At 31.3% G+C, this 230,686-nt stretch carries 217 protein-coding genes, 1 tRNA gene, 1 pseudogene and 2 riboswitches (1 of these 221 only partly in view); of the genes and pseudogenes, 100 read left to right on the top strand and 119 right to left on the bottom strand.

All coding sequences use genetic code 11. From position 1 onward, the window contains the following. From NZD85_RS02925 to rpoN, 3 genes are all read left to right on the top strand, one after another. Positions 1 to 851, top strand: the end of a protein-coding gene (locus NZD85_RS02925) for a DUF5686 family protein (RefSeq protein WP_260543327.1). The gene continues 1,561 nt to the left of window position 1, outside the view; the window shows 851 of its 2,412 coding nt (coding positions 1,562–2,412); its start codon lies beyond the left edge, outside the window; its stop codon occupies positions 849 to 851. Between the two features lie 213 nt (positions 852 to 1,064). Next, a complete protein-coding gene (gene asnS, locus NZD85_RS02920) occupies positions 1,065 to 2,513 on the top strand; it encodes an asparagine--tRNA ligase (RefSeq protein WP_260543325.1) in 1,449 nt (482 codons plus the stop codon). 83 nt (positions 2,514 to 2,596) lie between these two features. Continuing rightward, entirely contained in the window at positions 2,597 to 4,069 is a 1,473-nt protein-coding gene (gene rpoN / locus NZD85_RS02915; protein WP_260543324.1) for an RNA polymerase factor sigma-54, read from the top strand. Positions 4,070 to 4,101: 32 nt separating this feature from the next. Here the strand turns inward: rpoN and NZD85_RS02910 are convergent, their stop codons facing one another. The 3 genes from NZD85_RS02910 to porW all read right to left on the bottom strand — a co-directional run bounded on the left by NZD85_RS02910 (position 4,102) and on the right by porW (position 8,362). Further along, positions 4,102 to 4,656: a DUF4303 domain-containing protein gene (locus tag NZD85_RS02910; protein ID WP_260543322.1), complete on the bottom strand. Its 555-nt coding sequence runs from the start codon at positions 4,654 to 4,656 to the stop codon at positions 4,102 to 4,104. Between the two features lie 100 nt (positions 4,657 to 4,756). Beyond that, positions 4,757 to 6,040, bottom strand: coding sequence for an MFS transporter (locus NZD85_RS02905; protein ID WP_171621765.1), 1,284 nt, complete (start codon positions 6,038 to 6,040; stop codon positions 4,757 to 4,759). Positions 6,041 to 6,136: 96 nt separating this feature from the next. Next, entirely contained in the window at positions 6,137 to 8,362 is a 2,226-nt protein-coding gene (porW, locus tag NZD85_RS02900; protein ID WP_260543317.1) for a type IX secretion system periplasmic lipoprotein PorW/SprE, read from the bottom strand. Positions 8,363 to 8,710: 348 nt separating this feature from the next. Between porW and NZD85_RS02895 the strand changes: the two genes are divergently transcribed. The 3 genes from NZD85_RS02895 to NZD85_RS02885 all read left to right on the top strand — a co-directional run bounded on the left by NZD85_RS02895 (position 8,711) and on the right by NZD85_RS02885 (position 11,557). Further along, entirely contained in the window at positions 8,711 to 10,213 is a 1,503-nt protein-coding gene (locus tag NZD85_RS02895; protein ID WP_260543315.1) for a GH3 auxin-responsive promoter family protein, read from the top strand. A gap of 23 nt (positions 10,214 to 10,236) precedes the next feature. Further along, entirely contained in the window at positions 10,237 to 10,818 is a 582-nt protein-coding gene (locus tag NZD85_RS02890; protein ID WP_171621787.1) for an acyl-CoA thioesterase, read from the top strand. 283 nt (positions 10,819 to 11,101) lie between these two features. Then, the gene (locus tag NZD85_RS02885; RefSeq protein WP_260543313.1) at positions 11,102 to 11,557 is read left to right on the top strand and encodes a DUF4442 domain-containing protein; all 456 of its coding nucleotides are present in this window, start codon (positions 11,102 to 11,104) and stop codon (positions 11,555 to 11,557) included. A gap of 16 nt (positions 11,558 to 11,573) precedes the next feature. Here NZD85_RS02885 and NZD85_RS02880 read toward each other — a convergent pair whose 3' ends face one another. Further along, a complete protein-coding gene (locus NZD85_RS02880) occupies positions 11,574 to 13,055 on the bottom strand; it encodes an aminotransferase-like domain-containing protein (protein ID WP_260543311.1) in 1,482 nt (493 codons plus the stop codon). An 83-nt stretch (positions 13,056 to 13,138) separates the two neighbouring features. Here NZD85_RS02880 and NZD85_RS02875 point away from each other — a divergent pair, with 83 nt between their 5' ends. The 4 genes from NZD85_RS02875 to NZD85_RS02860 all read left to right on the top strand — a co-directional run bounded on the left by NZD85_RS02875 (position 13,139) and on the right by NZD85_RS02860 (position 17,461). Continuing rightward, the gene (locus tag NZD85_RS02875) at positions 13,139 to 14,998 is read left to right on the top strand and encodes a TonB-dependent receptor plug domain-containing protein (RefSeq protein ID WP_260543309.1); all 1,860 of its coding nucleotides are present in this window, start codon (positions 13,139 to 13,141) and stop codon (positions 14,996 to 14,998) included. Positions 14,999 to 15,124: 126 nt separating this feature from the next. Beyond that, positions 15,125 to 16,111 (top strand): lipoate--protein ligase, encoded by a 987-nt coding sequence (locus NZD85_RS02870; protein WP_260543307.1) that lies wholly within the window; start codon positions 15,125 to 15,127, stop codon positions 16,109 to 16,111. 135 nt (positions 16,112 to 16,246) lie between these two features. Further along, complete coding sequence (locus NZD85_RS02865; protein WP_260543305.1) at positions 16,247 to 16,819, top strand: uracil-DNA glycosylase family protein; 573 nt, start codon at positions 16,247 to 16,249, stop codon at positions 16,817 to 16,819. 39 nt (positions 16,820 to 16,858) lie between these two features. Then, positions 16,859 to 17,461 (top strand): Crp/Fnr family transcriptional regulator, encoded by a 603-nt coding sequence (locus NZD85_RS02860; RefSeq protein ID WP_171622807.1) that lies wholly within the window; start codon positions 16,859 to 16,861, stop codon positions 17,459 to 17,461. Here NZD85_RS02860 and NZD85_RS02855 read toward each other — a convergent pair. The 8 genes from NZD85_RS02855 to NZD85_RS02820 form a co-directional block, all read right to left on the bottom strand. Continuing rightward, on the bottom strand, positions 17,451 to 17,855 hold the full coding sequence (locus NZD85_RS02855) for a cytochrome C (RefSeq protein ID WP_260543303.1): 405 nt from the start codon (positions 17,853 to 17,855) through the stop codon (positions 17,451 to 17,453). The two genes, NZD85_RS02860 and NZD85_RS02855, sit on opposite strands and share 11 nt — an antisense overlap. Positions 17,856 to 17,868: 13 nt before the next feature. Next, positions 17,869 to 18,132 (bottom strand): hypothetical protein, encoded by a 264-nt coding sequence (locus NZD85_RS02850; RefSeq protein WP_260543301.1) that lies wholly within the window; start codon positions 18,130 to 18,132, stop codon positions 17,869 to 17,871. 1 nt (position 18,133) lies between these two features. Further along, positions 18,134 to 19,123, bottom strand: a complete 990-nt coding sequence (locus tag NZD85_RS02845; protein WP_260543299.1) for a cytochrome c — start codon at positions 19,121 to 19,123, stop codon at positions 18,134 to 18,136. After that, a complete protein-coding gene (locus NZD85_RS02840; protein ID WP_171622811.1) occupies positions 19,123 to 20,856 on the bottom strand; it encodes a cbb3-type cytochrome c oxidase subunit I in 1,734 nt (577 codons plus the stop codon). Before NZD85_RS02840 ends, NZD85_RS02845 begins: the two co-directional genes overlap by 1 nt. A gap of 235 nt (positions 20,857 to 21,091) precedes the next feature. Continuing rightward, entirely contained in the window at positions 21,092 to 21,709 is a 618-nt protein-coding gene (locus NZD85_RS02835) for a hypothetical protein (RefSeq protein WP_260543295.1), read from the bottom strand. 745 nt (positions 21,710 to 22,454) lie between these two features. Next, entirely contained in the window at positions 22,455 to 23,558 is a 1,104-nt protein-coding gene (locus NZD85_RS02830; RefSeq protein ID WP_188320096.1) for an endonuclease, read from the bottom strand. A 93-nt stretch (positions 23,559 to 23,651) separates the two neighbouring features. Continuing rightward, positions 23,652 to 24,167 (bottom strand): hypothetical protein, encoded by a 516-nt coding sequence (locus tag NZD85_RS02825; RefSeq protein WP_260543293.1) that lies wholly within the window; start codon positions 24,165 to 24,167, stop codon positions 23,652 to 23,654. 19 nt (positions 24,168 to 24,186) lie between these two features. After that, positions 24,187 to 25,467, bottom strand: a complete 1,281-nt coding sequence (locus NZD85_RS02820; RefSeq protein ID WP_260543291.1) for a UDP-N-acetylmuramoyl-tripeptide--D-alanyl-D-alanine ligase — start codon at positions 25,465 to 25,467, stop codon at positions 24,187 to 24,189. Between the two features lie 221 nt (positions 25,468 to 25,688). Here NZD85_RS02820 and NZD85_RS02815 point away from each other — a divergent pair, with 221 nt between their 5' ends. Continuing rightward, the gene (locus tag NZD85_RS02815) at positions 25,689 to 26,213 is read left to right on the top strand and encodes a GNAT family N-acetyltransferase (RefSeq protein ID WP_260543289.1); all 525 of its coding nucleotides are present in this window, start codon (positions 25,689 to 25,691) and stop codon (positions 26,211 to 26,213) included. A gap of 66 nt (positions 26,214 to 26,279) precedes the next feature. On the opposite strand, the gene gldJ is transcribed toward NZD85_RS02815, so the two are convergent. After that, positions 26,280 to 27,914: a gliding motility lipoprotein GldJ gene (gene gldJ / locus NZD85_RS02810; RefSeq protein WP_449757794.1), complete on the bottom strand. Its 1,635-nt coding sequence runs from the start codon at positions 27,912 to 27,914 to the stop codon at positions 26,280 to 26,282. 158 nt (positions 27,915 to 28,072) lie between these two features. Between gldJ and porU the strand changes: the two genes are divergently transcribed. From porU to NZD85_RS02790, 4 genes are all read left to right on the top strand, one after another. After that, positions 28,073 to 31,933 (top strand): type IX secretion system sortase PorU, encoded by a 3,861-nt coding sequence (porU, locus tag NZD85_RS02805; protein WP_260543287.1) that lies wholly within the window; start codon positions 28,073 to 28,075, stop codon positions 31,931 to 31,933. Positions 31,934 to 31,966: 33 nt separating this feature from the next. Next, complete coding sequence (gene porV / locus NZD85_RS02800) at positions 31,967 to 33,166, top strand: type IX secretion system outer membrane channel protein PorV (RefSeq protein ID WP_260543286.1); 1,200 nt, start codon at positions 31,967 to 31,969, stop codon at positions 33,164 to 33,166. 124 nt (positions 33,167 to 33,290) lie between these two features. Further along, positions 33,291 to 34,196: a pirin family protein gene (locus tag NZD85_RS02795; protein WP_260543285.1), complete on the top strand. Its 906-nt coding sequence runs from the start codon at positions 33,291 to 33,293 to the stop codon at positions 34,194 to 34,196. 5 nt (positions 34,197 to 34,201) lie between these two features. Then, positions 34,202 to 34,603 carry an OsmC family protein gene (locus NZD85_RS02790; RefSeq protein WP_171623626.1) on the top strand — a complete coding sequence of 134 codons (402 nt, stop codon included), beginning with the start codon at positions 34,202 to 34,204 and terminating at the stop codon, positions 34,601 to 34,603. Positions 34,604 to 34,685: 82 nt separating this feature from the next. Here NZD85_RS02790 and rocD read toward each other — a convergent pair whose 3' ends face one another. The 3 genes from rocD to hemW all read right to left on the bottom strand — a co-directional run bounded on the left by rocD (position 34,686) and on the right by hemW (position 37,938). Beyond that, complete coding sequence (rocD, locus tag NZD85_RS02785) at positions 34,686 to 35,918, bottom strand: ornithine--oxo-acid transaminase (RefSeq protein WP_260543284.1); 1,233 nt, start codon at positions 35,916 to 35,918, stop codon at positions 34,686 to 34,688. A 68-nt stretch (positions 35,919 to 35,986) separates the two neighbouring features. Then, positions 35,987 to 36,793 (bottom strand): glutamate racemase, encoded by an 807-nt coding sequence (gene murI, locus NZD85_RS02780; protein WP_225539754.1) that lies wholly within the window; start codon positions 36,791 to 36,793, stop codon positions 35,987 to 35,989. A 17-nt stretch (positions 36,794 to 36,810) separates the two neighbouring features. Continuing rightward, entirely contained in the window at positions 36,811 to 37,938 is a 1,128-nt protein-coding gene (hemW, locus tag NZD85_RS02775) for a radical SAM family heme chaperone HemW (protein ID WP_260543283.1), read from the bottom strand. 135 nt (positions 37,939 to 38,073) lie between these two features. Here hemW and NZD85_RS02770 point away from each other — a divergent pair, with 135 nt between their 5' ends. Next, entirely contained in the window at positions 38,074 to 38,265 is a 192-nt protein-coding gene (locus NZD85_RS02770) for a cold-shock protein (RefSeq protein ID WP_171623630.1), read from the top strand. A gap of 55 nt (positions 38,266 to 38,320) precedes the next feature. Here NZD85_RS02770 and NZD85_RS02765 read toward each other — a convergent pair whose 3' ends face one another. Then, positions 38,321 to 38,863 (bottom strand): hypothetical protein, encoded by a 543-nt coding sequence (locus tag NZD85_RS02765; protein ID WP_225539755.1) that lies wholly within the window; start codon positions 38,861 to 38,863, stop codon positions 38,321 to 38,323. A 41-nt stretch (positions 38,864 to 38,904) separates the two neighbouring features. Here NZD85_RS02765 and NZD85_RS02760 point away from each other — a divergent pair, with 41 nt between their 5' ends. From NZD85_RS02760 to NZD85_RS02740, 5 genes and pseudogenes are all read left to right on the top strand, one after another. Continuing rightward, positions 38,905 to 39,237 (top strand): MGMT family protein, encoded by a 333-nt coding sequence (locus NZD85_RS02760; protein WP_188320085.1) that lies wholly within the window; start codon positions 38,905 to 38,907, stop codon positions 39,235 to 39,237. A 58-nt stretch (positions 39,238 to 39,295) separates the two neighbouring features. Next, on the top strand, positions 39,296 to 40,228 hold the full coding sequence (locus NZD85_RS02755; RefSeq protein ID WP_171623633.1) for an ABC transporter ATP-binding protein: 933 nt from the start codon (positions 39,296 to 39,298) through the stop codon (positions 40,226 to 40,228). Between the two features lie 12 nt (positions 40,229 to 40,240). Next, positions 40,241 to 41,560, top strand: a complete 1,320-nt coding sequence (locus NZD85_RS02750; protein ID WP_260543279.1) for an ABC transporter permease — start codon at positions 40,241 to 40,243, stop codon at positions 41,558 to 41,560. Positions 41,561 to 41,634: 74 nt separating this feature from the next. Beyond that, entirely contained in the window at positions 41,635 to 42,354 is a 720-nt protein-coding gene (gene pepE, locus NZD85_RS02745) for a dipeptidase PepE (RefSeq protein ID WP_260543278.1), read from the top strand. 27 nt (positions 42,355 to 42,381) lie between these two features. Then, positions 42,382 to 42,731: pseudogene (locus NZD85_RS02740) on the top strand (DUF2200 domain-containing protein). A 116-nt stretch (positions 42,732 to 42,847) separates the two neighbouring features. Here the strand turns inward: NZD85_RS02740 and NZD85_RS02735 are convergent. Beyond that, entirely contained in the window at positions 42,848 to 43,897 is a 1,050-nt protein-coding gene (locus NZD85_RS02735) for a nucleoid-associated protein (RefSeq protein WP_171622796.1), read from the bottom strand. 232 nt (positions 43,898 to 44,129) lie between these two features. Between NZD85_RS02735 and NZD85_RS02730 the strand changes: the two genes are divergently transcribed. Next, positions 44,130 to 44,999 (top strand): DUF6515 family protein, encoded by an 870-nt coding sequence (locus tag NZD85_RS02730; RefSeq protein WP_260543276.1) that lies wholly within the window; start codon positions 44,130 to 44,132, stop codon positions 44,997 to 44,999. A 61-nt stretch (positions 45,000 to 45,060) separates the two neighbouring features. Here NZD85_RS02730 and NZD85_RS02725 read toward each other — a convergent pair. After that, positions 45,061 to 45,134 (bottom strand) — tRNA-Met (locus tag NZD85_RS02725). 114 nt (positions 45,135 to 45,248) lie between these two features. Here NZD85_RS02725 and NZD85_RS02720 point away from each other — a divergent pair. Both NZD85_RS02720 and NZD85_RS02715 read left to right on the top strand, forming a co-directional pair. Then, positions 45,249 to 45,632, top strand: a complete 384-nt coding sequence (locus tag NZD85_RS02720; protein WP_019975947.1) for an START-like domain-containing protein — start codon at positions 45,249 to 45,251, stop codon at positions 45,630 to 45,632. Positions 45,633 to 45,643: 11 nt separating this feature from the next. Further along, positions 45,644 to 46,453, top strand: a complete 810-nt coding sequence (locus NZD85_RS02715; protein WP_171622798.1) for an aminotransferase class IV — start codon at positions 45,644 to 45,646, stop codon at positions 46,451 to 46,453. Positions 46,454 to 46,465: 12 nt separating this feature from the next. Here NZD85_RS02715 and NZD85_RS02710 read toward each other — a convergent pair whose 3' ends face one another. Further along, positions 46,466 to 47,017, bottom strand: coding sequence for a YqgE/AlgH family protein (locus NZD85_RS02710; RefSeq protein ID WP_260543274.1), 552 nt, complete (start codon positions 47,015 to 47,017; stop codon positions 46,466 to 46,468). Positions 47,018 to 47,089: 72 nt separating this feature from the next. Here NZD85_RS02710 and pdxH point away from each other — a divergent pair, with 72 nt between their 5' ends. Further along, positions 47,090 to 47,737: a pyridoxamine 5'-phosphate oxidase gene (pdxH, locus tag NZD85_RS02705; protein ID WP_171622800.1), complete on the top strand. Its 648-nt coding sequence runs from the start codon at positions 47,090 to 47,092 to the stop codon at positions 47,735 to 47,737. Positions 47,738 to 47,789: 52 nt separating this feature from the next. Here pdxH and NZD85_RS02700 read toward each other — a convergent pair whose 3' ends face one another. Beyond that, the gene (locus tag NZD85_RS02700) at positions 47,790 to 48,236 is read right to left on the bottom strand and encodes a KTSC domain-containing protein (protein WP_171622801.1); all 447 of its coding nucleotides are present in this window, start codon (positions 48,234 to 48,236) and stop codon (positions 47,790 to 47,792) included. A 92-nt stretch (positions 48,237 to 48,328) separates the two neighbouring features. On the opposite strand from NZD85_RS02700, the gene NZD85_RS02695 reads away from it, so the two are divergent. Beyond that, complete coding sequence (locus NZD85_RS02695) at positions 48,329 to 48,952, top strand: hypothetical protein (RefSeq protein ID WP_225541876.1); 624 nt, start codon at positions 48,329 to 48,331, stop codon at positions 48,950 to 48,952. Positions 48,953 to 48,994: 42 nt separating this feature from the next. Here the strand turns inward: NZD85_RS02695 and metF are convergent, their stop codons facing one another. From metF to NZD85_RS02680, 3 genes are all read right to left on the bottom strand, one after another. Beyond that, positions 48,995 to 49,951 (bottom strand): methylenetetrahydrofolate reductase [NAD(P)H], encoded by a 957-nt coding sequence (gene metF, locus NZD85_RS02690; protein ID WP_260543272.1) that lies wholly within the window; start codon positions 49,949 to 49,951, stop codon positions 48,995 to 48,997. Between the two features lie 214 nt (positions 49,952 to 50,165). After that, positions 50,166 to 52,832 carry a methionine synthase gene (metH, locus tag NZD85_RS02685; protein WP_260543270.1) on the bottom strand — a complete coding sequence of 889 codons (2,667 nt, stop codon included), beginning with the start codon at positions 52,830 to 52,832 and terminating at the stop codon, positions 50,166 to 50,168. Beyond that, on the bottom strand, positions 52,820 to 53,818 hold the full coding sequence (locus tag NZD85_RS02680) for a homocysteine S-methyltransferase family protein (RefSeq protein WP_260543268.1): 999 nt from the start codon (positions 53,816 to 53,818) through the stop codon (positions 52,820 to 52,822). Before NZD85_RS02680 ends, metH begins: the two co-directional genes overlap by 13 nt. Before the next feature lie 44 nt (positions 53,819 to 53,862). Continuing rightward, positions 53,863 to 53,963, bottom strand: a riboswitch (SAM riboswitch). Positions 53,964 to 54,411: 448 nt separating this feature from the next. Then, positions 54,412 to 54,509: riboswitch (SAM riboswitch) on the top strand. Positions 54,510 to 54,626: 117 nt separating this feature from the next. Here NZD85_RS02680 and NZD85_RS02675 point away from each other — a divergent pair. The 3 genes from NZD85_RS02675 (at position 54,627) to NZD85_RS02665 (ending at position 57,192) form a co-directional block, all read left to right on the top strand. Further along, positions 54,627 to 55,808, top strand: a complete 1,182-nt coding sequence (locus NZD85_RS02675; RefSeq protein ID WP_260543266.1) for a homoserine dehydrogenase — start codon at positions 54,627 to 54,629, stop codon at positions 55,806 to 55,808. A gap of 95 nt (positions 55,809 to 55,903) precedes the next feature. Continuing rightward, positions 55,904 to 56,332: a helix-turn-helix domain-containing protein gene (locus tag NZD85_RS02670; protein ID WP_260541613.1), complete on the top strand. Its 429-nt coding sequence runs from the start codon at positions 55,904 to 55,906 to the stop codon at positions 56,330 to 56,332. Beyond that, on the top strand, positions 56,311 to 57,192 hold the full coding sequence (locus tag NZD85_RS02665) for an IS3 family transposase (protein ID WP_260541612.1): 882 nt from the start codon (positions 56,311 to 56,313) through the stop codon (positions 57,190 to 57,192). Before NZD85_RS02670 ends, NZD85_RS02665 begins: the two co-directional genes overlap by 22 nt. A 492-nt stretch (positions 57,193 to 57,684) precedes the next feature. Here the strand turns inward: NZD85_RS02665 and NZD85_RS02660 are convergent, their stop codons facing one another. Beyond that, positions 57,685 to 59,742 carry a TonB-dependent receptor plug domain-containing protein gene (locus NZD85_RS02660; protein WP_260543264.1) on the bottom strand — a complete coding sequence of 686 codons (2,058 nt, stop codon included), beginning with the start codon at positions 59,740 to 59,742 and terminating at the stop codon, positions 57,685 to 57,687. A gap of 101 nt (positions 59,743 to 59,843) precedes the next feature. On the opposite strand from NZD85_RS02660, the gene NZD85_RS02655 reads away from it, so the two are divergent. Further along, positions 59,844 to 60,500: a metal-dependent transcriptional regulator gene (locus NZD85_RS02655; RefSeq protein ID WP_260543263.1), complete on the top strand. Its 657-nt coding sequence runs from the start codon at positions 59,844 to 59,846 to the stop codon at positions 60,498 to 60,500. Next, the gene (locus NZD85_RS02650; protein WP_396127080.1) at positions 60,500 to 62,161 is read left to right on the top strand and encodes an LIC_10190 family membrane protein; all 1,662 of its coding nucleotides are present in this window, start codon (positions 60,500 to 60,502) and stop codon (positions 62,159 to 62,161) included. Before NZD85_RS02655 ends, NZD85_RS02650 begins: the two co-directional genes overlap by 1 nt. A 13-nt stretch (positions 62,162 to 62,174) precedes the next feature. Here the strand turns inward: NZD85_RS02650 and NZD85_RS02645 are convergent, their stop codons facing one another. Next, positions 62,175 to 62,540, bottom strand: a complete 366-nt coding sequence (locus NZD85_RS02645) for a DUF1573 domain-containing protein (RefSeq protein ID WP_188319976.1) — start codon at positions 62,538 to 62,540, stop codon at positions 62,175 to 62,177. Positions 62,541 to 62,629: 89 nt separating this feature from the next. Between NZD85_RS02645 and NZD85_RS02640 the strand changes: the two genes are divergently transcribed. The 7 genes from NZD85_RS02640 to NZD85_RS02610 all read left to right on the top strand — a co-directional run bounded on the left by NZD85_RS02640 (position 62,630) and on the right by NZD85_RS02610 (position 72,295). Then, positions 62,630 to 63,289 carry a hypothetical protein gene (locus NZD85_RS02640; protein WP_260543261.1) on the top strand — a complete coding sequence of 220 codons (660 nt, stop codon included), beginning with the start codon at positions 62,630 to 62,632 and terminating at the stop codon, positions 63,287 to 63,289. 79 nt (positions 63,290 to 63,368) lie between these two features. Continuing rightward, a complete protein-coding gene (locus NZD85_RS02635) occupies positions 63,369 to 65,990 on the top strand; it encodes a valine--tRNA ligase (protein ID WP_260543259.1) in 2,622 nt (873 codons plus the stop codon). A 120-nt stretch (positions 65,991 to 66,110) separates the two neighbouring features. Then, complete coding sequence (locus NZD85_RS02630; protein ID WP_260543257.1) at positions 66,111 to 66,749, top strand: LysE family transporter; 639 nt, start codon at positions 66,111 to 66,113, stop codon at positions 66,747 to 66,749. Positions 66,750 to 66,916: 167 nt separating this feature from the next. Then, positions 66,917 to 68,326, top strand: a complete 1,410-nt coding sequence (locus NZD85_RS02625) for an aldehyde dehydrogenase family protein (RefSeq protein WP_260543255.1) — start codon at positions 66,917 to 66,919, stop codon at positions 68,324 to 68,326. A 77-nt stretch (positions 68,327 to 68,403) separates the two neighbouring features. Beyond that, on the top strand, positions 68,404 to 68,811 hold the full coding sequence (locus NZD85_RS02620; RefSeq protein WP_225541888.1) for an RrF2 family transcriptional regulator: 408 nt from the start codon (positions 68,404 to 68,406) through the stop codon (positions 68,809 to 68,811). A 110-nt stretch (positions 68,812 to 68,921) separates the two neighbouring features. Next, complete coding sequence (tilS, locus tag NZD85_RS02615; protein WP_260543251.1) at positions 68,922 to 70,229, top strand: tRNA lysidine(34) synthetase TilS; 1,308 nt, start codon at positions 68,922 to 68,924, stop codon at positions 70,227 to 70,229. Next, complete coding sequence (locus tag NZD85_RS02610; protein ID WP_260543248.1) at positions 70,223 to 72,295, top strand: protein-disulfide reductase DsbD family protein; 2,073 nt, start codon at positions 70,223 to 70,225, stop codon at positions 72,293 to 72,295. The genes tilS and NZD85_RS02610 overlap by 7 nt, the downstream gene beginning before the upstream one ends. Positions 72,296 to 72,809: 514 nt before the next feature. On the opposite strand, the gene NZD85_RS02605 is transcribed toward NZD85_RS02610, so the two are convergent. The 3 genes from NZD85_RS02605 to NZD85_RS02595 all read right to left on the bottom strand — a co-directional run bounded on the left by NZD85_RS02605 (position 72,810) and on the right by NZD85_RS02595 (position 74,802). Continuing rightward, complete coding sequence (locus NZD85_RS02605; RefSeq protein ID WP_260543246.1) at positions 72,810 to 73,565, bottom strand: DUF4241 domain-containing protein; 756 nt, start codon at positions 73,563 to 73,565, stop codon at positions 72,810 to 72,812. A gap of 69 nt (positions 73,566 to 73,634) precedes the next feature. Next, positions 73,635 to 74,234 (bottom strand): hypothetical protein, encoded by a 600-nt coding sequence (locus tag NZD85_RS02600; protein ID WP_260543244.1) that lies wholly within the window; start codon positions 74,232 to 74,234, stop codon positions 73,635 to 73,637. Then, a complete protein-coding gene (locus NZD85_RS02595; protein WP_260543243.1) occupies positions 74,227 to 74,802 on the bottom strand; it encodes a Crp/Fnr family transcriptional regulator in 576 nt (191 codons plus the stop codon). Before NZD85_RS02595 ends, NZD85_RS02600 begins: the two co-directional genes overlap by 8 nt. A gap of 108 nt (positions 74,803 to 74,910) precedes the next feature. Between NZD85_RS02595 and NZD85_RS02590 the strand changes: the two genes are divergently transcribed. From NZD85_RS02590 to NZD85_RS02580, 3 genes are all read left to right on the top strand, one after another. After that, complete coding sequence (locus NZD85_RS02590; protein ID WP_171622038.1) at positions 74,911 to 75,318, top strand: RrF2 family transcriptional regulator; 408 nt, start codon at positions 74,911 to 74,913, stop codon at positions 75,316 to 75,318. Between the two features lie 67 nt (positions 75,319 to 75,385). Further along, positions 75,386 to 76,042: an NAD(P)-dependent oxidoreductase gene (locus tag NZD85_RS02585; protein WP_260543242.1), complete on the top strand. Its 657-nt coding sequence runs from the start codon at positions 75,386 to 75,388 to the stop codon at positions 76,040 to 76,042. A 222-nt stretch (positions 76,043 to 76,264) separates the two neighbouring features. Further along, on the top strand, positions 76,265 to 76,567 hold the full coding sequence (locus NZD85_RS02580) for a DUF3592 domain-containing protein (protein ID WP_171622040.1): 303 nt from the start codon (positions 76,265 to 76,267) through the stop codon (positions 76,565 to 76,567). 59 nt (positions 76,568 to 76,626) lie between these two features. Here NZD85_RS02580 and NZD85_RS02575 read toward each other — a convergent pair whose 3' ends face one another. Next, on the bottom strand, positions 76,627 to 76,992 hold the full coding sequence (locus NZD85_RS02575; protein WP_171622041.1) for a methylglyoxal synthase: 366 nt from the start codon (positions 76,990 to 76,992) through the stop codon (positions 76,627 to 76,629). 100 nt (positions 76,993 to 77,092) lie between these two features. Between NZD85_RS02575 and NZD85_RS02570 the strand changes: the two genes are divergently transcribed. Beyond that, positions 77,093 to 78,142, top strand: a complete 1,050-nt coding sequence (locus NZD85_RS02570; protein ID WP_188319992.1) for a 2Fe-2S iron-sulfur cluster-binding protein — start codon at positions 77,093 to 77,095, stop codon at positions 78,140 to 78,142. A gap of 60 nt (positions 78,143 to 78,202) precedes the next feature. Here NZD85_RS02570 and NZD85_RS02565 read toward each other — a convergent pair whose 3' ends face one another. Next, positions 78,203 to 79,525: a solute carrier family 23 protein gene (locus NZD85_RS02565; RefSeq protein WP_260543240.1), complete on the bottom strand. Its 1,323-nt coding sequence runs from the start codon at positions 79,523 to 79,525 to the stop codon at positions 78,203 to 78,205. Between the two features lie 148 nt (positions 79,526 to 79,673). On the opposite strand from NZD85_RS02565, the gene NZD85_RS02560 reads away from it, so the two are divergent. The 3 genes from NZD85_RS02560 (at position 79,674) to NZD85_RS02550 (ending at position 81,084) form a co-directional block, all read left to right on the top strand. Continuing rightward, positions 79,674 to 79,895: a cation transporter gene (locus tag NZD85_RS02560; protein ID WP_260543238.1), complete on the top strand. Its 222-nt coding sequence runs from the start codon at positions 79,674 to 79,676 to the stop codon at positions 79,893 to 79,895. Positions 79,896 to 80,053: 158 nt separating this feature from the next. Further along, the gene (locus NZD85_RS02555) at positions 80,054 to 80,614 is read left to right on the top strand and encodes a hypothetical protein (RefSeq protein WP_171622045.1); all 561 of its coding nucleotides are present in this window, start codon (positions 80,054 to 80,056) and stop codon (positions 80,612 to 80,614) included. Next, the gene (locus NZD85_RS02550; protein ID WP_260543235.1) at positions 80,614 to 81,084 is read left to right on the top strand and encodes a hypothetical protein; all 471 of its coding nucleotides are present in this window, start codon (positions 80,614 to 80,616) and stop codon (positions 81,082 to 81,084) included. The genes NZD85_RS02555 and NZD85_RS02550 overlap by 1 nt, the downstream gene beginning before the upstream one ends. Before the next feature lie 45 nt (positions 81,085 to 81,129). On the opposite strand, the gene NZD85_RS02545 is transcribed toward NZD85_RS02550, so the two are convergent. Further along, positions 81,130 to 81,702: a TMEM175 family protein gene (locus tag NZD85_RS02545; RefSeq protein WP_260543233.1), complete on the bottom strand. Its 573-nt coding sequence runs from the start codon at positions 81,700 to 81,702 to the stop codon at positions 81,130 to 81,132. A 137-nt stretch (positions 81,703 to 81,839) separates the two neighbouring features. Between NZD85_RS02545 and NZD85_RS02540 the strand changes: the two genes are divergently transcribed. Beyond that, on the top strand, positions 81,840 to 82,391 hold the full coding sequence (locus tag NZD85_RS02540; protein WP_260543231.1) for a DUF1697 domain-containing protein: 552 nt from the start codon (positions 81,840 to 81,842) through the stop codon (positions 82,389 to 82,391). A 71-nt stretch (positions 82,392 to 82,462) separates the two neighbouring features. Here NZD85_RS02540 and NZD85_RS02535 read toward each other — a convergent pair whose 3' ends face one another. Both NZD85_RS02535 and NZD85_RS02530 read right to left on the bottom strand, forming a co-directional pair. Then, positions 82,463 to 83,023 carry a TlpA family protein disulfide reductase gene (locus tag NZD85_RS02535; protein ID WP_260543229.1) on the bottom strand — a complete coding sequence of 187 codons (561 nt, stop codon included), beginning with the start codon at positions 83,021 to 83,023 and terminating at the stop codon, positions 82,463 to 82,465. Between the two features lie 68 nt (positions 83,024 to 83,091). After that, entirely contained in the window at positions 83,092 to 83,685 is a 594-nt protein-coding gene (locus NZD85_RS02530) for a thioredoxin family protein (protein WP_260543227.1), read from the bottom strand. 111 nt (positions 83,686 to 83,796) lie between these two features. Between NZD85_RS02530 and recG the strand changes: the two genes are divergently transcribed. The 4 genes from recG to NZD85_RS02510 all read left to right on the top strand — a co-directional run bounded on the left by recG (position 83,797) and on the right by NZD85_RS02510 (position 88,603). Then, positions 83,797 to 85,902 (top strand): ATP-dependent DNA helicase RecG, encoded by a 2,106-nt coding sequence (gene recG, locus NZD85_RS02525; protein ID WP_260543225.1) that lies wholly within the window; start codon positions 83,797 to 83,799, stop codon positions 85,900 to 85,902. A 182-nt stretch (positions 85,903 to 86,084) separates the two neighbouring features. Next, positions 86,085 to 86,249, top strand: coding sequence for a hypothetical protein (locus NZD85_RS02520; protein ID WP_171622052.1), 165 nt, complete (start codon positions 86,085 to 86,087; stop codon positions 86,247 to 86,249). A gap of 251 nt (positions 86,250 to 86,500) precedes the next feature. Further along, positions 86,501 to 88,024, top strand: a complete 1,524-nt coding sequence (locus NZD85_RS02515) for a catalase (RefSeq protein ID WP_260543223.1) — start codon at positions 86,501 to 86,503, stop codon at positions 88,022 to 88,024. Positions 88,025 to 88,084: 60 nt separating this feature from the next. Then, a complete protein-coding gene (locus tag NZD85_RS02510) occupies positions 88,085 to 88,603 on the top strand; it encodes an ankyrin repeat domain-containing protein (protein WP_260543221.1) in 519 nt (172 codons plus the stop codon). Between the two features lie 73 nt (positions 88,604 to 88,676). Here the strand turns inward: NZD85_RS02510 and NZD85_RS02505 are convergent, their stop codons facing one another. Next, on the bottom strand, positions 88,677 to 90,584 hold the full coding sequence (locus NZD85_RS02505) for an AMP-binding protein (protein ID WP_260543219.1): 1,908 nt from the start codon (positions 90,582 to 90,584) through the stop codon (positions 88,677 to 88,679). A 373-nt stretch (positions 90,585 to 90,957) separates the two neighbouring features. Between NZD85_RS02505 and NZD85_RS02500 the strand changes: the two genes are divergently transcribed. From NZD85_RS02500 to ctlX, 4 genes are all read left to right on the top strand, one after another. Continuing rightward, positions 90,958 to 93,189 carry a RelA/SpoT family protein gene (locus NZD85_RS02500; RefSeq protein ID WP_225539454.1) on the top strand — a complete coding sequence of 744 codons (2,232 nt, stop codon included), beginning with the start codon at positions 90,958 to 90,960 and terminating at the stop codon, positions 93,187 to 93,189. Between the two features lie 190 nt (positions 93,190 to 93,379). Next, positions 93,380 to 94,357 (top strand): amidohydrolase family protein, encoded by a 978-nt coding sequence (locus NZD85_RS02495; protein WP_188320001.1) that lies wholly within the window; start codon positions 93,380 to 93,382, stop codon positions 94,355 to 94,357. Positions 94,358 to 94,434: 77 nt separating this feature from the next. Beyond that, positions 94,435 to 95,349, top strand: coding sequence for a dimethylarginine dimethylaminohydrolase family protein (locus tag NZD85_RS02490; protein ID WP_260543217.1), 915 nt, complete (start codon positions 94,435 to 94,437; stop codon positions 95,347 to 95,349). Between the two features lies 1 nt (position 95,350). After that, on the top strand, positions 95,351 to 96,289 hold the full coding sequence (gene ctlX / locus NZD85_RS02485; RefSeq protein ID WP_260543216.1) for a citrulline utilization hydrolase CtlX: 939 nt from the start codon (positions 95,351 to 95,353) through the stop codon (positions 96,287 to 96,289). A gap of 31 nt (positions 96,290 to 96,320) precedes the next feature. Here ctlX and NZD85_RS02480 read toward each other — a convergent pair whose 3' ends face one another. The 4 genes from NZD85_RS02480 to NZD85_RS02465 all read right to left on the bottom strand — a co-directional run bounded on the left by NZD85_RS02480 (position 96,321) and on the right by NZD85_RS02465 (position 99,736). Next, positions 96,321 to 97,082 carry a TIGR03915 family putative DNA repair protein gene (locus NZD85_RS02480; RefSeq protein WP_260543214.1) on the bottom strand — a complete coding sequence of 254 codons (762 nt, stop codon included), beginning with the start codon at positions 97,080 to 97,082 and terminating at the stop codon, positions 96,321 to 96,323. Further along, positions 97,082 to 98,347: a putative DNA modification/repair radical SAM protein gene (locus tag NZD85_RS02475; protein ID WP_171622061.1), complete on the bottom strand. Its 1,266-nt coding sequence runs from the start codon at positions 98,345 to 98,347 to the stop codon at positions 97,082 to 97,084. Before NZD85_RS02475 ends, NZD85_RS02480 begins: the two co-directional genes overlap by 1 nt. Before the next feature lie 69 nt (positions 98,348 to 98,416). Then, complete coding sequence (locus tag NZD85_RS02470) at positions 98,417 to 98,845, bottom strand: hypothetical protein (protein ID WP_171622062.1); 429 nt, start codon at positions 98,843 to 98,845, stop codon at positions 98,417 to 98,419. A gap of 93 nt (positions 98,846 to 98,938) precedes the next feature. After that, positions 98,939 to 99,736, bottom strand: coding sequence for a hypothetical protein (locus NZD85_RS02465; protein ID WP_260543211.1), 798 nt, complete (start codon positions 99,734 to 99,736; stop codon positions 98,939 to 98,941). A 145-nt stretch (positions 99,737 to 99,881) separates the two neighbouring features. Here NZD85_RS02465 and NZD85_RS02460 point away from each other — a divergent pair, with 145 nt between their 5' ends. From NZD85_RS02460 to NZD85_RS02420, 8 genes are all read left to right on the top strand, one after another. Further along, positions 99,882 to 100,295, top strand: coding sequence for a DoxX family protein (locus NZD85_RS02460; RefSeq protein ID WP_171622064.1), 414 nt, complete (start codon positions 99,882 to 99,884; stop codon positions 100,293 to 100,295). Further along, entirely contained in the window at positions 100,292 to 100,993 is a 702-nt protein-coding gene (gene def, locus NZD85_RS02455) for a peptide deformylase (RefSeq protein ID WP_188320006.1), read from the top strand. The genes NZD85_RS02460 and def overlap by 4 nt, the downstream gene beginning before the upstream one ends. 78 nt (positions 100,994 to 101,071) lie before the next feature. Then, on the top strand, positions 101,072 to 101,857 hold the full coding sequence (locus NZD85_RS02450; protein WP_171622066.1) for an alpha/beta fold hydrolase: 786 nt from the start codon (positions 101,072 to 101,074) through the stop codon (positions 101,855 to 101,857). Positions 101,858 to 101,919: 62 nt separating this feature from the next. Further along, a protein-coding gene (locus NZD85_RS14740) for an IS3 family transposase (RefSeq protein ID WP_396127079.1) occupies positions 101,920 to 103,286 on the top strand; the annotation gives its coding sequence in 2 pieces (ribosomal slippage) (positions 101,920 to 102,382 and positions 102,382 to 103,286; 1,368 coding nt in all). Between the two features lie 312 nt (positions 103,287 to 103,598). Beyond that, the gene (locus NZD85_RS02435; protein ID WP_260543204.1) at positions 103,599 to 104,093 is read left to right on the top strand and encodes a hypothetical protein; all 495 of its coding nucleotides are present in this window, start codon (positions 103,599 to 103,601) and stop codon (positions 104,091 to 104,093) included. Between the two features lie 7 nt (positions 104,094 to 104,100). Beyond that, on the top strand, positions 104,101 to 105,339 hold the full coding sequence (locus tag NZD85_RS02430; RefSeq protein WP_260543202.1) for an efflux RND transporter periplasmic adaptor subunit: 1,239 nt from the start codon (positions 104,101 to 104,103) through the stop codon (positions 105,337 to 105,339). An 11-nt stretch (positions 105,340 to 105,350) separates the two neighbouring features. Further along, positions 105,351 to 108,506 carry an efflux RND transporter permease subunit gene (locus tag NZD85_RS02425; protein ID WP_260543200.1) on the top strand — a complete coding sequence of 1,052 codons (3,156 nt, stop codon included), beginning with the start codon at positions 105,351 to 105,353 and terminating at the stop codon, positions 108,504 to 108,506. A gap of 2 nt (positions 108,507 to 108,508) precedes the next feature. Further along, positions 108,509 to 109,915 (top strand): efflux transporter outer membrane subunit, encoded by a 1,407-nt coding sequence (locus NZD85_RS02420; RefSeq protein ID WP_171622070.1) that lies wholly within the window; start codon positions 108,509 to 108,511, stop codon positions 109,913 to 109,915. Positions 109,916 to 109,978: 63 nt separating this feature from the next. On the opposite strand, the gene NZD85_RS02415 is transcribed toward NZD85_RS02420, so the two are convergent. From NZD85_RS02415 to NZD85_RS02390, 6 genes are all read right to left on the bottom strand, one after another. Next, positions 109,979 to 110,332 (bottom strand): hypothetical protein, encoded by a 354-nt coding sequence (locus tag NZD85_RS02415; RefSeq protein ID WP_171622071.1) that lies wholly within the window; start codon positions 110,330 to 110,332, stop codon positions 109,979 to 109,981. A 21-nt stretch (positions 110,333 to 110,353) separates the two neighbouring features. Then, positions 110,354 to 112,042 carry an RluA family pseudouridine synthase gene (locus NZD85_RS02410; protein WP_260543195.1) on the bottom strand — a complete coding sequence of 563 codons (1,689 nt, stop codon included), beginning with the start codon at positions 112,040 to 112,042 and terminating at the stop codon, positions 110,354 to 110,356. A gap of 98 nt (positions 112,043 to 112,140) precedes the next feature. Further along, positions 112,141 to 113,001 (bottom strand): hypothetical protein, encoded by an 861-nt coding sequence (locus tag NZD85_RS02405; RefSeq protein WP_260543193.1) that lies wholly within the window; start codon positions 112,999 to 113,001, stop codon positions 112,141 to 112,143. 76 nt (positions 113,002 to 113,077) lie between these two features. After that, positions 113,078 to 113,839: a hypothetical protein gene (locus NZD85_RS02400; RefSeq protein WP_260543191.1), complete on the bottom strand. Its 762-nt coding sequence runs from the start codon at positions 113,837 to 113,839 to the stop codon at positions 113,078 to 113,080. A 7-nt stretch (positions 113,840 to 113,846) separates the two neighbouring features. Then, positions 113,847 to 114,734, bottom strand: a complete 888-nt coding sequence (locus NZD85_RS02395; RefSeq protein WP_260543189.1) for a glycosyltransferase — start codon at positions 114,732 to 114,734, stop codon at positions 113,847 to 113,849. Continuing rightward, entirely contained in the window at positions 114,694 to 115,227 is a 534-nt protein-coding gene (locus NZD85_RS02390; protein ID WP_260543187.1) for a class I SAM-dependent methyltransferase, read from the bottom strand. The genes NZD85_RS02395 and NZD85_RS02390 overlap by 41 nt, the downstream gene beginning before the upstream one ends. An 89-nt stretch (positions 115,228 to 115,316) precedes the next feature. Between NZD85_RS02390 and NZD85_RS02385 the strand changes: the two genes are divergently transcribed. The 7 genes from NZD85_RS02385 (at position 115,317) to NZD85_RS02355 (ending at position 125,852) form a co-directional block, all read left to right on the top strand. After that, on the top strand, positions 115,317 to 115,715 hold the full coding sequence (locus NZD85_RS02385) for a hypothetical protein (protein ID WP_260543185.1): 399 nt from the start codon (positions 115,317 to 115,319) through the stop codon (positions 115,713 to 115,715). Positions 115,716 to 115,775: 60 nt separating this feature from the next. Next, positions 115,776 to 115,934: a lmo0937 family membrane protein gene (locus NZD85_RS02380; RefSeq protein ID WP_171622077.1), complete on the top strand. Its 159-nt coding sequence runs from the start codon at positions 115,776 to 115,778 to the stop codon at positions 115,932 to 115,934. Between the two features lie 131 nt (positions 115,935 to 116,065). Then, the gene (locus NZD85_RS02375; protein ID WP_260543183.1) at positions 116,066 to 117,670 is read left to right on the top strand and encodes a histidine kinase; all 1,605 of its coding nucleotides are present in this window, start codon (positions 116,066 to 116,068) and stop codon (positions 117,668 to 117,670) included. Positions 117,671 to 117,827: 157 nt separating this feature from the next. Next, entirely contained in the window at positions 117,828 to 120,350 is a 2,523-nt protein-coding gene (locus NZD85_RS02370) for a zinc-dependent metalloprotease (protein WP_260544539.1), read from the top strand. A gap of 9 nt (positions 120,351 to 120,359) precedes the next feature. Continuing rightward, positions 120,360 to 123,701, top strand: a complete 3,342-nt coding sequence (locus NZD85_RS02365) for a SusC/RagA family TonB-linked outer membrane protein (protein WP_260543181.1) — start codon at positions 120,360 to 120,362, stop codon at positions 123,699 to 123,701. Between the two features lie 13 nt (positions 123,702 to 123,714). Then, positions 123,715 to 125,034, top strand: coding sequence for a RagB/SusD family nutrient uptake outer membrane protein (locus tag NZD85_RS02360; protein WP_260543179.1), 1,320 nt, complete (start codon positions 123,715 to 123,717; stop codon positions 125,032 to 125,034). Positions 125,035 to 125,090: 56 nt separating this feature from the next. Further along, positions 125,091 to 125,852, top strand: a complete 762-nt coding sequence (locus tag NZD85_RS02355) for a LytR/AlgR family response regulator transcription factor (protein ID WP_260543178.1) — start codon at positions 125,091 to 125,093, stop codon at positions 125,850 to 125,852. A 128-nt stretch (positions 125,853 to 125,980) separates the two neighbouring features. Here the strand turns inward: NZD85_RS02355 and NZD85_RS02350 are convergent, their stop codons facing one another. The 3 genes from NZD85_RS02350 to NZD85_RS02340 form a co-directional block, all read right to left on the bottom strand. After that, on the bottom strand, positions 125,981 to 126,244 hold the full coding sequence (locus NZD85_RS02350; RefSeq protein WP_260543177.1) for a hypothetical protein: 264 nt from the start codon (positions 126,242 to 126,244) through the stop codon (positions 125,981 to 125,983). Then, on the bottom strand, positions 126,232 to 127,326 hold the full coding sequence (locus NZD85_RS02345; RefSeq protein ID WP_260543176.1) for a hypothetical protein: 1,095 nt from the start codon (positions 127,324 to 127,326) through the stop codon (positions 126,232 to 126,234). Before NZD85_RS02345 ends, NZD85_RS02350 begins: the two co-directional genes overlap by 13 nt. 177 nt (positions 127,327 to 127,503) lie before the next feature. After that, the gene (locus tag NZD85_RS02340; protein WP_260543174.1) at positions 127,504 to 127,659 is read right to left on the bottom strand and encodes a hypothetical protein; all 156 of its coding nucleotides are present in this window, start codon (positions 127,657 to 127,659) and stop codon (positions 127,504 to 127,506) included. A gap of 246 nt (positions 127,660 to 127,905) precedes the next feature. Here NZD85_RS02340 and ffh point away from each other — a divergent pair, with 246 nt between their 5' ends. The 6 genes from ffh to NZD85_RS02310 all read left to right on the top strand — a co-directional run bounded on the left by ffh (position 127,906) and on the right by NZD85_RS02310 (position 132,788). Continuing rightward, positions 127,906 to 129,267 (top strand): signal recognition particle protein, encoded by a 1,362-nt coding sequence (gene ffh / locus NZD85_RS02335; RefSeq protein ID WP_171622081.1) that lies wholly within the window; start codon positions 127,906 to 127,908, stop codon positions 129,265 to 129,267. A 269-nt stretch (positions 129,268 to 129,536) separates the two neighbouring features. Beyond that, the gene (gene map, locus NZD85_RS02330; protein ID WP_171622082.1) at positions 129,537 to 130,298 is read left to right on the top strand and encodes a type I methionyl aminopeptidase; all 762 of its coding nucleotides are present in this window, start codon (positions 129,537 to 129,539) and stop codon (positions 130,296 to 130,298) included. A 6-nt stretch (positions 130,299 to 130,304) separates the two neighbouring features. Continuing rightward, positions 130,305 to 130,604 carry a hypothetical protein gene (locus NZD85_RS02325; protein WP_171622083.1) on the top strand — a complete coding sequence of 100 codons (300 nt, stop codon included), beginning with the start codon at positions 130,305 to 130,307 and terminating at the stop codon, positions 130,602 to 130,604. 209 nt (positions 130,605 to 130,813) lie between these two features. Further along, entirely contained in the window at positions 130,814 to 131,386 is a 573-nt protein-coding gene (locus NZD85_RS02320) for a YceI family protein (protein ID WP_171622084.1), read from the top strand. 27 nt (positions 131,387 to 131,413) lie between these two features. Then, positions 131,414 to 132,232 carry a 4,5-DOPA-extradiol-dioxygenase gene (ygiD, locus tag NZD85_RS02315; RefSeq protein ID WP_449757793.1) on the top strand — a complete coding sequence of 273 codons (819 nt, stop codon included), beginning with the start codon at positions 131,414 to 131,416 and terminating at the stop codon, positions 132,230 to 132,232. Positions 132,233 to 132,269: 37 nt separating this feature from the next. After that, positions 132,270 to 132,788: a YceI family protein gene (locus tag NZD85_RS02310; RefSeq protein WP_188320206.1), complete on the top strand. Its 519-nt coding sequence runs from the start codon at positions 132,270 to 132,272 to the stop codon at positions 132,786 to 132,788. A 49-nt stretch (positions 132,789 to 132,837) separates the two neighbouring features. Here NZD85_RS02310 and NZD85_RS02305 read toward each other — a convergent pair whose 3' ends face one another. Next, a complete protein-coding gene (locus NZD85_RS02305) occupies positions 132,838 to 134,307 on the bottom strand; it encodes an alanine/glycine:cation symporter family protein (RefSeq protein ID WP_260543168.1) in 1,470 nt (489 codons plus the stop codon). Between the two features lie 231 nt (positions 134,308 to 134,538). Next, positions 134,539 to 136,878 carry an ATP-dependent helicase gene (locus NZD85_RS02300; protein ID WP_260543167.1) on the bottom strand — a complete coding sequence of 780 codons (2,340 nt, stop codon included), beginning with the start codon at positions 136,876 to 136,878 and terminating at the stop codon, positions 134,539 to 134,541. 196 nt (positions 136,879 to 137,074) lie between these two features. On the opposite strand from NZD85_RS02300, the gene NZD85_RS02295 reads away from it, so the two are divergent. The 4 genes from NZD85_RS02295 (at position 137,075) to NZD85_RS02280 (ending at position 141,166) form a co-directional block, all read left to right on the top strand. Further along, positions 137,075 to 137,527, top strand: coding sequence for a Fur family transcriptional regulator (locus NZD85_RS02295; RefSeq protein ID WP_171622088.1), 453 nt, complete (start codon positions 137,075 to 137,077; stop codon positions 137,525 to 137,527). Positions 137,528 to 137,712: 185 nt separating this feature from the next. After that, positions 137,713 to 139,386 carry an OstA-like protein gene (locus NZD85_RS02290; protein WP_260543166.1) on the top strand — a complete coding sequence of 558 codons (1,674 nt, stop codon included), beginning with the start codon at positions 137,713 to 137,715 and terminating at the stop codon, positions 139,384 to 139,386. A 39-nt stretch (positions 139,387 to 139,425) separates the two neighbouring features. After that, positions 139,426 to 139,977: a hypothetical protein gene (locus tag NZD85_RS02285; RefSeq protein WP_171622090.1), complete on the top strand. Its 552-nt coding sequence runs from the start codon at positions 139,426 to 139,428 to the stop codon at positions 139,975 to 139,977. Position 139,978: 1 nt separating this feature from the next. Continuing rightward, positions 139,979 to 141,166 (top strand): aspartate aminotransferase family protein, encoded by a 1,188-nt coding sequence (locus NZD85_RS02280; RefSeq protein WP_188320023.1) that lies wholly within the window; start codon positions 139,979 to 139,981, stop codon positions 141,164 to 141,166. 45 nt (positions 141,167 to 141,211) lie between these two features. On the opposite strand, the gene trmD is transcribed toward NZD85_RS02280, so the two are convergent. After that, a complete protein-coding gene (gene trmD / locus NZD85_RS02275; protein WP_260543164.1) occupies positions 141,212 to 141,898 on the bottom strand; it encodes a tRNA (guanosine(37)-N1)-methyltransferase TrmD in 687 nt (228 codons plus the stop codon). Between the two features lie 159 nt (positions 141,899 to 142,057). Here trmD and hemB point away from each other — a divergent pair, with 159 nt between their 5' ends. Beyond that, the gene (hemB, locus tag NZD85_RS02270; RefSeq protein ID WP_171622093.1) at positions 142,058 to 143,050 is read left to right on the top strand and encodes a porphobilinogen synthase; all 993 of its coding nucleotides are present in this window, start codon (positions 142,058 to 142,060) and stop codon (positions 143,048 to 143,050) included. A gap of 120 nt (positions 143,051 to 143,170) precedes the next feature. On the opposite strand, the gene NZD85_RS02265 is transcribed toward hemB, so the two are convergent. Continuing rightward, positions 143,171 to 144,010 carry an aldo/keto reductase gene (locus NZD85_RS02265; RefSeq protein ID WP_260543161.1) on the bottom strand — a complete coding sequence of 280 codons (840 nt, stop codon included), beginning with the start codon at positions 144,008 to 144,010 and terminating at the stop codon, positions 143,171 to 143,173. Between the two features lie 170 nt (positions 144,011 to 144,180). On the opposite strand from NZD85_RS02265, the gene NZD85_RS02260 reads away from it, so the two are divergent. Then, entirely contained in the window at positions 144,181 to 144,483 is a 303-nt protein-coding gene (locus NZD85_RS02260; RefSeq protein ID WP_225539478.1) for a hypothetical protein, read from the top strand. Between the two features lie 57 nt (positions 144,484 to 144,540). Here NZD85_RS02260 and NZD85_RS02255 read toward each other — a convergent pair whose 3' ends face one another. Then, positions 144,541 to 145,692 carry an FAD-dependent monooxygenase gene (locus NZD85_RS02255; protein ID WP_260543158.1) on the bottom strand — a complete coding sequence of 384 codons (1,152 nt, stop codon included), beginning with the start codon at positions 145,690 to 145,692 and terminating at the stop codon, positions 144,541 to 144,543. Positions 145,693 to 145,787: 95 nt separating this feature from the next. Beyond that, positions 145,788 to 147,170, bottom strand: coding sequence for a dipeptidase (locus tag NZD85_RS02250; RefSeq protein ID WP_260543157.1), 1,383 nt, complete (start codon positions 147,168 to 147,170; stop codon positions 145,788 to 145,790). Positions 147,171 to 147,280: 110 nt separating this feature from the next. On the opposite strand from NZD85_RS02250, the gene NZD85_RS02245 reads away from it, so the two are divergent. Further along, positions 147,281 to 147,595, top strand: a complete 315-nt coding sequence (locus tag NZD85_RS02245) for a DUF4286 family protein (RefSeq protein WP_260543156.1) — start codon at positions 147,281 to 147,283, stop codon at positions 147,593 to 147,595. 40 nt (positions 147,596 to 147,635) lie between these two features. Here the strand turns inward: NZD85_RS02245 and hemL are convergent, their stop codons facing one another. Together hemL and NZD85_RS02235 are read right to left on the bottom strand one after the other, a co-directional pair. After that, complete coding sequence (hemL, locus tag NZD85_RS02240) at positions 147,636 to 148,919, bottom strand: glutamate-1-semialdehyde 2,1-aminomutase (RefSeq protein ID WP_260543155.1); 1,284 nt, start codon at positions 148,917 to 148,919, stop codon at positions 147,636 to 147,638. A 62-nt stretch (positions 148,920 to 148,981) separates the two neighbouring features. After that, positions 148,982 to 152,428, bottom strand: a complete 3,447-nt coding sequence (locus NZD85_RS02235) for an AAA domain-containing protein (protein ID WP_260543154.1) — start codon at positions 152,426 to 152,428, stop codon at positions 148,982 to 148,984. 243 nt (positions 152,429 to 152,671) lie between these two features. On the opposite strand from NZD85_RS02235, the gene NZD85_RS02230 reads away from it, so the two are divergent. Beyond that, positions 152,672 to 153,709, top strand: a complete 1,038-nt coding sequence (locus NZD85_RS02230; RefSeq protein WP_171622101.1) for a fatty acid desaturase — start codon at positions 152,672 to 152,674, stop codon at positions 153,707 to 153,709. Between the two features lie 58 nt (positions 153,710 to 153,767). Here NZD85_RS02230 and NZD85_RS02225 read toward each other — a convergent pair whose 3' ends face one another. Together NZD85_RS02225 and ligA are read right to left on the bottom strand one after the other, a co-directional pair. Further along, entirely contained in the window at positions 153,768 to 154,325 is a 558-nt protein-coding gene (locus NZD85_RS02225; RefSeq protein ID WP_260543151.1) for a hypothetical protein, read from the bottom strand. Beyond that, entirely contained in the window at positions 154,325 to 156,319 is a 1,995-nt protein-coding gene (gene ligA, locus NZD85_RS02220) for an NAD-dependent DNA ligase LigA (protein ID WP_260543149.1), read from the bottom strand. Before ligA ends, NZD85_RS02225 begins: the two co-directional genes overlap by 1 nt. A 119-nt stretch (positions 156,320 to 156,438) precedes the next feature. Between ligA and NZD85_RS02215 the strand changes: the two genes are divergently transcribed. From NZD85_RS02215 to NZD85_RS02195, 5 genes are all read left to right on the top strand, one after another. Continuing rightward, positions 156,439 to 156,693 carry a hypothetical protein gene (locus NZD85_RS02215; protein WP_171622104.1) on the top strand — a complete coding sequence of 85 codons (255 nt, stop codon included), beginning with the start codon at positions 156,439 to 156,441 and terminating at the stop codon, positions 156,691 to 156,693. Continuing rightward, positions 156,683 to 157,084, top strand: a complete 402-nt coding sequence (locus NZD85_RS02210; RefSeq protein ID WP_260543146.1) for a hypothetical protein — start codon at positions 156,683 to 156,685, stop codon at positions 157,082 to 157,084. The genes NZD85_RS02215 and NZD85_RS02210 overlap by 11 nt, the downstream gene beginning before the upstream one ends. 494 nt (positions 157,085 to 157,578) lie before the next feature. Then, positions 157,579 to 158,139, top strand: coding sequence for a Crp/Fnr family transcriptional regulator (locus tag NZD85_RS02205; RefSeq protein WP_171622106.1), 561 nt, complete (start codon positions 157,579 to 157,581; stop codon positions 158,137 to 158,139). 73 nt (positions 158,140 to 158,212) lie between these two features. Beyond that, positions 158,213 to 158,539 (top strand): DMT family transporter, encoded by a 327-nt coding sequence (locus NZD85_RS02200; protein ID WP_171622107.1) that lies wholly within the window; start codon positions 158,213 to 158,215, stop codon positions 158,537 to 158,539. A gap of 106 nt (positions 158,540 to 158,645) precedes the next feature. After that, a complete protein-coding gene (locus tag NZD85_RS02195; RefSeq protein WP_171622108.1) occupies positions 158,646 to 158,972 on the top strand; it encodes a DUF493 family protein in 327 nt (108 codons plus the stop codon). Between the two features lie 50 nt (positions 158,973 to 159,022). On the opposite strand, the gene NZD85_RS02190 is transcribed toward NZD85_RS02195, so the two are convergent. The 6 genes from NZD85_RS02190 to NZD85_RS02165 all read right to left on the bottom strand — a co-directional run bounded on the left by NZD85_RS02190 (position 159,023) and on the right by NZD85_RS02165 (position 162,713). Next, a complete protein-coding gene (locus NZD85_RS02190) occupies positions 159,023 to 159,790 on the bottom strand; it encodes an isocitrate lyase/PEP mutase family protein (RefSeq protein ID WP_171622109.1) in 768 nt (255 codons plus the stop codon). 161 nt (positions 159,791 to 159,951) lie between these two features. Next, positions 159,952 to 160,443: a 3'-5' exonuclease gene (locus tag NZD85_RS02185; protein WP_171622110.1), complete on the bottom strand. Its 492-nt coding sequence runs from the start codon at positions 160,441 to 160,443 to the stop codon at positions 159,952 to 159,954. A 3-nt stretch (positions 160,444 to 160,446) separates the two neighbouring features. Continuing rightward, the gene (gene miaA, locus NZD85_RS02180; RefSeq protein ID WP_260543144.1) at positions 160,447 to 161,361 is read right to left on the bottom strand and encodes a tRNA (adenosine(37)-N6)-dimethylallyltransferase MiaA; all 915 of its coding nucleotides are present in this window, start codon (positions 161,359 to 161,361) and stop codon (positions 160,447 to 160,449) included. Positions 161,362 to 161,454: 93 nt separating this feature from the next. Then, positions 161,455 to 161,916: a MaoC family dehydratase gene (locus NZD85_RS02175; protein WP_171622112.1), complete on the bottom strand. Its 462-nt coding sequence runs from the start codon at positions 161,914 to 161,916 to the stop codon at positions 161,455 to 161,457. 162 nt (positions 161,917 to 162,078) lie between these two features. Further along, entirely contained in the window at positions 162,079 to 162,432 is a 354-nt protein-coding gene (locus NZD85_RS02170; RefSeq protein WP_260543143.1) for a YkvA family protein, read from the bottom strand. A gap of 65 nt (positions 162,433 to 162,497) precedes the next feature. Further along, positions 162,498 to 162,713, bottom strand: a complete 216-nt coding sequence (locus NZD85_RS02165) for a hypothetical protein (protein ID WP_171622114.1) — start codon at positions 162,711 to 162,713, stop codon at positions 162,498 to 162,500. Positions 162,714 to 162,809: 96 nt separating this feature from the next. On the opposite strand from NZD85_RS02165, the gene NZD85_RS02160 reads away from it, so the two are divergent. Continuing rightward, entirely contained in the window at positions 162,810 to 163,139 is a 330-nt protein-coding gene (locus tag NZD85_RS02160) for a translation initiation factor (protein WP_171622115.1), read from the top strand. Positions 163,140 to 163,204: 65 nt separating this feature from the next. Next, a complete protein-coding gene (locus NZD85_RS02155; protein WP_260543140.1) occupies positions 163,205 to 164,077 on the top strand; it encodes a nucleoside phosphorylase in 873 nt (290 codons plus the stop codon). Positions 164,078 to 164,147: 70 nt separating this feature from the next. Here the strand turns inward: NZD85_RS02155 and recN are convergent, their stop codons facing one another. From recN to NZD85_RS02115, 8 genes are all read right to left on the bottom strand, one after another. Continuing rightward, a complete protein-coding gene (recN, locus tag NZD85_RS02150; RefSeq protein ID WP_260543138.1) occupies positions 164,148 to 165,806 on the bottom strand; it encodes a DNA repair protein RecN in 1,659 nt (552 codons plus the stop codon). Continuing rightward, positions 165,807 to 166,715 carry a type IX secretion system protein PorD gene (porD, locus tag NZD85_RS02145; RefSeq protein ID WP_260543136.1) on the bottom strand — a complete coding sequence of 303 codons (909 nt, stop codon included), beginning with the start codon at positions 166,713 to 166,715 and terminating at the stop codon, positions 165,807 to 165,809. Between the two features lie 7 nt (positions 166,716 to 166,722). Next, on the bottom strand, positions 166,723 to 167,922 hold the full coding sequence (gene coaBC / locus NZD85_RS02140) for a bifunctional phosphopantothenoylcysteine decarboxylase/phosphopantothenate--cysteine ligase CoaBC (protein ID WP_260543134.1): 1,200 nt from the start codon (positions 167,920 to 167,922) through the stop codon (positions 166,723 to 166,725). Next, on the bottom strand, positions 167,922 to 168,245 hold the full coding sequence (locus NZD85_RS02135; protein WP_019973784.1) for a DNA-directed RNA polymerase subunit omega: 324 nt from the start codon (positions 168,243 to 168,245) through the stop codon (positions 167,922 to 167,924). Before NZD85_RS02135 ends, coaBC begins: the two co-directional genes overlap by 1 nt. 25 nt (positions 168,246 to 168,270) lie before the next feature. Next, entirely contained in the window at positions 168,271 to 169,155 is an 885-nt protein-coding gene (locus NZD85_RS02130; RefSeq protein ID WP_171622534.1) for an outer membrane protein assembly factor BamD, read from the bottom strand. Positions 169,156 to 169,239: 84 nt separating this feature from the next. Continuing rightward, complete coding sequence (locus NZD85_RS02125) at positions 169,240 to 169,743, bottom strand: ferritin (protein ID WP_188320031.1); 504 nt, start codon at positions 169,741 to 169,743, stop codon at positions 169,240 to 169,242. A gap of 11 nt (positions 169,744 to 169,754) precedes the next feature. Further along, positions 169,755 to 170,633, bottom strand: coding sequence for a 4-hydroxy-tetrahydrodipicolinate synthase (dapA, locus tag NZD85_RS02120; protein ID WP_260543132.1), 879 nt, complete (start codon positions 170,631 to 170,633; stop codon positions 169,755 to 169,757). 225 nt (positions 170,634 to 170,858) lie between these two features. Further along, a complete protein-coding gene (locus NZD85_RS02115) occupies positions 170,859 to 171,326 on the bottom strand; it encodes a hypothetical protein (protein ID WP_260543130.1) in 468 nt (155 codons plus the stop codon). 217 nt (positions 171,327 to 171,543) lie between these two features. On the opposite strand from NZD85_RS02115, the gene NZD85_RS02110 reads away from it, so the two are divergent. Beyond that, entirely contained in the window at positions 171,544 to 172,200 is a 657-nt protein-coding gene (locus NZD85_RS02110; RefSeq protein ID WP_260543128.1) for an HAD family hydrolase, read from the top strand. Between the two features lie 7 nt (positions 172,201 to 172,207). On the opposite strand, the gene NZD85_RS02105 is transcribed toward NZD85_RS02110, so the two are convergent. The 5 genes from NZD85_RS02105 to NZD85_RS02085 form a co-directional block, all read right to left on the bottom strand. Further along, positions 172,208 to 173,977 (bottom strand): MutS-related protein, encoded by a 1,770-nt coding sequence (locus NZD85_RS02105; RefSeq protein WP_260543126.1) that lies wholly within the window; start codon positions 173,975 to 173,977, stop codon positions 172,208 to 172,210. Positions 173,978 to 174,040: 63 nt separating this feature from the next. Continuing rightward, the gene (locus NZD85_RS02100; protein WP_260543124.1) at positions 174,041 to 174,499 is read right to left on the bottom strand and encodes a hypothetical protein; all 459 of its coding nucleotides are present in this window, start codon (positions 174,497 to 174,499) and stop codon (positions 174,041 to 174,043) included. Positions 174,500 to 174,507: 8 nt separating this feature from the next. Next, entirely contained in the window at positions 174,508 to 175,116 is a 609-nt protein-coding gene (locus NZD85_RS02095) for a fumarylacetoacetate hydrolase family protein (RefSeq protein WP_260543122.1), read from the bottom strand. Between the two features lie 3 nt (positions 175,117 to 175,119). After that, complete coding sequence (locus NZD85_RS02090; protein WP_188320039.1) at positions 175,120 to 175,878, bottom strand: 3'-5' exonuclease; 759 nt, start codon at positions 175,876 to 175,878, stop codon at positions 175,120 to 175,122. Then, complete coding sequence (locus NZD85_RS02085; RefSeq protein WP_260543118.1) at positions 175,875 to 176,615, bottom strand: CDP-alcohol phosphatidyltransferase family protein; 741 nt, start codon at positions 176,613 to 176,615, stop codon at positions 175,875 to 175,877. The genes NZD85_RS02090 and NZD85_RS02085 overlap by 4 nt, the downstream gene beginning before the upstream one ends. A 105-nt stretch (positions 176,616 to 176,720) precedes the next feature. Between NZD85_RS02085 and NZD85_RS02080 the strand changes: the two genes are divergently transcribed. Next, positions 176,721 to 177,821, top strand: a complete 1,101-nt coding sequence (locus NZD85_RS02080) for a putative type IX sorting system protein PorV2 (RefSeq protein ID WP_260543116.1) — start codon at positions 176,721 to 176,723, stop codon at positions 177,819 to 177,821. A 1-nt stretch (position 177,822) separates the two neighbouring features. On the opposite strand, the gene NZD85_RS02075 is transcribed toward NZD85_RS02080, so the two are convergent. The 4 genes from NZD85_RS02075 to pafA all read right to left on the bottom strand — a co-directional run bounded on the left by NZD85_RS02075 (position 177,823) and on the right by pafA (position 182,405). Further along, positions 177,823 to 178,434, bottom strand: coding sequence for a hypothetical protein (locus NZD85_RS02075; RefSeq protein WP_225541989.1), 612 nt, complete (start codon positions 178,432 to 178,434; stop codon positions 177,823 to 177,825). 217 nt (positions 178,435 to 178,651) lie between these two features. Then, positions 178,652 to 179,485: a sulfurtransferase gene (locus NZD85_RS02070; RefSeq protein WP_260543113.1), complete on the bottom strand. Its 834-nt coding sequence runs from the start codon at positions 179,483 to 179,485 to the stop codon at positions 178,652 to 178,654. Positions 179,486 to 179,559: 74 nt separating this feature from the next. Beyond that, positions 179,560 to 180,621 carry a linear amide C-N hydrolase gene (locus NZD85_RS02065; RefSeq protein WP_171622522.1) on the bottom strand — a complete coding sequence of 354 codons (1,062 nt, stop codon included), beginning with the start codon at positions 180,619 to 180,621 and terminating at the stop codon, positions 179,560 to 179,562. 137 nt (positions 180,622 to 180,758) lie between these two features. Beyond that, a complete protein-coding gene (gene pafA, locus NZD85_RS02060; RefSeq protein WP_225541987.1) occupies positions 180,759 to 182,405 on the bottom strand; it encodes an alkaline phosphatase PafA in 1,647 nt (548 codons plus the stop codon). Between the two features lie 103 nt (positions 182,406 to 182,508). Between pafA and NZD85_RS02055 the strand changes: the two genes are divergently transcribed. Next, positions 182,509 to 182,961, top strand: coding sequence for an SRPBCC family protein (locus NZD85_RS02055; RefSeq protein ID WP_260543110.1), 453 nt, complete (start codon positions 182,509 to 182,511; stop codon positions 182,959 to 182,961). A gap of 51 nt (positions 182,962 to 183,012) precedes the next feature. On the opposite strand, the gene NZD85_RS02050 is transcribed toward NZD85_RS02055, so the two are convergent. Next, positions 183,013 to 183,219: a hypothetical protein gene (locus tag NZD85_RS02050; RefSeq protein WP_225541985.1), complete on the bottom strand. Its 207-nt coding sequence runs from the start codon at positions 183,217 to 183,219 to the stop codon at positions 183,013 to 183,015. Positions 183,220 to 183,344: 125 nt separating this feature from the next. Here NZD85_RS02050 and fumC point away from each other — a divergent pair, with 125 nt between their 5' ends. From fumC to NZD85_RS02035, 3 genes are all read left to right on the top strand, one after another. Next, complete coding sequence (gene fumC / locus NZD85_RS02045) at positions 183,345 to 184,742, top strand: class II fumarate hydratase (RefSeq protein WP_260543108.1); 1,398 nt, start codon at positions 183,345 to 183,347, stop codon at positions 184,740 to 184,742. Between the two features lie 127 nt (positions 184,743 to 184,869). Continuing rightward, on the top strand, positions 184,870 to 185,304 hold the full coding sequence (locus NZD85_RS02040; protein WP_171622518.1) for an antitoxin Xre/MbcA/ParS toxin-binding domain-containing protein: 435 nt from the start codon (positions 184,870 to 184,872) through the stop codon (positions 185,302 to 185,304). A gap of 2 nt (positions 185,305 to 185,306) precedes the next feature. Beyond that, complete coding sequence (locus NZD85_RS02035; RefSeq protein ID WP_188320045.1) at positions 185,307 to 185,759, top strand: RES family NAD+ phosphorylase; 453 nt, start codon at positions 185,307 to 185,309, stop codon at positions 185,757 to 185,759. Between the two features lie 52 nt (positions 185,760 to 185,811). Here the strand turns inward: NZD85_RS02035 and NZD85_RS02030 are convergent, their stop codons facing one another. The 15 genes from NZD85_RS02030 to NZD85_RS01955 form a co-directional block, all read right to left on the bottom strand. Then, positions 185,812 to 188,214 (bottom strand): heavy metal translocating P-type ATPase, encoded by a 2,403-nt coding sequence (locus NZD85_RS02030; RefSeq protein ID WP_260543104.1) that lies wholly within the window; start codon positions 188,212 to 188,214, stop codon positions 185,812 to 185,814. A gap of 69 nt (positions 188,215 to 188,283) precedes the next feature. Beyond that, a complete protein-coding gene (locus NZD85_RS02025) occupies positions 188,284 to 188,682 on the bottom strand; it encodes a hypothetical protein (RefSeq protein WP_260543102.1) in 399 nt (132 codons plus the stop codon). A gap of 82 nt (positions 188,683 to 188,764) precedes the next feature. Beyond that, positions 188,765 to 189,910 carry a cytochrome-c peroxidase gene (locus NZD85_RS02020; protein ID WP_171622509.1) on the bottom strand — a complete coding sequence of 382 codons (1,146 nt, stop codon included), beginning with the start codon at positions 189,908 to 189,910 and terminating at the stop codon, positions 188,765 to 188,767. 7 nt (positions 189,911 to 189,917) lie between these two features. Continuing rightward, positions 189,918 to 191,516, bottom strand: a complete 1,599-nt coding sequence (locus NZD85_RS02015; RefSeq protein ID WP_260543099.1) for a DUF6850 family outer membrane beta-barrel protein — start codon at positions 191,514 to 191,516, stop codon at positions 189,918 to 189,920. An 11-nt stretch (positions 191,517 to 191,527) separates the two neighbouring features. Beyond that, on the bottom strand, positions 191,528 to 192,853 hold the full coding sequence (locus NZD85_RS02010; RefSeq protein WP_260543097.1) for a DUF4876 domain-containing protein: 1,326 nt from the start codon (positions 192,851 to 192,853) through the stop codon (positions 191,528 to 191,530). A gap of 25 nt (positions 192,854 to 192,878) precedes the next feature. Continuing rightward, positions 192,879 to 194,756 carry a TonB-dependent receptor domain-containing protein gene (locus NZD85_RS02005; protein WP_260543095.1) on the bottom strand — a complete coding sequence of 626 codons (1,878 nt, stop codon included), beginning with the start codon at positions 194,754 to 194,756 and terminating at the stop codon, positions 192,879 to 192,881. Between the two features lie 128 nt (positions 194,757 to 194,884). Then, positions 194,885 to 195,577 (bottom strand): carboxypeptidase-like regulatory domain-containing protein, encoded by a 693-nt coding sequence (locus NZD85_RS02000; RefSeq protein ID WP_260543093.1) that lies wholly within the window; start codon positions 195,575 to 195,577, stop codon positions 194,885 to 194,887. A 496-nt stretch (positions 195,578 to 196,073) separates the two neighbouring features. After that, positions 196,074 to 196,370 (bottom strand): Dabb family protein, encoded by a 297-nt coding sequence (locus NZD85_RS01995; protein WP_171622505.1) that lies wholly within the window; start codon positions 196,368 to 196,370, stop codon positions 196,074 to 196,076. 12 nt (positions 196,371 to 196,382) lie between these two features. After that, complete coding sequence (locus NZD85_RS01990; RefSeq protein WP_171622504.1) at positions 196,383 to 197,690, bottom strand: DEAD/DEAH box helicase; 1,308 nt, start codon at positions 197,688 to 197,690, stop codon at positions 196,383 to 196,385. 27 nt (positions 197,691 to 197,717) lie between these two features. Next, positions 197,718 to 198,251 (bottom strand): STM3941 family protein, encoded by a 534-nt coding sequence (locus NZD85_RS01985; RefSeq protein WP_260543089.1) that lies wholly within the window; start codon positions 198,249 to 198,251, stop codon positions 197,718 to 197,720. A 46-nt stretch (positions 198,252 to 198,297) separates the two neighbouring features. Beyond that, positions 198,298 to 198,768, bottom strand: coding sequence for a hypothetical protein (locus tag NZD85_RS01980; RefSeq protein WP_171622502.1), 471 nt, complete (start codon positions 198,766 to 198,768; stop codon positions 198,298 to 198,300). Positions 198,769 to 198,866: 98 nt separating this feature from the next. Next, positions 198,867 to 200,232, bottom strand: a protein-coding gene (locus NZD85_RS14735) for an IS3 family transposase (protein WP_396127078.1) whose coding sequence is annotated in 2 segments (ribosomal slippage) — positions 198,867 to 199,761 and positions 199,760 to 200,232 — 1,368 coding nt in all. Because the reading frame shifts where the segments join, the coding sequence is not laid out codon by codon here. A 62-nt stretch (positions 200,233 to 200,294) separates the two neighbouring features. Further along, positions 200,295 to 202,058 (bottom strand): AMP-dependent synthetase/ligase, encoded by a 1,764-nt coding sequence (locus NZD85_RS01965; RefSeq protein WP_260543085.1) that lies wholly within the window; start codon positions 202,056 to 202,058, stop codon positions 200,295 to 200,297. A 134-nt stretch (positions 202,059 to 202,192) separates the two neighbouring features. Continuing rightward, the gene (locus NZD85_RS01960; RefSeq protein WP_260543083.1) at positions 202,193 to 203,968 is read right to left on the bottom strand and encodes an AMP-dependent synthetase/ligase; all 1,776 of its coding nucleotides are present in this window, start codon (positions 203,966 to 203,968) and stop codon (positions 202,193 to 202,195) included. A 125-nt stretch (positions 203,969 to 204,093) separates the two neighbouring features. Then, entirely contained in the window at positions 204,094 to 205,860 is a 1,767-nt protein-coding gene (locus NZD85_RS01955; protein ID WP_260543081.1) for an AMP-dependent synthetase/ligase, read from the bottom strand. 138 nt (positions 205,861 to 205,998) lie between these two features. Between NZD85_RS01955 and NZD85_RS01950 the strand changes: the two genes are divergently transcribed. Beyond that, positions 205,999 to 206,577: a DUF6642 family protein gene (locus NZD85_RS01950; protein WP_260543079.1), complete on the top strand. Its 579-nt coding sequence runs from the start codon at positions 205,999 to 206,001 to the stop codon at positions 206,575 to 206,577. Positions 206,578 to 206,615: 38 nt separating this feature from the next. Here the strand turns inward: NZD85_RS01950 and NZD85_RS01945 are convergent, their stop codons facing one another. The 5 genes from NZD85_RS01945 to NZD85_RS01925 form a co-directional block, all read right to left on the bottom strand. Beyond that, positions 206,616 to 207,062: a VOC family protein gene (locus tag NZD85_RS01945; protein WP_225539908.1), complete on the bottom strand. Its 447-nt coding sequence runs from the start codon at positions 207,060 to 207,062 to the stop codon at positions 206,616 to 206,618. A 30-nt stretch (positions 207,063 to 207,092) separates the two neighbouring features. Then, positions 207,093 to 207,749, bottom strand: coding sequence for a DUF2461 domain-containing protein (locus NZD85_RS01940; RefSeq protein WP_260543076.1), 657 nt, complete (start codon positions 207,747 to 207,749; stop codon positions 207,093 to 207,095). A gap of 7 nt (positions 207,750 to 207,756) precedes the next feature. Then, positions 207,757 to 208,218, bottom strand: coding sequence for a DUF1801 domain-containing protein (locus tag NZD85_RS01935; RefSeq protein WP_260543074.1), 462 nt, complete (start codon positions 208,216 to 208,218; stop codon positions 207,757 to 207,759). Positions 208,219 to 208,277: 59 nt separating this feature from the next. Next, positions 208,278 to 208,733 (bottom strand): hypothetical protein, encoded by a 456-nt coding sequence (locus NZD85_RS01930; protein WP_260543072.1) that lies wholly within the window; start codon positions 208,731 to 208,733, stop codon positions 208,278 to 208,280. A 369-nt stretch (positions 208,734 to 209,102) separates the two neighbouring features. Then, positions 209,103 to 210,119, bottom strand: a complete 1,017-nt coding sequence (locus NZD85_RS01925; RefSeq protein WP_260543070.1) for a YCF48-related protein — start codon at positions 210,117 to 210,119, stop codon at positions 209,103 to 209,105. A 94-nt stretch (positions 210,120 to 210,213) separates the two neighbouring features. On the opposite strand from NZD85_RS01925, the gene glsA reads away from it, so the two are divergent. Genes glsA through NZD85_RS01910 form a run of 3 tightly spaced genes read left to right on the top strand, consistent with a single transcriptional unit; the run spans position 210,214 to position 213,658 of the window. Continuing rightward, positions 210,214 to 211,242: a glutaminase A gene (gene glsA, locus NZD85_RS01920; RefSeq protein WP_260543068.1), complete on the top strand. Its 1,029-nt coding sequence runs from the start codon at positions 210,214 to 210,216 to the stop codon at positions 211,240 to 211,242. A gap of 12 nt (positions 211,243 to 211,254) precedes the next feature. Continuing rightward, positions 211,255 to 211,962: a peptidylprolyl isomerase gene (locus tag NZD85_RS01915; protein WP_260543066.1), complete on the top strand. Its 708-nt coding sequence runs from the start codon at positions 211,255 to 211,257 to the stop codon at positions 211,960 to 211,962. A 49-nt stretch (positions 211,963 to 212,011) separates the two neighbouring features. Further along, positions 212,012 to 213,658: a B12-binding domain-containing radical SAM protein gene (locus tag NZD85_RS01910; RefSeq protein ID WP_260543062.1), complete on the top strand. Its 1,647-nt coding sequence runs from the start codon at positions 212,012 to 212,014 to the stop codon at positions 213,656 to 213,658. 37 nt (positions 213,659 to 213,695) lie between these two features. On the opposite strand, the gene NZD85_RS01905 is transcribed toward NZD85_RS01910, so the two are convergent. From NZD85_RS01905 to NZD85_RS01825, 17 genes are all read right to left on the bottom strand, one after another. Then, complete coding sequence (locus NZD85_RS01905; RefSeq protein WP_171622490.1) at positions 213,696 to 214,130, bottom strand: FKBP-type peptidyl-prolyl cis-trans isomerase; 435 nt, start codon at positions 214,128 to 214,130, stop codon at positions 213,696 to 213,698. A 115-nt stretch (positions 214,131 to 214,245) separates the two neighbouring features. Beyond that, a complete protein-coding gene (locus tag NZD85_RS01900) occupies positions 214,246 to 215,001 on the bottom strand; it encodes an enoyl-CoA hydratase/isomerase family protein (protein WP_260543060.1) in 756 nt (251 codons plus the stop codon). 70 nt (positions 215,002 to 215,071) lie between these two features. Next, on the bottom strand, positions 215,072 to 217,123 hold the full coding sequence (paaZ, locus tag NZD85_RS01895) for a phenylacetic acid degradation bifunctional protein PaaZ (protein ID WP_260543058.1): 2,052 nt from the start codon (positions 217,121 to 217,123) through the stop codon (positions 215,072 to 215,074). A 113-nt stretch (positions 217,124 to 217,236) separates the two neighbouring features. Next, positions 217,237 to 217,830 (bottom strand): acyltransferase, encoded by a 594-nt coding sequence (locus tag NZD85_RS01890; RefSeq protein WP_171622487.1) that lies wholly within the window; start codon positions 217,828 to 217,830, stop codon positions 217,237 to 217,239. A 156-nt stretch (positions 217,831 to 217,986) separates the two neighbouring features. Next, the gene (pcaF, locus tag NZD85_RS01885; RefSeq protein WP_260543055.1) at positions 217,987 to 219,192 is read right to left on the bottom strand and encodes a 3-oxoadipyl-CoA thiolase; all 1,206 of its coding nucleotides are present in this window, start codon (positions 219,190 to 219,192) and stop codon (positions 217,987 to 217,989) included. 66 nt (positions 219,193 to 219,258) lie between these two features. Beyond that, on the bottom strand, positions 219,259 to 219,675 hold the full coding sequence (gene paaI / locus NZD85_RS01880; protein WP_171622485.1) for a hydroxyphenylacetyl-CoA thioesterase PaaI: 417 nt from the start codon (positions 219,673 to 219,675) through the stop codon (positions 219,259 to 219,261). Positions 219,676 to 219,704: 29 nt separating this feature from the next. Continuing rightward, positions 219,705 to 220,862 (bottom strand): 3-hydroxyacyl-CoA dehydrogenase NAD-binding domain-containing protein, encoded by a 1,158-nt coding sequence (locus NZD85_RS01875; protein WP_171622484.1) that lies wholly within the window; start codon positions 220,860 to 220,862, stop codon positions 219,705 to 219,707. Between the two features lie 3 nt (positions 220,863 to 220,865). After that, positions 220,866 to 221,651, bottom strand: a complete 786-nt coding sequence (locus tag NZD85_RS01870) for an enoyl-CoA hydratase-related protein (protein ID WP_225541959.1) — start codon at positions 221,649 to 221,651, stop codon at positions 220,866 to 220,868. Between the two features lie 6 nt (positions 221,652 to 221,657). After that, positions 221,658 to 222,146, bottom strand: coding sequence for a 1,2-phenylacetyl-CoA epoxidase subunit PaaD (gene paaD / locus NZD85_RS01865; protein WP_171622482.1), 489 nt, complete (start codon positions 222,144 to 222,146; stop codon positions 221,658 to 221,660). Then, the gene (gene paaC / locus NZD85_RS01860; RefSeq protein ID WP_260543052.1) at positions 222,140 to 222,916 is read right to left on the bottom strand and encodes a 1,2-phenylacetyl-CoA epoxidase subunit PaaC; all 777 of its coding nucleotides are present in this window, start codon (positions 222,914 to 222,916) and stop codon (positions 222,140 to 222,142) included. Before paaC ends, paaD begins: the two co-directional genes overlap by 7 nt. 3 nt (positions 222,917 to 222,919) lie before the next feature. Then, on the bottom strand, positions 222,920 to 223,207 hold the full coding sequence (gene paaB, locus NZD85_RS01855) for a 1,2-phenylacetyl-CoA epoxidase subunit PaaB (RefSeq protein WP_188320061.1): 288 nt from the start codon (positions 223,205 to 223,207) through the stop codon (positions 222,920 to 222,922). A gap of 4 nt (positions 223,208 to 223,211) precedes the next feature. Further along, positions 223,212 to 224,177 carry a 1,2-phenylacetyl-CoA epoxidase subunit PaaA gene (paaA, locus tag NZD85_RS01850; protein WP_260543050.1) on the bottom strand — a complete coding sequence of 322 codons (966 nt, stop codon included), beginning with the start codon at positions 224,175 to 224,177 and terminating at the stop codon, positions 223,212 to 223,214. Positions 224,178 to 224,199: 22 nt separating this feature from the next. Then, positions 224,200 to 225,282, bottom strand: a complete 1,083-nt coding sequence (paaE, locus tag NZD85_RS01845) for a 1,2-phenylacetyl-CoA epoxidase subunit PaaE (protein WP_171622478.1) — start codon at positions 225,280 to 225,282, stop codon at positions 224,200 to 224,202. Between the two features lies 1 nt (position 225,283). Beyond that, on the bottom strand, positions 225,284 to 225,856 hold the full coding sequence (locus NZD85_RS01840) for a TetR/AcrR family transcriptional regulator (RefSeq protein ID WP_171622477.1): 573 nt from the start codon (positions 225,854 to 225,856) through the stop codon (positions 225,284 to 225,286). Positions 225,857 to 225,862: 6 nt separating this feature from the next. Continuing rightward, positions 225,863 to 227,200, bottom strand: a complete 1,338-nt coding sequence (locus NZD85_RS01835) for a phenylacetate--CoA ligase family protein (RefSeq protein ID WP_260543048.1) — start codon at positions 227,198 to 227,200, stop codon at positions 225,863 to 225,865. Positions 227,201 to 227,315: 115 nt separating this feature from the next. Next, positions 227,316 to 229,370 (bottom strand): alpha-ketoacid dehydrogenase subunit alpha/beta, encoded by a 2,055-nt coding sequence (locus NZD85_RS01830; RefSeq protein ID WP_260543046.1) that lies wholly within the window; start codon positions 229,368 to 229,370, stop codon positions 227,316 to 227,318. Between the two features lie 6 nt (positions 229,371 to 229,376). After that, positions 229,377 to 230,636 carry a dihydrolipoamide acetyltransferase family protein gene (locus NZD85_RS01825; RefSeq protein ID WP_260543044.1) on the bottom strand — a complete coding sequence of 420 codons (1,260 nt, stop codon included), beginning with the start codon at positions 230,634 to 230,636 and terminating at the stop codon, positions 229,377 to 229,379. Positions 230,637 to 230,686: the final 50 nt, after the last annotated feature.

Raw genomic sequence — 230,686 nt, 5'->3', positions numbered from 1 at the left:
AATCAAATTATACACGTTTAATCAGTGGTGCATTTAGCAATATTTATAACCGCGAATATTTTTCTTTTAAACGATATTCTTTTGGTTATGAACAAGATATATTTAAGAATGTAACCTTCAATATTTCGACAAATTACGAAAAACAACAAGCAGAATTTAATTATTCATTCTTAAATACGAATGGTTGGTACGATTTGTATAACACGCAATTAGCAATTCGTTTTGCACCAAAAGACAAATTTATCAGAACGCCCTACGGAAAAGTGACTGTTAATAGTGGTAAATCTGTTTTCTATGCAACACTAACCAAATATTGGGATGTGTTCAATTCGGACTATAATCCATTGCGTTTTAATGTTTCTTACTTTGATGTTTTTGATACGCGTGTAGGTAAAACCAATTTAAACATCAACGCAGGTTGGGTTGAAGGTAAAATGCCGTTGATGAACTTGTTCGAAGGACAAGGTAATGCAAAACGAAATGATGTTGCTAACTTTGGTGTTGGAGGTTTAACAAATTTCGAAACAATGCGACCAGGAGAATTTTATTCGGATAAATTTGTATCTTTTCAGTTGAAACATATTTTTGCTGGTGTGAAGGTTGGAAACAGAATTATTTTCCCTCAATTTGTTTACCGTGGTGTTTTAGGGGATATGGAAGATAGAGCAGATCATCAAAATTTAGAGTTTAAAACATTGAATCATTATTACCACGAAACAGGAGTTGAAGTAAATAATTTAATTTTCAAAACATTTGGTTTAGGCGCTTTCTATCGTTTAGGTGCATATTCAGAAGAAAAATTCCAAGATAATTTCTATTTAAAATTAACGGTTAATTTGAATTTCTTGTAGGATAAGGATGATGTCATTCTGAACTCGCTTCATAATCGATCATTTTAAAAGCTAAAATCACTTCAAAAAATAAACTAAAATCAAAAATCCTTTACATTTTTATTGAAATTGTAAAGGATTTTTAGGTTGGTTAAAAAATATTCGCAAAAATTATGCCTATAATTTTTATAACTTTAAATAATAACTAAATTTGTAAGGATAAATTAAAAAAATATGCAATCGTACGGAATTAAAGCCTTATTAGAAAAAGGCAAGGATTTGTTGCTACAGGAAGTAGTTGTAAATGGATGGGTAAGATCGTTCAGAAGTAATCGTTTCATCGCGTTGAATGACGGTTCTACAATTAATAATATTCAAGTAGTAATAGATTTCGAAAATTTTGACGAGTCGATTATAAAACAAATTTCTACAGCTGCGTCTTTACAAGTAAAAGGAGAAGTCGTAGAAAGTGAAGGAGCAGGTCAAGAGATTGAAATCATTGCGAAAGAAATCAAAGTTTTAGGAACTGCGCCGTCAGAAGATTTAAAAGGAACTATTTTACAACCAAAACAGCACAGTTTAGAGATTTTGCGAGAGCAAGCGCATTTACGTTTCAGAACAAATGTTTTTGCTGCAACAATGCGTGTTCGTAATGCCTTAATGTTTGGTATTCACAAGTATTTCAACGAAAATGGATTTTGTTACATCAATACGCCTATTATCACAGGTTCTGATGCTGAAGGAGCAGGAGAAATGTTTCATATCACTAACTTAGATATGGATAACCTACCTAAAAACGAAGAAGGGAAAGTAGATTATACACAAGATTTCTTTGGTAAAGCGACGAACTTAACGGTTTCTGGACAATTAGAAGGAGAAACTGCAGCAATGGGATTAGGTAAAATTTATACATTTGGACCTACTTTCCGTGCAGAAAACTCGAACACATCTCGTCACTTAGCTGAATTCTGGATGATAGAGCCTGAAGTTGCGTTTTTCCGTTTAGATCAAAATATGGATTTGGCAGAAGATTTCATGAAATCTGTCATCACTTACGCAATGGAAACATGTCAAGATGATTTGAAATTCTTAGCTGAACGATTTGATAAAGAACAAAAACAAAAACCAGAAGCTGAGCGTTCTGAATTAGGATTAATCGAGCGTTTAGAATATGTATTAAACAACAAATTTATTCGTTTAAGCTATACAGAAGCAATTGATATCTTAAAAGATTCTAAACCAAATAAAAAAGGTAAGTTTAAATATCCAATCGAAGGTTGGGGAGCAGATTTACAGTCAGAACACGAACGTTATTTAGTTGAAAAACATTTTAAAACACCTGTGATTTTATTTGATTATCCAGCGGAAATCAAAGCATTCTATATGCGTATGAATGATGATGGAAAAACAGTTCGTGCAATGGACGTTTTATTCCCTGGTATTGGAGAAATTATCGGAGGTTCTGAGCGTGAAGAGCGTTTAGAAGTTTTAGATGAAAAAATGGAAAAATTCGGAATTGATAAAGAAGAATTATGGTGGTACCGCGACACAAGACGTTTCGGTTCTGTACCACATTCTGGTTTCGGATTAGGTTTAGAGCGTTTGGTATTATTTGTAACTGGAATGGGTAACATTCGTGATGTTATTCCTTTCCCGAGAACGCCGAACAATGCGGAATTTTAATAAGAAATAATTTACACGGATTTATGCTTAAATATTGTAACTTTAAGCTAAATCCGTTTTTTATATAAGCCAAAACCCAAAATATGTTAAAGCAGGAATTAAATTTAAAATTACAACAAAAACTATCGCCTCAACAAATTCAATTAATGAAGTTGGTTCAACTTCCTACGGTTGCTTTTGAACAACGCGTAAAGGAAGAGTTGGAAGAAAACCCTGCTTTGGATGATCAATCTTCTGAATACGATGATGATTATGGAGGAGAGCAGGAAGAATGGGATAATCAGAATGATGAATATGGCGATGAACAGGTTATCGATACAAGTGATATCAATATTGATGATTATTTGAGCGATGATGATGTCCCAAATTATAAAACATATACAAACAATTATAGTGACGACGATGAAGATAAATCTGTTCCTTATGCTCAAGGAGAGAGTTTTATCGAGTTTTTAACCTCACAACTGTACACTTATCGATTGACTTCAGAACAATTTCAAATCGGTGAATTTATCTTAGGAAATATTGACGACGACGGTTATATGCGTCGTGATATTAAATCTTTGGTAGATGATTTGGCATTTTCACTTAATATTTATACTTCGCCAGAAGAGGTCGAAAATTTGTTGATTAATTATATTCAAAGAATGGATCCAGTTGGAGTAGGTGCGCGTGATTTGCAAGAATGTTTATTGATTCAATTAGAAAATAAAAATCAAACAGAAGCAGTAGAATTAGCCGAAAAATTAATTTCAGAATCGTTTGATGCATTTACAAAAAAACATTATTCGAAATTGATGGCAAAATATGATGTAGATGATGATGAATTGCGTGATGCAATTTCGGAGATTGAACGTTTGAATCCGAAACCAGGAAAATCATTTTCGAGTAGTAGTAAAATTGTAGAGCAAATAACGCCAGATTTTACAATTCATATTAACGATGGTGATTTAGAATTGTCTTTAAATGGACGTAATGTACCTGAATTGAAAATTTCGAGTGCGTTTGCAGAAATGTTAGATACATACAAAAAAACCGAAAATAAATCGACACAACAGAAAGAGGCTGTGATGTTTGTTAAACAAAAGTTAGACTCTGCAAAATGGTTTATTGATGCGGTTCAGCAACGTCGTAATACGCTTTTGTATACGATGGAAGCGATAATGAAATTTCAAAAAGAATATTTCCTAACGGGTGACGAAACGAAAATCAAGCCAATGATTTTAAAAGATATTTCGGATCGAATTGGAATGGATATCTCGACAGTTTCTCGTGTGGCAAATTCTAAATATGTAACAACACCTTACGGAACATTTTTGATAAAAGATTTGTTCTCAGAATCGTTAACTAATGATGACGGAGAAGAAGTATCTACTCGCGAAATAAAACGTATTTTACAAGATGTAATTGCGGATGAAGACAAGCGTAAGCCTTTAACAGATGAAAAGTTAACAGAAATTCTAAAAGAAAAAGGTTATCCAATTGCTCGTCGTACAATTGCAAAATACCGCGAACAATTAAACATACCAGTTGCGAGATTAAGAAAAGAAATTTAAGAAATTCAATTTATATCAAAAAAAAGAGCTTTTTATAAAGCTCTTTTTTTGTTTTTATCCCAAGTTGTCATCCATTCAAAATAATCATCTTTGTATTGATTATCATTTAATTGAGTGATAATTTTTCGTTGAATATCTTTATTCAAATCATCGTCTATCACAGAAAAATTTAAGAAAATATCTTTTCCAGTTAATTTAGAAAAGAACTGTTCTTCTTTTAATTCGTGTAAAACTTCAATACATTTTTCATTTAATTGATTTTGGAACTGGTAAAACCAATCTTCATCATCGTCATGTTCATCAGCAATTTCTTTACAGATTTGATTGATTTCATTAAAAGATTCTTTTGCTCCCAGATAATCAAATTTCCATTCAGAAGGCTCGAATTTGTAGAAATGAAAATCGTCCTCATCCGCAACCTGTTCCAAATATTCAGTAGAATTTGCAGAAGGGTGAATGGCTATTTTCGACTCATTATTGCACAAAGCAAAGGCATATAGGTCTTGTGAAGGATTTTCGTTATAAATTTCTAAAAAGGCTTGTTTGGTAGATTGAGCTAATTTATTTTTGAATTCATTGAAATCCATTCATTTATATTTTTTATTTGGCTGTTATTATTCTTCTTGAAATGTAGTGAAATTCTCTATATATTAAAAATTTGTTGATTTATTTTTTTAAGACAAATTTTTATTTCTTTTCCATCTTATAGAACAATAAAATAACAAAACTGATCGCAAATGAAACACCCATTGCAAGCGCAGAAGCTTTCATTCCGCCCGAATATTCTATCAATAAACCATAAATAACTAAACCTAAAAATAAAGCAAATTTTTCGAATACATCATAAAAACTAAAATAGGTTGTTGTATCTTCTGTTTCAGGTAATAATTTTGCATATGTTGAACGTGATAAAGCTTGTAAACCGCCCATTACCAAACCAACCATTGCAGCCATAATATAGAATTGTGTTTTGACATTTGGATCGTTTTTATTGATTAAATAACCTATAATACAGGTTATGATCCAGATGAATATACCGATAAGTAATGTCTTTTTATTGCCGATTTTTCCTGATAAATAAGAGAAAAACCATGCGCCTAATACAGCTTCGATTTGAATTAATAATATAGTCATAATTAATTCCGTAGATTGCATTCCAATTTCTGAGCTTCCAAACATGGCGGCCATTAAGAAGATGGTTTGCATCGCTAAGCTATAAAAGAAAAAGCCAGCTAAAAATACACGAATGTTTTTGTATTGATTGAGGTCGTGAAAAGTAAGTTTCAAATTTCTAAAACTTGACTTGATGATGTCTTTTGGAATTTCTCGTTCAAATTTGTGATTGGGTAATTTACTTAATGCAATTTGTCCGAAACCTAACCACCAAACACCTGTTAATAAGAAACTTATTCGTGTAAACATACCTTGATTTTCTTCTGGCGCAAATTGTATCATTGCCAAACAAATTGTCAATAAAATAACTGATCCAATGTAACCAAACATATAACCTTGTGCCGAAACTTTATCCATTTTCTCTTCCGAAACAATTTCTGGTAAATAGGCATTGTAAAACACCAAACTTCCCCAAAAACCAATACTTGCGGTGATGTTGAGCAATAAAGCCAACCAAACCAAATCGCTCGATGTAAAGAAAAACATTCCAATACATGAAAAAGAACCTAAGTAGCAAAAAAAACGAAGAAATTTGATTTTATTCCCAATTAAATCAGCAATTGATGACAAAACTGGTGATAAAACGATGACAAAAAAGAAAGCAATCGCCAACGAAAAATTGAACGCTGATTCTGGTAATAGACCTAAGAACTTGATCGGATTGTTGTCCGTATCATAGGTCATTGCAGTATAATAAACGGGGAAAATAGCAGAAGCAATAACCAAAGAATGAACAGAATTTGCCCAATCGTAAGAAATCCAAGCTTTTATCAGTTTGGGATTATCTTTTGTATTCATAAATTTTTGATAGAATTGTTGTTAACTTAAAAATAATTAATTAATATTTTTTAAATAAAATTTTAAGTCTGAAAATTTTATCTATGATGAATTGGATTATTTTTTTCTTCTTACAGGTTCTTTATCGAGTACTTTTTGTGTATTCTCGTTTTCATTTATTAAAGGTGTATTCTCATCTTTTTGCTTTGGGCTTCGTAATTTTTCCAATAATCTTTTCGCTTGTTTTGCTTCATCTGTTCCATCATAAGCAGTAACAACAACTTCCAAAGCTTGCTCAAACTCTTCTTGAGATGCGGTTTGTTTCAATGCATAAGCGTTTAAAAGTACAAATTTGGCAATAATAATTTCAGTCGGAAATTTTACAATTGCATCTTGAACTTTTTGCTTTACTTCTTCATACTTTTCTTCTTTGTACAAATCATACGCTACTTTATATGCTTCTACAGCTTCTTTTGTTTCTGGAGTGATGTATTCAACTTCTGGATTCAAAATATAGCCAGCGTAAATTGTATTTGGATAATTTGTTAAGATTTCTTCTTTGTATTGATTCTCTAATTTTTGATCGCGATTCTTGTAAATACGATACAATTGATACGTAGCTTTTAACTTAACATCATCTGATTTTGGAGGAGTTGCAATCAATTTTTTTAACTCTTTTCCTGCTAATTCGCTGTTATTGAATGTATCAAAATAACCAATTCCTAAAGCTAATTGTGTTGTATCACGTTCAACTTTTAAATCATTTAATTGTTTAGTAGTAGAAGGAATTTGCTCCAAATAATACTCAATTTCAAAACGTCTTGGATTTCCAGCAGAAACCTGTCCCGTTAATTCGGCCTGTTTATCTTCTATTACGGTACTAATAGCATTAGAATTACGCCAATTATCTTTCAACGAAATTCCACCCCAAATACGTTGAAACTCCTGTTGACCAGATGATTTTAAACCTTGATTATAAAAATAAAATTTTCCTTTATCGGCATTATTAAAACTTGAAGTAAAACTTGATGTTTTGGTTTCTAATTGAAAAGTTTCCATTTCTTTTCGTTCTTCTTCCGCTTGTTTTTCTTCTTTTTTCTTTAATTTATCAATATAATCTGTAAAAAATTTGGTTTGTTCTTCTTTCGGAAGTTTTGCAATTTTTAGAATAGAATCGTTTTTCTGAACCAAATAATGTTTTTCCATTAATTTTTTCAACACATCATTTCGTTGCTGAATTCTTGCTTGATCTTCCTTTAAATTATAAGTTGTTTGAGCCGAATCGTAGTAAGCCGAAGCATACACATAGTCGTTTTGCTTGAATTTTATGTCACCATAATTTTCGTAAGCGCGCCCACGAATATAAGGATCAGACATGGGATCTTTCAAACTCAGTTTGGCGTATTCTACCGCATCATCCATTTTATCTGCACGAAAAGCCATTTCCGAAATACCATAATACAATTCGTTTTTCTTTGATGTATATATTCCTTTTTTGGCAATATCAAGCAAATTCTGTTTGTAATTTCCGTAGTTATTAATTGCAGGATCAAAATTAGCAGCAATCGCTAATTGCGATTTAATTTCTAAGTCAAAACCAGGAGCCATTTTATACACTTTTGTAAACGCTTCTCCTGCTTCTTGTTGTTTTCCAAGTTTAGAAAAAACTTGTCCCATTGTATAAAATAAACGCACTCGTTCTTCTTTATTCGATGAGTAGTATTCTGCTTTTTGTAATGGATCTAATGCTTCTTCGTACTTTTTTTGATCAATTAAAAACTGAGCATACGTTCGCGCAATCATAGTTTTTAGCTCTTTACTTTTATACGGATCATTTTCGTATAAATTTTGTAAAGTTTCAGCTCCATCAAAATAATTTCCACCTTTTATTTCGGCAACTGTTTTATACACATTTGCCTCTTGTGCATATTTAGAACTTTTAAAATTCTTTACAACATAGTTTAAGGCATCTAAAGCTTCAAAATATTTTTGTTGATAGAACAGAGATTTTCCAATTAATAGATACGCACGAGCCATCAAAGGATTTTTTTCTTGTCCTTTAATTAACATCGAGTGTTTTTCAATTGCTTTAGCAGCTTTAGCTTCAACAGCAGCAAATCCTATAGGTTTCTCTACTTTATCCTGATTATTACGATTTCCACCTCCAATTCCAAAATTAGGTGTATTAAATTCAGTTAAATTTGTCGAATCCGAAACAGAGAAATATTCTATTCCAACAGGTAAAATCTTAGCGTAATTCTCAATATAATTTGTCTGTAGTTCAGTATTTTTTTTATCTAATTCGTCTTCAGCATTAAATACCCCATTAAACCACGACGTCATCTTATGATATTGTCGGTTTTTGAAACTATTTTTTTGTGTTGAACAGCCGATTAAAAAACTAGCGGCGAAAATACTCAGTATAATCTTTTTCATGATAGCGAATAAAAACAAATCTACAATAAAACGTTCGATTAGAAAAAATCTTGTATCCTTCGGAAATTTAAGATAATTTTATATGGAATAACGATAATTTAGACACTTGTTAAATTAGAAAGATTATAAAATGATTGCTAACAATTTAGCTTTAATGTAATTACTTATTTCGTTAGAAAAATCATTACAAAAGTTGTTAAATTATTAAGAATATTCACTTAAATTCGACCAATAATAATGTTTTAAAGGAACAACATGAAAGCTTTTTTAGCGAAAATTTTTGCAAAATACATTGTCAATAAAGAACAAAAATGGATTAAACATCCTTTTGAAACTCAAGACAGAATTCTAAAAGAGTTAATTGTGGCTGCAAAAAATACAACGTTTGGAAAAGATCATCATTTTGATCAAATCAATACGTACGAAGATTTTAAAAACCATGTTCCAGTCAACGATTACGAAGGTTTAAAACATTATTTTGATGAGGTGATTGCGGGAAAAGTTGATGTGCTATGGCCTGGTAAACCACTTTATCTTGCAAAAACTTCTGGTACAACTTCTGGTGCAAAGTATATCCCACTTACAAAAGAATCTGTTCCAACACATATAAATTCTGCCAGAAATGCATTGTTGCATTATATTCACGAAACAAATAACTCGAGTTTTGTCAATGGAAAAATGATTTTCTTACAAGGAAGTCCTATTTTAGAAGATAAAAATGGGTTGAAAGTTGGACGACTTTCTGGAATTAGTGCGCACTTTGTTCCAAATTATTTACAAAAAAATCGTTTACCATCTTATGAAACCAATGTCATTGAAGATTGGGAAACAAAAGTAGATAAAGTAGTTGACGAAACAGTGAAAGCGAATATGACACTAATCTCAGGAATTCCACCTTGGTTGATTATGTATTTTGAAAGATTAATTAAAGTTTCTGGGAAAGAAAATGTTCAATCAATTTTCAAGGATTTACAACTAATGGTAACAGGAGGAGTGAATTATGAACCTTATCGTGAAAAAGTGAATCAGTTAATTGGACGAAAAATTGACTGTATTCAAACATATCCAGCATCAGAAGGGTTTATAGCTTATCAAGATACACAAAAAAGTGACGATTTATTACTGTTATTAAATAATGGGATATTTTATGAATTTATTCCAGTCGAAGAATTTTTTGATGAAAAACCAACTCGTATTTCAATAAAAGATGTAGAAATCGGAAAAGATTATGTGCTTATTCTCAATACTAATGCAGGTTTGTGGGGGTATAATATAGGTGATACGGTTCGTTTTACGTCTACTAAACCATACAAAATTGTTGTTTCTGGACGTATTAAACATTATACTTCGGCTTTTGGTGAGCATGTGATTGGTCATGAAGTTGAGCAAGCTTTACAAAAAACAATAGAAAAGTGTCCAGCGAGTGTAAATGAATTTACAGTTGCTCCACAGGTGAATCCTATAGACGGTTTACCTTATCACGAATGGTTAATAGAATTTGACCATAAACCTCAAAATATGTCCGAATTTAATCGTGAATTAGATATTCAAATGCGTTTGCAAAATCCGTATTATGACGATTTGATTACTGGAAATATACTTCGTTCTTTAATTATTTCGGTAGTTGAAAAAGATGGTTTTCAACATTACATGAAATCAATAGGGAAACTGGGAGGACAAAATAAAGTGCCTCGTTTATCGAATAATAGAGATATTGCAGATGAATTTCATCAACTTAATTTAATACAAAAAAATTGAACACACACACAACAACAGATAAAATGATTTACAAAACTGTAAAAAGTTCATTGGTAACTTTTTCGCAATTAATGCTTCCATCGCATTCCAATTTTAGTGGAAAAATTCATGGTGGATTCATTCTTTCTCTTCTCGATCAAATTGCATTTGCATGTGCTTCCAAATATTCAGGTAAGTATTGTGTAACGGCATCCGTGGATAGAGTAGATTTTTTAACACCCGTAGAAGTGGGTGAATTATTGACGCTAAAAGCTTCAGTAAATTATGTTGGACGTACTTCTATTGTCGTTGGTATTCGCGTAGAAAGTCAAAACATTCAATCAGGTGAAATTAAACATTGTAACTCTTCTTATTTTACAATGATTTGTAAAGAAGAAAATGGAGAAAAAGCAGAAGCACCGAAATTAATTTTGAAAAACTTGAACGAAGTTCGTCGTTTCTACAAAGCTTTACATCGAAAAGAAGAACACACGAATGCAAAAGAGCAAGTGAAAGACACAATCGATTATAAATCGCAAGAATTAATTGATAATCTTTTGCATAATCATTGGGTAAAAATAGAACTTGAAGACACTGTTTCTAAAAGTGTCAAAGTACATAAATAAAACCTGGGTTAGATTCATTATGATTCTAACCCATTTTTTATAAAAGATTATGATCCTTTTGCTCTTTTTTCTTAATACGATAGGTGAATTGAGATACTTTTATTCCCCAAAGATTTATGGTTTGAAAAGTAACCAACGTATATTATGCTTAATAAGTTGCGCTCTTTCAATTTTCGTATTGCTCAATAATTTTTAACAACAAGTACACTAATAAATTAACATTGCTTTTGAAGAATTCAAATAAAACATTTACTTTTAGTCCATTAACCTTTTTGATAAAATTATGAATAAAGAACTTTTTAAAACTGTTTTGACAACGCAAATTCCAATTGCGTGGATTGCTGGAGTTCGTTTAGAATCGTGGGAAGAAAATAAAGTTTCAACTAAAGTGAAATATGGTTTTCTCAATCAAAATCCTTTCAAAAGTATGTTTTGGGCAGTGCAAGGTATGGCAGCAGAATTTTCTTCTGGTTTGATGGCGAATGCTAAAATTGCAAAATCAGGTGAAGACATTTCGATGTTGGTTTTGGGAATGCAATCAAAGTATTTGAAAAAAGCGATTGGTAAAATTGTGTTTACATGTGAAGATGGAGAAAAAATAGATTCGGCTATAAAAGAAGCGATCGAAACAAAGAAAGGGATTTCTCTAAACGTAACAAGTAAAGGCGTAGACGAGGAAGGAGATGTAGTTTCTGAATTTCAATTTACGTGGACGTTTAAGTTGAGAGAGAAAAAATAATAGAAAAGCTGAAATTTTATTCAGCTTTTTTTGTGATTTCTTCTTTCAAAATAGTAACAACTTCATCTATTTCTTCAAAATTTAGATGAGCAAATCCTATTCTTATTGCTGTTTGTTTTTTTGTTTGATATAAAATTGTTTGCGGAATAAATAACCCTTTTTTAGCACAATTTCGTTTTAATTCCATCAAATTAATTGATTGATTAAAATTAATCCAAATCGCTAATCCACCAGTAGGAACTTTAAAATGAAGATATTGTCCTAATTCAACTTTCAATTTTTTGCAAAAATAATCGCGACGCTCTTGATATGTTTTTCGTAGTTTTTTTAGTATTCGATTGATTTCACCTTCATTAATCATTTCACCTAAAGTTTGTTCTATAAAAGGGTCAACTTGTTGGTCTAAAATAGATAAATGCTTTCGCGCCTCTTCTATAAAATCTTTTGGAGCAACAATAAATCCAATTCGATAGCCTGGCGCAAGATAATTTCCAAATTTACCCGTGTAAATTACCATTCCATTCTGATCCGAACTTGCTAACGGAAGAATAGGGTGACTGTTGTAATGAAAATCAAAATCATAATTGTCTTCTACAATTGCAAAACCAAATTCTTGTGAAAGTTGAATCAATTCAATTCGTCTTTTCGAACTTAATGTTACTGTTGTAGGGTAATGATGATGAGGTGTTACATACACAAAACGAATAGTTTGTTGTTCGCACAATGTTCGTAAATCTCTTGTGTCTAAACCAAATTCATCTGTTTTAACTTGAACTATTTTTGAATGTTGTGTCTGAAAAATCATATTACTTTTGTAGTAACTAAGATTTGAAACAGCAACATAATCATTTTGTTTTAAGAGAATTTGAGCAATCAATAAAAGTGAAATCTCTGCACTTCTTGTGACGACTATATTTTCTTTCGAAATATGTAAACCTCTTGTTAAATTGAGATAATTAGCTAAATTTTTTAGAAAATAGTCGTTTTTTGATTGATTTATCTTCGAAATAGAAGTTTTTCGTTTTAAAATTGCCGAATATAATTTTGCTGGAATTTTTAATTCTGCCAATCGATGATCGATGGTTCCGTCAGTTAAAAACAATCGTTCGTTAAAGCTTTCGTAAGGATTATCCAATAAAATAGATTGTTCAAAATTAAAACCAGTTTTCTTTGGGTAGGAATTGATTGAAAATTGTGTAGGAATCGTAGTTTTCTGAAATTTTTGAGCAAATTGACTCAAGACATAACTTCCTTTATTAGGAACAATCTCTATCCAACCTTGCGCTTCAAGTTCCTGAAAACTATTGACTATTGTGTTGCGATGTAAATTAAGAATCAAACTCAATTGTCTTGTTCCAAGGAGTTTTGTTCCACTTGGTAAATAACCTAATTGTATTGCTTTTGCCAATTGATTTGCCAATTGTAAATAAATCGGAGTTTCTGAAAATCGATTGATTTCAATAAAACTATTGTAGGGTATTTCAGCCGGACTATTCATTAACTAAAAACTGGTATATCTTGATAGTTCGGAAAGATACTACATTCGCAGCAGTTAAACTAAAAGAACAAAGATTAAGAAGAATGAAAAAGTTTACGCTCGTATTAGCTGTATTAGGCAATAGTGTTTTTGCCCAAATTACAAATGATACAATCGCAATTGGAGAAGTATCTATTTTAGATAATCGTCTAAACACACCACTTTCTAAAGAAAATAGAAATATATATGTTTTAAATAAAACAGAGATTAATAAGTTACCAGCAAAAACAATTCAAGAAGTTTTGCAATATGCATCTGGAATTGATTTACGACAACGTGGTCCGTTTGGTACGCAAGCTGATATTTCGATGGATGGGGGAAGTTTTGAACAAACACTTATTTTGTTGAATGGTGTAAAAATCATGGATCATCAAACTGCGCATAATGCGTTAAATCTTCCTATTCCTATTGAAGCGATTGATCGAATAGAGGTAGTAAGAGGTCCAGCAGCAAGAGTTTATGGAAACAATAGTTTGACTGGTGTTATCAATATTGTAACGAGACAACCAAAGAAAACAGGTCTTTATGCGAATACTTATTTCGGAACGAATTTTAAAAAAGATAGCGAAGATACTGGCGATACATTTACAAGTCGCGGTGTTCAACTTGGAGCTAATTTAGCTAAAGAAACGCATCAACATCAATTGTATGTAAGCCATGATTGGGGGAATGGTTACCGTTACAATACAGCGTATGAGAATAATAAATTGTATTACCAAGGTAACTTCCAATTTGATGAAGAAAATAGTTTGGTTGCATCGTATGGTTATGTGAAAAATGGCTTTGGAGCGAATGGTTTTTACGCATCACCAGGTGATAAAAATTCGAAAGAATTAGTTGAAACCACTTTGGTTAATCTTCAGTCAAAACATAAACTTTCTGATCGAATAACTTTAGCCCCAAAAGTGAGTTATCGTTACAACTTTGATGATTATCGTTATTTTAAGAATGACTTGAATACAGCTCGTTCTAAACACTATTCAAATTCAATTTCTGGAGAAGTAAATTCAACCTATCAATTGAATAAAGGACAAATTGGCGTAGGAGTAGAGTACAGAAATGAACAAATTTCTTCGACAAGTATCAAAAATCATACTCGTGATAATGTTGGTTTTTATGCTGAATACAAAACAGATCTTACACCAAAACTAAATGTAAATGTTGGTACTTATGTTAATTACAATTCACAATATGGATGGCAAGCTTTCCCTGGTATTGATGCAAGCTATGCCATGAATTCTAACTTAAAATTTGTAGTAAATGCAGGTTCAAGTCAGCGAATTCCTTCGTTTACAGATTTATATTTGGATCAACGTCCTGGAAATATTGGAAATCCAAATGTAGAATCAGAAAAGGCATTTCAAACAGAAATTGGTTTCAAATACAATAAGAGAAATTGGAGTTTTAATTCCTATTATTTCTATCGTTCGATTACAGATTTTATCGATTGGGTACGTTTAACAACGAATGAGCCATGGCAAGCACAAAACTTTGGCGATTTGAAAACACATGGTTTTAATACGAAGGTGTCATATTTAGCGAACCTATCAACAAATCAAAGTCTGAAATTCTCATTAAGTTATTCTTATCTTGATCCTACGTTCGAAAATGTAGATGAACAATACAATTCTAAATATAAAATAGAAAGTTTAAAACATCAGTTAATCAATACGATAGATTACTCTATTGGAGGTACTACTATAAGTATCGCGAATCGTTATAATACACGTCAATCCTATAAATCATATTGGATTACTGATGCAAGAATAAGTCATTCGTTCAAGAATAATTTAGGAATTTATTTTGATGCTCAAAATATTTTCAATACCACGTATAACGAAGCAGGAGCTATTCCGTTGCCATCGACTTGGATGAGTTTAGGAGTTAAGTTTACAGGAATTTAAATGATGACAACCATTTAATTCTCTTTTAATAGTTTATATTTTAAAATGCGGTGAGACAACTTTTTCAGAAAAGTTGTCTCTTTTCTTTCACGGATTTTCTGCCTAACTTTACCAAAATTTTTTCAAATGATTATTATAGATTCTCCTTCTCATGATGCATATTTCAATATAGCTTTAGAAGAATACTTGTTGTACAATTATCCTACAGAAGATATTTTTTTATTATATATCAATGCACCATCTATTATTGTGGGGAAATTTCAGAATACGTTAGCCGAAATCAACTTGGATTATGTGACAGAAAATAGCATAAAAGTGGTGCGTCGTATGTCGGGTGGTGGGGCTGTTTATCATGATTTAGGAAATCTTAACTTTTCGTTCCATACCTTGTTGGGTCAAAATGATTTTATGGATTTTTCGACGTTTACAGCACCTGTTGTTAAGTTACTAAATGAATTAAATGTTCCAGCAAAATTAGAAGGTCGAAACGATTTATTGGTTGATGGTAAAAAGTTTAGCGGAAATGCAAAGTTGGCTCGAAATGGAAAAATGATACAACACGGAACAATTCTTTTTAATTCGGATATGTCTGTTTTAGGCGATGCGTTAAAAATCAACCCTTTAAAATATGTTGACAAAGCAATTAAATCTAATCGAGCACGAGTGATTAATTTGATTGAATATTTTCCGAATGAAATGACCACTGACGAATTGAAAGCCTTGTTGATTGATGAAATGTTAACAACAAACGAAGGTTCATCAATTTCCAATTTAACACCAAAAGATTTGAATGGTGTTGCAAAATTAATCGAAGAAAAATACCAAACCTGGGATTGGAATTTTGGATTTTCACCAAAATATAATTTCAAAAATGCAAAGAAAATTCCTGCTGGATTTATCGAAGTTCATTTGGATGTAGAACGAGGCGGAACAATAGAACAAGCCAAAATTTTCGGAGATTTCTTTGCTTCGGAACCGATAGAAGATTTGGAGAATAAATTAATTGGTGTAAAACATAATGAAACTGAAATTACGAAAATTTTAAATTCTGTTGATATCACGGCTTATTTTGGAAAAGTAACATTGGAGGAGATTTTAGAATTGTTTAGATAAATAAGGTTCAATTATCCTTTATAATTTCTTTTGTTTTAGCCGTTTAATTTATATATTTTGATACATTTTTAAGCTTTCATAATTTTTAGTTGTAATGGTTTATGATTATCTTTAAATGATATCAATTATAAAAATATGTTTGATGAATTATTAAAAGAGATTAGAGCTTGTAAAGTGTGCGAACCTTTTTTAGCTCTTGGTGCAAATCCAGTAGTTCAGGCAGCTCCTAACTCTAAAATTGTAATTATTGGGCAAGCTCCAGGATTGAAAGTGCATCAAACAGGTGTGCCTTGGAATGACCCAAGTGGAGATCAGTTGCGTAAATGGTTAAATGTAACAAAAGATCAATTCTATAACCCTGAATTGTTTGCATTAGTTCCGATAGGATTTTGTTATCCAGGAAAAGGGAAATCAGGAGATCTTCCACCAAGAAAAGAATGTGCGCCCTTGTGGCATGCGCGTTTATTGGATGAAATGAAAGAAGTTCAGTTGATTTTATTGATCGGTCAATATGCTCAAAAGTATTATTTGAAAGGGAATATGCACAAAAATATTACAGAAAATGTATTGAATTTTAAGGAATATTTACCACGTTATTTTCCATTGCCTCATCCATCACCACGCAATTTTATTTGGATGAACAAAAACCTATGGTTTGTAGAAAATGTATTACCTGAATTAAAAAATAAAGTAAAAAATAGTTTGTAAATAAGTACTTTTAGGTATGTTGATAATTTATTTAAAGCTATGATTAATCAAGATTTATTAATCCAATTTGGTGGAGAAATTAGAGATTTAAGAAAAAGTGAAATTATTTTTGAGATAGGTCATTTTCCTTCCTATTATTATCAAGTGTTGGAGGGAAAGGTGAAAATGAATAATTTTTCTGACGAAGGGAAAGAGTTTATTCAGAATATTTTCACTAAAAATCAAAGTTTTGGTGAGCCACCTTTATTTGTAGATGAGCCTTATCCTGCAAATGCAATTGCGGTCACAAAAGGGAAAATAATTCAGATTGCTAAAGATTCTTTTTACGAATTATTGCAATCTCATCCAGAAGTTTCTTTGGCTGTGAACAAGAGTCTTGCTCGTCGTTTGTATTATAAATCGGTGATGGCACCAGAGATTTCTTCTCAAAGTCCCGAAAGACGATTAATCAAACTATTGGATTATTTACGAAGTCACAACCAAAATACAGATACAGAATATTTGATTGATTTATCTCGTCAACAATTAGGGGATTTAACCGGATTACGTGTTGAAACTGTTATAAGAACAATCAAACATTTAGAGAAAAAAGGACAGCTCAAAATAAGAGATGGTAAAGTGATTTTGATTGCTAAAGACTAAAATTTTGTATGATATAAAAAGCTGCCCAAGCAACAAATACAATAATAAACACCCAAACCCAAATAGGAATAGTCCTTGGATTTTCGCTCCCTTTAATTATAAAACTTTGATTTTTTCCTGTATCATAGGCGTTGATCATTAGAGGAAGTATTCCATTCACTCTCTCTTGATCAGAAAGTCCTTCTACATGAAGAATTGGTCCATTCGAAACAGTAAACCTGATAAGTTTTAGCCCTTCTTTTTTCTCGAATTTACTAACTATTCTAAGCAGATGTTCACCATCTGTTAATTTTGTTGTATCAAGTTTAAAAGTTACAGGAGGAACCAATTCAGCAATTGGTTTTTCTTCTTCGTCGATGTATAGGTAAACGATTATTTTTTTTTCTTCTGTCATGATTTCTTTTTTCTTAAAATTTTAAAACAATATTTTTGATGTGTTTTTTATCTTTTTCTCCTGGTTTTATAAGAAATTTGAATGAATAGAACAATGTATATAATGTTATAATCGTTATTAGGATAACGATGAACCAATCCCAATTAGATTCGGGACCAGTTCCGTGTGTGAAATCTTGTGTGATTTTTGGTTGTTGAAGTTTACAAGCATCACAAGCCTTTGCGTATCCATATCCAAGTAATAATAATAGTCCTATTTTATATTTAATTTGTCTCATTTTATTTGATTTTATCCATTATTTCTTTCACTTCTTCTACTGTTACTTTTTTACCACTGTTACCCCAACTTGCTTTTTCGTAATTTATAATCGCTGTAACATCTTCTGGAGTAAAGCTTGCATTGTCACCTACAGCAGGCATAGAAGCATATTCTGGTCTTGGGTCATATCCTTTCATAATAATGGTGATATACAATTCTAAATTATCCCCCATAACAATAGGACTTCCTTTAAGAGGAGGAAACGCGCCAGGTAATCCCTCGCCATTTGCTTGATGACAACTTGCACAATTGGTACCGAATAACGCTTCCCCATCTGGTAGATTAGCATCGGTAGAATTACCATTCGATTTTTTCTCTTTTTTATATAAAAATTTTACAGGTTCTACATCTTCTGCAAGTTTTACTTGTTGAAGACTTAAGAGATAAGCGACCAAATCTTTCGCATCTTTTGTAGGAACAATTTTTCCTTTGACACCAATTCTAAATTCATCAGGAACATTGACTTCAATTTCTCCTTCGTCAAGAAAATCTTTCGTTGTAAAAAGCCATTTATAAGAAGGCATTACAGATTCGGGAACAACAGCACGAGGATTGTATAAATGCGAATATTGCCATTCCAAACTCGGTTGTTTTTTTCCAATATTAGTTAAATCAGGACCAGTTCGTTCAGTTCCCATTAAAGTAGCCGTATTCTGAAAAAAGTTGATACGTTTATTTCGAGCGTAATCCGCAGCAATACTTGGTCGATCTCCAAAAACTTGATCCATGTCGACATTTCTAATTTGCTGTGTATGGCAAGCAACACAACCTTCTCTGATATAAACTTGTTTTCCATGTGTTTCTTCTGCTGTAGGAGGTTGACTCTGTGGCAATGGTCGATTTATTTTTTCGTTTTTGAAGGCAGGAAGAATACAAATAATTAAGGTAAGAAAAACAAAAAATGCCAATGCCGATGGAAATAGTTTTTTATGATTATTAAAGAAGTCCATTATATTGTAGTTTTATTTGCGTGAATAATATCTAAAAGTTCAGTTGGTGATTCTGGAATTTTTATTTCTTTTTTAGGTTTAATCATTCTATAAAAATTATATGCAAACACAAAATGAGAAATCCACATCATAGTACCACCAATCGCTCGCCATAACCAATAAGGCATCATTGAAATCACTCCATCAAGAAATGGTTTTTTATCCATCCATAATAATCCTTTTTCTGTTGAACCAATCATTAATGAAATAGTATAGACAAGCAAACCTATTAAAGCAAGCCAAAAATGAATACCCACCGTAATACTTGGAGGTTCGTGAGAAGTAATCCTTGGAACAAGTGTGTAGGTAAACGACCATAACATAAATGTGATAATTCCATACATGGTTAAGTGAGAATGCGCAACCGTAAAATCAGTGAAATGCCAAACAAGATTAGTTATTCGAAAGGCTTCAACCGTACCTTGCATTGATCCTGTAAAATAGAAAATGATGGATACCACATAAAAAGGTAATACATAGCTCAGTTTTAAACGATGCCAAGATCCTCTAATAGTCATCATAAAATTAATACTTCCTGCTGCTACGGGAATTATCATACCTACACTTGCAACAATAGCAATAGTTTGCATCCACCATGGAATGGCACTAAATATAAAATGATGAGTCCCAATCAACGTATAAAATAAAATTTGGGTCCAAAAAGCAAGTATACTTAAGCTGTATGAATAGACAGGACTGTTTAATTCTTGTGGAAGGAAATAATACATCAATCCAAGGTTAAAAAACATAAACCACATTCCTACACCTTGATGCATATAATACCCTTGCGTAATTGTCTCACCCAGACCGTCTTGCCAGAATGGGAGGTAGGCTACAAGTAGTATGACAACAACAAACATCATTGCAGAAACAATATACCAATTGGATACGTAAATTTCTTCTGTTTTTCTAGACGAAATGGTTTGAAAATGATTGAAAATACTCAAAAGAATTCCGATAGCAAATAGAAGCATTACTGGCCAAACATATTCTCTATATTCTCCACCGCTATTATTAATACCTGCCATTAAACAAATACTTCCTATTAAGACAGAAGAATTAAGTAATATTAATGAGAGATAAGCAAGGTTTATGCTATATATTTTCGTATTTCCAACACGAGGAATTACATAATATGAAAAACCAACCATCGCAATAGAAGCCCAACCCCAAAACACGATATTGGTGTGTACAGGTCTTAATCTCCCAAAGCTTAGCCAACTTACATGATCAGCATCGGGCGCAACAAATTTTATACCTAAATATTCGCCAATTGTTGTGCCTAAAATAAGCCAAACTATACTACAACCTAAGAACCAAAGGATAATCTTTTTTTCGTTTGTAGGAATTAAGATGCTTTTGCCTTCTTGTCGTTTGCTTTGTAAAAATCGAATATCATGTATTTCATTCATTTGATCCACCAGTCCTCTTGGATCTTCAACGGATGTATTTAACGAAAGTTCATTTCCTAAGAGTTGAAATTCTAATTCTTTTTTCCGTTTTTCAAGTGCAGAAACATCTTCAGGATTCAAGTTTTTTAACTCTCCATAGATTCGTTTAAGCTCTTTTTTTCGCAATACATTCTTAATTAAAGCATTTATTTTTACTAACACAAGAATTAATGCAAAAAATAATGGAATAAAGAGAAGTAATATTGTTAGCTGAAGTCCAGGCTCATTGAGTAAATTATTCATTGTAGATTTTTTTATTGTGATGTAATAAGTTGTACCAATTTAAACCTTATGTGAAAGCAATACCTATGCGTAGAATCATAAGTTTAATTATAATCGTTCTTAGAATAGGTTCTAATTTTTATTGTGTAAAATAAAAAACCAGCTTTTCTATTTCTAGAAAAGCTAGCCAGTTTAAATAGGTTAGGTGGTTCTATAACTAAAAACCCTTTTATTGAAAAAAACTATGAAGAAAAATTTAATCCTTAAATAATGAAACCCTTGTTATAGACTCAATTGTAGCAGTAACAGCTTTATTGGCATCTAGATAAAATTCATACCCTCTTCCAGGATCTAAACTTTGATCATCAGCAATTGTATAAAAATAAAAAGTTAGTATACTTCCTGAAGCAGAACCGGCTGGGATTAATTGAATAGAATTAATAATAAATCCTGAGCTAGGGTTTTTCATAATGGCGTTTACTGCTCCAGCAGAATTAGCTCCAGCAGTTAAATTAATTATTAATCGCCATAAATGTACTTGCCCTTTTATTGGGTTTTCTCTAAATTTATTTGACGCTGCTAGATATATATCAGCATCTGTAGGATTTGTGATTGTTTCAGGCCAACTAGTTGTAGGAGAGGGAGCAAATGTTAAAGGAGTTGTATACACAATTTTTTTTGTACCTGTATTAGAAAAACCATTATTTTCGCCAAAAGCAAGACTAGGTTTAGTTCCATTTAGCCCACCATCTATTCTTACTACACCATCATTTCCTGCTGCTGAGCTTGTTGTTACAAACAATTGTCTCCAAAGTGTCCCATCCCAAAATTCAAAACGATTTTGAGTGGTATTAAAAATTAAAGTCCCTGCCATTAAATTAGTATTTACAACTCCAGCTGGTGGGACAGTATTGAATCGTTATCAGATAACGATGTATTTCTTTCGGTTTCTGTAAGTCTGGGAATAAGAATTCCTTTGTCTGTAGAAGAAATGTCGAGTATTGTTGCTGAGTTTGGTGTGCTTGTACCAATTCCAACTTGCGCTTTTGATTGAGACCATCCCAATATAATCAAAAAAAGTATAAATTTTATCATTTATATAAATTTAAGTTGTGTTTATAGTTTTGATTATTTTATTAGCATTTTTAAAATAAATAACTGCTATTAATAAAGTATAATTTGTTTATTTCGTTTTCTGTTACGAATTTATCAATTATTGAATTACGTTGAATAAAATGGAGGGGGACAAAAGGTGGACAAAATAGATTATAATTAATTTTTTATCATTTAAAAATTAATTAATAGATATTTAATGTGTTGATTATAATAGTGTTGAGTTTAAATAATAGAGAATGTATAAATTACGTTTTATGGATATTGAATTCTTTCATTTATAATGTTATTATGAACGATTTAGTTGATGATTGAACTAAATAATAATTAGTTTATCAAAAATATAATTCTAATCTATTTTATTTGTTATAAAACAATATACAAGTATTGTAGAACTTCTGATTTTGGTATAATAAAAATAAAAGATTATTTCATATTTTTCAATTATTAAAAAATCCTTCACTTTTTCTGCGAAGGATTTGTATGTTGAACGTTTGACTGTTTTGTTATTTGATTACAACTCGTTTGTTAATTTCCATTTGTGACCCAACTACTTTAATTATATAAACTCCTGGATTTTTAAAATTTACTTCAATTTCTTTTTGATTAGAAGTGTTTTGAATTTCATTAATTAATTGCCCATTAAAATTAAAAACCGAAATTTTTTGAATTGATTTTGCATTATTTTCAAGTTTAATAATTACAGAACGAGTTGTTTTATTATAAACCGAGATATCATCACGTTTTTGGTATTCAAAATCTCCTGTTCCTAAGTTATATCCCCAAACTTTTTCTACAAATTCTGGATGGTCTACATAAGGATTTCTATTTTTTTGGTACCTGTACACAATATTATTAATGTCTTTTTCACGATCAGAAACTGGATCATTTAAATGCCAAGTTATTAATATTTTTAAGAAAGTATCTGTGAAAACTTTATCTTTTGATCCATTGAACATCGCATATTTCCAATTCTGAATGCCATTTCCTTCGTATCGTGTTGCGAAATAAAAATAAGCACGAGCGATATCTCCCTTAAATTCATCTATCGGTTCGAAAACTGTACCAGAATATCCGTATGAATAACCAGAATTTAGATTATTCCCTAATTTCGAGCCATTTTGAGAAGTTTTATCTATAGTTCCTACAACTCCGTGAGGATAATTACTTCTCATTCCATTTACTACACCATCTGTTGGCCATATATGTAAAGGGTCAGATACCATAGGTGATGCCTTACTAAAAACACTCTGTGGAATTAAATGTTCTCTATTATAACAATCTCCTTCATATTTGTAATTTCCACATTCTTTCTGACCAGGTGTATAATTATAAGGATCAGTACCTGTTGGGTTTTCTGAATAAATGTCTAAAATTGAATTATCTTTTTCATAATATTTATCTTGAAAACCATTATCAGAATCATTTTGTCTATATAACCCTTTTAGAGCATCATAGCTTTTTGTACTATGATTTTTAATAATATTATATAGTTGTGTTTTTAAGGTATAACCACTACCTGTTGCATTGTCATAGTAATTAGCAGGAGCTTGAGCAAAAAGATTTGTTCCAACTAAAAACAGACCAAGATGTAAAACTATTTTTTTCATATTGAATGATTTAAAAAGAGAGTTAAGTTACAAAAAAAATAGCTTTACTCTCTTAATTATATTTTATTAAAAGGTTAACATCAAGCTATTAAGCTAATTCGAATAAGACTTATAGATGAATAAAGAATCCTGAATTTGCTTGTTTAATAAATTATATAAATCTGGTTGATTAATAGAAACACCAGCCATAGATTTTAATCTTTTTTTTAAATTGTTAGAGTTTAATAAAAATTTTGAACGATAAGAATTTTTATCCATTACTTTTTTAGCTTGAAGTTCTTCAAAGTCTTTTCTTATTTTTCGGGCGTATAGCTCAGAAAGATCAAATTGTAATTGCATTTCATTTAAAATTCCTGCATGTTTTATCGAAATCCAAGAATTAATTTCATCAAAACGATTTAAAACTTTTACTTTCGGAATTTCTCCATCCGTTTCAGCAATTTGCCATCCTAATTTCGAATCAAGAAAACCTTGTGGTATTTTTGTTTGAAAAGGCTTCTTTTTAAAGTTTTCGTATTTCAATCTTTCATTTTTATTCCAATCAATAATGCTTTGTGAATGAACATAAGACAACGATAAAATGAAGGAAATGATGATTGATTTATACATAGGTAGTAGCATTTTACAATTAGATATTCTCAAGTAAGTCAAGTCTCATGCCATGAGAACCTTTTATTAAAATATTTTTAGTTTTAATAGGATTATCAATCAAGTATTTTTCGAAAGCTTTGCGATCTTCAAATTTTTTAACGTTCGGATTTGTTGTAATTGTTTCAGAAAAATGATGTCCTAAAATAAAGATTTGATCAAAGTTTAAACGTTCAGCCAAGTCTAAAACACGTTGATGTTCTGTCTTAGCTTCATCACCAAGCTCGAACATATCACCAATTATAATTGTTTTAGAACCTTCAAATTTGACAAAATTATTGAGTGAAGCTTCCATACTACTTGGATTTGCATTATAAGCATCCATCACAATTTTATAATTTTCTTTATTGATAATTTGCGAACGATTATTTGAAGGAAAGTAATTTTCGATTCCATTTTTGATTGATTCAGCATCTATTCCAAAATATTGACCAATAGCAATCGCACATGAAATGTTACTAAAATTATAATTTCCAGTCAAATGAGAATGAATATCTAAATTTTTGTATTTAACAGCAAGGTATTCCGTTTTGTTTTCGATTAATTCGATTTGTACATCTGTATTATTCTGATCAGAAAAAGTGATTCGGTTAATATCGCCAGTTTTTTCTACTTGAATAGGATCGTTATAATTGACAAATGCAGTTTTTTTATTTGCTCTAAGAAAATCATACAATTCAGATTTTCCTTTAATCACGCCTTCAATTCCACCGAAACCTTCTAAATGAGCTTTTCCAAAGTTGGTGATATAACCGAAATCAGGTTGAGAAATAGAGGCTAACAATTCTATTTCCTTTTGATGATTTGCACCCATTTCAATTACAGCGATTTCTGTATCTTCTGGAATAGATAATATCGTTAAAGGAACACCAATGTGGTTATTCAAATTTCCGAATGTATAATGCGTTTTAAACTTTTCCTTCAAAACAGCCGAAATTAATTCTTTTGTTGTTGTTTTTCCATTAGAACCTGTTAAACCAATAAATGGAATTTGAAGGTGTTTTCGGTACATTCTTGCTAAGTCTTGTAGAGTTTCTAAAGCATTGTGAACTAAAAAAATATTTTGACTGTTATTTTCATATTCTTTTTCATCTACAATTGCCAACATTGCACCTTGATTTATAGCTTCTTGTGCAAATGTATTTCCGTTGAAATTTGCCCCTTTTAAAGCAAAAAAGATACAATCTTTTGAGATGTTACGTGTATCTGTCGTAACGTTTTTCGATTTTAGAAATTGTTCGAATATTTCTGCTGTATTCATGTAATCTAAATAAAATAGAAGATAAATTTCTTTTGCAAAATTGACAAAGAAATAATTGTTATTGTTCTGTACAAATATAAAATTTATTGAATCGTTTTTGTGATTTAAAGGAAGTATTTTACGATAATTGCAAAATATTTGATGAGATAAATCTTGGTGTAGTTTATTTATCTGGTTTAATTGTTATATTGAAAAATTACTGCTTGCATTTTAATTAAAGAATGAAAATAAAAGAGATTACTATAGATAAATTAGAAACAGAACGTTTGCTTCTCGTGCCATTTACAATTGATATTTGCGAAGATATGTTGTACAATGATTATCGTATTTTAGAAGAGAAGGGGTTTCTAAAAGGAAAAGATTGGCCCGATCAAGATATGATGGATACAATACCTAAGATTATTCAAAAATTGTTAATCCATAATTATGTTACGGGGTTTGAATCGTGGATGATTATTAAAAAGGATACAAAAGAAATAATTGGTGATGTAGGTTTTAAAGGTTTTAATGCAGCGGATGAAAATGTGGATATTGGTTATGGAATAATAAGAGAGGAGAGAAGGAAAGGTTATGCAGAGGAAGCGTGCACAGAATTGATTAGATGGGCATTTTCTCAAGAAATAGTGAAAGAGGTAACAGCAAAATCTTTCTCAGATAATTTTAAATCAATTAATCTTTTGAAGAAACTTGGTTTCGAAAAAGTAGTAGAACATAATGGTTTTACATATTGGTCTTTAACTCAATAAAAGCTAATTATATAAATAAGAAAACTCGGTTATTAACCGAGTTTTCTTATTTATATAAAAGGATATTTATCCTCTACGTTTACGCTTAGATTCGAAGCTACCTGTATATTCTTGAGCTACACGGAAACCAATCCAGTTTGTTGCACTTGCTTGGTGTAAATAACGTCTTTGTCCAGCATCTATCCAATAGATAGGGTCTTTCCAAGAACCTCCTTTTACAACACGTGTTTCATCAGAAATATCAGAAGTACGATTTGTTGTATCTTTTTCTAATATAACGCGACCTTTTTCGTCTACTGTAAATTTACGTTGAGGAGCATTATACATATCTTCTGTCGCCTGATCAGCAGATCTACCGTCTTCAACTCTTGGGTTAAGAGAAGAGTTAGGATCACCATCACGATAATTTGTCAAATCGTATTGTGTTTGTTTTTTATATGCGCCAGGTAAACCTTTGTAAACTAATTTACCATTGTCTAATGTATCGTATTCTACGTTTGTTTCGTCATATTTTTCAAATCCGCCAACTCCGTTATCGATATTCGTTTTGAAAACATTACCACGGTAATAGTTGAAGTCATTTGCTTCTTCGTCAATAATTGGACGATAAACATCAGAAACCCATTCTGCAACGTTACCTAACATACCATATAGACCAAAATCATTTGATGGATATTTACGAACATCACTTGTAATAGCAGAACCATCGTTTCCAAATCCTCCAATACCTGAATAATCTCCACGACCTTGTTTGAAGTTATCTAAATATTGACCTCTTTGCGCTCCTTTTGTTACTCTTAAATTATTTTGAGCAACTTCTTTTCCTTTGTATTCGTTGTATTCACGGTTTCCAGGTAAAGCTAAAGCTGCATATTCCCATTCAGCCTCAGTAGGTAAACGGAAAGGTTGAACTTCTAAAGAACCTGTTGCACGATTTGCTTTTAGGATACGAGAGTTTTGAGTTTTAATTTGATTCGCTCTCATAATTTTAGTCGAATCAATAGCTTCATTTACATTCGTGTCGCCTAACTTATATTGTTCTGCATTGAATGTTTTGTTTCCGTAATTGTATTCTTCGTTATTATAGTAATCTTTTGATAAGATTCCTTTGTTCATCAAGGCTTTTTCGTTAGCACGATCTGTTAACCAATCACAATAGTTTACTGCTTGCAACCAAGAAATACCAACTACAGGGTAGTAGCTAAACTCTGGTGAAAACAAGTAATTTTCTGTCGAGAAATCATCTCTTGATAATTGATTATTGAATACCGTTTCGTCTGGTAAGGCTCCATTATAGATATCCTTGTACTGCGTGTCTTCTGGTGGGAAAACAACTTTTAGCCAAGTTAAGTATTCTTTGTATTCGTAGTTTGTAACCTCAGTTTCACCAATGAAGAAAGATTTTACTTGCATACGAACAGGAGAATTATTCCAGTCGTGTAACACATCATCTTTCGTGATTCCCATTGTAAAAGACCCACCTTCGATGAAAACCATTCCAGGCCATGCTTTAATGTTTTCTTTCTTTTTACCCGAAAAAAACCAACCTTTACTATCGTTTGGTTTCCAACCTGTACGACTTGTGAAATTTTTTGTTCCACCTCCTTTTTTCTTACCTGAACTACTTGCACAGCCTACAAATACACTCATTGTAATGGCTGCAAGCGCAAGAGAAAAAATACGTCCTTTATTCATTTTCATAGAATATTTCTGGTTTTCAAATATTAAATTTAATGCAAATAAAAGCATTTGACATTAATCTTACAACGAAAAAATGCTTTATTTCTTGTATCTAACGTAAGAATTATTTTTTTATTTTACGATTGAAAATATATTTGCTAAAATAGCGTTTAACAGACATGAAGAAATATTTTATTTTAGTCGCAACTTTGCTTCAATTTCCTCAATTGTTTAGTCAAAATTACAAAATAAATTGGGAGAATAATCAAACAATTTCTTTGACGAATGGAAATAAGGTAAATGTGCCTTATTTTTCGAATAAAGATAATTATTTTGTTGGGGGATACTTTCTTCCAGAATTTGTGGTTGAATTAAATTCACTTAATCAAGAAGTTGAATTGACGAATGTACAATATAGAGAAGTACAAAACGAATTGATTGATTTGGATACATCTTCTATTTCAGATAAAATTAATTTTTCTTCATATAATGTAAATGATAAAAATGGACAACAAAAACTAATTGTAAAAGTTGTTCCTTTTGTAAAACAGAATAATAAATTTCTGAAAATTGAATCGTTTTCTATCGTACAAAAACCAATTTCTTCTCAACGAAAATCAGGTACAAGATTTATTGATAATTCAACTTCAAGTGTTTTGAAAACTGGAGATTGGTATAAAATAAAAGTTTCGAAAGATGGTGTTTTTAAACTAGATAGAAATTTCTTTACGAAGAATGGAATTCCGACCAATTTCAATCCGAAATCTTTAAAGATTTATGGAAATGGTGAAGGTCGATTGATGGAAAATTTGACTTTAGATAGAAAAGGAGCTTTAAATGAAATTCCGATCAAATTTGTTGGTGGAGATGACGGAAGTTTTGATAACAATGATTACGTTTTATTTTATGCAAAAGGTCCGCATCAATGGTATAGAGATAATACCACAACTTTAAGTAATGTAAAACTTCGTTATAATTTATATGATGAATCAGCCTATTATTTTATAAGTTTTAATGGAAGTGATGGGAAACGTGTGCAAAATAGTTCACTAACTGGTTCACCTGTTAAAACATTTTCGACATTTGATCATTTACAATTTCACGAAAAAGATTCAATTAATCTAAATGGTCTTGGACAAATTTGGGTTGGAGAAAATATTGGATTAAAAGATGGTTTTAAAAAAACATTCAAAGCAAATTCTATTGTAAATGGAGGTGAAGCATATTTACGTTACGCTGTTGTAGGGAAAAATTCTAATAATAATTATTCTATAAATGCTAATGGTCAAATATTTACTGGGAGTTTAGGAAATTCGGAGTTTAACAGAACTGAAGATGATAAATCTATTACTTTAAACTCAAATACAATTGATATTTCAGTTTCGTCTGTAGGAAGTAATCCCTCTGGTTTAGGTTTTTTAGATTATTTACAACTTCGTTTCAAGGATAATTTAGTATATAATAATGAACAGTTTACGTTTAGATTTTTATCTGACTATTCTAATCCAATGAATGCATTTACATTACAAAACTCTTCAAATGTTAATGTTTGGAATGTTTCTAATATTCATCAAATTTCAAATCTTCAGCCAGAAAGCGGTTCTTATAAATTTGAGAATTCGCCACAAAATGAGTTTGTAGCTTTTCGAGATGAAAATGCTTATAATGATGCAAAATTTGTAGGTCGTGTTGCGAATCAAGATATACGTAGTTTAGTTGATATAAATTATGTTGTGATTACGCACCCAAAATATTTGGATCAAGCACAACGTTTGGCAAATTTCAGAAAAGAACATGATAAAATAAATACTGCTGTTGTAACAACAGACCAAGTTTACAATGATTTTTCATCTGGAAGTCAAGATCCAATTGCGATTCGAGATTTTTTAAAGTTTTTGAAAGATAATCAAAGTCCAAACTTAGAATACGCAGTATTATTTGGTGCAACAACGTATGATCCTAAGAATAGAATAAAAGATTTTACGAATTACATTCCAACGTTTACAGACGAACCTTCAACAAATATAAACGAAGCTATTGCAACAGATGATTATTTTGCGATGTTAGATAACAATGTAAAGATGTTATCAAATAATGTAGAGGGAGTTTATAATTACGATGCAAATTGGTTTAATATAGCTGTTGGTCGAATTCCTGCATCAAATTCTCCAGAAGCGAAAGTTTTAGTGGATAAAATCATTTCTTATTATGATAAAGTTCAAGGAAAAGGAACTTCATATGGAGATTGGCGTACAAAAGTTGTTGCAGTTACAGATAACGATGATAATGTTAATACTCCAAATTTTGACGTTTCTATTGATGGTGAGTTTACTAAAAAAGAAAATCAAATTTATACGGTAAACAAAATATACACAGGTGCTCATCAACCCGAAGGTACATCGGCAGGTGTTCGCTACCCAACGGTTAATCAGGCGATATTAAATGGAATTGAATTAGGCTCTAATTTCTTGATGTATTATGGACATGGAGGTCCACGAAGTTGGGCACAAGAACGTATTATTACCGCAGAAGAATTAACAGGTTTGTCTAATTTTAGTGCTGCTTATTCGCGATTACCTATTGTATGTACTGTTACTTGTGATTTTACGATTTGGGATTTACCACAATATAATTCAGCAGGTGAAATGATGTTGAAAAATATAAATGGAGGGGCATTGTCAATGATTACAACAAACCGTCCTATTGGAACAGGATATGGAGATACAATGAATCAGTATTTGATTCAAGAATTTTTCAAAAAGGATGGTTTAGAAAATCAAACGATAGGAAAAGCGCTAAATCAAGCTAAAATTAGTTATTCTCCTTCTCATCGTAATCACAAAAGTGTTAGTATTTTGGGAGATCCTATGTTAGCTATTCATCGTCCGCAACAAGAGATTGAAATTTTAAGTATCGAAAATAAAAAAGGTGTAGATATTTTAGGAGGAGGAAAATTACAAGCCTTAGATTTTGTAACGATTAAAGGAAAGGTCAATCAACTTACTTCAACTTCTATTGACAATACTTTTTCAGGAAAAATAGCGGTAAGCCTTTTTGAGAAAGAGGAAATAAAAACCTTGTTAAGTGAATCTACTCATAATGGAAAAACGTTCAAAACAGAAAATAAAACAATTTATAAAGGAACGGGAAAAGTAGTAAATGGAGAATTTACGATTCAGTTTTATGTGCCGAAAGATATCAATTACGAGCTAGGAGATCGAAAATTAAAATTTTATGCGTGGGACGAAAAAGATGGAAAAGACGCCTCTACTTTAGAAATTGTTTCGATGGAAGGAATTAACGAAGAAGGTTTAAATGATGATGAACGTCCGCAAGGAAAATTATACATGAACAATTTAAATTTTGCCAATGGTGGAATTACAGATCGTTCGCCTTATTTGGTTGGTTGTTTAACTGATAATACAGGAATTAATGCAACAGGATCGAGTATTGGGCATGATATTGTAGCAACAATAGATGGTAAAGTTCAAGATGCATATGTGTTAAACGAATATTATGATGGAGGTGATGCAAATCCTTGTATCAATAAAGATTTCGAAGATTATCAGAAAGGTCAAGTTATGTATCAATTAAAAAATTTAGAACTTGGTCAACATACCGTAAATCTTAAATTTTGGGACATCAACAATAATTCGAATACTGCAACGTTAGACTTTGTAGTAATGGAAAATGGAACGGGACAATTGCATATTGATAAATTACTAAATTGGCCTAATCCATTTACAAAGAATACCTTTTTCCATTTCGAACACAACTGTGATTCTGAGTTAGATGTAATGGTTCAGATTTTTACCATTTCGGGTAAATTAGTCAAAACACTACGTCAAACCGTTTCTGCAGAACCTTTCCGAGAAGGATATCGTACAGGAAAATATGCGATAGAATGGGATGGTTTGGATGATTTTGGAGACAAAATAGGAAAAGGTGTTTATATTTACAAAGTCAATGTAAAAGGTGTTGACGATACCGTATGTAAAGGTTCAGCAGCAGCAGTTGAAAAATTAGTTATTTTAAAATAATAGAAAAATAAAAATATAATCAATATAACACGAATGAAAAAAATTACCGCAAGCTTATTGATTTTAGCATCAGCTTTTACCTATGCTCAAGATACAGGAAGTAATAATACAGATAAAGATTATACAAAATCAAATCCAATTTTAACGGGAGCTCCATTCTTAAAAATTTCGCCTGATGCACGTGCAGGTGGTTTAGGAGATCAAGGTGTTGCGACATCGGCGGATAACTATTCTCAGTATTGGAATGCTGCTAAATTTGCTTTTGCACCAGATTACTCTGGAGTAGCGTTCACCTATACGCCATATATGAATTCATTAACAAACGATGTTTTCTTGTTAAACGCCTCTTACTATACTTTTTTAGGACAAGATGAACGTAGTACATTAGGTGCAAGTATCTACTATTTCAATATGGGTGAAATCGAACTAAATGAACTTGTCGGAACAGATGTTGTATCTACGGGTATGGCTAAACCAAATGAATTCTCAATCGACTTATCGTATGGTTTACGTTTAACAGATAACTATTCGATGGCAGTTACAGGTCGTTTTATTCGTTCAGACTTATTTAACGGAGTAAATGAAGCAGGTGTTCAAGCTGCTAATACTTTCGCGGTTGATTTAGCTGGTTATTACCAATCAGAAACAATGGATACAAATAATTTTGAAGGTAAATTACGTGGAGGTTTCCAAATTTCTAATATTGGTCCTAAATTAGATTATTCAAATTCAGAAGAGAACGCATCTTATTTGCCAACAACATTACGTTTAGGAGTTGGGTATGATTTCAAATTTGATGATTACAATAAAGTAGGTATCACAACAGAGTTTTCTAAATTATTAGTACCAACACCTCAATATGAATATGATGAAGAAGGGAATATAACAAATAGTTACATCCCAAATAAAGGTGTGATGGACGGTATCTTTAGTTCTTTTGGTGATGCACCAGGAGGAGGAAGCGAAGAATTAAAAGAAATTACGTATTCAGTTGGTGCAGAGTATTCTTACAACGATGCTTTATTTATTCGTGCAGGTTATTTCCACGAAAGCCCAATGAAAGGGGATCGTCAGCATTTAACATTAGGTTTAGGGCTTAAATACAATGCTTTTGCATTTAATGCTTCTTACTTAATTCCAATGTCAGAAACGAACAATGCCTTAGAAAATACATTACGTTTTGGTATTGCGTGGAACTTTGGAGGAGAAACTCAAAACAGTTACGATTACTAAAATCGTTAATATAAAGTTATAAAAGAGGTTAGCTATTGGCTAACCTTTTTTTATTTATTAACTTAAATCAAGTTTTAAAAGCAGGATTAAAACTAATTTTACATGAAATAAAAACGTATACTATATGTCTAATGTTGGATTAATTTTAGAAGAGAAAGCGGCTGATATTGGCAACTTTTTAGTGGGTAGATTATTGCCTTTTCGTCAGAAAAGACATGTCGGGCCATTTGTATTTATCGACCATATGGGACCAACAAAGCTGAAAGATTATCAAAATCTTGATGTAGGTCCACATCCTCATATTGGTTTGTCTACTTTGACGTATTTGTTCGAAGGGGCCATTATGCATCGCGATAGTTTAGGAACCGAATTGGAGATAAAACCTGGAGCAGTAAATTGGATGACAGCAGGAAAAGGTGTGGTGCACTCGGAGCGTACACCCGAATATTTACGTACAACAGATAAAACGCTTCACGGTTTACAAATTTGGGTAGCACTCCCAAAAGAATTAGAAAATATGGAACCGAGTTTCACACATGTTGATGCAGAAAAACTACCAACTTGGTCAGATGAAAATGCAGATTACAGATTGATTGCGGGGCAATTTGGTGAGCACAAATCTGCGGTACCTGTTTATTCGCCAATGTATTTAATCGAAATTAAAGCGAAAAACACCTTCAATGTCTCGTTAGGAAAAGATCTTTTTGGAGAATCTGCGCTGTATGTTTTAGAAGGTTCTATAAAAGATGCAGGTGAAACCTATGGGACGAAACAATTATTGGTTGCCAAAGATGCTAAATTATGTGAATTTGAAATTGAAGCAGGTTCAACGGTTTATATTTTTGGAGGTGAAGAATTACCAGAAGAACATTTTATTTTTTGGAATTTTGTGAGTTCTTCAAGAGAAACGATCGAAAAAGCAAAAGAAGATTGGGTGAATCACCGATTTCCAAAAGTACCAGGAGATGACGATTATGTACCAATGCCACAAGCACAAAAGAATTCAAGAATTAAAGGAAACGAAAAATAAATAAAATGAGTGAAGTGAATGTGACGTCGACTTCGACGGATAAAAATTATATTTCAAAAATAAAATCAGGTAAGCACGAATTTACAGTTGATGAACCAATTGATAAAGGAGGCTTGGATACTGCTGCAAAACCAAGCGAATTGTTAGGCGCAGCTTTGGCTTCTTGTACATCGATTACATTGCAAATGTATATGAATCACAAAGAATTTCCATACAAAAAAGTGGAGGTTGATGTGAACTATGATTTGATTACAACCGAACCAATAACATTTCATCGTCACGTAATTATCGAAGGTGATTTTGATGAAAAACAGCAAACAAGATTATTAAAAGTTGCAAATTCTTGTCCAATACACAAAATCTTAGATAAAGGTCACGAAATTGAAACGACAATAGAATTCATTTAGAAATAAAAACTCCTTCTATTAAAAGACTCAAAAGTGTCTAACTTTTTTAGTAATGTAAAAGAAGGAGTCTTTTTATGCTATATTATTTGTTAAACTCTTCTGCGGTTTTACGAATAATCGCTAAACATTCGTGCAATTGTTCTTCGTTCATCACAAGAGGAGGAGCGAAACGAATGATGTTTCCGTGTGTAGGTTTAGCCAATAAACCGTTGTCTTTCATTGCAACACAGAAATTCCATGCTGTTTCAGATTCTGGCGTATCATTGATTAAAATAGCATTTAATAAACCTTTACCACGAACCGATTTGAATAAAGGAAATTCTTCAGCCATTTTAGTGATTTCTGTTCTAAAAATTTGACCTAATTTCTCTGCGTTATCAGCTAATTTTTCGTCTAAAACAACTTGTAAAGCTTCCATTGCAACCGCTGCAGCCAAAGGATTTCCACCGTAAGTAGAACCATGTTGTCCTGGTTTAATCACATTCATCACTTCATCATTTGCTAAAACAGCAGAAACAGGATAAACTCCACCCGATACAGCTTTACCTAAAATTAAGACATCAGCATTAATATTTTCATGATCAATCGCTAACATTTTTCCTGTACGAGCAATTCCTGTTTGGATTTCATCTGCAATAAATAAAACATTATGTTGTTTACATAATTCTTCGCAAGCTTTTAAATATCCTTCAGAAGGAACATTAACACCAGCTTCACCTTGAATAGGCTCTACTAAGAACCCACAAATTTTGTCAGCTTTTTCTTTAAATAATTGTTTCAAAGCATTTACATCATTGTATTCAACGGCATCAAAACCACTTGTATAAGGATTGAAGTTTTTACGCGCATCTTCATCATTCGAAAAAGAAATAATAGTTGTTGTACGTCCATGGAAATTGTCTTTACATACAACAATAATTGCTTCACCAGCTGCAATTCCTTTCTTCTCGTACCCCCATTTACGAGCAATTTTTAGAGCAGTTTCAACAGCTTCAGCTCCCGTGTTCATAGGAAGTACTTTCTCGAAACCGAACAATTCTGTTAGAAATTTTTCATATTTTCCAAGTTCAGCATTGTAAAAAGCACGAGAAGTTAACGTTAATTTTTCTGCTTGTTCTTTTAATCTATTAATAATTCGAGGATGACAATGTCCTTGATTGACAGCTGAATAAGCAGATAGGAAATCGAAATATTTTTTTCCATCTACGTCCCAAACGTAAACTCCTTCTCCTTTTTCCAAAACTACTGGAAGCGGATGATAGTTATGAGCTCCGTATTTTTCTTCTAATGCAATTAATTCTGATGTTCTTTTCATGTAATAATTTGTTTTTTGTTTGTATGTTATTATCTATAAAAAAACCGACAAATAATAGTCGGTTCTATTTAGTTCATTAATTTTTTTTCAATTAATTGAATATCTTTTCCAAAGAATTTTTTAGCAACTTTTATAATGTTATCTGTGTTTACAGAAATATAAAAAGTATAGGTTGCAGCAGCATTTTTTTCTGCTAATTTTCCTTCTTTCGCTAATTGATAAATGACTTGATTAATTACTATTAAAGGCGAATTTACAATATCAACTTTCCCTTCGAATACTTGATTGATTTCTTTTTCAAGATGAGTATAATGAGTACACCCTAAAATAATGGAATCAATTCCTTCTAATTTTTTGTTTAACAAATAAGTTTCTAAAACAGCTTTAGAAATAATAGAATTTGCGAAACCTTCTTCGATAACAGGTACCAAGAGTGGAGTTGCCATTTCAACTACGTTGATGTGTTTATTGCGACGCCGAATTGCTTTTTTGTATGCACCTGAATTAACTGTTGTTTTTGTTGCAATAACGCCAATTTTTTCTCTTAGTTCGAACGATACTTTTTCAGCAACGGGAGAAATAACATCAATAACAGGAATATCTTTTCCTGCAGCATTTCTAATCTCTTTCAAAGCATTCGCAGTTGCAGAATTACATGCAACTAAAATTGCTTTACAATCATTGTCCTTTAAAAAATTAGTAATGTCTACCGAAAATTGTGTAATCGCTTCTTTAGATTTTTCTCCGTAAGGTAAATTTTGAGTATCACCAAAATAAATTAAACTTTCGTTTGGTAGCAAACGTTTTATTTCTTTTGCAAACATCAAACCACCAACACCAGAGTCGAAAACACCTATTGGTCTGTTATCATTCATAACGCAAATTTAACAATTTAATCGATGTAAAATAATCTTGATGCAATTCCATCAGCAAAAAATTTTGATTCAGGTTTCAAAATGATTTTATTTTCTTGTTTGATGATAAGATTTTCTTTAATTAACTGATTGATTTCTTGATAAAATAAGTCAAGTATAGGTTGAGAAAATTCAGAATTTATTCGATCAACATCTATTCCGTATATAGTTCTTAATCCGATCATTATCATTTCATTAAATCGTTCAGCTTCATTTAACACTTCAATTTCTTGAGGTAAATTATTTTGATTAATTGCTTGTATATATTTTGTATTGTTGGCTATATTCCAAGCACGTGATTTTCCATTGTAAGAATGAGCAGATGGACCAATTCCCATGTAATGAATTCCTTTCCAGTAATTGGAATTATGCAAAGAAAAATAATTTTCTTTTCCAAAATTAGAAATCTCGTATTGTATAAAATTATTCGATGTTAAGGTATCAACTAAGAGCTGAAATTGTTCATTTTGACGATCTTCATCAACAGGTTTTGTGATTCCTTTTTTGATTTGATGATCCAAAATTGTTTTCTCTTCAACAGTTAAAGCATAAGAAGAAATATGCGGAACATTTAAATTTATTGCTTTCTGAAGATTCTTCATCCACATATCATTAGTAGTTGTCGAAGAACCATATATCAAATCAATTGTGATGTTATCAAAACCAAAATCCTGAACAAGTTTTATCGATCGTTCTGCCTCTTGTGCATTGTGTGCACGGTTCATTAATTGTAGATCTTCTTCAAAAAACGATTGTACACCAATCGAAAGACGATTGATAGGAGTTGATTTTAAGAATTTAAGTTTTTCTTGGTTCAAATCATCTGGATTTGCTTCGAGTGTAACTTCTTTTAAATTTTGGGTTGAATAATTTTTAAAAATCGTTTCGAAAATGCTTTCTAATTCTATTTCAGAAAGGATAGAAGGAGTTCCTCCACCAAAATAAATAGTTTCAAGTGGTTGTGATATTTCATTTTTTCTAAGTAAAAGCTCTTTGTTAATCGCTTTTACCAGATTAGATTTGTTGTGAAGATTTGTAGAAAAATGAAAGTCACAATAACTACATTTCTGTTTACAAAAGGGGATATGAATATAGATTCCTGCCAAAATAATTAAATATTAGGCAAAATTAGGTTGAATTGGTAGTCTAAAAAAATGGAACTAAAAAAAACTAAAAAAAAATGAATATAGTATTGGTTTTGAAAATAATTCTTATATCTTTATCGGCGTAAATAAAATACTATGAATAAAGGAACTGTAAAATTCTTTAATGAAGAAAAAGGATACGGATTTATTAAAGATGATGAATCAGGAAAAGAGTACTTCGTACACGTTTCTGGTTTGGCAGACAAAGTAGCTCAAAATGATAAAGTATCATTTGACTTAGAACAAGGAAAAAAAGGTATCAACGCCGTTAATGTGAAAGTAATCTAATTAATATATTATCTCAACATATTTCTTGTAAAGCGACCGGATTGGTCGCTTTTTTTTATTTTATATTTTCATTGTTTTCATAAAATTCTGCATCATTTAATAACGTATTTACAAAATGATACAATCTTCCTAATTGAAATTTAGCCAATTGATGTCCATATAAACTTGCTAAATAAGTTCCTAAAGCCAATATAACAGAAAACGGAACAGACCAAATCCATATACTTTCACCTTTTACTATGTATTCTGAAATTGCATACGAGCCTAATGTTATAAAAACAGCACCACTTAATCCATAAAGGAAAGCAAAAAATGTCCAAATGCTGGGTTTAGGACCAATAATTCCTCTTACAACCAAATAATTTGGATGATCATCATCTTCTTCAATTCGAATTTGTAATTGGGGATGCCAATATTTATCTTTATCTTTTCTAACACGAACCATTGTTACTTCCTCATTCGCATAACCACCAAACTCTGAAGTGTTTTGTTGCAAATGTTTTTTAATTAATTCGATAAATTCTTGTTTTGATAAATGGGTATACACCTTAAAACGTGGACGGCTTAAAAGAGATTTAATTGGAACTTTTTGGCTCATATTCTATTAGTTTCTTTAAATTTACAATAAATGTTTAGATTGTGACAAAAATCATTTCTGATACTTATGAGAAAATTTACCAAATCGTTTGCCAAATCCCAGAAGGACGAGTTTCTACTTATGGATTGATAGCGAAAAGTATAGGTGAAAAATTTTCAGCACGTGTTGTTGGTTATGCAATGAATCATTCACACCATCGAGATGATGTTCCAGCTCATCGAGTGGTTAATAGAAATGGTCAATTAACAGGAAAGCATCATTTTAATCCTTCGAGTTTAATGCAACAATTGTTGGAAAATGAAGGTATAGAGATAGTAAATGATAAAGTGGTCAATTTTAAAGAAATTGTATGGGATCCGAACGAATCTCATTAAAATCTGTAACGAAATCTACTTTCTTCTTACTAATTTTACAAATCAAATGATATAGATAATGGATTTTTTATTGCAAGCCGAAGGCTTAACAAGGAAATATAAAAATAAAGTTGCACTCAACAATTTTAGTATCAACATTCCACAGGGGTCTATTTATGGACTATTGGGACCAAATGGTGCTGGAAAAACAACGTTTATTCGTATTGTCAACCAAATTACAGCTCCTGATAGCGGAACAATTTTACTAAACGGAGAGCCTTTGACAAAAAAATCAATTGGTCAAGTTGGTTATATGCCAGAGGAACGTGGGTTATACAAGAATATGAAAGTAGGAGAACAAGCCCTTTATTTTGCGAAATTAAAAGGTCTTTCTTCTGCTGAAGCAAGAAAACGTACCGAATATTGGTTCGAAAAACTTGATATGATGTCTTGGTGGAATAAAAAATTGAGTGAACTTTCGAAAGGAATGGGACAAAAAGTTCAGTTTGTTATTACGGTTATTCATAATCCTTCGTTGTTAATTTTTGATGAACCTTTTAGTGGTTTTGATCCTGTAAATGCGCAAATCATTGCAAATGAAATTTTGGAATTAAGAGATAAAGGGACGACAATTATTTTTTCGACCCATAGAATGGAATCTGTTGAAGAAATGTGTGATCATGTTGCATTAATCAATCAATCTAATAAAGTGTTAGACGGAACAATAGAAGAAGTGAGAAATCAATTCAAAACTGGTAAATTTTCTATTCAATTGGATGAAGTAGCATCGGATGCTCTACAAAATTTAGCAAATGAATTTGAAATTTCTGACATGAGAAATTTTAATCAACGAACAGAGTTTAATCTTTTATACAATAAAGAAACACCAACAAACGAAATTTTACAAAAGTTAATGCAAATTGGTCAAGTTCATCAATTCAAAGAAATTATTCCTTCGATGAATGACGTATTTTTAGAAGCTGTTAAACAAAGTTCTATTTCTAATCTTTAAGCTTAATTATAAATGAAAAATATATTTTTGGTTGCGCAACGCGAATTTTTTTCACAGGTAAAAAATAAAGCGTTTGTTATTATGACTTTTCTTTCTCCTTTATTAATTGTTGGAGCAGGGGCGGTAATTTTCTTTTTAAGTTCTGCCAATAATTCAGAAGTCAAAAATATCGCAATTGTGGATGAAAGTTCTGAGTTTATTACATCGTTTAAATCTTCTAAACAAATGATGTTTAGTATTTATACGCCTCAAGAATTGAAATCAATAAAAGATACACTGAAAGGAAGTGAATATTTGAATGCCATTCTTCACATTCCAAAAAATACAGATGGTAACTATGAGAATATTGAAAAAAATACCGAGTTAATTACCAATGGTAATTTGGGAATCACAGATCGTGAAAAAATATCACGCACAATTAGTGATAAAATCGAGAAAGAGAAACAAACAAAGTCTGGTATCAACGAAACTGCATTAGAAGCTTCTAAAGCTCGGGTTAACTTGAATGTTTTCAATGTTTCGGATGGAAAAGAAGACAAAGGAATGGAGTTGAAAATTGCTTTAGCCATGTTTTTAACGTACATCATTTTTATGTTTGTGATGATATATGGTGTAAAAGTAATGCGCTCTGTTGTGGAAGAAAAAAATAACCGTGTGGTTGAAATCATTATATCTTCTGTCAAACCTTTCGAATTGATGATGGGTAAAATTGTGGGAACGACTATGGTTGCCGTTACTCAATTTGCGATTTGGATTGGAATGACTATGGCTTTGTTGATGATTTTTCCAGCCATCGCAGCGTCTAAAATGGATATGTCGCAACAAATGATGAACCAAGCTCAATTAGCAGAGTCGAACCCAGATATGATGCAGAAAATAACAGAGATTAGCGAAGTTTTATTGACATTTAATTATCCGTTAATTATTTTTGTATTTATTGCTTATTTTATTTTAGGTTATTTGTTTTACAGTTCAGTTTTTGCAGCAATTGGCTCGGCTGTAGATAATGATACAGATACACAACAATTTACATATTTTCCTTTAGTACCAATGATGATTGGACTTTATGGAAGCATGACGACTTTCGAAAATCCAGATGGTCCTGTCGCTTTTTGGTTATCGATGATTCCGCTAACTTCTCCAATTTCTATGATTACTCGAATTCCATTCGATGTTCCGATTTGGCAACTAGCGTTATCCTTATTTTTATTGTTAATCAGCACTATTTTTATGGTTTATATAGCTGGAAAAATTTACAGAATTGGAATTTTAATTTATGGTAAAAAACCAACCGTAAAAGAAATGATTAAATGGATCTCGTATAAAAATTAAAACGATATAAAAACCGAAGTAAAAATGCTTCGGTTTTTTGTTTTTAGAATTAACTTTGATAAAAATTAGATTTTATGATACATCCAAATTATCGATTGCTTGTGATTAGCACAAGTACAATTTATGGTAGTGGATATTTAGAATATATTCGAGAAGAGATTTTAGATTTTTTACAAACAGATGAATTACTTTTTGTTCCATTTGCGCGACCTTCTGGCATTTCGTACGATGAATACACGAACAATGTGGTTACTGCTTTGCAACCTTTTGGTATAAAAGTGACAGGTTTACATACTTATGAAAATCCGAAAGAAGCCATTTGTAATGCAAAAGCTATTTTTGTTGGAGGAGGAAATACGTTTTTATTACTTAAAACTTTGTACGAATTAGGTTTAATTGAAGCTATACGAAATACAATTTCTGAAGGTGTTCCATATATGGGTAGTAGCGCAGGAAGTAATTTGACAGGTTTAACAATTGGAACGACAAATGATATGCCTATTGTTTATCCACCAAGTTTTGATGCCTTGCAGTTTTTACCATTTAATATTAATCCTCATTATTTGGATCCAGATCTAAACTCTACGCATAAAGGTGAAACAAGAGAAACGCGAATCAACGAATTTCATAAATTTAATAGACAAACTGTAATCGGATTAAGAGAAGGAAGTTGGTTGAGAGTAGAAAACGGAACAATCGAATTGAAAGGAGATTTAACAGCTCGAATTTTTAAACCCAATCAATCGGCTATTGAAGTAAAATCGGGTATATTAGAAGAATCTATTTATTTGTAAATTTATTTATCCAATAATTTATTTCGAATGAATACAAAGGTCTTTAAAATGTCTTTTGCGAGTGTATATCCGCATTATATCAAAAAAATAGAATCCAAAGGAAGAACAATTCAAGAATTAGAAGAAGTTATTTTTTGGTTAACAGGTTACACTAAAAATGATTTGGATCGAAAAATAGAATCAAAAATAGATTTTGAAACTTTTTTTGCTGAAGCTAAATTAAATCCAAATGTAGATAAAATTAAGGGTTAATCTGTGGATACAGAGTAGAAGAAATTGAAGATCCGCTATATAAAAAAATTAGATATTTGGATAAAGTGATTGATGAATTAGCAAAGGGAAAATCTTTGGATAAAATTTTTAGAAATACCATCTAAAATTTTGTGCAAATAGATACATAATAGTTGACAATAACTTACAAAACCGCTTTTTTTTATAAAATATTGACACTGTCCACAATTTTGGACAGTGTTTATATTATATTAAATTAATCTTATTGTTCTGAATTAAAATACACTTTGTAATAATACATTTTCTTTTCCTCATCAAATCCACGTTCCAAATATTCTTCCGCCGCATCTGGATTAGTTAAATCTAATTTGATGTTAATTTTTGTATCTAATTTAATATCACTTTTGATTTTCTTTGATTCTTTCATCAAAGTAGGAACAGAAACTTCAAAGGATTCTACAAACTCTACACGATTATTTTCACTGTAATCTTTTTTGTATTCTTTAAATTCATCAATAATTTCAAATGGTTTTAACACCTGATCTTCAAAAATTTCGTTGGTTACAATTTCATTTGAATTCAATACATTGATAGAGTTTGAAATAAATTCTGCCTGCTGTTTTTTATCGGTTTTGTCTAATAAGAAATCATTTGAAAAGTCAGTAATCAGCTCCATATATTTTTTTGTATGGTAATTATTGTCTTTTATTAAATCAATTTCTAAGAAATTTTTCTTCCAATATTCAGATTCTACATTTTTATCATCAATAGAATATACACGAAATCCTTCGTCACGATAAGCATCAAGAATAAGACAAGCTTTATCTATTCCTTCAAGTTTATAACCTTTCCATATATTATAATCTAATCCCTTTGATTCGTCAAAACGTAAGAATTTTTTCTTGTTTTCTAACTTATAAATTCCAATTCCTCGACATACTATTCCATCAAACATCATATTTTCGAAAAGTGTAATGAAAACTTCTCCACTCTTGATTTGTGGATGCAATGATTTTTCATATAAATGACTTAAAACTTCCTGCGAAAAATCTATAAAATCGGTCTCTTCGTCAAACATTTGCTTGCATTGATTATACAAAACATTAAATTCTAATTTTTCTGTATAATGAGTAAAATGATTAATTTCGAGTGTTTTTTTGAACGGACTTAATAAGAAAGGAACCAATTGTTCTTCCTTAGATTCGTCATACTCAAGTGTCTTATCAGCAAAAATATTTGCTTCTTCCCGAACTTTATGTCCTACTTTTTGTAAACTGATAAAGGCGATGTAAGCATTTTTAACGTCAATCATTGTTTCTAATTTCTTAAAAACAAAAGTAATGATTTCAAAAATCAATGCAAACCTTGAATGATTAAAAAAAAATATTAACAAAATTGTCAAACAAAATTGTAAAATTAATGTATTGATAATTAATCTATTATATTTTTTTATGATGATAATAAATTGAAAGCGAACAGCAAACTATAATTATGGCATGAAAATAGTAATAGGATAGATGTCTTAATATTTAAAAGGTTAGATGATGAGAAAAATTAGATTTACACTTTTGGGAGTAGCTTTTACAGCCATGTTAGCTGTGGGTGTAAATGCTCAAGATAGAGGTCATAGAGGAGGTGAGAGAAGTAATTCTTCAAGAGAAGTATCAAGAAGCCAAGGGAATAGCCGTTCTGAAATGGCTAAAAGTACAAATAGAGTTAGTCGTGTCGAAGGAAATAGAATTGATCGAGGAAATAGTAAAAGTGATTCTTGGAAAAATTCGAATATAAGTTCAAGTCGTGTCGAAAGTTCACGAATCAATAGAGATAATACTGCTGTAATAAGTAGTAGACCAAGTGCGAACCGAGATAGTAACAACGAAAGATATAACAGAGAAAATAACCAAGGGAATCGAAATAACCAAGGGAATCGATCTGAGAGTTTAAAAAATAGAGATTTTCATAAAGATCCTGTTCGTATTAGCTCAAGTTCAAATAATTATAGAGGAAATCGCCCTGTGTCAAATGTTAATGTAAGAAATTATCACAAATACAATTATAACAATTATAATTTCTATGGTAACAATGGAATTTATTATCGTCCGTATAATAGTGGTTATGTAAGATATATGCCTTATGTAGGGTTCAGAATCAATGTTTTACCTGTAGGTTATGTAACAATTAATATTAGTAATCGTAATCCGTTTTATTTCTACGAAGGAGTTTATTATAGTCCAAATAGAAATTATTACGAAGTGGTTCAAGCTCCAATTGGTGCAATTGTTTATGCTTTACCAGCAGGTTATGAAAGAATAAATTATGATGGAGAGTATTTGTATGAGTTTGGAGATGTCTTATATCAAAAAATTTATTACAGAGGTTCAAGAGCTTATCAAGTAGTAGGTTATTTAGATTAGTATAAGTTTTAGTAGTTAATGAAAAAAGTCCAAACAGCAAGCTGTTTGGACTTTTTTGATGTAGCGAAGAGCAGAATTGAACTGCCGACCTCAGGGTTATGAATCCTGCGCTCTAACCATCTGAGCTACCTCGCCTAATTTTAATTTTTGCAAATATAATTTTTTTTTGAATTTATAACAAAACTTATTTTATTTTTCTTTGGTAGATACAATTCATTTTATATCTTGCGACTTCAATTAAATAGAATTATGCCAAAAAAGAAATATCAAGTAGAATTTTCAATTAAGTCTTCACCGTCTTTGTTATATAACTATATTTCAAACCCTTCTGGTTTGTCTGAGTGGTTTGCAGATAACGTAAATTCTCGTGGAGAAAAATATACTTTTATTTGGGACGGACACGAAGAATCTGCTTTTTTGATGAAATCTAAGCAAGATAGTTATGTACGTTTTCAATGGGAATATGATGAAGACACAAAGTATTTCTTCGAATTAACAATTGTAGAAGACGATTTAACAAATGATGTATCATTAGTAATCACAGATTTCGCAGATGAAGATGAGGTTGAAGAATCAAAACAATTGTGGGAAAGTCAAATTGAAGACCTTAAAAAAATCTTAGGATCTGTTTAAAATCTATTATTTTGAAAATTAACTTAGGTGGCCTTATCATTGAACAAGCAAATGCAGAAATTAGTATTCAGAACAGAGCTTTTCGAAATGGTGATGCTGTAAAAGAAATTTTACGATTTGTAAATGGTGAAATTATAGATTGGGAAGATCATTATTTTAATTTAATGGCCTCTATGCGTATTTATCGCATGAATATTCCATTAGATTTTACACCAGAATTTTTTCAAGAACAAATCAATTTAATAGCCGAAGCTAATCAAACTAAATCAGGTAAGGTCGAGTTTTTTGCCTTCCGAAATAATGAAGAAGATTATTTAAAAGCTTCAATTAATTATCTGATTTCTATTGAAAATAGTGAACAAGATTGGGAGTTTTTGCAAAGTGAAAACGAAATCGATGTTTATAAAGACTATGCTATCAACACAGCTTTTTATTCACTTGTTAACACGTATCGCCCAGAAGAAAATATTGCAGAAATCTACCGTTTAGAGAATGACTATGCAGATATTATTCTGTTGAATGCCAATAAAAAAATGGCACGTTCTTTACGAGGTGCTATTTTTGTGGTAAATGGAGAAACGATTCGTACACCCAAAAAGGAAGAAGGAGTAATAACAAGTGTTTTGCGAAATAATTTTATTACGAAGATCAATAAATCGGAAGAATTTAAAGTGGAGGAATCAGAAATTTTTCCATTCGAAATTCAGAAAGCAGAAGAAGTATTTATTTTGATAGATGGTATTGGGATATTACCAATTACCAAAAATAGAAAAAAAGAATATAATACGGATAAGACAAAGTTGATTTTTAGTTATTTGTAATTTAGAAATCAATTAATTCATAGAAGGATCTGCGGGGGTGTTTAACCAAATCAAGTTTTCACCTCCAAGTTTCTTCATCAAATTTTTCCACAAATCAGCATCCCATTCTTCGAAAATATCAAAATCTAAATCTCTTACCGTCCATGAATTATTTTTTAATTCGTCAGTAATTTGTTTAGGAGCCCAACCACAATAACCCATAAAAAACTTAATTTCATTCTCTTTTATCAACTTTTGATTTACCGCTTCTCGCACATCATCATAATTTCCAGACCAATATAAATTATGAATTATTTTTTCACTATTTCGTATTAAATCAGGGCGTTTGTGTAGATAATAAATATTTTCCTTATCAACTGGTCCACCTTCAAAAACAATAGAAGTGGATTCTATCTCAGAAACAAAAATACTAATAGGTATGTGTGAAGAATGATTAAGTACAAAACCAATATTTCCAGATTCTAAGTGTTCGGTAATTAAAATAACACTTCGTTGAAAAATATCATTATTTAATGTTGGTTTAGCGACTAAAATACTTCCTTTTTTTATACTTTTGATAGACATTTTGTTTCGGTTTTATAGTGTAAAATCTTAACGAAATAATGATTTGTAAATAAAAATATAAAATAAACATTAATGAAACAAGATTTAAGTTATAAAAGAAAAGTCTACGAAAAACAAGCCATGAATTTTGATTCGTTAAGAGAAAATCCTATCGAACAATTTCGTGATTGGTTCTTACAAGCTGAGGATTCTGATGGCGTAGATGAAGCAAACGCAATGTCTGTTGCAACGATTGGCGACGATGGTTTTCCGAGAACACGTGTCGTATTATTGAAAAGATATACAGATGAAGGATTTATTTTTTATACCAATTACAATAGTCAAAAAGGTAAAGCTTTGTTAGAAAATCCGAAAGTATGTTTATCATTTTTTTGGCCATTTTTAGAAAGACAAATTATTATAAAAGGTGTAGCTGAAAAGACGTCGGATAATAATTCGGACGGATATTTCGAAACACGACCTCGTAGTAGTCAGTTAGGAGCATGGATTTCTGCTCAAAGTTCTGTAATAGATGAACACCAAGATTTGGCTGCGGAAGAATTAGAGTTAGAAAAAAAATACGAAGGAAAAGAAATTCCTCGTCCAGAGCATTGGGGTGGATTTTTAATTCGACCAACAGAAATTGAGTTTTGGCAAGGACGTCCAAGTCGTTTACATGACAGAGTTCGTTATGTATTACAAGAAGATTTTGATTGGAAAAAAGAGCGTTTAGCTCCTTAAAAAAATAATAAAAGCCTCTAATTTAGAGGCTTTTTTATAGTATTGATTAAATTTAATCTTTCATTGCTTCACCCGCTTTACGATGTGTAAATTTACCGTAAATGTGTCTTCTTGCAAAGCGACTTGGTGAATCAGAATTTACCATTTTGATGTAGGTATTTTTAGGAACACCGAAATATTCGTAATGATTACCATCTAAATGTTCAACTTTCAAAATCTGTTCGTCCATGTAAAAATCATGAATGTTAGATTTTGTCGTAGTTGTCGTATATTCTTCTTTATTTTTTTCGTGTGTTTCAGGATTAACACTTACCAAAAAATGATACGCTTCAATCACGACTTTACTTTTTTCTTCAGCTTCTAATTTACCTGCTTCATCGTTCACAAATTTATCAGGATGCGCATCTTTCATCGTATTTCTGTAAATTGTTTTCAACTCTTTTAGAGTGACATTTTTATCAACTCCAAGTAATTTTCTGTGTTCTACAACGCTTTTCATAATTTTTTAACCCTTTTTTCGGTTTGCAAAAGTACGGAATATTAATCACGAAATACTTTTAATAGGAATAAGTTTGATTAAGATGATGATAAATGATTTTTTTTGTAAAAGAAAGTTGTAATTTTAGTGAAGCTAACACCAAACAAATAGAGATGAAGTTGAAAGATGTTCCAGCATTGAAAATTGCAATTTTAGATTTACCTACAAAAGAAAAAGACAAGCTTCTTTTGCGTCTTATAAATAAAGATGAAACGTTGGTAGAGCATTTACATTTTCAATTGTTAGAGGATGAAAGTGACTTGCAAGATCGAGTAAAAATAATTTACGAAAAGATTGATTTACAGTTCAAAAAGTCTAATCACTTAATTAATCAGATTAATATTATTCGAAGTCATAGACAATTATTGTTGACACTCAAAACACTGAGTGGAATTGTGAATTATCATGTTCAAATTACAAAAGACAAAGTGTCCGAATTTGAATTAAGAAAATATATTTTGCAAGAATCATTTACACGATATTCATATCTGTTTAATAAATATACAACAGGTGAAAATGCAGAAAAATTATTTAAATACCAAGCTGGAAGACTCAAATTAATTCAGTCTATTTTTGATAAATTTCACGAAGATTTAAAATATGATTACGAAAATGAAATTCAACAATTGAATGATTTTCTAAAAGAAACACCTTTAAAAAATAGTAGGATTGAATAAAAAAGAGAAAACTTTAATTGCTTTCTCTTTTTATTTATAGTTTTAAAAAATCGCTTCAGCAACCTTTTTTGTATTAATCGAGTTACTCATCGTATAAAAATGCAATCCAGGAACACCAAATTCCATTAACTCTTTACATTGCTGAACGCACCACTCCAAGCCAATTTCTTTAATCGCTTCTTTATCTTTTGCTTTCAACACTTCCATCGACAAAGATTCGGGTAAATCGATGTAGAAATTTTGTGGAATTTTAGTCAATTGATTAAAAGTTGTTAACGGTTTTATTCCAGGAATAATCGGAACGTTAATGTCCATTCCTCGACATTTTTGGACAAAATCAAAGTATTTCTGATTGTCAAAAAACATTTGTGTCACAATGTAATCAGCTCCCAATTCAACTTTCTTTTTCAAATAATGCAAATCTATTGCAAGGTTTGGCGATTCGAAATGTTTTTCAGGATAACCAGCTACACCCAAACAAAAATCCATCGGATGCGATTCTTGCAAATCATCATCCAAATAATTTCCAGTATTCAAAGCAGTAATTTGTTCAATTAATTCTGAAGCATACGCATGTCCACCAACTTCTGGCACAAATGATTTTTCAGATTTAATCGGATCTCCTCGTAAAACCAATACATTATCAATGCCCAAGAAATTCAAATCAATCAAAGCATCTTCTGTATCTTCTTTTGTGAAACCACCACAAATCAAATGCGGAATTGCGTCAACTTTATAGTGATTTTGGATAGCAGCACAAATCGCTACTGTACCAGGTCGTTTTCGCACTTGATACCGCTTCAACAAACCCTTCTCTTTTTGTTTGTAAATATACTCTTGTCGATGATAAGTCACATCGATAAAAGCAGGATTCAATTCCACTAAAGGATCCAAAGTTTTAAACGTTGCATTTACATCTTGACCTTTCAAAGGAGGTAAAATTTCAACAGAAAACAACGGTTTTCCATTCGCACGTTCTATATGTTCAGTAACTTTCATTCTTTATTTTATCGTTTAACGAAGTTCGAAGCTCGAATTCCAATTGTATATTTTCTTTTTTTAGGGCGTTCCCTTCGGGCGGGCTTTTCGTTACAATCTTTGCTGGTCAGCAAAGGATTTTCACTACAATCCCTAACGCATTTTTTTTGAAGTCAGAAGTTCGAAACTCGTGATTTGTTGTCATGCTGAGCTTGTCGAAGAATCTGACTAATTTCTAATCAGCCAAATTTGGTCCTAACCAACGTTCCGCTTTTTTTAAATTTATATTTTTACGTTGAGCAAAATCTTCTACTTGATCCATTTTAATTTTTCCGACACCAAAATATTTAGCTTTCGGATTCCCAAAATAATATCCCGAAACTGATGAAACAGGGTACATGGCTAACGAACTTGTTAATTCGATCCCAGCATTTTTCTCAACATCTAATATGTTAAAAATTGTTTCTTTCTCCAAATGATCAGGGCAAGCAGGATAACCAGGAGCAGGACGAATTCCTTTGTATTTTTCAGCAATTAATTCATTGTTTGATAAATTTTCGTCAGATGCGTATCCCCAAACTTCTGTTCGAACATATTTGTGTAAATATTCTGCATAAGCTTCAGCTAAACGATCAGCAATTGCTTTGACCATAATCGAATTGTAATCGTCCAAGTTCTTTTCGTACGCTTTAGCAACTTCTTCAATTTCTTGACCAGCAGTTACAGCAAAAGCGCCAATATAATCTTGTATAGTTGAATCTTTCGGTGCTATGAAATCAGCAATTGACATATTTGGTTGATCTTTCGATTTTTTCGCTTGCTGACGAAGTGTGTAGAATTCTTCTATTTTAAGATCGTTTTCATCAAACAATTCTATCGTGTCATCGTTTATCGTATTCGCTTTAAATAAACCGTAAACAGCTTTCGGTTTTGCTAAATTTTCGGCTTCGATTCTGTTTAACATTGACAATGCATCAATGTATAATTCTTTGGCATTTTCACCGACAAGTTCATCATCTAAAATCGCAGGGAATTTTCCATGTAAATCCCATGTTTTGAAAAAAGGAGTCCAGTCGATAAATTCTTTTAACTCAGTTACATTTGCTTGATGCGTAAATACACCCAATTGATTTGGTTTGAATGGTTTATTTTCTTCAAAATCTAATTGCAATTTATTTTTACGAGCTTCTTCAATTGTTAGGTATTCTTTTGCAACAGCGCGATTTAAGAAACCTTCTCTGATTTTAGTATAATCTGTTTCCGTTTCTGTAAATAATTCTGCTTGTTGTGAACCAATTAATTTTTGACAAACGGTAACCGAACGCGAAGCGTCTAATACGTGAATAGCTTTGTCATATTGCGGAGCAATTTTAACAGCGGTGTGGGCTTTTGATGTAGTCGCACCTCCAATCATTAATGGAATATCGAGATTTAAGCGTTTCATTTCTTTAGCAACATGTACCATTTCGTCTAAAGAAGGCGTAATCAATCCCGAAAGTCCAATTACATCGACTTTATTTTTTTGAGCTTCTTCTAAAATTCTTTCAGAAGAGACCATAACACCTAAATCAATAATTTCAAAACCATTACAGCTTAATACAACAGAAACAATGTTTTTTCCGATATCATGTACATCACCTTTAACGGTTGCCATCAATATTTTAGATGGTTCTTTGTCAGTTTTATTTCTTAGTTTTTCTTCTTCTAAATAAGGTGTTAAATAGGCTACAGCTTTTTTCATCACACGAGCCGATTTTACAACCTGTGGTAAGAACATTTTACCACTTCCAAATAAATCTCCTACGACATTCATTCCATCCATCAATGGACCTTCAATAACTTGAAGTGGTGACTTAATTTGATCTAATGCTTCAGCCGTATCTTCATCAATAAATTCAGTAATCCCTTTTACCAAAGCTATTTCTATTCGCTTTTCTAAAGGTAATTCACGCCAAGAATCATCTTTCTTTTTTTCTTTTGTAACACCTTTTAAATGTTCAGCAAAATCAATCAATCGTTCTGTGGCATCATCACGTCTATCCAATAAAACATCTTCAACATGTTCTAATAAGTCTTTTGGAATATCATCATAAATCTCAATCATTTCAGGATTAACGATTCCCATATCCATTCCGTGCTGAATTGCGTGGTATAAAAAGGCTGAGTGCATTGCTTCTCGAACTGCATTGTTACCACGAAACGAGAACGAAACATTGGAAACTCCACCCGAAACTAACGCATAAGGAAGATTTTCTTTGATCCATTTTGTCGCTTCAAAAAAGTCGATTGCATTTCGGCGATGTTCTTCCATTCCTGTTGCAACAGGGAAAATATTAACATCAAAAATGATGTCTTTTGGATTGAATTTTACTTGATTGACCAATATATCATACGAGCGTTTTACGATTTCAATACGACGTTGGTAATTATCAGCTTGACCTTTTTCATCAAATGCCATTACAACAGTTGCAGCACCGTAACGTTTGATTTTTTTGGCGTGCTCGATGAATAATTCTTCTCCTTCTTTTAAAGAAATAGAGTTGACAATTGCTTTTCCTTGTACATTTTTTAATCCAGCTTCGATGATTTCCCATTTAGAAGAATCAATCATGATGGGAACTTTTGAAATATCAGGCTCGGAAGCAATTAATCGTAAATATTTTACCATTGAAGCTATACCATCAAGCATACCTTCGTCCATGTTGATGTCGATAATTTGTGCGCCACCATCTACTTGATCACGCGCAACTTGAAGTGCTTCTTCAAATTTTTCTTCTTTGATTAATCGTAAGAATTTTTTTGAACCAGTTACATTTGTGCGTTCTCCAACGTTTACAAAGTTTGAATTTTCGCGTACAATTAATGGTTCTAATCCAGAAAGTTGAATTTTTACGCTTGACATGCAACATTGATTTTTCGAGGTTCGTATTCTTTTGCTAAATCTGCCATTAATTTGATATGATCTGGTGTTGTTCCGCAACAACCACCAATAATATTGACCAATTTCTTGTCTAAAAATGGACGAATATGTTCACGCATCATTTCTGCTGTTTCGTCATATCCACCAAAAGCATTAGGTAAACCTGCATTTGGATATGCACTTACATAAAAAGGAGCTTTTTCTGCTAAAACTTCTAAGTATGGAATTAAATCTGTAGCACCTAACGCACAATTTAAACCAACTGAAAGTAAATCAATATGTTCTAAAGAAATAAGGAATGCCTCAGTTGTTTGTCCAGAAAGTGTGCGTCCAGATTTATCTGTTATCGTACCTGAAGCCATTAATGGAACGTTGATTCCAGTTTTTTCGATCGCATCTTGAATTCCATAAAATGCTGCTTTAGCATTTAGGGTATCAAAAATAGTTTCAACTAACAATACATCAACACCTGCTTCTAACATTGTTTTAGCTTGTCGAAAATAAACATTAGCTAAAGTGTCAAAATCGATGTCACGGTAACTTGGGTCATTCACTTGAGGTGAAATCGATGCTGTTTTATTTGTAGGACCTAAAGAACCAACAACAAATCGAGGTTTGTCTGGAGTAGAATATTCCGCACAAGCTTCTTTCGCTAAACGAACGGCTTCCGAATTTAATTCATCAACTAAATCAACCATATCATAATCAATCATCGAAATGATATTCGCATTAAATGTATTTGTTTCAATTAAATCTGCGCCAGCAGCTAAATACTCTCTATGAATATCTTTGATAATTTGTGGTTGTGTTAACACCAATAAATCGTTATTTCCTTTTAAAGATGTATGGAAATTTCTGAATCTTTCTCCTCTGTAATCTTCCTCTTGCAAATTGTGCTTTTGGATCATTGTTCCCATAGCACCATCTAAAATAACAATACGTTCTTTTAGTATATCGTTTAATTTCATTTTACTATTTTATTAAAACCTTATGGGAAGAATTGCGAGGTAAGTCCTTATCTTTCTCTTTTTTGAGTAGGATGTAGCACCCAACTTTCCTTTGGGTTGCCAAGATATCTACGGGCCTAATCCCTCCATCTATTCTTTATAAGGTTATCTGCAAAATTATCCATTCCTTTTAAAATAAAAAAATGATAATCATTATAATTATTATTTGAAGAAGACATGTCAAAATAAGTTAATCATTCCATAAACTTAACCTGATTATTTTTGGTTGTAAAATCATTAACATAGAAAAATATTCTTACAATACGTTAATTGATGTAAAAAATATCTTTAATACTTATTTAAGGTGTTTTAAATTAGAATATTATTAGGTTTTTTGAATTTTCCAGAATTAATTAGAAGATTTGTTTTTACTTTTTAATCATTTTTATAGAATCAAATCATTAAATAATAAAAATTTTAGAAAATAATTCTGAAATTAAATCATATTAGAACTTTAATTAGAAAATTATAAACAAATGTATGTTTTAATATTTGGAAAATTGAAATAGTTTGTACTAAATTTGCCCTCAGAAATAGCTCAAGTAAAATTTTATATTTTATCAAGAAAAGTGGAGGGAAATGGCCCTAAGAAACTTTAGCAACCTGATTACAATCAAGGTGCTAATTCCATCCTGTTAAGGGAAGATAAATAACTACGATAACCATCATTCAGTATTATTCTTAATACAACTGATTCAATTGTTATTATTTTAAAATTTCCTTTTTTCTTCACATTTTCTGATAAAATCAATAGTAAAGAAATAAATAAATGAAAAAAATAAATATCGGATTATTCGGATTTGGCGTAGTAGGAGAGGGGATTTATAAGGTTTTAGAAGAGAAACCACAATTAAATGCAGCGATTAAAAAAATTGTAATTAAAGATGATTCAAAAACACGAAATGCACCAGCTGAATTATTTTCAACAAATGCAGAAGATATTTTAAATGATGATGAAATAAATGTTGTGGTAGAATTGATTTCTGATGCAGATGCAGCTTATGATATCATCAAAAAAGCTTTTGTTAATGGGAAACATGTCGTAAGTGCCAATAAAAAATTGATTGCTGACCATCACAAAGAATTATTAGAATTACAAGAACAAAACAATGTTTCTTTCCTTTATGAAGCCTCTGTTTGTGGTTCTGTACCAATTATTCGAAATTTAGAAGAATATTTCGATAATGATTTATTGAATTATGTTTCTGGAATCGTGAATGGAACAACAAATTACATCTTGACTAAAATGGCGAATGAAAATGAATCGTATCAAGATGCTTTGAAAGCAGCACAAGAAAGTGGTTTTGCTGAAGCTGATCCAACGGCAGATGTGGAAGGTTTTGATGCAGCGAGTAAATTGTCGATTATTACATTACATGCTTTTGGTAAAAAAATTGAAGTAGAAGCTATTATTCGTAAAGGGATTACTGCTTTGAAAGTTGAAGATTTTAAATATGCGAACGAAAAAAATTACACAATTAAGCTAATTGCGAATTCAAAAATAAATCATCAAACAGGAGAAATTACGTCTACAGTTTTACCAACTTTTGTTGAGCTTAATAAAACGATTGCTTTAGTAAATAATGAATACAATGGTGTATTGATCGGAAGTTCGCTTTCCGATGAGCAGTTTTTATATGGAAAAGGAGCTGGGCGTTTCCCTACATCTTCAGCGGTTTTGAGTGATATTTCTGCGTTGAAATATGACTATAAATATTCGATTCGAAAATATGAAAATCAACACGAGGGTATTTTTAATCAAAATGGGAAAAAACGTGTTTACATTGGATTTGAAAACCAAACAGATGATGTTTCAAGTTTTTTTGAGGAAATAGAAGAACGTTATCAGAGTAAAAATTACAACCATATAGTTGGTGTAATTGATATTGAGAAGCTTAAACAAAAAGAAATTATAGAAAATACAAATCTTTCAATAATTGCTTTTGAGTAATATTTAGGATAAAAAGCCTTAAATTATCTTGAGGCTTTTTTTAAATCTAAAAATGTCCCGTCCTGAAATAGCGATACAAAAAAGAAATCGTTATTATGGAAGAAAGAAGCAATTATGTCAAACGTACTCAGCGCGATTACAGTATGTCTTTTAAGTTGAATGTTGTAAAAGAAATTGAGTCTGGGGAATTATCTACTGTGGGCGCTTGCCGTAAGTATGGCATCCAAGCCCGAAGTACAGTTATGAGTTGGCTCAGAAAATTTGGTACCTTTGATTGGGAGAACCAAACACCCTCGAATATGCCAAAGTCACCAGAACAAAAGATCATGGAGCTTGAAGCCCAAGTAAAGCTTTTGCAAAAGCAGAAGGCTTTCCTTGAGAAACAAGCTTATGTGGCTGATAAAAAAGCCATTATTTTCGATATGATGATTAACCTTGCCGAAGAGGAATATCAAATTGATATACGAAAAAACTCACCACCCGAACTATCGACTCTTTCCGAATGGAACAAAAAGAAACCATAAGTTTCTCCTGTGAATTGTTCGGGGTTGACCGACAGGTTTATTATCGTCATTTGAAACGAAGAGCAAAGCGGCAACAAAATGCACAGCAGGTTGTGGATTGGGTAGCAGAGCTGCGAATGATTCATCCAAAAATGGGTGGAAAGAAACTGTATTTTCTTTTGAAAGAGAAACTTGAAAATTTAAGAATTGGCAGAGACAAATTCTTTGACTTCTTAAGGGCTAACCATTTGTTAATCATTCCCAAAAGAAGTTATCACAAAACTACCAATTCGTATCATCGTTTTAAGAAACATAAAAATTTAATTAAAGATTATCAATGCAGAAAACCAAATAATGTATGGGTGTCGGATATCACCTACTTGGGAAACAGAGAAAACCCAGCCTATTTAAGCTTGATAACCGATGCTTATTCTAAGAAAATCGTAGGCTTTGATGTGTCGGATTCTTTGGCTACAGCATCTTGTTTAAATGCTTTAAAAATGGCATTGAAAAAAGAAAACCCGAAGAGTCTTATTCATCACTCGGACAGAGGTTTACAATATTGTTCCGATGATTATCAAAAGCTATTGAAAAAGCATAAAATCCGTTGTAGTATGACACAAGAATCAGATCCTTATGAGAATGCCATAGCCGAAAGAATCAATGGAATTTTAAAACAGGAATATGATATTGATAAATTTAATGTAGATTTGAATACAAGAAAGATTTTGGTCAAACAAACCGTAGAGATTTATAATGAGTTAAGACCGCATTTGTCAAACTATTATTTAACACCGATGCAAATGCACCAGCAACAAGATTTAATACCAAAATCGTACAAAAAGAAAAACAGTACAAATACGAATATATGTACTGTTTAAAATAAAATTTTATTGGTCTAATCCTGTATCATTTTTTCAGGACGTTACAAAATTAGGGCCTTTAAAATACTTTTCCAATAGGATTTTAAATGATTTGTTTTTAATAAGTCCAGAATAGGTCATTTCTATTCTAAGATCTTTTGAGATTAAAACCCAATACGGATAATTAATCTGTTCGTTTGTTGAAATAAATTCCTCAACAAAAGCATGTAGTTTTTCTTTAGGTTGATAAACTTTTTCTAAAAAATAAATAGTATCATGCGACTCTGCATCTACTTCTAAATAATAAACTTCGTTATTTAAAAAGTGGAATAAACTCTTATCTTTTTCAATTTGTTTTTTTTTGAATTAAGCAATAGCTGCACCACTTTGTTGAAAAAAAGAGCAATATAGGTTTCGGTTTTTCATGGAAATTAGAATTTAATTTATCGAATGAAATTTGTGCTTGACTATAAATTGATAACAGTAGAAAAATGATGTGTAATTTTTTCATTATTTTAAGTTATAACGAATTCCGAAAAAACCACGAGTACCCTGCATTGCTGTATAACTGTAATCATTTGGTTCAAAAATAACATCATTCCTACCTTGTGGAGGTGTTACGCCATTTCCCGGTTCTCCAAAAGGATCCCACCAACGAGCAATGACATCACCTTTTGGTAAGACATTAAAAAGATTTTTTACGCCACCATAGATTTCAATATTGTTTTTAAATGATTTGGTAAATTGAATATTTGCTATAAAAGTTGGTTTTGAATATTCTGGACGATAATCATTTTCCACACGAGGTAATTTCATTTTGTCATTATAATTGGCGGTTAAATCAACACTTAAATTTTTTTTGAATGCATAACTTGCTAAGAAATTTCCAGACCATTTTGGAGCATGATATTGTACTTCTTTTTTTCCATTTTCGTTTTTGTACACATCCATATAGGTTGCGCCAAGCGTTATTTTTAGCGGAAAATCAAATGTTGCATCTATGTTCAAAGATACCCCTTGAGAAATTGCGTGTCCGTTTAAATTGTCGTAGATAATCTTTGTTTCATCTGTGTCTGTGTTCGCAATAATTTTATTTGTGAAATAAGAATAGAATGTCGTGAAATCAAAGTTTAATGCTGCAAAAGAAGTAGGTAATTTGAATACATAATTAATATTACCATTATATGATTTTTCAGGTTTTAATTCATTTTCAAAAACTACTTGTCTAGCGCCAGTTAATGCACGATGATCTTCTGTGAAAACATTTACAACACGAAATCCCGTACCAAAACTAGCTCTAAAAGTATGATAAGATGAAGGTGAAAGTTTGTATGCAATTCTTGGAGAATGTATTCCTTTATGTGTTTTATCGTAATCAAATCGATAACCAAGTAATAGTTTATTTTCAGCATTCAAAGTCCATTCGTCTTGTAGAAAAACACCAGGAATAGGAGTATTCATTGGATTGTTCTTGATTAGATTATTATGTTCATCATATTCTCCAGTACCTCTTGTGTTATCATCGTAATACGTATATTTAAATGAAGATCCTAAAAGTAAACTATGTTGTCCAATTATTTTATTCCAATAAGCTTGAGCAAAAATAACTTGTTGTTTTCCTTGATAAGATTCTGAACCATAAAATGAATTCTGTTGATGAAAATTATACGAAAATTGAGTTATTATTTTCTCTTTTAGAGGTAATTGATACATTCCGATCGCTTCAAAACGATTTGTCATAATACTTTCGCCATAAACTTCATCACCTCCTCTATGTAATTTACGTTTCCAGCTCGTTTCACCTCCCCAACGATCTTCGTATAAATAGCGTAAAGCAACTGATGCTGTTCTATTTTCTTGACGTTCAAAATCAAATTTATTGAATAAAGTGACACGATCTTGTAGAGTTACATCCGTAAATCCGTCGTTATTTTTATCTTTTTTATTTCCATATTTAAAGTAATTAAAACCAAATAAACTATTTACCTTTTCTCCTAAATTATATTTGTATCCACCATCAAGATTGGTTTCTAACCATGAAGTTGTAAAAGCATCTATAGATAATTTCGGAGCAGATTTCGGAGATTTTGTAATCACATTAATTATTCCTCCCATAGCTTCTGTTCCATAAAGGGAAGATGCTGGCCCTTTTACGACTTCTATTCGTTCAACCAAAGAATTCGGAATTCCACTCAATCCATAAACTGTAGATAGAGAAGAAACAATAGGCATTCCGTCTATTAAAATCATGGTGTAAGGGCCTTCCATTCCATTTATATGGATATCTCCAGTATTGCATACATTACAATTGAGTTGAGGTTGAACTCCATTGATTAATTGTACAGCATCAAAAAGTGATGAGGTTGGATTTTTTTTTAAAAAATTTGTAGTGTAAATTTCAATAGGCACGGGGCTATCAGATTTTTTTATAGCTTTCATAGTGCCTGTAACTACCACTTCATTTAATTTTTCGGTAGAATCTTTTACTATTAAACTATCATTATTTATGTTTTGGGAGAGTGCAAGTAATGGTAAAGTTGAAATGAGGATGCTTAAAGTATTTTTCATGCGATATTTATTAGGCTAATTTAAAAGTTAGACAAATCTAATAAAAATATTTATTAAATGAAATTTAAATAATTTTCTATATTTTCAGTTATATTTGTTTTATGAATTCATTAGTCGAAGAAAATTACTTAAAAGCATTATTTCATTTATCTGGAAATGGAAAAGGAGAAGTTAATGTAAAAGAGTTAAGTAAGCATTTAGAGATAAAAATGCCTACGGTAAATAGTATGATGAAAAAATTAGCTGAAAAAGAATTGGTGATCTATGAATCGTATAAACCACTTCGGTTATCTGATAAAGGAATTTTGAAAGCATCTTTGATTGTACGAAAACATCGATTAACGGAAATGTTTTTGGTCGAAAAAATGGGATTTGGTTGGGAAGAAGTACATGAAATTGCAGAGCAAATAGAACATATTCAAAGTCCTTCTTTTTTTGATAAAATGGATGAAATTTTAAATTATCCCAAATTAGATCCACATGGCTCGCCAATTCCAGATAAATATGGAAATGTAGAGTTTGTTCACTATAAAAAATTGTCTGAATTTCAAAAAGGAGATTTAGTTGAAATTTGTGCTGTTATAGGTTCTTCGGATGAATTTTTAAAATATCTGAATTCGAAAAACATTCAGCTAAATGATAAAATAAAGATCATTTCAATTGAGGAATTTGATGGAACTATGACGGTAGAATTTCTTGAAACAAATGAAGTTGAAACTTTTAGTAATCATGTAACGTCAAGGTTGTTAGGTAAATAATGATTGCGCAATTAATATTTTCAACGTTATTACTCTTATATTTTTTAGGATTTGGATTCCTTTTTCAAAAAATATTCCCAAAAATAAATTCGTCAATTTCTTTTGTTATTTTGAACGGGATGATAGGAGTAGGACTTCTCAGTTTTCTACTTGCATTTTTTATCCCTTTAAATTTTACTTACGAAGCAATTTTAATTCTTATTTCTATTCTTTCCTTAATTTATCATAGAAAAGAGGTTCAAAAATATGTGAAAGAGTTGAGAAATATTTCACGATATTTTTATATATTTTCTTTTTTAGGCTTGTTGGTTGCAACAACTTATCCGTTTATTTTAGACCATTTTGGTTACTACATTCCGACGATAAAATGGTTGGATTTTGCTGGTTTTGTAAAGGGACTTTCTAATTTAGAATGGGTTTTAGCACAAAATAGTTTTTGGCATATTTTACAAGCTGCTGTTAACGAGAGTTTGGATGTTTATTATCGATTAAACATAAGTTTATTTATTGTTTTTAATTTATATGTATTTGATAAAAAGTGCTACAAATTGTTGTTTTTTAACACTTTGTTTTTATTTTTTTTAAATTCTCCTTCTCCCGATTTACCTGTTTTTGTTATAACAATTTTACTAATTAATGAATATTTAAATCAAAAAGGAAAAGTTTCAGACTATTTATTTTATTCGACAATTTTGGTTGTCATAAAACCAATTAGCATTTTTCTACTGATTTTTTTCTTAATTGAATATTTGAAGAATAAAGAATATAGATTTTTGAAGGATAAAAACATTCTTTTAATCATATTTTTTACTTTTTTGTTTTGTTGCAAAGGAATTATTGTTTCTTCAAATCCTTTATTTCCTATAAGCTTCAGTTCTATTGAAAATCTCCAATGGAGTTCGCCGAAAAGTATGTATGATATCTCGAAATTAAATGGAAAGTTTATTCCTCTAAAGGATTCTTTTACATTTGAAGAGGTAATGAAAATGAATTCATTTGAATATTTATATGCAATTTTGTTTCAGAATGCTGTGCGGTCAATTATATTATTATTCATTATAGGATTTACACTTTTAACAACAATAATTAGTTTTTTCTACAAAAAATCGACCATTCAATTATTAATATTTTGTTGCTGGATAAAGTTATTTGCAATGCTATTTTTATCGCCTCAATTTAGATTTCTTTTAGATATTTTGGTTATTGATGTTGTACTAATTTTAAGTATTTTTAATCATAAAACCTATTTTCAGTTTTCAAAAGGAATAAGTTTTTTAGGTGTCTTTGCAGTTTCTCTTTTTATTTTATTTCCAAACTTAGGTAGATTAAGTTCAAATTCAATACGATCTTTTTCTTATCAAAAAAAAATAGAATTAAAGCAACTTTTACAGCCAGGTACTTACAGAGAAATACCAACATTAGAAAAAAAAATAGGAAATATTTTATATAATTACCCTACAAATTATCCCTTGATTTATAACTCTCCTGTACCTGCGATTAGTACTTCGACTTTGAATAGTTATTTAATATATAATGGTTATCCGCAACAAATAGATTCTTTAAATGTGAAAAATGGATTTTATTTTGTTCAGATGAATGAAAATGAACGAAAAAAAATAACTGAATTTTTGATGCAAGAACAAAAAAAGCAAGCTAATTAGCTTGCTTTAAGTATTATTGTGCTTTACCTTTTACTCTGAAGATTTTACGAGAAGAGGTTGCATCATTAGATGTGATTGTGACAGATTTATTAAAATCCCCTGCCATAGAACCACTCGAATATTTTACTGTGATATCTGCAGATGCGCCTGGAGCTATTGGGGTTTTAGGGTAATCAGGAGCTGTACATCCACAAGATCCTACAACACTTTTAAGAACTAAAGGCTTGTCTCCTGTATTTGTTACTTTAATTTTTGAAGTAACATCTGTATTCAATTTAATATTCCCAAATTGAATTTCTTCTTTATCTAAACTAAGCGTTTGAGCAAATGCACTCGAAATACCTAATGCAAAAACACTTACAAACATTAATTTTTTCATAACGATAATTAATTTATAATCAAAGTTAAGCAAATAATCCAAAAAAGAATGCTTTTTTTGTATTTTAGTAAGTATAAAAAAACATTAATATGAAAACAGTAATTATTCCATTATTACTTTTAACTTTTAATAGTGTCGATGCGCAGATATCTTCAACAGCAACTGTTAATGAATATAATTTGCAAACGTTAGTAGCAGAATTGAAACAACAAAAATATACAGATGGTTCTACAAATAAGAATGAGTATTTTGATGTAAACTTTTTACCTGCGAGTATTGATGGCTTCAAAGAAAAAGAAAATTTTAGATATAATGCCTTATTTGATGATTTCGAATTTTTACGCGATGGTTATTTATATAAAATGAATAAATATTCTGATCAAATAATTAGGTTTGACAATGGGAAAATTTATAAGTATGTAAATTTTATAGAAGGAAGTGTGGTGTCTTCAAGGTATTTGCAAGTATTAACACCAATGGATGCTAAAATAGTACTTTACAAAAAGTTAACGATAGATGGAATTGATGGATTAGGAGCAAGTGGTTTAAATGCTTCAAATAAAACAAGTTATTATAAACAAGATAAATTACAGATTGGATTTGATGATAAATTGTTTAACGTACCAAAATCAACAAAAAAGTTTGGAGAATTTACTGATAAAAACGTAGCAGAAATTGTAAATAATAATAAACTTAATCTGAAAAAAGAGCAAGATTTAATTTTACTTATCGAGTTGTTGAATAAATAAACAAATTCTTTATTAGTTAAGAAATATTGGGCAGATTGTGTAAATTTGCCCAAATTTGTTTTTAAGTTATAAATAAATAATGGAAATCGCATCGAAATATACGCCGACAGAGGTAGAAGGAAAATGGTATGAATACTGGATGGAGAAAAAATATTTTAAATCTACACCAGACCAAAGAAAAGCTTACACAATTGTAATTCCACCGCCAAACGTCACAGGTGTCTTACATATGGGACATATGTTAAATAACACGATTCAAGACGTTTTGATTCGTCGTGCACGTATGCGTGGCTTCAATGCATGTTGGGTTCCCGGAACAGACCATGCTTCAATTGCTACTGAGGCAAAAGTAGTTGCGAAATTAAAAGAAGAAGGTGTTTCTAAATTTGATATCGGACGCGAAAAATTCTTAGAACACGCTTGGGATTGGACACATAAGCATGGTGGTATCATCTTGGATCAATTAAAGAAATTAGGTGCTTCTTGTGATTGGGATCGTACAAAATTTACAATGGATCCTGATTTATCTGAATCTGTTCAACGTGTATTTATCGATTTATACAACAAAGGTTTAGTGTATCGAGGGTATCGCATGGTAAATTGGGATCCAGAAGCAAAAACAAATATCTCTGACGAAGAGGTGGTTTACAAAGAGAAAAACGGAAAATTATACCACTTAAAATATCAAGTTGTAGGTTCTGACAAATATATCGTTGTAGCGACAACTCGTCCAGAAACTATTTTTGGGGATACTGCTGTTTGTATCAATCCAAACGATGAGCGTTACGAATGGTTAAAAGGACAAAAAGTAATTGTTCCTTTAGTTGGTCGTGAGGTAAATATCATCGAAGATGAGTATGTGGATTTAGAATTCGGAACAGGATGTTTAAAAGTAACGCCAGCTCATGATACGAATGACTACGAATTAGGAAAGAAACACAACTTAGAGTTCATCGATATCTTTACGGATGATGCAAAATTAAACGATTACGGATTAAACTATGCCGGAATGGATCGTTTCAAAGCGCGTAAAGAAGTTGAGAAAGAATTAGAAGAAAAAGGTTTACTTGAAAAAGTAGAAGATTATAAAAATAATGTAGGAACATCTGAAAGAACAGGAGCGGTTATCGAGCCTAAAATCTCGAATCAATGGTTCTTAAAAATGACAGATTTAGCAAAACCTGCATTAGATAACGTAATGAACGACACAATTAAATTTCACCCAGCGAAATTTAAAAATACCTATCGTAACTGGATGGAGAATGTAACAGATTGGAACATTTCTCGTCAATTATGGTGGGGACACCAAATTCCTGCATTTTTCTATGGTGAAGGAAACGAAGATTTCGTTGTTGCTTTAACAAAAGAAGAAGCATTACCATTAGCACAAGAAAAAACAGGAAATACTGCTTTAACTATTGAAGATTTACGTCAAGATGAAGATGCATTAGATACTTGGTTCTCTTCTTGGTTATGGCCAATTTCAGTTTTCGATGGAATCAATAATCCAGAAAACGAAGAAATCAATTATTACTATCCAACACAAGATTTAGTAACTGGTCCAGATATTATTTTCTTTTGGGTGGCACGTATGATTGTTGCTGGATACGAATATCGTAACGAATTGCCTTTCGAAAATGTATATTTCACAGGTATCGTTCGTGACAAACAAGGTCGTAAAATGTCGAAATCTTTAGGGAATTCGCCAGATCCGATTGAGTTAATGAACGAGTACGGAGCCGATGCTACGCGTATGGGAATGTTATTAACAGCTCCTGCTGGAAATGATTTACCATTTGATGTGGAGCTATGTTTACAAGGACGTAACTTCGCCAACAAAATTTGGAATGCTTTCCGTTTAATTAAAGGTTGGGAAGTTAAAGAAGATTTAGAACAAACTACAGCGCAAGCAAAAGCAGTAAACTGGTTCGAAAATAAATTCCAACAAACCTTAGCAGATATCGAACATAACTACGATCAATACCGTTTATCAGATTCGTTAATGGCAATCTATAAATTAATTTGGGATGATTTCTGTTCGTGGTATTTAGAAGTGATTAAACCAACTTTTGGAGAACCAATTGATCGCAAAACATTTGATGCAACGATTGGTTATTTAGAAAATGTATTGAAAGTTTTACATCCATTTATGCCTTTCTTAACAGAAGAAATTTGGCATTTAATTGCTGAAAGAACGGATGACGAAGCTTTAATTGTTTCGAAGTATCCAGAAATTACATCTTTTGATGAAACGATTATCAAAAATTTTGAAAATACGAAAGAAGCAACAACAGCAATTCGTGGTTTACGTTCAGAAAAAGGAATGTCTCCAAAAGAAGCATTAGAAGTTTTTGCTGATACACAAGCTACTAACGAAATCTATGTAGATGTATTCTCGAAATTAGGAAATGTTTCTAACTTCAATACTGGAGATAAACCAGAAAAAGGTTTTGCTTTCCGTGTAGGTACATTAGAATTTATGATTCCTATGTCTGATAATATTGATGTTGAAGCTGAACGCGAGAAATTACAAAAAGAGTTAGAATACTATCAAGGTTTCTTAAATTCTGTTCGTAAAAAATTATCTAATGAAAAATTTGTTGCTGGAGCGCCAGAACAAGTTATTGGTGCAGAACGAAAAAAAGAAGCAGACACATTGGCTAAAATTGCTCAAATCGAAGAGCAATTACAAGCTTTATAATCTTAGATTAGATTTTAGTATAAAGATTTAACCACTCCTTTTGGAGTGGTTTTTTTTATGTATTTAATTTTAATTGAAAAGTATATTTCTTAACTTTGCAGACCTTTTTACAAAAACTTAATGCAGTATTTAGAACTACTTTTAATCGGAATTTTTACAGCTTTTATTGGATCATCCATTCCTGGATTATTGAATATGACGGTGGTGAAAATTGGTAAACAAGAAGGAACTAAAAGTGCATATACCTTTATGTTAGGAACAGCAATTACAATCGCGATTCAAGTTTATTTAGCCATTTTTTTAGCAAAATTCATTAATTTTAATGAAGAAGTAACTAAAATTTTCCGGCAAGTAGGATTAACAGTTTTTGTAATGATTACGATATATTTTCTATTTTTTGCGAAAAAACAAGACCTAAAAAAGAAAAATAAAAGACTAAAACAACAAGGAGATGTCAAACAGAAGAATAAGTTTTTATATGGATTATTGTTATCAGCTGTAAATGTTTTTCCGATACCTTTTTATGTCTTTTTAAGCGCAACTTTAGTTTCATATAAAATTACGGTTTTTGGTCAACCTAATAGCTCTATTTTTGCATTAGGCGTAGTGATTGGTTCGATGATAATTTTTAGTTTGTATCTTAAATTTTTCAATTCAAAATCAGAAGAAAATTCATTTATTCTAAAAAATATCAACTATGTCATTGGCGGTGTAACGAGCGTAGTTTCTATTTTGACGATTTATCAACTGTTTCTCTAAGAATTTATTTCTAACTAAAGATTGTATTCTCTATCGCTTTATTTATTAAGATTCATTCAAAATAACTTTAATTAATCTTAAAAAGTGCTTTTTCATTTTTACGATTGAATTAAATAAACTAAAATTCCAAAAAAAATCATTAAATTAACATTTCTAAAATGTTTAAAATGGCTGATTTTAAAACGGAAATTGATAAGATTTACGAACTGCAATTCAAGAATAAATCAACTATTCGAAATTTAACTATTGCTCAACGCAAAGTATTTTTGCTAAAATTAGAACAATCAATTCTTAATCACCGAATTGAAATTGAGCAAGCATTGTTTATTGATTTGAGAAAATCAAAAGTTGAATCAGATTCAACTGAAATTTTCCCTGTTTTATCAGAAATTAGGTTATTTCGAAAAAAGTTGAATCGCTGGTCGAAAATAAAATCTGTTTCTAATAATCTTCTTTTTTTTGGTTCGAAAGCAAAAATTCAGCCCGAAGCTTTAGGTAATTGTTTGATTATTTCGCCATGGAATTATCCTTTTCAGTTATGTTTACTACATCTTGTAGCATGTATTTCAGCTGGAAACACAGCCATATTGAAGCCTTCAGAATTTTGTCCAAATGTTTCTAAACTACTTGATAAAATTATATCCGAAGTTTTTGAACAAAATCATGTTGCAGTTATTGAAGGGCAAGTTGATGAAACCACCTATTTATTAGCCAAAAAATTTGACCATATTCATTTTACAGGATCTCCGAAAGTTGGTAAAATTGTAATGCAAGCAGGAGCTAAGCATCTTTCTTCTGTGACATTAGAATTAGGAGGTAAATCGCCTTTGATTATTGATGGATCAATTCCGATGCAAGAAGTGGTAGAGAAAGTTGTTTGGGGTAAATTGATCAATTTGGGACAGACTTGCATTGCGCCAGATTATATAGTGATTAAAGAAGAGTTCAGCGATCAATTTGTAGATGTTTTTATTACACATGTCGAAAATATTTTTGGAAAAAATCCTTCTCAATCAGAGGATTTGGCTCGAATAGTAAATGTTCAAAATTACAATCGATTAAAAAATTTGATCACCGATGCTTTAGAAAAAGGTGCGAAATGCCCGTTTGGAAATGAATATAAAGAGGATGAACTATACATTAAACCAACTTTATTAATTGATATACCGAAAGATGCTTTAATAGAAAATGAAGAAATTTTTGGTCCAATACTTCCTATCTATACATTTAAAGAGATTAATGAAGTAATTGAGTATATTAATTTGAAAGAAAAGCCTTTAGCTTTATATTTATTTTCTAATAACTTGGTTTTTATTGAAGAAGTTAAAAATCAAACATCTTCAGGATCTGTCGTAATAAATGAAACTTTAGTTCATATTTTACATCCGAATTTACCATTTGGAGGAGTTAATCATTCAGGAATTGGTGCGTCAACTGGTTATGAAGGGTTTAAAGATTTTTCACACATGAAGCCAGTCTTACACGTAAATCGTATTTTATCGCCATCCAAATTTCTTAATTATCCGTATACTTCTACAACCCAAAAGGTAATTGATTTTTTGATGAAATATTTTTAAAATCATTTCAACCGTTTTAATCTTATATTTGTTTTATACAACTATCAACGTTATTTTTGTAATTAAATCATATAAAATTGTTATCAAAAAAAACAAAATACGGACTAAAAGCGATGGCTCATTTGGCCAGACAAGAAAGTAGTAAGCCAGTATTGATTGGGCAAATTTCTGAAAAGGAAGTTATCCCTAAAAAATTCTTGGAAGCAATTTTATTGGATTTAAAAAAAATGGGATTTGTCAATTCAAAACAAGGAAAAGGTGGTGGCTATTATTTAGCAAAAGAAGCAAAGGATATTAGTTTAGCCTCTTTGATTCGTGTTTTAGAAGGTCCAATTGCGCTTTTACCCTGTGTTAGTAAAAATTATTACGAAAAATGCGACGATTGCCCCAACGAAGGCGTTTGCACTTTGAATAAGGTAATGGTAGAATTAAGAGATTCGACATTAGAAATCCTTGAAAATAAATCATTAGAAAGTTTAAAATAAATTTTGCCTGAAATTTTTCAGGTTTTTTTATTGGTAAATTTTATAAGAACAAGGAAAAATAGTGTAACACTATTTCAGGAATAATTTCTAATTTCGAACATTTGTATTTCATGAAAAATAAATCCATTCAACAAGAGTTTAACTTACTTTTAAATCAACACGATTTTAACACACATGGCTATCTATTAGCTGTAAGTGGGGGAGTTGATAGTATGATTTTGTTGGATTTATTTCGTCAAACTTCTGCAAATTTTCAAGTGGCTCATTGTAATTTTCAATTGCGTGGAGTAGATGCAGATAAAGATGAGGCATTAGTGAGAGAATATTGTGGAAAATTGAATATTCCCTTTCATTCGGTTCGTTTTGACGTTGCAGCTTATCAAAAAACAGGTAATTATTCGGTAGAAATGGCTTGCCGAAATTTGCGTTATGATTGGTTTGAGCAAGTTCAGCAACAAAATCATTTGGATATTTTGGTTACCGCGCATCATTTGGATGATAATATCGAAACGTTTTTGATTAATCTATCTCGTGGAACAGGTTTGAAAGGTTTGATTGGAATGCAAACTGATAATGGAAAAATATTCCGTCCGCTTTTAAACTTTACAAAAAATGAGTTGTTAGTATATGCAGAAGCAAATGAAATTAGTTGGCGAGAAGATTACACAAATGCGACAGATGAATATACCAGAAATAAAATTCGTCATCATATTACACCTGTTTTAAAAGAACTTCATCCTCAGTTTGATGAGAATTTTTTGGCAAGTTTAAGTCATATCAATGATAATTATCAAATTATACAAAATAAAGTAGAAGAAGTCAGAACTGATTTATTTTCAGGAGATAATCCAATAAAGATTGAAATTAATCCATTAAAATCACTTCAACCTTTAGAAACTTTTTTGTATTATTTATTCGAAAAATATGGTTTTTATTCGAGTAAAGAACTTCTGAAATTTTTGGATGCGGAAACGGGAAGTGAAATAAAATCAACAACTTATCGATTGGTTAAAAATCGAGAGAATTTGTTGCTTCAACCAATAGAAGAAGAAAATGAAGACGAAATAACAATTTTTGATGATTTAATTGAAATCAATTCGTTAAATTTGAAGTTCGTGAAATCGATAAATCCACACGAAAACGCTACAGAAATAGTAGACTTTACATCAATTTTGTTTCCACTTAAACTAAGAAAAGTGAAAGAGGGAGATTTCTTTTATCCAATCGGAATGAATGGACAAAAAAAACTGATGAGTAAGTTTATGAAAGATTTGAAACTCTCTAAGTTAGAAAAAGAGAAGGTATGGTTGCTTTGTGACCAAAAAGATCAAATTATTTGGGTGGTGAACCATCGTTTGGATGAACGTTTCAAAACAACAGAAACAAGTAAAAACTTTTTAAACATTACAGTATGTTAAAGAAACTTTGGATACTTTTTTTGTTTCCAATTTTAGTCAACGCACAATTATTTAGTCCTGCAAAATGGTCGAGTTCGGTGAAGGAGGTTGGACAAAATGAGTTTGAAATTGAGGTAACAGGAAAAATTGATAAAGGTTGGCACCTTTATTCATCAAAACATCCTGATGGAGGAATAGGAATTCCAGCAAGTGCAGCATTTAAACCAGCTGCCAATGCAAAATTAGTTGGTGGAGTACGAGAAATAGGAAAACGTATCGATAAATACAGCCAGATTTTTGAACAAGATGAAAAGTATTTTGAGAACCAAGTAAAATTTGTTCAGAAAGTAAAAGTTACAGGTGATAAACCTGTAAATATTTCGTACACAATCGAATTTCAGATGTGTGATGCCGAACGTTGTTTGCCACCAGATGAAACAAGTGGTAGCGTAAAATTAACGCCAACTGCACAAGTTGAAGAAACAAAAGAGGAGTTAAAAATAGAAGAAACTGTAGCTGAAATAAAAGATACAGTAGTTGAAAAAGAAATTGTACAAGACACTATTGAAGTTGATTCTGTAGCAGCTGTTCCTGCAACTCAAGATAGTATCAAAAAGGTAGATGAGTCTTTATTAGCAGATAACGAAAAACATGATAATGGATTAATAAAAATCTTTTCATTAGGATTTTTAGGAGGTTTAGCAGCTTTGTTAATGCCTTGTATTTTCCCAATGATTCCTTTAACTGTAAGTATGTTTACGAAACAAAGTAAATCGAAAGGTGAAGGGGTTGGAAAAGCATTTATTTATGGTTTATCCATTATTGTTATTTATGTTGCATTAGGATTATTAGCAACAGTAATTTTTGGCCCATCGGTACTAAATGAAATGTCAACAAATCCATGGGTAAACTTAGCTTTCTTTGTTATTTTCATTGTGTTTGCTATTTCATTTTTCGGAGCTTTCGAATTGACATTACCAAGTAAATGGGTAAATGCAGCTGATAAAGGAGCTGATAAAGGAGGATTAATCGGAATTTTCTTTATGGCGTTTACTTTAGCATTGGTTTCATTCTCTTGTACAGGACCAATTATTGGATCATTATTAGTACAAGCAACGCAAGGAGGAAATTATTATTCATTAATTGTAGGAATGCTTGGGTTCTCTTTGGCTTTAGCCATTCCATTTACATTATTTGCAATGTTCCCAGGATGGTTAAATTCGATGCCAAAATCTGGAGGATGGTTAAATACAATCAAAGTATCGTTAGGGTTTATTGAATTAGCCTTTGCTTTAAAATTCTTATCAAACGCAGATTTGGTATGGCAAATGAATTGGTTACCAAGAGAAATTTTCTTAGCATTTTGGATTGCAATTTTTATCTTCTTAGGTTTATATTTATTAGGTAAATTTAGATTAGAATTAGATTCGCCTGTGCAAACGATTGGCGTGCCAAGAATGTTGTTTGCATTATTATCGATAACTTTTGCAATTTATATGATTCCAGGTTTATGGGGAGGTCCATTAAAATTGTTAAGTGGATTAACGCCACCAATGACCTATTCTGAATCGCCACGTGGTTTCCACGAAGGTGTAGGAGGTGGACAAACAACTGCTAAATTTGATGATCCAAATATGGTTGCTGGACCTCATGGAATTCCTGCTTTCAAAGATTTTGAACAAGGAGCTGCATACGCAACAAAAGTTAACAAACCAATTTTGTTAGATTTTACGGGACATGCTTGTGCAAATTGTCGTAAAGTTGAAGAACGTGTTTGGAGCGATGAGCGTGTGAAAAAGATGTTGACTGAAGATTTTGTTTTAGTTTCGTTATACGTTGATGAGCAAACTCCTTTACCAAAGGAAGAACAAGTTTTTTCAAAACATTTAAATAATAGAACTTTAAAAACAGTTGGTAATAAATGGACAGCTTTCGAGATTGAACATTTTAATGCCAATGCACAACCATACTATATTGTGGTTGACAAAGATTTGAATCGTTATTCTAAACCATTAGAAGCAGAGCTTGATATAGAAGTTTACTTGAAATGGTTACAAGATGGTATTGTAAAATATAAATCGAAATAATTATCTTTTATATACAGATAAAAACTCCCGCATTTGCGGGAGTTTTTTGTTTTTACTCAATTTGTTCCAATAAATACCAATTATCTTTCAATTTTTGAGAGATTTTATATTCATTTTTAAAACCGTAAGTATTTTTATTTTCTGTATTTTTAGTGTAAAATAGTTTATTATAGTTGCGCAAACCTTTTATAATCATCCAGAATTTTTGATTTAAGAACTCTTATATATTCAATTGTATCAGTATTAAGATAAAAATAATAAGTTGTTTGATTATTGAATACATATGTTTTTCCTCTTAATTCATAATTCATATCAAATAAATTTCCATTAGCTTCAATTGCTTTTTGATAATCAACTTTCTTAGAACAACTTATTGTTCCTATAATAAGTAAATTGAAAAATAGGAGTTTTTTATTCAGTTTAAATATGAGATATAATAGTTTAAGATACATATTTTAAATATAAAAATCCCTCAATTTCTTGAAGGATTTTAAATATTATTTGATAAAATCTATTACAACCATTCGTCATCATCTTCTGAATCTTCTAATTCAGCATCGATGAATTGGATGTAAAATGCAACAATTTCTCCTTTTCCATTGTATCCAAAATAAGCAGGATAGATTCCTTCTCCGAAACCAGCCTGAAAAATTGGTGATTTAAATTCTGTTGTTGGAATTGTCCAATTGATCCAATCTCCTTCTTCTGATTGATATTTAGGATTATTTTTAGCATTTTCTACGAATAATGCGTTAAAATAATCATCGTATAAATTAGCATCACCTTTACTTTCGAACTCATCGATAAATTTTACAAAAGAATCTTTTGCTTCTGCATCAACAATAGTCGCTAAACCACTTTCGATTGAGAAACCAAAGTATTCTCCTTCTTGTAATTCTTCAATCAACTCGATTCCTTTCATTGCTTCTTCATAACGAACAGGTTTTTCGTCTGTAAAAGCAACTTTTACACAACCAATTAAGTTTTCAACATCACCATCGTCTTCAAATTTTACAATGCTTGCAGTGACAGGAAAATTACCTTTTGGTGTTTCAAGGAAATAAGGATCTTTATCCATTGATAAATATTCTCCCAAAGGATCATTCACAAAAATCTTTCCTGAAGGCAAAGACACTTCTCCCAAATCAATTTGGTCAATCTCAACTCCACTAATTTCTTTATCGGTAAAATATTTTTCTAAGTCGTTAGGAGCCAAAGTAAATTCTCTTTTAGATTCCCAAGTTTTTAACCATTCTGCTGTTGGTTGCATATTTTTTTATTTTAAAGTGGTACAAAATTACATTAAATAATGATAGCGAGAGAATAGAGGTTGATTTAATTATCTCAATTTCTTTTTTAATTCGTTTTTATCGATGTCATATTCTAAATGCATAATCGAAATTAAATCTTCTTCGGAAAGTAGATTATTTTTGTAATAATTGATTAAAAAAGGCTCTATTTTCGAAAATTCTGATAACGAATTTTGTTTGAAATAAACTTCAATGAATTGTTTGTCTTTGGTTTTTAATGTTATCAAATTACTAATTCCGTGCGAACCTTCTGGGGTTTCAAATTCACCAAATGATTTTACTGCTTTTCCTTTATAATCATCATTATCAATTACAATGGAAAATAAATCCTTAACAGCAAAAAATTGATCTTTTACTGAAATTCCATCTTTTGAGAAAGTAAGTTTTCCATCAAAATTACCTTTTAATTCTGTTGATGGTTTTTTGAAATAACCATTCCAATAGGCCACAACTGTTGCTAAAAGTCCAATAAAAATGTAATAATACGTTTGATTTTTAAAAACTTTCAATTCTAAAAAAACAAAGCTGATTACCGTAACAACAAGAAAAGATAGAATCAATTTTACAATTTGCTTGTTGTTTTTTTTCGGTTTTTCGGGTACAAAAATTTCAAAACTATAATTATCCATGTGCAATTTCTTTACGAACTCTACTTAAACTCTCGGGCGTGATTCCTAAATAAGAGGCAATCATCCATTGGGGGATGCGAGAAAGTTGGTTGGGGTATAAACGCATAAACTCTAAATAGCGCGTTTTTGCTGAAGCACCAAGTAATAAATTGATGCGGTCTTGTAAACTACGTACATGATTCTGAATCAATTTGTTTTGTGCAGCTAAATAATTTGGGTTCAAACTAATAATTAGTTCATTCAATTTTTCATTTAACAATATCACTGTCGAGTCTTCAATTGCTTGAATGTAAAACTTAGATTTTTGTTTACAGAAAGCGCTGTTTCGATCGCTTACAATCCAATTTTCTGTTCCAAATTGTAGTAGATGTTCTTTCCCATTATCATCAATTGTGTAAGAACGAATAACACCCGATTCAACAAAATAATAGTCTTCAGAATATACACCTGGCTCTAAAATAAACTCATTTTTTTTGTATTCTTTTACAACCAATTCATTTTCTATTTTTGACCATTGTTCTTCGGTTAAATCAATGATTGTTGATAAATGTTTTTTATAATTTTCCATACATATAGCAGTATGTTTACAAATTTAGCAGAATTTAATCAATAATAATGTATCAAAATTTGTTACATTTAAAATAAAAGATTACTTTTGAAGTATTAAATCATTAAAATGAATAATTTAAGATTCGCAACAGCTATACATATTTTAGTCTTGGCCGAAAAATTTCAGGGGCAATTAATTACTTCTGATTTTATTGCAGGAAGTATCAATGTAAATCCAGTTGTTGTACGTCGTGAAATTAGGTTTTTGAAAGAAGCAGGTTATATCAATTCGAAGAAAGGGAAAGAAGGTGGAATTTTTTTAACGAAAAATGCAGCCGATATTTTACTTGGAGATGTTTATAAAATTGTAAATCACGAAAATATTTTCGGAAAAATGAATCAAACAAATCCTGAATGTCCAATTGGAAAACAAATGAACGCAAATCTTGAAGTTTTATTTAATAAAGCGGAATCTGACTTAATAAAAACATTAAATCATAAAACATTAAAAGAGTTTTCTGATGATTTTCAGTAAATTTTTTTTGAATTTAATTGTAACAATATTAATTACAATATATAATTAATCAAACAAATTATAAAAAATGAAAGTAGCAGTAATTGGAGCAACAGGTTTTGTAGGCTCACACATTGTAGAAGAGTTAGTGGATAGAAATCAATCTATTAAAGCATTTGCAAGAAATACAGATAAAGTTTTGGATAGCAAAAATGTAGCAAAAGTTGCCTTAGACGTAAATGATGTACAAGCTTTGTCTACAGACCTGAAAGGGGCGGATGTAGTTGTAAGTGCATTTAATGCTGGGTGGTCAAATCCATCTATTTATGAAGATTATATAAAAGGAGCAAAAGCAATTGAAGAGGCAACGAAGTTAGCAGGCGTAAAACGGTTGATAGTGATTGGTGGTGCAGGAAGTTTATATGTGAATGACGAAAAAGAAGTACAAATTGTAGACGCTCCTGGTTTTCCAGAAGAAATCAAGCAAGGAGCTTTGGCTGCAAGAGATTATTACAATATCCTAAAACAAGATAATGAATTGGATTGGACGATGTTTTCTCCAGCACCAGAAATGCATCAGGGAACATCAGGAGAGCGAAAAGGAAAATATAGAGTTGGAAAAGATGTGCCTGTTTTTAATGAAGAAGGGCGTAGTGTTTTGTCTGTAGAAGATGTGGCGGTTGTCATTGCAGATGAAATAGAAAATGCGAAGTACATTAAAGAAAGATTTACTGCAGCCTACTAAGGGTGTGGTAAATGATAAATAATATCAAATTTTTAGGACAAAAAGATTTTTTTTGGTACGATTTGTGAAAAATACAAATCAAATGCAAGAATAATGAAATTGTCAATAGCAATAGGATGTTTACTCTTAAGTGTAGGTTTCGTTCTTTTATGCTCTTTCTTAAATCTTGAAATATTTTTTAACCTACTACTTGGAATAATATTTTTATTATGTAGTTTGTTAATGGGGTACTTAGGATTTAATTTTTTGTTCGATTATCTAAATCGCACAAGATTATTAAAAAAAGGTTTAAAAGTTAAAGCTCATATTATAGAAATTAAAAGAAGCTTATTAGGCGAAAATCATTTGCCAGATTATGTTGTAGAAGTTTTTTACACACATCCTAACACAGAAAAAATTTATTATACAGAGTTCGAATATTTTGGTGATGTAAATGCGAACGAACGATTAAAAAAAGGAAAAGATGTTGATATTTTGATCGATCCGCAGAATCCAGAAAATATTTACTTCAAAAATGTCATATAAAAGGAACTAAATTTTTAGTTCCTTTTATTATTTTCTAATTATTACTGATTAAAAATATTTTATTTTAAATGATCCAATAACATTTCGGCAGTAGCAGGGTTTGTAGCTAAAGGAATGTTGTGTACATCACACAACCTCAATAACATATTAACGTCTGGTTCGTGAGGATGTTTTCCCATTGGATCTCTAAAAAAGAAAACCATATTTGTTTTTCCTTCTACAACACGAGCTGCAATCTGTGCATCACCACCTAAAGGTCCAGAAAGATAGCGTGTCACTTTCAATCCCGTTTGTTCAGCGTATTTACCTGTTGTTCCAGTTGCTATAAAAGCTATGTTGTTTTTATTTAACGCTTCTTTATGTTTCATTAAAAAATTTACCATTTCGGCTTTTTTACCGTCATGAGCGATCAATGCTATTTCCATATATTTTTTCTATTTAATCTAAAATCTTACTTTTGTACAAATTTAGCAGAACAATCTTAAATATTGAGTTGTTTTGAGAATTATAAATAGTAAAACGACTATGAAATTTAATTTATTAACGGTAAAAGAAATTGTAAAATTAACAGCAGATTCGGTTCAAATTACATTTGATGTTCCTGATGAATTGCAAGATCAATACAACTTTTTACCTGGACAATATATCACACTAAACATAAACGGAGAACGAAGAGACTACTCTTTATGTGCTTCTCCAAATGATAAAAAATGGAGTATAGGGGTAAAATCTCAACCAAACGGAAAAGTTTCGAATTATCTTTTCAATGATTTAAAAGTTGGAGATCAATTAGAAGTTTCGACACCAAGTGGTCGCTTTACAATTCCTACAAAACCCAACGAAAAACGTACATTATTGGCTTTTACTGCAGGTAGTGGAATTACACCAATTATGAGTATGTTAGAGTTTACGTTGCAAACAGAGGAGTGGGTGAACTTCCACATTTTTTATGTGAATAGAGACGAAAATTCGATTATGTTCAAAGAGCGTTTGACGGAATTGAAACAAAAGTATCCAAACAACGTTTTTATTCATCATTTTTTCACAAGACAAGAACAAGAAAATTTCATTTACAACGGACGAATTGATGAGAAAAAATTTGATTTAATCTTGAATCAAATTATCGATATCAATGAAGTTGATGAAGCAATGGTTTGTGGACCTGAGGAAATGATTTTGACTTTAGCTAAGAAAATAAACGAAGCGGGAATTATCGAAAAACATATTCATTTTGAAATGTTTAATCCATCTGTTAAAACAGAAGATATTTTTACTAAACACGATGAAGGTCCTCAAACGGTTCAAGTTACAGTAACACTCGATGGTGAAACATCTGAAGTGACTTGGGATAGAGGAAAAAATTTGGTTGATACCATGTTAGATGCTGGTATTGACGCACCTTATTCTTGTAAAGGAGGTGTTTGTTCTTCTTGTATGTGTAAGGTGACAGAAGGCGAAGTGCATATTGGAGACAACTATGTATTAACGGATTCTGATTACGAAGAAGGAATAACATTAGCGTGTATTTCTCGACCAAAATCGGCTACTTTATCAATTGATTTTGATGATGTTTAGAAATAAGATTAATAAAAAAATGGCGAAACAGTAATGTTCGCCATTTTTTTTATGATTTGATTAATCTTCTTCATCAAACATTTCTTTGAATGTTATAATCTCTCTTCCTGGAAGGATTAAATTTAATGCAACACCAATGATAGACGCCAAAGCCATTCCTTCTAACGAAAATAAATCTCCAATATGAATTGCTGCTCCTCCAATTCCAATGATTAGAATAACAGAAGATATGATTAAGTTTCGTTTAACCTTGAAATCTACTTTATTTTCAATCAACATTCTCAAACCACTCGAAGCGATAATTCCGAATAATAAAATGGAAACTCCACCCATTACAGGTGTTGGAATTGTGCTTAATAGAGCTGAAATTTTTCCGCAAAATCCAAATAAAATAGCAAAACAGGCAGCGCCAACAAATACATAAATACTAAATGCTCTTGTTATAGCCAAAACGCCAATGTTTTCACCATATGTTGTATTAGGAGGTCCGCCCAAACATGCAGCAATCATCGTCGCAACTCCATCTCCTAACATCGATTTGTCTAAACCAGGATCATCAATCAAATCTTTGTTAACTACTTTACTTAAGACTAATTGATGTCCAATGTGTTCAGCAATAGGTACAATTGCAACGGGAATCATCAGGAAAATAACATACCAAGATAGTGTAGGAGTATAATTGATAAATGGAATAGTAAAATCTGGAACCATAAACCATTTCGCTTGTAAAACAGGTTCTAAATTAACTACTCCCATTGCAATAGCAAAAAGATATCCACCAATAATCCCAACTAAAATAGGGATAACACTTAAAAATCCTCTACTAAAAATTGCGGTGATCACCGTAATAATCAATGTAACAAAACCAATGGTAACATATGTTAAATCATATTCTCCAGAAGGATTATTTGTCACCATTTTAATCGCTGTTGAAGCCAATCCCAGACCAATAACCATAATAACTGGACCTACGACAATTGGTGGTAAAAGTTTCATCAGCCACTTTGTACCTGCTGTTGCGATGATAAGCGAGACAATGGAATAAGTAACTCCGACTAAAAAACTTCCGACTAAAAAGCTACCTACTGCAATACCACTTTCAGGATTTGCTTCTAACGCTTTCATTGCTATAATTGGATTGATAAACGCGAATGAAGAACCCAAATAAGAAGGAACTTTTCCTCTTGTTATAAGGATGAAAACCAATGTTCCTATTCCGCTCGAAATTAATGCAATTGCAGGCGACATTCCTGTTAAGGCAGGAACTAATACTGTAGCTCCGAACATTGCAAAAAGATGTTGTATACTCAATAATATTCCTTGTCCTAACTTCGGTTTTTCGTCGATCGCTAAGACAATTTTTTGGTCATTTTGTTGACTCATTTTAAAAGAGATTGAAATTGTTTTTGTTTGAGTGCAAAAGTAGTTCAAAACGATTAATTAGTTGTGAAATCATATAACTATTTCACCTAATAATATAAATGGTATGCCGCAATTTAGTTCGAAATTTGTGAGTGTAAATCAATGAATGATGAAGACAAAAGAATTAAAATTCAAAACAAATATAAATTGCAACAGTTGTCTAAATAAAGTAAAGTCTTACTTAGATCAATTACAAGATTTAGAATCTTGGGAGGTTGACACGAATAATCCTGATAAAATTTTAACAGTTAAAGGTGTACAAATAACTGAAGAAGAAATTATTGATACAATCGAAGAAGTTGGTTTTAATGCAGAATTAATTAAAGAATAAAGGTTTTTAGGTAGAACGACTTATTTTTTGTGATAATTTAAGTCAATGTAATCCCAATCATTTACGAATGATTTGGGATTTTTTAATACAAAATAATTAATAAAATTATTCTATTTTTTTCATAATGAGTCATTAACTTTGCAGCTTCAAAATTTGAAATGAACAGTAAACGCATCATAAAATTCGTTACCATTCTGATTATTTTTATTATTCAGTTTTTATTTCTATTCTCGATTATAAACGAGCGTATAGAACATGATCTTGTACCGTATATTATTGTTGCAATTTGTCTGCTTTTGCTGATTGTTTACCGCAAATTTCCTTTGCATCATCACGAATATTCCTTTGATCGAAAAACATTGGTTTTATGGATCCCAATCGCTGCAATAATTACCTATTTAATGAATAATAAATTAGGCTTAGGTGCAGTTTTTTCTGCGGGAATTATTGGTACTTTAGGTTCCTTTTTAACGAAGCTAAATCCACGTTCTGATTATTTAAAACAAGTTGCAGGACCTATTTATTGTGGAGCTTTTATTGGAATGACTTCCTTGGATGTTGAATATGTTTATTGGATGATTATTACAGCAGGAATTTTTACTGCGTTGTTATTTTTTGCCACAAAATCATTATTTGTTGGTGTAGGTGGAAAACTTGGTACTTTAGCTTTTATTGGCGTTTTATTGAGTATGTTATTGTTTAAATTAATCTTAGGCTAATGATTATTGAATTTTTAATATTAATGATGTGTTCCATTATTGCATCGTTGACAACTTTTGAATTAAACATTCGTTTTAAGCAAGGTCCAGTTCGTTCATCTGCGGTGATAGCGATGATTATTGGTGGTTTTTTCTACTTTTTTCCAACCATTTTGCCTCAATTTTACACGGACAATATACCTCTTTACGTAATTGGTGGAACGTTCATCGGAATGGTTTCTTCGACAATTAATATTAGTTATTTTTCGTTGATTTTTTCGCCCATGTTATTTGCTATTTTATTGCATTACACGAGTCAAATTTTTAATGGTTATGGAGGTGCATTAGGCACAACAGCGTGTATTGCGTTGATGTGTACAATGGCTTTTCCTATTATCACAAAAAGCAAAAAAGTAACCTATGGTTATCGCTTGTTACGTGTTATGTTTAAGAAGAGAAAACGTAAAAAAGTAATTAAATTAAAAGTTTAATATAGTTCATTTAATTGCTTTATAATTAATAATATATGTTTAAAATTATTTCATTGATTTTTCTATTCTTCTGTCTGGGATTAACCAAATTAAAGCAATAATACCGTACACAACTATTCCAAATTCTGGTTGAATAAAAACTAAAACAATACCTAAAATATAGCCAATACTTGATCCTTTTTCTTTTAGATTTTGACTTACCGATTTACCAATAATAGATTCTTTTCCTTCTTGTTTTATAGCTGTTTTTTCGATGAGCATAAAGGCAAGGCTACTCATTAATAATACAAAACCATAAAATACAACTGGAAATCTTGAATGAAAGTTTTCGCCCATCCAACCCGTTGAAACAGGTAATAAAGAGAGCCAAAAAAGTAAGTGTAAATTACTCCAAAGAATTCCACCATTCACTTTCTCGATTGCTTGAAAAAGATGGTGATGATTATTCCAATAGATTCCGACATAAATGAAACTAAATAAATAGTTTAAAAATTTAGGTAAATATGGTTTTAAACTCATTAAATCATTACCAATAGGAACTTTTAAATCCAATACCATAATGGTAATAATGATAGCAAGAACGCCATCACTAAAGGCTTCTAATCGATTGGTTGTCATACTTTTTAATTTAATCTAATATATTAATTGTTAATCATAAAATAACATGTTTAATTTATTTTTTTGTTGTTGTAATTCTAAAATTTAGGTTTATATTTAATTCTAAATGAACTAATTTAGTGTCAACAAAGTAGGTTATGAATACATTTATTGTGATTCTAAGAGGAATCAACGTTAGCGGAAAAAAAATCATCAAAATGGATGTTTTAACGAAGCTTTTAGAAGATTTATCTTTTGTGAATGTGACAACTTATGTTCAAAGTGGTAATGCGGTTTTTTCTTCAAACTTGACCAATCTCAAAGAAATAGCAGATTTAATTCATGATAAAATTGCTGAATCACTTGCTTTTGAAGTTCCAGTCTTAATTCTTACCATAGATAAATTAAAACGTATCATAGAGGAAAATCCTTTTCTTCACGATTCTACACTCGATAAAGAGTTTTTATATTATACTTTTTTGGGAAATCAACCAGCAGAATTTGATAAGGAGAAAATTGAACATATAAAAGCCGAAGATGAACAATACGAAATCAAGAATGAAGTGGTTTATTTGTACTGTCCATTTGGATATGGAAAAACAAAATTGACCAATATTTTTTTCGAAAATTTATTACAAGTAAGTGCAACAACAAGAAATCATAATACCGCAACTTCTTTATTACAACTTGCTTCGATGAGAGAAAATTAGAAAAAGAATGACAATAAAAAAACGTCATTAATAATTAAGTTAATGACGCTTTATATGTTTTTAGAATGAAATTATTCTGCAACTAATTGATCTAACAGATCATTAATTTCTTTATCGTTCCAATCTCTTGTTTTTGTTTCTTTTAATACAACTTCTCCTTTTTTATTTAAGATGTAAGTAGTTGGAAAAACTTTCGGTAACATATTATTTGATATTGGACTATTTGGCTCATAAACGGGCATTGTATAATTATTTTTTTCCAAAAATGGATTAAAAACTTTCGGTTTATCTTGAATTGTAACCAGTACAAATTTAACTTTTTGTCCTTTTGCCTCATATAATTTCTGAATAGTTGGCATTTCTGCAACACAAGGAGGGCACCAACTTCCCCAAAAGTTTAGAAAAACGACTTCCCCACTTTTTTTGAAATCAAGCAAGTTAGTATTTGTTGCTCCATTATATCCAATCAAATCAATATCATAATCACTTTCTGATAATTCTACATCAGCACCAGCAATGTGGCTATTATCTTCCATTTTATTTTTAAAAAATGTACCAACCGGTGTAAACATTATAGCAACTAAAGCAATTACTACAACGATAGCAAAAATAATTTGTTTATTTCCTTTCATATTTTTTTAAAAAAAATCTTACACAAAGATGCAAACAATTAACAAGTTGAACAAATTGAAAAACCTGATTAATTCGCGATATTTTCGTCGATTAAATCTAAAATTTCATTTACAATATCTTCTCCTTTATTTTTATTATAGAAATGTTGTAAGTCTTCGTGAAACTCATCTGCCGAATATTTATCAGGATTATTTTTAAAACGAGCTAACATTTCCATTCCAGCTTTTGGACGAGGGCCAAAACGAAAAGCTTCTTCATTATCCTCATTTACACCAATAATAATTGGAATAGAAGCAGCTCCATTTGTTTTGTATTTTTCCATTAAATCCATATTCTCATCTCTGAAAATATAATGTGTCGAAACGTTTAAGGCATTTGCAAATCGCTCTACAACTGGTAAAATTTGAGAAGCGTCACCACACCATCCCTCTGTAATAATTAATAATTTAAAATTATTTACAGTCGATTTTATACGTGTTTCTTGAGCAGGATTTAATTTAAACGTTTTATAAACTCTATTCATACGTTGTAATCCCAACGCATAATATTGCACATATTCTTTCGGATCATCGTTTTCGATTTCATTTTCTAACTCATCTTCTACACGTGTGATATAATCTTCGTACGTTAACCCCTTGTTGATGTATTCTTCTAATTTCATTTGTTTATTATTTTATACAAATATAAAGTAATTCTACGAGCTTATTTTGTAACATAGATGACATAGTTTGTCGTTAAAATTTGGTAAATTGCGACTTTCTAAAGTAGAAAAATGTATCAAAATCCATTAAAGAAAACCATAGAATATTTGAAGGGAGCTGGTCCTGAGCGTGCTAAAACACTGCAAAGTGAATTCAGAATTTTTAGATACGAAGATTTGATACAACATTTTCCTTTTCGTTATGTTGATAAATCGAAATTTTATAAAATTTCTGAAATTTCATCTACAGCTGCCGAAATTCAATTAAAAGGCAAAATTGTTCAGTTAGAAGAAATAAATCAAGGTAAAGTAAAGCGTTTAGTTGGGAAGTTTCAGGATGGAACAGGAACGTTGGAATTGGTTTGGTTCAAGGTTTCATCTTGGCAAAAAGAGAAACTAAAAAATGATCTTTTCAAAGAAGTTGTGCTTTATGGGAAACCAAATTTATTCAATAACAATCTTAGTATTACGCATCCTGAGATAGAATTAGTTGAAGATGCTAAGAATATTCCACTTGGTTTATTTCCTATTTATCCAAGCACAGAAAAATTAACGAAAAAAGGAATTACAAATCGAGTTCTTCAGAAAATGATGATGAACCTTTTTGCTGAAAAAATCGATATTCCTGAAAATTTACCTCAAAATGTAATTGATCATTATAAATTAGTTGGACGAAATGAAGCCTTAAAAGCGATTCATTTTCCAAAGGATTTAACAGAATTAAATGCTGCTATTCGACGTTTAAAATTTGAAGAATTTTTCTTTCTGAATTTAGCTAATCTTTCTCAAAAAGCAGTTAATAAACAAAAGAATAGAAGTAATTCTTTTCCAGAAATTGGTCATTATTTCAATAGGTTTTACAACGAATATTTACCTTTTGAACTGACAAATGCTCAAAAAAGAGTGGTTAAAGAAATTCGCTCTGATCTTCGTCAACCTGCACAAATGAATCGTTTATTGCAAGGAGATGTAGGTTCAGGAAAAACAATGGTTGCATTGTTAACGATGTTGATCGCAGTAGATAATGGCTATCAAGCTGCTTTAATTGCGCCAACCGAAATTTTGGCACAACAACATTATGAAAGTATTACAGAATTATTGAACGGCTTAGATGTTTCTGTTGAATTGTTAACAGGTTCGGTCACGAAAAAAAGGCGTCAACCAATTCTTGAGAATTTAGAAAATGGAAATCTAAAAATCATTATCGGAACACATGCCTTATTAGAAGATAACGTTATTTTTCAGAATTTAGGATTAGCGATTATTGATGAGCAACATCGTTTTGGTGTGGCTCAACGTGCTAAATTTTGGCGTAAAGCTAAACTTCCACCTCACATTCTAGTGATGACAGCAACGCCAATTCCTCGGACATTATCTATGACAATGTATGGCGATTTAGATGTTTCTGTGATCGATGAGTTACCAAAAGGTAGAAAGCCAATAAAGACTCTTCATAAAACAGATGCGCATCGGTTAAGTGTTTTTAAATTTATGAAAGATGAAATTGCCAAAGGTCGTCAAATATATGTTGTTTATCCGTTAATTGAAGAGTCTGCAAAATTAGAGTTAAAAGATTTGATGGATGGTTACGAAAGTATTTCGCGTGCTTTTCCTTTACCAGAATATGGAATTAGTATAGTACATGGAAGGCAAAAGCCTGCTGATAAAGAATTTGAAATGAATCGTTTCAAAAATCATGAAACACAAATATTAGTTGCAACAACTGTGATAGAGGTGGGTGTTAATGTGCCTAATGCTTCGGTAATGATTATCGAAAACTCTGAACGATTTGGACTTTCTCAACTGCATCAACTTCGTGGACGTGTAGGGCGGGGTGAAGAGCAGTCCTATTGTATTTTGATGACAGGAGGAAAATTGAATGACGTTTCGAAACGTCGCATTCAAACGATGTGTCAAACTAATGATGGATTTCAAGTTGCAGAGGTAGATTTGGAACTACGAGGTCCAGGCGATATGATGGGAACGCAACAAAGTGGTGTTCTAAATCTTAAAATTGCTGATTTGTCAAAAGATAAAGAAGTGTTGTATGCAGCAAGAAAATGTGTTGAAATTATCTTAAATCAAGACCCGACTTTGTCATCACCAATTTATCAAAATACAAAAAAATATTTTATTGAAAATCATAAAGATAAAGTAGGTTGGAGTCAAATTTCTTAAAATTTAACGTTAAATAAATACGTGATATATTTTTTGGTATAATATGTGATAGTTTAAAAATGAATTTATAAATATCGCGTATTATAGGAAACTTTTAATTTTATTAAGTATGTTAAGATGAATTAACAAAATATTTATTTTTTAACATAATATTAGCGTCAACCAAAAAACACACACAGATTATGATGTACACAAATTTAGAACTTATTAGAACTCCACAAGGAATAGAGGTTGAAGGAAACTCATTATGGAAGTTTAATCAACATTTGAATGTAATGATTTTGATCGCTAATGAATCAATAAAAATAAAACCAACAGTTTCGTTTCAACGTTTCAGAAAATATTAATCCATATAATAGGTAAACCGCTGTATAGCGGTTTTTTTTATGAATTTTATAAATCAACAGTTCTGGTATAGTATTAATTTATTAATCTATTGTAAAATAATATATCTACGATTTGAGTTGACTAATTTGTTGAGATTTAATTATTATAAAAATTAATTATATCTAATAGATTTTATAGATTTGATTTATAGTTTGACTGGTTATAGTTTTGTGGTGTCTTAAAATAATAAATAAAGATTAAAACTATAATTATGATCAAAAGAAGTTTCGTACTAGGATTAGCTTTTCTATCTACTGTTGCATTTTCACAACAATTAACTACAAATACAGGGGCTCCTGTTGGAGATAATCAAAACTCTAAAACATTAGGCAATAATGGGCAAGTTTTATTAGAAGATATTCATCTCATTGAAAAATTAGCAGCTTTTGACCGAGAGCGTATTCCAGAACGTGTTGTTCATGCGAGAGGAGCTGGAGCTTTTGGTGAATTTGTAGCAGAACAAGATTTTTCTGAGGTTACTATGGCAGATTTCTTATCACAAGCAGGAAAAAAAACACCATTATTTGTACGTTTTTCAACGGTAACTCATCAACAAGGTTCACCAGAAACCTACCGTGATCCACGTGGTTTTGCAGTGAAATTTTATACGGAGCAAGGTAACTACGATTTAGTTGGAAATAATTTACCAGTTTTCTTTATTCGTGATGCGATTAAATTTCCAGATATGGTACACGCTTTCAAACCTTCTCCATTAACAAACGGTGCTTCTGACCCTAATCGAGTATTTGATTTCTTTTCTAATCTTCCAGAATCGACACATATGTTAACCTGGTTATTTTCTGATTACGGAATACCTGCGAATTACCGTCAGATGGAAGGGAACGGTGTGCATGCTTACAAATGGGTAAATAATAAAGGTGAAGTGACGTATGTAAAATACAAATGGAAGCCTCAACAAGAAGTGAAGAACTTAACACAGCAAGAAGCGAACGAAATTCAATCTACAGCTATTGAACATGCAACGTTGGATCTGCATCAAGAAATTGAGAAAGGAAATTTTCCAAAATGGGATTTATATGTTCAAATGTTAAAAAGAGAAGATTTTGAACGTTTAGATTTCAATCCTGTTGATGTCACAAAAGTCTGGCCAGAATCTATAGCTAAATTAATTAAAGTTGGAACAATGACGTTGAAAGAGAATCCGACAAATTATTTTCAACAAGTGGAGCAAGCTGCTTTTGCGCCTGCTACATTAGTACCAGGTATCGAAGCATCAGAAGATAAATTGTTACAAGGTCGATTATTTTCTTACACAGATACACAGCGTCACCGTTTAACAGGGAATTTTCAACAAATTCCTGTAAATGCAGCAAAAACTCAAGTCAAAACATACAACCAAGATGGTTATATGTCATTACGTGAACAAAAAGGTGATGTAAATTATCAACCATCGACAAATGTTCCTGAAGTGGTAGATAACGCAAAATTCAATTATTCAAAATCAGTTTTTCCTGCAGGAACGACAACTACTCAGCATGTGATTGATAAAGAAAATAACTTTGCACAAGCAGGTGATTTGTATCAATCTTTTTCTAAGAAGGATCAAGAAAATTTAATTAAAAATTTATCAGGAGCTTTAAATACAGTGAAAAATAAAGTTATCGTCCACAAAATGATTGCCCATTTTTATCAAGCAAATAATGAATACGGTACACGTTTAATGAAAGCAACCAATACTTCTATAAATGATGTAAAACAATACTTACCAAAATAATAAATTAATGGATTGGAGTCGATTGGTTTTGACTCCATGACTTTCTGAAAAATAAAATATATGAAAAGATTATTCTTAGCATTCGTCTTTTTTCTAACAACTTACACAGTAATTGCACAAGATTTATATACTGCGTCAAGAGAGAATGATATTGCATTAATCGAACAATTAATTACAAAAGGTGCAGATGTTAATCAGGCTAATGATAGAGGTTTTACTCCTTTGATTTTAGCGGTTTATAATGACAACAAGGAAGCGGTTTTGTCCTTGTTAAAAAATGGAGCGAATCCAAATGCTCAGGATAAATCGGGTAACAATGCCTTGATGGGAGCTGCGTTTAAAGGTTATCAAGAAATGGTAGATGTTTTATTAGCTCACCAAGCAGATGTAAACCAAGTTAATTTTAATGGAGCTACTTCATTAATTTTTGCAGTTACGTTTGGTAGAAATGATATTGCTAAAAAGTTGATTGAAAAAGGTGCAGATCTTAATATTAAAGACTTTAATGGAAGGACAGCAAAAGATCATGCGTTATTGCAAGAAAATAAAGAAATGATCGAATTGTTAACAACAATGTAATCAATAAGTTTAATTCATAAAAAAAGCAGTAATCCAGAGATCACTGCTTTTTGAATAGTGAATGGAAAAAAAATTATGAATTTGTAGAAGTAAAGGCTGCGCCGATACTTCTTCTTGTGAATTCATGTATTAACTCGTCTAAAACAGACGCGTCTTCTATTGTAGAAGGAATTGTAAATGGTGTTCCATCTGCAATTTGAGTTAAAGTTTTACGCAAAATCTTACCACTTCGAGTTTTTGGTAAGCGATCAACTTTAATCGTTGTTTTATAGCATGCTATTCCTCCAATTTCTTTACGTAACAAAGCAATTAAATCTTTTTCAATTTCTTCTTCAGTTTTTGTTGCGTTTTCTTTTGTAACAATAAATCCGATTGGAACTTGACCTTTCAATTCATCTTTTATTCCAACAACAGCACATTCCGTTACATCAGGATGAGAAGAAACTAATTCTTCCATTGTAGCTGTGCTTAATCTGTGTCCTGCAACATTTATAATATCATCTGTTCGACCAGTGATAAAGACAAATCCATTTTCGTCTTTGTAACCACCATCTCCTGTTAGATAATGATCAGGAAATTGTTGAAAATATCCTTTAATAAATCGGTGTTCGTTTCGCCATAAACTTGCCATACATCCAGGAGGAAGTGGAAGTTTGATTACAATAGGCCCTTCTTCATTTACATCATTTTCGATTCCTTCCTCGTTTACGATTTTGATGTTGTATCCAAAAACAGGAAGTCCTGCAGCGCCAGGTTCTGGCATTATTTCTTGTAATCCTGCACATATACCTAACATTGGCCATCCACTTTCTGTTTGCCACCAATGATCAATAACGGGACGTTTCGAAATTTCTTTTAACCAATAATATGTAGAAGTATCGCATCGTTCTCCAGCTAAAAACAGACGTTTTAAACTCGTTGTATCATATTGTTGAAATAATTTTCCTTCTGGATCCTCTTTTCGTATTGCACGAATTGCTGTTGGAGCAGTAAATACATTTTTTATTTTGTATTCTTCAACCATTCGCCAAAACGCACCAGCATCTGGAGTTTTGATAGGTTTACCTTCATATATAACAGTTGTTACGCCATAAATCAAAGGAGCATATACAATATAAGAATGTCCAACAACCCATCCGATATCACTTGCTGTAAGAATCGTGTCACCAGGTTCTAAATCATAAAAATATTTCATGGTTGAATTTAGAGCGGTTGCGTAGCCACCTGTATCACGAACAACACCTTTAGGAGTTGAAGTTGTACCAGATGTATACAGAATATATAATGGATGTGTACTCGGAACTTCTATTGGTTCTACAGGTTCGTGTTTATACATTTCATCGTATGTATGTACATTAGCTGCAGATAAATCGTCGCTGTGATTTGGACGTTCGAAAATGATAATATCTTTTGGTTTATATATCGTTAAATTAATAGCTTCATCAATTAAATGTTTGTAATTGATTTGACGGTTAACTTCTACACCATAAGAAGATGAAATAATGACATCTGGTTGAGCGTCATCAATTCTAATCGCTAATTCTGGAGCAGCAAAACCTCCGAATACCACCGAATGTATTACACCAATTCTTGAACATGCCAACATAGCTACAATAGCTTCAGGTATCATCGGCATATAAATAATGGCTGTATCGCCTTTCGTTAGTCCTAATGAAGTTAATCCACCTGCAAAACGACTAACTTTATCTAATAATTCGTTGTATGTTATTTTCTGTTTAACTCCAGTTACGGGTGAATCATATATTAACGCATTTTGTTCGCCACGACCAGCTTTAATATTTTCCTCTAAAGCCAAACGGCTCATGTTGATTTTTCCATCTAGAAACCATGAATAATAGCCATTTTCATTTTTTCTTAAAATTTCTTCAGGGTAAGTTGACCAAGCCAATTTGTAAGCTTCCTTTTTCCAAAAGAGTTCGGGTTCTTCAATACTTTTTGAGTATAAAGTTTTGTAATCCATTTGTGTGTGTGTTGTGTTTTATTTGTTGCGGTAAATTACGAATTGTTTTTATTTGATAAATTATTATTTGATTAATTATTTTAAGACATAGAAAATATTTGTATTTTTAATAAATTTTAAGACGTTTGAATGAGTAAATGTTAAAAACATCAGTTAAAAATCGTTAATTCTTATCAAATTGATAGTGTGTCAAATACACATTAAAAATCAATTCAATGTTATTTTCTTAAATTTACAATTTAAATAAACAAAATAACAGATGTATAAATAGAAAATATCGTATATTTATTTGAATAAAAGCGGATAAATAAAGGTTTGACTAACTTTTTTTAACAATAATATAAAATACTAATTTTACCATAAATATAGATAAATGACGCCTCACGTTATTACAAATGAACAATTAGAAAAAGAGAACATCGAAATAACAAGACGTTATAAAGAGATGCTTCAAAATACATATGTCACGCTGTCCGATGACGATAAAAAATTAGTTCGCAAAGCATTTGATTTGGCTGTTGATGCGCATAAAGATCAACGCAGAAAAACTGGAGAACCTTATATTTATCATCCAATAGCTGTTGCGAAAATAGTTGCTGACGAAATTGGACTTGGAGCAACCTCTATTGCTGCTGCCTTAATGCATGATGTTGTAGAAGATACTGATTATACTTTAGAAGATATTGAGAAACTTTTTGGGAAAAAGATTGCTAAAATTATTGATGGATTAACAAAAATAGCAGTTTTAAATAAACAAGATGTTTCCATTCAATCAGAAAATTACAAAAAGCTTTTATTGACTTTGTCAGAAGATGTTCGTGTTATTTTGATTAAAATCGCAGATCGTCTCCACAATATGCGTACACTTGAAAGTATGCGAGAAGATAAACAGTTAAAAATTGCTTCTGAAACGATTTTTATTTATGCACCTTTAGCACATAGAATGGGATTGTATAACATCAAATCTGAATTAGAAGATTTGAGTTTAAAATACACCAAACCAGATGCATACTACAATATTGAGCATAAATTAACTGAAACTGAAGCAGAAAGAAAAAAATACATTGATGATTTCTGTAAATTAATCTCAGAAAAATTAGAAGCCGAAGGGCTGGAGTTTGAGATTAAAGGGCGTTCAAAATCGATTAATTCTATTTATAGAAAGACAATAAATCAAGGAATCCCTTTCGAAGAGGTGTTTGATTTATTTGCTATTCGTGTCATTTATCGTTCGGATAGAAAAAATGAAAAATTCTTAGCTTGGAAAATCTATTCTTTAATTACGGATATATTTATACCAAATCCTAAACGTATGCGCGATTGGATTTCTCAACCAAAAACAACAGGTTACGAGTCGCTTCACGTGACTGTGATGGGACCACAAGCACGTTGGGTTGAAGTTCAGATTCGTTCCGAAAGAATGGATGAAGTAGCAGAGATGGGGATTGCTGCACATTATAAATACAAAGAAAATGTCTCAAACGATGAAACGAAAGTAGATGAATGGATTCACCAAGTTCGTGAAATGTTAGAGCAAGAAGATACAAAAGATGCAATTGAATTTATGGACAATTTCAAATTCAATTTGTATTCAAAAGAAATCTATGTTTTTACGCCAAAAGGAGATTTGCATTCGCTACCAAAAGGAGCAAGCTCGTTAGACTTCGCCTACTCAATTCACTCGAATGTTGGTGATCACTGTTTGGGAGCAAAAGTCAATGGAAAATTGTATCCTTTATCGCATCAATTACAAAGTGGAGATCAGGTAGAAATTATTACTTCGACGCAACAAAAACCAAAATTAGAATGGTTAGATTATGTCGTAACAAGTAAAGCGAGAAGTAAAATTAAAGCTTCTTTAAATTCGGATAAACGCAAAATCGCCGATGAAGGAAAAGAAATTATTCAACGTAAATTGAGACACTTAAAGGTTGATTTTAACGAAAATACAGTTAATCAGTTACAGCAATACTTTAAGTTAGGTTCAAGTATGGATGTGTTTTATAATGTTGCTATGGGAATTATAGACAACAATGATTTACGTAAGTTCGCAGAACGCAATTCTGGTTTTACTGGTTTAATCAATCGATTTAGAAAATCAACATTCAATACAACGAAGAAAGAAGATATTCCTGTTGATAAAACAAAATTAGATAGTCTTGTTTTTGGAAACGATGAGGAACGTTTAGATTATGAATTAGCAAGCTGTTGTAATCCAATTGCAGGAGATAAAGTATATGGATTTATTACCGTTTCGAAAGGGATAAAAGTACATAAAGTTGATTGTCCTAACTCTGTTTCGTTACAAGCAAATTATGCTTATAGAATTATTAAGGCTAAATGGATTGATTCTTCTCAACAAGAATTTAAAGCACTGATTGAACTTCAAGGATTAGATCGTTCGGGAATGGTAAGTGATATTACATTGGTGATTTCGAAAAATAATTCCTTGAATATGCACAGTATTAATTTGTCTGAAGATGCAGGTATTTTTGATGGAAAAATTACAGTTTCTGTTAAAAATAAAGCAGAATTAGAAAAAATTATGATGGAATTAAAGAATATCGAGGGAATTCAATCTGTTAAGAGAACATATAAAAATTAGTTTTAGTCGAAATTAATCCAAATCGTTAAGATAGAAAGAGTAAAACAAAAAATCCAACTTAATGTTGGATTTTTTTATTTGCTGAGGTTACTAACAAAGGCACAAAGTTACACAAATCTTTTTGATAAAATCGCTTCATTTCTGTTGAATAATCTTGTTAATTTTACATCCCGAAAACAAACAACTCACGATGAACAGACAAAACTACAATCCGATCGAAGAAGTACTTGAGAGAATCAAAGAAAAAGGAGGTTGGGTTAATACACATTCACATTTAGACAGAGCTTATTCGTTAACTTCGGACACTTTCGCTTTATCAAATTCATATTTAAAAGAAAAATGGCACTTAGTTGATGACATGAAACGTAATTCATCTGTTGATGACATTTATTTCCGTATGGAAAAAGCAATTAACTTTATGTTAGAGCAAGGTTGTCAAGCAATTGGTTCTTTTATTGATGCAGATGAAGTTATCGAAGATCGTAGTATTCAAGCCGCTCAGCGCTTAAAAGATAATTACGGGAAAGACATCGAAATGCGTTTTGCAAATCAAGTGTTGAAAGGTGTTATTGAACCAAAAGCACGCGAATGGTTTGACATGTCTTCTGATTTTGTGGATATTATCGGTGGTTTACCAGCCAAGGATTTTGGTAGAGAAGAAGAGCATTTAGATATTTTATTATCTACAGCAAAGGCAAAAAACAAATTGGTTCATGTACATGTCGATCAGTTTAATACCGATGAAGAGATTGAAACAGAGCAGTTAGCATTGAAAACAATAGAACACGGAATGCAAGGAAAAGTTTCAGCAGTGCACTCTATATCTGTTGCAGCGCATCCCCGAAAATACCGTTATGAGTTATATGATTTAATCAAAAAAGCAGATATGCACATTGTATCTTGTCCAACTGCTTGGATAGATCACAATCGTACAGAGCGTTTAGCACCTTCTCATAATTCAATTACGCCTGTTGATGAAATGATTCCAAGAGGAATTAATGTTGCATTTGGAACAGATAATATCAATGATATTTACAAACCTTTCTCTGACGGACATTTACTTACAGAATTGCGTGTAATGTTAGAATCTTGTCACTTCTATGATGTGGAACAACTTTCGAATATTGCAACTGTAAATGGCTTGAAAGCTTTAGGAATTAAAAAATAAAATGTATATTTATACAGAAATTAAATCTCGCTAATTGCGGGATTTTTTTTGAAAAAAAATAAAAAACCACAAAAAATATGCGATTAAATGTACAGAATGAAACGGCACAGCTACAAACTGTAGTTTTGGGTCGAGCTGAATCTAATGGAGTTAATCCAACACTTGATCAAACTTTCGATGCAAAATCTTATGAAACTGTAAAAAATAATGATTATCCCAAAGAAGAAAAATTGATTGAGGAGATGTCAGAATTTGAACAAGTTTTAAAAAAATATGAAGTAGAAGTTTTACGTCCAACTTTAATAGAAAATTGTAATCAAGTTTTTTCTCGTGATGTCGGATTTGTGATTGAAGATGAATTTTTTATAGCGAATATTATTCCAGACCGTTTTGAAGAATTGCAAGCTTATCGCGATATTAAACGTTTGTTTAAAGGAAATAAAATCAATTCTTTACCTGAAGAAGTATATGTAGAAGGTGGAGATGTTATTTTGTATAACGATTATATTTTTGTCGGAACTTACAAACAAGCTGATTTTAAACAATTCAAAACTGGACGTACAAATGTTCAATTTGTAGAGTATATCAAAGCTAAATTTCCAAATAAGAAAGTCTTAGATTTCGAATTGAAAAAGAATGACCAAGATCCGTACGAAGGTATTTTGCATTTAGATTGCACGTTTAATCCTGTTGGAAAAGACAAAGCAATTATTTACAAAGACGGATTCTTATTTGAACATGAATATCAGCAAATAGTTGATATTTTTGGAAAAGAAAATCTTTTCGAAGTAACGAAAGAAGAAATGTATTGGATGAATCCAAATATTTTTTCTATTTCTCCTGAAGTAGTCGTTTCTGAGAAAAATTTTACGCGTTTAAATGATCATTTAGAAAATGTATGGAATATAAAAGTTGAACGGATTAATTACCGAGAAGTCTCTAAAATGGGAGGTTTATTAAGATGTTCGACTATGCCTTTAATCCGAAAATAACATGAAACAAAAACAATATACATCAACTATTTTAATGGTTGAACCGACAGCTTTTTACTACAATCCAGAAACAGCTGTTAACAATTATTTTCAAACCGAAACAACAGAATCGCACGAAGATATTCAGAAAGAAGCTTTGTCAGAATTTCAAGGAATGGTTTCGGCTTTACGCTCAAAAGGTGTTAATGTCATTACGATAAAAGATACCGCTTCACCACATACGCCAGATTCGATTTTTCCAAACAATTGGATTTCTTTTCACGATAACGGAAATGTTGTCTTATATCCAATGTTTGCAAAAAATAGAAGAGAAGAACGTCGCGAAGAAGATGTATTGAGCTTATTAGAAGAGAAAGGATTTCACATCGAAGATGTGATTGATTTTACATCCGCTGAAGAGGATGAGATTTTCTTAGAAGGAACAGGAAGTATTATTCTTGATCGCGAAAATGAATTGGCTTATGCTTGTGTTTCTCAACGTACAGATGAGGATTTGTTAATTGAATTTTGTGAGGAATTAGAATATACACCAGTTATTTTTCAAGCCAATCAAACAGTAAACGATGAGCGTAAACCTATTTATCACACTAATGTAATGATGTGTATAGCAGATAAATATGCGATTATTTGTTTGGATTCTATCGATGATAAGAAAGAAAAGAAAGCGGTTTGCGAGTATATTTTAGAATCTGGAAAAGAGATTATTCCAATTACAGAAACGCAAATGCATCAATTTGCTGGAAATATGTTGCAAGTTGGTGGTTTAGGACAATCATATTTGGTAATGTCGCAGACAGCTTATAATTCATTAACAGAAGATCAAATTTCTAAGATTGAAAACTATAATCCAATTTTACCTGTTAAGATTGATTTGATTGAAAAAATAGGAGGAGGAAGCGCTCGATGTATGATGGCAGAGGTATTCTTACCAAAAAAATAAATAGTTAAAAGGCTACAATTTGTAGCCTTTTTTAATTATACTCAGTTAAATTTTTCCAAAATCGCTTTGGCATCAATTGCATCTGTAATTTCGAGTTTTTTCTCGCCTCAATCGTTGTCGAATGAAAATAGGATTTCCATAATTCTTGGTACAAATTTTCATCCACATCAATGTATTCGGTAGGTAATGTTGTAGATTTTGGAGTGAAATTTAATTGTATTTGATGAACTTGTTTTGAATTTTTATCATAGTAAATTCCATATTTTCGAATCCTATCGTAAATAATCCAATTTTGATCCGCATACCTTTTTCTAAAATGATGGATAATCAAAGGTAAAATATTGTATTTGGGTTCTGTTTTAGCAAAAAACAAATCTTGATTAATCTTTTCAAAACGGATAAACGCTTCATGATGATGCTTTTCGCGATGAACTGAACGATACATTTTCATTACATAAAGCACAAACTCATTTCCGTAATTTAATTGTATTGCAGCTGATTCATTAATTATTAAACAACAATAATGAAAGAGTTTTTCAAACGCTTCTTTTTCTTCTGACAAAAAAACGGCTTGTAAAGCTTTGTAACTTGTTGAATTTAATTTATTTTTTAAGCTTTTATGAACCCTTTCCGCTTTTTGTTCATCTGTAATTACTATATATTCATCGTCGAACATCGATGGTAAAAAATCCCTTTGCGAAACAATTTTTATTTGCTGAGGTTTTCGAACATAATAATCAAAAATTAATGTCAAAAATCCTTCGAAACTATTATCAAAAACATAGCGTTCCATTAGTCGAAAAGATTTAATTGATTAGGTTGATTTTTAAGGTATTTACTTTTACTCGTACTCAATATTCGATGTTTAATCTGAGATCCAAGTAAATCCTTTTGTTGGTATTGATCATCAGCGCATGTCATAAAAAATTTAGCCCGGTTATAAGCAATTCCTAATTTTTTTAATTGATAAGCATAAATTTTTCCAAATCTTCGAGCAGTAATTATTTTCTTTGCTGATTGAACACCAATTCCTGGAATTCGTAGAATTAAATGATAATCTGCGGTATTAATATCAATCGGATAAAGATGTAAATTTCTTAAGGCATAACTTAATTTTGGATCAATATCCGTATCGAGATGTGGATTTTGTTGATTTAAAATTTCTTTGACATCAAACTGATAAAAACGCATCAACCAATCTGTTTGATAAAGTCGATTTTCTCTAAGTAATGGTGGTTGAGTACCAATAGAAGGTAGCATCTTATCATTGTGATTGATTGGAATGAATCCTGAATAATAGACACGTTTAAGTTTGAAATTATTGTAATATTGATTAGCCGTATACATAATTTCCATATCATTTTCGGGTGTCGCACCAATCACCATTTGTGTAGATTGTCCAGCGGGCACAAATGTTGGGGTTGACTTTATTAATTTTCGTTCTGCATTATATTCAGTCATTTGTTGTTGAATAAAGGCCAAAGGTTTTTTTACATCTTCGTGCGATTTTTCAGGTGCAACTAATTGAAGACCTTTTTCAGTTGGCATCTCCAAATTAATTGACATTCTATCAGCATACAATCCTGCTTCTTTTAATAACTCGTCACTTGCGCCAGGAATAGTTTTAAGATGAATGTAGCCATTAAAATTTTCTTCTAAACGTAATTTTTTTGCTATCAAAAGCAAACGTTCCATTGTGAAATCAGCATTTTTGAAGATTCCAGAACTTAAGAATAATCCTTCTATGTAATTTCGTCTATAAAAGTTAATAGTTAAATCTACCACTTCTTGTACAGTAAAAGCAGCTCGTTTTACATCGTTACTTTTTCGTGATACACAAAATGCACAATCGTAAATACAGTGATTGGTCAACAGAATTTTTAATAATGATACACAGCGACCATCTTCTGTAAAAGAATGACAAATGCCAGATTGAGAAGCATTTCCTAATCCATTGCTTGTGTTTTTCCGTTTACTTCCACTCGATGAGCATGAAACATCATATTTTGCTGCATCAGCTAAAATACTCAACTTTTCATTAATCCGATCAAAATTCATTTTATTCAGCTTTTTGCAAAAAAAATAATTTAAACAGACATAAGATGTCGTTTAAATTAACATTACAAATTATTCGTATTCCAAATTTATTAATAGTTCAGTTTTTAAACGGCTAATAAAATTGCAATCCAATTCGGATAAAAGAATATCAATTAATTGAGACAAAAAATCTCGATGAATAAAGTTGAAAATAAACGTTTTTTCGTTGGTATAGAAATAAAAATCGTATCGTCTAAAATAGCCTGAAATAGATATAACTTCAAGCGTTATCAATTCTTCAGGACGAAAATAGTCATTTAATTTAGCACGATAATCTTGAATTTTCCGCACTGAATTAGTTGTAGAATCGACATATTCTAAATTCAAATCTTCGATTTCGTCAGTATAAAATTGTATTGCAAATTCATTTTTAGGATAATCATTTATGTACAAGTTGAAACGATTATCTTTTTGATACAATTGAAATAGTCGATTAAATTCTTGCACATTTTTTATCATAATAAAACGAGATAAATGGTTGATTAGAATAAAGTTAATAACATTTAGTTAAATAATCAAATAAAAAAGAGCCAAATTTATTGACTCTTTGTGTTATTCGTAACGAATTGTTCTTGTTGTGTTTGAAATTGGTTGATCAAAATTTTTCACGTATTGTGTTCTTTTTGTCCAATTTTTGTGATTATCATATTGGTATTTGATTGTCGAAATCTGCTTAACTTTTCCAGTTTCATCTAACGTTACTTCTTCTGTCATGTTATTGTTGTCGTCAAATTTTCGGAGATATTTATTGACAGCTTTGTTATCTTTATCTAAATAAATTTCTTCAATCGGATTGCCTTTAGCATCGTTTTTATAATCTAATGTATAAGATCCTTGGTTATATTTTACCTGTGTTTTAACTAAAAAACCATTTTGATACAAATGATTTTTTTCGATAAAAATATCATTATCCTCCAATAAGTTCGATTCGTGTTCGTAAGTAATGTTTTGATTCTGATCTAATTTGTATTCTATTTTTACAACATTGACATCATTTTCACTTTTTGTCACAATGTAACCTTCGGGCGTATATTCGTAATCAAAGTTAAAAATCAAACTTTCATCCGTATTTTTTAATTCTCTCGAAGCTAATTTGTTGGTGTCGTTGTAATTAAAAGATTCTGAAAAAGATACATTTCCTTCTTCATCAAAATAATCACGTTTAGTTGGATTTCCTGCTGTATTGTAGGTTGATTTTGTATAATATTCTTGATCGTATCCTTCGATATGCATCATTCGAATTCGTGCTTTTTGCATTGATTCCTCAATGAAAATAGGATTTCCAAAGACGTCATTTTGTACTAATTCAGATTTTTGTGCAAAAGCAAAATTCGAAAATAGTAAAGCCATTAATGAAATATTTTTTAACATAATATTGTATTATTTAGTTCTTAGTGATTAAAGTTGATTCAAAATTAATAGAAAAAATCTTGATTTCTTGACCTATTTAAATGTCAACGTAAAAACAAGAACTTATATTTGAAAAAAATATTAAATGAGCACAAAATTTAAATTATTAGGAAGTCAACCTGCTTTTATAGATGTATCCTTGTTATTCATTCGTTTGGCTGCTGGTGGATTTATGTTTACGCATGGTTTTGGAAAATTACAAAAATTAGTCAATGGAAATTTTGAATTTGGAGATCCAATAGGATTAGGTCCAGAAATTTCGTTAGGATTAACTGTTTTTGCAGAAATATTATGTGCATTTTTAGTTTTGGTTGGACTTTTTACACGTTTAGCATCAATTCCATTAATTATTACCATGTTGGTAGCTGTTTTTATTGTACATGCTGACGATGATTTTGGTAAAAAAGAATTAGGTTTATTCTATTTAATTAATTATTTCGTTTTATTTTTATCAGGTGCAGGAAAATATTCGTTGGATCGATTAATTCTAAAAAAATGATAAAAATAATTACGTTTGGTTTATTGATTTGTTCAACTGCATTATTTGCTCAATCTAAAAATATGAAGAATAAAACCTATAAACCTTTGACTGGAGCTGAAGTTACTTTAGTAAAAGAAAAAAAATCGTACGAAACATTTCGAGTTTTATTAACAACTTCTGATGATGATCTTACTGTGTTGAAAGCCCAATCTATTGACATAGATCCCAAAGATCCAAATATTAAACTATTGGCGGATCGTATGTATGCGACTGTGCAAGACGAGGCAAGTAAAGGTGTTGGGATTGCGGCACCACAAATTGGCATAAATAGAAATGCCGTTTGGGTACAACGTTTTGATAAAGAGGGTGAACCTTTTGAGTTTATCATCAATCCAAAAATTACGTGGTATTCGGATATTGTTCGTTATGGAAGAGAAGGTTGTTTGTCGATTCCAGATATTTTTGGAAAAGTACATAGAAGTTTAGTTCTTCGATTAGAATATTTTGATTTGGATGGGAATTTTCATGATGAAACAGTAGAAGGTTTTACTGCTGTAATTTTTCAACATGAATACGATCATTTAATCGGAACATTGTTTACAGATCGAATCAAAGAGCAAAAAAAGCTGAATTATGTAAAAGCAGAAGTCATGAACGATGTTTTTTATTTAAAGAAAACATCAACAGACATTGACACAGAAGATGATGAAGATTAAAAATATCTTAAAGTTATCAAAAGTATTATGCTTGGCATAGTTTTTAGTTTAATTTTGCAGTTCTAAATTACGTATAAATTGTTAGCACACACTACATATACTCATCCCACAAGTGCAGAATGGGTCACTTTTGTTCATGGAGCAGGAGGAAGTTCAACGATTTGGTTTAAACAAATTCGTGAATTTCGTAAGCATTTTAATGTTGTTCTTTTGGATTTGAGAGGACATGGTCGTTCGAAAAATAACCTTAAATCGCTTTTTGAAAAACGCTATACGTTCGAATCTGTAGCGAAAGATGTGATTGATGTATTGGATCATTTAAAAATTAAACAAACACATTTTGTTGGAATGTCTTTGGGTACAATTGTTATTAGACAGTTGGCAGAAGATTATTCAGAACGTTTCAAATCGATGATTATGGGTGGAGCAATCATGAAGATGAATTATCAAAGTCGCTTTTTAATGACCGTTGGTAATATGTTCAAACATATGATTCCGTATTTAGTTTTGTACCGTATTTTCGCTTTTGCCATTATGCCGAGAAGTGCACACAAAGAATCGCGCAATTTATTTATTAATGAAGCGAAGAAACTCTATCAAAAAGAATTTCTAAAGTGGTTCAAACTAACAGCAGATATCAATCCGTTGTTAAAATGGTTTAGAGAAGTAGAGCTTAATATCCCTACACTTTATATTATGGGATCAGAAGATCATATGTTTTTACCATCAATTGAAAACTTAATAAAATCACACACCAAAAACTCTGAATTGATTGTCATTGAGGATTGTGGACATGTTGTGAATGTTGATCAACCTCAGATTTTTAACGAAAAAGTTATTGCGTATATTAATACGATTAAATAAAATAAAAGCTTCAACTCAGTACACTGCCCCCAAAAAGTTAGACACTTTTGGGGGCATTTTTTATGACAAGAAAAGTAAAATATGGTGTAGCATTTAAGTTACGTTGTGTGAAAGAAGTTTTAGAAAAACATCGAACAATACGTTCAATTAGTAAAAAAGAAAATATACATGCTTCTTTATTAAAGAAATGGGTTTCTGATTATCATAATCAAGGAATTTCAGGTATAGAACCTAAAAAAAACCAAACGTATAGCGTTGAATTTAAGTTGAAAGTTATTAAGACTATAACCAAACAGTTTCTTAGTTTGCGTGAAGCACGCTTGAAATTTAATATTCCAAGTGAATCGGTTATTATAAAATGGCAAAAAGATTTTGCTACCTTTGGAATAGACGGATTAAAACCCAAACCAAAAGGCCGTCCCAAGACTATGAGCACATCTAAAGGTAGACCTAAAAAATCGAAACAACCGTTAACAAGAGAAGAAGAACTATTGTTAGAGATTGAACGTTTACGTTGTGAAGTTGCACTCTTAAAAAAGTTCAATGCCTTAATTCAAGCCGAGGAAGAAAAACAAAAGAAACTTGGACACAAGCCATAAATGAATTAAGGCCAGAATTTCATCTAAATTTACTTTTAGATTGTACACATATGGCTAGAAGCAGCTTTTACTATCATATTTCACGTAGTAAAACAGATAAATACGAGGAATTAAAACGTAAAATACAAACCATTTATCATCAGCATAAAGGGCGATATGGCTATCGACGAATTACCGATGAATTAAGAAAATCAGGAACTATCATCAATCATAAAACTGTTCTTAAACTGATGAATAGCTTAGGATTAAAGAGTTTGATTCGAAGAAAAAAATACAAATCTTACAAAGGAGAACAAGGAAAGATTGCACCAAACATCTTGCAAAGAGCATTTAAGGCTGATAAACCCAACCAAAAATGGGTAACAGATGTTACCGAGTTTAAAGTAAAAGATAAAAAACTATATTTATCACCAATAATGGATCTGTACAATCAAGAAATTATCAGCTATGAGTTAAGCGAACGACCTGTTTTTAATCAAGTAACTCAAATGCTTAAAAAGGCATTTAAAATAACGAAAGACACCAAAGATTTGATATTACATTCAGATCAAGGATGGCAATATCAAATGAAACAATATCAGGCTTTATTAAATGAAAAAGGAATCATACAAAGTATGAGTAGAAAAGGAAATTGCTTAGATAATGCTATTATCGAGAATTTCTTCGGAATACTGAAATCGGAACTATTTTATTTACAAAAATTTAATTCTATTGAAGAGCTAAAAAAAGAAATAAAACAATACATTTACTATTACAATAACGATAGAATAAAATCGAACTTAAATAAAATGAGCCCGATACAATATCGAACTCATTTTTATAATTATTAATTTTTAATCTGTCCAAACTTTTGGGTGCAGTCTACAGTTGAAGCTTTTATTTATTTAACAACTTTTTATACTCCAATTTCAAAATCTAATTAATTTGTATTTAGTGTAAACTCAACAATTTATATATAAACCCAATCATTTTATAATATGTTCATTTCTAATTGTTTTGGTCTATTTTTTGTTAAAGAAACTGAATCAAATATTTTTTATAAATTTTAATTTATTGTTAAAATTTATAAAAAAATACAGTTAGTTCTGTTTTAACCGAACTAACTTATATATATTTGCACGGTTTTATAGACTAAACACATTATGAATATAGATAATCATGCAGGTAACATGGACTTATTCTGTAGTTTTAGTGCTTTTTTAGAGAAAACGTATAAGTTTCCTCCTTTAACAGCCAAATTGCAGGCATATATGGTTTTAGAATCAACTGAAGAAGGATTTACTTTTGAAGAACTTTTAGAGGTTTTCAATGTTAGTAAGAGTTCTTTGTCTAATTCGATTAATTACTTGCTATCGATGAAACATATTGAATATATAAACAAGATTAATTCTCGTAAAAGATATTTTAGATTAAATTTTAATTATTTGATAGAGAAGTTAGATTTTTTATATGATATGATTTCACAGGATATTGTTTTTACAGATCGTATAAAAGAACATAAAATGTTAAATAACTCGCTTTCGAAAAATATTGAAAACAGGGTAATTGATATTTATTCAGATCATTTAAATCAGACGAAGTCTTTGTTAGGCGAAACAATAGAAAAAATTAATAAAATTCAACTAGAAAATAAGTAAAAGTAATATGAAAAACGTTAACGTTATGATGGTTGGTGCTTTGGCTATTGCGCTAAGTTCTTGTGGTAAAAAGGACAATGCAGGAGCACAAGCACAAGGTCCGACACCTTATCCAGTTGTTGATGTACCAACAAGAGTGGTGACAAGTTATGATGAATATCCGACAAATATTGAAGGAGTTGTGAATAACGAGGTCCGTGCGAAAATTCAAGGATACATTACAGAAGTTTATGTTGATGAAGGTCAATACGTACAAGCTGGTCAACCTTTGTTTAGATTAGAAACAAATGTATTAACTCAAAACGCTGATGCTGCAAGATCAGGAGTTGGAGCAGCGCAAGCGAGTGTAAAGTCAGCACAAGCAAATGTAAATGCAGCACAAGCAAATGTAAATGCAGCGCAAGTGGAAGTGGATAAATTAACTCCTCTTGTTCAGAAAAATATTATAAGTAATGTACAATTAGAAACAGCAAAAGCAAATTTAGCAAAAGCTCAGGCAAGTTATAATCAAGCTTTGGCAGCTGTGGGACAAGCTCAAGCAGGTGTTACACAAGCTCAAGCAAATTATAAAGGTGCTCAAGCAAATGTAGATTATTCTGTTGTACGCGCTCCAATAAGTGGAGTATTAGGTTCTATTAACTTCCGTCAAGGAACATTAGTAGGTCCATCAGATCCAACAGCAATTACTACAGTTTCTAACACCTCTAAAGTTTATGCTTACTTTTCGATGAATGAAAAAGAGTATTTAAATTTTATTTCTAAATCTGAAGGAGCAACTTTAAAAGAGAAATTAGATAAAATTCCTGCTGTAGATTTAGTTTTAGCTAACGGAGAAATTTATCCTGAAAAAGGTAAGATTCAAACTGTTACAGGACAAATCAATCCTACTACTGGTACGATAGATTTCCGTGTATCTTTTAACAATGCGGCAAAAATATTAGCGAATGGTAATTCAGGACGTATCCGTGTTCCAAAAACTTATGTTGATGTATTGGTTGTGCCAGAAGCTGCAACGTTTGAACAGCAAGGTATGACTTATGTTTACAAAGTAACAAAAGATACAGCTTACGCAACTCCAATTACTGTTGTAGAAAGAGCGAATAATATTGCAGTTGTAAAAGATGGAGTGAAAAAAGGTGATAAAGTTGTTGCACAAGGTGTAGGTAAATTGAGAGATAAGACTGCCGTTAAACCAATGCCAGCAAACTTTGATACAATCGTAAATTCTACAAAAACAGTATTCTAATTGGATAAATTATGTTAAAAACCTTTATTGAAAGACCCGTACTGTCTACGGTTATTTCTATTATCATACTTATATTGGGTATTCTGGGGCTTATTGCGCTACCAGTTACTCAATATCCAGACATTGCGCCAGCTACTGTAAAAATTTCTGCTTCATATCCTGGAGCGAATGCGAAAACAGTAATGGAGTCTGTAATTATTCCGATCGAGGAACAGGTGAATGGGGTTGAAGGAATGGATTATATTCAATCTACAGCTTCTAACAATGGATCTGCATCTATTGATGTAGTTTTCAAGCCTGGTGTTGATGGGGATATCGCGCAAGTAAACGTTCAAAATCGTGTTGCACGTGCTACACCTTTATTACCTTCAGAGGTAACTCGTTCTGGTGTTGTTACACAAAAGCAACAAACTTCGGCATTGATGTTTACATCTTTCTATTCAACTAATCCTAAGTATGACGAAATATACTTACAAAATTACTTGAATATTAATATTATTCCTGCTTTAAAACGTGTAAATGGTGTAGGTGATGCTCAAGTTTTTGGAGCGATGACTTATTCTATGCGTATTTGGTTAGACCCTTCTCGTATGGCAAGTTATGGCTTGATACCTTCAGATGTTTCTGCAGCATTATCTCAAGAATCTCTTGAAGCTGCTGCTGGATCTTTAGGTGAAAATTCTGGACAATCTTTCCAATATACGATTACCTATTCTGGACGTTATAAAACAGAAGATCAGTATCGTAATATCGTCATTAAATCTTTACCTAATGGAGAAGTTTTAAAATTAAAAGATGTTGCGAATGTAGAATTTGGTGCTCAATCTTATGCAGGACGTACGAATATGAATGGAGATCCTTCTGCTGTATTTGCTGTATACCAAACACCAGGATCTAATGCCCAAGAAATTATTGTTAACTTAAGAGAAGAGTTAAAGAAAGCTGAATCTCAATTACCAGATGGAATTAGTTATACTATTTTGATGGATACTAATACATTCTTAGATGCGTCTATCGAGAAAGTAGTTAGTACGATGATCGAGGCATTTATCTTAGTATTTATCGTGGTATATATTTTCTTACAAGATTTCCGTTCTACATTAGTTCCGTTAATTGCGGTTCCTGTATCTATTATTGGTACATTCTTCTTCCTTAATGTAGCAGGATTCTCGTTAAACTTATTAACGTTATTCGCATTAACGCTCGCCATTGGTATTGTGGTGGATGACGCGATTGTAGTGGTGGAAGCCGTTCACGCTCGTATGGAAACACACCACGAAACTCCGATGGATGCTACTAAAAATGCGATGGATGAAATTTCTGGTGCCATTGTATCGATTACATTAGTTATGTGTGCCGTATTCGTTCCAGTAACATTTATATCCGGCCCTACAGGAGTTTTCTATAAACAGTTTGGTATAACCTTAATTGTAGCGATTTTAATTTCTGCCGTTAATGCCTTGACATTATCTCCAGCATTATGTGCGTTATTCTTAAAACCACATCAAGAAGGAGAAGTAAAACGTAATTTTGTTCAACGTTTCTTCGATGCATTTAATGCAGCGTTTGATCGTATGACACATAAATACGGAAATTCATTCAAGTTTTTAGTTAAACACAAATGGATTTCTTTTATCATTATTATTGCAAGTGCTGTAGGAATTTATGGCATAGGAAAAATGATGCCAACTGGATTCGTTCCTGCTGAGGATAATGGATTCATTATTGGTAATGTCGAATTACCTGCAGGAGCTTCTATGGACCGTGTGTATGAAGTTGAGAAACAATTCCAAGAAAAAATTAAAAATATTCCAGGAATTGATAAAGCGACTATTTATTCGGGTATCTCTATTATTTCAGGTGCAGGTTCTAACTACGGTATGATGTTCGTTAAATTGAAATCATTCGAAGAACGTACAACCCCAGATTTATCTATTCAAGCAATTATTGGGCAATTATTTGGTGCAGCTGCACAAATTCCTGATGCACAGATGATTTTCTTCCAACCACCAGCAATTCCAGGTTTTGGTATGTCTTCTGGTTTCGAATTAAAATTATTAGATAAAACAGGTGGAGATATTGCTGATTTTGATAAAGTTTCAAAAGAATACATTGGAGCATTAATGCAACGTCCAGAAATTCAGTATGCACAAACTTCATTCAATACGAACTTCCCTCAATATGAAATTGATGTTAATATTGAAAGAGCAAAACAATCAGGAGTTTCTGTAAGTTCAATTTTCTCAACATTACAAGGTTACATTGGAGGTTTATATGCAGCAGACTTTACACGTTTTGGTAAACAATACCGTGTGTATATTCAGTCTTCTCCAGATGATCGTATCAATGAAATGAGTTTAAATAAAATGTTTGTGAAAACATCAACAGGAGCTATGGCACCCGTATCACAATTTGTTTCATTGAAACGTGTATATGGTCCTAATTCTGTAGACCGTTACAATTTATTTACATCTGCTAACATTACAGGAGCTGTAAATCCAGGTTTCTCTACGGGAGATGCGATTTCAGCAATTAATCAAGTAACAGAACAAACATTGTCAACTTCTTATGGAACTGACTTTACAGGTTTAACACGTGAAGAGATTAATTCTGGTAATCAAACTGCAATGATTTTTGCATTATGTATTGTTTTCGTATACTTTATTTTATCTGCTCAATATGAGTCTTACGTTTTACCACTTTCAGTTTTATTATCTGTTCCATGTGGTGTGATGGGAGCTTATTTATCTCAATGGTTAGCGGGATTAGAAAATAATATTTATTTCCAAATTGCCTTAGTCATGTTGGTTGGTTTATTAGCCAAGAATGCCATTCTGATTGTAGAGTTCGCTTTACAAAGACGTGCGCATGGAATGACAATTGTACAAGCGGCAATTGATGGAGCAAAAGCTCGTTTACGTCCAATTTTAATGACATCTTTTGCCTTTATTTTAGGTTTAATGCCATTAGTATTTGCGACAGGAGTTTCTTCTGCAGGTAACCGTTCAGTTGCAACTGGTGCTGCATTCGGATTATTAATTGGTACAGTTTTAGGTATTTTCGTAATTCCTATTTTGTTTATTGTTTTCCAAACATTACAAGAAAAAATTAAGCCAATGAAATTTGATCGTCCACAAGAAGAAATTGAACATAATAATTCAATCTAATTATGAAAAAGTACAGAATTTTAAATATTACTTTAATCGCAGCTGGATTGTTTGCTGTTCAATCTTGTTTCGTAGCAAAAGACTATAACCGTCCTGAAGCTGTTGTAAATGAAGCAAACTTCAGAACAGATGTTATTGCAAAAGACAGTGCAAATGTTGCAACTGTTTCTTGGAAACAAATTTTTACAGATTCGCAATTACAAGCTTTGATTAATCAAGGTTTACAAAATAATTTAGACATACGTTCGGCTCTGCAAAATATTGCAGTAGCTGAGGCGTATGCCAAACAAGGTAAAGCGGGTTATTTACCAACTTTATCTGTTGGACCAAAATACTCTTTTACAGAAAGTTCTAAAAATACACCATTTGGTGCAATGATGACGGACAGAAGTCAAAATCAATACGAGCTTTCAGGTAATTTAAGTTGGGAAGCAGATATTTGGGGTAAAATCAGAAGTAATCAACGTGCATCTGCTGCAACTTATTTGCAAACTATAGAAGCACACAAAGCGGTTAAAACTCAAATTGTAGCATCTATTGCGAATGCTTATTATAATTTATTAGCATTAGATGAGCAAAAAAGAATTTTAGACAAAACGTTGATCAACCGCGAACAAAGTTTAGAAACAACAAAAGCTTTAAAAGAAGCTGGTAGTGTAACAGAAGTTGCTGTTAATCAAACAGAAGCTCAGTTGTATAGCGTGAAATCTATGTTGGTTGATGTTGAAAACGGAATTAAATTAAACGAAAATGTGATGAGTATTTTGTTAGGAACAAATCCTCAATCAATTAATCGTACAAATTTAGCTTCTCAACAAGTTAACCAAACTTTATCAGTTGGTGTGCCAGCGCAATTGTTAGAAAATCGTCCTGATATCAAAGCTGCAGAGTTTGGATTGATGAATGCTTTTGAGAATGTAAATATAGCAAACGCAAGTTTTTATCCTTCTTTAACTATATCAGCAACAGGTGGTGTACAAGGAATTGATATTGATAAATTATTTAATGCGCAATCATTATTTGCATCTGTTATTGGAGGCTTAACGCAACCACTTTTACAACAACGTAGATTACGTACACAAAAAGAAGTAGCTTTAGCGAATCAAGAAAATGCTTTAATTAATTATAAAAGTAAAATCTTGAACGCAAGTAAAGAGGTTTCTGATGCATTGTATACGTATGATGCGGCGACTAAGAAAGTTGAATATAAACAGAAAGAATATCAATTATATAATCAAGCAATTACCTATTCTGAAGAATTGTTAAACTACGGTATGGCAAATTATTTAGAAGTAATTACTGCAAGAGACAATGGATTGAATGCAGAGTTGAATGTAGTTGATGCGAAGTTAACGTCTTTATCATCAATGGTCGAGTTGTATCGTGCTGTTGGAGGTGGATGGCAATAAACTTATCTATCTAATCATAAAAAAACCACTTCAATCGAAGTGGTTTTTTTGTACATTATTTTTTTATTCTGTTTTTAATATCGAATCAAAAAATTCTTGTGAATCGTTATCAAAAGTTGGTTTTTGTAATAATAATTGAGAGATTTTTACAATCTTATCAAAATCTTGTTGTGTAAAGTATTCGCCAAAATGTTCGTTACAAAAATCACCTATATTTCCTAAAACAACATTTACTTCTCCTTCGCTTAACTCTCCTTTTTGTTTCCAACGTTCACGAAACAAACTTGCAGCTAAATAAGAAGAAATATCAATCAAATCATCTATTGAGATATTAGATCCATTACGCAATTTAGCCATAATCATGGTGTCCATATCACGATAAATCACTTCTCGTATTGTCAATTCTTTATTTTCCATTGTATATATTCTTTCACAAAATTAAATATTAAAATTTGGATCCACTTGGAATTTCATCACTTCTTTTGTTTTAGGATGTGTAAATTCTAATGTCTCGGCATGAAGATGCAATCGATTTGCTTTTTTTCCGTACAAATCATCCCCAATAATTGGAGCGTTTAGTCCTAAAATGTGCGAGGCATGCATGCGTAATTGATGTGTTCGTCCTGTAATTGGATAAAAATAAATCAACGTTTTGTTCGCTTTTCTTTCGATAACTTCATATTTCGTTTGTGCAGTTTTTCCATTTTCATAGCACACCATTTGACGTGGTCTATCATCCAGATCTACACGTAACGGTAAATCTAAATATCCAGAAGGATGCTCAACAATTCCATCTAAAAGTGCAATATATCGTTTCGTAACTTTACGTTTTATGAATTGTTGTTGTAAGTGTTTATGACTTTCTTTATTTAATGCTAACACCAAAATACCAGAAGTAGACATATCCAAACGATGTACAATTATCGGTCCTGTTGCATGTGGAAATTGTTGTTGAATTCTTATATAAACAGAATCTTTGATTTCTATTCCAGGAACAGAAAGAAATTCTTCAGGCTTATTAATGACAGCTATATCTTTGTCTTGGTACAAAATTTCTAATTCTTTAACAGTAGTATTTTGTTTTAATAATAAATTTTCGTTCAAATCAATTCCTGTTAACATATGTCCCAAAATAGGTTCGCATTTACCCGTGCAAGCAGGATAAAATTTACCATGTTTTCTCACTTCAGATTTAGGCGAATCTCCCCACCAAAATTCAGCCATACAAATTGGATCTAAATTATTTTGAAATGCATATTGCAATAATTTCGGTGCAGCGCATTCACCAGCCGCAGCAGGAGGTTGTTGAAAAACAGATGTAGAAAAGATATCCAATAAACTTTTTTCTTGCTTAAACTTATTCAAGAACTGATATTGGTTAAATAATTGATTTTGAAGCGAATTAGATTTTAATTTTCGTTCTTCTTTTAATGCGTTTATTTCCTCTTCAAATGTTTTAATTTGATTTGAAAATTGATTTCGTTCAAGTTCAATTTGTTCGTTTAGAACTCTAAATTCATATTTATCGCGCAAACTTTGTTTGATTAAATCATCTTCAAAAAGTTGTATTTCATCTTGAGATAAAGTTGAAGAAATATTTTCGCGTTGTTTTTTACGATCTTTTTTATTTGATTTTAAAAGTTGTTTTCCTTCATTAATTCTTGCTGTTGCATTCAATTCAAATTCATGAAAATCATTTTTCAATTGAAGAAATTTTTCATTTGATTCTAACTTTTCTAAAATTCGATTTATCTCATTTAAGCGTTCTTCTTGTTCCAAGAAAAATCCATTTTTGTTTAACATATCAAAAACTGGTGGAACGAAAAGTTTATGTTGATTGGTATTGGCTAATTTTCCTGAAACAGCAGCTATATAACCAATTTCATCTTTACTATTTCGAACAACCAAAACACCAAACATTTTACCAATTGGAGTAGAAGAGTGGTTTTTTTCTTTTTCTAAACCAAAATTATGTTCAAAATCGGTTTGGTTTTCTAAATAGTCTTGAACTTCTTGACATGCTAATTTCGCAATTTCAGTAGGTTCATAATAAAATGGATAATCAAACTTAGTGGGTAGTTCGTAAGTTGAGATTGGTTGCTTAAAATATTGAAAGTAGTTGGACATTTTATTTTTTGAAATCCTTGCAAAGGTACATGATAAGCAATAAATTTTGAAATGATATTTATAAATCATAAAAGAGCTTGATTTTCAAGCTCTTTTATTTAATCATCTATGGTATCTTTTTGAATAACTTTTGTGTTGTTAGGGACTTTTCCGTACAAAAAGTCGAGGTAAATTTTGCTGTATGAATTAAATAATTGAAGTAATTTAAAATAATTAACATCATTCAATTCTATTTTAGATTCAGTATTTGTCAGTGCGTTATCTATGAAATCTCTGATTTTAAATTTCGGAATTTTTAAATCATTTATAAAATAATCTTCGCCAAAATAATTTTTTATTTTTGTGATTTTATCATATTTACTTTCGTAATCTATCAATGCTTTTCGTTGTTTAGCTTTTCCTGTAAACACATCGTACAAACGACCAATATCCAAACGAGTTAGTGAAATATCACCATCTAATAGACCCGCTCTTAAAGCAGAAGTATCCTTTATTGGCTTGATGTCTGGATTTACACCAAGACTTTTGTAAAGGTTTGTAACTACATCTTGTTTTTTTCCATTTTTGACATCTTTTTCAAGAATTCCAGTTAGTTTTTGACCGATAAAAGCAGTGTTTAATTGAATGGTTTGCACCGCCAAATGCACAACAATAGTGGGTTTACTAAATAGATTAGGTTTTAAAATAATCAATCGATTTTCATACCAATCAGATTGTATTTTCAAGGTGTCATTTACTTGTGCTTGAATAAGGAAAGTGCCTGTGAAATTCGAAATCGTAGTATGGTTTGTACGCAAATTCGTTACATAAATTCCTTCGGCAGTATCATCAGAATCATCGATAATAATATTTCCTTGTATCCACTTTTCTTGTGCAAAAATGAACTGTGAAAACAATAAAATTAGAATGGTAAATAGTGATTTCAATTGTTTAGTATTATTACGTTTAATTATTTGCACGAATATAAGTCTAAAAAATATAGCGATTAACGTGTTAACATTTATTGGCGAAACTTTAATATGGTATTGTGAATATTTAGTTTTTAGATTGATTTAATTCAGTCAAATATTCTTTTGCATAAGATTCTAAATCAATCATAATTGTTCCGAATTGTCTGCTCAAAACTTTGTCTTGAAGTGGATAACGTGCGTTAACATAATATAAAAATTCTTCAATTTTGTAAGAAGGTATATTCAATTGATTGGTGTAGAATTCAGTTGGATAATAGTTTTTAACCTCTTGAATAAGAGATAGTTTTGTTTCGTAATTACGAACACGACGTTGTTCGCGGTAAAAACCATTCATATGACCAATTAATCGAACAGGATTTAAAACATCCATCGGTTTGAATTTTGCAATATCTCTTTTAGGTTCTAAATCTCTTAATCGTTGATCAAGCCCCATTTTATCATACATATCTGTTTTATTGTCTTTGTGATATTTAGGTTGCAAAGGTCCTTTACCGATAGTTGCACCTGATAATTCGATAATTTCAATATCCAAATGAGCTTGTAAAAATCCTTTGTCGTAGATATTTTGATTCACAACGAAATTTCTTGGAACTAAAAAATCAGCTTCAAACAAAATCGTATCACCCACATTTGCTTGTATTGAATAATAACCTGAAGAACTTGTATAAGTTTTACTTTCAGATGTTATATTTTCGACACGAGCTCCAGAAATAGGAGAGATATATTCGTTACCTTCATCAACCACGACCGAACCAGTAATCAGTTTGCTTTGTGCAAAATTGATCAAAGGCAAAGTGATAAGAAGATATGTAAACCAATAGCGCATTTTAGTTTTAACCTTTTATTTTTTGTTTCATTTTAGACCAACGATAATTTCGAATAAATTTTTCTTGTTCACGATTGACCATTTTTTTTGTTCCATTAGATTTTGCTTCAAAAAAACCTTTCATATAATAGAGAATATACGATGGTTTCTTTTTACGCAACGCCAATTTTGTGCCAGCAATTGTGGTAATCCAAAAACCATAACCTAAAGCATAATAAGCTGCTCCTTGTTTGTAAAGTGCTGATTTATTATAACTTGCACCAGTAGGTTTTAGATGTTTTATATGTAATGATTCGTCTGTCACAACTTTCCAACCATAATATTTACACAATAACTCATCTACAGTGTCCCAACCCATATGGGCACGTAAACCTCCAATTTTTTCATAACATTTTTTTCGATAAGCTTTAAATGCACCGCGAATATGGTCCTTATCGGTTAGATTTTCTAAAACCCATTCTCCATTTTTTTCGATGTACGCAAAACCACCTGCCATAGCAACTTCTTCATCTTGATTGAAATGGTGTAAAATTGTTTCGAAATAATGATTTGGAATATCTAAATCTGCATCCAATTTAACAATAATATCGTAATTCGGATCAATTTGTTCATAACCTTTTAGAAATGCTTGAATGACTTTACTGCCTGGTTGATGTTCTCCTTTCGAAAGAATATTTCTTAACTTTATAAAAGGATACTTGGCTGTAAATTCTTCTACAATTTGTTGTGTTTTATCGGTTGAATGATCATTCACAACAATTACTTCATACGGTAAAATTGTTTGATTAACGATAGATTGTAATGTTATTGCAATAAAATCTTCTTCGTTATGTGCAGGTATAACAATTGAGTAGTTAGAAAGTAAAGTCTTTTTTTCGTTCTGCGTAAATAGCATAATATCTTGGTGTAATTCTTCTTAATAAGGGTCTAATTCCCAGTTTATTTGATGGATGTGTCCATTTGTGACGATGAATAACTGTCCATCCAGCTTTTTCCATTAACATATCAAATTGCCAATCTTCAAATTCATGGTAATGTACATCTCTTGGGTCATTTTGACTACGATAAGCAGATGAAAACCATAAACGCATTGGGATAGATGCTAATAGTTTATCACCAGGTAAGTTTCTTAAAACTTCCATCGGATTAACTAAATGCTCTAAAATTTCTAAAGCTGTGACAAAGTTAGCATCATAATTTTGCAAATCTTTATAATAATAATCTAAATCATCACCATTTGTATTTTTTACATCAAAACCATTTTCAAGCATTACTTCAGAAAAAGGATTTTTAATTCCTAAATCTAAGATTTTGTCAGTAGGTGCAGCAAACTGTTTCAGTAAAGCTAATGTCTCGTTATATCTTTTTTGCGGATAAACCTTATACATTGTGTTAGTTGTTTTCGGATGATAAATGTAATCATCTATTTTAATATTGTTCGTTTCTATTTTAAAATATTTTATTGCAAATTTGCCAAATGAAAATGATCGGATATTATCGATTACGAAATAAAAACAAAATAGAAGGTTATGCGAAAGAAATGAATGGAGTAACCTATTTTAAGGGATACAATGAATTTACTTGGCATGAAACATCTTTACCCTTTGATACAATTGATATCGGAATAGATGTGTTGGATAAACGGAATCGACGATTATTTACAAATGATATTGTGTTGTATAAAGTTTCTTGTAAACCTTTTTTACGTTCGGGTTTTGTTGCATACGAACCCAATAAAAGAGAGTTTGGAATTATAGATCAACAGAGTTTTCACTTTACCCCATTTTATATTGATAATTTATGCCTATTCGACAAGGATAAATTAGAAGTAATTTCACATTTGTTTACAAAAAAAGAAGTTAGTAAAGGTTTGTAAATGGTTTTTGGAACGTTTTTAGATAGTTAAAAGATAAAAACCATCTAAAAATCACAAATTATGGGAAATCTTGTTTATACAATTGCTATCATCCTACTTATTCTTTGGGCAATTGGTTATTTCGGATTTGGAGAAGCAGTAGGAAGTTTTATCCATATTCTATTGGTATTAGCCGTTATTGCAATCTTGTATCGATTGATAACAGGTCGAAAACCTTAAATTTTCTCCCGCAAGGGAGAAAATTTACTATATATTATGTTGTCAATTAGTTGATAATTATATTTTTATGATATTTATTCTCTTATTTTTTTGATAAACTAACTTCGCTTAATTTTACAAAAAAAATAGGTTTGTCTTACCCTTCCCAAGTTCAATTATCCAATAAATCAATTTATGTTATAGCATTAATTGTAAGTGTTATAGCCGTAATAGCGCTAGTTATATTAAGTTTTTTAATCAACAATGAAAGTCAAAAAAGTAATGACGATTTTGTAATTAAAGGATTTCATCGGAAATATGAAGCGATTGAATTCGAGTTTAAGAATATCGAAGAATACCAAGAGGTATTAAAAAGGGTGGTTCAAAAAACAAATGATTCAAATGTTGCAGATCATTTTTCTGTTCTGAATGAATTAAACTCGAATCGAAAATTAATTCGTTACGATTGGTTTGTAAATACTGCAGCAAAAGACGAAAAATTAATAAATTATCAACATCTTTCGAAAATTCTTAATCAACCAGATCTTGATACATATGAATTAATCGATCATTCTAAAAATCAATTTATAGATAATTTTTTGATTGATTATAAAGATACTTTGTATTGGGTAAATTATGATTCACTTCAATTGCAAAATGGTGCAAATATGTATTATGGAACTACAATTAATTTGTATGATTTATATAACTTCTTTACCAATGTCGATGTTACTTCTTCTAATTATATGTATGTTTTTAACAAAGATGGAATTTGTTTGACGCATCCAAATGAAGCTTTTATTGGGAAAAATATTTTTGAATTTACAGATATTCTTCCAATAGATACAATAACAAGTACATTAGATACTGATTTTCCACAAGATAAATATACTCTTAATGATGCAACATCTGAGTTTATAAAGAATACTACAATTAAGCGATTTATAAAACCTTTGCACACCAAGAATTTTGATGGATATATTGTTGTGAATCATCTTAAATACATAATTGATGAGAAAGTCGAGAAAACTAAATTTTATATCAGTTTTATATTTTTAGGAACTGTTTTTTTAATTGTAATTATCTTTCTGTTGTTCAATAAAATAACGTCAAAGGCTTATCGTGAAAAAGCGGCTGTTATTGAAGAAAAAAATAGGTTGTTAATCGAAAACGAAAAGATTAAAAATATCAATACCTTTACGCAATTACAACAATTAAAGAATCAGATCAACCCTCATTTTCTCTTTAATTCACTGAACTCACTTTATATGTTAATCGGAATTAACAAAGAGAATGCAAAGAAATTCACGATGAATCTTTCTAAAATCTACCGTTATTTAATCGTTCCGCCAAAGGAAAATATTGTAGCAGTAAAGAAAGAATTAGATTTTATTGCGCAGTATATGGATTTACATAAAAGTAGATTTTCGGAAGAATTGATTTTCGATTTGCAACTTGAAGATGCAAAAAGTTTAGAGAAAAATATTCCGTATTTGGCCTTACAAATTGCTGTAGAGAATGCAATAAAACACAATATTGCGACAATAGATCAGCCTTTGACCATAACTATTTTAGTGAAATCAGATTTAATACTTGTTAAAAATACTTTTCAGAAAAAATCAAAAGTTTTAGAGAATGAAAAGTTTGGATTAAATTATTTACAAAAAATCTATCATTTTTATCAAGTTGATAATTTTTCGACTAAAGTAGAAAACAATGAATTTATTTGTTTTTTACCTTATATCACACCAAAATAACCACTCACTCCAAAAAAACAACCACTCACTCCAAAAAACTATTATGATCAAAAAACTGCGATTAAGTTTATGCCATAATTAATGATAATTTAACGTTTGAATGAGTCAGAATAAGGAAAGAAAGAATTATAAATTAGCGCTATATCTAAGTTTGGCAATGTCTTCAGCTGTTGTTTACGGACAAAAAAAAGAGGATACAAAAACGGATAAAGAAAAAATAGAGAAAAAGGATTCGACTATAACGAAAGTTAAAAAAATCGATGAATTAATAAAGAAAGGAACCTATAAGAAAGGATTATTCAATACGATTCAAGTTAAGACTGACATCTATTTTGAAATTCCAGATAGTTTATTTGGTCGTCAATTTTTAGTCGTCAATAAATTGTCTCAAGTTCCGATGGAAGTAAACGAAGCGGGCTTGAACAAAGGAATGAATTATGAAAATAAGGTAATTTCTTTTTATCATGATAAAGTAGCAAAAAAAGTCTGGGTAAAAACGTTAGTTCCACAAGTTTCTTCTCCTAAAAATGATGCCATTACAGCTTCTGTAAAAGATAATTTTTCAGAATCTATTATAGAGGTTTTTGATATTGAAGCTCAAAATAACGATTCGACAGCTGTTGCAATTAAAGTAAATAAAATTTTTGATGGAAATCAAAAAAGTTTTAATGATGTATTAACGAACATAGGTTTAGGTGGTTCGGTAAAGGCAAATCTATCATATGTGGAAAATGTGAAAACGTTTCCAGAAAACATTGTGGTTAAATCTCAATTAACAACAAGTGTGAATGAAGGGGGGGTAGATTTAGCCGTTACCTTAGGTGTGACGAGTAATATTGTTTTGCTTTCAACAACTCCCATGCAACCCAGGTTAGCTGATAATCGTGTAGGCTATTTCACAGAAAAACACTGGTTTTTTAATGATGCTCAACACAAAATGGAAGATCAACGCTTTATTACAAAATGGCGTTTGGAACCAAAAGATGAGGACAGAGAAAAGTACTTGAAAGGCGAATTAGTTGAACCTAAGAAACCCATCATTTATTACATCGATCCATCAACACCAAAACAATGGCGCCAAAAAATTATTGCAGGTGTACACGATTGGCAAGTTGCTTTTGAGCAAGCAGGTTTCAAAAATGCAATTATTGCAAAAGAACCTACTGCAGATGACAAAGATTTTGATATTGATGATGTTCGTTATTCAGTAATTACGTATGCAGCTTCACCAAAATCAAATGCAATGGGTCCTTCAGTGGTTGATCCGCGTAGTGGAGAAATTTTAGAGGCTGATATTATTTGGTGGCACAATGTAATGACTTCTTTGCATGATTGGATGCGTATTCAAACTGGTCCAATTGATCCAAAAGCAAGAGGAAATAAATTTAGTGACGAACACATGGGAGAAGCAATTCGTTTTGTGTCTTCTCATGAAGTAGGGCATACATTTGGTCTGAAACATAATATGGGTTCTTCATTTTCTTATCCAGTAGAGTCTTTACGATCGAAAGAGTTTACAGATAAAATGGGTGGAACTGCACCATCTATTATGGATTATGCGCGTTATAATTATGTAGCACAACCAGAAGACGGCGTTACTGCGATTACACCAAAAATTGGATTGTATGATAAATACGCAATCGAATGGGGATATCGTTGGTTCCCAAATCAAGAAACTGAAAAAGTAGCTCTTCGTAAAATGATTGAAAAACATGAAGACGATCCCATGTATTTTTATGGTGAACAACAAAGCTATTTAAGTACTATAGATCCACGTTCTCAGTCAGAAGATTTAGGTAATGATGCTGTTTTGGCAAGTGAATATGGTATGAAAAATCTAAAACGTGTTTCAGAAAATATTTTGAAATGGACGTATGAAGATGGAAAAAGTTATATCAATACAGGAAAATTATATTACCAAACTATCGGACAATGGGATTTATATTCAAATCATGTTTTAGCAAATGTTGGTGGAATTTATCTGAACAATACTTATTTCGGAATTGATAAAAAAGCATACGAGCCAGTTTCAGCAGCTATGCAACGTAAAGCGGTGAATTATCTAAACGAAAACGTGATTAACTTACCAAAGTGGTTATTCTTCAATGATATTTTAGAGAAAACATATGCCATCAAAAATTCGCCAATGGGACCTTACGAGCAAACGCCGTATACATTAGCAAGAGAAATGCAATATGGATTGATTTATAATTTATTTACAGATGATCGTTTATTGCGTATGTTAGAAAATGAATTGAATCACCAAGAACTAAAATCAAACGAAAAAATATATACCGTTGAAAACTTATTTGATCAAGTAAGAAGTGCAGCTTTTGATAAAAAATCAAGCTTAACGATTCTTGAAAGAATGACTCAAAAAAATTATGTTGATGCATTGATTGTTTCAACAAACAAATTATTTGAGAAAACAACTGTAGTAGGACTTACAATTGACCAAAACCTACAAGTACCAACTATCTGTAATTATTTAGACGAAGAAAAAATGGCACGTAATATCAACTATTCTTCTATGAAAAGAGTGTCGGAAGTGACGACTTATAAAAGAGCAGAATTACAACGCGTGTTAGCTTTGTTAAACAAGAAAAAGAATAATGGAGATGCGTCTACAAAAGCGCATTATGCTGATTTAATCATCCGTATTAAAGAGGCTTTAAAGTAAGATATAGACATGAAAAAGACACTCATTCTTTTGCCACTTTTTGCGGCAAGTATTGCATTTTCTCAAGAAAAGAGAGTGATTACAGGTTCGGTTCAAGACGAAAAATCGTTGGTTGGAATCGCTGGTGCGTCTGTTAAAATTGAAGCGCAATCAATTTCAACTAAAACAGATCAAAAAGGAATTATAGAAAGTGTAACAGTTGGGACTGTTACAGATGAAGAAGGTTTCTTTTCATTAGAAGTTCCTGCAAATACTAAATCTGTTTTAATTAGTTATTTAGGTTATGATTCTAAATTAATTGAACTTTCAACAGATTTAACGACGTATCATGTTAGTTTAAAATTAACTTCTGGTGAATTTATTTCTGAGAATAATGACCTGAAAGAAGTTGTCGTAACAGGGTACCAAAAAATCGAAAAACGTAAGTTAACATCAGCTATATCAACTGTAAAAATGGATGATATACAACAAGCTGGTGTAGCAAGTGTTGATCAATTATTAAGTGGACAAATAGCTGGTGTAGCAGTAGCTACAGAAACTGGTTCACCTGGATCTCCAAGTAAAATTAGAATTCGTGGAACAGCTTCTCTTTCAGGTCCTCAAGATCCGTTATGGGTGATTGATGGTTTGCCATTAGAAGGAAATGATGTGCCAAATTTTAGTGATAAAGATAATATTGATCAATTACAAAACTTTTCTATCGCTGGATTAAATCCAAACGATATCGAAGATATTACCATTCTTAAAGATGCTGCTGCAACAGCTATTTACGGTGCAAGAGCTGCAAATGGAGTTATTTCGATTACTACAAAACGCGGGAAAAAAGGTGCTATGACGGTTAATTTCTCTGCGAATACATTTGTAACTGCTCGTCCAGATTTTGATCGTTTAAATTTATTAAATGCATCTCAAAAAGTTGATCTAGAATTAATGCTTGCTGGTCGAGACGATTTAACGTATCGAACAGACAAAGGTGAAGTGATGCGTATTTTACAAAAGAATGGTCAACTTGGTGCTTTACGCAATGGTGGTTTTAGTTCTTTAGATCTTACGACTCAAAATCAGATTAATTCTTTACGAAATAACACAACAGATTGGGGGAAATTATTGTATCGCAATGCAATTAATACACAATATGGTTTAAGCGTTTCTGGAGGAAATGATCGTTCTGATTATTACTTTTCATTAGGTTATTACGATGAGCAAGGAACAACGATCGGAACAGGTTTTGAGCGTTACAATCTTACCTTAAAAAATAATTATAAACTAAACGATAAACTAGATGTAGGGATATCTATTTTTGCGACATCAAGTGATAAAGAATCTTTTGTAACTGATGCAGATGCATCGATAAATCCGATTAATTATTCGCGTAATGCGAATCCATATTTATCTCCATTTAATGCAGATGGTTCGTATCGTTATGACAACGATATTGATGGATTTGAAGATCGTTCGGTACCATTTAACTTTATCGAAGAGAGGGAGAATACAAATTATACGTTAAGAAATCGTTCGATTAAAGGGATTATAGATCTTAATTATCAATTAGCAAAAGGTTTAAAATTAACATCTCAATTCGGAATTCAGTACGATAGTAACAAAACAGAAAAATACGCCGAACAAGAAACTTATTTTACACGTAAAATGAAAGAAGGAACGCGTTATTATAAATCTGGTGAGTATTTATATTTTTTACCTGATGGAGGAGTTAAACAAAATTGGGATAACGAATTTTTTCAATATAACTGGAAACTTCAAGGTACATATAATACCACAATTAACAATCGTCATGAAATAGACTTGATGGCTGGTACTGAAATTCGTCACACTCAAAATGACACGACTTTAACACGTGCTTTTGGGTACAACAAAACGACGAAAAGTGGAACGCCAATTGTTTTCCCAAATTCAAGTTTTGCGGCTGAAAAACGTTACGAAACGTACAGAGAAATGCCGACTGAAGAAAATGCATATGTTTCAGCATTTGCAACCGCTTCGTACACTTTAGACCGAAAATATACACTTTTTGGAAGTGTTCGTTATGATGGTACGAATTTATTTGGTGTGAACAAAAAATACAAATATTTACCAATTTGGGCAGTTTCTGCTTCTTGGTTAGTTTCAAAAGAATCGTTTATGGAGAATATAGATTTTATTTCGAATCTACGTTTACGTGCTTCTTACGGTTTACAAGGGAATATCGATCGTAATACGTCGCCGTTTTTTATTGGTGATTATAACGATGCAACAATTTTACCAGGTGAAAAAGAAGATATTATCAATGCGATTAATTTACCAAATGATTTGTTACGTTGGGAAAAAACAACCAATACAAATGTTGGGTTAGATTTAGGTCTTTTCAAAAATCGTATCAACCTTGCTGTTGATGTTTACAACCGTAAAGGAACAGATATGATTAGTATGCGCGAAACGCCTTTAGAAACAGGTTTTGAGTACACAATGGTGAATTGGGGAGAGTTAACAAACAAAGGTTTTGAAATTGCTTTAACAACTCGCAACATTGATAAGAAAAACTTCAAATGGTCGACAACGATTAATTTTGCCCATAATAAAAGTAAAGTTCTGAAGGAACAACAACGCGAAAATAGTTTACTTCCATCGCGTGAAGGTTTACCTGTAAATGCAATTTTTGCTTTAAAAACAGCTGGATTTGACGAATATGGAAATCCAATGTTCTGGAAAGGTGATGAAAAAGTTTCAGCAAAAGATTTCTTTGCTTTATACGATTTATATGCAGACTTTTTACCAGGAGAAATTGTTGATTCAAAATTAACAAGCGAAGAAAAACGTAATTTGTTTACATACATCGGAGATCGCGATCCTAAATTTACTGGAGGGATTATCAATAATTTCAAAATTCACAATTTTGATTTGACAGTTTCAGCCGCTTTCAATTTAAAACAAACGGTGATGAGATCACCTTCTTATCGTGGAATGGAATTGGATCCAGGTCGTAATTATACGCAAGATATTTTCGAGGCAGGTTCTACACTTCCAGGAATTACAAGTCCTATTATGGGCGATAATGATGCTTGGATGGCGAACAAATGGTTTGCAGGAAACAATGCAAACGCCTATAATTTATTAGACATTTGGGCAAAAGAAATTAGTTATTTAAGAATTAGTAGTATACGTGTTGGTTATACTTTACCAAAGAAATACGCTGAAGTTGTAGGTTTCAAAAATGCTCGTTTTAGCTTAGAAGGTCGTAATTTATTTGTATTTAGTAATGGTTACAAAGGTTATTTCGATCCAGAAACTTACGGAAATATTTATGCACAACCAATTGCAAAATCTGTAACTGTAGGTGTTAATGTTTCGTTCTAAATTTTAAAATCAAATGAAAAAAATATTTTTATTATTAAGCATAGTTGCAGTTAGCTTTACAGCAGTTAGTTGCGATAACTATTTGGATATCGAACCAGATGGGAAAGTAATTCCAAAAACGGTAGAAGATTATCGTATGGTGTTAACGAATGCCTACTCAAAATATCCTACGCATAAATCGTTGACAGCTTTGCGTACGGATGAGGTTACATTGAACGAATATTCAAATGACTTTATTTCGTATCGTGAGATTGCGCAATGGAAGGATACAAATCCAGATCAAATTTCAATCCAGTTCCCTTGGGTTAGCTTTTATACAGTGATTTTTTATGCCAATCAAATCATTAATGAAGGACCAAAAACAATGGAAGATTCAGCTGAAAAAGATCAATTACTAGCAGAAGCTTATGCGTTACGTGCTTACGCTTATTTTGATTTGGTTAATTTATACGGTAAACCTTATAATGCAGCTACAGCATCTACAGATAAAGGCGTTCCTTTAAATTTGAAAGTTGATTTAGAAGCAACGCTTAAGCCGTCATCTGTTCAAGAAGTTTACAATCACATTCAGTCTGATTTAGCCCAAGCAACTAAGTTGATGAAAATGGATTCGCAATTAGCAGGATTAAATTATAGATTTTCGAATGCAGCTTTAAATGCTTTAGAAGCAAGAATCGCTTTGTATAAAAATGAATGGCAAAAAGCAATTGATTTTTCTGATGCAACACTAAAAATGAAAGGTGAGTTAGTTGATTTGAACACAACAAAACAAGTTCCTAATCATTATACATCTGTCGAATCTATTTTGGCTTTAGATAATACTTTACACAATGCTGTTCAGTATATGTCGTATGCATCGCCAGAATTATTAAGTAGTTATGATACAGAAAATGATTTACGCTTCTCGCTATATTTTGAGAAAAATGGTTCAAAATATAAAATTATCAAAGGAGGAAATTTAGAATTTAAAACATCTTTTCGTGTAGCTGAATTATATTTTATCAAAGCTGAATCATTTTTGAAATTAAATAATTTAGATCAAGCAAAAGCAACATTGTTTTCAGTTTTACAAAATCGTTATACCTCAACTGGTTTTGCAAAATTACAAACCGAGATTTCGACAATGAATTCTACAGAATTGATGAAGTTTATTTTAGATGAACGATTCAGAGAATTTGCCTTAGAAGGTCAACGTTGGTACGATTTACGTCGTGCAGATCAAAAACAAATTATACATCATATTTCGGATAAAGAATATATTCTACAGCAAAATGATGTTCGTTATACAATAGAAATTCCACAGGCAGCTAAGCTCAATAATCCTCATTTATAACATTTTTAAAACCGTCTTTATTCTAATTTAGACGGTTTTTTTATACTTTTGCATTCATGAGAATTGCAATTGTAGAAGACGAATTATTAGCTGTAACTTATTTGAAAAATTTGTTAGAGGACCAAACCATTGTTGATGTTTCGTCGATAATAATATTACGTTCTAGAAAACAAGCAATAACATTTTTTAAGGAGCACTCGGTTGATCTGATTTTTATGGATATTCATTTGGGTGATGGAAAAAGTTTTGAGATTTTTCAGGAAGTAGAATTGCTTACACCAATTATTTTTATCACAGCTTATGATGAATATGCAATGAAAGTTTTCAAGCATTTTACGATTGATTATATTCTGAAACCGTTTGAAGTAGAGGAGTTACATATCGCTTTGCAAAAATTTAATTCAATCAGGACAAGTTTTGATATTGCACCAACTTTAAAATCGATAACAGTTTTAGAAAATTCTCCCTCTGAAATTATGCATCGTTTTTTGGTCACAAACGGAAACAAATTACGTTCGGTAGAGGAACACGAAATCGCTTATTTTTTTGCTTCAGGAAAACATCTTTTTATGAAAACAAAAGACGAGCAAACTTATATTTACGATGACACCATAAAGGATATTATAAATAAATTAGATGAAACAATGTTCTTTAAAATCAATCGTAAGTTTATTGTTCACATTGATGCAATTACAGAAATTATCAAACATTCAAGTCAAAAAATAGAAATTTATCTTCAACCAAAACCAGAAACAGAACAAGCTGTTTTTATCAGTAAAACACAGATAAATAGCTGGATGGATTGGATGAATAGATAAAAAAATCTCACATTTGTGAGATTTTAATTGACTTATAAATTTGCTTTTTTATTCTATTTGTTTTAACACTCTATTCGAATGAAATTCTGTAAGAATTTTGTATCGAGAAAAAGAGTTTAAAAATTAGTTTATAAATTTTCTAACATCAAGATAATTTCACTTTCGATACGTTGCATCATTTCAGCAGAAATTTCCAATTGATGTTTTACATTTTCGATTGTATGATAGGTTAATTCTCCTGTTTTTAAATTCAAATTATATTCAATTTGCCCTTCCCAAGAATTACTCGATTCGTAAAATGAAACGTTTTCGAAAGGTAATCGAGGCAAAAGTTCGCCAAAATGTTCTTCTAATTTGATTCTATTTTCTTGCTTGACTGTTAGTTTTTCCATGATTTAATAATCATTGCGTTTGCAGCAGTTTCGTAAAAAATAATCGCTAAAAGTTGTAAAAACTCAGCATGATTTAATTTTCCTTTAACTACTTCGTCTAAATTTGTTTCGTAATATTCTTCAATAGTTTTTGAAATCAATGCTTTAAAATTATCTAATGGTATATTTTGATCTTTCAACTCTTTCATCAAATAATTATCAGAAGTCAAAAAGTCTGGTCGAGTTGTAAAAATAGGAGATTTACGAATATTCAATGCATTGTGTAAAGTTTGCGAAATCAAAACGCCACGTTCCACTTCTTCAAATTCCCATCCTTTACGAATTCTTCTCGGATTATTTTCATAAAAAATATGATTGTGAAAAGCATGAATATGTTTTGCAATATCTGTATTGGTGTGCAAATAAAGGAATTGTAAAATAGAACTAAACAAATGATTTGCATTCAGATTTGCAGGATAATAAGTGTACAACAAAGGATAATGAAATAATGTCGTATACAAAGGCGAAAAACTATCTATAATGTTAAGATTAAGAAGATTTATTCCTTCAAAATCTATTTTTTGATGAGTTTGATAATATGTAATTCCTGCCAAATAAATATCTTCATGACTTAATTCAAATTGATTTAAATATGCACCAATTTGTTTGAAGAAAGAAGTGTTTAAATTGTGATTCGTAATTAACTTATATGTTTTACCTTCAAATTTTTCAATGAAATCTAACTTAAATGTCGACTTTAAATTATCGTTTATAATTGATTCAAAATCAAATGATTTATTTCTAATTTTGTTAACGTAAATTTCGTTGTATGTATAAATAATTTGTTTGATCGGTTCTATGTCTAATGCTTCAAATGGATTGATTTCAGCACTTGACGAAGCATACAATGTAAACAATCGACGGAATTCTTGTTGAATTTTTTCTTCTTCTACAAACATATTCATCAATTGATTGGTATTTGCAGCAATTATACTTTCTCCTAAAAAGAATAACATACCAGCTTTTAAATCATCATCAAAACCACATCTTTCAAGGGTTTGATCAAAGTAAGTTTTGAATGGACTTTCAGTATTTTGGTTCATATCGACTTCTTTATTTTATTATTTAAAGGGTAAAAGTATTGAATTTTTGAGGATATAAACTTGTATTAACAAAAAAAACACTTCGTAAAGAAGTGCTTTTTTTATAAAGTTTATAATTGATCACTTTAGTTACAAACTGCTGTTTTTCTAAAGTAGAAAGCAAATACTTTTGTTCAACTATTGCTTGTTCTTTTTCTGATAATTTTTTTCATAACCTGTCTGTATATCATTTAACGAATTAATTTCTCCATTTTCTAATAAATGATTCTGAAACTTTGTATATCTATCCGCTAATTTTCCAAAAACATCTTTTGCTATTAATGTCTGCTTCATAAATATCTGTTACATAAACCTCATTATCTTGTCCATAAGCTATGGAAAAAAAATAAGTTTGATTACCCTTTGTTTGACTGAAAACCACCTCAGCAACAAAGAATAAAAATAAGACTAAACCTTTTCTCATTCTACCAAATTTTGAAGGCGCAATTTAACTAAAATATTATTGAAGTATGGTGTATTGTGTTATTTTATATTATTCGATATAATTTTTTTATATTTGCGTTCTAAAATTGACTCAAAATGTTTCAAAATCTTCAGGATAAATTAGATAAAGCATTACATACCTTAAAAGGAAAAGGACAAATTACAGAAATTAACGTTGCTGAAACTGTGAAAGAGGTGCGTAGAGCGCTTGTTGATGCTGACGTTAGCTACAAAGTTGCGAAAGATTTTACGAATGTTGTAAAAGAAAAAGCATTAGGAGAAAATGTAATTACTTCGTTAAATCCAGGACAATTAATGGTTAAAATCGTTCATGACGAATTAGCTAAATTAATGGGAGGAGAGGTAACAGAATTAAATATAGATGATAACCCTACGATTATTTTGATTGCAGGTTTGCAAGGTTCTGGTAAAACAACTTTTTCTGGTAAATTGGCAAACTTCCTTAAAACAAAGAAAAACAAAAAAGTATTATTAGTTGCTGGTGACGTTTATCGTCCTGCTGCAATTAATCAACTTCAAGTTTTAGGAGAGCAAATTGGTGTTGATGTCTATGCTGATTTAGAAAATAAAAATCCTGTAGAAATTGCACAGGCCGCAATTGCACAAGCAAAACAAAACGGAAACAATGTAATTATTGTCGATACAGCAGGTCGTTTAGCAATTGATGAACAAATGATGGATGAAATTCGTCGTGTACATCAAACAGTAAATCCTACAGAGACTTTATTTGTTGTAGATTCTATGACAGGGCAAGATGCTGTAAATACAGCAAAAGCTTTCAATGATGTATTGGATTATAACGGTGTTGTTTTAACAAAGTTAGATGGTGACACACGTGGTGGAGCTGCTTTAACGATTAGAACAGTTGTCGATAAACCAATTAAATTTATTTCTACAGGTGAAAAGATGGAAGCGTTAGACGTTTTCTATCCAGAACGTATGGCGGATCGTATTCTTGGAATGGGAGACGTTGTTTCGTTAGTAGAACGAGCTCAAGAGCAATTCGATGAAGAGGAAGCTAAACGTTTGCAAAAGAAAATTGCTAAAAACAGTTTTGATTTCGACGATTTCTTGAAACAAATTCAACAAATCAAACGTATGGGTAATATGAAAGATTTGGTTGGAATGATTCCTGGTGCTGGAAAAGCATTGAAGGATGTAGAGATTGATGATAACGCATTCAAAGGTGTTGAAGCGATTATTCATTCAATGACGAAAAAAGAACGTCAAAATCCAACGATTATTGATAACTCTCGTAAAAAAAGAATAGCAGCAGGGTCGGGGACTTCCTTACAAGAAGTGAATCAATTGTTGAAACAATTCTCTGAAATGGGAAAAATGATGAAATTTATGAATTCTGCGAATGGTAAAAAGATGATGGAAACAATGTCTAAAAATATGCCAGCAGGAGGATTCCCAGGAATGCCAAAAATGTAATTAGTTATATATTATAATATTTTAAACGTTTGAAAACGTAAAATGCTCCAAACTAAGATGTTTTTTTGGAGCATTTTTAGTATAAAATACTAATTAACTCACTTTAAACAAAAAAATCTTTCATTAAAAAATGCATTTAAGAGTTGAAGGAATTTTGTTTAAAAAAATCTATATATCACAAATTTTTATCAAAAAAATCAGATTATTCGTAATAATAACCCGTAAATTTGCAATCGATTTCAGACTTCGAAATCAATAGAATTTAAGCAATGATTATAGAAACAGAGGAAGAGTTAATCGGAATGAAAAAAGTCAGCGAAGCTGTAGCCGTTACTCTTAAAGAGATGAAAGATTATGTAAAACCTGGAATGTCAACAAAAGAATTAGACGATTTTGGAGCTACCATTATGAAGAAATTCGGTTGTAAATCGGCACCTTTTGAGACTTATCAATTTCCTGGTTATACATGCTTAAGTGTAAATGAAGAAATTTGTCACGGAATTCCAAGAGCAGATAAAATCCTTAAAGATGGAGATGTTATCAATATTGATGTCTCTGGTGAATTAGGTGGTTTTTGGGCTGATAACGGTGGGTCAATTGTTGTTGGTGAGGATGTAAACGGTTATCAAAAAATTGTAGATGCTTCAATTTCGGCTCTTCAAAAAGCAATTGGTGCGGTTAAATCTGGCGTTAAAATTGCAGATATTGGTGGTATAATCGAGAAAGAAGCAAAAAAACATCATTATCATGTGATCGAAAATCTGACAGGTCATGGTGTAGGACGTTCTTTACACGAAGAACCTTTAGATTTATTGAATTTTAGAGATATAGATGATAAACGTCGTTTCCGTAAAAATTCGGTTATTGCTTTAGAAACGTTTATTTCAGAAAACTCTTACGAGGCAATAGAACAAGCTGATGGTTGGACAATGATTGGAAATGCACCAGGAGTGTTTGCGCAACATGAGCATACTGTTTTGGTTACATCTGAAGGTCCAATGATTCTGACACATATGAATGGTAATTGGTAAAATTATATGAAGAAAAACGAATATATTAAAATTGACCGTGAAGTGGTCAAAAAGATGAGCGAAGATATACAAGCTTATTTAGTAGAAAATAACCTTGAACATGTTAAAACAAAAGACATGATGCCTTTCTTAATTGAAAAAGGATATTTTCCTCATGATCGCAAAAAAGGATATCCTTTGCGTCAAATTTTAACTGATCTTAAAAAGTCAGAAGAGTTACATTTATTACCTCAAGCTTTTCCAGAATATTTGGAAATTGAAAATAAAAAAACTTCTACATATTGGTATTTTAGTCCAGTAAAATAAAGCATAAGCACTTCGAAAGAAGTGCTTATTTATTTTGTATTGGTTTGATTTTCAAGTGATATTGGAATATTAATTGATGCTGTTTAAAAAGACGTTTTATAAATGTAACAAGAAATAGCTCATTTCTTATCTTAAGTCAATGAAATACGGATGTGACCTAAGTTACCTTTGCAGTATCAATAATTAATAAAAGATCAAAAATAGACAAAATGAAAAAATTATTATTCACTTTATTGTTATCAGCAGCATCAATCTCTGCATTTGCTCAAAACTATACAAATGATAAAGCACATTCAAAATTAGGGTTTTCTGTATCTCACATGACGATATCTGATGTAGAAGGACAATTTAATAATTTTGATGCTCATTTAAACTTTACAAAAGAAGATTTAAGTGATGCTAAATTTCATGTAATTGCTGATGTTAATTCGATCAACACAGGTATCGAAGCGCGTGACAATCACTTGAAATCAGCCGATTTCTTTAATACAGCTAAAAATTCTAAATTAGAGTTTTCTTCAAAAGGAATTACACGCGTTAAAGGAAATCAATTTAAAATGACTGGAGATTTAACATTGAATGGTGTTACAAAACCAGTTGCTTTAAAATTAGTGTACAACGGAAGCATTAACAATAATGGTGTTAAAACTTACGGATTTACAGTAAAAGGTAATGTAAAAAGAAGTGATTTTAATGTGGGAGGAAACTTTCCAGAAGCTGTTGTAGGTGATGTCGTTACATTAACATCTAATCTTGAATTTGCTACACCAAAAGCAAAATAAATTTTAAAAAAATAAACTATAAAAATCGTGAATTTCAATACGTTAAAATCTGTTACTTCATGTTTTAGTAAAACAGAAAAAATGCCAGTATTATTTTTAGGTCATGGTTCACCAATGAACGCCATCGAAGAAAATATATTTGTTGAAGGATGGAGAAATATTGGAAAAACAATCCCAAAACCAAATGCTATTTTATGTATTTCGGCGCATTGGGAAACAAAAGGAACGAAGGTGACTGCTATGCAACAACCTAAAACCATTCACGATTTTTATGGTTTTCCTCAAGCTTTATTCGACGTTCAATACCCAGCAGCAGGAAGTCCTGAATTAGCAAATGAGATTAAAAATTTAATTAAAACGACACCAATCGATTTAGATCACATATGGGGTTTTGATCATGGTTCTTGGAGTGTAATTAAATTTTTGTATCCAAATGCGGATGTTCCGATGATAGAACTAAGTTTAGATGTTTTTAAAACGCCAAAAGAACATTACGAATTAGCAAAAGAGTTAGATGCTATGCGAAGTAAAGGAGTTTTAATTGTAGGAAGTGGAAATGTTGTTCATAATTTAAGAACTTTAAATTGGAACGAACCAACCGCTGGCTATGATTGGGCTTATGAGGTAAACGATACCTTCAAAAATATTGTTCAATCAGGTAATCATGATGAATTATTTCATTTCGTGCAAAAGGGAACTGCTTATAATATGGCGATTCCTTCGATGGAGCATTATTTACCAGCTGTCTACGCATTAGCATTACAAGACAAAAAAGAAGAGGTAACAATTTTTAACGATCATTTAATTTATGGTTCATTGGGAATGTTATCTTTTAAAATAGGTTAAAGAAATTTAACAATTTAAATAACAATAAAAACAATTTATTATGACAAAATGGAATTTAGATCCGTCTCATTCAGAGGTTCAATTTAAAGTAAAACATATGGTGATTTCTACAGTAACTGGAAATTTTGATCATTTTGAAGCAGATGTAGAAAGCAACAGCGATGATTTTTCAGAAGCAAAATTTGCATTTGATGCAAAAATTGATTCTATAAATACAAGAAATGCCGATCGTGATGGACATTTAAAATCAGTTGATTTTTTTGCTGCAGATCAATTTCCAGAATTAAAATTTAAAAGTACTTCAGGAATTAAAAATGGTAAAATTGAAGGAATTTTAGAAATTCGTGGAGAGAAAAAACCTATTACGTTAGATGCAGATTTTGGAGGTGTAATCAAAGATCCTTATGGTTTAACTCGTGCTGGATTCGAATTTACAGGAGAAATAAATCGTAAAGATTTCGGATTAGGATGGAGTCAAGTTACAGAAGCAGGAGGATTAGTTGTATCTGATAAAGTAAAATTATTGGTAAACTTAGAGTTTACTCAAGCCCAATAATCTATAAGTTTTAATAGCAAAAAAAGCCACTTAATTAAGTGGTTTTTTTTTATTCAGTTTTATTTTTATTCTCCCAGAAAGTGGCATTTTTAATACCTATTTCTAATGGATTAAAATCTGGGTTTTGAATACCTTTTTTACGTTTGTCTTTGTAATCTTTCCAAACTTTAAGTCCAACACCGCTCAATAGTAAAATTGCAATAATATTTACCCAAGCCATTAGTCCAACACCAATATCACCAATAGCCCAAGCTGTTTCAGCTGTTTTAATTGTTCCATAATATGTTGCACCTAAAAAACAAACTCTCAAAATCCATACATAAACTTTACGATTTCCTTTTTTGAAAATATACATAATATTGGTTTCAGCGTAATAATAATACGCCATAATCGTAGTAAAGGCAAAAAAGAAAAGAGCTATCGCTACAAAGCTATTTCCAAATGTAGGGAAATGACTTGAAACAGCAGCTTGCGTAAAGCCAGTATAATCAACACCAGGGATATTTTGCGTAATAAAATTGCCCGCTTTTTCGGGATGACTTACATTATATTTACCTGTAAATAAGATCATAAAAGCTGTGGCTGTACACACAAATAAAGTATCGATATAAACAGAGAATGCTTGAACTAAACCTTGTTGAGCAGGATGATTAACTTCGGATGCAGCAGCAGCATGAGGAGCAGTACCCTGTCCAGCTTCATTTGAATAAATCCCTCTTTTAATTCCCCAAGCTATAGCAGAACCAAAAACTCCACTGTAAAGAGATTCTTGATTAAATGCTGAAGAAATAATTAACCGTAGAACAGAAGGAATTTGATGAAAATTCATCCCAATAATTACAATAGCCATTAAAATATAAGCACCAGCCATAAAAGGAACGATAAATTCGGATGCTTGCCCTAAACGCTTTACACCTCCAAAAATGATTAATGCTAATAAACCAATAATACTAATACCAATAATATTGATAGGTATTCCAATAACGTTAAATACAGGAATATCAAAAGCATTGTTTAAAGCAGAAGAAATACTGTTTGATTGCACTCCAGGTAACAAAATACCACAACTTACCATCGTAATAATAGCAAATAAAATTGCATACCATTTTATACCTAATCCTTTTTCGATGTAGTAAGATGGTCCTCCACGGTATTCTCCATCTATTTCTTGTTTATAAACTTGTCCTAAAGTTGATTCGATAAAAGCAGAAGCACTTCCTAAAAATGCAATAAACCACATCCAAAAGATTGCTCCCGGGCCTCCCATAGCGATTGCTGTTGCTACACCTACAATATTTCCTGTACCAACACGTCCCGAAATAGCTAATGAAAAGGCTTGAAATGGTGTAATTCCTTTATCTGATTTATTGCCACTAAAAAGTAAACGCACCATATCTTTTAAGTAAGTAATTTGTAGAAAACCTGTACGAATCGAAAAGTAAATTCCAGTTAATGCGCAAAGCCCAATCAAAGCATACGACCAAACGTAGCTACTTACGATATTTATAATATCATCCATTGAATAAAAATTTGTTCTTGTGTTTATTTGTGATGCTAAAATGCTAAAAAAATCTTAATAATAATCTCTAATCTATTTATTTATTCAAAAAAATTATTAATTCGAAGAAATATATTCTAAATTTTGAAGATAATGCAATTAAATATTTAGTTTAACTAATATTGATTAAATAATTGATTTTCAAATAAAAAAGACTACATGTAATCTGTAGTCTTTTCATTATCAATGTATTTATCGAATTACTTTTAGCTTAGCGAAATTTAAAAGCAATTTCTTTTCTCCAGCATTATCAAAATGTATAATTGCTTTCATATCCGAAGGTTCACCTTGTAAATCTTTTACGACTCCACGCCCAAAACGATCGTGAACAACGACTTGTCCAATTTGTAGACCTTGTGCGTTAGCAGGTGAAGTCCCGCTACTTTTAGTTTGATTTACAGGTTTGAAATTTGCACGAGGCTGCGCAGGTTCAACCCTTGCACGTGGATTTTGTCTTGCCACAGATTTTTCTCTTTGTTGATAGGGTTGAGGTGTTGGTTCGTCACCAAAAAGATCTGCGGATAAACCACTATTGTTACTTGCTCTTGCAGAAATATGTAAATTTTTCCATTCTAAGAAACGATCATCAATTTCTTCTAAGAAACGAGATGGTTCACAATCAATAATTTTTCCCCATCGAAAACGAGAAACGGAATAGGTCATATATGCAACTTTCTCCGCTCGTGTTAAAGCAACATAAAATAATCGACGTTCTTCTTCCAATTCAGCACGCGTGTTCACACTCATCATAGAAGGAAAAAGGTTTTCTTCTAGTCCCGCAATAAAAACGACAGGAAATTCTAAACCTTTTGCTAAGTGAACAGTCATCAAATTTACTTTGTTATCATCGTCCTCTTCGTTATCTGCATCGGTTGCTAAAGCAATGTTTTCTAAAAAACCTCCTAATGACGCATCTCCTTCGTCTAATTGTTGTTGTTCTTCAACATATCCTTGAATAGAGTTTAATAATTCTTGAACGTTTTCTAAACGCGAAACACCTTCTGGCGTTGAATCTTCTTTTAGTGCATTCAATAATTGTGTTGTTTTCGCCATTTCCATTGTTACTTCGTAAACGTCATGTGATTTTAACATGACTTGGAAACGTTTAATCATCAACACAAAATCATTTAATTTATTGGATGTTCCAGCATTAATACCAATCGTTGGCGCATACATCGCTATATTTTCAATTAATGAAAATAAACTCATTTGATGTTGATCAGCTGCCACTAAAAGTTTAGAAATCGTCGTTTGACCAATACCTCTTGCAGGATAATTAATTGTACGTAATAAAGCTTCTTCATCATTCTGATTGATCAATAGTCGCATATAGCCAACCATATCTTTAATCTCTTTACGCTGATAGAAAGAAGTTCCTCCATAAACACGGTACTGAATTCCTTTCTTTCGTAAAGCTTCTTCTAAAGCACGAGATTGCGCATTAGTACGATATAAAATAGCAAAATCTTTCGGCTGAAAATGCTCATTGATTTGTCTTTCCCAGATTTGAGTTGCAATAAAACGAGCTTCATCCGCATCTGAAAGACCTCTATAAATGGCAATTTTTTCTCCAGTTTCGTTTGCAGTCCAAACGTTTTTCTCTAATTGGTCTTGATTCTGTTTAATAATTTGATTCGCCGCTTCGACAATCATTTGTGTAGAGCGATAATTCTGTTCCAACGGATACATTTTTGCATCTGGATAATCAGATTTAAAGGATAATATATTTCGAATGTTAGCACCACGGAAAGCATAAATTGATTGAGCGTCATCGCCAACTACACATAGGTTTTCATAACGAGATGCTAATGCTTTTACAATCAAATATTGCGAATGATTAGTATCTTGGTACTCATCCACCATTATATATTTAAAACGTTCTTGATATTTTGCTAAAACTTCTGGAAAACGCGTCAAAATTTCGTTGGTACGCAACAATAAATCGTCAAAATCCATTGCGCCAGATTTGAAACATCGGTCGACATACGCTCTGTAAATATCACCCATTCGAGGTCGCATTGCTTCGTTATCTGCTTCAATTAATGCTTGATTGTTGTGATATGCTCTTACCGTAATCAAGTTATTTTTGTATTGTGAAATACGTCCTAAAACTTGTTTTGGTTTATAAATATCTTTATCTAAATGCAATTCGTTAATAATCTTTGTCATTACCGAAACAGCATCTTGTTGATCGTAAATTGTAAAATCTGATGGATAACCTAATAATGGTGCTTCTACACGAAGAATTCTTGCAAAAACAGAGTGAAAAGTACCCATCCAAAGCGACTTGGCATTTGATTCTCCTACAACTTGTCCAATACGTTCTTTCATTTCACGTGCTGCCTTATTGGTAAAGGTTAATGATAAAATATTAAACGCATCAACACCTTTGTTTAATAAATGAGCAATTCGATAGGTTAAAACTCTTGTTTTTCCAGAACCTGCACCTGCAATAACCATTACAGGACCTTCAGTTGCTTCTACAGCTAATCGCTGCGGTTCGTTTAGTTTTTCTAAATAATTTTGTTCCATCGTGTACAAAGTTAACCTTTGTCGTGTAAAGGATAAAATAATTTTAAAAGATTATATATCTTTCTGAATAGGGATGTTGATAAAATATTTGTATTTATAAAATTAAGTTATAATGAGATAGATAATAGAAACTATTTGTAGGGATTATCGTTGTTTTCATTTAGAAATAATCCCTATATTTACACAAATTTTTTATATGACAGACGAATCAGTAAAATTAAGTAATTACGAAGTAGTAAAGCAAGTGTTTACGAATTTCTTGGAAGAACATGGACATCGTAAAACACCTGAGCGTTATGCTATTTTAGAGGAAATTTATTTTACAGATGATCATTTTGATATAGATATGTTGTATATCAAAATGAAAAATAAGAAATACCGCGTAAGCCGTGCTACATTATACAATACAATTGAATTGTTGATGGATGCTAAATTGGTTCGTAAACATCAATTTGGAGATCAACAAGCACATTACGAAAAATCATATTTCGATAAAAATCATGACCACATAATTTTGGCTGATACGGGAGAAGTTTTAGAATTTTGTGACCCAAGAATTCAATCAATTAAGCAAACAATTGAAGAGGTTTTTGATATCAAAATTGATAATCATTCATTGTACTTCTACGGGACAAGAAATAAAAAATAAACTTGATTTTAAAGACATATACCAAGACCTTTTATTTGATAAAAGGTCTTTTTTAATTTTGTGAAAAGTTTAAGTAATCAGACGCTTTATAACTATATAAATAATTTTTTGGACTAAAAAAATAATACTAATTTTGGCTAACACTTTTTTGAAGTGAACGAAAGATTAAATTAAAACAGAAGTAATTGTTAATTAACTATATCAATATAAATAAAACAGGAATAAAAGTAGCTTTTTTACTATCATGTTTTATGGCGTTAAGTGTTTTTGCACAACAAAAACCGAAAAAAGAAAAAGTTGTTTTAAAACACGCTGATTTAACAGAACGTAATCCGAAATTATTTGAGGGTAACGAATTTCTATCAGGTAATGTTGTCATCGAATATAAAGGTGATGTGATTTCTGCTGATAGTGCGGTTTTATATCGTGATAAAAATTTAGCTGTCGTATGGTCGAATGCACGTTTAGTGAGTAAAGACAAAACAATTACGGCACATAAAATGGAATATGATGGGAATACAACTGTTGCAAAAGCTTTTACAGACGTTGTATTAACAGATCCAACTTCTCGTATTACAGCAGATTATATGGACTATAATCGAACAACGGAAATCGCAACTGGGATTGGAAAAGTAGAAGTAAAAACACCTACACAACAAATTAGTTCCGAAATAATGATTTACGAACGATTGACAGGTAATATCATTGTGAATGATAATTATAAAACAATTGGTTCTGACGGTACATTAGTAGAAGGAAAGAATGTTGTGTATAATGTAAAAGAAAAATCAGCTACATTTGGTTCAGAAGTTTTTATTACGAATAAAGATTATACCATTTATTCGAGAAAAATGACGACGAATGATATAACTGGAATTACAACTTTCCGTGATTATTCTAAAATTACTCGTCGAAACGATCCATCACAATACATTATTACTTCGGACGGAGATTTTAATAAACAGACAGGAGAAGCTTGGCTAAGAGAAAACTCGAAAGTATATTATCAAAATAAAACCTTAACTGCAAAAAATCTATATTTTAACGATAAAACTGGTTTTGGAAAAGGAGAAGGTGATGTATTTTTAGATGATCCATTAGAAAAAAGATTCTTGAAAGGAGATTATGGAGAAGCATTCAAATATTTAGATTCTGCGTTTGTAACAAAAAATGCTTATGCTGTAAAAGCGTTTGATAAAGACTCACTTTACATTAGTGCCGACACTTTGTTAGCTGTAAAACGTCACGATGTTGATTCGACATCATTAGTTAAAGCTTTTCATAAAGCACGTTTTTATAAATCGAATGCGAACGGAAAAGCTGACTCATTGGTGTATAATCAAACAAAAGGTTTAATGCAATTCTATAAAGATCCTATTCTTTGGTCGGATGACAATCAAGTAACTGGTGATTTTATCGAAGCATATACCAATGCTAAAACAGAGAAAATCGATTCGATGAAAGTGTTCAACAATGCATTTGTAATTGCAAAAGTTGATACGATTTCAGAAAATGAATTTCATCAAATTAAAGGGAAATATTTAACCGTTCTTTTTCAAGATGATAAAATAGATTTTATCGACGTCGAAGAAAATGCAGTAGCTCTAACTTATATGGACGATACTGATCCGAAAACAAAAGAAAGAGAACGATATGGTGTTAATATTTCGTATTGTGGAATTATTGAAGCTGATGTTGTTGGAAATGAAGTAGAGTTGGTAGCTTGCCGAATTAAATCAGATGGAAAAATGTATCCTTTGTCTAAATTTCCTGAAGAAATGCGTTATTTACCCGATTTTAAATGGCGAATTTCTGAGCGTTTAAACAAATGGCAAGACATTTTTATCAAATCGAAATAATCTTTTCTTAAATTATTCGTTTAATCTCTAAAATTATAAATGAAAACTACATCTATTATATTATCTCTCGTTTTACTAACAAGTTGTTATACTTACACTGCTTTTGATCCTGAAGAATATGCTGCTGAGATGGCAAAAAATGCTAATCAGCCAACAAATCTAAAAGAAAGAAGTCGTGTTAGAGCAGAACTCTCTCAATCGAAAAGAGCAAGACAAGATCCAAATCAAGATGTAAACAGTTCAACAGCAAGAATTAGTAAAACAGAAATGGATGAATTCAAATCAAATCAAAAAACATCAACTGAAGATAAAATAGCGATAGATCCTTCTACAATAAAGATTACAGATGTGATTAAACCTGATAATTTTTATAAAGTTGATACACAAGGAAAAGAGTATACGATTGAGGCTAAACAATGGAAAGCTGATACTTTATATGCTGTTGTAAAAGGAACAGAAAAAGAATTAAAATTTCATAAAAACGATATTTCTACATTCAAAATAAGAAAATTTTCAAAAGGTAAGTCAGACGCTTTAACTGTTGCATCGTACGCAATAGGAGGAGCAGCTGCACTTTTATTATTAAAATAAAATGGGAACATTAAAAGAAGAATTTTTTCAATACCAAGCGCAAACAACAAATTTCGCTTCTGGTTTTGAAGTTGATTACGCAAAAGGCTCTTATATCTATGGAAAAGATGGAAGAGCCTATCTTGATTTTGTAGCTGGCGTTTCTGTCAACACGCTTGGTCATAGCCATCCGCGAATCAATCAGGCGATCATCAATCAAGTGAATAAATATATGCATGTTGCTGTTTATGGAGAATATGCACAAGAAAAACCAGTAGAATTATGTAAACGTTTGGTCGATTTAACACCAAAAGGTTTAGATCAAGTATATTTGGTTAATTCGGGTACAGAAGCAATCGAAGCTTCGTTAAAATTAGCAAAACGCTATACAGGACGACGTCAATTGGTGTCTTTTCGAAATGCTTACCATGGGAATACTCATGGATCGTTAAGTGTGTCTGGTGACGAACGTAAAAAAGCAGCGTTTCGACCATTATTACCTGAAGTTTATTTCATAAATTTTAATAATGAAGAAGATTTACAAAAGATAACAACTGAAACAGCAGGTGTAATAGTTGAAAGTATTCGAGGTGCTTCTGGTTTTCGTTTGCCTGAAAACGACTTTTTTATTAAATTAAAAAAACGTTGTGATGAGGTCGGTGCTTTGTTGATAATGGACGAAATTCAGCCAGGTTTTGGTCGTACTGGAAAATTGTTTGGTTTCGAGCACTTTGGTGTCGTTCCAGATATTGTAGCAATGGGAAAAGGAATGGCAAGCGGACTACCTGTTGGTGCGTTTATGACATCGAATGAAATTATGAGTTCTCTAAAACAAAATCCTCAGTTAGGACATATCACGACTTTTGGTGGAAATCCAGTAATTGCTGCAGCAGCTTTAGAACTATTAAATGTATTGGAAGAAGAAAATTTAATGGATGATATCGCACGCAAAGAACAATTGTTTAGAGATAACTTGAAACATCCTAAAATTAAGAAAATTCATGGTAAAGGCTTGATGTTAGCACCAGAATTATCTTCACCAGAATATACTTTAAGAGTTCAACAAGAATGTATGAATCGTGGTTTGATTCTTTTCTTTTTGATGTATAGTATAGAAAATTTGAGAATTACGCCTCCAATTAATATTTCAGATGAAGATATTATCAAAGGATGTGAGATTTTGAAATCTGTTTTAAACGATTTAGATTAATTAATATACTAAAAAACTTCAGAATTTTCTGAAGTTTTTTTAGTATTATTTATTTCGTTTTTCTAACAAATCTGGACGACGTTCTTTCGTACGTTCAACTGCTTTATCGTGTAGCCATTCTTCTATTTTTGGGAAATTACCAGACAATAATATTTCTGGAACTTTATGACCTTTATAATCTGCAGGGCGCGTATAAATTGGCGGCGCTAATAAATCATCTTGAAAAGAATCTGAAAGTGCAGAAGTTTCGTCACCAATTACACCTGGTAATAAACGAATAATAGAATCGGCTAAAATAATCGCACCAAATTCTCCTCCAGAAAGTACGTAATCACCAATCGAAATTTCTCGCGTCACATACATATCACGAATGCGTTGATCGATTCCTTTGTAATGCCCACAAATCATCATCAAATTACCTTTTAAAGATAAATCATTCGCTATATTTTGATTCAATGTTTCGCCATCTGGCGTTAAATAGATAATTTCATCATATTCGCGTTCCTCTTTTAGTTTCGAAATCATTTTATCCAAAGGTTCGCACATAATTACCATTCCAGAAGTTCCTCCATACGGATAATCGTCCACATGACGATAACGACCTTTTCCAAATTCTCTCAAATCATGAACATGAATTTCGGCCAAACCTTTGTTTTGTGCACGTTTCATAATCGAAGCAGAAAATGGACTAACTAATAATTCGGGTAAAACAGTGATAATATCTATTCGCATGGTGCAAAGATATTTGTTTAACTACGTTTGCGCAAGTTTAAAAGTCAAATTGATGATAAAAGAAACTCTGTTTTTTTATACATTTATAAATATAATTGATATTATTCATTGGACTAAATCGAATATAAACCTTTAAATTTGTGCTAAAATTTCATCAAAATGTTTATATATAACAGACATAGAAGACTTCGTAAAAACGAATCTATTCGTAGTATGATTCGTGAAAATCATTTATCTCCAAACGATTTTATTTTACCAATTTTTGTGGCTGAAGGTGAGGGTGTAAAAGAAGAAATTGAAGCTATGCCTGGTATCTATCGTCATTCAATTGATAATACAGTAAAGGAAGTAAAAGAAATTTGGGATTTAGGTATTAAATCTGTTAATATATATTGTAAAGTTAGTGACAACTTAAAAGATAACACTGGAAAAGAAGCTTGGAATCCTAATGGCTTAATGCAAAATACAATTAAAGCGATTAAAGATGCAGTTCCTGAAATGATTGTAATGCCTGACGTTGCATTAGATCCATTTTCTATTTATGGACATGATGGAATTATTAAAAATGGTGAAGTTTTAAATGACGAAACAGTGGAAGCATTGGTTAAAATGACTTTATCTCATGCCGAAGCTGGTGCTGATTTTGTTGCGCCTTCTGATATGATGGATGGTCGAATAGGAGCTATGCGTATGGCTTTAGAAGAAAACGGTTTTCATAATGTTGGAATTATGACGTATGCTGCTAAATATGCTTCATCTTTTTATGGGCCTTTCCGTACAGCATTAGATTCTGCACCTGTAGAAGATCAAAGTATCCCTCAAGATAAAAAAACCTACCAAATGGATTTTCATAATTCTCAAGAAGCATTGCGCGAAGCAATTGCAGATGTAGAGGAAGGAGCTGATATTTTGATGGTAAAACCAGGTATGGCTTATTTGGATATCGTAAAAATGGTGAAAGATAATTTACAAGTTCCGGTATCTGTTTTTCAAGTTTCTGGTGAATATGCAATGATAAAAGCAGCAGCAGAAAAAGGTTGGATCGATCATGATAAAATTATGTTAGAAACCTTAACTTGTTTTAAAAGAGCAGGAGCAGACCTAATTTCAACTTATTTTGCAAAAGAAGCTGCAAGATTATTGAATGAATAATTTTTTGAGATTAATAATTTACAAAAAAAACAGATTAGATATTTTCTAATCTGTTTTTTTATGAATTGATTTTTCTAAATAAAACACAAATTCATTGTTAAAATGGTTGAATTAAATAGATTAAAACTCAATCAAAGAAGGGTTCAATCCAGAAAAACCATCAGCAGGCATTTCATCAATTGCTTTAATATCTTCTGCAATCAATTTAAAATTATCGGAAGTCAAATTTGCTTCAATATTTTTTTCTGAAGAGGAACGAGGAAGTGGTAAAATTTCTTTTGCTAAACAATAATTAATACAAATTTGTCCAACCGAAACATTGTATTTATTGGCTAATGAAATGATCAATTCATTTTCTAAAATACGGCCAGATCCAAGCGGGCTCCATGCTTGTACCAATAAATCGTTTTGTTTACAAAAATCGACTAATTCTGGCTGAGAATGCCCTGGATGAATTTCAATTTGATTGACCATTGGTTTGATTTTAGCAGTTTCAAATAAAGCTTCTAAATGGTTGATATTAAAATTACTTACACCAATCGCTTTTGCTTTTCCAGAAGTATAAATTTCTTCAAAAGCACGCCAAGTAGAAGCGTTTAACGCTGCCCAATTATCAGGAAATTGCGTTTCATTTGCAGGCCAATGAATCAAATACAAATCCAAATAATCTGTTTGTAAATCGGTCAAAGTTTGCTCAAATGCTGCCAATGCTTTTTCGTACCCACGCTCAGAATTCCAACATTTAGATGTAATAAATAGTTCTTTACGATCGATGTTTTGAGATTGTAAAACAACTCCTATTTCTTTTTCATTTTTGTAGATTGCAGCTGTGTCTATATGCGTATAACCCTTTTCTAATGCTATTTTTAGAGGTTCTGTTACTTTTTCACCTTCCAATAACCATGTTCCGAAACCAATTGCAGGTATATCAATTCCGTTTGATATTTTAAAATTCTTCATTTTTTTTGATTTAATACTATTTCAAATTTATTTCAATTTGATCGATTTCAATAAATAGAAGACGTTAATTCTTATGTTAAAACTCATTTTATGAATTCTTATTTTTAATTGTTTGTTTCTAAAATAGTTCTATATTTATTCACGAAAAGTAATGGAAAAAAATAAATAAAATGACACAATTTACAGGAACGATTGAGGATTTTATGAATACACACGAAGAATTTATAAATACATTAATTCTTAAAAAAATCAACGAACAGGTAGAGATAAGTAATGATGTTGAAGTGGATATTCTGAATAATGAATTGATTCAACAAAAGTTAGATGATTTAAAAGAACATTTAGGCGATTTATTCGAAAATGAATTTGGTGATTGGGAAATCACAATGGATTTAGAATCATTTGAAACTGAATTTAATAAGCACTTTCAATTATCTAAAAAAGAATTGAAAGAAAATGTGCTGTTGAAGTAAATTAGAAATGTCATTCTGAAAAATTTCAATATACGAGTCGGAATGACATTTTTTTAATTAAACCTTCATAAAGTCTTCTTCTAATAAGTCTTCCAAAGGACTTTGAGTAATAGATTGTGGTAAATTTCGAAAAGCAAAATTTCGAAGATTCATCAAAAATTTATTATCAACTTGAGCAATTTTTCCAGCCAAACGAGAAGTGTCAATGATATAATGTGTACGTTTTAATCGACGTAAATTATAATCTTCAAAAGCTAATAAAATATCAGACTCTTTTTTGTTTAATTCATCAAACAAAACACAAACGTCTTCTACAGCCATACAGGCTCCTTGCCCCATATTTGGTGTAGTTGCATGCGCGGCATCACCAATCAATAAAACACGATTAAACGCATAATTGTTAATTGGTTTAATATCCATTATAGGTGTTGTAATTACATTTTGTGTCTTTGTTTTTTGCAATGTACTCCTGATTTGTCCTGAATAATCCTTAAACAGATTTTTGATATCTCTTAAAGTATAGTTGTAAACCTCAGAATTTAATTTTGTATTCACGCAAGCATACCAATAAATTTGATTGTTGATTAAAGGAGTCAAACCAAAACGACCATTTGGTCCCCATGTTTCGATGCTTTTTTTAGAGTTATACGTGTCGTCTTCGACAATTGCGCGCCAACAAATATATCCTGCATAACGAGGCGTAGATTGTTTTAATAATTGTTGACGAATTGTAGAATTTATTCCATCAGCTCCAATTAAATAATCGCCTTCTGTAGAAGTTCCATCTTCAAAATGAAGGACAACTTTTTCAAAACTTTGCTCAAAGAATTTGACTTTTTTAGAAGTTTTAATTTTATTGAAATCAATTTTTGAAACTAAAAAATGATGTAAATCGGCACGATGAATAGCAAAATTTTCGTTGTTATAGTTTTTTCTTAATCGTTCTGTATCTGCTTTCAAAATGGTTTTTTCTTTCCAATCCTGAATTTCAAAGTCTTCTAACATATGCCCCAAAGGAGCAACTTCTTCAGCTAATCCAAGAATTTCGAAAGCTTTCATTGCATTAGAAGCTAATCCAAAACCAGCACCAATTCCACGAACTTCTGATGATGCTTCATAAATTTCGTAATCATAATTTAAGTCTTGAAGAACTTTTGCTAAAGTTAATCCAGCTATACCAGCACCAGCAATTAAGAATTTTTTACCCATTGATTAAAATAAAGTTCAAAATTAATCATTCTACTATAAACCAAAAAGAAAAGCGAATCAAATTGATTCGCTTTTCAGAAGTTATTTAGTCGAAATTATTGTTCGTTAAAATATTTGTAGAAATATGGAATGGTTTCGATTCCTTTGTAGAAATTGAATAAACCATAATGTTCGTTAGGTGAGTGGATAACGTCAGAGTTTAATCCGAACCCCATTAACACAGATTTTGTACCTAATTCTTCCTCGAATAATGCGACAATTGGAATAGAACCTCCAGCTCTTTCAGCTAACGCTTCTTTTTCAAATGTTTCAGCTAATGCTTTTTTAGCAGCGATAAAACCTGGATGATTTGTTGGTAAAATATAAGGTTTACCTCCGTGATGTGGTTTTACTTTAACTTCTACAGAAGAAGGTGCTAAAGTTGGGAAATAATCAGCAAATTGTTTTGTTACAACTTCTGGATCTTGTCCTGGAACCAAACGCATAGATATTTTAGCATACGCATGAGAAGGAATTACAGTTTTTGCACCTTCGCCAATATAACCACCCCAAATTCCATTCACATCTAAAGTTGGACGAATAGAAGCTCTTTCGATTGTAGAGAATCCTTCTTCACCTTGAATATCAGCAATACCAATTGATTTTTTGTAATCTTCGACGTTAAAAGGAATTTTAGCTAAATCAGCTCTTTCATCTTCTGTCAACTCAAGAATTGGTTCGTAAAAACCAGGAATAGTGATATGTCCTTTTTCATTGATTAATTTTCCAATCATTGTTGCTAAAACGTTAATTGGATTTGGAACTGCTCCACCATACACACCCGAGTGCATATCGCGATTAGATCCTTTTACTTCAACTTCTACATATGACAATCCACGTAAACCTACAGAAATAGAAGGTTGATCGTTCGAAATCATAGAAGTGTCAGAAATTAAAATCACATCATTTTTTAATTTCTCTTTATTGTCTTTTACGAAATTTACCAATGAAGGAGAACCAACTTCTTCTTCACCTTCGATCATAAATTTAACGTTACAAGGTAATTCGTTTGATTTGTTTAAAGCTTCGAAAGCTTTAACATGCATAAACATTTGACCTTTATCATCTGCAGAACCACGGGCGAAAATTGCACCATCTGGATGAATTTCTGTCTTTTTGATTACTGGCTCGTATGGTCCAGATTCCCATAATTCTAAAGGATCAGCTGGTTGAACATCATAATGTCCGTAAACTAAAACAGTTGGTTTTGATGGATCAATAATTTTTTCACCATAAATAACTGGGAAACCTTCTGTTTCGCAAACTTCTACATTGTCAGCACCTGCTTGTTTCAAATATTTTGCAACCATTTCAGCTGCATCATTTACATCTTGTGTGTAGGCTGGATCAGCACTAACTGAAGGAATTTTAAGTAATTCTATTAATTCATCAAGAAAACGTTGTTTATTTTCTTGTATAAATTGTTGAGTATTGTTCATTTTTTTTTGTTATGAATAATAGGTAAATTTAACAATAAAATTTAGAGTAAACTTCTTTTTGATAAAAAATATAATTCTAAAACCTTTGTATCTTTGAAAAAATTTAGAAAATGATATTATATAATACAACGTTTATTGTAGAACAAGAAGTGCATGGTGAATGGTTTGAGTGGGTGCAGAGAGAACACATCAATGACTATTTGAAATCGAATTGTTTTATTGGAGCTCGTTTAGGAAAAATAACTTCGCATGTAGAGCCAGGAGCGACGTCTTATTCGTTGCAATTGTTTGTGAATGATGAATTGACTTTAGACCAGTTTAAAAATAATTTTTTAGCAGAAATTCAACAAAAAAGCTTGCAAAAGTTTGCAACAAAAGTAATTAGCTTTGTCAGTGAAATGGAGCATATTGGTGATTATCAATAAATAAAAAATGCAGTAGAAAACCACTGCATTTTTTTTATTCTTATCCTTCGAAGCTTCTTACAGCGTCTAATGTTTTATTAATTTCAGCATCTTTAATTGCATCAGAAATAAACCAAGTTTCGTATCCAGAAGGAGCAATGTAAACTTCGTTCGTTAATAAATGATGGAAAAATTTGTTGAATCTTTCGTGGTTACATTTGGTCACATCTGTAAAGTTTTTAATTTCCGTTTGCTCTGTAAAGAAAACAGACATCATCGACCCTAAACGATTGATATGATTTGGAATTCCTTTTTCTGCAAAGATTTTAGAAATTTCAACATCTAAAGTTTCTGTAGCGTTATCAATTCTATTGAATAATGCTCTATCATTATTGATAATATTCAATGTTGTGATACCCGCACGCATCGCAATTGGATTTCCTGATAATGTTCCCGCTTGATAAACAGAGCCAAGAGGAGCAAGATGATTCATGATTTCGCGACGAGCAGCAAAAGCACCAACAGGGAAACCACCGCCAATTACTTTACCAAATGTTACAATATCTGCATTGATGTTTAAACGTTCTTGAGAACCTCCCATCGCTTGACGGAAACCTGTCATTACTTCATCAAAAATTAATAATGCGCCATTCTCATCACAAATTTGTCTCAATCCTTCTAAGAAACCTTTTTCTGGAACAATACATCCCATGTTTCCTGCAATTGGTTCTACAATAATAGCCGCAATTTCGCCTTTATTTTGTTCGAATAAAGCTTTTACATCTTCCAAATTATTGTATTCTGCCAACAATGTGTCTTTTGCAGTTCCTTGCGTTACACCCGGAGAATTTGGATTTCCGAAAGTTGCAGCACCAGAACCAGCTTTAATCAAAAATGAATCTGAATGTCCATGGTAACAACCTTCAAATTTTACAATTTTATCACGATTTGTATAACCTCTTGCTAAACGAATTGCAGACATACAAGCTTCTGTACCAGAATTCACCATACGAATCATGTCGATGTTTGGCACAACAGAAGTGATTAATTTTGCAATTTCAGTTTCCAATTCAGTTGGTGTACCAAAAGAAAAACCATTTTTCATTTGCTCAACTGTCGCATTCAAAACTCGTGGATCTGTATGTCCAATAATCATCGGTCCCCAAGAGTTGATATAATCTACGTAAGCACGTCCGTCTTCATCATAAATATAAGCTCCTTCAGCTTTTTTGATGAAAATTGGCGTTCCTCCAACAGATTTAAATGCACGAACAGGAGAATTTACACCTCCCGGAATATATTCTTGCGCATCTTTAAATAATGCGCTACTTCTTTGATACAACATAATTTTACAAAAATAGTTGCACAAATTTACTGAATCTTAAATGAATTAAGAAGTGATTTTAATTAGATTGTCAGTTTATGAGTAGATTTATTTTCTAAATAATCAATTAACGTTTTAATGAGTTGATTTTCTTTCAAAATGGTTTGATTTCCAATCAAAAATAATTGCTCTTTTGCACGAGTTAAGGCAACATTTAGTTTTCGATCTACATTTCCTTGATCATTCATATTCACCAATGCATTCAATTGCGAATGATACGTTACAGCAAAACTATACAAAATAATATCGCGCTGACTTCCTTGATAACGTTCAACAGTATCCACCGTAATTTGCTCGTAATCTGGAATATTTGCCAATTCTAATTTTTGTTTTATTAGCGCAATTTGATTACGGAAAGGCGCAATAATTCCGATTGTTTTCTTTGGATCAAATTCTTTTTGATTGATTTCGTATAAATGAATAATTTCTTGCACAAATTTGACAATCAAATCAGCTTCTTGCACATTTGTTGATGGTAAATATGGATTTTCGTCAACATTGATAAACGCAAAACGGTTATTGATTATAAATTGATGTAAGTTATTTGATTCATCATGGTGTTCGAATTGTAAATCTGCACGTTGACGATTTAAACTTTGCTTAATCTCATCATTCAAATTTGGAATATCAAAAGCAACATTTAGTTTTCCTTCATAAAAATAATTGTTCGGAAAATCAGCAATTTCTGCGTGCATTCGACCTTGAAAGGTTAGTTGATCAAACGCATTTTCGTAATTGTTTCGTTCACAAAACTCATATAATCGTTCAAAAATGGAGTTTTTACGATTGATTAAGCCAATATTTTCCAACAACTCGTTATTCGTCATTGCTAATTCAGGATTTTGTAAAACGATTGCTGGTAATTGTTTGTGATCGCCAATCATAATAAAACGCTCTGTTTTTGGGAGAATTCCAACAATTTGAGGTTCTAAAATCTGTGAAGCTTCATCAATGATAATCGTGTCAAATTTCTTTAACTTCAGTAGTTCGGTTTTACTTGAAATTGAAGCAACAGTCGAAACGAAAATACGTTGTTTTTGAACGATATCTTGAATTGTTTTTCTCGAAAATTTTTCTCCTTTTTGTTCTAATTCAGTATCTTTTTGCTCGATAATTTTATTCAATAAATTTGGATGAAATTCTGGCGAAGTAGATAGTTCATTCCCTATTCGAATAAACTTTTGTTCAATTTGATCAGAAATAGCCGAATTGATCGATTCGCATAATTCATCAACTGCACGATTGGTGTATGCCAAAAGCAAAATATTACAATTTTGGTTGTCATAGATTTCTTTTACCAATTCTTTGATGATAATCGATGTTTTTCCTGTTCCTGGAGGTCCGTTCAACAAGAAATAATCTTTTGCAGAAAGTGCTTTTTTCAGAATTCGATTTTGTTCATCCGAAAGATTTGCATTAAAATAATCATAATCCATATTATTTCTTGGAACAGATTGTGTTAAAATTAAATCTTTTTTAACTTTAGAAGAATGAATTAATCCATATAAATTTCGATACATCGAAACAAAAGAAGAGTCCATAAAATCTCTCTCTAAAGCCCATTTTCCTGAAGAATCAAACGAATCAAAAAAGTGTGTATTGGGTTGCTGATAGCGGAAACGTAACACAATAAATTCGCGCGAAATACTTTTGATTGTACATTTAAAAACCTGATTTGTTAAAACAGAATCTTTCGATTCATTTCTTGGATAAAGAATACAGATATCACCTTCGCGAATCGAAATAAAATCGTTTGCTGGATTTGTTCGTTTTAATTTAATTTCTCGTTTTGGATCAGAAATATAATTCTCAACGATTTCTAAATCATAAATAATTTCAAAATTATTGTTTTTTTCTTCGAAAGAATTTAACCACAAACTCGCCAAACCGTTGTTAGAAGTTGATTGTCCTAAGCCAAGTTTTGCCATGTATTGCTCTTTTGCAATAAAGTTGGTAAACGAATAAAAATACGCTTTTTCTAACGACGAACTATTTTTTATGGAATAGAGAAATTTATCCAATTGTTCTTCTAAAATTTCTTTGAAACGAGGATGAATTTTTCGTTTGATGAAATTAGCAGGTTTAATTGAATAGACAATTGATTCTATTTCTGTTAACGTATGATTTGCTAATCGGTTTTCGTTGATGATGATTCTATTTCGTAAATCAAAAATTCGTTGAACCCGTGCTAAAGTCGGCACATCAAAGCGTAAATTTCCTTGATAAACTTTTGAATAGAATATATAACCTTCAGTATTTTTCGTGACATCTTTAAACTCTAAATCATACAAAACACCAATGATCTGATAATACAAAAACAACTGCGTTGCATGATTTGGTTTGACACTTTTTCCATCATCCGGAAAAGGCGCACCACCAGATTTTAGTTCTATAATCTTATTTTTTCCTTCAGGATTAATATCCAACAAATCCAAACGCCCTTGAATACCATATTGTTCGCACAAAAAAGAAGGTTCTATTAAGGCGCGATCTAATGAAATATCATAAGTAGGAAAATCTTCTGCCAATACTTTTTGAATACGATTAAAATGACCTTTCGCTTCCTCGTAATATTCTTTGAGATGATCAGGATTTGTTAAATCACTACAAGCGGTATATTCCAACGGATAATTCTTAAAATCATTTTTAAAAATCTCATTGAAATCAGTTTTTTCCATATTCTCAGTCGAAAAATGATCGACTACTGCATTGGCAAAATTTCCTAATCGTATATGTTTGCTATTAGGTGCTTCTTCGTATTTCTTCTGAATATAATGGAACTCTGATGTTCCGTAATCTTGAAAACACTCGGCAATTGCGGAAATATCAACCAAATAATCTGGTTCGAGAATGATAAAGCGTGGGTGATAAATTCCTTCTTCATCAATTGTCGAATTCACTAAATTTAATTGTGCACCAACCCAAAAATTTTCAACAGAAGTAAAGTGTTCATTTACGCCATCTTCATCAATTTGAACCGTAATATTTTCTTCAGTTTCATTATCTTCATGATCACAAATCAAACAATCGCGTTTTATTTCTATGATTTGAACACGTAGTTTTTTAATTCTATTTCGTGTCAGAATCTTATTGGTATAAAATTCTTTTTCAGGAAAATAATAGATAATTTCCGAAGGAATCATTACTTCATATATTGCAGAAATGAATTCTGCAACATATTTATAATGTGTAAAATACTCGTGTTCAGTCGGTTCGTATTTCTCGCTCAAAATTCGTTGAGCTGTTTTTCGGAACGAATGAATTTTAGTAGAGACTTGGAATTGATTACAGATAAACGAAAGTTTCGAGAAAAAGTTAGAAAATTGTAAAGCTTCATTTTTAGTTAATTCAAAGGCAAGATTTTCAACCAAACGCTTTAAATCTAAATATTTAGAATTGATTGGTTTATTGGCAAGCTGAATATTTAAAATTTCATTTAAAAGTTGATTTCCTATTTCTTCTCGATTCATGGCGATTAATTTGAAGCAAATTTAAGGATAATTATATCATTTTTTTGATTTGAAATAGTTCTACAAATCTATTATGATTGTAAGTAAAATATCTGTTTAATATCGTGTATTTGAATTATATTTCTATAAATTCTTACATTAACATAATAAATTAAAATAAACAATATGATATATTTCGCCATAACTATCAAATTTATGCGTTAGGTATTGAGTATATTTGTAGATATTGTTTAAAATTAAATGATGAGTCATCAAGAACATACCAGTAAGATTAGACGAGAAATTGCTGCATCTTATCGAGAACTAAAAGAGGATTATCCAATACTTAAAAAACAGAATACCATCGGATTACTAATATTTACATTCGCTGTAGTTGTTAGTCTTTTTATGGGATATTTATGGTATATTAATGTTATTCCAGCATGGGTTTTAATTCTTGTGAATGCATTCTTATTTGGTGTTTTACACGAATTAGAGCATGATTTGATTCATTTTATGTATTTCAAAAACAATAAATTTGTACATAATTTTATGTTAGCATGGATTTGGATTTTGAGACCTTTAACACTTAATCCATGGTTTCGTAGAACCTTACATTTTCATCACCATAGATTTTCAGGAACATTACACGATGTGGAAGAAAGAGGGGTGACGAATGGTGAAAAATGGTCTTTAAAACGTTTATTGTTTACACCTGATTTAGTTTTAGGAAATCTTTTTCGTGTTAAAGTTTTATTTTCTGATATAAAATCTGAAGTTGATAAAGGAAACCTAAAATTTGAAACGGCTAATAAATTAAAATTATATGGAATTTTTGGATTAATTCCGCTGACTATACTATCTCATGTTATTTTATATTTCTTTTCGATTGATTTAGTTTTAGATTTTCTTGCTACTAAGTTTAATACAAATTTTGTATTTCCTGAAGTGATAAAATCAACGTTGAATTGGTTAAATCCATTTATTTATATTGTTTTATTACCTAATTTATTACGCCAATTTTGTTTGCATTTTATAACTTCAAACCTTCATTATTTTGGTGATGTAGAAAAAGGGAATGTAATTGAACAAACACAAATTTTAAATGTTTGGTGGACATATCCTTTCCAAGTGTTTTGTTTTTTCTTTGGCTGGACACATGCTATTCATCATTTTGTTGTGAATGAAACTTTTTATGTTCGACATATTACTCGAAAAAGAGCACATAAAATAATGAAAGAAAATGGTGTTCGTTTCAATGATTTAGGAACGTTTAAAAGAGCGAATCGTTTTCATTATTAAATATTATAACTTACAAAAACTAAAAAAAAATCCGTCATGTTGACGGATTTTTTTTAGTTTAATAAACTTCTTCTTTTTTGAAGAAAACGGTATCATTTCCTTTCCTAAATTTTAGTTCGGAATAACGAATCGTATAATTATCAATCATTCCGTACGTTTCTAAAATATAATTATCCTTGAAACGATAATTTCTATTTGTTTTATTTCTTGCATTGGCACCTAACTCTTCTTTAAGGCTTAATATTTTTGGAGAAATCTCAAAACGTGGATCAGTTTCTATTCGATTGATAATGATATTTATATCCGTTGAGTCCATAATTAGAATAGTTTGTTGTTTCATCTTTTTGATTCCAGAAATATCTGTCGAAACAATCTTTGGTTCTCCTTTGAATCCAATTCCAGCCTGATGTAGATCAATTTTCAAATCATCTGTAGAATACATTTGACTCCTGTAACCATATTTTACCATTGGAATAACAACTGTAAAAAATAGAGCCAACGAAACAATCATTGCTGCTTTATTGTAGCCAGCCATTCTTAGTCCATAGTAAATAAATGGAACCAAAATTAATAATACAATACCGAAAATAATAACAGCAATTAATCCAGATTCCATTAGCCGTTTATCATGGTTAAAAATTCATCTTCTGTTAAGACTACAACTGTTCCGATTTCCTCAGCTTTTTTTAATTTACTTCCCGCTTTATCTCCGGCAACTAAGAAATTTAAATTTTTAGAAACAGCTGAAATATTTTTTCCTCCATGGTCTTCTACCATTTTCTGCGCTTCGTTTCGAGTAAATTTCGTTAAACTTCCCGTAAATAAAAATGTTTTTCCTTCTAATGAATCGGATAATGGTTTTGCTTCTTCACCAATTTCAAAATTTAATCCATAATCACGTAAGCGCTGAATTAAATTTTGATGTTGTTCTTCCTTAAAATATTCTATAATTGATAGCGCAATTTTTTCTCCAACATCTGGTACAGCAACCAATTCTTCCATAGTAGCAAGCATTAATCGGTCAATATTCTGAAAGTGTTTGACTAATTTCTTCGCAACTGTTTCACCAACATGACGAATTCCGATGGCATATAATACTTTTTCAAAAGGTTGTTCTTTCGATTTTTCAACAGATGTAATAATATTCTGAGCCGATTTTTCGGCCATTCTATCCAAAGGTAAAATAGCCTCTTTTTGTAAGGTATAAAAATCAGCAATGTTGTTGAGTAAATTTGCGTGGTGTAATAAAACTGCAGTTTCCGAACCAATGCTTTCAATATCCATTGCTTTTCTCGAAACAAAATGCTCTAATTTTCCAATAATCTGTGGTTCACAACCATTTTCGTTTGGACAATAATGTTGTGCTTCGCCTTCGTTTCGAATTAGTTCTGTTCCACAAGAAGGACATTCTTTAATAAACTCTATTTCTTCCGTTCCAGGTTGACGTACGTCTGTATTGACACCTACTATTTTTGGAATAATTTCTCCACCTTTTTCAACATAAACTATATCACCAATGCGGATATCCAATTTTTTGATGATGTCTTCATTATGAACAGATGCACGTTTTACAATTGTACCAGCCAACGAAACAGGTGAAAGATTAGCTACTGGCGTAATTGCTCCTGTGCGTCCAACTTGATAATCAATACTTAATAATTCAGTCTCAGCAGCTTCTGCTTTAAATTTATAGGCCATCGCCCAGCGTGGTGATTTTGCAGTATAACCTAATTCATCTTGTTGTGAAAAAGAATTGACTTTAATTACAATTCCATCCGTTTCATAGGGCAAATTTTTACGTTCGATATCCCAATAGTCAACAAAAGCTAAAACTTCTTCCAAGGAAGTACATAATTTAGATGTATGCGGAATTTTAAATCCTAACTCATCCGCGGCTTGTAGCATTTCCCATTGCGTAGAATACGGCAAATTATTTCCAATAAAATAATACGGAAAGCATTGCAAACCACGTTTAGCAACTTCGGTATTATCTTGTAATTTCAATGAACCTGAGGCGGTATTACGAGGATTTGCATACAATTCTAATCCATTTTGAGCGCGTTCTTCGTTAATAGCTGCAAATTTATTTAGCGGTATAGTAATCTCTCCACGCATAAAAAAACGTTCGGGATAATTACCTTTCAATTTTAAAGGAACAGATTGTATGGTACGAATATTATTCGTGATTTCATCACCTTGTGTTCCATCTCCACGTGTTACAGCCTGAGTTAACTCACCATTTTCGTATAAAATAGAAATTGAAGCACCATCGTATTTCAATTCACAAACGAATTCTACAGCTTCGTCAAGCGTCTTTTCAATTCTTTTTTCCCAGTCTTGTAAATCTTCTACTGAGTACGAGTTATCCAACGAATACATTCTAAATTCGTGTGCAATGGTTGGAAAGTTTTTTGTCACCATGCCTCCAACTCGTTGAGTAGGGGAATTAATATCAAAAAACAAAGGATTCTCGTCTTCTAAACGTTTTAATTCTTTTAATTTCAAATCAAATTCGAAATCAGAAATCGTCGGTTTATCTAAAACGTAATAATTATAATTATGCTGAGTAAGCTCTTCTCTTAAAGCTAAAATTTTATCTTGAATTTCCATTCTAAAAATGTTACAGAACAAAGATAAACACTTGAATTTAGACGAACAATTTTTAAAATAATTTGGAATGATTTATATTTAGGAATATTTATTGAAGGGTATATTGAAAATAATTAAGTATGAATAATTTATTAGAAGTTTTAGATACTAAATCAAAGGAATTTGAAAACACAGTTTCTATTGTCACAACTGGAGCTGCAGCAGGAATTGCGATTTCGAAAGCAATTAATAAAGATCAAAAAATTGGTGCAATTGTAGGTATTGGAGTAGGCTTATTGGCTTATGCTATGTTTAGCCCTAAGAATAAATTGAAAAAAGAAAATTTGAAACTTGAAAAACAAATCCATAAAATTGAAAGCAAATTTGAAAAATAATCTATTTTTATACGCAAGTATCTTTTCCTATTTAGGGAGTTTAATCTTGCCTGTACATTTTGTGTTTGAAGATGCAGAAGGTTATTTTGGTTATGTTTATGCTTATTTAGGTTGGATGACATTTCCGTATGTAGATTTTTATTGTTGGTTAGGTAATTTCACCTTATTGTTTTCTTGGATTTTTTATCGAAAAAAAGCAAGTTTATATGCAAGTTTTTTAACACCGATATTAATGTCATTTTATGGAATAAATCATTTCACAGAATTGAATATGTTGGAAGTTCACGAGTACAATTATCCACTTTTTGGATATTGGGTTTGGTTACTTTCATCTATTTTTATGCTCATTTATCATTATAAACGAAATGTTTTAAAAAGTCAAACTATTTAAGTTTGACTTTTTCTGTATTATGAATATGATAATTTGTTCTCGATAACGATTAGATACAATTTAAAAATATATTCTTATAATTTATATATAATTAATTTAATTGAGATATTTAGCGTATTTCAATAAAAAAGTCGGTTAAAAGTGCTTTAAAAATACCCATCTTGAAAGGTTTTTACATTTTATTCCGAATATGATAATTATTCCTCGATAGACATTAGATAATATACAATATTTTCTCTATATATTTATTGAATAATCACAGAAATAACTCTATCAAATAAATGGAGTAATATTTTTTTATTTATAAAAATTTATTAAATTTGATAAAATATTAATCTCTATTAAAACTATGGAGATTATAAAAATAGCCACTTAAAATACTATAAAAACGAATCTATTTATATTAGTAGATTTCATGTGTTAATTTAATTTCAATAACTCAACTTAAGATTTAGGTTGAGTTTTTTGTTTATTTTTACCTTTCATTCTTTTATATGGAAATAGAACAAATTCTGACTCAAATTTCACCAATATCATCAATTTCGCTTCATCAACTAATTGATAAAATTGAATTAATAAATTTCCCTAAAAACTATTCTTTTTTAAATGCTGATAAAATAGAAAAGAAAGTTTATTTCATTAAAAAAGGAATTGTTAGAGCCTATACGATTGATGATGGAAAAGAATTGACATTTTGGTTTGGAAAAGAAGGTGATTCTATTTTGTCTATGAGAAGTTATGTGGAAAATAAAACGAGTTACGAGACGATAGAAACGATAGAAGATTGTGAATTGTACGAAATAAAAATTGCAGATTTACAAGAGTTTTATTTAACCAATTTGGAAATAGCTAATTGGGGACGAAAATTAGCCGAAAACGAATTAATCAAAACAGAAGAACGATTTATTTCGAGACAAGTTGGAACAGCTACAGACCGTTACAGAAAGTTATTAATTGAAACTCCAAGTTTAATTAACCGTGTTCAGTTGGGATATATTGCATCGTATTTAGGTATTTCTCAAGTGACTTTAAGCCGTATTCGTGCCGAAATATAACTGAATAATTTTTTAACATTTGTAAAAAAATAGTTTAATTTTCTGATTCATCTTTGCGAAAAATATAAACAAAATGAATTGGATTTTATTGATTTTAGGAGGATTGTTCGAAGTTGGTTTCACTTCATCTTTAGGAAAAGCGAAAGAAACCACTGGTTCTGAAATGTATATGTGGTATGGCATATTTGGAGTCTGTTTAGTTGCTAGTATGTTTTTGCTGATTAAGGCGACACAGACTTTACCTTTAGGTACAGCTTATGCAGTTTGGACAGGAATTGGAGCGGTTGGAACTGTGTTAGTTGGAATATTTGTATTTAAAGAACCCGCAAATTTTTGGCGAATATTTTTTATTTTCACTTTAATTAGTTCAATTGTTGGGTTGAAATTTGTATCAAATTAAAATGTTTTATACGTGTGTTTGTCTGCCAATATGGCTGAATATTACGAGGTTTTTTCATTAAAATGAAGTGGTATTGTTTTTGAATTAATACCTTCAAAATATACATATGAACAATAATAGAGATTATAGTTTCGAAGAAATTCCTGATAGCTTTCACAATGAGCAAGATTTTTATGCAAAATTTAGAGAAAGATTAGATGATGTTCAGAAATTTCCAGCAGATTATTTATTCAAATTCATTTACCCTTCAAACGAAGAAACAATGAAAAAAATAAAAGATGTTTATGCAGGAACAAATGCAGAATACGAATACAAAGCTTCGAAAAACAGAAAATATACGTCAATTTCGATTAAACTTTATGTTATTGATTCAGAAACTGTGATCAATTATTACAAAGAGATTGCTAAAATAGAAGGCGTAATCATGCTATAATAAAAGGTTGCAGATGCAACCTTTTATGTTTTTTGGAAAGAGTAGGGGAGTTACAATAATTTAGAAAAATCTTTTGATTCTAATAATTCTTTGAAAAATTCATTCGTAAAATCTGTCACTTTTTGATGAACTTTATTTCCACTCGAAATGCGATGAACACCTAATTCGCTAATTATCTTATATGAACTTAATTTTGGTGTAATAAAGATATTTAACGGTAATTCAATTTGATTAATTACATTTTCGATATCAGATTTTTCTTCAATCAAAGGAACAAAAATTCCGTCCGCACCAGCTTCTTTGTATAATTTGGCTCTTTTTAAAGTTTCTTCTAAAGGATTTTCAACTTTTGTTGTATAAGTATCAATTCTGGCATTAATGAAAATATCTTTATTTTTTGAATTTAAATATTCCTTAATAGATTTAATCTTTTTTTCGAGCACAATTTGATTGGATAATTTTCGATTATCATCATCTGTATTTCCATCCTCTAAATTGATTCCGACAACACCAGCATCAACTAATTTTTCGATATAATCATTCAACGTTTCTAAATCCTCAGTAAAACCACTTTCGATATCTGCTGAAACTAAAAGTGATGTAGATTTTGAAATCCGTTCGATTATATACAACATTTCATAAAACGAAATATTTTGACCATCTTCATAACCTAACATATTGGCAATGGCATGACTCGAAGTGCCTACAGCTAAAAAACCGGCTTCTTCGGCAGCTTTTGCACTTATAATATCCCACACATTTGCAATAACAAGTGGGTAATTTTGGTTATGCAATTTCTTGAAATTTTCTAAAGACATAATACTATTTTTTGTGTTTCAAAGAATACATCAATAATCGTTCATTTATTCAATTACAAACACTTGTAAATGTTTGCAAATATTTGTAATTGAATAAAGTGTTGAATATCCGTATTATAATATTAATATATTAAACAGTGTAAATGTATTTAAATTGAAAATTACTTTAGTAAATATAATTGTGCGCAAACTTTTGCATCGGATAATGCTTCATGATGATTCAGTTGTAAATTAAATTTTCTAGCACAATCTGATAGTTTAGTTGGTTTGATTCCTTTCAATTTAAAAATTCTATAAGTACATTCCCAACGATCAGAAAGATTAAGTTGTGAATAGTTTAAACCATAGAATTCCATTGTATGTTTTAGAACAGAACGATCAAAAGCTTCATTATGCGCAACTACAATTTGATTTTGTAAACGGTGTTTAATTTCAAAATAGATATCGTCAAATGTTGGTGCATCAATTGTATCTTCTGGGCGAATACCATGTACCAAAATATTGTGGTAATTATATTGATTAAGAGGTGGTTGAATTAGCGTGTAGTACTCGTCTGTAACCACATTATCAGTTACAGTAACGATTCCAACTGCACAAGCTGAATTGCGATAGTTATTTGCAGTTTCAAAATCAATTGCAACAAAATTTTCCATAGATTATAAATTTAATGTTATAAAATTGATTATTTTTTCGGTTTCAAAAGGAGAAAACCAATTAACTTTTTCATCTTTTTTAAACCATGTCATTTGACGTTTTGCAAATCGTCTTGTATTCTTTTTGATTTCATCTATTGCAAAATCTAATGTTATTTTTTCATCAAAAGAATCAAATAATTCTCGGTAACCAACAGTTTGTAAGGCATTTAATTCTTTCAAATGAAACAACAATTTAGCTTCATTCAACAAACCTTCGTTCATCATAATATCAACGCGACGATTAATGCGATCGTACATTTCTTCGCGAGGAAGTTCTAAACCAATTTTTATTATGTTAAATGGACGTTTGCCTAAATTATTATTTCTGAATTGTGAGAAAGGTTGTCCAGAAGATCGATAAATTTCTAAGGCTCTTGTAACGCGTTGTTTATTGAAAATATCGACTTCGTTAAAGTATTTAGGATCTACCTGTTCTAATTCTTTTTGTAACTTTTCGATTCCAAACTCTTCTAATTCATCATTCAATTTTTCTCGAATAGCAGAATCTACCTCTGGAAAAGTATCAAAACCAACTGTAATGGCTTTTTCATATAAACCAGATCCACCAACCATCACACAAATATCATTTGTTTTGAAGTAGTTATCTAAAAATAATAATCCATCTCGTTCAAAATCACCAACTGAATATTTTTCGTAAATAGAAATATTTTGAATAAAATGATGTTTTACTTGAGCCAATTCTTCGTTTGAGGGAACAGCTGTTCCTATTTTCATTTCTTTGAAAAATTGTCGGCTATCACACGAAATAATTTCGGACTGAAAATGTTTTGCAACCGCTATAGCCAAATTCGTTTTACCAATTGCAGTTGGACCAACAACAGAAATTAACGTTTTATTTTTTTGAATATTTTGCATGCTTTACTATATCAAGCGCAAGATACTTCGATATTTTATGAAAAGAAAAAGCTTCTATTAGAAAATAGAAGCTTTGTGTATGATATAAAAAAATTAGTTGTTGAAGTGATATAGAAAAACTACATCTGCTGTATAAGCAGGTTTTGGATTGTCTTTAATTTCGAAGTTAGCTTCAATTACGACTTTTGCAATTCCTCTTAAGTCAGTTATCTTTTTTAATTTAGCTGTTAATCTTACTTCGCTATCTACTAAAACAGCTTGTCCAAATTTTAAATTCTCAATCCCGTAATTGATTAACATTTTGATATTTCGAACTTCTGCAATTTGATCCCATAAATGAGGAATCAAAGAAAGTGTTAAATAACCATGAGCAATTGTTTTTTTGAAAGGACCTTCATTAGCAGCTTTTTCTGGATCTGTATGAATCCATTGATGATCTAAAGTTGCATCAGCAAAGCGATTGATTTGTTCTTGTGTTATAATGTGCCAATCTGATTTTCCGATTTCTTTTCCTTCGAAAGCTTTGTACTCATCGAAATTATTAATAATTACCATTATTCAGGTTTTTTTGTTTTTAGTATTCTAATTGTTCAAATCTAATGAATAATCGGCAGAAAAATAAATATTCATCTAACAATAATTATGCATGAATAATAAGTATAAAAAATCCGATTCTTAAATTTAAGAATCGGATTGATTTTGATTTATTTAATAGTTTTAATCTACAATCTCTGCATCTTCTACATCTGCATAAACTTGCTGTGTTGATTTCCAAGATAAATATTTTAAGACTTCTTTATTGAAATATTTCATTCCAAAAAGTAAAATCCCAAGGTCATCTATTAAACCAAAAGGTCCTAAAAGTGCTTCTGGAATAAAATCAATTGGAGAAATTATATATAAAGTTGCCAATAAACCTAAAACAATATTTTTCATGTCAGGTTTGTAGTTACCTTTTCTGAAATCGCTTAGCATTGCAAAAAATGCTTTCACTTTTTCGATGAAAGATTTGTCATTTTGAGCTGCCATTGCAGCACCACTAGCGACTTTAAAGAATTTTGATTTTTTCATTTTACAAAATATGTTTTAAAAACGTATTATGTATTACAAAGTACATGCCAATATTTAGTTGTAAACTATTTTTGTAAATCTTGTTCAATTGAAAAAATCCATTCAAATTTCTGGTTTTCAAACTTTTCTTCAGCCAATAAATACAATGTTTTTTCGGTTTCTTCATACTTTACTTTATCCATTGTTGCTGGATTAAATGGAGGTAACTGTTCTATAGCAACCGTAATTTTTTTTGTATTTCCTTTATAATTGATTTCTTTCGAAATTTCTAGTTTATTCATGATCATTTTCTTTGCGGCGTAAATTTACAAAATAAAGGTTTTCTAAGGAGTTCTTAAGAGATAATATTATCTTTGTTTGTATAATACAGAATATAAATGAACGATTTACACGACCAATTAAAAAATTTATTTCCTGATCATATCGCAGAACCAGAAGAAAATCAAGAGGTTGAAAATGAATTATGGATGCAAGATGATCCATTGATATGTAAATACGAAAAACGTAAAGGAAAACCTACCACTGTAATAGAAGGGTACACGGGAGCGGACGAAGATTTTAAACAATTGGCCAAAGAAATAAAGGTCTTTTTGGGGGTTGGAGGCAGTTTCAAAGACGATTCGATCATTATACAAGGAGATTATCGCGATAAAATAATGTCTTACTTGAAGGATAAAGGATTTAAAGTGAAAAGGGTAGGTGGTTAATAAATTCTTTACCATTATTACAGATAAAGATTGTATATTGTATCCTTATTTTTAATTTTAAAATCATGAGTAAAGCAGCATCAGAATTAGTTTTAAATGCAGACGGAAGCATTTACCATTGTAATATAAAACCAGAACATTTAGCTGATACAATTATAACAGTTGGTGATCCAAATCGAGTTGAAAAAGTGTCAAGACATTTTGACACCATAGAGCATATCACTTCTAAAAGGGAGATTGTTACACATACAGGAATGTTGAACGGGAAACGTTTAACGGTTATTTCGACAGGAATGGGAACAGATAATATTGATATTGTTTTCTCTGAATTAGATGCGTTGGCAAATATTGATTTGGAAACTGGAGAGATTAAAAAAGATTTCAGAAAATTATCATTTGTTCGTTTAGGTACTTCAGGAGCTTTGCAAGAAGATATTCCTGTAGATAGTTTTGTAATTGGTTCTCACGGATTAGGTTTAGATGGTCTTTTGCATTATTATGTTGGAAGTGAAGCTGTGATGAATAAAGAGATTGAAGATGCTTTTATCAAACATGTAGATTGGTCACCAAATAAAGCACGACCTTATTTAGTTGGAGGATCTGAAACTTTACTAAATAAATTAGCATCAGAAAAAACAATTCAAGGAATAACAGCTACAGCATGTGGATTTTATGGACCTCAAGGTCGCTTTTTGAGATTGCAACCTAACCCTGCTGATATCAACGAACGTTTGACTTCTTTTAACCTTAATGGATTAAGAATTTCTAATTTTGAAATGGAAACTTCTGCAATTTATGGGTTAGCAGCGATGATGGGACATGAAGCTTTATCGGTGAATGCAATTGTAGCGAACAGAATTTTAGGTGAATTTAGTACAGATTCTTACAAAACGGTCGATGCAATGATCGAGTATTCTTTGGAAAGATTAACAAAGTAATAAATAACAATAATAGAATAGAAAAGCTCGAGAATAGTCTCGAGCTTTTATTGTAGAAGATAATTATATTTTAATTTAAATTCATTAATTCTTTTGCTTGATTGATCGCGGCTTCTGTTAATTCTGATCCAGAAATCATTTGAGCAATTTCTTCTAAGCGCTGTTGCTGAGATAGTTCAATCACATTTGTTTGTGTCGTTTCTTCAACCACTTCTTTGTAAACTTTTAATTGATAATTTCCTTTAGAAGCAACTTGTGGTAAATGTGTAATCACTAAAAGTTGCATATTATCAGCCATCGACTGCATTACTTTTCCTGTTTCGTTTGCAACTTTACCTGAAATTCCAGTATCAATTTCATCTAAAATTAATGTTGGTAAATGTTGATGCGTGGCCAATAATTTTTTGATTGCTAACATCAATCTCGAACGTTCACCACCTGATACAGATTTTTCAAAAATACGTGGTTCCATTCCTTTATTTGCAGAAAATAAAAACAACACTTCATCTTTTCCAGTTGCTGTAAAATCTAAAGTTTCGTTGAGTTGAATCGTTAATTGCGAATTTTCCATTCCCAATTGTGATAAAGTATTCAAAATGTTTTTTCGAATAATTTCAATTGATGAGAATCTATTTTTTCTAATTTTTAAAGCTTGTTTATCTAACTTTTCTGAAATCGCATTTAATTCTTTCGTTAAGTGAATAATTAAATCACTTAAATTATCAAAACCAGAAGTTTGACTTTCTAATTCATCTCGTTTAATAATCAATTCTTCAATGGTGATTACATTGTGTTTGCGTAATAATTTATGAATCAAATCGAAACGATCTGTGATTTCTTGTAAACGTTCTGGATTAATTTCTGTAGATTCGATCAAATGACTCATTTCTCCAGAAATATCTTGTAATTCAATTTTAGAAGAAATTAATCGCTCATAAATCGAATTGTATTGAGAATTATAATCCGAAATTTTATTTAACTTATTACTTGCTTCGTTCAATTGAGAAATAATTCCCATTTCGGGATGTTCTAAAAATTGATAAGTTTCATTTAACGTCGAAATGATTTCTTCAACATTTGTTAATGATTTTATTTCGAATTCTAAATGTTCTAACTCATCATGTTTAAGAGATGCATTGTTTAATTCTTCCCATAAATGCAATTTGTATTCTAAATCCTGTGATTGATTTTCGAGTGAATTCTGCGCATCTTTTATTTTTTTCTTGGTCGAAATATATTGATTGAATACTTTTTTATACTCTTTTAACAATTCTTTATTTTCTCCGTAAATATCCAACATCGATAATTGAAAATCAGCTTCGAAAATTTTTGGTGTATTAAATTGCGAATGTATATCGATCAATAATTCAGATAATTCTTGTAAAATAGAGACTTTTACAGGGGTGTCATTGATAAAAGCACGTGATTTTCCTGAAGGTAACAATTCTCTTCGAAGAATAGATTCGTCTTCATAATCTAAATCATATTCTTCAAAAAAATCATTCAATTCAAGATCTTTAATATTAAAAATTGCTTCAATAATACATTTTTCATCCGCATTTTTCAATGCTTTTAAGTCAGCACGTTCACCTAAAACCAATTTCAAAGCACCTAAAAGAATAGATTTACCAGCACCGGTTTCACCAGTGATTGTTGTCATTCCTTGATGAAAATCAATCTCTAATTGATCGATAATTGCAAAATTATTAACGCGAAGTGTTCTTAACATTTACTTTTTCATTTTATTCCAATACGTATCGTTGTACTTTGGAGCGATAGAATTTAAAATTTCTTTTAATTTTTCGATATTCACTGATGACGTTTGTCCACCTGTAAATACCTGACTAATTTCGCTTTTTTTTGCTGTTAAGAAAAGTTCTAAAGGATAAAATTGAGAATAATTTCCTCTTTGGTAAAATTCTAATTGTAACAAGGTATTTCCGATCGCGTTTTTACCTCTCAACTCATTTTCTGCCATAATATCCAATCCATTTCTGTGGTATTGATAAGTGATGTTACGTAAAGTTGAGTTGTCGGATTTTAGAATATTGTTAATTAATGATGTACGAGATTTTAAACCGTCCATTTCGCTCCAACCAGAAAAATTATTATTCGTTTGACCAAAGTCAGCAATTTTCTTCGCCATTTTGAAATATTCAGTACCACCTTCTTTTGTAAAAGTATCTGCATCATAACCTAATACTAAATACACATAATATGTTATCACATCTGTTAAATTTTTACCACTGAATTTACGATCATTGAATATTAATTCTTCGAATTCTTGGTATTGGAATGTGAAATTATCATCTGATAAATTAAGAACAGGTGTATAATAAGTAGAGTTGAAAACTGGACGACGAGATTGAACTAAAATAGATCCTTTTAATCGATTTCCTTCTCTTTCTTTAATGTTTATAACGAAACTAGCTTCAATTCTTTCGTATGTTTTTAGTCGATCATTTGTCCATTTAGTAGAATTAATAAAGGTTGTCAGTGATTTTTCTAAGGTTTGATACATTTGTGTATTTGAACCCTGAACCATTGAATAATCAACTTTAACATCAGCAATAAGATTCTGGGAAAAAGCAGAAACAGCTAAACATGTTGAAAAGAAAATTGAGGCTAATTTCTTCATTATATTGTTATAATTTATTTAAAATAACAGTCAAAATATCTTTTGCAACTTCAGTTTTTGATTTTGCATCAAATTGTTGCATCGATAAATCTTTGTCAATAATTGTAATTTTATTTGTATTCTTCTGAAAACCGGCTTCTTTATCTTGCATCGAATTTAGAACAATAAAATCAAGATTCTTTTTGGTTAATTTTCTCTTTGCATATTCTTCTTCATTATTCGTTTCTAAAGCAAAACCAACCAATAATTGATGTGTTTTGATTTCACCTAATGATTTCAAAATATCTGGATTCTTAACCAGTTCTATGGTTAAATTATCATCGTTTTCTTTCTTAATTTTTTGTTCAGCCATTTCTTTTGGACGATAATCTGCAACAGCTGCCGACATTACAACAACATCTGCATCAGCAAAATTATCGTGCATCGCTTTGTACATATCACGAGCAGAAACAACATTTATTCGTTCGATAGGATAACCAAGGACAGATTCATGACTAGGCCCACTAACCAACGTGACATTTGCACCAAGATTAGTAGCAGCCTTCGCAATCTCAAAACCCATTTTTCCTGAAGAATAATTACCTATAAAACGTACAGGATCTATGTTTTCGTATGTTGGTCCAGCAGAAACAACCACTTTTTTTCCGTAGAGTGGAAGAGTAGCTGCAATAGAACTTTCTAAAAATGAAATAATATTCTCGGGTTCAGCCATTCTGCCTTCACCTAACAATCCACTTGCCAGTTCACCAGCTTCTGCAGGAATGCAACTATTACCAAAAGATTCTAATTTTGAAATATTTTCTAATGTAGACGGATGTTTGTACATATCCAAATCCATCGCTGGAGCAAAATAAACTGGACATTTTGCAGAAAGATAAGTTGCTAAAACCAAATTATTACAGGTTCCATCTGCCATATGGGAAAGCGTATTTGCAGTGCAAGGGGCAATTATCATATAATCAGCCCAAAGTGCATATTCTACATGATTGTTCCAGTCTCCTTTATCACCGAAAAACTCCCATTCAACTGGGTGTTTGGACAACGTTGAAAGTGTAAGTGGAGTGACAAAATTTTGTGCATCAGGTGTCATAATAACTTTTACTTCTGCACCTTTTTTGATAAGCCCTCTAACAAGAAAAGCGGCTTTATAGGCCGCTATTCCGGCAGTAACTGCCAAAAGAATTTTTTTACTATGTAAAACAGACATTATTTATCCTCATTTGGATTTCTGTAATATACGTCATTGTCTAACCATTCCTTAACCGCAATAGATGTCGGTTTTGGTAATCTTTCGTAGAATTTTGAAACTTCGATTTGCTCTCTGTTTTCAAAAACTTCTTCTAAAGAATCTGTATGTGCAGCAAACTCATCTAATTTCTGAATTAATTCAGTTTTCATTTCTTGGTTAATTTGTTCTGCTCTTTTTCCCATAATTACAATCGACTCGTATAAGTTTCCTGTTTTCTCATCGATTTTATTACGATCATAAGTTTGTGTTGTTGGTGCTGCACCGATATCCTTGAAATTCATAATGAAAGAATTTTTATATATTTTACTATTTATTATTATTTTGCTCTTTGCTTAATTCAGCTTGTTCAGCTTCAATTTTTTTTCTCGACTCTTCTAATTCAGCGAGAATTTTTTTAGTTTCAATTATATCTTTATCAACTTTTTCCATCAATTTATTTGCTTCAGACTTGAATTTAGTTTCTGGATAATATCTTGTTAACAATAGATATTGTGTTCTAGCATCTTGTAAACGTAATTCTTTGTTTTCTAAACGAGAAAAGTTTAACGCTAATTCTGCTTTAGCACGCAAAGAGTACATCATGGCTTCTTCTCTAAATTTAGAATCTGGGTACTCATCAATCATATTATCGAATGACACACCAGCAGCCTTATATTTCATCGTTTTATAATAAACTTTTGAAATTTCGAAAGACTTTAACTCTAATTTCTGTCTAAGCTCTGTAATGTAATTATTCGCATCATTTACATGATTTGATTCTGGGTACGAGTTAATGAAACCTTGTAATTCACTAATCGCTGTATAAGTACTTGTTTGGTCTAAATCATACTTCGGTGAATCTTTGTAATAAGAAAAAGCTGATTTAAATAATGCTTCTTCTGCACGACTATCCATTGGGTAAGATCCTGCAAAACTCTTAAATTGATGACCTGCCAAACGAAAACTTTTTTCGTTAAAGTTCGCTTGCGCCATATTATATGCAATATCAGCTGCTTTTTCCGTTCCTACAAAAGACGTTGAAATTTTTTCGTATAATTCGTTTGCCAAGTCGTATTTACCATCTTGGTATAACTGCGTAGCTAATGTAAAGATTTCGTCTTTATCTGTACTTTTCATCGCTTTGTTGTAGGTCTTGTTACAAGACACTAATGAAGCGCCAATTAAAACTAGTAAGCTTAGTTTTTTAAACATTCTGCAAATTTAATAAAAATTGAGGACTAAAGTATAAAAAATTATTTTCTTATCCTCTTAATAAAATCTCAAAGTTTTGAATTATTACGCTGTTGTGTCTGCGCTTAATGTAACTACATCACGATCAAACAGATATAACCCGCCTTTGTCAGAGCCAATCATTTCTAATTTATCTAAAATATTTCGAGCTAATTTTTCTTCTTCGATTTGTTCAGACACATACCATTGTAAGAAATTGTGTGTAGAATAATCTTTTTCTTCTAATGTTAACCCAACAATTTCGTTAATGGATTCAGAAACAAAACATTCGTGTTTTAATATTGCTGTAAAAACTTCTTTTAATGTAGTAAAATCTTGTTTTGGTTCTTCAATTTGTGGTACAAATGCTTTGCCACCTCTTTCGTTGATGAATTTTATTAATTTTAACATATGCATGCGTTCTTCATCAGCGTGAGCGTATAAGAAATTAGCTGTCCCTTCTAATCCTTTTACTTCTGCCCATGAAGCCATAGCTAAGTATAATTGAGAAGAATCACCTTCTAATTTTATTTGTTTATTCAACGCATTTAATACTGAGTCTTTTATCATGATTTTATTTTTTAGATGTTAGATAATAATTGGTTAATTTTTGTTGTCAAATTATCCGATGCAGGAACTAAAGGTAAACGTGTATAGGGTTTACAAACACCTTTGTTGTCTAAAACAGCTTTAATCCCACAAGGGTTTCCTTCTTCGAAAATAGCACGTGTTATTTCAACAACTTTGTAATGTGCATTATAAGCTGCATCAACTTCTTTGTTTAATGCTTTGCGAATCATCTCTGTAAAGATTGTAGGAATACCTTGACCAATAACAGAAATAACCCCAGAACCGCCTGCTAATGTCATAGGTAAAGCAAATTCGTCGTCACCAGAGATAATGTTAAAATCTTCGCGAGTATTTTTACGAATAATATCTGTAGATTGTAAGAAATCTGGAGAAGCTTCTTTAATTGCAACGATATTTTTAAATTCATTTGCTAAACGAATTGTTGTATCCGCTGTAATATTAGATCCTGTTCTACCTGGTACATTGTACAAAATAATATTTGCATTTGTACTTTCAGCAATTGCTTTATAATGTTGGTAAATACCTTCTTGATTCGGTTTGTTGTAATAAGGTGAAACAGTAAGAATTGCACTATAATCGCTCAAATCTGTTTCCTGATATTCTTTAATAACTTCTACAGTATTGTTTCCTCCAATACCTAAAACCATCGGAACACGATTAGCATTCGCTTTCTTTATTGTTTCGATTACCTTTAGCTTTTCATCTTTTGTAAGCGTTGCAGCTTCAGCTGTAGTTCCTAAAATAACTAAATATTCAACACCACCATCGATACTGTAGTTTACTAATTTTTCTAATGCAGTATAATCTACCGTACCATCTTGTTGAAAAGGCGTAACCAAAGCAACTCCTGTCCCAATTAATTGTTTCATCTTCTATTAAATGTATTAAATCTATTACTAAGTAAATTTCGGAATTATATTTTGAATAGGCAAACTATAGCGATTATCTATAATTGGTCTTAGATAAAATCCAAAATCTTCCAAAAATAACAATTAATTTATAGGTTTAAAATTAAATTAATCGAAGATTGTATGATTTTACTTATAAAAAAAGCCACTCGATTGAGTGACTTTACTATACTTTTTGACTTTAAATTAGTTAAAAGTGTATTTAAATCCTAAAGAAAAACGACCAGCTTCAAAATCTGATTCGTTTGTTAAATTCCACCAAGGTTTCCAATCAAAATGGAAAGCTAAAGGAGCTGATGGAATTTTATATTCTAAACCAGCTTGTGGACGAATTGCAAAGAATGTTTTATCATCAAAATGCCCTCCATCAACAAATGTCAATTGAGGTCCAACTCCTACAAACCAACCTAATCCGTTAGCTCCAGAAAAAGATTGATTATATGTATAATCAGCACCTAAAACAGTAACATGATCACCAAACATTACTTGTACATTACCAGCGTTTTTACCATCAAAAGAGTGTTTAAATTGTGGACCTACAAGTGTTTCTCCGTCTCCTAAATCTACAACAACACCTAAAGCATTTTTATAGTTTTGAGCATTTACTTGAGAAATTCCTAATGCCATTACAGCAACTAATAATACTTTTTTCATTTTATAAATTTTTAGTTCTTTTTTTGTTATGCCAATAGTTAAACAAAAAGCATGCAAATGTTACTTTAATGTTAAATATTAACATTATAAAAACCGATTAGCAAATCCTATAGTACTTTAATTCAATAGTATATTTACTTAATTTAAAATCATTCTAAAATTAGATAAATTACATTCATCTCTATTAAACAGCTAATTTTGTACAAACAAAACAACAATGATTAAAACAGTAATTTTCGATATGGATGGTGTAATTGTCGATACAGAACCTGTACACAAATACGCTTATTTCGAACATTATAAAGAATTGAATATTCCAGTAACAGAAGAATTATTTGCAATTTTTACCGGTCAATCGACAAAAAATGTGTATCAAATTTTAAAAGATAAGTTTGATTTGAAAGAAGAAGTAAATGATTTAGTTTTGAGGAAACGAGCGATTTTTAATGAAGCTTTTGATACAAAACCTGATTTGTATTTAATAGATGGAGTAGAAGAGTTGATTAAAGATTTGTATGCTAATAAAATTGAATTAATCTTAGCTTCGTCTGCATCAAAAAGTACGATTGATCGTGTGTTTAGTCGTTTTCAATTGGATCAATATTTTTCACATAAAATATCGGGTGAAAACTTTCCTAAATCAAAACCTGATCCAGCTATTTTTTTACATGCGGCTGAAATAGCCAAATCAGAACATGACGAGTGCATTGTTATCGAAGATTCTACAAACGGAGTTGAAGCTGCATTTTGCGCAAACCTCTATTGTTTAGGTTATAAAAGCGTCAATTCTAAAAAGCAAAATTTAGAAAAAGCAAATTCGATAGTTGATGATTTTAATCAAATAAATGCAGCCTATATTATTGATTTGAAATAGATTTACGCTAATCAATAATTTTATATTGTTTCATTAAGAAAATGGCATTCATCATTTTGGTAGTGCCTTTTCTTAATTTGTAATCCGAAAAATAATTGTTATCAAAGTTTTTCAATTCAAAACAATAATTGATAATATGAGCAGGATTATCGTTTTCCATTTTCGTTAATTCTAAATCGTGTGTTGCGATAAAACCTATTAATTTCGTTGGAGATTGAATAAGCTTTTCCAAAAATTTTTGCGAACCAATCAATTTATCTTCTGAATTGGTCCCTTTCAAAATCTCATCCAGAATAATAATTTGCGGTTGATTATCCTCCAATCGATCAATTAAAATTTTCAATTTATTGATTTCATTTTTAAAATAAGAATCACCTGAAGACAAATTATCTGCTGTACGGATACTTGTAAATAAATCCATTGGGTAAAATAACATTTTATCTGCACTAACTTTTAAACCGTTCATAGCCAGCACTAAATTCGTTCCAATTGTACGAAGAAACGTGCTTTTTCCAGCCATATTTGCTCCCGTTATAATTGCAATATTATTTGGACGATTTGTCTCAAAATCATTTTTAACAACAGTTTCTTCATTCAATAATGGATGAAAACCATTGTATATTTTTAATTCATAAGGTTCATCTGCAATAGTTGGAAAAGTAAAAGATTTAAACTTATCATTAAATAAAGCAAACGAAACAAAAGCCTCCAGTTTAGCCAATTCATCTAACCAAGGTTTGATTTGATGAACAGTTTTTTGAACTTCATTTTCAAATTTTATTGAATAATTTAATCGCCACAAGAAAAAAGTATTTAATACAAAACCAACAATTGGAAAATTAGCTGCATCTAAGGTTTCTTTGGTCGAAGAAATGGTTTTAATTAATGAAGATGATTTAGTTGGATTTTTAAACGTTGCTTGTATTTCTGAGTTTAGTTTCGATTGAAAAATTTCATCCTCTATATGTTTACAAACTTCGTATAAAGTATCCAATTCATTTGCTTTCATTGTGGTGTATGTAGCCACTCGTTTTAGTTGTTTTTTGTAGACAAACGTAATTGCACTCGAAACGAATACAGCGGTTAATATCCAATAAAAAACTATTACTTTTGGAAAACCAATGAAAGCCAAATAGACAAAACAAAGGATATTGATGGCAGAAACAACACTTGGAATAACTTTCAAAAACTGATTGTTAAATACACGATTTTCAAAAACAAAAATAGAAGATTGATTCATTTTTAATCGTTTCATAAATGTCAAAAATGTCACAATCCAATCTCTTTTTTCAGCTAATTCTGTAAAAGCGTTTTGACGTTCTATAATTTCGGTTTTGTCTAAAATTAAATTCGATAAATAATATTTCAATTGTAAACTACCGATTCGCGTTTGTGTTTTATTGATTCGATTAAAGATTGAATTACCTTCTAAAATATCTAAATCTTTGTTGTAAACATTATTGAATTTAGAATTATCTTCAACAAATTGATCGATAGAATCATCAGTTTTTAGTTGTGAAATTATTTCTAAAGCTTGTGTAAAATAGGTAAGTTGAGTAGAAATCCTGGAAGTAATTACCACCAAAATGATGAAAACCACAAATAATATTGTAGAAATAATTAAATATAAATCATTACTTGAAGTAACATAAAGCGAGAAAAACACAAGTGAACTAATAAACGACAGAAGCCTTACATTGCTTATTTTATTCTTTTTCGATTTTAAAGTGATGAAATCTTGGTTTATTTTTTCTTCTATTTTTAGATATTCTTCCATTATAATATATTTCGAATTAAAGATAGTGGTAAAAACATAAAAGAGCGAAATTTCGCTCTTTTATTATTTTTTAACTTCTTGAAATTGTTTTTCTGTAATTATTCCTTTTTCAACCATTTTAGAAAGCCAATCAATAATTTCCTGCTTTTCTTTAGATTTTAATTGTGAAAGGTTAATTGTTGAATAATTTCCAATATTATTTTCAATTCCATGTTTTTCAGTTACTGCATCCAAATAATCTATATAAGCTTTTTCAAAGTGATATTTTTCTGCCATTATTTTTGAATAAATCATTAAAGAATCTGTTCTACCTTCAAAATTTGAATCTTTTAAATGATAAAATAATTCAGAATAAGCATCTTCATCACCAAGTTTCTTCACTTTTGTAGTAATCGAATCGTAATTGTCAGAAATTGAATTCATTGTTATTACATTCTCATGAATTACAGGTGCAACAATATTGTTTTCTTTTTTACAAGAAAACAATAAAAATATAATAATAAATGAAAATATATTTTTCATTTTAATGATTATAACACTTTTATTTCAAATACTTTTTCATCATTCAAAAAACCTTCTAACATGTCTTTTGAATTAATTTTAGATACACCAGCTGGCGTTCCAGTAAAAATTAAATCGCCTTTTTTCAACGTGAAATATTTAGAACATTCTGCGATTAATGTATTGATGTGGAAAATCATATCTTTAGAATTTCCCGTTTGTACATTTTCACCATTTCGATCTAATTTGAATGCTAAATTCTCTAAATCAAAATTTTCTTTCGGAAAAAAATCTGAAGCAAAGGCAGAACCATCAAAGGCTTTTGCTATTTCCCAAGGAAACCTTTTTTCTTTCAACTCTTGTTGTACATCGCGTGCTGTAAAGTCAATTCCTAAACCAATTTCAGAATAATAACGATCTGCAAATTGCGGTTGAATCATTTTACCAACACGATCTATTTTAATCACAATTTCTGTTTCGAAATGAACTTCTTTTGTGAAACTTGGAATCACAAATGGAAAACCTTTTCTCAAAATTGCAGAATCGGGTTTCATGAAAAACATAGGCGATTCTGGAATAGGATTATTTAATTCCTTTGCATGTTCGACGTAATTTCGTCCGACACAAATAATTTTCATTGTTTAAAAACCGTTTTGTAATTTGATTCGAGTAAAAACTTTCTTTGTGTACAAAGGGAAATCTGCATTCTGAATCCATGAATAATAACCAGGATCTTTTGCAAAAACATCCGTTACAACTTGTCCTTTGTATTTACCAAACGAAATGATTTCTTGGTCTTTATCGTTGTATTGTATAAAGCCTGCTAAGTCAGCTGTTTTGCGTTGAGAAGAAAATTCACTCAAAAATTTATTGTCATTCTCAAGTTCATCATATTTTTCTATTTGAGCCATTAATACTTCGTAAGTCGCTATAGTATCCGCTTCAGCTGAATGTGCATCGATTAACTCTTTATCACAATAATATTTATATGCTGCACTTAAATTACGAGGTTCCATTTTATGATAAATCACTTGTACGTCAATTGGGCGATGTTTTGATACGTCAAAATCAAAACCATTGCGCAATAATTCTTCTGCTAAAAGTGGAATATCAAAACGATTCGAATTATATCCAGCCAAGTCAGAATCTTTGATCATTTCCATAATTTCTGGCGCTAATTCTTTAAAAGAAGGAGCGTCTACAACGTCTTCGTCAGAAATACCGTGAATCAAAGTTGTTTCTGGTGGAATAGGAATTCCTGGATTAACTTTCCATGTTTTTACTTCTTTTGTTCCATCTGTAAAAGCTTTCACAATAGAGATTTCAACGATTCGGTCTTTCGAAACATTTGTTCCTGTCGTTTCTAAATCAAAGAAACAGATATTTTTAGTTAATTTCATTTTGTAATTTCTTTTCTAAAAATGATTGAGATGATGATATATAATAGGATAATTAATGGAATAGCAGCCACTTGCAACCAAGCTACTAAACCAATTGTAATGATTAAGAAAATGTATTTATAATAATTTTCTGCCCAACTCAATCCTTTAAATTTTAAGGCAAATAATGGTAAATCGATAATTAATAAGATACTAAAAACAATAGACACAGCGATTAATAAATACGTATCAATTTCTGGATTGATAATTTGTCCTTTGTTGTAATAAATTGAAAATAATGAAAAAATAAATAAGGTATTAGATGGAGTTGCTAATCCTTTGAAATAAGTACTTTGATCTTCATCTAAATTAAATTTTGCTAATCGTAAAGCAGAAAAAGCTGGTACTAAAAATGCAAATAATGAAAGAGCTGAAATTTTTAAGTTTTCATTTTCATAAATAAAATCAGTTGACAAATGATTAAAAATCGAAAATAACATCAATCCAGGAACTACACCAAACGAAATACAATCTGCTAAAGAATCTAACTCTTTTCCGATAGGACTACCAATATTCATTAAGCGAGCAACCATTCCGTCTAAGAAATCGGCAACTAAAGAAATTATCATCAAAACCATGACAATTGTAACTGTTGTAGTTGTAATTTGAGCATTACTCGATATCATAAAAATGGCTGATAATACACCACACGAAAGGTTAAGTAGTGTTAGAAAGTTTGGAATTGTAAATAATTTCATAAATGAATTTTTCAGGACAAAAATACAAACAAATATTAATCTGAATCCTTTTTAAACACAATAAAACCACTAATTTTGAGTTTTTATATACGTAATTTATCAATTTTGAAAAAAATATTCCTTTTATTATCTGTTCTTGCAAGTCAATTTGCTTTTTCTCAAACTGCACGCAAATACTCGAACGAGTTTTTAAACATTGGTGCAGACGCTCGCTCTTTTGCAATGGGAAATGCGGTTGTGGCAAATATTGGAAATGCCAATGCAAGTTATTGGAATCCGGCTGGTTTAACAGAAATTACGTACGATTGGGAAGCTTCTGCAATGCACGCTGAATATTTTCAATCTATTGCAAAATTTGACTACGCAGCAGTTGCTATTCCGTTGAGAGAAAGTAATTCTACCATAGCTTTTTCGTTGATGCGTTTTGGTGTGGATGATATTCTAAATACAACAGAACTAATCGATAATCAAGGGAATATTAATTACGATAAGATTTCTAAATTTTCTACCGCAGATTATGCTTTGACAATGTCGTATGCGGGAAATGTCTTCAATAATAAAGATATTCAGTTTGGAGTTAATGCTAAAATAGTTTATCGACATATAGGAAAATTTGCAAAAGGATTTGGTTTTGGAATCGACCTTGGATTGCAATATCGTACTGATAATCAAATGTATTTTGGTATGATGGCACGTGATATTACAACAACTTTTAACGCTTGGAGTATTAATAAAGACAAAGTAAAAGAAATTTCTATTGATGAACCAAACAATGAAGGTGAACCAACAATTCTGAACGATTTGCCAGGTGAAAATATCGAGTTAACAATGCCAAAATTACAATTTGGTGTAGGAAAAAAATTCGATTTTAATGACCGTTGGTCCTTGTTAGGTGAAGTGGATATGAGTGTTGAATTTCAACAAACTAATGCAGCAATTTCTGGAAAAGGGTTTTCTATTTCACCACAAGCCGGTATCGAGTTAGCTTATGATGACATGGTTTTTGTTCGCGGAGGATTGAATAATTTACAAAAAATTGAACAATTTGATGGAAAACAAAAAACTCAAATTCAACCAAATGTTGGAGTAGGGTTCAAATACAAAGGAATTTCAATTGATTATGCTTTAACTAATTTTGGTGATAGTGGAATAGGTTTATACTCTAATATTTTTTCTGTTCGTTTCGAAATGGATAAGTGGAGATAGATTAATCAATTTTATTAATTCTATAGACAGTTAAAGAACTATAACCAAAATTTCGATCGTACCATTTTAATGGTTTAGATTTTAAAATTTTTCTTTCGTATTCGTACGGAGAAATATAGAATTCTATAGAATCGCCATCTTTTAATTTCTTTAAACGAATTGAATCATCTTCAAATGAAAAATCAAATTCTTTGTATTTATTTAAATCAATAGTAGCAGTTGCACTTCTTCCTTTAAAACGAATTTCTTTAATTTGATCTTTTAATTCAATCAAACCTTTTTCATTAACAGAAGCATTCATTAATTGATCTTGATCATTCTTTAAAACTGCACCAGAAATAATTGTCAATAAAAAAGGAGAAAAACAAAGTATATGATAGAAATAATATTTCCATGATCGTTTATAAAAAATATTTTTTTTACATTTTGATTCAAAGTATTCTGAAATAGTCAGATTTGATGATGCTCCAAATTCAAATAATTTATCACCTAAATGTATCGTTAAGTATTCTGCATCTTTTTTGTAATTATAATCATACGTAATTTCTGATAAAGCAGTTTTCTTCCAATTTCTGTCAAAAAATCCTTTTGTTAAAACATAATCTTCATGCAATTCGAAATATTCAACAGATAAAGTTTTTTTATAAATATAATAACCTGATATAAACCAGTGAATTATGAAGAAAATAGCAAATTCAAATATGATTTCTTTTATTAGTATATATAATATGATTAGAAATATTGATGAATTTAGTATATAGAACGAATTTTTTAAAATATTGTTTATTTTAAAATCTGAATCATCGTAATTTTTATAAATTAACATAAGGTTATCTCTCAATCGGTAAATTTTCATCAGCGCCCCATTCAGACCAAGAACCATCATAGACTTTTATATTTTCGTAACCTGCAATTGTAGAAGCTAATGCAAGAATAGAAGCAGTAATTCCCGAACCGCACGAAAAAATATTTTCTTTAGACGAATCAGTTAATTTTTCAAAAATAGATTTTAATTCAGCTGAAGATTTATAGTTTTCACCATTTAAAACATTTTCGAAATATAAATTCTTTGAATTTGGAATATGTCCACTTCTCAAACCTTGTCTTGGCTCGGGAGAAACACCTTCGAAACGGCCTTGTGATCGTGCATCTACAATGATTTTTGAATTGTCATTTATCGCATTTAACATAACTTGTGTATCAGCAAACCAATGTTCCTGCAAGTGAGCAACAAAATCACCTTTTTCACGAGGTTGTAAATGTGAAGAAACAGTTTCAAAATTATTTTTTTTCCATTCAGGTAAACCACCATCCAAAACATATACTTCTTTGTGTCCCATCGTTTTGAACATCCACCAAACGCGTGGACTTGAATAAACACCCCATCGATCATAACAAACGATGATAGAATTATCATTAATACCAAGTTGTTGAGATTCTGTTGTAAAAGTATTTTCATCAACCAAAGTATGAGGAAGTTGAATAGAATGATCAGAAAATTTTCCTTCCAAATCAAAGAACACAGAATTTGTAATTAACTCTAATTTTTCGTTTTGCAGGGTTTGACCAATTTTATCAATCGTACAATCTAAAATAATCAAATTATCAAGATGTATGTTTTCTTTTAATTCGATTGCAGTTATTATTGGAGTATCAAATTTCATAGACTAAATAGTATGTTATAAATATAAAAAAACGCAACCATTTTGATTACGTTTTTGAATTATGCATTTATTTATTATATTCCAACAAAAGTAAATGGCTTTGCCTGATGAAAGAGTAGAGAAGTTTCTCCAGCATAAGTTTCATTTTTACTAACGCTTAATCGTTTTGTTGAAGCATTTTTATTAAAATCAATCTTCTTCAAATCAACCCAAAAAGTATTTGGTGTTTTTGTAGTTTCGAAATAATAAACTAAGTTTTTATGATCCGCAACTGATCTCCAACGAGTAGAGGAAATATTCGGTTCGGATTCTGACGAAATTCCTAAAGGAACTGAAACATTTCTGATGACACTAAAAACACTCGCAATTGAAATACGTGTATCTGCAGTTTGTGGAATAGCATTGATATAATAAGATGCACGTACGTAACGATCAGGAGCTCTATTAGTTCCAGGAAGCATTATCGTTCCAGGAATTCCTTTCCAATATTGATTAATGGCTAATTGTTCTTCAAAAATAGGCGAATTAGTCATGACCGTGTAAGATGAATCGTGATGTATTTTTAATTTACCATTTACATATTCAAAAATAGCGTTATCACCTTTAGCATCAGAAATTGAAAGATGTAAAGTTGTAAATTTCTGCGTTCCTGGAATGTAATCAGAAACTACTACAAACTTTTCTTTTCTCAAATCTTCCACTGCTTCATTCACAGTTGCATAGTTATCCAATACATATTGTGCCCATGCAGCAATTGTGACTCCAGGTTTAGATCCTTTTGGATCAAATTTAGGGTATTGACTTTCAACTAACCATAATACATTTGCAACTAATCCTTTTTCATTTATACCATCAGTTGTCGCTATATCCCAAGCACTTGTAATTACACTACCATATTTTGAAGTCCATTTTTCTGATGCATTCCCAACATTTCCGGTGCGATCTAGTCCTCTTGGAAAAATCCAAATGTTGGCATCAATCTCATCTTTCCAATCCATAGAACGAGCAGTAATTACTGTATTTTCTGGACCTTTGTAAACAACTCTTGTACAAGCATCAAGTTTTGGAGCTAATAAAAATAGTAAGTTGGTAGAGAATAATGTTAAAGTAAGTTTGTTGTAAAAATTCTTTTTCATTATGAGGTGATATTTGTGTATCTAAATTTAAGAATTATAATTCTTATATCAGTTATACATGATTGATTTAATATCATAATTACATAAAAAAACGCAACCATGAATGATTGCGTTTGAATTAAATGCTATGTGAAAGATTATTTTTGATTAATCACCTCAACCACTGGTTTACCAATGTTCCCATTTGGCTCTTCAATGTGTAACAAAGCAGACAAAGTAGGAGCGATGTCAGTCATATAAACTCGGTTATTATTTTTACCTTGTTTAATTCCCCATCCCATTAAAACAAATGGAATATGAGCATCGTAAGATCCCCAAGTTCCGTGAGTAGTTCCGCCAGCGTTTAGTTTTCCTCCGTACCATTGTGGATCTAAAATATAGGTAATTGCACCACTTCGTTTACGATTGAAACCGTTGATCATACGTTCTTTAATTTCAGAAGGAATTGATGCATTTCCGATTTTGTCCATATCTGCAACAAAAGAAACACCATCAACTTTTTGCATGAATTTCACAATTTCATCTTTGATATCTTCTTCATCTAAATCATTAGTTTCAATAAGCTGATTATTCAAATGGACTTGGTAATTTGATAAAGAGCGTACAATATCAGCAGTTTTAAATTCAGCTTGTAATTTAGCATTTAAAGCTTTTTTTACTTCTGAAGTTTGAAAATATCCAGCGTTTCCTTTTTTATCTTGGAAATATTTTGGATTATGTGCTCCACCATGATCAGCCGTTAAGAAAACTAAATATTCGCCTTTTCCAACTTTTTGATCCAAATGATTGAATAATTGTTCCAAATCTTTATCTAAACGTAAATAAGTATCTTCCATTTCGATAGTATTTGGTGAAAATTGGTGACCAACATAATCTGTAGAAGAGAAGCTAACTGCTAAGAAATCGGTAATTCCTTTATCGTTTTGACCTAATTTTTCGTTATCAATAATTTCAATTGCGATATCTTTTGTCAACGAGTTTCCGAATGGAGTAGAACGAATTAATCCCAAACCATTTTCTTTTTTTAATTTTTTCAAATCATAAGGAAATTGCATTTTATCTAATCCTTTATACTTCTGTCGATACGGATTTCCATCTTTTTCACTTTGTACATACGTATCAATTGGATAAAGTGTATTCCATTTATCTAAATATTTTTCAGTTACTTTTTTATCATTGAATTTTTGTAACCATTTTGGCAATTCGTTCATATAGAATGTACTCGAAACCCAGTTTCCAGATTCTCCGTCAAACCAAAAAGCAGCATCAGCAAAATGGCCTGCTGGTAAAATTCCTCCACGATCTTTTAATGAAACACCAAATACTTTTGAGCGAAAATTAGTTGCTAATTTCAATTGATCAGGAACCGTAGAAGTCAACAAGTTTTTAGGAGACATTTTCCCTGCTTTAGAAGAAGTACCAACTCCATTAACAGTATCATCTTGTGTACAATACATCTCTTGTCCAGTTGCTTGAATGATAAAATCATTTCCCGCAATTCCATGAATAGCTGGGACAGAACCTGTATAAATCGTACTATGACCAATCGCCGTATAAGTAGGAATATATGGAATATAAGTGTTTTCGTTGCTATAACCTTCGTTTAATAAACGATTGAAACCACCCTGAGAATAACGATCTTGATAACGGTACAAATAATCCCAACGCATCTGATCTACGACAACTCCAACCACTAATTTAGGACGGTTTACTTCTTGTTGTGCATATAAAGAAAGCCCTGCAAAAAGTCCTAAAACACTTAAAAAAGTTTTATTAAATTTCATTTTTAAAATTTTACAAAGACAAATGTAACAATTTAATTTTGGCCGAAATTTAAATAATAATTAAATAATTAGTAAATTAAGCAAAAACATAAAAAAATAGATTATGAGTGCTAAACCCGTTGTAGTCGTTGAGATTTTTGACACGTCAATAGATAAAGTATGGGATGCTTTAACGACAAAACCTGCTTTTGATAAATGGTATTTTGATATTGATGAATTTGTTCTAGAAGAAGGATTTGAATTCGAATTTTACGGAGGTTCGTATTTACATCATTGTAAAATAGTAGATTTTGCTCCACAATCTAAATTAGTATATACATGGAAGTATCCTGTTTATGAAGGAGATTCTGTTGTTACCTTTTTATTAGAAGTGATAGAAAATGAATTTGTTCCTCAAACTAAACTGACGTTAATTCACGAAGGAATTGAGTCATTTCCGCCAGAAGACAAGAATTTTTCTCGTGAAAGTTTTGAAGCTGGATGGTCAGAGATTATCCGAATTAGTTTGAAGAGTTATTTAGAAGGTAATGTAGATGATGATTTGAAAGTTGAATAGAATAAAAAAAGAGACTTCGTCAAGTCTCTTTTTAATTTTTTTTACAGCCGATTATTTTTTGAATAATACTGTGATTCCTTCTTGATTTGGTAAAATCGGACGAGGATCTTCCGCTGTTACTATTCCTGCTTTTTCTTTTCTTAAATTCGCAACCCAAAATGGAATCCAAGAGATAGCTATCGTTGAAAAGAAGATGATACCCCAAAATCCGCATAAAGCGATTACTAAGAATAATAAGAAACCTAAAAATTGAATCATGATTTTATTTTTATGTGATACAAACTTAGTAAATAAAATTTATAGAAATACTAACATTAATCACTTTTCTTTCATCAAACGATTTCTTAAATTTGTGAGATAAGTAAATATAATAAAAATAAAAAATGGAATACAGAATTGAGAAAGACACCATGGGGGAAGTAAAAGTTCCTGCTGACAAATATTGGGGCGCTCAAACAGAACGTTCAAGAAATAACTTTAAAATTGGTCCAGCTGCTTCAATGCCAAAAGAAATCGTTGAAGGTTTTGCTTATCTTAAGAAAGCTGCAGCTTATGCAAATGCTGAGTTAGGTGTATTACCAGTTGAAAAAAGAGATGCTATTGCAGCTGTTTGTGATGAAATCTTAGCAGGTAAATTAGATGATCAATTTCCATTAGTTATTTGGCAAACAGGTTCGGGAACACAATCTAACATGAATGTGAACGAAGTTGTTGCTAATCGTGCTCAAGTATTAGCAGGAGGTAAAATTGGAGAAAGAGAACCTGTTTTGAAAGCGAACGATGACGTGAACAAATCTCAATCTTCTAACGATACTTACCCAACAGGTATGCATATTGCCGCTTACAAAGCTGTTGTTGAAGTAACAATTCCAGGTGTTGAACAATTACGTGATACTTTAGCTAAGAAAGCAGAAGAATTTAAAAGCGTTGTAAAAATTGGTCGTACACACTTAATGGATGCAACTCCATTAACATTAGGACAAGAAATTTCAGGATATGTAGCACAATTAAACCACGGTTTAAGAGCATTAAGAAATACATTAGCGCATTTATCTGAATTAGCATTAGGAGGAACTGCTGTAGGTACAGGACTTAACACTCCAGAAGGATACGATGTAGTAGTCGCTAAATACATTGCTGAGTTTACAGGTCATCCATTTGTTACTGCAGAAAATAAATTTGAAGCGTTAGCTGCTCACGATGCCATCGTAGAAACTCACGGAGCGTTGAAACAATTAGCTGTTTCATTAAACAAAATTGCAAATGATGTTCGTATGTTAGCTTCAGGACCTCGTTCAGGTATTGGTGAAATCATTATTCCAGAAAATGAGCCAGGGTCTTCTATCATGCCAGGTAAAGTAAATCCTACACAATGTGAAGCTTTAACTATGGTTGCTGCTCAAGTTATGGGTAATGATGTTGCAATTACGATTGGTGGAACTCAAGGTCACTATGAATTAAATGTTTTCAAACCATTAATGGCTGCAAATTTCTTACAATCTGCACGTTTATTAGGGGATGCTTGTGTTTCTTTTGACGAACATTGTGCACAAGGTATCGAACCAAATTATGCTCGTATCAAAGAATTAGTAGATAATTCATTAATGTTAGTAACTGCGCTTAATACAAAAATTGGTTATTACAAAGCTGCAGAGATTGCGCAAACTGCACACAAAAATAACTCTACGTTAAAAGAAACTGCAATTGCATTAGGATATGTAACTGCTGAACAATTTGACGAATGGGTAAAACCAGAAGATATGGTTGGTTCTTTAAAATAAGAAAATATAAATCATTATAGTAAAAGAGGTTGCTTTTGTAACCTCTTTTTTTGTACGTATTAAAATAATTGAGAAAAAATTCCTTTATTAAGAGGAAAAATTGTATCTTTAGTAAAAGTTTAAAATTATGGCAACAATAAAACTAAAAAGTTACAAGCAAATCATTGATGAAATTCCTGAAGTAAGAGATTTCACTAATGTCTATTTCTATGTAAATAGTTATAATATCGATCAAAAATACATCAAATATCTAGACGAATTATCTGGTTTAAAAGATGATATTATTTCGAATTGGTTAAATATTACAACGCGTACATATAGAAATTATAAAACAAAAGACGTTTCATTAAAAGACAATACGAAAGAGCATGTTGTTCTTTTAATTTCTTTGTATAAACATGGTTTAGAGGTTTTTAACACAAAAGATGATTTCGAAAAATGGTTAACAACTCCAAACGTTTTATTGGATAAAAAAGCACCAATGGATTTCTTGGATACAGTATCTGGTTTAAAATTCATTGACAATCGTTTAACAGCTATTGAGTACGGAGAAAACGTTTAAGAATGTTAGTTTACAATATACGTAAAGCTAAATATGCAAAATCATTACAAGCTTCTGGTGTTGCCAACAGATGGAACAAAAATGATGAATTTGTAATTTATTCGGGAAGTACACGCGCATTATCAACCTTAGAATTAGTGGTTCACCGCAGTTCAATTACGATTGACAATTCGTACAAATTATTAGTGATTGAAATTGATTGTACAGAAGATGAAATTTACAATGTAAAGGATTCTAAATTACCCAAAAATTGGCAATCTGTAGAGTCTTATCCGAAACTTCAAGAAATTGGATCTGCTTGGTATCAAGATTTTAAATATTTGGTGATGAAAGTTCCTTCGTCAATCATTCCGAAAGAATACAATTATTTAATTAATACAAAACATCCCGATTTTTCTTCGAAAGTAAAAATCAAAGAAATAGAAGATTACAATTGGGATGATCGTTTATTATAAAGCATAAAAAAATCGCCTAAATCTTTAGGCGATTTATTGATTTATGAAGGTTTTAAATCTTTTTATATTTCAATAATAAACTGTTTGTTACAACACTTACACTGCTCATAGCCATTGCAGCTCCTGCAATCATTGGGTCTAATAAAAATCCGTTGATTGGATAAAGAACACCTGCCGCAATTGGAATACCGATTACATTATAAATAAATGCCCAGAATAAATTTTGATGAATAGTCTTAACTGTTTGTGTTGAAAGATTAATCGCATGATTAATTTTTGTTAAATCGCCACCGATTAACGTTACTTCGGCAACATCAATTGCAATATCAGAACCATTTCCCATTGCAATCGAAACATCTGCTTGTGCCAAAGCTGCACTGTCATTAATTCCATCACCAACCATCGCAACAATTCTTCCTTTATTTTGTAAATCTTTGATGATATTCATTTTATCATGAGGTAAAGCATTCGCTACAACTTGGTCAATTCCAACTTGTTTAGCAATTGCATTCGCAGAAAATTCATTGTCACCAGTCACCATCCAAACCTCAATTCCTTTTTCATGAAATGCTTTTATAGCTTCAATAGAAGTTGCTTTTATTTCATCTGAAATTCCAATCAAACCTAAAACATTTTCATTATCACCAAAGAAAGAAGTGGTATAATTTTTAGTTGAAAAATCTTGAATTGTTTGTTTAACATTCTCCTCAATTTGAATGTTCAATTCGTTCATCCAACTTATTTTCCCAACATAATATTCTTTGTTCAAACGAGTTGCTTTTAATCCTTTTCCAGAAACATCTTCAACTTTCAAATCCGATAAATTTTCTTGTTTACCAATATGTGCAGTAATAGCTTTGGCTAAGGGATGTTGCGAATTATTCTCGATGGTATAAAGTATATTTTTAGCAGAATCATCAAACCAAATTAATTCTTGTAATTTAGGTTTTCCTTCTGTAATTGTTCCTGTTTTATCTAAGATAATCGTATCAATTTTCTTTGCCAATTCTAAACTTTCTGCATTTTTAATCAAAATTCCTTGTTCAGCTCCTTTTCCCATTCCAACCATAATTGCAGTAGGTGTAGCCAAACCAAGTGCGCAAGGACAAGCGATAACCAATACAGTTATCATGGATAAAAGTGCCATGGTAAACGCATTTTCTTGACCTAAAACTAACCATGTAATAAAAGTTAAAATTGCTATGATAATTACAATCGGAACAAAAATTCCTGCTATTTTATCCACCAATTGTTGAACTGGCGCCTTACTACCTTGTGCATTCTTCACAGACTGAATGATTTGAGCTAAGAGCGTATCATTACCAACTTTTAAGGCTTTATATTGAATAGGAGAATTTTGGTTCAATGTTCCTGAAAAAACAGTAGCATCAACTCCTTTTTCGACAGGAAGAGGTTCACCAGTTAAAGAACTTTCATCGATAAAAGTTTCTCCAGAAATAATTATTCCATCAACGGCAATTTTATCTCCAGGTTTAGATAAAATCAAGTCTCCAATTTGCACATCTTCAATTTTTACTTCAACTTGATTTCCATTTTTTAAAACAGAAACCGTATTGGGTTGCAGACCTATTAATTTTTTGATTGCTTCAGATGTATTTCCCTTCGCACGTTCTTCCATCAATTTACCAATCAAAATAAAAACGATAATCAAACCAGCTGCTTCAAAATAAGGATGAGCGTGTAAACCTTTGCTGTGCCAATATTCTGGAAATAATGTATTGAAAACACTGAATATATAAGCTACACCAGTACTCAAAGCTACTAAAGTATCCATATTAGCTGTCTTATTTTTCAATTGTTTCCACGCACCAACAAAAAATTGTTGACCGAAAATAAAGAGAATAGGAGTAGAAAGCGCCCACATGATATAATTACCATAAGGCATATTCATAAAAAACATTCCTATAATGAACAAAGGAATACCAAAAACAAGCGCCCATATCACGTTCTTTTTTAGTGATAGGTATTTATCTTCATGAAGTTGTTCTATTTCTTCGTCTTGATTTTTTGATTCATCAATCACTAAATCAAATCCAACCTCAACTAATGCATTTTTTAAATTTTCGGGAGAAGTTAAAGAAGGAATATATTCTATTTTTCCCATTCCATTTCCATAATTCACTTCAGCATTTACAACACCTGGTTGACGTTTTAAATTTGCCTGCGAGCTACTTGCGCATGAAGCACAAGTCATGTTAAGTACGGGGTAATTTATTTCGACAGAATCGATTTTGAAATTATTTTGTTTTAGGATTTGAAAAACTTTAGCTGTTACTTTAGGCATTTTTTTTGCCGTCAGCGAAACACTTTTATTTGATAAATCAATAAAAAAACTATCCAGATTTTCAACTTCAGATATCATTTGGTTCAATTTAGAAACTTGTTCTTGCGTTTCTAAATTAAGAAGCGGTATAATAAGGGTTTGCGTATTCATAATAGTTATTTTATACTACAAATTTCAAGTAATTTTTAAGAAATTATGTTATACAATTGTAGAATAAATTTATAAAATAAGATTATCGTCTTCATAAGGTAAGTCTTGCGGATCTACATCTATAAAATCAGGTTCAGGAAGTTTTTTTAATTGATAAGCATGAATTGAAATATGATCATTTAAATATGCTTTCACGACGCGATGCATGCCATCCATTATTTTTCCTTCTGGACATAAAATAATAGGATACGAAAGATCAGCATCATTTACTAAAATCATATGTTCGGCAATCGATTTACATGTAGGAACATCTCCTTCATTACTGTACCAATAAGGCTCGTTTAATTCGCGGATAGCACTTACAGGAATTTCTTTTGGCAGAATATTTTGTATTAAGCTAATCAATCGATCAACATCCCAAATATAAAGTTGCTGATTGATTCGACGAAAATGATATTGCTTTCTCAACTTAAATGTTTAATAATGATTTTAAATATAAACGAATTATAACATAAAAAGCCTCAATTTTGAGGCTTTTTATGTTATAATTTTATTTTGGTAAATGCGGTGGGCGCATTTTGTATTGATTCTGTTTCAAACTCATTAAAAAGGATTCTAATGCATCTAATTCGGAAGTTGTTAAATTAAGTTTTTTCACCAAATCAGATGTTTTAGGAAATAATGAATCATTTTTCTGTTTTTCATTTGGTTGAAAATGAAACATTCCAGCATTGTACATATTTAAGACACCACGAATAGTTGGAAATAATCCATTGTGCATATAAGGTGCATTTTGAGGAACTTCACGCAAAGAAGGTGTTTTAAATTCACCAACATTTTTTGCTAATTTAGTTGTATTGTATAAACCTAAATCTTCGTATTCTCGTCCATAATACGTTAATCCAATATTATGGAATTTATTATCCGAAAAATAAGCCGAATTGTGACAGTTGATACATCTTGCTTTTGTACGGAAAAGATGTAAACCTTCGATTTCTTGATCTGTTAATTCATCTGATTTTCCAGCAATAAATTTATCAAAACGATTTTTTGGAGCTAAAATTGTTCGTTCAAAAGTAGCAATTGCTTTCGTTATGCGATCATTTGATACGTTTTCGTCTCCAAAAGCTTGTTTGAACAAATCTTTGTAACCAGCAATTTGAGCAATTCTTTTTGTTGCAAAATCGATGTGATGATTCATTTCTTTTTTATCACGAATTGGGAATTCAGCTTGTTCTTCCAACGTTTTTGCTCGACCATCCCAGAACATTACTTTAGCATAAGCCACATTCATTAAACTTGGTGAATTACGTGCACCCAATTGACGGTCTTCTCCATAAGGAACACGTCGACCATCACCCCAATTTAATTCAGGATCATGGCAATTTGCACAAGAAATTTGATTAGAATTGGATAAACGAGGATCAAAAAATAACGTTTTCCCTAATTCAGCTTTTTCTTTTGTATATGGATTATCTTTGGGAAAAGGAACTTCTCCTAATGTTCCAATATCCTCAAATCCATCATTCAAAACACTTTCGTCAACAGTTGGAGTAGGCCATTTAGACTGATCTCCACTACTATACAATGCTCGTAAATCGGTAATTGTATAACCTTGGTCGATTATTTTATTACTGTTAAATGCATAAAATAGAGTAGTAGCTCCAATTGCAAATAATGGAAGCATTTTTTTCATAATCATTTTAATAATTTAATTGAATTCCGAAGTTCATCCAATAGGTATTGTCTGTATTAATTCGGGTAAAATTACTTTTATTTGTTGCAAATATACCTTTTAACTGTGTATATAGCTCGATTGTCTTATTATTTTTAATCGGTAAAATGAAGCGTATAGAGGTGGATGCATCAAGATGATCTGTCGTATTGTAAGCATAATCATAAGAAGCTACATTGTTATAAAATGTATCTTCATTAATACCTGTCATTTTCGTATAATCAAAATAGGAATCAAGTAGCGCATAATAATTAAAAGCTAAACCTATATTTATTTTTAATTTATTATTCAACATAACATCTTTATTCCCATAAACACCAACATCCAACGATTTAATTTTCATGGTATAAATTGCTAATGCATCGTAATATTTATTTTGATTATAACTTGATTTGAAACCAATGAAATAATTCATTTTTGATTGATCACGATTCGCCAAATTAACATCTAAATTCGCATTTTGTAAACGATTTTGATAGTTCATTCCACCAATTGAAACATCATAATTTTCACCATCTTTTCTCGAGAAATCTAAACGAGCATTCATTGTATTGTTATCAAACGTTGTCATGAAATTGGCATAAGCTAATTGCTCATTGATATCCCAAACGTAAATAAAGAATTTATCTTCCTTCGTTTTGCTATCATACATACGTTGTTGATTTTCTTGGTAATTATAACCTAAAATCAGACGTGTATTGTCAGAACTAAATTGATAACCACCACCAATTTTTGAACTAATATTTCGAGTAAAATATTGATAAAGTGATTTTTCATTATCAATTTTATTTCTCAACGGGTTATTAATCACACGACCATATCCTGCCATATAACGTAAATAGGTTTCTGGATAAGCTTCAACATCCAAATTTCTATTTTTATAAACGATACTAAAATCTTTGTCTTTTCGCCCATAAGCTCCTAAAACAAAAAGTTGATGACCGTCCATAATTTCGTAAGCAGCCTGAATTTCACCGACTAATTGATTGTTTTTAATTTCAGGTCGAGGATCTAATTTACGAGCCATTTTATTGACATTTAATTCAGCTTTTGCAGCTAATGTCATTTTTCCGAAATTTTTAGAAACTCCTCCACGAATCAAATAGCGCTGATTATCCCAATCAGCAGCACGTGGCACGTAAAAATACTGTGGCGATAATACTTGTTGTTCATCTGTACGTTGGTCAGAAAGATTCCATCCAAGATTTTTTTCTGTAAACTTTTCAAGGTTTATCGTTCCAAAAATTTTAAAATCATTTTCAGTTGTGTATAAACCTTCGCTTAGAAAACCATAACGATTTGTTTCTTCTGCTGTTTGTTTACGAGCAAATTGATTGTTTTTATGATTGAAATAAATTCCGGTATGTGTATAATCTTTTATTGGTAAAGAATGCGTTGCAATAGGCAATTCCCAATTCAAATCTTTGATAAATTGCTCTGCTTCGTTAGAAGTCACTTTTATCGAATCATTTTCTTGCGCGAACAATTGACTTGCAAAAAATAAACAAGTAAAAGAAGCGATTCTCAAAAATTTATTGTCGTATGTTGTTAAATCAATTGATTTCATGTTCTATATTTCTATTGCGCAAAAATTTTCGGTTCAGCTATAATATTCACAAAATCGTTTGTAGAATTATTGGTATCCTTCAAGATAATACGACCATTTATTGTTTTCTGTGTTTTACGAATAATAGATGTTGATGAATAAGGTCCTGCTGTTAAATAAGCATATCCTGCATCTTGTTTATTTTGTAATTTTTTCGGAACCAATTTACTTCCCATATCTTGAGTGGTTTCTACGCCATCCACAATCTTTTCATTCGGTAATTGAAGATATTCGTATGAAGTCTTATTATTTGGATTTTTCACCTTTCCAAACCCATTAATTTCTTCGTTAGAAGCTCTAAATAAGATAAATGCTTGACGACCTAAATTGTCTAAAATTAAATCTCTACCTGAAACCCACCACACAATATCCATATCAGGAACAGCAGGATTTTGAATATCATACGAATATTGAGAGCCTAAATATTCTGTCATATTCACTTCAAAATCAGCATGGGATAAATCGACTGTTAATTCTGGTTTTAGAATCTCGATTAATTTACCATTGGCATCATAATAATTTCCTTTGTGATTAATTGCTGTTTGTGCAATTGTGATACTTTCACCTGGCTGAACTGCATAAGTTGTACCATCCCCAGGAATACGAATCGCGTGAGATACATACACAAAATCGGTATTTGCGCTTGCACCTACTTTATTTCCTTCGCCTTTCGACCAATCTAACTGACCGTTGGGTTGAGAATAAGGTTGATTTTCTACCGTATTAGCACCAAATAATTGACCAAATATTAACCCATCTGCATAAAGAACTTCACTCGAATTGTTATAAATCTCAATAAATTGATCTCTAAACATTGCACCTTCTTTGATGTGCGAACCACCGTAATAAATTTGTTTCAAGATTAATCCACCAATTGTTTTCGTAGAAGTTAACTCGATTTCTAACGATACATTTGATGAGTTAATGGTAATATTTTGTGCAGCACCACTAAACTCAACATTATCTTCTGAATCTGTAGGATAACCAAATAAATCCTCGAATTGAGCTGGAGTAATAGAAAAACTCACATTTGCTGAATATATTCCTGGTGTCAAATTAGGAAAAATAGCTTCACCATTATCATTCGTTAAAGCTTCATACGTAATGCCAGTTTGTGTATTTTTCAAAACTGTTTTGGCATGAATAGGTTTTTTGGTATGATCAAAATTAGCATCAAATTTTACGTGTGTTGTAAAATTAATTGTTTGAACAGCATTTGCTCCAAAATCATCATCAGAACAAGAATTGAATAATAATGTTATTACAAATGGAGTGAATAGTATTAATTTTTTAAGCATAATAATCTTTTTAAATGGTTTAGAATTAGAACGTGTACTCAATTTTACCTCCTAATGAAAATTTAGCAATATTAGATTCTCTTCTTTCTCCAGAATTGTTGATATAAGTAGGTTTCAGACCAAAAACATTGGTTGTATAAACCGAAACTTTAAATCCATTCAAGAAATCTTTCGAAATGCGTAAATGGAAATTGTGCAATGATTTTTGTAATTCACCTAACGTTTTTTGAGGTGCTTTGATCAAATGCCCATACAAATCTATATTTGCTTGGTCTTCGACTGGTATTTCATGAAAAACAGAATTTCCATCCAAATAACCTATTGGATTTCTATTGTTGAATTTATCGTGATTCTGAATAAATATATGTTCGGTTCGAAGTGATAAAATTAATCCCACATTTTTTAGATGATAATTAAAATTAGTTCCAAACATTAATTGTTCATCGTTTGATTTCGGATTATAATACACGCCATATTTCTCTTTTGCTAAAACATTTGTAGAAGCGTCGTACGTATAAACAGGTTTATTGTTCGTGGTTTTTGTATAAGATCCATTTACAGATATATCTAAATTGAGCGGTCGAATGCGATTAAAATTCATAAACATTTCGATTCCTTTATCTGTAGATTCTAAATTATTTTCTAAAGTTGAATATTCAATTTGATAAGCTTCCTTTCCAACAACAGAGTAGGATGGAGTAGAAGAGGACGTATCAACCGCAATTTTAGAACCTTCTAAAGTTGTAATTTGAGCAAAAGACGAAATACCATCTTTCAATTGATTGTAATATCCCGTAACGTTTAACGATCCAAAAGGTAAATTAAGATCAAAACCAATTTCCGAATTATAGGATTTACTTGGTTTTAAGTTTAGATTATTTCCTTCTAAAAGGAACGTTTCAATCCAACCGTATTGTTTATTATTGATATAATATATTCCGTCACCTAAAAGTCGATCATAAATACGATCACCTGTAAAAAGTTGATTTAAAGAAGGTGCTTTAGACGAAATTCCATATCCACCACGAACTCTTAACACTTTATTGAAAGCGTATGAAGTATTTACACGCGGTTGATACGAATTATAACCATATTGGTTGTCGTATCTAAATCCTAAATCTAATTTGAAAACATTGTCATTGTTTCCATATTTCACAATTCTATCTTCTGCATAAACAGATAATTGCCATTGCGTTTTGGTGTTTTTGAAATTATAATCTCGGTAACCTAAACTACCTTTAGCACCGCTTAAAGTGAAAAAATTAGGTGTTGAATTTTCGTCTGTATAAGTTCCACGACCTTTGTTTTCACTAGATCGGGAAGACAGTCCAACAGAAAAAGTATGATTCCATTTGTTTTTAGATTCATAATTTTTTACACCTTCTACATTCAGAAAAGTAGACATCGGAATTCCTTCTACATTTTTGACTAACGTATATTGATTAGGTAAAAAGATAGCTTCAGAAATACCGTTTACAGTAGAAGTCGTCACAGCTGCAGTTGCAACATTTACCCAACGTTCTTCTTTAGAATTTTGCTTTTCGTAATTAATGTTTGCATCAACATTTAAAGCATCAATCCATTCTTTTTTCAAATTCCATTTCAAATTATTTGATAATCGAATAGAGAACTTATCATTTTTTATTTTTGGATCCGAAATATCATCCGGATCATATTTTATTTTATCAGTGTTAATCGCAAAATTTCCATCTAACGTATTAACCAATGTATTTGTTTTGTTAGATGATTTCCACGCAGCGTTAGTCGATATACGATTATATGACTTCAAATTATCGCGCACATCTGCATTAGAAGACAAATAATTGCCTGATATACTAAAGAAGTTTCTGTCATTTATCTTGAAACCCTTCGAAATATTATATTCAGTTGTTGCATCTAACATCGAAACCGAAGCGCGTAGGGGAGCTTGTCCAACTTTTGAATTGATGATAATTAATCCTGATGTTAAGTCACCATATTTGGCAGGAGCAATCCCTTGAATAATTTTTACTTCATCAATATTTGCAGTTGTTATTTGCGCAAATCTACACCATAACTTGGATTATTAAAATCGTTGAAATTCCCATTAGAAACTGAAGAAAAAGATTGCATATTTTCGTTATTCGAAACTGGAATATCATTGACAACGATGGAAGTACCAAACGCTTTATTCTGAAAATAATCTTTTCTGTCATTAATAGTCGATGTACTTGAGATACCAGATAAACCTAAATTATTATTTGAACTGGCAGTTCTAAATACAATATTCTTAAACTCATTGTTGTTAAAATCTAATGTTACTTGTCCTGGTAATTGTTGCAAAACCTCGTTTAATGAAAAAGCCTGTACATTTTCGATTGCTTCTTTTCCAAGTGTAATTTCAGAATATTCTTTTTTCTTTTTAGGTGATATATCAACTTGCTCTAATCGGAGTGTTTGATTATAAAGAACGATGGATACATTAGTTTCATCAGAATTAACAATGATTTCTTGCGTTTCTTTCCCTTTTTGCGAAAAAGATAAATTAGTATTCTCATTCGATAATTGGATTGTAAAAAAACCATTCGAATTTGTTTGAGTCCATCTTTTAGTTTGCGGATCCTGAACTTGAACATTTGATAAATTGTTTCCATTTTCATCTGTTACAGTTCCTGATAAAATCCGTTGAGCATTTACAAAACCGAATGTTCCTAATAGAGAGAGCGCTAATAAACCTTTTTTCATTTCGAAGAAATTGAAATGCAAATTTATTTTAAATTAATCTAAATAGCAATAGAACTTAAGTCATATTTTAATAAAAAGAAAAATATTGATTCATTAATAAAACAATAATGACTTTATTTAAAATAACCGTGATTCATTTTAATTTAATCTATTTTAATTCAATATTTATTTGATTTACTAATTTATAACTAAATAATTATGATGAGCTAAAATTAGAATTAATATAAGATTAATGAGAACAAGTTTTGAAAAATTGGATTATAAATAACAATGTAATGTGATAAGTATAATATGAAATATATAAGTATTTATTTGATGTATTTAATTCTACTTAACATAATATATATTATAACAATAATATTTCTTTGAAATTTTATTGTTAATAATCTTTATTATGTTAAATTGAAATATGAATTCATACCTATTGTATGAATTCATTATTATAATAACATAATTTGCTAAGATTCATCTAAACGAATATTTAGAACATACTATTCTAATCAGCATCGTAGATTAAAACTCGTTTGGCTAATTTATTTGGACCATTCAAAAACTCGATATGTTGTGGATGTTTTTGATACGTTTCGAATTGTTCCATCGTTTCAAAAGCTGCAAATAAAGAAAATGAATAAGAAGCATCAATCACATCTCGCTCTATATTTGCTGGCGTACCAACATGAAAAAAAGCTGAAGGTGCAATCGGTTCTAAATCTTTCAATGCTTGATGAAATGTATTCACTTCATCTTCAGTTGCATCATCTTTTAACCAAAATAATACGTGGTGTGCTAACATAAAAATCTATTTTTAGTATGCAATTTGCATTTTTACTTTTTTATTTTTTATTTTTTGACCATTTAATTTCTTTAAAATTTCAGGTACTTTTTTACGATTTATGGCTACATACGAAGTTGTGTCTTTAACTTCAATAATTCCGACATCATTCTTTTCTAATTCCCCTTTTTTGAATAAAAACCCTACAATATCTACTTTATTGACTTTGTCTTTTTTACCTGCCGAAATATAAATTGTTTGATAAGGCGTTCTTTCAGGAATTTTATATGTTCCGCTTAAATTTTCTACAGGTAAATTTTCATTTACAAATGGAAAATGCTCCTCGTTACTGATGATTAAATACACAAAACCTTTTGCATTCATACGGGCTGTACGTCCATTTCGGTGAATAAACGCTGCTTCTTTTGCAGGCAATTGATAATGTATAATCGAATCAACTTCCGGAATATCTAATCCACGCGCAGCTAAATCTGTTGTAATTAATACACGAACCGAATCGTTACGGAATTTTAACAACGCACGTTCGCGTTCGTCTTGTTCCATTCCTCCATGAAAACTTTCTCGTGCAATTCCTTTCTCGTGCAAAAGATGACTAATTCTATCCACAGCATCGCGGTGATTACAGAAAATCAACATGCGTTTGCTACCTATTTTACAAATCAAATCGAACAAAGTATCCAATTTTTCTTCTGAAATGGTGTTTACCACTTTCATATGTAAATCTGGTTTTACTTCGATTTGTTTTAAGTAACTCACAATTTTTTCGTCATTCAACCCAACAAATTCTGGAATATTTTCCATTTCGGTAGCTGATGTTAGAATACGTTGTTTTAAACCTGATAACTGTTCTACTATAAAGCTCATATCTTCTTGGAATCCTAATTCTAAAGCTTTGTCGAACTCATCTAAAATCAAAGTTTGAACAGTTGACGGATCAAAGTTTTCGTTACGTAAATGATACGCAATACGTCCAGGCGTTCCGATTAATACAGCGGGAGCTTCTACTAAATTATTTTGTTCTATTTTCGTATTGTGACCACCATAACAACACGTTACTTTATAATCAGATTTCATAGATTTGAAAACTGTTTCGATTTGTAAGGCTAATTCACGGGCTGGAACTAATATTAAGGTTTGAACACCTTTCACATCTGGATTTAGATCTCTCAATACAGGAAATAAAAAAGCCAATGTTTTTCCAGATCCTGTTGGTGATAAAAGAATTAAATCTCGTTGATTTTCGGACATTTTGAATGCTGAGCGTTGCATTGCATTCATATCTTTAATGCCTAAATTTTTATAAAGTAAATCGATTTGCATTTTGCAAAATTAACGTATTCTACTGAATTAATCTGTTTTTGACTGAATAGAAGTCTTATATTGTTCCATAAATTCATCAAAAAGATTCATGATTTCGAAGTGATTTTTATCTAACGTGTTCGCATCGAACGAAACAACCGCCCCATACATTTTATTCCAAAATCTCATACGTGCTTGTAAAACTTTTTGCGTTTCGTTATGAATAAAAATATCAGCCTCCATTACTTTTATATTTATTACGCGTTGACGTGGTAATTTTAGTTCTTCAATCTCTATAATTTTTCCCCATTCGATATAATTTAAATGATCCGAAGGTTTGTAAATAATTCCTTTTTGATTAATTAATAATACCAATTGCTTTTTCATTAATTTCTTTATCGAAACAATGATTAATAGAAGACTTGGAACAAACAAAACTCCACTAATAATTTTTGCAGTTTGTGGAGAATTGACTTCATTAGCTTTTAAAAATAAATAAATTGAACAAGCCAAAAATAAAAGACTACCGAATAATAATCCCCAATTGCTTGTCTGTTTTGCGTAAACTTTAACTGAATTCAACTGATTTTGTTTTTACAAAAATATAGATTTAATATTTAAGCTATCTTTAAGAATAAACTCTTTTGAGTCTATAAAATATTAAAAATGTAAAAATACCAAAACACATAAAAGTTATTAGAAAAAAATAGAAATTACTAAAATGTGAAAAATTCAAAAATGACAATAAATTATATCCATTAAAAGTTTTTAAAATTTTCAAGAAAATAAACGACAATAGAATAATTAAAACAAAATTTATTAAACTTATTTTTTTCTTTATTAATAATAAACCAAATAAAAGAAAACCCAAAAATAAACCTAAATAAGTTGATAATTTAATCCATAACAAATAATAGAAAATATCTCTAGGAAAACTCTGTTTCGAAGAAAGTTTAGTAAAAGTTTCATCTGTCCCTAAATTAGATACATTTCTTAATAATTCGATATTTGTTAAAAAAGAAAATTGATTAATTGTTATTGTTAAAAAAACAGTTATAACAATACCTACTATTAGTTGTCTTAAATCTACTTTTCCCATAATTCAAAATAAGATATGTAATTTTTTTAAAAAAAATAAATATACAAAAAAGAGTCTCAAAAACTAGACTGCACCCAAAAGTTTGGACAGATTAAAAATTAATAATTATAAAAATGAGTTCGATATTGTATCGGGCTCATTTTATTTAAGTTCGATTTTATTCTATCGTTATTGTAATAGTAAATGTATTGTTTTATTTCTTTTTTTAGCTCTTCAATAGAATTAAATTTTTGTAAATAAAATAGTTCCGATTTCAGTATTCCGAAGAAATTCTCGATAATAGCATTATCTAAGCAATTTCCTTTTCTACTCATACTTTGTATGATTCCTTTTTCATTTAATAAAGCCTGATATTGTTTCATTTGATATTGCCATCCTTGATCTGAATGTAATATCAAATCTTTAGTGTCTTTCGTTATTTTAAATGCCTTTTTAAGCATTTGAGTTACTTGATTAAAAACAGGTCGTTCGCTTAACTCATAGCTGATAATTTCTTGATTGTACAGATCCATTATTGGTGATAAATATAGTTTTTTATCTTTTACTTTAAACTCGGTAACATCTGTTACCCATTTTTGGTTGGGTTTATCAGCCTTAAATGCTCTTTGCAAGATGTTTGGTGCAATCTTTCCTTGTTCTCCTTTGTAAGATTTGTATTTTTTTCTTCGAATCAAACTCTTTAATCCTAAGCTATTCATCAGTTTAAGAACAGTTTTATGATTGATGATAGTTCCTGATTTTCTTAATTCATCGGTAATTCGTCGATAGCCATATCGCCCTTTATGCTGATGATAAATGGATTTTATCTTAAGTTTTAATTCCTCGTATTTATCTGTTTTACTACGTGAAATATGATAGTAAAAGCTGCTTCTAGCCATATGTGTACAATCTAAAAGTAAATTTAGATGAAATTCTGGCCTTAATTCATTTATGGCTTGTGTCCAAGTTTCTTTTGTTTTTCTTCCTCGGCTTGAATTAAGGCATTGAACTTTTTAAGAGTGCATTTTCACAACGTAAACGTTCAATCTCCAACAATAGTTCTTCTTCTCTTGTTAACGGTTGTTTCGATTTTTTAGGTCTACCTTTAGATGTGCTCATAGTCTTGGGACGGCCTTTTGGTTTGGGTTTTAATCCGTCTATTCCAAAGGTAGCAAAATCTTTTTGCCATTTTATAATAACCGATTCACTTGGAATATTAAATTTCAAGCGTGCTTCACGAAAACTAAGAAACTGTTTGGTTATAGTCTTAATAACTTTCAACTTAAATTCAACGCTATACGTTTGGTTTTTTTTAGGTTCTATACCTGAAATTCCTTGATTATGATAATCAGAAACCCATTTCTTTAATAAAGAAGCATGTATATTTTCTTTTTTACTAATTGAACGTATTGTTCGATGTTTTTCTAAAACTTCTTTCACACAGCGTAACTTAAATGCTACACCATATTTTACTTTTCTTGTCATAAAAAATGCCCCCAAAAGTGTCTAACTTTTTGGGGGCAGTGTAAACTGAGACTCTTTCTAAATTATCCAAAAATTTCGTGGTATTCTTTTTTATATTTTTCTAAGATGATTTTACGTTTAAATTTTAACGTTGGCGTTAATTCACCACCTTCAATCGTTAACTCATTCGGGATAATTGAAATCTTTTTGATTTGTTCCCAATGTCCAAAATTTGTATTCAAATTATTGATTTCATCTTCAATTTTTTTCTGAACAGCTTTACTTTTTTGAAATTCATCATGAGAAAGATTGACAATTTCAGGAGCATTTGACTTTGCCCAATTAAGAAGATTCGGATAATTTGGAACAACAAAAGCGCCAGGGAACTTCTCTCCTTCTCCAACTACCATCAACTGCTCAATAAATGGAGATTCGACCATTTTCATTTCGATTTGTTGCGGAACAATGTATTTTCCACCAGATGTTTTGTACATTTCCTTTTTACGATCAACAATCTTCAAGAATTTATGATCTACCCACTCACCAATATCGCCAGTATGCAACCAACCATCCTTGATTACTTCGGCAGTTTGCTTAGGTAAATTATAGTACCCCATCATTACAATATCACCATGAACCAAGATTTCGCCATCATCAGCTAATTTGATTTCAACATCTTTTAATGGAGGGCCTACAGTTCCTATTTTTTTTCCACGACGAAAGCAATTTACAGCAATTACAGGTGAAGCTTCTGTTAAGCCATAACCTTCGTATATAGGAATTTCTGCTGCCAAAAATACGCGAACTATTCGTTGTTGAATTGCTGCACTACCAGTTACAATTGCTTTCAATTCTCCGCCAAGCCCTTCGTACCACTTATGTAAAACCAATTTACGCGCAATTGCTAATTTGATATTATACAATGTTGAGCGTTGATCTGCTTCTAAAACATACTCATTACCAATTTTTACAGCCCAATCGAAAATAGATTTTTTGAAACCTGTTAATTGCGCTCCAGTTGTCATAATCTTTTCATATACTTTCTCTATAACACGAGGAACTGCTGTCATAATATGAGGTTTAATCTCTTTTAAATTTTCCCCGATTTTATCCATTGATTCAGCGAAATGAATAGAAAGGCCCATGTAGACATACAAATACTGTAAGGTACGTTCGTAGGCATGACAAGCTGGCAAAAACGTTAATGCACGATCATAAGGATTTAGTGGTGTAGAATATTCACACGCTATAACATCAGCAATAATATTTTTGTGCGATAACATGACACCTTTCGGTTTTCCAGTTGTACCAGATGTATAAATTAGAAAGGCTAAATCTTCGTGTTTTACTTGAGCTGCTCTTTTTTCTACTTCTGATAAATCAATCAATTGCCCTTTTTCGATTAAAATATTCCAACTCGTTGCATGTTCAACTTCATCAATCGAATACAATTGTTCTAAAGATGGCAATGATGTTTTGAGGTAATTTATCCGAGTATATAAATCCTGATTACTTGTAAAACATAATTTTATTGAAGAATCTTTGAAAATATATTCATAATCGTTATCTGAAATATTGGGATAAATTGCCACCACAACAGCGCCAATTTGTTGTATAGCGTAGTCTATCATATTCCATTCGACACGATTTTCTGAGATTAAACCAACTTTATCACCTGCTTGAACTCCACAAGCAATCAAACCTTTCGAGATTTGATTTACACGATCCAAAAAAGATTTAGTCGACATTGGTTTCCATTCTCCGTCTTGCTTGCTAACAAACATGGATAAATCAGGGAACTTCTCCAACTGTCGTTTTGGTAAATCAAAAATTCTGGTTACTTCCATAGCGCATTTATAGTTTTGTAGTTTTGAAAAGTATTCGTCGAAAGTAACTTAAAATGATGACTTTTTCAAAAAATTATGATTGAAATTGTTTAAAATTAAAATCCCTTAATTTAGTTAGAATTAAGGGATTCAAATTATTTATAAATTTCATCGAATTCTTTCTGAAATTTCTTTAAAATAACTTTTCTTTTCATTTTTAAAGTTGGTGTTAATTCACCAGCTTCTATTGTAAATTCATGTGTTAGTATTGCAGGTTTTTTGATTTGTTCCCAGTTTCCAAAATACTGATTTGCTTTACGTACTTCTTGATTTATTTTTTTGTGAACTTCATTAGTTGCTATAAATTCTTCACGAGACAACGCAACTATTTCTGCTGCATTCTCCTTTGCCCACTCTTTTAGATTTGTATAATTAGGTACGATAAAAGCTGATGCAAATTTTTGTGCATCACCGATAACCATTGCTTGCTCGATAAATTCAGACTCAACAAGCTTCGTTTCTATTGGTTGCGGAACAACATATTTGCCTCCAGAAATTTTGAACATTTCTTTTTTACGGTCTATAATTTTTAAGAAATGACCTTCGCCTTCTTCCCAAACGCCGATATCTCCTGTATGCATCCATCCATCAATAATAACTTCATCCGTCGCTTTTTGATTTTTATAATACCCCATCATCACATTAGGACCTTGAACTAAAATTTCGCCATCTTCTGCTAATTTTACCTTAACATCTTTGATAGGCGAACCAACAGTTCCGATACGAACCCCTAATTTATGTGGATTATTTACTGTAATTAATGGTGAAGTTTCCGTCATCCCGTAACCTTCGAAAAAAGGTAATCCAGCTGCCATAAAAACACGCGCAATTTTACCTTGTAGAGAAGCACTTCCTGAAATAATATACTTAAAATTTCCTCCTAATGCTTCGTAAAACTTATTTAAAACTAACTTGCGCGCTAAAGCTAATTTTATATTATAAACAAAAGAACGTTTCGTTGAATCTGGCTCATAATTGGCTGCAATTTCTATTGCCCAATCGAATACTTTTCGTTTTTTACCTGTTAAAGCACTACCTGTTTTTAGAATTTTTTCGTACACTTTTTCCATAATACGAGGAACGGCAGTCATTATATGCGGTTTTACTTCGTTGATGTTATCACCAATTTTATCAAGACCTTCTGCAAAATAAACGGTTACACCAATGTATAAATAGGTATAAATTACGGTTCTCTCGTAAGTATGACAAGGAGGTAAAAAAGTCAATCCTCTTGTTCCTTCTTCCAAAACTACAATTTCTTTAGCTGCTATAAAGTTAGAAACCAAATTATTATGCGACAACATCACTCCTTTTGGTTTTCCTGTTGTACCAGAAGTATAAATTAGAGTTGCTAAATCTGAACTTCGTACCGTAGAACTAAGATTATTTACATATTCATCTGTAATATTTTTCCCAATTTCTTTTAGTTCTGCCCAATTTCTGGAATCTGGAAAATCATTTATCGCAAAAATATATTCTAAACTATAAATGCTTTCAAACATATTATTGATGCGCTCATACAAATTTTTGTTACTTACAATACACAATTGAATCTCAGCATCGTTGAAAATAAATTGATACTCAGAATCTGTTATATTTGGATAGATTGCCACAACCACAGCACCAATTTGCTGAATTGCAAAATCTACCACATGCCATTCGTATCTACTTTCACAAACCAATCCTACTCTATCTCCAGGCTTAATTCCTAATGCTAATAATCCTTTCGAAATTTCTCTTGTATGAGCTATAAATTCAGCTGGTTTTGTAAATTGCCATTCACCATTAATCTTCGTCGAAAACATATGATGATTTGGATAAAGCTTTTGTTGTTGATACGCTAAATCAAAAATTCTTGTAGGATTATTCATCGTTATAAAACTTTGTAAAAAGAATGCAAATTTGGTGTAAAATTTTCAAAAAACAGTCCAATTTCACGAAAAAAGCGAGATTCAGAATGAATCTCGCTTAATTATTTTACATTAAATCAATTATTTTATTGATATATATCTTCTATTTCTGTTTTATATTTTTCTAAAATTACTTTACGTTTCATTTTCAAGGTTGGTGTTAATTCACCTGCTTCAATCGTAAATTCGTAGGGAAGTAAATGAAATTTTTTGATTTTTTCCCAATTACCAAAATTGACATTTAATTTATTGATTTCGTTTGCAAGCAATTCCTGAATTTTAGGATGTTTTATAAATTCTTCTCGTGATAAATTTAGAATAGAAGGTTCATTTTGTTTAGCCCATTCTAAACAATTCTCGTACAACGGAACAATTAAAGCTGAAGGAAATTTTCGTCCTTCTCCAACCACCATTATTTGTTCAATAAAAATAGATTCTGACAATAATTTCTCGATTTGTTGCGGTACAATATATTTTCCACCAGAAGTCTTGAACATTTCTTTTTTGCGATCAATGATTTTCAAAAACTTTCCATCAACCCATTCACCAATATCTCCTGTATACAACCATCCATCTTTTAGTACTTCTGCCGTTGCTTCAGGATTCTTATAATAACCTTGCATGATATTTTTTCCTTTTGCAAGAATTTCTCCATCTTCGGCTAATTTAATTTCAATATCAATCAAAGGCAAACCAACTGTACCGATTCTCATTCCACGTTTTATACAGTTTACAGACAAACATGGTCCAGCCTCAGTTAATCCATATCCTTCGTAAATTGGAATACCAGCTGCTAAGTACAATTTTAATAAACGCGTTTGCAAGGTTGCGCTTCCTGTTGCAACACCTTTTATGTTTCCTCCAAGTGCTGCTTTCCATTTTGAAAAAATTAATTTGCGCGCAATTTTTAATTGAAATTTGTACAAAGAAGAAAGTTTTGATTCGTCTAAATCATATTTTTCTCCTAATGAAATAGCCCAGAAAAATAGTTTTCGTTTTACACCCGTTAACTCTTCTCCTTTTGACATAATTCTATCATATACCTTCTCTAAAACTCTTGGAACTGCCGAAAAAATATGAGGTTGAACTTCTTTCAAATCTTGACCAATAGTATCCATTGATTGTGCAAAATAAATTGACAATCCCATTTTGATATACACGTACTGAAATACACGTTCGTACGCATGACAAGCAGGCAAAAAAGACAATGCTTTATCATAAGCTTGTACTGGAAAAGAATATTCAGAACTGTTTACATCAGCTAATAAATTTTCGTGAGAAAGCATCACACCTTTTGGGTTTCCCGTTGTACCAGATGTGTAAATTAAAGTTGCTAAATCTGTTGTTTTTACTTTATCCATAGAGGTTTGAAGGGTTTCATCAGAAACTGAAATTCCTTTCGAAACTAATTCGATCCAATTTGGTGTATGCGGATAGGTATTAAATGTATAAACTTGTTCAAGATTTGGTACTCTATCTTTTAAACCTAATAATCGTTGGTACAAAAGATCATTGCTAACAATACAAAGTTTTATTTCTGCATCATTCAAAATAAACTCGTAATCGTTGTCCGAAATATTTGCGTAAATAGCGACAACTACTGCTCCTATTTGTTGAATTGCAAAATCGACTAAATTCCACTCCAAACGATTTTCACTTATCAAAGCTACTTTATCATTAGGCTGAACACCATTTGCAATAAGACCTTTTGAGATATTATTTACGCGATTGATAAAATCTGTTGTCGAAATTCCCTTCCATTCTCCTTTTTCTTTGTAATTAAAAATCGAAATGTTAGGTGTATTTTTCTCTTGAAATCGTGGTAAATCGAATACTCTTTGTGGTTGTTTCATTCTCTTGAAATAAGAATACAAAGTTCGACTATTTCTCGGTTTTTGAAAAGAAAAAGAATTTTCTTTCATAAAATTTCAGAATTTTTAATGGTTGTAAATAATCGTAAGAATTGTAAATTAGTCAAAATTTATATTCAAATGGAGCTTGATCATTACAGAGACGAAGAAGGTTTTAAATTATTTTGTTTAGAAAGTGTAGACGATATAGAAGAGCAAAACGATTCTCAATTGTTAGATTTTTTAGAACATTTAGCACGAGAATTTCACATTACAAATGTTTACAAGACGACTGATAGTTTTGAAGGTTTAGAAGAAAGTCTCAATAATTTACTTTATCATGACAACTATTTCAGAGAATATAAACTCATTTATTTAGTAGTTGAAGGAGAGGGAAATCAAATCCTGATAGACGATTATTACTACAGTTTAGAAGAAATAGCTGAACTATTTCAAGGAAAATTATCAAATAAAATTGTTCATTTTGCCAATACATTGAATTTGGATTTGGAAGATGAAAGTTTTCAATATTTTATAGATGTAACAGGTGCAAAAGCGTTGTCGGGATATGTAAATTCATCTCCAATTCTCAGTACAATTTTGGATCAATATTATTTTTGTTTAGCCAAAGAAATTGATGACGAAGAAGAATTGGTTCATGCTTTGTTTGATAAACATTCTACTTTAGCCCTTAAATTAGGATTTAGATTATACCATTAAAAAAACTCTCCTAAAGAGGAAAGTTTTTTACTGTTTCGTTACATCTGCTGAGCCTTATTTCCTTCAAAATGAATCATCCAAGGAATTCCAAATTGATCTATAAATGATGCAAATAATTCCGCAAAAAACTGTTCGCCTAAAGGCATTTCCATTACTTTTGCATGTACAGATAATCGATCATATAATTTCTTAGCTTCATCAGCAGTCTCTGCATCTAACATAACATAAGAGTTATTTCCTTGTACATATTTCTGTCCAAATTCTTCTACAATATCTGATCCCATAAGCATTGTTGATTCATTGATAAATAGAGCAGTATGCATTACTTTATCTTTTGCATTTTCTGGTAATTGGAAATCTGGACTTGCAGGCATATCTCCCATTTTATGTATTCCAATATTTTGCATATCAAAAACAGTTTCATAAAATTTGAAAGCTTCTTCGCAATTTCCATTAAAATTTAAATAAGCGTGTACTTTAGCCATAATAATTTATATTTTTTTGTGATTATTTATTTAAAATAAAGGTTGACCATTTTCGTCAGTAGTTAAAACCTCGGTCATATAATTTAGAAAAGGTTGTAAAACTTGTATTGATTTTGCAACTTTTTTCGGAAAATCTTCTGCTAATACTTCTTCATCTGTAAAATTTTTAATGAACAAATATTGTTTTTTACGGAGTAAAGCAATTCGTTCATGATCTTTCGAAAAGCCTTTTGGTGCAGACTTCACTTCCTCTCCTTGCATTTCACCAAATTCTTTGATAAGTGTTTTAGATTGTAAAATCTTTTCCAATTCATCGGAAACTTCAATATCTTTTCTGATTCGAAGTAGATCATCTCGTTCTGGTCCCCAAAATCCTATTCCAATAAAATTATGATTCGGTTGAATATGAAAATAATATCCTCCTCTATTGTGTGGTTTTTTACGACCCGATTGTGCTGAAAAATGTATTTTATATGGCGTTTTATCATTTGAAAAACGAACATCTCTATAAATTCTATAAATTTTCAGTGGTTCTAATTCTTCCTTTTTACTTAATTCTTGGTAAATCGCATTGAAGATTAAATCAGCTTCAGCTTTTGCGGTATCAAATTCATTTTTATGTGTATTAAACCAATCACGATTATTGTTTTTTTCTAATTGTTTTAAAAAATTAGTGATGTTTGACATGTATTATTTATTTTCGAGTTAGAAGATTTTTTTCATAAGTTGCTATCCATTGATCTGGCGTAATTTTAGATGCTAATCTGCCAATTAAATCATACGGAATATCATCTGTTTTTTTGAATCGAATACAGCTTTTTCCCATATCCAATTTTCTTTTTGCATGTTTTGGATATTCTTCTATAAACCAATTTAGTAACTTTTCATCCGAATAAATTCCCATATGATACAACGCAATGAAATTCTTTTGTGAAGCTAATCCTATAAAAGGTAAAGGAGATGTTGGATCGCAATGATAGCCATTTGGATACACCGAATGAGGCACAACAAACCATATATGAACATAACTTATTTGTTCTTCAAACCCATTAGGCAAATTCATTTTCAAGGTTTCATATATTTTTTTTACAGCTTCTTTTCTTTCTGGAGGAATAATTTCAAAATATTCATCTAATGTCGAGACTTCGTATTGCATTATTTCGGTATTAATTGTACTATTTCATTAAAACTCTTGATATAAATTAATTAGAAAGTTTAATCTTCACAAATTTCTTTCAATTTTCGCAACGCTCTCAACCACATTTCCCTCATTTGTATTTCAGAAAAAATTATTTCTTCTACATCAACGGAACAGATTAAACGCGTGTGTCCTTCTACATTTTCGAACTTATAAGATTCTTCATTATTTTTCCAAGAATCAATTTCAGGACCATCAAAAACCTCTTGTCCATTTTCTTTTAACATTCCGATATGTCGCATTTTGATTGATTCTCCTAATTTATTTTCTTCTATTTTAGCGATCATTGCAGCTGTACCTTTTTCAGTTTTATAGGTAAAATATACATTCGAACCTTCGGACCAATCACCTTTATAATCTGAATTTTCGCTAAAAGGTTTTGTCCAAATTCTATACGAATCTGGCGCTAACATGATTTTGTGCACATGTTTTGGTTGTGCATAAATGAATTCGGTAAATGATACTTTTTTCATAATAATTATGTATTTGTTAATCCAAAACTGTTTCGACAGGTTTTTCTACAATTACTACCTGTAATGCACAATTTTTCTGGTTGAAAAAGCGATAAAATAGTTATTCATTTTAAAAGGATTTATAATCGCATCGAAAACTTCATGTGGTAGTTTTTGAATTTGAATAGATGCTTTTGTAGTTAAGTTCATATCCTTAAAATTTAGACTAACTAATTTAATCAAAAAAAGTATTTAATTTTCTATATCATAGAAAAAACATTTAACTATTATTAAATTCTGATTTCAATAATTTACTTTTCTATCAAAAAATTAGAATAAATATGAAAATATATCAATAGAAACTCATATTTTATTTCGATCTTAAATTTTTTACAACGTAACTTTAGCTATTTTTCCTTTATTTCCAACTAAAATTACATATTTTTTGTCCGGTGAAACAGTACACGTATTGTAACTATCTTTAGTAATATTTACCCAATTATGTCCTCCATCGGTAGAGTAGTCAACTCCAGAATAGCCACAAACTAAAACTTTATCTTTAGAAATTATTGTTACACCAGATTTATATCCAATAGGATATTTCCATGAATCTTGAAAAGAAATTTTCCCATTTATCATTTTAAATTTATAAAAATTATAGCTTGAATCTTCTGGTTTCATAAAATCACCTCCTACCAAATACCCCACATTATTCGCTGCGTCATAAGCCATTCCATTTATTCCAGAAGTCGTACTTTTAGTTTTTTCCAACGTATACATTTGTCCACCTTTTGGTGTGTAATAATACAAATTAGACAATTCTCCACCCGTAACTATTAACGTTTGTTTTGTATCAACATACAAATTACTTCCACTCGATGCAAAAAAAGCTTCTTTTGGATTTTTCAATCTTAAAGATTGACCGTGAAGCGATTTAGCAACCTCCCATTTTGTAGGATTTGTCATCGTAGAAGTTAAGACAAATGGTTTATCTGGAGACATAGGATCGCCCAAAACAGTAATCTTTTTAGAATTTTTATCCACATAAATGGCATCTAAAAAAATTCCTTTTTCATTATTTTCATAAACTTTATTCCACGTATGACCACCATCTTTCGTTTGTAAAATATAAGCAGGAGAATCGATTCCTAAAGCCAAATAATTACCTTTACTTAAAACTTCAATATCCCTGAAATCTCTATTCTCTACAACTTTCGGGTTGATCCAAGTAAACGTTTTTCCTCCGTCAATTGTTTTTCCAATGGTATTTTTAGAACCCGAGACTACAAATGTTTTAGCATCCTGAAAAGCTAAACCTCTGTAACTTACGTCTAAATTTTCTTCATTAATGATTTGATACGTTTGTGCAAAAGAAAGGCTCGAAAGCAATAGGAGAATATATTTCATGTATTATAATTTTTGATTAAACATTTATATAAAGCTATTTTAACTAAACGAATCAACCAAATATTTTTTAAGTTTGTGTTTTAGTAAAATATAAATGAAACGATATACATTTTCAACACTACTTTTAAGTTTAACCTTAACGTGTTTTAATCCAATTAATCAACAGGTTTTTGGGCAAAAAACAACAATAAATACAGGAAAAAGTTTACAAATTACTGAAAATGCATTAACTACGATTCTCGAAAAAAATAGAGCAAATTATAAAGAAGGAAAAGTTGCTGATTATATTCCTGAACTTGGAAAAATGAAAGCAGATAAAATTGCCTTTTCTGTGGTTGATGAAAATGGAAAAGTGATCAATGTTGGCGATGTTAATCAAAAATTTACCATTCAAAGTATTTCTAAAATCATTGCTTTAATGATTGCAGTTTCTGAAAAAGGAGAAGAAAATGTATTTTCTAAAATGGGATATTATGGAACAAATATGCCTTTTAATCATTTTGCGAATCTCGAAACAACTGGAAAACCATTAAATCCAATGATGAATGCAGGTGCAATTTTAACCACTTCTATGATTGATGGTGAAGGAGAAATTCCTTTTCAAAAAATTCTTAAAATGGTTCGTTATATCACCAAAAATAATTCGATAGATTATAGTAAATCAGTTTACAATTCTGAAAAAGAAACAGGACATCGAAACCGTGGAATGTTTTATTTGATGAAAAACAATGGATTGATTGAAGGTGATGAAGAAAAATTAAACAATTATTTCAAACAATGTTCTATCGAAATAACAACTGAAGATTTAGCTAAAATTGGTTATTTCTTTGCACATCAATGCACACGTTTTGATGGTGATACTACTTACAAAAACGCTCAAATTTCACAATTAATTCAATCGCAAATGTTAACTGCCGGTATGTATGAATTTAGTGGTAAATATGCACGAACTGTTGGTTTACCAAGTAAATCGGGTGTTGGTGGAGGAATTACAGTTTCTGTACCAAATAAAATAGGAATTGGCGTTTTCAGTCCAGCGTTAGACAAACACGGAAATTCTGCTGCAGGTTATCACATGATTTTAGATTTAGTGAAACAATATAATTTAAGTTTATTTCAATAATTTATATCAACCATGAATTTTCAATTTATAAAAAATATTGCACTCGGAATTGGATTATCATTTTCGAGTTTTGTTTCTGCACAAACATATACCTTAAAATTCAAAACGAATTACGGAAAATTTGATGTGATGCTGTACGATTTTACGCCAAAACACAGGGATTTAATTTTAAGTGAAATAAACAAAGGAACATATACTAATGCTCAATTTAACCGAGTTGTAAACGATTTTGTGATACAAGGTGGAGAATTAGACGATCCTATTTTGGCAAGAGAAGCTGAAAATCCTGAGCAAAAGCCAATTCGTTTAGCTCCTGAATTTAATCCAAAAGCTTTTCATAAAATTGGTGCATTAGGCGCTGGTCGAGATGACAATAAAGAAAAAGGATCGTACTATAATCAACTCTATTTTGTGGTTGGAAAAAAAATTACAGCAAAGGAATTGGATAATTTAGAAACTAAAAAAGGAATTAAATATACAGCTGAACAACGTGCTGAATATCTGAAAAATGGTGGTTTACCACGTTTGGATCATGATTATACAATTTTTGGAGAAATTACAAAGGGATTGGATAACGCAATAAAAATAAGTGAAGTCGAAACTCAAGACGAATTGCCATTAAAACCAGTTATATTTTCAATTAAAGTGAAGCAGAAAAAAACACCTTCTAAATACAACAAAACAAGTATTTCTTTGGGTGGTACAGCAATCGGTTTTTAATTATCCAAGACATTAATAATTGTTTATTTTTGCTCGACAATACAATTTTATGCAACCATCAATTTTATTAACGACTTTAAACGCAAAATACATTCATCTCAATTTGGCGATTCGTATTCTTTACGATTTGAACCATCATCGTGGCAATATTTATTGGAAAGAATTTACGATAAAATCCGACTTTGATGATGTTGCTGAAAAATGTGCTAAATATAATATTGTTTGTTTTAGTTGTTACATCTGGAATATCACGCAGACATTAGAAGTTTGTAAACGTATTAAGCAAGTTTCACCTGAAACCAAAATTTTACTTGGCGGTCCTGAAGTTAGTTACGAATATGATGATGTAATTGCAAATAATTATATCGATTATATTATTGTAGGTGAAGGTGAAATACCTTTTGAAGAATTTGTTTTGAACTATCCAACAATTGATAATGTTCCAAATTTAGTTTATAAAAAAGAAAACGAAGTTGTTTTTAATGCACAAAACATTCAGTTTGATATTAATCAATTAGAGGGTCGAAATCCTTATCAATACGATCATCCTGCGGATTTGGAAAAGAAGGTTTGTTACATCGAAACTTCTCGTGGATGTCCATATAAATGCGAGTTCTGTTTAGCCAGTTTAGACAATAAAATGCGCTATTTGCCAATGGAAACCATCAAAGAGAATTTGTTGTATCTCATGAAACATGGAAAAACGATTAAGTTTTTGGACAGAACATTTAATATAAAACGTGATTTTACGATCGAATTATTTCAATTTATTTTAGATAATTATCGAGAAGGAAATGTTTTTCAGTTCGAGATCACAGCCGATATTGTTCATCCAGATATTATTAAATTCATCAACGAAAAAGTTCCAAAAAATCTTTTCCGTTTTGAAATCGGTATTCAAACTGTTAATCAACAAAGTAACCGAGAAGTTTCGCGTAAGCAGAACTTTGAAAAAACATCGAATGTTATCAATCAATTGAAAGATCGAATTGAGATGCATTTAGATTTGATTGTTGGTTTACCTTTAGAGTATATTGATGATTTGAAATTTAGTTTCGAAGAAACATTCAAACTTTACCCACCAGAACTGCAATTAGGTTTTTTGAAGTTTTTAAAAGGTACACCAGTCCGTCAAAAATATGAGAAATATGGTTACCAATTTGATCCACTTCCACCTTATCAAATTATAAAAAGTGATTTTTTAAGTGAGCAAGATTTAGCGAATATTACGGCTTTAGAAAATGCTTTAGAAATTTATTGGAACAAACCGAGAACGCCAGAAACCTTAAAATATATCGCTCAAAAATATTCTATTTTCGACTTTTTGATGGGATTAGGTCAGTATTTTGAGCAATATCATCTATTTCACAAACATACGTTGAATGATGTGTATCAAACGATCTATGATTTTGCAAAATCATTTGCAGAAGATAAGATGATCTTAGAATTAATTGCGATTGATTACTACAGTTTCCATAAATCAAAACCAAAAGATTTGTTTGAAATGGAACAAAAAATTGAAGACGATTTGAGCGAAATTGCTTCGCATCCAAAAAGTAAATTTGTTTCGATTCCGATTTCATTTCATTACCCAACTTGGAAAGAAAATAATCAAATTGAACAAACTCAAGAAAATTGGTTGATCGAATTTATAGGAACCTCGCATAATATCATTCACTGCGAAGTTTTTGAATAAAACTAAAAAAGATGTCTGTAAAGACATCTTTTTTAGTTTATAAAATTCCCATTAACTCTACTTCGAAAATCATCGTAGAAAAAGGGCCTAATTCTTTTGATATTTCACGGTCTTTATAGCCTAATTCTGGTTTTACAACAAACCTAAACTTACTACCAACAGGCATTAATTGCACACCTTCTGCCCAACCTTTAATCACATTTTCCAAAGGAAAAGCTGCAGGTTTTTTGCGTTGTACTGAACTGTCAAAAACTTCTCCGTTGATATTTGTTCCATGATAATGACATAAAACGGTATCAGACAAAGTTGGTTTTACACCTTCTCCCAACGTGATTACTTCGTATAATAATCCACTTTCGGTTTCAGTAACACCTTCTTTTAATTTATATTCTTCTCGAAAAGCCAAACCTTCAGTTTTGTTCTTTTCGATTAATTCTTGTTTACGTTTTAATAATAATTCTGCTACTCCCATACCACAAAGTTAAAAGGAATATTTTAAATATATTATCGAAATAATACATCTAAACAAATAAAAATATAATTTTTAGAATTGTAAAACTCAGATGAAATATAATTAAAGTAAGGTTTTATTTTGCTTTAAATTGATTAATTGCGTTGATTGTAAATTCTGATAAAACTAATTCACCCGAAATTTTTGCTCTTTCGATTAATAATTCGTTCCAATTTTCTGTTCCTTCCCAAGAAACACGTTTTAAGTGTTTCATCGCTTCTGGATTAGAATTGGCTAATTTTTTGGCTAAAATTTGGATTCCTTCGTCCATTTCTTCTGCATTTGCATAGACTTCTGCGTATAAACCTTTTTCTTTTGCCCATTCCGCAGACTGAAATTCTGTTGCATTAATTGCCATTTGCGTAAAAGCAGAAGTACCTACTTTACGTTCTACAGCTGGTCCTACTACGAAAGGTCCAATCCCTACCGCTAATTCAGATAATTTAACGGCAGCAAAATCTGTTGCAAACGTGTAATCAGCAGCTGAAGCAATACCAACTCCTCCTCCAACAGCTTTTCCTTGAATACGTGCTAAAACAAATTTTGGTGCTTGACGAATTGCATTAATCACATGTGCAAATCCAGAGAAAAACTCTAAACCTGTTTCACGATCTTTAATTGAAATTAATTCATCAAATGATGCTCCAGCACAAAATGTACGGTCACCAGCACTTTTTAAAACGATAACTTTCACTGCTTCATCGTTTCCTAATTTTTCAATTTCAGCAGCTAAATTTCTTAACTGAGTACCTGGCATCGAATTACTTTGTGGGTGAAAAAATTCGATTGTACCAATTCCGTTTTGTATATCTGATTTTACGTAAGCTTCCATTATATAATGTGATAATATGTTAATGAGACAATTAGCTAATTTACCAAATTATCTCATTAACGAATTAATTTTAGTCTTGATTTAATTTTTTAACCATTGTTAAGATAGTTGCGATACCAACAGTTTCACCTGTTTGGTCGTAGATATCCACTAACCAACGAACGATTCCTTTTGCAATATCGTTTTCGTCTTTTTTCTCTTGTTCTATTTTCTCTTTACATGTAAAACGAACGCCAATAGTTGTTCCTGGATAAACAGGTTTCACAAAACGACACTCGTCTACACCATAGTTTAATAAAACTGGTCCTTTTTTCGCTAATACGAATAAACCTGCCGCTTTCGACAATAAATAATAACCGTGCGCAACATTTTGTTCAAAAACTGTCCCTTCTAAAGAAGTCGCATCAACGTGAGCATAGAAATTATCTCCTGATAAAGCTGCAAAGGCATTGATATCTGATTGTTGAACTGTATGTTTTGATGTAATTAACGTATCACCTACTTTAATTTCTTCAAAATGTTTAGCAAATGGATGTTTATCTTCTTCGATATAATCTGCACCATATTGATATTGTTGAGTGACAGCTGTTAATTTGTTTGGAGAACCTTGGAGTGCTGTACGTTGCATATAATGGAATACACCACGTTTTCCACCCATTTCTTCTCCTCCACCTGCACGACCTGGACCTCCGTGTACTAATAATGGAAGTGGAGAACCGTGACCAGTTGATTCTTTGATACATTCAGCATCTAAAATTACGATACGACCATGTAAAGAACTTGCATTTAAAACAAATTCAGTTGCGACATCATTATCTGCTGTTACAATAGAACACACTAACGAACCTTTCCCCATACGAACTAACTCAACTGCTTCTGCAGTTCCGTTGTAAGGTATAATTGTAGAAACCGGTCCGAATGCTTCGATGTTGTGAACATCAGTTTTATTGAATGGATCGTTGTTGAAGAATAAAATTGGAGAAATGAATGAACCTTTGTTTTTATCCGCTCCTTTTACTTCAAAATTATCTAAGTTTCCAAAAATAATTTCTTGTGATTTAGCTAATTCTTCTACTTTTTCACGTACTTCTTTTACTTGAGCAGCACCAGCTAAAGCGCCCATGCGAACACCTTCTACATTTGGATCCCCAATCGTTGTTGTAGCTAATCGTTGTCCTAAAGCAATTTGAACATCTTCAACTAAATGAGCAGGAACCAATGCACGACGAACTGCTGTACACTTCTGACCAGCTTTTGTAGTCATCTCACGTGTAACCTCTTTGATAAAAATATCAAATTCTGCCGAACCAGGTTGTACATCTTCACCTAATACACATGCGTTAAGTGAGTCTGCTTCTAAGTTAAATGGCACACCTTCTGAAGTAATTCTTTCATGTGCTTTTAACATTTGTCCTGTAGATGCAGAACCAGTAAATGTAACAACATCTTCAGATTCAACGTAATCTAAGATTCCATTTGCAGAACCACTAATTAATTGTAGCGCTCCTTCTGGTAAAATTCCAGATTCAATAATAGCGCGAACTACAGTTTCTGTTAAGAATGATGTAATTGTTGCAGGTTTAACGATTGCAGGCACACCCGCTAAAAAGTTAACCGCAATTTTTTCTAACATTCCCCAAACTGGAAAGTTAAATGCATTAATATGAATTGCAACACCACGTTTTGGTGTTAAAATATGTGTTCCTAAGAATGTCCCGTTTTTAGAGATTTTGTGTGTTTCTCCTTCTACATAAAAAGGTTGATCACCAAATTGACGTCGTAAAGATGCATTCGCAAATAAATTTCCAATACCTCCTTCGATATCAACCCAAGAATCTGCACGTGTTGCTCCAGTTGCCCAAGAAACAGTGTAGAATTCTTCTTTTCTTTCCATTAAGTATAATGCTAATTTTTTTAGCATTAACCCTCTTTCTTGAAAAGTCATTTTACGTAAAGTTGGACCTCCAACCGTACGTGCATAATCCATCATCGCACCGAAATCTAATCCAGCTGATGATGCAGTAGCGATTTCGTCACCCGTAATCGCATTATATAACATTTGCCCTTCAGACGAACCTTTTGTCCATTGTCCTAAAGCATAATTTTCTAATTGATTAGCCATTTTTTTATGTTGTTTGTGTATTTTATTAGTATTGAGATATTAGATTTTAGTAATTAGATAAAGTAAGATGAGATTCTGAATCAAGTTCAGTATGACATTTTACATAATACTTTTTACTTACTTTCGTTCCATGTTTTATAATTCGAAGCCATTGAATCAAAATAATAATCTGGCGCTTCGGTCAAAGGTTCACAAGGTTTTAAACTTTCATGACAATCACTTGGTAATTGCATATATTGTTGAGTTCCTTGATCCTTCCACTCAATCATTTGATCAGAAACCTGTTTTACGATTTTAGCAGGATTACCAACAACCACACTTCGGGTCGGAATATGCGTATCTGCTTTTACAAATGCTAAAGCGCCTACAATACATTCATCCTCTACTATTACATTATCCATGACCACAGCGTTCATTCCGACCATACAATTTTTTCCAATTGTAGCGCCATGAATTATTGCGCCATGACCAATATGTGCTTTTTCTTTTAAACGAACCGTTGTTCCTGGAAACATATGGATGGTACAATTTTCTTGCACATTGCAATTATCTTCAATAATAATTTGTCCCCAATCACCTCGTAACGCACAACCTGGCCCAATGTAAACATCTTTACCTATAATTACATTTCCCGTAACTACAGCTTGCGGATGAATAAATGCTGTTGGATGAACGACCGGTTTGTATCCTTTAAATTCGTAAATCATATTTATTAGATTTGAGATATTAGTATTGAGCTATTAGAAATTATTAAAGACATCCTGAATTTATTTCAGAATCATATCAAAATGAATGGGATGTTGAACAAGTTCAACATGACAAATGATTCTGAAAATCTAACTTCTCAATACTAACATCTATTTTTACGCTCTTTCTATAATTGCTGCATATCCTTGTCCTAAACCGATACACATTGTAACCAATGCATAACGTTTTCCTGTCGCTTGTAATTCGTACGCTGCCGAATTTAAGATACGAGAACCTGACATTCCAAGTGGATGACCTAAAGCAATAGCACCACCATTTGGATTGATACGAGAATCATTATCAGCTAAACCTAATGCACGCGTACATGCTAAAGATTGAGCTGCAAATGCTTCATTTAATTCGATTACATCAATATCATTTATCGTTAATCCAGCTTTTTCTAACGCAATTTTAGATGCATTAACTGGTCCAATTCCCATGATACGAGGTTCAACACCTGCAACACCTGAACTTACAATGCGAGCCATTGGTGTTAATCCAAAATCTTTAATCGCTTGTTCAGAAGCTAAAATATTGGCCGCAGCACCATCATTCAATCCAGAAGCATTACCAGCAGTTACAGTACCATCCACTTTAAATGCAGGGCGTAACTTAGATAAAATCTCCATTGTTGTGTTATTTTTCGGGAATTCATCTGTATCAAAAATAATCGCATCACCCTTACGTTGAGGAATAACAACAGGAACAATCTCTTTTGCTAAACGACCATTCGCTTGAGCAGCAGCTGTTTTTTGTTGTGACCAAACCGCGAATTTATCTTGATCTTCACGCGAAATATTATCACGTTCCGCTAAGTTTTCAGCTGTATTACCCATTCCATCAACACCCCACATCTCTTTCATTTTAGGGTTGATAAAACGCCATCCAAAAGTAGAGTCATAAATTTTTGCATCACCACCAAATGGAGAAGCTGATTTTGAAACTACTAAAGGAGCACGTGTCATAGACTCAACACCACCAGAAATCATTAATTGAGCATCACCAACTTGAATTGCTCTTGATGCAGCAATTGCAGCAGATAAACCTGATGCACATAAACGATTGACTGTTTCACCCGGAACCGTATAAGGTAATCCAGATAATAAAACTGACATACGTGCAATATTACGATTATCCTCACCTGCTTGATTTGCATTACCTAAGATTACATCATAAAATGCAGCAGGATCAATAGAAGGATTTCTTTTTAATATTTCTGCGATTACCAATGCGCCCATATCGTCTGGACGAACAGCAGATAATCCACCTTTTAATTTACCAATTGGAGTTCTAACTCCATCTATAATATATGTTTGGTTCATTTTTATTTCATTTAAAGGTTAACGGTTTATGCTTTACGAAAGTCGTTCAGCGTTGACCGTTTAACGTTAAGCTACTTCAATTAAAGGTTTACCTGTTCTAAAGCAAGTTCCTTTAAATAAAGCAATTAACTCGTTATTTTGATTTGTTACTTTAATATCGTAAATACCTGTTCTTTTAGTTGAAGAAACTTCTTGTGATTCAATTGTAAATACATCTCCATCATGCCCAGCTTTTGTAAAAGAAATATGAACGTCTAATGCAACAGATATATTATTGTACATATTACAAGAAAAAGCAAAAGCAGAATCTGCCATTGCAAATGTAATTCCTCCATGAACAGAGCCAACTCCATTCATCATTTCAGGACGAATTTTCGCTTGCAATTTTGCATAGCCTTCTTTTACTTCAATCACTTCAAGACCTAACCATTCGCTAAATTTATCGTGGTCAAGCATTCTATTTAATAACTTTTGTGGTTCCATTTTTTTGTGTGTTCGTATTGTGATATTTTTTAGTAGAATGTTTTGTTTTCTTTCACCATATTACGGATAATAGGGCTCAAACGGTAACGATCTTCATGGTAATAATTGTACAATTCATCTAAATCGTTTTGTACATTTTTGATACCATATTCATCTGCCCATTTCAATAAACCTTTTGGATAATTAACCCCTTTCGTCATCGCTGTATCTAAATCCTCACGATTTGCAATGTTTAAGAATAAAGCATCTGCTGCTTCGTTAATCAACATAACTAAAACACGCTTAAAGATTTTTTCTAATAAAGCTTGATCTTGAGCTGGTGCTTTCTTTTCGATACCTTCGGCATAATTGTAAAATCCACGTCCTGACTTACGACCATAAAATCCTGCTTCGAATAATCTTTTTTGAGAAAAAGATGGTTTAAAACGAGGATCGTAAAAGAATGATTCGAAAACCGATTCTGTAACACGGTAATTTACATCATGACCGATGAAATCCATTAATTCGAAAGGCCCCATACGGAAACCTCCTACAGATGTCATTGCGTAATCAATCGTTTCTGCATCAGCAACACCTTCTTCTAATAAACGAATTGCTTCGCTATAAAATGGACGAGCTACTCGATTGACAATAAATCCAGGCGTATCTTTTGTGATAACAGGTAATTTATTTACAGATTGAATTAACGTTTTAATTTCTTCTGCCAAACCTTCTCGTGTTTGCACAGCTGGAATAATTTCTACTAAAGCCATTAATGGTGCTGGATTGAAAAAATGGATCCCAATCACACGTTCAGGTTTAGAACATGCCGATGCAATAGATGCAATGGATAATGATGAAGTATTTGAAGCTAAAATACAGTCTTTAGAAACAATTTCTTCTACTTGTTTGAAAACCGATTTCTTGATATCTAAATTTTCAATAATTGCTTCAATGATTAAGTCTGCAGATGAAAATGCATCTAAGTTTGCAGCATATTCAATATTAGCTTGAATTTCTTGTGCTTTTTCAGCGGTATATTTTTCTTTAGCGACTAACTTTTCAAACGTTTTTGCTAAGTTTTGTTTTGAACGATCTAATGCGTCTTGGTTTGTGTCATATAAAACAACGGGATGACCTGATTGTGCAAAAACTTGCGCAATACCAGACCCCATTGCTCCACCACCAATAATTCCTATTTTTTTCATGGCTTATTCTCCTTTAAAAACTGGATTTCTTTTTTCTAAAAATGCATCTACACCTTCTTTGTAGTCAGCTGTATTTCCTGCTTTTGCTTGAAAAAGACCTTCTTGTTTTAATTGTTCTTCAATTGAATTTTGAAATGATTGGTTTAATAATTTCTTTGTATAAGCCAATCCTTTTGTAGGTAAATTAGCTAATTTATGAGCAATTTTGGCTACTTCTGCATCAAATGTATCGTCTGCAAAATAATCGTAAATCATTCCGATTTCTTTTGCTTGTTCAGCCGAAACTTTATCAGCTAATAACATTAATGCTGCTGCTCTTTGAAAACCAATTAAACGAGGTAAAAAATAAGTTCCTCCACAATCAGGAATCAAACCAATTTTAGAAAATGCCTGTATGAAGTTAGCAGATTCTTTAGCTACCACTATGTCACAAGCTAAAGCTAAATTTGCTCCCGCTCCGGCAGCAACACCATTTACAGCAGCAACAACTGGTTTGTCCATGTTTCTAATTTTAAGAACCAATGGATTGTAATTTTCGTTGACGATTTTGTTGAAGTCGATTTCTTTTTCATCTAAAACTTCACCTAAATCTTGGCCAGCGCAAAACGCTTTTCCAGTAGCAGTTAATACAACTGCACGAACTGAGGCATCTTGAGCTGCAACATCTAAATGATGTTGTAAGGCTTTAATCATTTCGTGATTAAAACTGTTAAAAACAGAAGGACGATTCAACGTGATCGTAGCAATTCCTCCCTCTTGTGTGTATAGGATTGATGTTGAATTTTCCATAATTTTTTAGTGATGACATTTGAAATAGTCAAACGGTTCGTGGCAACTATTGCATTGATACATAGCTTTGCAGGCCGTTGAACCAAATTGACTGATAAGACGCGTATCGTGCGAGCCACATTGTGGACATTCGATATTTTGTTCGTCTGAAAAGAGCGCATCGCTCGAAGGATTTTTTGTTGGAGGCGCAATTCCGTACGCTTTCATTTTTTGTTTTCCTTCTTCAGTCATCCAATCAGTTGTCCACGATGGGCTCAACTGATTGATGACATTGATATTTTTTAATCCTTTCTCTACTAATTTTAGTCGAATAGAAATAGAAATCGCACTCATTGCAGGACAACCAGAGTATGTTGGTGTGATGGTTACATTGACTTTTTCATCTGCTGTAATTTCCACCTTACGTACTACTCCTAAATCAAGTACACTAATCACTGGAATTTCAGGATCAGGAACTTCCTCCAACCATTGCCAAATTTCTTTTTCTGTTACCATTGTAAATTAGGATATGTTCTTTGCATGTATTGTAAGTCAGTTAAGATAAAACCTAAATGTTCTGAATGAACTCCTTCTTTACCTCCTTTTTGTGCAAACGTATTTTCGACATCAGCTTCTATTGTTGCTTCATCCAAAACAGCTTTTACATTGGCTAACCAAGTTGCTTTAAAATCGATTGGATTATCAATCAAACCTTCTTCGATTAATGCTTTTTGATAAGGAGCTAAAATAAATGCTTCACCTACATAAGGTAAAATATCATGAACTGCTTGTTGAATTTTATTGTGAGATTCTTCTGTTCCGTCTCCTAAACGAATCATCCATTCTGCAGACCATTTTAAGTGATATTTCACTTCTTTTAATGATTTTTCAGCGATTGATTGCAATTTAAGATCTTTTACTTTTAAGAATTGCTCTAACAATAATGCATGGTATGAATCGTAAAAAAACTGACGTGCAACTGTATCACCGAAATGTCCGTTTGGTTGCTCTACTAACAATAAATTTTTGTATTCGCGTTCTTCGCGTAACATTGCTAAAGTATCTTCTGTTGCACCATTACCGATCATTTCGGCTGCATAATTGTAATAGTTTGAGGTTTGTCCCAATAAGTCTAAAGCCATATTCGACATAGCGATATCTTGCTCTAAAACTGGTCCATGACCACACCATTCGCATAAACGTTGTGCCAAAATCAGATTTGTATCTGCTAAATGCAAAATAAAATCGATGTAATTTTGGTTGTTTTGATAAACTGTACTTGTCATAAATTACATGTTTTTAATTTCTTCTGGTACATCATAAAAAGTTGGATGACGATATACTTTGTCTTCCGCAGGATCAAAGAATTGCTCAGATTCATCTGGGTTTGATGCGTGGATATTCACTGATTCTACAACCCAAATACTAACACCTTCTAAACGACGTGTATACACATCGCGCGCATTTTGTAATGCCATTGTAGCATCTGCTGCGTGCAAACTTCCTACATGTTTGTGATCTAATCCTTGTTTACTTCTAATAAATACTTCCCATAAAGGCCAATCTCTATTTTCCATCTTTTTATGCGTTTTTGCGTTGTTCTTTTTCTAATTCTCTTTGTTTTCTTTTTTCGTGGTAAGCTGTTGCTGCATCACGAACCCAAGCTCCTTCGTTGTGTGCATTACGACGTGCATCTAAACGTTGTTTGTTACATTTTCCGTTTCCTTTAACGACATTCCAGAATTCTTCCCAATCAATTTCTCCGAATTCGTAATGACCTGTTTCTTCATTAAATTTAAGATCTGGATCTGGAATTGTTAAACCTAAATATTCGGCTTGAGGAACAGAAACATCTACAAAACGTTGACGTAATTCATCATTCGAAAAACGTTTAATTCTCCATTTCATTGATAATTCTGAGTTAGATGATTCTTCGTCTTTTGGACCAAACATCATTAATGTAGGCCACCACCAACGATTCATTGCATCTTGCATCATCGCTTTTTGTTCTTCTGAACCACGTGATAACACAACTAACGCTTCGTAACCTTGTCTTTGGTGAAAAGATTCTTCTTTACAAACACGAACCATTGCACGTGCATAAGGTCCGTAAGAAGTTCTACATAATGGAACTTGATTTAAAATCGCTGCTCCATCAACCAACCATCCAATCATTCCGATATCAGCCCAAGTAAGTGTTGGGTAATTGAAGATTGAAGAATATTTTGCTTTACCAGAATGTAAGTCATTTAAAGTTTGGATACGAGATGTTCCTAATGTTTCTGCTGCACAGTATAAGTATAGACCATGGCCCGCTTCGTCTTGTACTTTCGCTAATAAAATTTTCTTTCTATTTAACGAAGGAGCTCTTGTAATCCAATTTGCTTCTGGTAACATTCCAACAATTTCTGAGTGAGCATGTTGAGAAATTTGTCTAATTAATGTTTTGCGGTATGCTTCTGGCATCCAATCTTTTGGTTCGATACGAACTTCATTTTCAATCTTTTGATCAAAGATTTCTTGAAAATCAATTTCTTTTGCACTCATTTTAAAAAGTTTTTAAAGTTGATTATTTGGCATCAAAATCTACCACGACTTCGGCAGAACGAGGATGCGCTTGACACGCTAATACAAAACCTCTTTCTAATTCATCTGGCTCAAGTGAGTAGTTGATGTCCATTTCTACTTCACCTTTCTCTACTTTACACTTACAAGTTGCACAAACACCACCTTTACAAGCGTAAGGTAAATCTGCACCATTTTGTAAAGCCGCATCTAAGATTGTATCGCCGTTGTAACCTAAGTCAATTTGTAAGGCTGTTGCATCTAATTTGATGGTCACTTTACTCATCGTGTCATCCGACTTTTTGATTGCTTTTTGACGTTCAACCTTTTTCGCTTCAGCTGTTGCACTGTAGAATAACTCGAAATGCAAATGTTTTGCATCTACACCTGCTTCTACAAAAGCATCGCGTCCGCTTAAAATCATTTCTTCAGGACCACAAAGGAACACTTCGCTTACATCTTCTGGTTTGATGATATGTTGTAAGAAATACTCAATCTTAGCTTTATCAATTCTTCCACTCAAAATTTCAGCATCAGCTGTTTCGCGACTCAAAATATTGTAAACGCTAAAGCGTTGCATGTATTTATTTTTAAGTGCTTCAATTTCTTCTTTAAAGATAATTGAACCTTTATTTCTATTCCCGTATAATAGCACAAATTCGCTATTTGGTTCTGCTCTAAGAACTGTTTTGATGATAGAAAGAACTGGTGTTATTCCTGATCCTGCTACAATTCCTACATATAATTTTTTGTTATCTTCGTGTACTTCTGTAAAGAAATTTCCTTGTGGAGTCATTACATCAAGAACATCACCAACTTTAACTTGTTCGTTGATAAATGTTGAGAAAACCCCGTCTTCTATTTTCTTTACAGCTACTCTCAATTCTTCGTCCATTGGGCAAGAACAGATCGAGTAAGAACGTCTAATTTCTTCGTTATTTTGAATATTTTTAAACGTTAAATATTGTCCATGTTTAAATTTGAATTCTTGATTCAATTCTTCAGGCACATCAAATGTAACGGATACACAATCTGGTGTTTCCTTTTTAACATTTTTAACGCGTAGTTTATGAAAATTTACTGCCATATTATTTTTGAAATCCGTTAATTAATAATGTCATCAAATCGTTTTCTAATTGATCAGGTGTTATATCTCGCCCTGGTTTGTACCACAACTCTATCCAACGAAGAGATGATAATAAAGTAAATAAAGCAACCGATACATTAAGATTTTTGAATTCGCCAGATGCGATACCTGCTTTGATTAAATTAGCAATCCGTTTTTCATACCCTTTTCTAATTGTTTTATACAATTCTTTTTTGGTATCGGATAAATTTTTCCAATCGTTATTTGCTACAGATACTTCGTTTGGCTCGTCAATAATCATTCGAACGTGAAGTTGAATTAAATCTCTTAATTTCTGAACATTTGATTCTTCAGTATCTTCAATCGAGCTAATGTGCGAAACATATTGATTGGCCACTTTAAAACAAATTTCTTCTAAGATTTCATCTTTCGAGCGAATATGATTATACAAACTCGCGGCTTCCATTCCAACTTTTTCAGCCAATTCTCTCATCGACGTTGCTGAATAACCTTTTTGTTTAAAGATTAAAGCAGCTTCTTTAATAATCAGTTCTTTTTTACTTTGCTTAGGCATATAGTTTTATAAATGTCTATTATCTATAATTCGGTTCAACTTTCCTCCTTCACTTTTAGGAAGTCCATCTACTTGGTATAATTTGACATTCATTCCTAATCCAATGTTGTCTCTTATTTTTTTATGAATATTTGCGACTAATTTGCAACACGCAACATTAGATTCGTCATTCAAATCATCACAAGTCAAACCTTTTTCTGCAAAATAGTCAGGATTTATTTCAAATCCAACTTCTACTGCATCCATATTTTTTGGTTTCGTTAAAACTACTTGATAATTTGGTGATAATTCAGGGAAATCTGGAATAAAATCCGCGATTTGTGTATGAAAGAAATTCACACCACGAATAATCATCATATCATCAGCACGACCAATAATAGGTCCCATTTTGACATGTGTTCTTTTCTTAGAATGTTCGTACGTTAATGTTGTAATGTCTCCTGTCCAATAGCGCACTAATGGTAAGGCTTCTTTTGTAAGTGTAGTGATAACTAAAACACCTGGTTGTCCATAAGGAACTGGTTCACCCGTTTTTTCATCTACGATTTCTGGAAAGAAATGATCTTCCCAAATATACGATCCTGTACCTTGTTCTTCGAAATCTTCATTTGACACACCTGGACCTATAATTTCGCTTAATCCATAGATGTTAGAAGCTTTGATATCTAAACTTCCTTCTACTTCTTGGCGTAATGCTTCTGACCAAGGTTCAGATCCTAAAATAGCAAACTTTAAATTGTAATCTGATAAAGTTTCACCTCTTTTCTTGATTTCTTCAGCAACTGTTAAAGCATAAGATGGTGTTGCACAAATTGCATCAGCTTGAAAATCTTTCAATAACATAATTTGTTTTTCTGTGTTACCACCAGAAATTGGAACAACAGTCATTCCTAATTTTTCAGCACCATAATGCAGTCCTAAACCTCCTGTAAATAAACCATAACCATAGGCATTTTGTAATGTCATACATGGCTCACATCCTGAAGCTGCTAAAGATCTTGCTACTACTTCCGAGAATAATTCGATATCATTCTTAGTGTAACCTACTACTGTTGGTTTTCCAGTTGTTCCACTTGAACAATGTAAACGAACGACATTCTCTTTAGGTTCTGCAAATAATCCAAATGGATAATTTTCTCTTAAATGATTTTTCTTTGTAAAAGGTAATTTGTGTAAATCTTCAACACCTTTAATATCTTCTAACTTGATACCAGCTTCGTCAAAAGCTTGTTTATAAAAAGGTACATTATTATACACTTTTTTTAACATTGATTGAAGTCTCTCGTTCTGAAGAACACGTAATTGCTCAATAGGCATCTGTTCAATCCCAGGATTAAATATCATAATTTTTGCAGATTTGATTTTTGATAATAACAAATTTAATCAAAAAAACTAAAAAAACTAACGTTTGTTAGTTTTTTTAGTGTAAAAAGTACAATTATTTATCAATTGATGACTTTTAGTATTTTAACACTTTGCTAATCAATATTTTTAACTTTTCTGAATTTGGTAACATTTCTATTTCTAAGGTAGAATTTAATGGAATTGCAGGCATGTCTTGTGCTCCTAACACTCGAATTGGTGCATCCAAATACTCAAAACATTCTTCATTAATTAAACCCGCAAGGCTTTGAGCAAAAGAGTTTTGCTTAGCTTCTTCAGTTAATACAATACAACGATTGTGTTTTTTCACACTATTAAAAATTGTTTCCTCATCTAAAGGAACCAATGTTCTTAAATCTATAATTTCAACTTGATTTGGAAATGCCTTTGCAGCTTCTTTAGCCCAATAAACTCCCATACCATAGGTAATGATAGTTACAGAGTTATGATTTTGAGAGGATTCTGCCAATAAAACATCACGTGCTTTTCCAAAAGGTAATATATAATTTTCATCTGGTTCGACTGTTGCAGCATCTTCCGTTCCTTTTATTTTACTCCAATATAAACCTTTGTGCTCTAACATCACCACAGGATTTGGATCGTAATAAGCAGCTTTCATCAAACCTTTTAAATCTGCTCCAGTAGACGGATAAGCTATTTTAATCCCTTTTATATTGGTCAATACACTTTCCACTGAACTCGAATGATAAGGTCCTCCACTACCGTAAGCACCAATCGGAACACGTAAAATCATAGAAACTGGCCATTTACCATTTGACAAATAATTTGAACGAGCCACTTCAGTAAATAATTGATTAAGACCTGGCCAAATATAATCCGCAAACTGCACTTCTACAATAGGTTTCAAGCCTACCGCAGACATTCCAACCGTAGATCCAACAATAAATGCTTCCTGAATTGGTGTATTAAATACACGATTTATTCCATATTGTTTTGCCAAAGTTGCTGCTTCACGAAAAACACCTCCTAAACGCAAACCAACGTCTTGTCCATATAATAATGCTTCAGGATGTTTTGCCATCAATTCGCGAATTGCAAAAAGAGCAGAATCTACCATTACCGTTTTATCCTTCCCTTCAGGAGAGCGATTTCCTTTTTCTTCGGTAATTAATGTTGGAGCAAAAACATGTGTATATAAATCTTCAGGACGAGGATCATCTGCTTTTAATGCTTGTTGATATTCTGCCTGAACTTTTTGTTTAATCGTGTTTTCGACTTCAATTAACTCTTTTTCGTCAAAACCTTCATTTAATAAAGTATCCCTTAATTTATTATATGGATCTCGAGCTTTTGCCTTCTCTAAATCGTCACGGTACCATTCCATACGAACCCCAGATGTATGATGATTTAATAATGGAACTTTTGCATGAACCAAAATCGGACGACGTTCTGAACGGATAGTGTCAATTGCTCTTTGAATAGTGTTATAGGATGCTAAAAAATCAGTTCCATCAACTACAAACACTTCTAACCCTTTAAAACCTTTCGCATAATGCGCTATATCTTGAGCTCGAATCTCATCTGCTGATGCTGAAATATCCCATTCATTATCTTGAACCAAATATAAAATAGGTAATTGTTTCAAAGCTGCCATTTGAAAAGCTTCTGCTACCTCACCCTCTGTGCATGAAGCATCACCTAAGGAGCATACTGCGACTGGTTTAACCTCATCACGACAAAGACCTTCCAATTCTTTGTATTGCATTCCCATCGCAATTCCAGTTGTAGGAATAGCTTGCATGCCCGTTGCACTACTTTGGTGCGGTATTTTTGGCATATTATCACGACGCAAACTTGGATGAGAATAATAGGTTCTTCCTCCCGAAAAAATATCATCTCGTTTTGCTAATAGCTGCAACATCAATTCATAAGGCGTAATTCCTATCGATAATAACATCGCATCATCACGGTAATAGGCGCTTAAATAATCTTGTGGTAATAATTGTAAACCTGTTGCAATTTGTATCGCTTCGTGTCCTCGCGAAGTTGCGTGTACATATTTACTTGTTGTAGTTTTATTTTCTTCGTATAATTCGGTTAAAGCCTTAGCTGTAACTAATAATTCGTATGCTTTTTTTAATAATGTTGTTGATGCTGTTGTGGTTTCCATTTTTAATTAAATTTGTGTATTAACATCCCAATTCTCCATGTAATCTGAAATTCGTTTCAAGAAAACTCCTCCTAATGAACCATCGATTACACGATGATCAAAAGAAAGTGATAAATACATAAATTGTCTCGCCACGATAATATCACCAAATTCAGTTTCTAAAACTGCAGGCTTTTTCTTAATTACACCTGTTGCTAAAATGGCAACTTCAGGTTGATTAATAATTGGCGTTCCCATTAAATTTCCGAACGTACCAACATTACTAATTGTAAATGTTCCGCCTCGAATATCATCTGGAGAAAGTTTATTTGTACGCGCTTTATCTACAATAGTATTAACATGTTTGGCTAAGCCTTCTAAATTCAATTCATTGGCTTGATGAATCACCGGTACAATCAAATTATTATTTGGTAATGCAGTAGCAATTCCAATATTTATTTCGTTGTGTTTGATTATTTTAGTCTCTGTTTCATCAACTGATACATTAATCATAGGAAAGTCCTTTATTGCACGAACAACGCAATCAACAATCAAAGGCGTAAACGTTAATTTTTGTTTATATTTTGCTTCAAAAGCACCTTTATTTTCTTCGCGCCATTTTACAAAATTTGTCACATCTGGTTCAACATAAGCTGTTACATGAGGGGAAGTCTGTTTACTATGTTTCATGTGTTTTAAGATCATTTGACGCATTTTATCCATCTCAATGATTTCATCTTTTGCACCAATAGAAGTACTTGAAACAACTGTATTTTGACTTAAAGTATTACTTGAATGATTAGATGTAAATGATTTATTTTTAATGTAATTCAACACATCATTCTTAGAAATCCTTCCATCTTTACCAGATCCTATTATTTGAGAAATATCTTCTGTTTGTAAGTTTTCTTTTTGAATAATACTTTTAACTAAAGGTGATAAAAATTGATTACTATCAACTTTATTCGTTGGTTGAGAAGTTAAATTCGGTTGAGTTATTTTTTCTTCAATAATTGTGCTATTGTCAACTAAATTTAGTTCATTTTCAGAAGGTTCTATAATGGCAAAAACTTCTCCAATTTTAATCTCATCACCTTCATCAAATTTAAATTCAATAATCTTCCCAGTCTTTGTTGAAGGTACATCTGAATCTACTTTGTCCGTCGAAACCTCAGCTATTATTTCATCTTCATTTATGAAATCGCCAATGTTTTTTGTAAAACGAACAAGTTGAACAGACGCAACACTTTCTCCCAATTTTGGAATCGTTAGTTCTATATTTTTCATTTTATTTGTTTGCAGTTTTAATGCGTTGAAGATAATCAATTTTTATAAAA

The sequence above is a fragment of the Empedobacter stercoris genome (genome assembly GCF_025244765.1).
Classification (GTDB): Bacteria; Bacteroidota; Bacteroidia; order Flavobacteriales; family Weeksellaceae; genus Empedobacter; species Empedobacter stercoris.
Note: the sequence above shows the minus strand (reverse complement) of the source record. Positions and strands in the feature narration are given on the sequence as shown.

What these genes read in the sequence shown, in the direction of transcription:
- NZD85_RS02700 (WP_171622801.1), bottom strand. Translation starts at nt 48,236, where the DNA reads ATGAAAAGCGTTGTAGAACACAGAAAATTACTTGGAGTTGATAAAAAT.
- NZD85_RS02820 (WP_260543291.1), bottom strand. Translation starts at nt 25,467, where the DNA reads ATGAATACAGCAGAAATATTCGAACAATTTCTAAAATCGAAAAACGTT.
- NZD85_RS02630 (WP_260543257.1), top strand. Translation starts at nt 66,111, where the DNA reads ATGCAGTATTTAGAACTACTTTTAATCGGAATTTTTACAGCTTTTATT.
- hemB (WP_171622093.1), top strand. Translation starts at nt 142,058, where the DNA reads ATGTTTATATATAACAGACATAGAAGACTTCGTAAAAACGAATCTATT.
- trmD (WP_260543164.1), bottom strand. Translation starts at nt 141,898, where the DNA reads ATGCGAATAGATATTATCACTGTTTTACCCGAATTATTAGTTAGTCCA.
- rocD (WP_260543284.1), bottom strand. Translation starts at nt 35,918, where the DNA reads ATGAAAAGAACATCAGAATTAATTGCATTAGAAGAAAAATACGGAGCT.
- NZD85_RS02425 (WP_260543200.1), top strand. Translation starts at nt 105,351, where the DNA reads ATGTTAAAAACCTTTATTGAAAGACCCGTACTGTCTACGGTTATTTCT.
- NZD85_RS02495 (WP_188320001.1), top strand. Translation starts at nt 93,380, where the DNA reads ATGAACAGACAAAACTACAATCCGATCGAAGAAGTACTTGAGAGAATC.
- hemL (WP_260543155.1), bottom strand. Translation starts at nt 148,919, where the DNA reads ATGTTGTATCAAAGAAGTAGCGCATTATTTAAAGATGCGCAAGAATAT.
- NZD85_RS02505 (WP_260543219.1), bottom strand. Translation starts at nt 90,584, where the DNA reads ATGGATTACAAAACTTTATACTCAAAAAGTATTGAAGAACCCGAACTC.
- NZD85_RS01910 (WP_260543062.1), top strand. Translation starts at nt 212,012, where the DNA reads ATGCAACCATCAATTTTATTAACGACTTTAAACGCAAAATACATTCAT.
- NZD85_RS02750 (WP_260543279.1), top strand. Translation starts at nt 40,241, where the DNA reads ATGAAAAATATATTTTTGGTTGCGCAACGCGAATTTTTTTCACAGGTA.
- NZD85_RS02235 (WP_260543154.1), bottom strand. Translation starts at nt 152,428, where the DNA reads ATGAATCGAGAAGAAATAGGAAATCAACTTTTAAATGAAATTTTAAAT.
- NZD85_RS02905 (WP_171621765.1), bottom strand. Translation starts at nt 6,040, where the DNA reads ATGAATACAAAAGATAATCCCAAACTGATAAAAGCTTGGATTTCTTAC.
- NZD85_RS01925 (WP_260543070.1), bottom strand. Translation starts at nt 210,119, where the DNA reads ATGAAATATATTCTCCTATTGCTTTCGAGCCTTTCTTTTGCACAAACG.
- NZD85_RS02285 (WP_171622090.1), top strand. Translation starts at nt 139,426, where the DNA reads ATGAAAACTACATCTATTATATTATCTCTCGTTTTACTAACAAGTTGT.
- NZD85_RS02815 (WP_260543289.1), top strand. Translation starts at nt 25,689, where the DNA reads ATGAAAATAAAAGAGATTACTATAGATAAATTAGAAACAGAACGTTTG.
- NZD85_RS02555 (WP_171622045.1), top strand. Translation starts at nt 80,054, where the DNA reads ATGAACAGTAAACGCATCATAAAATTCGTTACCATTCTGATTATTTTT.
- paaB (WP_188320061.1), bottom strand. Translation starts at nt 223,207, where the DNA reads ATGGAAAATAGAGATTGGCCTTTATGGGAAGTATTTATTAGAAGTAAA.
- NZD85_RS02245 (WP_260543156.1), top strand. Translation starts at nt 147,281, where the DNA reads ATGATATTATATAATACAACGTTTATTGTAGAACAAGAAGTGCATGGT.
- NZD85_RS01940 (WP_260543076.1), bottom strand. Translation starts at nt 207,749, where the DNA reads ATGTCAAACATCACTAATTTTTTAAAACAATTAGAAAAAAACAATAAT.
- NZD85_RS01990 (WP_171622504.1), bottom strand. Translation starts at nt 197,690, where the DNA reads ATGCAAATCGATTTACTTTATAAAAATTTAGGCATTAAAGATATGAAT.
- NZD85_RS02170 (WP_260543143.1), bottom strand. Translation starts at nt 162,432, where the DNA reads ATGAAAAAATCAAAATTCTTTAAAGTCGCTAGTGGTGCTGCAATGGCA.
- NZD85_RS02365 (WP_260543181.1), top strand. Translation starts at nt 120,360, where the DNA reads ATGAAAAAGACACTCATTCTTTTGCCACTTTTTGCGGCAAGTATTGCA.
- NZD85_RS02840 (WP_171622811.1), bottom strand. Translation starts at nt 20,856, where the DNA reads ATGAATAATTTACTCAATGAGCCTGGACTTCAGCTAACAATATTACTT.
- NZD85_RS02320 (WP_171622084.1), top strand. Translation starts at nt 130,814, where the DNA reads ATGAAAAAATTATTATTCACTTTATTGTTATCAGCAGCATCAATCTCT.
- NZD85_RS02350 (WP_260543177.1), bottom strand. Translation starts at nt 126,244, where the DNA reads ATGGAAAAACTAACAGTCAAGCAAGAAAATAGAATCAAATTAGAAGAA.
- NZD85_RS02730 (WP_260543276.1), top strand. Translation starts at nt 44,130, where the DNA reads ATGAGAAAAATTAGATTTACACTTTTGGGAGTAGCTTTTACAGCCATG.
- gldJ (WP_449757794.1), bottom strand. Translation starts at nt 27,914, where the DNA reads ATGAAAATGAATAAAGGACGTATTTTTTCTCTTGCGCTTGCAGCCATT.
- NZD85_RS02415 (WP_171622071.1), bottom strand. Translation starts at nt 110,332, where the DNA reads ATGGAAAATAAAGAATTGACAATACGAGAAGTGATTTATCGTGATATG.
- NZD85_RS01980 (WP_171622502.1), bottom strand. Translation starts at nt 198,768, where the DNA reads ATGGGAAAAGTAGATTTAAGACAACTAATAGTAGGTATTGTTATAACT.
- porU (WP_260543287.1), top strand. Translation starts at nt 28,073, where the DNA reads ATGAAGAAATATTTTATTTTAGTCGCAACTTTGCTTCAATTTCCTCAA.
- NZD85_RS02600 (WP_260543244.1), bottom strand. Translation starts at nt 74,234, where the DNA reads ATGGATAATTATAGTTTTGAAATTTTTGTACCCGAAAAACCGAAAAAA.
- NZD85_RS02370 (WP_260544539.1), top strand. Translation starts at nt 117,828, where the DNA reads ATGTCTTCAGCTGTTGTTTACGGACAAAAAAAAGAGGATACAAAAACG.
- NZD85_RS02585 (WP_260543242.1), top strand. Translation starts at nt 75,386, where the DNA reads ATGAAAGTAGCAGTAATTGGAGCAACAGGTTTTGTAGGCTCACACATT.
- NZD85_RS02605 (WP_260543246.1), bottom strand. Translation starts at nt 73,565, where the DNA reads ATGCAACCAACAGCAGAATGGTTAAAAACTTGGGAATCTAAAAGAGAA.
- NZD85_RS02625 (WP_260543255.1), top strand. Translation starts at nt 66,917, where the DNA reads ATGGCTGATTTTAAAACGGAAATTGATAAGATTTACGAACTGCAATTC.
- NZD85_RS02400 (WP_260543191.1), bottom strand. Translation starts at nt 113,839, where the DNA reads ATGCGCTATTGGTTTACATATCTTCTTATCACTTTGCCTTTGATCAAT.
- ffh (WP_171622081.1), top strand. Translation starts at nt 127,906, where the DNA reads ATGTTTCAAAATCTTCAGGATAAATTAGATAAAGCATTACATACCTTA.
- porD (WP_260543136.1), bottom strand. Translation starts at nt 166,715, where the DNA reads ATGAAGAAATTAGCCTCAATTTTCTTTTCAACATGTTTAGCTGTTTCT.
- NZD85_RS02205 (WP_171622106.1), top strand. Translation starts at nt 157,579, where the DNA reads ATGGAAATAGAACAAATTCTGACTCAAATTTCACCAATATCATCAATT.
- NZD85_RS02670 (WP_260541613.1), top strand. Translation starts at nt 55,904, where the DNA reads ATGGAAGAAAGAAGCAATTATGTCAAACGTACTCAGCGCGATTACAGT.
- NZD85_RS02090 (WP_188320039.1), bottom strand. Translation starts at nt 175,878, where the DNA reads ATGAAATTAACTAAAAATATCTGTTTCTTTGATTTAGAAACGACAGGA.
- NZD85_RS02710 (WP_260543274.1), bottom strand. Translation starts at nt 47,017, where the DNA reads ATGTCTATCAAAAGTATAAAAAAAGGAAGTATTTTAGTCGCTAAACCA.
- murI (WP_225539754.1), bottom strand. Translation starts at nt 36,793, where the DNA reads ATGAATGATAACAGACCAATAGGTGTTTTCGACTCTGGTGTTGGTGGT.
- NZD85_RS02305 (WP_260543168.1), bottom strand. Translation starts at nt 134,307, where the DNA reads ATGGATGATATTATAAATATCGTAAGTAGCTACGTTTGGTCGTATGCT.
- NZD85_RS02225 (WP_260543151.1), bottom strand. Translation starts at nt 154,325, where the DNA reads ATGGAATCTGGATTAATTGCTGTTATTATTTTCGGTATTGTATTATTA.
- recG (WP_260543225.1), top strand. Translation starts at nt 83,797, where the DNA reads ATGTATCAAAATCCATTAAAGAAAACCATAGAATATTTGAAGGGAGCT.
- NZD85_RS02470 (WP_171622062.1), bottom strand. Translation starts at nt 98,845, where the DNA reads ATGATAAAAAATGTGCAAGAATTTAATCGACTATTTCAATTGTATCAA.
- NZD85_RS02720 (WP_019975947.1), top strand. Translation starts at nt 45,249, where the DNA reads ATGCCAAAAAAGAAATATCAAGTAGAATTTTCAATTAAGTCTTCACCG.
- NZD85_RS02380 (WP_171622077.1), top strand. Translation starts at nt 115,776, where the DNA reads ATGGGAAATCTTGTTTATACAATTGCTATCATCCTACTTATTCTTTGG.
- NZD85_RS02490 (WP_260543217.1), top strand. Translation starts at nt 94,435, where the DNA reads ATGCGATTAAATGTACAGAATGAAACGGCACAGCTACAAACTGTAGTT.
- NZD85_RS02000 (WP_260543093.1), bottom strand. Translation starts at nt 195,577, where the DNA reads ATGAAAAAAGGTTTATTAGCGCTCTCTCTATTAGGAACATTCGGTTTT.
- NZD85_RS02640 (WP_260543261.1), top strand. Translation starts at nt 62,630, where the DNA reads ATGAAAACAGTAATTATTCCATTATTACTTTTAACTTTTAATAGTGTC.
- NZD85_RS02010 (WP_260543097.1), bottom strand. Translation starts at nt 192,853, where the DNA reads ATGCTTAAAAAATTAATACTATTCACTCCATTTGTAATAACATTATTA.
- NZD85_RS01960 (WP_260543083.1), bottom strand. Translation starts at nt 203,968, where the DNA reads ATGAATAATCCTACAAGAATTTTTGATTTAGCGTATCAACAACAAAAG.
- NZD85_RS02390 (WP_260543187.1), bottom strand. Translation starts at nt 115,227, where the DNA reads ATGTATAAGGTTTATCCGCAAAAAAGATATAACGAGACATTAGCTTTA.
- NZD85_RS02675 (WP_260543266.1), top strand. Translation starts at nt 54,627, where the DNA reads ATGAAAAAAATAAATATCGGATTATTCGGATTTGGCGTAGTAGGAGAG.
- NZD85_RS02190 (WP_171622109.1), bottom strand. Translation starts at nt 159,790, where the DNA reads ATGTCTTTAGAAAATTTCAAGAAATTGCATAACCAAAATTACCCACTT.
- NZD85_RS02230 (WP_171622101.1), top strand. Translation starts at nt 152,672, where the DNA reads ATGAGTCATCAAGAACATACCAGTAAGATTAGACGAGAAATTGCTGCA.
- NZD85_RS02580 (WP_171622040.1), top strand. Translation starts at nt 76,265, where the DNA reads ATGGGGTACTTAGGATTTAATTTTTTGTTCGATTATCTAAATCGCACA.
- NZD85_RS02260 (WP_225539478.1), top strand. Translation starts at nt 144,181, where the DNA reads ATGACACAATTTACAGGAACGATTGAGGATTTTATGAATACACACGAA.
- NZD85_RS02355 (WP_260543178.1), top strand. Translation starts at nt 125,091, where the DNA reads ATGAGAATTGCAATTGTAGAAGACGAATTATTAGCTGTAACTTATTTG.
- NZD85_RS02655 (WP_260543263.1), top strand. Translation starts at nt 59,844, where the DNA reads ATGAATTCATTAGTCGAAGAAAATTACTTAAAAGCATTATTTCATTTA.
- NZD85_RS02345 (WP_260543176.1), bottom strand. Translation starts at nt 127,326, where the DNA reads ATGAACCAAAATACTGAAAGTCCATTCAAAACTTACTTTGATCAAACC.
- NZD85_RS02510 (WP_260543221.1), top strand. Translation starts at nt 88,085, where the DNA reads ATGAAAAGATTATTCTTAGCATTCGTCTTTTTTCTAACAACTTACACA.
- NZD85_RS01905 (WP_171622490.1), bottom strand. Translation starts at nt 214,130, where the DNA reads ATGGGAGTAGCAGAATTATTATTAAAACGTAAACAAGAATTAATCGAA.
- NZD85_RS02095 (WP_260543122.1), bottom strand. Translation starts at nt 175,116, where the DNA reads ATGAAAATTATTTGTGTCGGACGAAATTACGTCGAACATGCAAAGGAA.
- NZD85_RS02410 (WP_260543195.1), bottom strand. Translation starts at nt 112,042, where the DNA reads ATGTCCAACTACTTTCAATATTTTAAGCAACCAATCTCAACTTACGAA.
- NZD85_RS02115 (WP_260543130.1), bottom strand. Translation starts at nt 171,326, where the DNA reads ATGAAAAAAGTATTATTAGTTGCTGTAATGGCATTAGGAATTTCTCAA.
- NZD85_RS02870 (WP_260543307.1), top strand. Translation starts at nt 15,125, where the DNA reads ATGATTATTATAGATTCTCCTTCTCATGATGCATATTTCAATATAGCT.
- NZD85_RS02435 (WP_260543204.1), top strand. Translation starts at nt 103,599, where the DNA reads ATGAATATAGATAATCATGCAGGTAACATGGACTTATTCTGTAGTTTT.
- NZD85_RS02850 (WP_260543301.1), bottom strand. Translation starts at nt 18,132, where the DNA reads ATGAGACAAATTAAATATAAAATAGGACTATTATTATTACTTGGATAT.
- NZD85_RS02300 (WP_260543167.1), bottom strand. Translation starts at nt 136,878, where the DNA reads ATGGAACAAAATTATTTAGAAAAACTAAACGAACCGCAGCGATTAGCT.
- NZD85_RS02005 (WP_260543095.1), bottom strand. Translation starts at nt 194,756, where the DNA reads ATGTTAGATGCAACAACTGAATATAATATTTCGAAGGGTTTCAAGATA.
- NZD85_RS02680 (WP_260543268.1), bottom strand. Translation starts at nt 53,818, where the DNA reads ATGAAATTAAACGATATACTAAAAGAACGTATTGTTATTTTAGATGGT.
- NZD85_RS02565 (WP_260543240.1), bottom strand. Translation starts at nt 79,525, where the DNA reads ATGAGTCAACAAAATGACCAAAAAATTGTCTTAGCGATCGACGAAAAA.
- NZD85_RS02055 (WP_260543110.1), top strand. Translation starts at nt 182,509, where the DNA reads ATGAGTGCTAAACCCGTTGTAGTCGTTGAGATTTTTGACACGTCAATA.
- NZD85_RS02790 (WP_171623626.1), top strand. Translation starts at nt 34,202, where the DNA reads ATGAGTGAAGTGAATGTGACGTCGACTTCGACGGATAAAAATTATATT.
- paaC (WP_260543052.1), bottom strand. Translation starts at nt 222,916, where the DNA reads ATGACAAGTACAGTTTATCAAAACAACCAAAATTACATCGATTTTATT.
- pdxH (WP_171622800.1), top strand. Translation starts at nt 47,090, where the DNA reads ATGAAACAAGATTTAAGTTATAAAAGAAAAGTCTACGAAAAACAAGCC.
- NZD85_RS02475 (WP_171622061.1), bottom strand. Translation starts at nt 98,347, where the DNA reads ATGAATTTTGATCGGATTAATGAAAAGTTGAGTATTTTAGCTGATGCA.
- NZD85_RS02460 (WP_171622064.1), top strand. Translation starts at nt 99,882, where the DNA reads ATGAGCACAAAATTTAAATTATTAGGAAGTCAACCTGCTTTTATAGAT.
- NZD85_RS02560 (WP_260543238.1), top strand. Translation starts at nt 79,674, where the DNA reads ATGAAGACAAAAGAATTAAAATTCAAAACAAATATAAATTGCAACAGT.
- NZD85_RS02430 (WP_260543202.1), top strand. Translation starts at nt 104,101, where the DNA reads ATGAAAAACGTTAACGTTATGATGGTTGGTGCTTTGGCTATTGCGCTA.
- NZD85_RS02665 (WP_260541612.1), top strand. Translation starts at nt 56,311, where the DNA reads ATGGAACAAAAAGAAACCATAAGTTTCTCCTGTGAATTGTTCGGGGTT.
- NZD85_RS02195 (WP_171622108.1), top strand. Translation starts at nt 158,646, where the DNA reads ATGAACAATAATAGAGATTATAGTTTCGAAGAAATTCCTGATAGCTTT.
- NZD85_RS02250 (WP_260543157.1), bottom strand. Translation starts at nt 147,170, where the DNA reads ATGAACAATACTCAACAATTTATACAAGAAAATAAACAACGTTTTCTT.
- NZD85_RS01945 (WP_225539908.1), bottom strand. Translation starts at nt 207,062, where the DNA reads ATGGCTAAAGTACACGCTTATTTAAATTTTAATGGAAATTGCGAAGAA.
- NZD85_RS02265 (WP_260543161.1), bottom strand. Translation starts at nt 144,010, where the DNA reads ATGAAGAATTTTAAAATATCAAACGGAATTGATATACCTGCAATTGGT.
- ctlX (WP_260543216.1), top strand. Translation starts at nt 95,351, where the DNA reads ATGAAACAAAAACAATATACATCAACTATTTTAATGGTTGAACCGACA.
- NZD85_RS02420 (WP_171622070.1), top strand. Translation starts at nt 108,509, where the DNA reads ATGAAAAAGTACAGAATTTTAAATATTACTTTAATCGCAGCTGGATTG.
- NZD85_RS01890 (WP_171622487.1), bottom strand. Translation starts at nt 217,830, where the DNA reads ATGATTTACGAATTTAAAGGATACAAACCGGTCGTTCATCCAACAGCA.
- metH (WP_260543270.1), bottom strand. Translation starts at nt 52,832, where the DNA reads ATGTCAAGCGTAAAAATTCAACTTTCTGGATTAGAACCATTAATTGTA.
- NZD85_RS01825 (WP_260543044.1), bottom strand. Translation starts at nt 230,636, where the DNA reads ATGAAAAATATAGAACTAACGATTCCAAAATTGGGAGAAAGTGTTGCG.
- NZD85_RS02360 (WP_260543179.1), top strand. Translation starts at nt 123,715, where the DNA reads ATGAAAAAAATATTTTTATTATTAAGCATAGTTGCAGTTAGCTTTACA.
- NZD85_RS01955 (WP_260543081.1), bottom strand. Translation starts at nt 205,860, where the DNA reads ATGAAACAACCACAAAGAGTATTCGATTTACCACGATTTCAAGAGAAA.
- NZD85_RS02500 (WP_225539454.1), top strand. Translation starts at nt 90,958, where the DNA reads ATGACGCCTCACGTTATTACAAATGAACAATTAGAAAAAGAGAACATC.
- NZD85_RS02735 (WP_171622796.1), bottom strand. Translation starts at nt 43,897, where the DNA reads ATGATTGACGTTAAAAATGCTTACATCGCCTTTATCAGTTTACAAAAA.
- NZD85_RS02135 (WP_019973784.1), bottom strand. Translation starts at nt 168,245, where the DNA reads ATGAATTTCAAGGATATCGGTGCAGCACCAACAACACAAACTTATGAT.
- coaBC (WP_260543134.1), bottom strand. Translation starts at nt 167,922, where the DNA reads ATGTCTGTTTTACATAGTAAAAAAATTCTTTTGGCAGTTACTGCCGGA.
- NZD85_RS02540 (WP_260543231.1), top strand. Translation starts at nt 81,840, where the DNA reads ATGAATACATTTATTGTGATTCTAAGAGGAATCAACGTTAGCGGAAAA.
- NZD85_RS02575 (WP_171622041.1), bottom strand. Translation starts at nt 76,992, where the DNA reads ATGGAAATAGCATTGATCGCTCATGACGGTAAAAAAGCCGAAATGGTA.
- NZD85_RS01995 (WP_171622505.1), bottom strand. Translation starts at nt 196,370, where the DNA reads ATGTTAGCACACCACGTATTATTTTGGTTAAAAGATGATGCAACTGAA.
- def (WP_188320006.1), top strand. Translation starts at nt 100,292, where the DNA reads ATGATAAAAATAATTACGTTTGGTTTATTGATTTGTTCAACTGCATTA.
- glsA (WP_260543068.1), top strand. Translation starts at nt 210,214, where the DNA reads ATGAAACGATATACATTTTCAACACTACTTTTAAGTTTAACCTTAACG.
- NZD85_RS02050 (WP_225541985.1), bottom strand. Translation starts at nt 183,219, where the DNA reads ATGATTCAATTTTTAGGTTTCTTATTATTCTTAGTAATCGCTTTATGC.
- NZD85_RS02890 (WP_171621787.1), top strand. Translation starts at nt 10,237, where the DNA reads ATGATTTACAAAACTGTAAAAAGTTCATTGGTAACTTTTTCGCAATTA.
- porV (WP_260543286.1), top strand. Translation starts at nt 31,967, where the DNA reads ATGAAAAAAATTACCGCAAGCTTATTGATTTTAGCATCAGCTTTTACC.
- NZD85_RS02065 (WP_171622522.1), bottom strand. Translation starts at nt 180,621, where the DNA reads ATGAAAAAGAATTTTTACAACAAACTTACTTTAACATTATTCTCTACC.
- NZD85_RS02340 (WP_260543174.1), bottom strand. Translation starts at nt 127,659, where the DNA reads ATGAAGCAGACATTAATAGCAAAAGATGTTTTTGGAAAATTAGCGGAT.
- map (WP_171622082.1), top strand. Translation starts at nt 129,537, where the DNA reads ATGATTATAGAAACAGAGGAAGAGTTAATCGGAATGAAAAAAGTCAGC.
- NZD85_RS02830 (WP_188320096.1), bottom strand. Translation starts at nt 23,558, where the DNA reads ATGAAAAAAATAGTTTTACATCTTGGTCTGTTTTTAGTTGGAACAAAT.
- NZD85_RS02660 (WP_260543264.1), bottom strand. Translation starts at nt 59,742, where the DNA reads ATGAAAAATACTTTAAGCATCCTCATTTCAACTTTACCATTACTTGCA.
- porW (WP_260543317.1), bottom strand. Translation starts at nt 8,362, where the DNA reads ATGACGTCGTGGTTTAATGGGGTATTTAATGCTGAAGACGAATTAGAT.
- NZD85_RS02395 (WP_260543189.1), bottom strand. Translation starts at nt 114,734, where the DNA reads ATGCTATTTACGCAGAACGAAAAAAAGACTTTACTTTCTAACTACTCA.
- NZD85_RS02295 (WP_171622088.1), top strand. Translation starts at nt 137,075, where the DNA reads ATGACAGACGAATCAGTAAAATTAAGTAATTACGAAGTAGTAAAGCAA.
- NZD85_RS02215 (WP_171622104.1), top strand. Translation starts at nt 156,439, where the DNA reads ATGAATAATTTATTAGAAGTTTTAGATACTAAATCAAAGGAATTTGAA.
- NZD85_RS02465 (WP_260543211.1), bottom strand. Translation starts at nt 99,736, where the DNA reads ATGGCTTTACTATTTTCGAATTTTGCTTTTGCACAAAAATCTGAATTA.
- NZD85_RS02590 (WP_171622038.1), top strand. Translation starts at nt 74,911, where the DNA reads ATGAATAATTTAAGATTCGCAACAGCTATACATATTTTAGTCTTGGCC.
- NZD85_RS01950 (WP_260543079.1), top strand. Translation starts at nt 205,999, where the DNA reads ATGGAGCTTGATCATTACAGAGACGAAGAAGGTTTTAAATTATTTTGT.
- paaA (WP_260543050.1), bottom strand. Translation starts at nt 224,177, where the DNA reads ATGAGTGCAAAAGAAATTGATTTTCAAGAAATCTTTGATCAAAAGATT.
- NZD85_RS02480 (WP_260543214.1), bottom strand. Translation starts at nt 97,082, where the DNA reads ATGGAACGCTATGTTTTTGATAATAGTTTCGAAGGATTTTTGACATTA.
- paaZ (WP_260543058.1), bottom strand. Translation starts at nt 217,123, where the DNA reads ATGGCTAATCAATTAGAAAATTATGCTTTAGGACAATGGACAAAAGGT.
- NZD85_RS01835 (WP_260543048.1), bottom strand. Translation starts at nt 227,200, where the DNA reads ATGATATTTAATCCTGGGATTGAACAGATGCCTATTGAGCAATTACGT.
- NZD85_RS02030 (WP_260543104.1), bottom strand. Translation starts at nt 188,214, where the DNA reads ATGAATACGCAAACCCTTATTATACCGCTTCTTAATTTAGAAACGCAA.
- NZD85_RS01935 (WP_260543074.1), bottom strand. Translation starts at nt 208,218, where the DNA reads ATGCAATACGAAGTCTCGACATTAGATGAATATTTTGAAATTATTCCT.
- fumC (WP_260543108.1), top strand. Translation starts at nt 183,345, where the DNA reads ATGGAATACAGAATTGAGAAAGACACCATGGGGGAAGTAAAAGTTCCT.
- NZD85_RS02650 (WP_396127080.1), top strand. Translation starts at nt 60,500, where the DNA reads ATGATTGCGCAATTAATATTTTCAACGTTATTACTCTTATATTTTTTA.
- NZD85_RS02845 (WP_260543299.1), bottom strand. Translation starts at nt 19,123, where the DNA reads ATGGACTTCTTTAATAATCATAAAAAACTATTTCCATCGGCATTGGCA.
- NZD85_RS01965 (WP_260543085.1), bottom strand. Translation starts at nt 202,058, where the DNA reads ATGGAAGTAACCAGAATTTTTGATTTACCAAAACGACAGTTGGAGAAG.
- asnS (WP_260543325.1), top strand. Translation starts at nt 1,065, where the DNA reads ATGCAATCGTACGGAATTAAAGCCTTATTAGAAAAAGGCAAGGATTTG.
- ligA (WP_260543149.1), bottom strand. Translation starts at nt 156,319, where the DNA reads ATGGAAATTCAAGATAAAATTTTAGCTTTAAGAGAAGAGCTTACTCAG.
- NZD85_RS01830 (WP_260543046.1), bottom strand. Translation starts at nt 229,370, where the DNA reads ATGGAAACCACAACAGCATCAACAACATTATTAAAAAAAGCATACGAA.
- NZD85_RS02895 (WP_260543315.1), top strand. Translation starts at nt 8,711, where the DNA reads ATGAAAGCTTTTTTAGCGAAAATTTTTGCAAAATACATTGTCAATAAA.
- NZD85_RS02515 (WP_260543223.1), top strand. Translation starts at nt 86,501, where the DNA reads ATGATCAAAAGAAGTTTCGTACTAGGATTAGCTTTTCTATCTACTGTT.
- NZD85_RS02200 (WP_171622107.1), top strand. Translation starts at nt 158,213, where the DNA reads ATGAATTGGATTTTATTGATTTTAGGAGGATTGTTCGAAGTTGGTTTC.
- NZD85_RS02635 (WP_260543259.1), top strand. Translation starts at nt 63,369, where the DNA reads ATGGAAATCGCATCGAAATATACGCCGACAGAGGTAGAAGGAAAATGG.
- NZD85_RS01870 (WP_225541959.1), bottom strand. Translation starts at nt 221,651, where the DNA reads ATGGAAAATTCAACATCAATCCTATACACACAAGAGGGAGGAATTGCT.
- NZD85_RS02175 (WP_171622112.1), bottom strand. Translation starts at nt 161,916, where the DNA reads ATGGTAATTATTAATAATTTCGATGAGTACAAAGCTTTCGAAGGAAAA.
- NZD85_RS02130 (WP_171622534.1), bottom strand. Translation starts at nt 169,155, where the DNA reads ATGTTTAAAAAACTAAGCTTACTAGTTTTAATTGGCGCTTCATTAGTG.
- NZD85_RS02015 (WP_260543099.1), bottom strand. Translation starts at nt 191,516, where the DNA reads ATGAAATCAATTGATTTAACAACATACGACAATAAATTTTTGAGAATC.
- NZD85_RS01900 (WP_260543060.1), bottom strand. Translation starts at nt 215,001, where the DNA reads ATGGAAGCTTACGTAAAATCAGATATACAAAACGGAATTGGTACAATC.
- NZD85_RS01875 (WP_171622484.1), bottom strand. Translation starts at nt 220,862, where the DNA reads ATGAAAAAAATAGGAATTATTGGTGGTGGAGCAATGGGGTCTGGTATT.
- NZD85_RS02885 (WP_260543313.1), top strand. Translation starts at nt 11,102, where the DNA reads ATGAATAAAGAACTTTTTAAAACTGTTTTGACAACGCAAATTCCAATT.
- NZD85_RS01930 (WP_260543072.1), bottom strand. Translation starts at nt 208,733, where the DNA reads ATGAAAAAAGTATCATTTACCGAATTCATTTATGCACAACCAAAACAT.
- NZD85_RS02535 (WP_260543229.1), bottom strand. Translation starts at nt 83,023, where the DNA reads ATGAAAGGAAATAAACAAATTATTTTTGCTATCGTTGTAGTAATTGCT.
- NZD85_RS02880 (WP_260543311.1), bottom strand. Translation starts at nt 13,055, where the DNA reads ATGAATAGTCCGGCTGAAATACCCTACAATAGTTTTATTGAAATCAAT.
- NZD85_RS01915 (WP_260543066.1), top strand. Translation starts at nt 211,255, where the DNA reads ATGAATTTTCAATTTATAAAAAATATTGCACTCGGAATTGGATTATCA.
- pcaF (WP_260543055.1), bottom strand. Translation starts at nt 219,192, where the DNA reads ATGAACCAAACATATATTATAGATGGAGTTAGAACTCCAATTGGTAAA.
- NZD85_RS02765 (WP_225539755.1), bottom strand. Translation starts at nt 38,863, where the DNA reads ATGAGCCAAAAAGTTCCAATTAAATCTCTTTTAAGCCGTCCACGTTTT.
- NZD85_RS02875 (WP_260543309.1), top strand. Translation starts at nt 13,139, where the DNA reads ATGAAAAAGTTTACGCTCGTATTAGCTGTATTAGGCAATAGTGTTTTT.
- NZD85_RS02325 (WP_171622083.1), top strand. Translation starts at nt 130,305, where the DNA reads ATGAAGAAAAACGAATATATTAAAATTGACCGTGAAGTGGTCAAAAAG.
- NZD85_RS02595 (WP_260543243.1), bottom strand. Translation starts at nt 74,802, where the DNA reads ATGGAAAATTATAAAAAACATTTATCAACAATCATTGATTTAACCGAA.
- NZD85_RS02645 (WP_188319976.1), bottom strand. Translation starts at nt 62,540, where the DNA reads ATGAAAAAATTAATGTTTGTAAGTGTTTTTGCATTAGGTATTTCGAGT.
- NZD85_RS02100 (WP_260543124.1), bottom strand. Translation starts at nt 174,499, where the DNA reads ATGAAAAATATATTTTCATTTATTATTATATTTTTATTGTTTTCTTGT.
- NZD85_RS02255 (WP_260543158.1), bottom strand. Translation starts at nt 145,692, where the DNA reads ATGGGTAAAAAATTCTTAATTGCTGGTGCTGGTATAGCTGGATTAACT.
- NZD85_RS02085 (WP_260543118.1), bottom strand. Translation starts at nt 176,615, where the DNA reads ATGAAATTATTTACAATTCCAAACTTTCTAACACTACTTAACCTTTCG.
- paaE (WP_171622478.1), bottom strand. Translation starts at nt 225,282, where the DNA reads ATGGCAGTAAATTTTCATAAACTACGCGTTAAAAATGTTAAAAAGGAA.
- miaA (WP_260543144.1), bottom strand. Translation starts at nt 161,361, where the DNA reads ATGCAAAATATTCAAAAAAATAAAACGTTAATTTCTGTTGTTGGTCCA.
- NZD85_RS02755 (WP_171623633.1), top strand. Translation starts at nt 39,296, where the DNA reads ATGGATTTTTTATTGCAAGCCGAAGGCTTAACAAGGAAATATAAAAAT.
- NZD85_RS02105 (WP_260543126.1), bottom strand. Translation starts at nt 173,977, where the DNA reads ATGGAAGAATATCTAAAAATAGAAGAAAAAATAAACCAAGATTTCATC.
- NZD85_RS02035 (WP_188320045.1), top strand. Translation starts at nt 185,307, where the DNA reads ATGTTAGTTTACAATATACGTAAAGCTAAATATGCAAAATCATTACAA.
- NZD85_RS02910 (WP_260543322.1), bottom strand. Translation starts at nt 4,656, where the DNA reads ATGGATTTCAATGAATTCAAAAATAAATTAGCTCAATCTACCAAACAA.
- NZD85_RS02385 (WP_260543185.1), top strand. Translation starts at nt 115,317, where the DNA reads ATGAAAATGATCGGATATTATCGATTACGAAATAAAAACAAAATAGAA.
- NZD85_RS01840 (WP_171622477.1), bottom strand. Translation starts at nt 225,856, where the DNA reads ATGCCTAAGCAAAGTAAAAAAGAACTGATTATTAAAGAAGCTGCTTTA.
- pafA (WP_225541987.1), bottom strand. Translation starts at nt 182,405, where the DNA reads ATGAAATTTAATAAAACTTTTTTAAGTGTTTTAGGACTTTTTGCAGGG.
- recN (WP_260543138.1), bottom strand. Translation starts at nt 165,806, where the DNA reads ATGTTAAGAACACTTCGCGTTAATAATTTTGCAATTATCGATCAATTA.
- NZD85_RS02530 (WP_260543227.1), bottom strand. Translation starts at nt 83,685, where the DNA reads ATGAAATTAGAAGAATACATCAACAAGGGGTTAACGTACGAAGATTAT.
- NZD85_RS02610 (WP_260543248.1), top strand. Translation starts at nt 70,223, where the DNA reads ATGTTAAAGAAACTTTGGATACTTTTTTTGTTTCCAATTTTAGTCAAC.
- NZD85_RS02020 (WP_171622509.1), bottom strand. Translation starts at nt 189,910, where the DNA reads ATGAAAAAAATGCTTCCATTATTTGCAATTGGAGCTACTACTCTATTT.
- NZD85_RS02110 (WP_260543128.1), top strand. Translation starts at nt 171,544, where the DNA reads ATGATTAAAACAGTAATTTTCGATATGGATGGTGTAATTGTCGATACA.
- NZD85_RS02550 (WP_260543235.1), top strand. Translation starts at nt 80,614, where the DNA reads ATGATTATTGAATTTTTAATATTAATGATGTGTTCCATTATTGCATCG.
- NZD85_RS02155 (WP_260543140.1), top strand. Translation starts at nt 163,205, where the DNA reads ATGAGTAAAGCAGCATCAGAATTAGTTTTAAATGCAGACGGAAGCATT.
- NZD85_RS02520 (WP_171622052.1), top strand. Translation starts at nt 86,085, where the DNA reads ATGATGTACACAAATTTAGAACTTATTAGAACTCCACAAGGAATAGAG.
- NZD85_RS02040 (WP_171622518.1), top strand. Translation starts at nt 184,870, where the DNA reads ATGGCAACAATAAAACTAAAAAGTTACAAGCAAATCATTGATGAAATT.
- dapA (WP_260543132.1), bottom strand. Translation starts at nt 170,633, where the DNA reads ATGAAACAATTAATTGGGACAGGAGTTGCTTTGGTTACGCCTTTTCAA.
- NZD85_RS02865 (WP_260543305.1), top strand. Translation starts at nt 16,247, where the DNA reads ATGTTTGATGAATTATTAAAAGAGATTAGAGCTTGTAAAGTGTGCGAA.
- NZD85_RS02570 (WP_188319992.1), top strand. Translation starts at nt 77,093, where the DNA reads ATGAAATTTAATTTATTAACGGTAAAAGAAATTGTAAAATTAACAGCA.
- paaI (WP_171622485.1), bottom strand. Translation starts at nt 219,675, where the DNA reads ATGGAACCACAAAAGTTATTAAATAGAATGCTTGACCACGATAAATTT.
- paaD (WP_171622482.1), bottom strand. Translation starts at nt 222,146, where the DNA reads ATGGTAACAGAAAAAGAAATTTGGCAATGGTTGGAGGAAGTTCCTGAT.
- NZD85_RS02770 (WP_171623630.1), top strand. Translation starts at nt 38,074, where the DNA reads ATGAATAAAGGAACTGTAAAATTCTTTAATGAAGAAAAAGGATACGGA.
- rpoN (WP_260543324.1), top strand. Translation starts at nt 2,597, where the DNA reads ATGTTAAAGCAGGAATTAAATTTAAAATTACAACAAAAACTATCGCCT.
- NZD85_RS02835 (WP_260543295.1), bottom strand. Translation starts at nt 21,709, where the DNA reads ATGGCAGGGACTTTAATTTTTAATACCACTCAAAATCGTTTTGAATTT.
- NZD85_RS02185 (WP_171622110.1), bottom strand. Translation starts at nt 160,443, where the DNA reads ATGGAAAATTTTGTTGCAATTGATTTTGAAACTGCAAATAACTATCGC.
- NZD85_RS02825 (WP_260543293.1), bottom strand. Translation starts at nt 24,167, where the DNA reads ATGTATAAATCAATCATCATTTCCTTCATTTTATCGTTGTCTTATGTT.
- NZD85_RS02545 (WP_260543233.1), bottom strand. Translation starts at nt 81,702, where the DNA reads ATGACAACCAATCGATTAGAAGCCTTTAGTGATGGCGTTCTTGCTATC.
- NZD85_RS02165 (WP_171622114.1), bottom strand. Translation starts at nt 162,713, where the DNA reads ATGAATAAACTAGAAATTTCGAAAGAAATCAATTATAAAGGAAATACA.
- NZD85_RS02280 (WP_188320023.1), top strand. Translation starts at nt 139,979, where the DNA reads ATGGGAACATTAAAAGAAGAATTTTTTCAATACCAAGCGCAAACAACA.
- tilS (WP_260543251.1), top strand. Translation starts at nt 68,922, where the DNA reads ATGAAAAATAAATCCATTCAACAAGAGTTTAACTTACTTTTAAATCAA.
- NZD85_RS02855 (WP_260543303.1), bottom strand. Translation starts at nt 17,855, where the DNA reads ATGACAGAAGAAAAAAAAATAATCGTTTACCTATACATCGACGAAGAA.
- metF (WP_260543272.1), bottom strand. Translation starts at nt 49,951, where the DNA reads ATGAAAGTTACTGAACATATAGAACGTGCGAATGGAAAACCGTTGTTT.
- NZD85_RS02860 (WP_171622807.1), top strand. Translation starts at nt 16,859, where the DNA reads ATGATTAATCAAGATTTATTAATCCAATTTGGTGGAGAAATTAGAGAT.
- NZD85_RS02070 (WP_260543113.1), bottom strand. Translation starts at nt 179,485, where the DNA reads ATGAAATTTGATACTCCAATAATAACTGCAATCGAATTAAAAGAAAAC.
- NZD85_RS02695 (WP_225541876.1), top strand. Translation starts at nt 48,329, where the DNA reads ATGATTTTTTTTGTAAAAGAAAGTTGTAATTTTAGTGAAGCTAACACC.
- pepE (WP_260543278.1), top strand. Translation starts at nt 41,635, where the DNA reads ATGATACATCCAAATTATCGATTGCTTGTGATTAGCACAAGTACAATT.
- NZD85_RS02160 (WP_171622115.1), top strand. Translation starts at nt 162,810, where the DNA reads ATGAACGATTTACACGACCAATTAAAAAATTTATTTCCTGATCATATC.
- NZD85_RS02795 (WP_260543285.1), top strand. Translation starts at nt 33,291, where the DNA reads ATGTCTAATGTTGGATTAATTTTAGAAGAGAAAGCGGCTGATATTGGC.
- NZD85_RS02125 (WP_188320031.1), bottom strand. Translation starts at nt 169,743, where the DNA reads ATGATAAAAGACTCAGTATTAAATGCGTTGAATAAACAAATAAAATTA.